The organism is Brevibacillus brevis, from assembly GCF_001039275.2.
GTDB lineage: Bacteria > Bacillota > Bacilli > Brevibacillales > Brevibacillaceae > Brevibacillus > Brevibacillus brevis_C.
In genome coordinates, this window is record NZ_CP030117.1 from 1711485 (window position 1) to 1942170 (window position 230686).

General features: G+C 47.9%; 213 protein-coding genes, 1 pseudogene, 1 riboswitch and 2 other annotated features (2 of these 217 only partly in view). Of the genes and pseudogenes, 165 read left to right on the plus strand and 49 right to left on the minus strand.

Annotated elements, in window-relative coordinates:
- The 3 genes from pheS to zapA all read left to right on the plus strand — a co-directional run.
- A protein-coding gene (gene pheS, locus AB432_RS08730; protein WP_007728518.1) for a phenylalanine--tRNA ligase subunit alpha crosses the window boundary here: on the plus strand, positions 1-288 show its 3' portion. It extends 747 nt beyond the left edge of the window; 288 of the gene's 1035 nt are visible here — the last part of the coding sequence; its start codon lies beyond the left edge, outside the window; it ends in the stop codon at positions 286-288.
- 15 nt (positions 289-303) lie between these two features.
- The gene (pheT, locus tag AB432_RS08735) at positions 304-2727 is read left to right on the plus strand and encodes a phenylalanine--tRNA ligase subunit beta (RefSeq protein WP_048031947.1); all 2424 of its coding nucleotides are present in this window, start codon (positions 304-306) and stop codon (positions 2725-2727) included.
- Between the two features lie 82 nt (positions 2728-2809).
- Positions 2810-3085: a cell division protein ZapA gene (zapA, locus tag AB432_RS08740; protein ID WP_007728510.1), complete on the plus strand. Its 276-nt coding sequence runs from the start codon at positions 2810-2812 to the stop codon at positions 3083-3085.
- A 99-nt stretch (positions 3086-3184) separates the two neighbouring features.
- On the opposite strand, the gene AB432_RS08745 is transcribed toward zapA, so the two are convergent.
- On the minus strand, positions 3185-3559 hold the full coding sequence (locus AB432_RS08745; RefSeq protein ID WP_048031948.1) for a phage holin family protein: 375 nt from the start codon (positions 3557-3559) through the stop codon (positions 3185-3187).
- Between the two features lie 245 nt (positions 3560-3804).
- Here AB432_RS08745 and AB432_RS08750 point away from each other — a divergent pair, with 245 nt between their 5' ends.
- The 6 genes from AB432_RS08750 (at position 3805) to AB432_RS08775 (ending at position 9948) form a co-directional block, all read left to right on the plus strand.
- A complete protein-coding gene (locus AB432_RS08750) occupies positions 3805-6162 on the plus strand; it encodes an endonuclease MutS2 (protein ID WP_048031949.1) in 2358 nt (785 codons plus the stop codon).
- Positions 6163-6179: 17 nt separating this feature from the next.
- Positions 6180-6590: a DUF350 domain-containing protein gene (locus tag AB432_RS08755; RefSeq protein ID WP_048031950.1), complete on the plus strand. Its 411-nt coding sequence runs from the start codon at positions 6180-6182 to the stop codon at positions 6588-6590.
- 279 nt (positions 6591-6869) lie between these two features.
- Complete coding sequence (locus AB432_RS08760) at positions 6870-8168, plus strand: nucleotide sugar dehydrogenase (RefSeq protein ID WP_048031951.1); 1299 nt, start codon at positions 6870-6872, stop codon at positions 8166-8168.
- A gap of 145 nt (positions 8169-8313) precedes the next feature.
- Entirely contained in the window at positions 8314-8901 is a 588-nt protein-coding gene (locus tag AB432_RS08765; RefSeq protein WP_048031952.1) for a sigma-70 family RNA polymerase sigma factor, read from the plus strand.
- On the plus strand, positions 8880-9641 hold the full coding sequence (locus AB432_RS08770) for a DUF4179 domain-containing protein (protein ID WP_048031953.1): 762 nt from the start codon (positions 8880-8882) through the stop codon (positions 9639-9641). The genes AB432_RS08765 and AB432_RS08770 overlap by 22 nt, the downstream gene beginning before the upstream one ends.
- A gap of 106 nt (positions 9642-9747) precedes the next feature.
- Positions 9748-9948, plus strand: coding sequence for a cold-shock protein (locus tag AB432_RS08775; protein ID WP_012685372.1), 201 nt, complete (start codon positions 9748-9750; stop codon positions 9946-9948).
- A 233-nt stretch (positions 9949-10181) separates the two neighbouring features.
- Here the strand turns inward: AB432_RS08775 and AB432_RS08780 are convergent, their stop codons facing one another.
- Together AB432_RS08780 and AB432_RS08785 are read right to left on the minus strand one after the other, a co-directional pair.
- A complete protein-coding gene (locus tag AB432_RS08780) occupies positions 10182-11009 on the minus strand; it encodes a M55 family metallopeptidase (RefSeq protein ID WP_048035739.1) in 828 nt (275 codons plus the stop codon).
- Positions 11010-11173: 164 nt separating this feature from the next.
- Positions 11174-12307 carry a glycosyltransferase gene (locus tag AB432_RS08785; RefSeq protein WP_048031954.1) on the minus strand — a complete coding sequence of 378 codons (1134 nt, stop codon included), beginning with the start codon at positions 12305-12307 and terminating at the stop codon, positions 11174-11176.
- Between the two features lie 210 nt (positions 12308-12517).
- Between AB432_RS08785 and AB432_RS08790 the strand changes: the two genes are divergently transcribed.
- Positions 12518-13867, plus strand: a complete 1350-nt coding sequence (locus AB432_RS08790) for a glycosyltransferase family 4 protein (protein WP_048031955.1) — start codon at positions 12518-12520, stop codon at positions 13865-13867.
- A gap of 151 nt (positions 13868-14018) precedes the next feature.
- Here AB432_RS08790 and AB432_RS08795 read toward each other — a convergent pair whose 3' ends face one another.
- The 3 genes from AB432_RS08795 to AB432_RS08805 are packed head-to-tail and all read right to left on the minus strand — an operon-like array spanning position 14019 to position 17725.
- Positions 14019-14837, minus strand: a complete 819-nt coding sequence (locus AB432_RS08795; RefSeq protein WP_048031956.1) for a hypothetical protein — start codon at positions 14835-14837, stop codon at positions 14019-14021.
- Entirely contained in the window at positions 14830-16458 is a 1629-nt protein-coding gene (locus tag AB432_RS08800) for a membrane protein (RefSeq protein WP_048031957.1), read from the minus strand. The genes AB432_RS08795 and AB432_RS08800 overlap by 8 nt, the downstream gene beginning before the upstream one ends.
- 4 nt (positions 16459-16462) lie before the next feature.
- Positions 16463-17725 (minus strand): O-antigen ligase family protein, encoded by a 1263-nt coding sequence (locus AB432_RS08805; protein ID WP_048031958.1) that lies wholly within the window; start codon positions 17723-17725, stop codon positions 16463-16465.
- 189 nt (positions 17726-17914) lie between these two features.
- Between AB432_RS08805 and murJ the strand changes: the two genes are divergently transcribed.
- Complete coding sequence (gene murJ, locus AB432_RS08810) at positions 17915-19441, plus strand: murein biosynthesis integral membrane protein MurJ (protein WP_048031959.1); 1527 nt, start codon at positions 17915-17917, stop codon at positions 19439-19441.
- Here the strand turns inward: murJ and AB432_RS08815 are convergent.
- On the minus strand, positions 19416-20792 hold the full coding sequence (locus tag AB432_RS08815) for a phenylacetate--CoA ligase family protein (protein ID WP_048031960.1): 1377 nt from the start codon (positions 20790-20792) through the stop codon (positions 19416-19418). The two genes, murJ and AB432_RS08815, sit on opposite strands and share 26 nt — an antisense overlap.
- A 204-nt stretch (positions 20793-20996) precedes the next feature.
- Between AB432_RS08815 and AB432_RS08820 the strand changes: the two genes are divergently transcribed.
- The gene (locus AB432_RS08820) at positions 20997-22649 is read left to right on the plus strand and encodes a putative polysaccharide biosynthesis protein (protein ID WP_048031961.1); all 1653 of its coding nucleotides are present in this window, start codon (positions 20997-20999) and stop codon (positions 22647-22649) included.
- 57 nt (positions 22650-22706) lie between these two features.
- On the opposite strand, the gene AB432_RS08825 is transcribed toward AB432_RS08820, so the two are convergent.
- On the minus strand, positions 22707-23558 hold the full coding sequence (locus AB432_RS08825) for a class I SAM-dependent methyltransferase (RefSeq protein WP_048031962.1): 852 nt from the start codon (positions 23556-23558) through the stop codon (positions 22707-22709).
- Positions 23559-23582: 24 nt separating this feature from the next.
- On the minus strand, positions 23583-24680 hold the full coding sequence (gene csaB / locus AB432_RS08830) for a polysaccharide pyruvyl transferase CsaB (RefSeq protein WP_048031963.1): 1098 nt from the start codon (positions 24678-24680) through the stop codon (positions 23583-23585).
- Between the two features lie 430 nt (positions 24681-25110).
- On the opposite strand from csaB, the gene AB432_RS08835 reads away from it, so the two are divergent.
- The 18 genes from AB432_RS08835 to AB432_RS08920 all read left to right on the plus strand — a co-directional run bounded on the left by AB432_RS08835 (position 25111) and on the right by AB432_RS08920 (position 43307).
- Positions 25111-26034: a 50S ribosomal protein L11 methyltransferase gene (locus AB432_RS08835; RefSeq protein WP_048031964.1), complete on the plus strand. Its 924-nt coding sequence runs from the start codon at positions 25111-25113 to the stop codon at positions 26032-26034.
- Between the two features lie 65 nt (positions 26035-26099).
- The gene (locus tag AB432_RS08840) at positions 26100-27275 is read left to right on the plus strand and encodes an acetyl-CoA C-acetyltransferase (protein ID WP_048031965.1); all 1176 of its coding nucleotides are present in this window, start codon (positions 26100-26102) and stop codon (positions 27273-27275) included.
- 53 nt (positions 27276-27328) lie between these two features.
- Positions 27329-28318, plus strand: a complete 990-nt coding sequence (locus AB432_RS08845; protein ID WP_048031966.1) for an LCP family protein — start codon at positions 27329-27331, stop codon at positions 28316-28318.
- A gap of 203 nt (positions 28319-28521) precedes the next feature.
- Positions 28522-30222: an AMP-binding protein gene (locus tag AB432_RS08850; protein ID WP_048031967.1), complete on the plus strand. Its 1701-nt coding sequence runs from the start codon at positions 28522-28524 to the stop codon at positions 30220-30222.
- 151 nt (positions 30223-30373) lie between these two features.
- Positions 30374-30964, plus strand: a complete 591-nt coding sequence (locus tag AB432_RS08855) for a fatty acid metabolism transcriptional regulator FadR (protein WP_048031968.1) — start codon at positions 30374-30376, stop codon at positions 30962-30964.
- Between the two features lie 117 nt (positions 30965-31081).
- Entirely contained in the window at positions 31082-31855 is a 774-nt protein-coding gene (locus tag AB432_RS08860) for an enoyl-CoA hydratase (protein ID WP_017251082.1), read from the plus strand.
- A 52-nt stretch (positions 31856-31907) separates the two neighbouring features.
- Entirely contained in the window at positions 31908-32675 is a 768-nt protein-coding gene (locus tag AB432_RS08865) for an electron transfer flavoprotein subunit beta/FixA family protein (RefSeq protein ID WP_048031969.1), read from the plus strand.
- 20 nt (positions 32676-32695) lie between these two features.
- Positions 32696-33655 carry an electron transfer flavoprotein subunit alpha/FixB family protein gene (locus AB432_RS08870; RefSeq protein ID WP_048031970.1) on the plus strand — a complete coding sequence of 320 codons (960 nt, stop codon included), beginning with the start codon at positions 32696-32698 and terminating at the stop codon, positions 33653-33655.
- A gap of 108 nt (positions 33656-33763) precedes the next feature.
- Complete coding sequence (locus tag AB432_RS08875; RefSeq protein ID WP_048031971.1) at positions 33764-34051, plus strand: hypothetical protein; 288 nt, start codon at positions 33764-33766, stop codon at positions 34049-34051.
- 140 nt (positions 34052-34191) lie between these two features.
- Positions 34192-34509: a thioredoxin gene (gene trxA / locus AB432_RS08880; RefSeq protein ID WP_007722428.1), complete on the plus strand. Its 318-nt coding sequence runs from the start codon at positions 34192-34194 to the stop codon at positions 34507-34509.
- Positions 34510-34692: 183 nt separating this feature from the next.
- Entirely contained in the window at positions 34693-35880 is a 1188-nt protein-coding gene (locus AB432_RS08885) for an ABC transporter substrate-binding protein (protein WP_048031972.1), read from the plus strand.
- A gap of 146 nt (positions 35881-36026) precedes the next feature.
- A complete protein-coding gene (locus AB432_RS08890) occupies positions 36027-36893 on the plus strand; it encodes a branched-chain amino acid ABC transporter permease (protein ID WP_048031973.1) in 867 nt (288 codons plus the stop codon).
- A 5-nt stretch (positions 36894-36898) separates the two neighbouring features.
- Complete coding sequence (locus AB432_RS08895) at positions 36899-37870, plus strand: branched-chain amino acid ABC transporter permease (RefSeq protein WP_048031974.1); 972 nt, start codon at positions 36899-36901, stop codon at positions 37868-37870.
- A gap of 1 nt (position 37871) precedes the next feature.
- A complete protein-coding gene (locus AB432_RS08900; RefSeq protein ID WP_048031975.1) occupies positions 37872-38633 on the plus strand; it encodes an ABC transporter ATP-binding protein in 762 nt (253 codons plus the stop codon).
- Between the two features lies 1 nt (position 38634).
- The gene (locus AB432_RS08905; protein ID WP_048031976.1) at positions 38635-39348 is read left to right on the plus strand and encodes an ABC transporter ATP-binding protein; all 714 of its coding nucleotides are present in this window, start codon (positions 38635-38637) and stop codon (positions 39346-39348) included.
- Between the two features lie 125 nt (positions 39349-39473).
- Positions 39474-39725, plus strand: a complete 252-nt coding sequence (locus tag AB432_RS08910) for a DUF2164 domain-containing protein (RefSeq protein ID WP_048031977.1) — start codon at positions 39474-39476, stop codon at positions 39723-39725.
- 38 nt (positions 39726-39763) lie between these two features.
- Entirely contained in the window at positions 39764-41545 is a 1782-nt protein-coding gene (gene uvrC / locus AB432_RS08915; protein ID WP_048031978.1) for an excinuclease ABC subunit UvrC, read from the plus strand.
- Between the two features lie 102 nt (positions 41546-41647).
- Positions 41648-41835: riboswitch (Lysine riboswitch) on the plus strand.
- A 230-nt stretch (positions 41836-42065) separates the two neighbouring features.
- The gene (locus AB432_RS08920) at positions 42066-43307 is read left to right on the plus strand and encodes an aspartate kinase (protein ID WP_048031979.1); all 1242 of its coding nucleotides are present in this window, start codon (positions 42066-42068) and stop codon (positions 43305-43307) included.
- Positions 43308-43356: 49 nt separating this feature from the next.
- On the opposite strand, the gene AB432_RS08925 is transcribed toward AB432_RS08920, so the two are convergent.
- Positions 43357-43809: a YslB family protein gene (locus tag AB432_RS08925; protein ID WP_048031980.1), complete on the minus strand. Its 453-nt coding sequence runs from the start codon at positions 43807-43809 to the stop codon at positions 43357-43359.
- Between the two features lie 429 nt (positions 43810-44238).
- Between AB432_RS08925 and AB432_RS08930 the strand changes: the two genes are divergently transcribed.
- The 3 genes from AB432_RS08930 to sdhB are packed head-to-tail and all read left to right on the plus strand — an operon-like array spanning position 44239 to position 47392.
- Complete coding sequence (locus AB432_RS08930) at positions 44239-44850, plus strand: succinate dehydrogenase cytochrome b558 subunit (RefSeq protein WP_048031981.1); 612 nt, start codon at positions 44239-44241, stop codon at positions 44848-44850.
- Positions 44851-44869: 19 nt separating this feature from the next.
- Positions 44870-46624, plus strand: a complete 1755-nt coding sequence (sdhA, locus tag AB432_RS08935; RefSeq protein ID WP_048031982.1) for a succinate dehydrogenase flavoprotein subunit — start codon at positions 44870-44872, stop codon at positions 46622-46624.
- A gap of 18 nt (positions 46625-46642) precedes the next feature.
- On the plus strand, positions 46643-47392 hold the full coding sequence (gene sdhB / locus AB432_RS08940; RefSeq protein WP_007722466.1) for a succinate dehydrogenase iron-sulfur subunit: 750 nt from the start codon (positions 46643-46645) through the stop codon (positions 47390-47392).
- 594 nt (positions 47393-47986) lie between these two features.
- Here the strand turns inward: sdhB and AB432_RS08950 are convergent.
- Positions 47987-48430, minus strand: coding sequence for a MarR family winged helix-turn-helix transcriptional regulator (locus AB432_RS08950; protein ID WP_048031983.1), 444 nt, complete (start codon positions 48428-48430; stop codon positions 47987-47989).
- Positions 48431-48619: 189 nt separating this feature from the next.
- Between AB432_RS08950 and AB432_RS31395 the strand changes: the two genes are divergently transcribed.
- The 14 genes from AB432_RS31395 (at position 48620) to AB432_RS09020 (ending at position 63815) form a co-directional block, all read left to right on the plus strand.
- Entirely contained in the window at positions 48620-52351 is a 3732-nt protein-coding gene (locus tag AB432_RS31395; protein ID WP_048031984.1) for a S8 family serine peptidase, read from the plus strand.
- Positions 52352-52421: 70 nt separating this feature from the next.
- Positions 52422-52820, plus strand: a complete 399-nt coding sequence (locus AB432_RS08960; RefSeq protein WP_048031985.1) for a hypothetical protein — start codon at positions 52422-52424, stop codon at positions 52818-52820.
- A gap of 92 nt (positions 52821-52912) precedes the next feature.
- Positions 52913-53371, plus strand: a complete 459-nt coding sequence (locus AB432_RS08965; protein ID WP_048031986.1) for a chemotaxis protein CheX — start codon at positions 52913-52915, stop codon at positions 53369-53371.
- Positions 53372-53445: 74 nt separating this feature from the next.
- Positions 53446-53970 (plus strand): hypothetical protein, encoded by a 525-nt coding sequence (locus AB432_RS08970; protein ID WP_048031987.1) that lies wholly within the window; start codon positions 53446-53448, stop codon positions 53968-53970.
- 20 nt (positions 53971-53990) lie between these two features.
- Positions 53991-56084, plus strand: a complete 2094-nt coding sequence (locus AB432_RS08975) for an ABC transporter transmembrane domain-containing protein (RefSeq protein ID WP_048031988.1) — start codon at positions 53991-53993, stop codon at positions 56082-56084.
- Positions 56085-56177: 93 nt separating this feature from the next.
- On the plus strand, positions 56178-56639 hold the full coding sequence (locus AB432_RS08980) for a GNAT family N-acetyltransferase (protein ID WP_235617645.1): 462 nt from the start codon (positions 56178-56180) through the stop codon (positions 56637-56639).
- A gap of 350 nt (positions 56640-56989) precedes the next feature.
- A complete protein-coding gene (locus AB432_RS08985; protein WP_048031990.1) occupies positions 56990-57853 on the plus strand; it encodes an ABC transporter permease subunit in 864 nt (287 codons plus the stop codon).
- A gap of 34 nt (positions 57854-57887) precedes the next feature.
- Positions 57888-58811 carry an ABC transporter permease gene (locus AB432_RS08990; protein ID WP_048031991.1) on the plus strand — a complete coding sequence of 308 codons (924 nt, stop codon included), beginning with the start codon at positions 57888-57890 and terminating at the stop codon, positions 58809-58811.
- Positions 58812-58855: 44 nt separating this feature from the next.
- The gene (locus AB432_RS08995; protein ID WP_048031992.1) at positions 58856-59779 is read left to right on the plus strand and encodes an ABC transporter permease; all 924 of its coding nucleotides are present in this window, start codon (positions 58856-58858) and stop codon (positions 59777-59779) included.
- Positions 59780-60199: 420 nt separating this feature from the next.
- Complete coding sequence (locus AB432_RS09000) at positions 60200-60421, plus strand: helix-turn-helix domain-containing protein (protein WP_003387736.1); 222 nt, start codon at positions 60200-60202, stop codon at positions 60419-60421.
- Between the two features lie 63 nt (positions 60422-60484).
- Positions 60485-60640 carry an Arm DNA-binding domain-containing protein gene (locus AB432_RS31465; protein WP_082195891.1) on the plus strand — a complete coding sequence of 52 codons (156 nt, stop codon included), beginning with the start codon at positions 60485-60487 and terminating at the stop codon, positions 60638-60640.
- Between the two features lie 691 nt (positions 60641-61331).
- Complete coding sequence (locus AB432_RS31470; RefSeq protein ID WP_419178479.1) at positions 61332-61409, plus strand: hypothetical protein; 78 nt, start codon at positions 61332-61334, stop codon at positions 61407-61409.
- Positions 61410-61664: 255 nt separating this feature from the next.
- Entirely contained in the window at positions 61665-62786 is a 1122-nt protein-coding gene (locus tag AB432_RS09015) for a hypothetical protein (protein WP_048031993.1), read from the plus strand.
- Positions 62787-63122: 336 nt separating this feature from the next.
- Entirely contained in the window at positions 63123-63815 is a 693-nt protein-coding gene (locus tag AB432_RS09020; RefSeq protein WP_048031994.1) for a BA5345 family protein, read from the plus strand.
- A gap of 208 nt (positions 63816-64023) precedes the next feature.
- Here AB432_RS09020 and AB432_RS09030 read toward each other — a convergent pair whose 3' ends face one another.
- On the minus strand, positions 64024-65655 hold the full coding sequence (locus tag AB432_RS09030) for a hypothetical protein (RefSeq protein WP_048031996.1): 1632 nt from the start codon (positions 65653-65655) through the stop codon (positions 64024-64026).
- Between the two features lie 226 nt (positions 65656-65881).
- Between AB432_RS09030 and AB432_RS09035 the strand changes: the two genes are divergently transcribed.
- On the plus strand, positions 65882-66118 hold the full coding sequence (locus AB432_RS09035; RefSeq protein ID WP_419178470.1) for a helix-turn-helix domain-containing protein: 237 nt from the start codon (positions 65882-65884) through the stop codon (positions 66116-66118).
- A 564-nt stretch (positions 66119-66682) separates the two neighbouring features.
- Here the strand turns inward: AB432_RS09035 and AB432_RS09045 are convergent.
- The gene (locus AB432_RS09045) at positions 66683-67069 is read right to left on the minus strand and encodes a hypothetical protein (RefSeq protein WP_053079560.1); all 387 of its coding nucleotides are present in this window, start codon (positions 67067-67069) and stop codon (positions 66683-66685) included.
- A 391-nt stretch (positions 67070-67460) separates the two neighbouring features.
- Positions 67461-68411: a hypothetical protein gene (locus AB432_RS09050; RefSeq protein ID WP_048031997.1), complete on the minus strand. Its 951-nt coding sequence runs from the start codon at positions 68409-68411 to the stop codon at positions 67461-67463.
- 281 nt (positions 68412-68692) lie between these two features.
- Here AB432_RS09050 and AB432_RS09055 point away from each other — a divergent pair, with 281 nt between their 5' ends.
- Positions 68693-70873 carry a glycosyl hydrolase family 18 protein gene (locus tag AB432_RS09055; protein WP_048031998.1) on the plus strand — a complete coding sequence of 727 codons (2181 nt, stop codon included), beginning with the start codon at positions 68693-68695 and terminating at the stop codon, positions 70871-70873.
- 251 nt (positions 70874-71124) lie between these two features.
- Here the strand turns inward: AB432_RS09055 and AB432_RS09060 are convergent, their stop codons facing one another.
- Positions 71125-71340 (minus strand): hypothetical protein, encoded by a 216-nt coding sequence (locus AB432_RS09060; protein WP_235617646.1) that lies wholly within the window; start codon positions 71338-71340, stop codon positions 71125-71127.
- Positions 71341-71567: 227 nt separating this feature from the next.
- Between AB432_RS09060 and AB432_RS09065 the strand changes: the two genes are divergently transcribed.
- The 14 genes from AB432_RS09065 to AB432_RS09130 all read left to right on the plus strand — a co-directional run bounded on the left by AB432_RS09065 (position 71568) and on the right by AB432_RS09130 (position 87029).
- Positions 71568-73106 carry a YcdB/YcdC domain-containing protein gene (locus AB432_RS09065; RefSeq protein ID WP_162630232.1) on the plus strand — a complete coding sequence of 513 codons (1539 nt, stop codon included), beginning with the start codon at positions 71568-71570 and terminating at the stop codon, positions 73104-73106.
- Between the two features lie 157 nt (positions 73107-73263).
- A complete protein-coding gene (locus AB432_RS09070; protein ID WP_048032001.1) occupies positions 73264-74469 on the plus strand; it encodes an ROK family transcriptional regulator in 1206 nt (401 codons plus the stop codon).
- Between the two features lie 150 nt (positions 74470-74619).
- Complete coding sequence (locus AB432_RS09075) at positions 74620-75900, plus strand: ABC transporter substrate-binding protein (RefSeq protein WP_048032002.1); 1281 nt, start codon at positions 74620-74622, stop codon at positions 75898-75900.
- A 71-nt stretch (positions 75901-75971) separates the two neighbouring features.
- Positions 75972-76931, plus strand: a complete 960-nt coding sequence (locus AB432_RS09080; RefSeq protein WP_082195893.1) for a carbohydrate ABC transporter permease — start codon at positions 75972-75974, stop codon at positions 76929-76931.
- Between the two features lie 30 nt (positions 76932-76961).
- Positions 76962-77804, plus strand: a complete 843-nt coding sequence (locus tag AB432_RS09085; protein ID WP_048032003.1) for a carbohydrate ABC transporter permease — start codon at positions 76962-76964, stop codon at positions 77802-77804.
- Between the two features lie 29 nt (positions 77805-77833).
- On the plus strand, positions 77834-78823 hold the full coding sequence (locus AB432_RS09090; protein ID WP_048032004.1) for a Gfo/Idh/MocA family protein: 990 nt from the start codon (positions 77834-77836) through the stop codon (positions 78821-78823).
- Positions 78824-78836: 13 nt separating this feature from the next.
- Positions 78837-79811, plus strand: a complete 975-nt coding sequence (locus AB432_RS09095) for a Gfo/Idh/MocA family protein (RefSeq protein WP_048032005.1) — start codon at positions 78837-78839, stop codon at positions 79809-79811.
- A gap of 15 nt (positions 79812-79826) precedes the next feature.
- Positions 79827-80801: a Gfo/Idh/MocA family protein gene (locus AB432_RS09100; RefSeq protein ID WP_048032006.1), complete on the plus strand. Its 975-nt coding sequence runs from the start codon at positions 79827-79829 to the stop codon at positions 80799-80801.
- 5 nt (positions 80802-80806) lie between these two features.
- Complete coding sequence (locus tag AB432_RS09105) at positions 80807-81631, plus strand: sugar phosphate isomerase/epimerase family protein (RefSeq protein WP_048032007.1); 825 nt, start codon at positions 80807-80809, stop codon at positions 81629-81631.
- 27 nt (positions 81632-81658) lie between these two features.
- Positions 81659-82645, plus strand: a complete 987-nt coding sequence (locus tag AB432_RS09110) for an ROK family protein (protein WP_048032008.1) — start codon at positions 81659-81661, stop codon at positions 82643-82645.
- A 163-nt stretch (positions 82646-82808) separates the two neighbouring features.
- Positions 82809-83624, plus strand: a complete 816-nt coding sequence (locus tag AB432_RS09115; RefSeq protein WP_048032009.1) for a hypothetical protein — start codon at positions 82809-82811, stop codon at positions 83622-83624.
- 125 nt (positions 83625-83749) lie between these two features.
- On the plus strand, positions 83750-84802 hold the full coding sequence (locus tag AB432_RS09120; protein WP_048032010.1) for a hypothetical protein: 1053 nt from the start codon (positions 83750-83752) through the stop codon (positions 84800-84802).
- Between the two features lie 133 nt (positions 84803-84935).
- Entirely contained in the window at positions 84936-85850 is a 915-nt protein-coding gene (cysK, locus tag AB432_RS09125) for a cysteine synthase A (RefSeq protein ID WP_048032011.1), read from the plus strand.
- Positions 85851-85865: 15 nt separating this feature from the next.
- A complete protein-coding gene (locus tag AB432_RS09130) occupies positions 85866-87029 on the plus strand; it encodes an FAD-dependent monooxygenase (RefSeq protein WP_048032012.1) in 1164 nt (387 codons plus the stop codon).
- Between the two features lie 57 nt (positions 87030-87086).
- On the opposite strand, the gene AB432_RS09135 is transcribed toward AB432_RS09130, so the two are convergent.
- Positions 87087-88271 carry an amidohydrolase gene (locus AB432_RS09135; RefSeq protein ID WP_048032013.1) on the minus strand — a complete coding sequence of 395 codons (1185 nt, stop codon included), beginning with the start codon at positions 88269-88271 and terminating at the stop codon, positions 87087-87089.
- A gap of 316 nt (positions 88272-88587) precedes the next feature.
- Here AB432_RS09135 and AB432_RS09140 point away from each other — a divergent pair, with 316 nt between their 5' ends.
- Complete coding sequence (locus AB432_RS09140) at positions 88588-89844, plus strand: ATP-binding protein (RefSeq protein ID WP_235617647.1); 1257 nt, start codon at positions 88588-88590, stop codon at positions 89842-89844.
- 76 nt (positions 89845-89920) lie between these two features.
- Here the strand turns inward: AB432_RS09140 and AB432_RS09145 are convergent, their stop codons facing one another.
- The gene (locus AB432_RS09145; RefSeq protein WP_048032014.1) at positions 89921-91108 is read right to left on the minus strand and encodes an MFS transporter; all 1188 of its coding nucleotides are present in this window, start codon (positions 91106-91108) and stop codon (positions 89921-89923) included.
- A 124-nt stretch (positions 91109-91232) separates the two neighbouring features.
- On the minus strand, positions 91233-91991 hold the full coding sequence (locus tag AB432_RS09150; protein WP_048032015.1) for a TrmB family transcriptional regulator: 759 nt from the start codon (positions 91989-91991) through the stop codon (positions 91233-91235).
- A gap of 397 nt (positions 91992-92388) precedes the next feature.
- On the opposite strand from AB432_RS09150, the gene AB432_RS09155 reads away from it, so the two are divergent.
- The 6 genes from AB432_RS09155 (at position 92389) to AB432_RS09180 (ending at position 98488) form a co-directional block, all read left to right on the plus strand.
- Entirely contained in the window at positions 92389-94650 is a 2262-nt protein-coding gene (locus AB432_RS09155; RefSeq protein WP_048032016.1) for an immune inhibitor A domain-containing protein, read from the plus strand.
- Between the two features lie 199 nt (positions 94651-94849).
- Positions 94850-95680, plus strand: a complete 831-nt coding sequence (locus AB432_RS09160) for an electron transfer flavoprotein subunit beta/FixA family protein (protein ID WP_048032017.1) — start codon at positions 94850-94852, stop codon at positions 95678-95680.
- Entirely contained in the window at positions 95677-96699 is a 1023-nt protein-coding gene (locus AB432_RS09165; RefSeq protein ID WP_048032018.1) for an electron transfer flavoprotein subunit alpha/FixB family protein, read from the plus strand. The genes AB432_RS09160 and AB432_RS09165 overlap by 4 nt, the downstream gene beginning before the upstream one ends.
- A complete protein-coding gene (locus tag AB432_RS09170; protein WP_048032019.1) occupies positions 96692-97987 on the plus strand; it encodes an FAD-dependent oxidoreductase in 1296 nt (431 codons plus the stop codon). The genes AB432_RS09165 and AB432_RS09170 overlap by 8 nt, the downstream gene beginning before the upstream one ends.
- Positions 97987-98283 carry a ferredoxin family protein gene (locus AB432_RS09175; RefSeq protein ID WP_007726971.1) on the plus strand — a complete coding sequence of 99 codons (297 nt, stop codon included), beginning with the start codon at positions 97987-97989 and terminating at the stop codon, positions 98281-98283. The genes AB432_RS09170 and AB432_RS09175 overlap by 1 nt, the downstream gene beginning before the upstream one ends.
- 13 nt (positions 98284-98296) lie before the next feature.
- Positions 98297-98488 carry a hypothetical protein gene (locus AB432_RS09180; protein ID WP_235617648.1) on the plus strand — a complete coding sequence of 64 codons (192 nt, stop codon included), beginning with the start codon at positions 98297-98299 and terminating at the stop codon, positions 98486-98488.
- Positions 98489-98525: 37 nt separating this feature from the next.
- Here AB432_RS09180 and AB432_RS09185 read toward each other — a convergent pair whose 3' ends face one another.
- The 5 genes from AB432_RS09185 to AB432_RS09200 form a co-directional block, all read right to left on the minus strand.
- Positions 98526-98915, minus strand: coding sequence for a M67 family metallopeptidase (locus AB432_RS09185; RefSeq protein WP_048032020.1), 390 nt, complete (start codon positions 98913-98915; stop codon positions 98526-98528).
- A 22-nt stretch (positions 98916-98937) separates the two neighbouring features.
- The gene (locus AB432_RS30995; RefSeq protein ID WP_217366592.1) at positions 98938-99120 is read right to left on the minus strand and encodes a hypothetical protein; all 183 of its coding nucleotides are present in this window, start codon (positions 99118-99120) and stop codon (positions 98938-98940) included.
- 83 nt (positions 99121-99203) lie between these two features.
- Positions 99204-103853: a hypothetical protein gene (locus tag AB432_RS09190; RefSeq protein ID WP_113732266.1), complete on the minus strand. Its 4650-nt coding sequence runs from the start codon at positions 103851-103853 to the stop codon at positions 99204-99206.
- Positions 103854-104004: 151 nt separating this feature from the next.
- Positions 104005-105207 (minus strand): BMQ_0737 family morphogenetic spore coat protein, encoded by a 1203-nt coding sequence (locus AB432_RS09195; protein WP_048032023.1) that lies wholly within the window; start codon positions 105205-105207, stop codon positions 104005-104007.
- A 108-nt stretch (positions 105208-105315) separates the two neighbouring features.
- Entirely contained in the window at positions 105316-106200 is an 885-nt protein-coding gene (locus AB432_RS09200) for a glycosyltransferase family 2 protein (RefSeq protein ID WP_048032024.1), read from the minus strand.
- A 136-nt stretch (positions 106201-106336) separates the two neighbouring features.
- Between AB432_RS09200 and AB432_RS09205 the strand changes: the two genes are divergently transcribed.
- A complete protein-coding gene (locus AB432_RS09205; protein WP_048032025.1) occupies positions 106337-107695 on the plus strand; it encodes a hypothetical protein in 1359 nt (452 codons plus the stop codon).
- Positions 107696-107755: 60 nt separating this feature from the next.
- Here the strand turns inward: AB432_RS09205 and AB432_RS09210 are convergent, their stop codons facing one another.
- Complete coding sequence (locus AB432_RS09210) at positions 107756-108874, minus strand: peptidoglycan-binding protein (RefSeq protein WP_235617649.1); 1119 nt, start codon at positions 108872-108874, stop codon at positions 107756-107758.
- A gap of 65 nt (positions 108875-108939) precedes the next feature.
- Here AB432_RS09210 and AB432_RS09215 point away from each other — a divergent pair, with 65 nt between their 5' ends.
- Positions 108940-109287: a DUF1360 domain-containing protein gene (locus AB432_RS09215; RefSeq protein ID WP_048032027.1), complete on the plus strand. Its 348-nt coding sequence runs from the start codon at positions 108940-108942 to the stop codon at positions 109285-109287.
- A gap of 4 nt (positions 109288-109291) precedes the next feature.
- On the opposite strand, the gene AB432_RS09220 is transcribed toward AB432_RS09215, so the two are convergent.
- Complete coding sequence (locus AB432_RS09220; RefSeq protein ID WP_235617650.1) at positions 109292-110515, minus strand: glycosyltransferase family 2 protein; 1224 nt, start codon at positions 110513-110515, stop codon at positions 109292-109294.
- Between the two features lie 73 nt (positions 110516-110588).
- Positions 110589-111437: a DUF1698 domain-containing protein gene (locus AB432_RS09225; RefSeq protein ID WP_048032028.1), complete on the minus strand. Its 849-nt coding sequence runs from the start codon at positions 111435-111437 to the stop codon at positions 110589-110591.
- Between the two features lie 207 nt (positions 111438-111644).
- Here AB432_RS09225 and AB432_RS09230 point away from each other — a divergent pair, with 207 nt between their 5' ends.
- The 6 genes from AB432_RS09230 (at position 111645) to AB432_RS09255 (ending at position 117428) form a co-directional block, all read left to right on the plus strand.
- A complete protein-coding gene (locus AB432_RS09230) occupies positions 111645-112490 on the plus strand; it encodes a hypothetical protein (protein WP_048032029.1) in 846 nt (281 codons plus the stop codon).
- 115 nt (positions 112491-112605) lie between these two features.
- Positions 112606-114009, plus strand: a complete 1404-nt coding sequence (locus tag AB432_RS09235) for a sugar phosphate nucleotidyltransferase (protein ID WP_048032030.1) — start codon at positions 112606-112608, stop codon at positions 114007-114009.
- Positions 114002-115120 (plus strand): CDP-glucose 4,6-dehydratase, encoded by a 1119-nt coding sequence (rfbG, locus tag AB432_RS09240; protein ID WP_048032031.1) that lies wholly within the window; start codon positions 114002-114004, stop codon positions 115118-115120. The genes AB432_RS09235 and rfbG overlap by 8 nt, the downstream gene beginning before the upstream one ends.
- Complete coding sequence (gene rfbF, locus AB432_RS09245) at positions 115117-115896, plus strand: glucose-1-phosphate cytidylyltransferase (RefSeq protein ID WP_048032032.1); 780 nt, start codon at positions 115117-115119, stop codon at positions 115894-115896. Before rfbG ends, rfbF begins: the two co-directional genes overlap by 4 nt.
- A gap of 14 nt (positions 115897-115910) precedes the next feature.
- Positions 115911-116504, plus strand: coding sequence for an FkbM family methyltransferase (locus AB432_RS09250; protein WP_048032033.1), 594 nt, complete (start codon positions 115911-115913; stop codon positions 116502-116504).
- Positions 116505-116540: 36 nt separating this feature from the next.
- Positions 116541-117428 carry an NAD-dependent epimerase/dehydratase family protein gene (locus AB432_RS09255; RefSeq protein ID WP_048032034.1) on the plus strand — a complete coding sequence of 296 codons (888 nt, stop codon included), beginning with the start codon at positions 116541-116543 and terminating at the stop codon, positions 117426-117428.
- Between the two features lie 52 nt (positions 117429-117480).
- Here the strand turns inward: AB432_RS09255 and AB432_RS09260 are convergent, their stop codons facing one another.
- The 6 genes from AB432_RS09260 to AB432_RS09285 all read right to left on the minus strand — a co-directional run bounded on the left by AB432_RS09260 (position 117481) and on the right by AB432_RS09285 (position 124272).
- On the minus strand, positions 117481-118920 hold the full coding sequence (locus AB432_RS09260) for an FkbM family methyltransferase (protein ID WP_048032035.1): 1440 nt from the start codon (positions 118918-118920) through the stop codon (positions 117481-117483).
- Between the two features lie 27 nt (positions 118921-118947).
- Positions 118948-120054, minus strand: coding sequence for a glycosyltransferase family 4 protein (locus AB432_RS09265; protein ID WP_048032036.1), 1107 nt, complete (start codon positions 120052-120054; stop codon positions 118948-118950).
- Complete coding sequence (locus AB432_RS09270; RefSeq protein ID WP_048032037.1) at positions 120051-121007, minus strand: GDP-L-fucose synthase family protein; 957 nt, start codon at positions 121005-121007, stop codon at positions 120051-120053. The genes AB432_RS09265 and AB432_RS09270 overlap by 4 nt, the downstream gene beginning before the upstream one ends.
- 30 nt (positions 121008-121037) lie before the next feature.
- A complete protein-coding gene (locus AB432_RS09275; protein WP_048032038.1) occupies positions 121038-122273 on the minus strand; it encodes a glycosyltransferase family 2 protein in 1236 nt (411 codons plus the stop codon).
- Between the two features lie 43 nt (positions 122274-122316).
- Positions 122317-123288 carry a GDP-mannose 4,6-dehydratase gene (locus tag AB432_RS09280; RefSeq protein ID WP_048032039.1) on the minus strand — a complete coding sequence of 324 codons (972 nt, stop codon included), beginning with the start codon at positions 123286-123288 and terminating at the stop codon, positions 122317-122319.
- 126 nt (positions 123289-123414) lie between these two features.
- Positions 123415-124272, minus strand: coding sequence for a hypothetical protein (locus AB432_RS09285; protein ID WP_048032040.1), 858 nt, complete (start codon positions 124270-124272; stop codon positions 123415-123417).
- 239 nt (positions 124273-124511) lie between these two features.
- Between AB432_RS09285 and AB432_RS09290 the strand changes: the two genes are divergently transcribed.
- Positions 124512-125219 (plus strand): hypothetical protein, encoded by a 708-nt coding sequence (locus AB432_RS09290; RefSeq protein ID WP_048032041.1) that lies wholly within the window; start codon positions 124512-124514, stop codon positions 125217-125219.
- A 6-nt stretch (positions 125220-125225) separates the two neighbouring features.
- Here AB432_RS09290 and AB432_RS09295 read toward each other — a convergent pair whose 3' ends face one another.
- Positions 125226-126962 carry a phospho-sugar mutase gene (locus tag AB432_RS09295; protein ID WP_048032042.1) on the minus strand — a complete coding sequence of 579 codons (1737 nt, stop codon included), beginning with the start codon at positions 126960-126962 and terminating at the stop codon, positions 125226-125228.
- Positions 126963-127068: 106 nt separating this feature from the next.
- Here AB432_RS09295 and glf point away from each other — a divergent pair, with 106 nt between their 5' ends.
- Complete coding sequence (glf, locus tag AB432_RS09300) at positions 127069-128190, plus strand: UDP-galactopyranose mutase (protein ID WP_048032043.1); 1122 nt, start codon at positions 127069-127071, stop codon at positions 128188-128190.
- Here the strand turns inward: glf and AB432_RS09305 are convergent, their stop codons facing one another.
- On the minus strand, positions 128191-128985 hold the full coding sequence (locus tag AB432_RS09305; protein WP_048032044.1) for a glycosyltransferase family 2 protein: 795 nt from the start codon (positions 128983-128985) through the stop codon (positions 128191-128193).
- Between the two features lie 228 nt (positions 128986-129213).
- Here AB432_RS09305 and gmd point away from each other — a divergent pair, with 228 nt between their 5' ends.
- The 9 genes from gmd (at position 129214) to AB432_RS09350 (ending at position 140703) form a co-directional block, all read left to right on the plus strand.
- Positions 129214-130182, plus strand: coding sequence for a GDP-mannose 4,6-dehydratase (gene gmd / locus AB432_RS09310; RefSeq protein ID WP_048035747.1), 969 nt, complete (start codon positions 129214-129216; stop codon positions 130180-130182).
- Between the two features lie 279 nt (positions 130183-130461).
- Positions 130462-131487, plus strand: a complete 1026-nt coding sequence (locus AB432_RS09315) for an asparaginase (RefSeq protein WP_048032045.1) — start codon at positions 130462-130464, stop codon at positions 131485-131487.
- An 81-nt stretch (positions 131488-131568) separates the two neighbouring features.
- Positions 131569-133239 carry a peptide ABC transporter substrate-binding protein gene (locus AB432_RS09320; RefSeq protein ID WP_048032046.1) on the plus strand — a complete coding sequence of 557 codons (1671 nt, stop codon included), beginning with the start codon at positions 131569-131571 and terminating at the stop codon, positions 133237-133239.
- Positions 133240-133314: 75 nt separating this feature from the next.
- On the plus strand, positions 133315-135390 hold the full coding sequence (locus AB432_RS09325) for a sigma-54 interaction domain-containing protein (protein WP_048032047.1): 2076 nt from the start codon (positions 133315-133317) through the stop codon (positions 135388-135390).
- The gene (gene pepV / locus AB432_RS09330) at positions 135387-136820 is read left to right on the plus strand and encodes a dipeptidase PepV (RefSeq protein WP_048032048.1); all 1434 of its coding nucleotides are present in this window, start codon (positions 135387-135389) and stop codon (positions 136818-136820) included. The genes AB432_RS09325 and pepV overlap by 4 nt, the downstream gene beginning before the upstream one ends.
- A 15-nt stretch (positions 136821-136835) precedes the next feature.
- Positions 136836-137768, plus strand: a complete 933-nt coding sequence (locus tag AB432_RS09335) for an ABC transporter permease (protein ID WP_048032049.1) — start codon at positions 136836-136838, stop codon at positions 137766-137768.
- Positions 137769-137777: 9 nt separating this feature from the next.
- Positions 137778-138713, plus strand: a complete 936-nt coding sequence (locus AB432_RS09340) for an ABC transporter permease (protein ID WP_419178480.1) — start codon at positions 137778-137780, stop codon at positions 138711-138713.
- Between the two features lie 20 nt (positions 138714-138733).
- Positions 138734-139756, plus strand: a complete 1023-nt coding sequence (locus tag AB432_RS09345; protein WP_048032051.1) for an ABC transporter ATP-binding protein — start codon at positions 138734-138736, stop codon at positions 139754-139756.
- Entirely contained in the window at positions 139753-140703 is a 951-nt protein-coding gene (locus tag AB432_RS09350; RefSeq protein WP_048032052.1) for an ABC transporter ATP-binding protein, read from the plus strand. Before AB432_RS09345 ends, AB432_RS09350 begins: the two co-directional genes overlap by 4 nt.
- A 51-nt stretch (positions 140704-140754) precedes the next feature.
- Here AB432_RS09350 and AB432_RS09355 read toward each other — a convergent pair whose 3' ends face one another.
- Both AB432_RS09355 and AB432_RS09360 read right to left on the minus strand, forming a co-directional pair.
- Entirely contained in the window at positions 140755-141132 is a 378-nt protein-coding gene (locus AB432_RS09355; RefSeq protein WP_048032053.1) for a DUF3899 domain-containing protein, read from the minus strand.
- Between the two features lie 18 nt (positions 141133-141150).
- Positions 141151-142020, minus strand: a complete 870-nt coding sequence (locus AB432_RS09360; RefSeq protein ID WP_048032054.1) for a LysR family transcriptional regulator — start codon at positions 142018-142020, stop codon at positions 141151-141153.
- A 126-nt stretch (positions 142021-142146) separates the two neighbouring features.
- Between AB432_RS09360 and AB432_RS09365 the strand changes: the two genes are divergently transcribed.
- The 5 genes from AB432_RS09365 (at position 142147) to AB432_RS30475 (ending at position 146488) form a co-directional block, all read left to right on the plus strand.
- Positions 142147-143043 carry a PhzF family phenazine biosynthesis protein gene (locus tag AB432_RS09365; RefSeq protein ID WP_048032055.1) on the plus strand — a complete coding sequence of 299 codons (897 nt, stop codon included), beginning with the start codon at positions 142147-142149 and terminating at the stop codon, positions 143041-143043.
- 438 nt (positions 143044-143481) lie between these two features.
- Complete coding sequence (locus tag AB432_RS09370) at positions 143482-143967, plus strand: TlpA family protein disulfide reductase (RefSeq protein WP_235617651.1); 486 nt, start codon at positions 143482-143484, stop codon at positions 143965-143967.
- The gene (locus AB432_RS09375; RefSeq protein WP_048032057.1) at positions 143964-145748 is read left to right on the plus strand and encodes an ABC transporter ATP-binding protein; all 1785 of its coding nucleotides are present in this window, start codon (positions 143964-143966) and stop codon (positions 145746-145748) included. The genes AB432_RS09370 and AB432_RS09375 overlap by 4 nt, the downstream gene beginning before the upstream one ends.
- Positions 145749-145763: 15 nt before the next feature.
- Positions 145764-146324 carry a MauE/DoxX family redox-associated membrane protein gene (locus AB432_RS09380; RefSeq protein ID WP_048032058.1) on the plus strand — a complete coding sequence of 187 codons (561 nt, stop codon included), beginning with the start codon at positions 145764-145766 and terminating at the stop codon, positions 146322-146324.
- A gap of 2 nt (positions 146325-146326) precedes the next feature.
- Entirely contained in the window at positions 146327-146488 is a 162-nt protein-coding gene (locus AB432_RS30475; protein WP_162630222.1) for a hypothetical protein, read from the plus strand.
- 273 nt (positions 146489-146761) lie between these two features.
- Here the strand turns inward: AB432_RS30475 and AB432_RS09385 are convergent, their stop codons facing one another.
- From AB432_RS09385 to AB432_RS09400, 4 genes are all read right to left on the minus strand, one after another.
- Positions 146762-147208, minus strand: a complete 447-nt coding sequence (locus AB432_RS09385; RefSeq protein WP_048032059.1) for an acetyltransferase — start codon at positions 147206-147208, stop codon at positions 146762-146764.
- A 151-nt stretch (positions 147209-147359) separates the two neighbouring features.
- The gene (locus AB432_RS09390; protein ID WP_048032060.1) at positions 147360-148292 is read right to left on the minus strand and encodes a DUF4179 domain-containing protein; all 933 of its coding nucleotides are present in this window, start codon (positions 148290-148292) and stop codon (positions 147360-147362) included.
- The gene (locus tag AB432_RS09395; protein WP_048032061.1) at positions 148285-148803 is read right to left on the minus strand and encodes a sigma-70 family RNA polymerase sigma factor; all 519 of its coding nucleotides are present in this window, start codon (positions 148801-148803) and stop codon (positions 148285-148287) included. The genes AB432_RS09390 and AB432_RS09395 overlap by 8 nt, the downstream gene beginning before the upstream one ends.
- A 103-nt stretch (positions 148804-148906) precedes the next feature.
- Positions 148907-149656, minus strand: coding sequence for a Gmad2 immunoglobulin-like domain-containing protein (locus tag AB432_RS09400; RefSeq protein ID WP_048032062.1), 750 nt, complete (start codon positions 149654-149656; stop codon positions 148907-148909).
- A 241-nt stretch (positions 149657-149897) separates the two neighbouring features.
- Between AB432_RS09400 and AB432_RS09405 the strand changes: the two genes are divergently transcribed.
- Positions 149898-151004 carry a peptidylprolyl isomerase gene (locus tag AB432_RS09405; protein ID WP_048032063.1) on the plus strand — a complete coding sequence of 369 codons (1107 nt, stop codon included), beginning with the start codon at positions 149898-149900 and terminating at the stop codon, positions 151002-151004.
- An 81-nt stretch (positions 151005-151085) separates the two neighbouring features.
- Here the strand turns inward: AB432_RS09405 and AB432_RS09410 are convergent, their stop codons facing one another.
- Positions 151086-152120 carry a superoxide dismutase gene (locus AB432_RS09410; RefSeq protein WP_048032064.1) on the minus strand — a complete coding sequence of 345 codons (1035 nt, stop codon included), beginning with the start codon at positions 152118-152120 and terminating at the stop codon, positions 151086-151088.
- Positions 152121-152290: 170 nt separating this feature from the next.
- On the opposite strand from AB432_RS09410, the gene racE reads away from it, so the two are divergent.
- Together racE and AB432_RS09420 are read left to right on the plus strand one after the other, a co-directional pair.
- Positions 152291-153103, plus strand: a complete 813-nt coding sequence (gene racE, locus AB432_RS09415) for a glutamate racemase (protein WP_048032065.1) — start codon at positions 152291-152293, stop codon at positions 153101-153103.
- A gap of 97 nt (positions 153104-153200) precedes the next feature.
- A complete protein-coding gene (locus AB432_RS09420; protein ID WP_048032066.1) occupies positions 153201-154253 on the plus strand; it encodes a GerMN domain-containing protein in 1053 nt (350 codons plus the stop codon).
- 19 nt (positions 154254-154272) lie between these two features.
- Here the strand turns inward: AB432_RS09420 and AB432_RS09425 are convergent, their stop codons facing one another.
- Positions 154273-155520, minus strand: a complete 1248-nt coding sequence (locus AB432_RS09425) for an MFS transporter (RefSeq protein ID WP_048032067.1) — start codon at positions 155518-155520, stop codon at positions 154273-154275.
- A gap of 214 nt (positions 155521-155734) precedes the next feature.
- Here AB432_RS09425 and rph point away from each other — a divergent pair, with 214 nt between their 5' ends.
- The 10 genes from rph to AB432_RS09475 all read left to right on the plus strand — a co-directional run bounded on the left by rph (position 155735) and on the right by AB432_RS09475 (position 167585).
- A complete protein-coding gene (gene rph / locus AB432_RS09430; RefSeq protein ID WP_048032068.1) occupies positions 155735-156496 on the plus strand; it encodes a ribonuclease PH in 762 nt (253 codons plus the stop codon).
- Complete coding sequence (locus AB432_RS09435) at positions 156489-157082, plus strand: XTP/dITP diphosphatase (RefSeq protein WP_048032069.1); 594 nt, start codon at positions 156489-156491, stop codon at positions 157080-157082. Before rph ends, AB432_RS09435 begins: the two co-directional genes overlap by 8 nt.
- A gap of 30 nt (positions 157083-157112) precedes the next feature.
- The gene (locus AB432_RS09440) at positions 157113-157652 is read left to right on the plus strand and encodes a metallophosphoesterase family protein (RefSeq protein WP_048032070.1); all 540 of its coding nucleotides are present in this window, start codon (positions 157113-157115) and stop codon (positions 157650-157652) included.
- A 125-nt stretch (positions 157653-157777) separates the two neighbouring features.
- On the plus strand, positions 157778-159070 hold the full coding sequence (tig, locus tag AB432_RS09445; protein ID WP_048032071.1) for a trigger factor: 1293 nt from the start codon (positions 157778-157780) through the stop codon (positions 159068-159070).
- Between the two features lie 131 nt (positions 159071-159201).
- Positions 159202-159783: an ATP-dependent Clp endopeptidase proteolytic subunit ClpP gene (gene clpP, locus AB432_RS09450; RefSeq protein WP_007722241.1), complete on the plus strand. Its 582-nt coding sequence runs from the start codon at positions 159202-159204 to the stop codon at positions 159781-159783.
- A 20-nt stretch (positions 159784-159803) separates the two neighbouring features.
- The gene (clpX, locus tag AB432_RS09455; protein WP_007722243.1) at positions 159804-161069 is read left to right on the plus strand and encodes an ATP-dependent protease ATP-binding subunit ClpX; all 1266 of its coding nucleotides are present in this window, start codon (positions 159804-159806) and stop codon (positions 161067-161069) included.
- A 196-nt stretch (positions 161070-161265) separates the two neighbouring features.
- On the plus strand, positions 161266-162963 hold the full coding sequence (lonB, locus tag AB432_RS09460; protein ID WP_048035748.1) for an ATP-dependent protease LonB: 1698 nt from the start codon (positions 161266-161268) through the stop codon (positions 162961-162963).
- 246 nt (positions 162964-163209) lie between these two features.
- Complete coding sequence (gene lon, locus AB432_RS09465; RefSeq protein ID WP_048032072.1) at positions 163210-165549, plus strand: endopeptidase La; 2340 nt, start codon at positions 163210-163212, stop codon at positions 165547-165549.
- On the plus strand, positions 165546-166193 hold the full coding sequence (gene yihA / locus AB432_RS09470) for a ribosome biogenesis GTP-binding protein YihA/YsxC (protein WP_048032073.1): 648 nt from the start codon (positions 165546-165548) through the stop codon (positions 166191-166193). Before lon ends, yihA begins: the two co-directional genes overlap by 4 nt.
- 39 nt (positions 166194-166232) lie before the next feature.
- Complete coding sequence (locus AB432_RS09475; RefSeq protein ID WP_048032074.1) at positions 166233-167585, plus strand: protein O-GlcNAcase; 1353 nt, start codon at positions 166233-166235, stop codon at positions 167583-167585.
- Between the two features lie 48 nt (positions 167586-167633).
- Here AB432_RS09475 and AB432_RS09480 read toward each other — a convergent pair whose 3' ends face one another.
- Positions 167634-168575 carry a DMT family transporter gene (locus tag AB432_RS09480; RefSeq protein ID WP_327377345.1) on the minus strand — a complete coding sequence of 314 codons (942 nt, stop codon included), beginning with the start codon at positions 168573-168575 and terminating at the stop codon, positions 167634-167636.
- Between the two features lie 233 nt (positions 168576-168808).
- On the opposite strand from AB432_RS09480, the gene hemA reads away from it, so the two are divergent.
- The 8 genes from hemA (at position 168809) to AB432_RS09520 (ending at position 176613) form a co-directional block, all read left to right on the plus strand.
- Positions 168809-170173: a glutamyl-tRNA reductase gene (hemA, locus tag AB432_RS09485; RefSeq protein WP_047072881.1), complete on the plus strand. Its 1365-nt coding sequence runs from the start codon at positions 168809-168811 to the stop codon at positions 170171-170173.
- 62 nt (positions 170174-170235) lie between these two features.
- Entirely contained in the window at positions 170236-171054 is an 819-nt protein-coding gene (locus tag AB432_RS09490; protein WP_048032076.1) for a cytochrome C assembly family protein, read from the plus strand.
- Between the two features lie 24 nt (positions 171055-171078).
- Positions 171079-172008, plus strand: coding sequence for a hydroxymethylbilane synthase (hemC, locus tag AB432_RS09495; RefSeq protein ID WP_048032077.1), 930 nt, complete (start codon positions 171079-171081; stop codon positions 172006-172008).
- Positions 172005-172817, plus strand: a complete 813-nt coding sequence (locus AB432_RS09500; RefSeq protein WP_048032078.1) for a uroporphyrinogen-III synthase — start codon at positions 172005-172007, stop codon at positions 172815-172817. Before hemC ends, AB432_RS09500 begins: the two co-directional genes overlap by 4 nt.
- Entirely contained in the window at positions 172801-173775 is a 975-nt protein-coding gene (gene hemB / locus AB432_RS09505; protein ID WP_048032079.1) for a porphobilinogen synthase, read from the plus strand. Before AB432_RS09500 ends, hemB begins: the two co-directional genes overlap by 17 nt.
- 7 nt (positions 173776-173782) lie before the next feature.
- The gene (gene hemL / locus AB432_RS09510) at positions 173783-175072 is read left to right on the plus strand and encodes a glutamate-1-semialdehyde 2,1-aminomutase (RefSeq protein ID WP_048032080.1); all 1290 of its coding nucleotides are present in this window, start codon (positions 173783-173785) and stop codon (positions 175070-175072) included.
- Between the two features lie 120 nt (positions 175073-175192).
- Entirely contained in the window at positions 175193-175669 is a 477-nt protein-coding gene (locus tag AB432_RS09515; protein ID WP_048032081.1) for a GyrI-like domain-containing protein, read from the plus strand.
- Between the two features lie 131 nt (positions 175670-175800).
- Positions 175801-176613: a hypothetical protein gene (locus AB432_RS09520; protein WP_048032082.1), complete on the plus strand. Its 813-nt coding sequence runs from the start codon at positions 175801-175803 to the stop codon at positions 176611-176613.
- A 21-nt stretch (positions 176614-176634) separates the two neighbouring features.
- On the opposite strand, the gene AB432_RS09525 is transcribed toward AB432_RS09520, so the two are convergent.
- Positions 176635-177327 (minus strand): alpha/beta hydrolase, encoded by a 693-nt coding sequence (locus AB432_RS09525; protein ID WP_048032083.1) that lies wholly within the window; start codon positions 177325-177327, stop codon positions 176635-176637.
- A gap of 111 nt (positions 177328-177438) precedes the next feature.
- On the opposite strand from AB432_RS09525, the gene AB432_RS09530 reads away from it, so the two are divergent.
- From AB432_RS09530 to AB432_RS09580, 11 genes are all read left to right on the plus strand, one after another.
- Positions 177439-178230 carry an alpha/beta fold hydrolase gene (locus AB432_RS09530; protein WP_048032084.1) on the plus strand — a complete coding sequence of 264 codons (792 nt, stop codon included), beginning with the start codon at positions 177439-177441 and terminating at the stop codon, positions 178228-178230.
- Between the two features lie 88 nt (positions 178231-178318).
- Positions 178319-180193, plus strand: coding sequence for a bifunctional metallophosphatase/5'-nucleotidase (locus AB432_RS09535; protein WP_048032085.1), 1875 nt, complete (start codon positions 178319-178321; stop codon positions 180191-180193).
- Positions 180194-180300: 107 nt separating this feature from the next.
- Positions 180301-180630 carry a PadR family transcriptional regulator gene (locus AB432_RS09540; protein ID WP_048032086.1) on the plus strand — a complete coding sequence of 110 codons (330 nt, stop codon included), beginning with the start codon at positions 180301-180303 and terminating at the stop codon, positions 180628-180630.
- A complete protein-coding gene (locus tag AB432_RS09545; RefSeq protein WP_048032087.1) occupies positions 180617-181168 on the plus strand; it encodes an HAAS signaling domain-containing protein in 552 nt (183 codons plus the stop codon). The genes AB432_RS09540 and AB432_RS09545 overlap by 14 nt, the downstream gene beginning before the upstream one ends.
- 1 nt (position 181169) lies before the next feature.
- Positions 181170-182018 carry a DUF4097 family beta strand repeat-containing protein gene (locus AB432_RS09550; protein ID WP_048032088.1) on the plus strand — a complete coding sequence of 283 codons (849 nt, stop codon included), beginning with the start codon at positions 181170-181172 and terminating at the stop codon, positions 182016-182018.
- A gap of 138 nt (positions 182019-182156) precedes the next feature.
- Positions 182157-183194: a uroporphyrinogen decarboxylase gene (gene hemE, locus AB432_RS09555; protein ID WP_048032089.1), complete on the plus strand. Its 1038-nt coding sequence runs from the start codon at positions 182157-182159 to the stop codon at positions 183192-183194.
- A gap of 17 nt (positions 183195-183211) precedes the next feature.
- Positions 183212-184144, plus strand: coding sequence for a ferrochelatase (gene hemH / locus AB432_RS09560; RefSeq protein ID WP_048032090.1), 933 nt, complete (start codon positions 183212-183214; stop codon positions 184142-184144).
- A 12-nt stretch (positions 184145-184156) separates the two neighbouring features.
- The gene (hemY, locus tag AB432_RS09565) at positions 184157-185566 is read left to right on the plus strand and encodes a protoporphyrinogen oxidase (protein WP_048032091.1); all 1410 of its coding nucleotides are present in this window, start codon (positions 184157-184159) and stop codon (positions 185564-185566) included.
- A 94-nt stretch (positions 185567-185660) separates the two neighbouring features.
- Positions 185661-187175: a LysM peptidoglycan-binding domain-containing protein gene (locus tag AB432_RS09570; protein WP_048032092.1), complete on the plus strand. Its 1515-nt coding sequence runs from the start codon at positions 185661-185663 to the stop codon at positions 187173-187175.
- 14 nt (positions 187176-187189) lie between these two features.
- Positions 187190-188188, plus strand: coding sequence for a phosphotransferase (locus AB432_RS09575; protein WP_048032093.1), 999 nt, complete (start codon positions 187190-187192; stop codon positions 188186-188188).
- A complete protein-coding gene (locus AB432_RS09580) occupies positions 188175-189170 on the plus strand; it encodes a protein kinase family protein (RefSeq protein WP_048032094.1) in 996 nt (331 codons plus the stop codon). Before AB432_RS09575 ends, AB432_RS09580 begins: the two co-directional genes overlap by 14 nt.
- Positions 189171-189209: 39 nt before the next feature.
- Here the strand turns inward: AB432_RS09580 and AB432_RS09585 are convergent, their stop codons facing one another.
- Entirely contained in the window at positions 189210-189392 is a 183-nt protein-coding gene (locus AB432_RS09585) for a hypothetical protein (protein WP_007726679.1), read from the minus strand.
- A gap of 250 nt (positions 189393-189642) precedes the next feature.
- On the opposite strand from AB432_RS09585, the gene AB432_RS09590 reads away from it, so the two are divergent.
- The 22 genes from AB432_RS09590 (at position 189643) to AB432_RS09700 (ending at position 213831) form a co-directional block, all read left to right on the plus strand.
- On the plus strand, positions 189643-190845 hold the full coding sequence (locus tag AB432_RS09590; RefSeq protein WP_048032095.1) for a PP2C family protein-serine/threonine phosphatase: 1203 nt from the start codon (positions 189643-189645) through the stop codon (positions 190843-190845).
- Positions 190846-190870: 25 nt separating this feature from the next.
- Complete coding sequence (locus AB432_RS09595; RefSeq protein WP_048032096.1) at positions 190871-192109, plus strand: ATP-binding protein; 1239 nt, start codon at positions 190871-190873, stop codon at positions 192107-192109.
- Between the two features lie 107 nt (positions 192110-192216).
- Positions 192217-192543 carry an STAS domain-containing protein gene (locus tag AB432_RS09600; protein WP_007726674.1) on the plus strand — a complete coding sequence of 109 codons (327 nt, stop codon included), beginning with the start codon at positions 192217-192219 and terminating at the stop codon, positions 192541-192543.
- A gap of 58 nt (positions 192544-192601) precedes the next feature.
- Positions 192602-192843: a binding site (T-box leader), on the plus strand.
- 57 nt (positions 192844-192900) lie between these two features.
- Positions 192901-195573 (plus strand): valine--tRNA ligase, encoded by a 2673-nt coding sequence (locus tag AB432_RS09605; RefSeq protein ID WP_048032097.1) that lies wholly within the window; start codon positions 192901-192903, stop codon positions 195571-195573.
- 43 nt (positions 195574-195616) lie between these two features.
- Positions 195617-196990, plus strand: coding sequence for a bifunctional folylpolyglutamate synthase/dihydrofolate synthase (locus AB432_RS09610; RefSeq protein ID WP_048032098.1), 1374 nt, complete (start codon positions 195617-195619; stop codon positions 196988-196990).
- Position 196991: 1 nt separating this feature from the next.
- Positions 196992-198374, plus strand: coding sequence for a UDP-N-acetylmuramate--L-alanine ligase (gene murC / locus AB432_RS09615; protein WP_048032099.1), 1383 nt, complete (start codon positions 196992-196994; stop codon positions 198372-198374).
- 451 nt (positions 198375-198825) lie between these two features.
- Positions 198826-199821, plus strand: coding sequence for a ketoacyl-ACP synthase III (locus tag AB432_RS09625; RefSeq protein ID WP_048032100.1), 996 nt, complete (start codon positions 198826-198828; stop codon positions 199819-199821).
- A gap of 104 nt (positions 199822-199925) precedes the next feature.
- Positions 199926-200360 carry a prepilin peptidase gene (locus AB432_RS09630; RefSeq protein ID WP_048032101.1) on the plus strand — a complete coding sequence of 145 codons (435 nt, stop codon included), beginning with the start codon at positions 199926-199928 and terminating at the stop codon, positions 200358-200360.
- Between the two features lie 118 nt (positions 200361-200478).
- The gene (locus AB432_RS09635; protein WP_048032102.1) at positions 200479-201771 is read left to right on the plus strand and encodes a hypothetical protein; all 1293 of its coding nucleotides are present in this window, start codon (positions 200479-200481) and stop codon (positions 201769-201771) included.
- A 159-nt stretch (positions 201772-201930) separates the two neighbouring features.
- The gene (locus AB432_RS09640; protein ID WP_007726664.1) at positions 201931-202170 is read left to right on the plus strand and encodes a DUF4321 domain-containing protein; all 240 of its coding nucleotides are present in this window, start codon (positions 201931-201933) and stop codon (positions 202168-202170) included.
- Positions 202171-202178: 8 nt separating this feature from the next.
- Positions 202179-202766: a Maf family protein gene (locus tag AB432_RS09645; RefSeq protein WP_048032103.1), complete on the plus strand. Its 588-nt coding sequence runs from the start codon at positions 202179-202181 to the stop codon at positions 202764-202766.
- Positions 202767-202867: 101 nt separating this feature from the next.
- On the plus strand, positions 202868-203566 hold the full coding sequence (gene radC, locus AB432_RS09650; RefSeq protein ID WP_012685551.1) for a RadC family protein: 699 nt from the start codon (positions 202868-202870) through the stop codon (positions 203564-203566).
- Between the two features lie 155 nt (positions 203567-203721).
- Positions 203722-204765, plus strand: coding sequence for a rod shape-determining protein (locus tag AB432_RS09655; RefSeq protein WP_016739188.1), 1044 nt, complete (start codon positions 203722-203724; stop codon positions 204763-204765).
- A 14-nt stretch (positions 204766-204779) separates the two neighbouring features.
- A complete protein-coding gene (gene mreC, locus AB432_RS09660) occupies positions 204780-205739 on the plus strand; it encodes a rod shape-determining protein MreC (RefSeq protein ID WP_048032104.1) in 960 nt (319 codons plus the stop codon).
- Positions 205739-206263 (plus strand): rod shape-determining protein MreD, encoded by a 525-nt coding sequence (gene mreD, locus AB432_RS09665; RefSeq protein WP_048032105.1) that lies wholly within the window; start codon positions 205739-205741, stop codon positions 206261-206263. Before mreC ends, mreD begins: the two co-directional genes overlap by 1 nt.
- A gap of 21 nt (positions 206264-206284) precedes the next feature.
- Positions 206285-208717, plus strand: coding sequence for a peptidoglycan D,D-transpeptidase FtsI family protein (locus AB432_RS09670; protein WP_048032106.1), 2433 nt, complete (start codon positions 206285-206287; stop codon positions 208715-208717).
- A gap of 151 nt (positions 208718-208868) precedes the next feature.
- Positions 208869-209546, plus strand: a complete 678-nt coding sequence (gene minC / locus AB432_RS09675; protein ID WP_026042972.1) for a septum site-determining protein MinC — start codon at positions 208869-208871, stop codon at positions 209544-209546.
- Between the two features lie 20 nt (positions 209547-209566).
- Entirely contained in the window at positions 209567-210361 is a 795-nt protein-coding gene (gene minD, locus AB432_RS09680) for a septum site-determining protein MinD (protein WP_048032107.1), read from the plus strand.
- Positions 210362-210418: 57 nt separating this feature from the next.
- On the plus strand, positions 210419-211549 hold the full coding sequence (rodA, locus tag AB432_RS09685) for a rod shape-determining protein RodA (RefSeq protein WP_048032108.1): 1131 nt from the start codon (positions 210419-210421) through the stop codon (positions 211547-211549).
- A gap of 310 nt (positions 211550-211859) precedes the next feature.
- Positions 211860-212060, plus strand: coding sequence for a cold-shock protein (locus tag AB432_RS09690; protein ID WP_005832370.1), 201 nt, complete (start codon positions 211860-211862; stop codon positions 212058-212060).
- A gap of 156 nt (positions 212061-212216) precedes the next feature.
- Positions 212217-213002 carry a M23 family metallopeptidase gene (locus AB432_RS09695; protein ID WP_048032109.1) on the plus strand — a complete coding sequence of 262 codons (786 nt, stop codon included), beginning with the start codon at positions 212217-212219 and terminating at the stop codon, positions 213000-213002.
- A complete protein-coding gene (locus AB432_RS09700) occupies positions 212995-213831 on the plus strand; it encodes a M50 family metallopeptidase (RefSeq protein WP_048032110.1) in 837 nt (278 codons plus the stop codon). The genes AB432_RS09695 and AB432_RS09700 overlap by 8 nt, the downstream gene beginning before the upstream one ends.
- Before the next feature lie 10 nt (positions 213832-213841).
- Here AB432_RS09700 and aac(6')-35 read toward each other — a convergent pair whose 3' ends face one another.
- On the minus strand, positions 213842-214381 hold the full coding sequence (aac(6')-35, locus tag AB432_RS09705; protein ID WP_048032111.1) for an aminoglycoside 6'-N-acetyltransferase AAC(6')-35: 540 nt from the start codon (positions 214379-214381) through the stop codon (positions 213842-213844).
- 107 nt (positions 214382-214488) lie between these two features.
- On the opposite strand from aac(6')-35, the gene AB432_RS09710 reads away from it, so the two are divergent.
- From AB432_RS09710 to AB432_RS09750, 9 genes are all read left to right on the plus strand, one after another.
- A complete protein-coding gene (locus AB432_RS09710) occupies positions 214489-215964 on the plus strand; it encodes an Rne/Rng family ribonuclease (RefSeq protein WP_048032112.1) in 1476 nt (491 codons plus the stop codon).
- A 57-nt stretch (positions 215965-216021) separates the two neighbouring features.
- Positions 216022-216100, plus strand: a sequence feature (ribosomal protein L21 leader region).
- 10 nt (positions 216101-216110) lie between these two features.
- The gene (gene rplU, locus AB432_RS09715; protein ID WP_016739197.1) at positions 216111-216422 is read left to right on the plus strand and encodes a 50S ribosomal protein L21; all 312 of its coding nucleotides are present in this window, start codon (positions 216111-216113) and stop codon (positions 216420-216422) included.
- Positions 216423-216435: 13 nt separating this feature from the next.
- Entirely contained in the window at positions 216436-216786 is a 351-nt protein-coding gene (locus tag AB432_RS09720; RefSeq protein WP_048032113.1) for a ribosomal-processing cysteine protease Prp, read from the plus strand.
- A 7-nt stretch (positions 216787-216793) separates the two neighbouring features.
- Complete coding sequence (rpmA, locus tag AB432_RS09725; RefSeq protein ID WP_005832382.1) at positions 216794-217087, plus strand: 50S ribosomal protein L27; 294 nt, start codon at positions 216794-216796, stop codon at positions 217085-217087.
- 72 nt (positions 217088-217159) lie between these two features.
- The gene (locus AB432_RS09730; protein WP_235617652.1) at positions 217160-217780 is read left to right on the plus strand and encodes a sporulation initiation phosphotransferase B; all 621 of its coding nucleotides are present in this window, start codon (positions 217160-217162) and stop codon (positions 217778-217780) included.
- 13 nt (positions 217781-217793) lie between these two features.
- Positions 217794-219071, plus strand: coding sequence for a GTPase ObgE (gene obgE, locus AB432_RS09735; RefSeq protein WP_048032115.1), 1278 nt, complete (start codon positions 217794-217796; stop codon positions 219069-219071).
- An 8-nt stretch (positions 219072-219079) separates the two neighbouring features.
- Positions 219080-219745 carry a PilZ domain-containing protein gene (locus AB432_RS09740; protein WP_048032116.1) on the plus strand — a complete coding sequence of 222 codons (666 nt, stop codon included), beginning with the start codon at positions 219080-219082 and terminating at the stop codon, positions 219743-219745.
- 290 nt (positions 219746-220035) lie between these two features.
- A complete protein-coding gene (locus AB432_RS09745) occupies positions 220036-220491 on the plus strand; it encodes a helical membrane plugin domain-containing protein (protein WP_007728644.1) in 456 nt (151 codons plus the stop codon).
- 42 nt (positions 220492-220533) lie between these two features.
- A complete protein-coding gene (locus AB432_RS09750) occupies positions 220534-221712 on the plus strand; it encodes an NAD(P)/FAD-dependent oxidoreductase (RefSeq protein ID WP_048032117.1) in 1179 nt (392 codons plus the stop codon).
- 51 nt (positions 221713-221763) lie between these two features.
- Here AB432_RS09750 and AB432_RS30685 read toward each other — a convergent pair whose 3' ends face one another.
- Positions 221764-221916 (minus strand): hypothetical protein, encoded by a 153-nt coding sequence (locus AB432_RS30685; protein ID WP_007728640.1) that lies wholly within the window; start codon positions 221914-221916, stop codon positions 221764-221766.
- Between the two features lie 185 nt (positions 221917-222101).
- Between AB432_RS30685 and AB432_RS09755 the strand changes: the two genes are divergently transcribed.
- The 6 genes and pseudogenes from AB432_RS09755 to AB432_RS31000 form a co-directional block, all read left to right on the plus strand.
- Positions 222102-222545 (plus strand): ACT domain-containing protein, encoded by a 444-nt coding sequence (locus AB432_RS09755; RefSeq protein WP_048032118.1) that lies wholly within the window; start codon positions 222102-222104, stop codon positions 222543-222545.
- A 35-nt stretch (positions 222546-222580) separates the two neighbouring features.
- Positions 222581-223879 (plus strand): homoserine dehydrogenase, encoded by a 1299-nt coding sequence (locus AB432_RS09760; protein WP_048032119.1) that lies wholly within the window; start codon positions 222581-222583, stop codon positions 223877-223879.
- Positions 223879-224961: a threonine synthase gene (thrC, locus tag AB432_RS09765; RefSeq protein ID WP_048032120.1), complete on the plus strand. Its 1083-nt coding sequence runs from the start codon at positions 223879-223881 to the stop codon at positions 224959-224961. Before AB432_RS09760 ends, thrC begins: the two co-directional genes overlap by 1 nt.
- Positions 224958-225887 carry a homoserine kinase gene (thrB, locus tag AB432_RS09770; RefSeq protein WP_048032121.1) on the plus strand — a complete coding sequence of 310 codons (930 nt, stop codon included), beginning with the start codon at positions 224958-224960 and terminating at the stop codon, positions 225885-225887. The genes thrC and thrB overlap by 4 nt, the downstream gene beginning before the upstream one ends.
- A gap of 22 nt (positions 225888-225909) precedes the next feature.
- Positions 225910-226773: a prephenate dehydratase gene (pheA, locus tag AB432_RS09775; RefSeq protein WP_048032122.1), complete on the plus strand. Its 864-nt coding sequence runs from the start codon at positions 225910-225912 to the stop codon at positions 226771-226773.
- Positions 226774-226921: 148 nt separating this feature from the next.
- A pseudogene (locus AB432_RS31000) lies at positions 226922-226975 on the plus strand (LysM peptidoglycan-binding domain-containing protein); the annotation flags it as partial.
- Between the two features lie 125 nt (positions 226976-227100).
- On the opposite strand, the gene AB432_RS31005 reads toward AB432_RS31000, so the two are convergent.
- Positions 227101-227544, minus strand: a complete 444-nt coding sequence (locus AB432_RS31005) for a hypothetical protein (protein ID WP_048032123.1) — start codon at positions 227542-227544, stop codon at positions 227101-227103.
- A gap of 147 nt (positions 227545-227691) precedes the next feature.
- Between AB432_RS31005 and AB432_RS31010 the strand changes: the two genes are divergently transcribed.
- Positions 227692-228204, plus strand: a complete 513-nt coding sequence (locus tag AB432_RS31010) for a hypothetical protein (protein ID WP_048032124.1) — start codon at positions 227692-227694, stop codon at positions 228202-228204.
- A 378-nt stretch (positions 228205-228582) separates the two neighbouring features.
- Positions 228583-229611 carry a phosphotransferase gene (locus AB432_RS09785; protein WP_048032126.1) on the plus strand — a complete coding sequence of 343 codons (1029 nt, stop codon included), beginning with the start codon at positions 228583-228585 and terminating at the stop codon, positions 229609-229611.
- A 54-nt stretch (positions 229612-229665) separates the two neighbouring features.
- On the opposite strand, the gene AB432_RS09790 is transcribed toward AB432_RS09785, so the two are convergent.
- On the minus strand, positions 229666-230686 hold the 3' portion of the coding sequence (locus AB432_RS09790) for a bifunctional 2',3'-cyclic-nucleotide 2'-phosphodiesterase/3'-nucleotidase (RefSeq protein WP_048032127.1). The gene runs 968 nt beyond the window's last position; the window shows 1021 of its 1989 coding nt (coding positions 969-1989); its start codon lies off the right edge, out of view; its stop codon occupies positions 229666-229668.

A 230686-nucleotide genomic window follows, 5' to 3' on the forward strand; every position in this document is an offset into this window, starting at 1 on the left:
AGCTTCTTCCCGTTCACGGAGCCTTCCGTAGAAGTAGACCTGCAATGCTTCAACTGCGGTGGTCACGGTTGCCGTGTATGTAAGCAAACAGGCTGGATCGAGATTTTGGGTGCTGGTATGGTTCACCCGCGCGTACTGGAAATGGCCGGCTACAACCCTGAGGAAGTCAGCGGCTTTGCATTCGGTATGGGTGTAGAACGAATTGCGATGCTCAAATACGCGGTGGAGGACATCCGCCATTTTTATACCAACGACGTTCGTTTTCTGCGTCAGTTCAATCGAGGCTAGAGAGGAGAGGCAAAGATGAAGGTATCGTACCAATGGTTATCGGAATACGTCGATCTGAGTGGAACGACGCCCCAGGAGCTGGCTGAAAAGCTGACTCGCAGCGGGATTGAAGTAGACGCAGTTGAATCACGCAACGCAGGAGTATCCGGTGTTGTGATCGGTTATGTAAAAGAACGTAGCAAGCACCCCGATGCAGACCGTCTCAACGTATGCGTCGTTGATGCAGGACAAGGAGAAGACCTGCAAATCGTTTGTGGGGCAGCGAACGTAGACAAGGGACAAAAAGTTCTCGTTGCCTTGATCGGTGCAAAGCTCCCGGGTGGTCTGAACATCAAACGCTCCAAGCTGCGCGGTGTAGAATCCCAAGGGATGATCTGCTCGGCAAAAGAACTGGGCTTAAACGACAAGCTTCTGGCAAAAGATCAGCAAGAAGGCATTATGGTCTTGCCAGCGGATGCGGAAATCGGAATGGATGCTGTTTCGTACCTCGGCCTGGATGACTATGTGCTGGAATTGGGACTGACACCGAACCGTTCGGATTGCTTGAGCATGCTGGGGGTTGCTTACGAGGTAGCCGCTATTTTGGGCAAAGAAGTGGTATTCCCGCAAATCGAGCTGACCGAAAATGGTGGCGACAACCCGATCCAAGTCAAGATCGAAGCGACGAATGAAAGCTATCAATACCATGGTCGTCACTTCACCAACGCCCAAATCGCGACATCTCCACAATGGATGAAAAATCGCTTGATGGCAGCGGGAATTCGTCTAATCAACAACGTAGTAGACGTAACGAACTACGTCCTGCTCGAATACGGTCAGCCGCTGCATGCTTTCGATGCGACACAGGTAGCTGATCGCTCTATTGTCGTTCGACTGGCAAACGAGGGCGAAAAGCTCGTGACATTGGACGATCAAGAGCGCACACTGGATGAGCAAACCTTGCTGATTGCCGACCAGACCAAAGGCTTGGCGATCGCAGGGGTAATGGGTGGAGCGAACTCCGAAATCACTGGCGAGACGAGCGAAATCATTCTCGAAGCAGCTTGGTTCACGCCAAAAACAGTACGCCGCACAGCTCGTATGCTCGGCATGCGTACAGAAGGCTGCGTACGTTGGGAAAAGGGCGTTGACCAAGCACGTGTGCAGGAAGCGGGAGAACGCGCTGCTGCTCTGATTCAGCAATTGTCTGGGGCAACGGTATCCAAAGGAATCAGCTCTGCTGTTGTAAGCGAAGCTGCGCCTGCTGTTGTTTCCGTTACGCTTGCAAAAATCAATCAGCATCTCGGAACCGACATGTCGGCTTCTGATGTATCGCCGATTTTCGAGCGTCTGCAATTCCCGTATGAAGTAGCGGGCGACAAATGGACGGTAACCGTTCCAACGAGACGTGGCGACATTACGCTGCCAGAGGATTTGGTGGAAGAGGTTGCACGTCTGTACGGCTACGACAACATTCCGACCAGCTTGCCTTCTGGTTCGACCACACAGGGACAGTTGACAAAAGAACAGCAATTGCGCCGCACGATCCGTCATCATTTGATCGGTACTGGCATGAATGAAGCGATTTCCTATGCACTGGTTCATCCAGATCGTGTTGAGGCAGTAGCAGGTCTGCATCAGGAGAGAGTAAACCCTGTTGCGCTCATGATGCCGATGAGTGAAGACCATAGCGTTTTGCGCACGAGCTTGATTCCTAGCCTCTTGGAAACAGTCGCTTACAATAAAAACCGCCAAAACCACGATGTTGCGATTTTCGAATTGGGCCGTGTGTTCTTGACGAAAGAAGAAACACTCACACAGCTTCCAGAAGAACGTCTGTATGTAGCGGGTGCATTGACTGGACAATTGCTCACACAAAACTGGATGGGCGCTAAGCAGCCTGTTGATTTCTTCCAAACCAAAGGGATTGTCGAATCACTCTTCGCTCGTTTGGGTATCCAAGGTGCCGAGTACAAAGCCGTCCAGGACATCGCAGGTATGCACCCGGGACGTACCGCGGAAGTATGGGTAGGTGAAAAGCGTCTAGGGTACCTGGGGCAAGTTCATCCGGGCACAGAAAAAGCGTATGATCTGTCCGAAACGTATGTATTCCAGTTTGATGTAGCTACTTTGATTGATGTAGCTGCTGAGGTAGGACATTACAATCAATTGCCGAAGTCCCCAGCGGTAACGCGTGACTTGGCTCTTGTTGTGGATCGCAGTGTAGCTGCTGGTGCATTGGAAGCAACGATTCGTGAAGCGGCAGGTGACTTGCTCGAGTCCGTAACCCTGTTCGATGTATACATGGGTGAGCGTATTGCCCAAGATAAGAAGAGCATGGCATTTGCCCTCGTATTCCGTCACGCAGAGCGTACTTTGCAGGACGAAGAGATTCAACAAGTGACCAGTGCTGTCATCGAAGCCCTGAAAAACAACACAGGCGCTGAACTGCGCATGTAAGATTGCTTGACGAAATCTGACATTTTCAGTAACCTAAAAAAGGATAAAGTAGAGCAAAGGTCGCAGTAGGGAGGTACCTCTCGTGCAAGGTGATGGGAAAAATCGTTTGACGGTGGACATCTTTGGCCAACAATACCGGCTCAGTGGAAAGGCAAGTGTCAATCACATACGTATGGTGGCCGGTTTCGTTGATGACAAGATGAACGAAATCGCAAACGGCAACCATCGACTGGATACTGCCAAAATTGCCGTACTTTCTGCGGTCAATATCGCGGATGAATACTTCCGCTTGCGTCAGGAGTACGAAGAACTGCTGAAAATCATTCAGGAAGAGGCAAAGGCTAAACCGATAGATTAAGGAAAAGAGGGGCTTGAATGCCTCTCTTTTTTTCACGTTGTGGGTAAAAGGAGAAGAGCCACCCCGTTTTTGATGGGATGGCTCTTTGTCGCATTTTGCCTATGTCTCCTGCTTGTTCCCGGCATCCCCATTGCGCACGTCCATATGGGTTTTGATCGGGATAAACAAGTCGATGATCCCGATCACCAAGGAAGCCAGAAGCGCTCCAAGAATCGTTACGCGGAAGCCAGAGACGATGAACTGAGTGAGATAAATCACGACGGCACTGACCAAGAAGCCGATAATACCACGATTGTACGGCGAAATTCGATCTCCGAAAATGGCTTCTACGGCCCAGCCAATCAGAGCGATGACAACGGCCGCGAGCAGAGCTGTCCAAAAACTGCTAACCGAAAAGCCGGGGACCAGAAAGCCGACAAACATCAGGACTACGGCAGCGACGATAAAGCGGACGATATGGCGCATGATCGTCAAGTGTACTCCTCCTTTAGAGTTGTTTCACCTTTCATTCTCTCACGCAAAGTGTAGATCTATGCCCAACGAAAACGTGTAAAATTATCCTTCGCCGATGATGCCTGTCTGATGCTATCCGTTGCCCAAGTTTTCTAAGCTCCGCTGCCATGCTATAATGGGGAGATATCGTAATGATTGCCGGTATAGACCGTCGCTCCCGCCCGCACGGTACAACGGTCGCCGCTGGATAAAGAAGGAGGAGCACAGTGGAACAACGGGTTTTAAAAACGTTAGAATACGATAAAATAGTCGCCCTGTTGATTGACAAGGCATCTTGCACATATGGTAAAGAAAAAGCAGCAGAGCTGATTCCATTTATACGCTTGGATGAAGTCATAACCGCTCAGCAAGGGACTGAACAAGCAGCGACCGTGTTACGCCTGAAAGGCAGCGTGCCTCTCGGTGGCATTCGCGATATTCGCGGTCCCGTACAGCGCGCCAGATTGAACGCCATGCTCGCCCCGATGGAATTGCTGGATATCGCCAGCACCGTAATGGCTGGACGCAGGCTCAAAACGTTTTTGCTCGATATGTGTGAGGATCACGAGCTGCCATTATTGCAACAGCAGGCAGAGCGTATTGAGGGCCTGCGCGAGTTGGAAACTGAAATTCGCCGCTGTGTTGATGAAAATGGCGATATTTTGGACAGCGCGAGCCTTGAATTGCGACAGGTACGTCAGGAGATTAGACAGGTCGAGTCGCGCATTCGTGAAAAGCTCGATCAAATGACACGCTCGTCTACTTACCAAAAAATGCTGATGGAAAACATCGTTACAATTCGTGGCGATCGTTTCGTCATTCCGGTGAAGCAGGAGTATCGTTCTGTATTTGGCGGAATTGTTCACGATCAGTCGGCATCTGGGGCGACGCTCTTTATCGAACCGGAAGTGATCGTCGAGATGAACAACAAGCTTCGCGAGCTTCGCTTGCGTGAGGAACGTGAAGTGGAGCGTATTCTGTATGTGTTGACGGAGCAGGTATCCTTTGCGGTAGAGGCTTTGATCGAGAATACAGAAGCGCTGACAGAGCTTGATTTTATGTTTGCCAAGGCTCAGCTTGCCTGGAGCATGAAGGCGATCTGTCCACGCATCAATGATCGCGGGTACGTTAACATGCGTAAAGCGCGTCATCCACTCATTCCACGAGAAGTTGTCGTTCCTGTAGATGTGGAGCTGGGTGGAGAGTATCAGGCGATTGTTGTGACAGGCCCGAATACAGGCGGAAAAACCGTTTCCCTCAAAACAATCGGACTGCTGTCCTTGATGACCATGGCAGGCTTGCATATTCCGGCAGAGGAAGAGAGCGAGATGACCGTATTCTCCTCCGTTTTTGCCGATATCGGGGATGAGCAATCCATCGAGCAGAGCCTGTCTACGTTCTCGAGCCATATGACCAATATTATTCAAATCTTGGCGAAAATGGACGACAAGAGCTTGGTTCTGTTTGACGAGCTAGGCGCAGGAACAGATCCGACAGAGGGTGCTGCTCTGGCCATGTCCATCATCGACCATGTGATTGATTCCGGCGCGAGATTGGTCGCAACGACTCACTACAGTGAATTGAAGGCGTATGCCTACGATAGACCCGAGGTCATCAATGCCAGCGTGGAATTTGATGTACAGACGCTGCGTCCTACTTATCGCTTGCTTATCGGGGTGCCAGGTAGGTCCAACGCATTTGCCATCGCAAGACGTCTGGGATTGCCGGAACACATCATTGATGTAGCACGTGGCTCGATCAGTGAGGAAGATAATCAGGTCGAGAGCATGATTGCTTCGTTGGAGCGCAATCGCAAGTCGGCGGAAGCGGACAGGTTGGCGGCAAAAGCGGCACGCGAGGAAGCGGAAGAGCTGCGTAGACGGCTGGAAGAAGAGCGCGCACAATTTGCCGAAGAGAAAAACAAGCGAATGGAGCGAGCAGAAGACGAAGCGCGAATTGCCGTCCAACTCGCAAAAGAAGAAGCGGAAACGATCATTCGCGAGCTGCGCGAAATGATGGCAGAAGGCATGGAAATCAAGGAGCATCGTCTCATCGATGCGAAGAAGCGCTTGGGCAATGCCGTTCTTGAGCTGGACAAGGAAAAGGTGAAGAAGCCGGCAAAAGCAGTTCGTGCCACACAAATTAAGGTGGGCGACGAGGTAATGGTGACGAGCTTCGGACAAAAAGGAACCGTGCTGGAAAAGGTAAACAATGAAGAATTCCTCGTGCAGATCGGGATTATGAAAATGAAAGTGAAGCGCGATGATATGCATGTACAAAACTCGATCCAGCAAAAACCGCAAGCGGCTCCGTACACTTCTGTGAAGCGACGCAGTGACAATATCAAGATGGATCTCGACTTGCGCGGCTACAACGTCGAGGACAGCATTCGGGAAATTGATCAGTTCTTAGATGACGCGCTGTTGGCAGGCTTGCACTCGGTTTCCATTATTCACGGACACGGGACAGGGGTACTGCGCAAAGGCGTGCATGAGTATTTGAGAAATCATCGTAATGTAAAATCCTTCCGCTTAGGTGGTCAAGGAGAAGGCGGCGTAGGTGCTACCATTGCCGAATTGAAATAAGAGGTCGGGAGGGACATATGGAAAACCTTCTACACAATCCATATTTTGCAACTGCAGCTTATTTTACAGTGTCTGGACTGGCGATGGTTTTATTCTTAGCCATTTTTGAACTAGTGACGCGTTATCGTGTTTGGGAAGAATTGAAGCGTGGGAACATGGCAGTAGCAATGGCAACAGGCGGGAAAATTTTTGGGATCGCGAACATTTTCCGTTATTCCATTCAGGCGCATTTGTCTTTGGGAGAAGCGTTAATTTGGGCGACATTCGGATTTTTCCTGTTGTTGTCTGCGTACTTCATTTTTGAATTCATGACCCCTACCTTTAATGTTGATCAGGAAATTGCCAAAGATAACAGGGCCATTGGCTTTATTGCGATGGTCCTGTCCATCGGTTTCTCGTATATCATAGGGGCATCCTTGCCTCGTTAGACGGGTTGAACGTTATTTCAAACGAGAGTATAATTTGATTTGGCGAAAGAGTACCAAACTATTCTGCCCAATCAAAGTCCTTTTTACGAAAAAGAGGACAGGCCAAGATTGTATGGGGGAGGAACAGCCTTGGAAACGTTGTACAAGGTCCTCATTGGATTGTGTGTGCTTTTTATCGCTGCAGGTGTTTACTACCTGTCCTAAAAATATGCGCAAGTTGGCCGCGTGACTTTTACAGTCATACGGACCTTACTTAGAGTGTGAAAGAGGAGATACGCAATGACTCAACCTGTACGCGTAGCTGTTGTGGGATTGGGGTTTGTAGGCTTGCCGTTGGCGCTTACCTATGCCATGAAAGGAGCAAACGTCATCGGTATTGACGTCGTACCGCATGTCGTCGATGAGATCAATGCGGCACATTCCCATCACCTGGAGTCCTATCAGGGAAAAACGTTGCCAGAGATCCTCAAAGAGCAGATTGAAGCAAAACGTTTCCGTGCAACGTCTTCCTATGAGGAAGCTGCTGCGGAAGTCCATAACTATATTGTAACAGTCGGATTGCCTGTTCATAACGGCGATCCTGATCTCGGACCGCTGAAAAGCTGTGCACAATCGCTCGGTCGCGTACTGAAAAAAGGCGATACCATCATGATCCGCAGCACCGTCGTACCAGGAACGACAGAAGATGTAATTCTGCCGATTTTGGAGGAAACAAGCGGTCTCGTTGCTGGTGTCGATTTCTACCTGACATACTGCTCGGAGCGAATTGCAGAGGGGCGTGCTTTTGAAGAGTTCATCCATATGCCGCTCGTTCTGGGTGGCATCAATGAACAAAGCGCTGAAAAAGGAAAAGAGTTGTTGTCCTTCATCAGCGAGACGGACATCACGATCACGGATATCCGCGTAGTTGAGACAGCAAAAGTCATCGAGAACATCCAGCGTGATGTGAACATTGCGATGGTACAGGAATTTGCTCGTTTCTCCGAGGCATTCGGCATCGATACGTTCGAGCTGATCAAGGTTGCCAATACGCACACGCGTGTAAACCTGTTATCGCCAGGACCGGGAGTAGGCGGCTTCTGCTTGCCGAATGCGTTGTACTACTTGCAGCCTAAGGCACGCGAATTGGAAGTAAACATGCCGATTCTGCAACTGGCTCGCAATACGAATGATGCAGTACCTGAAGTGTTGATCAGCATGCTCGAGCAAGCCTTGAAGAAAAATGGCAAGACATTGGCAGGAAGCCGCGTAGCTGTATTGGGGATGGCGATGAAAGACTTTTCCAATGACGACCGCGTAAGCCCTGTCCACGATCTGATCAAGCTGCTCATAACAAAAGGAGTAGACGTTCGCTCCTACGATCCGGCTGTTCCGACTGTGTATGATCATAAGGTTGACAGTCTGGACAAAGCATTGAATGGAGCAGATGCGTTGTTCCTGACGGCTGTGCAAAAGGAGTTTGCTGAGGCGGATTGGGCTGATGTCGCTGAAAAGATGGCTGACGCGCCGATCCTCTTCGATACGAAAAACCGCATCCCACGTGACCTTGTCAGCAAGGCGACTGTGGTGCGCATTTAATTCTTGAACAAGTTACACTGATTCATACGAGAAAACCTCTCTAAACGCACGTAGAAGCGTTTGGAGAGGTTTTTTTCATAAAGTAGTGAACCATATTGAACGAGAGAGCCAATACAAGGTGTATACAATTTCAGGGGGCCCTCCGATGAATGATCAAATGTTAGAACTGTGGCTGGACCGTTTGCTTGATGGAGACCAAGAAGCTTTTGAGGTGGTCTACAGCATGACACGGACAAAAATTTACGGTACCGTAGCAGCCATGGTTACGAATAAAGAAGATGTTCATGATATTGTAAGCGAAATCTACTATCAGTTATGGCGATCACTGCCTGCCTATGATCGCAAGCGTCCGTTTCTTTTCTGGGTGAATGGGATTGTCATTAGACAGGTGAAAAACTGGCGTAGACAGATTTGGAGAAGATTCCGTCTGTTAGAACGAAAACAGAGCTTGGAAGAAGAACAACATGCCGAAACGCCGGATGAGCCAATGCTTGCGATGGAGTCTGCCACAGAGATGCAGCAAGCAATTCAAAAGCTGCCGTTCAAGCTACGGAGCGTCGTCATTTATCGGTATTACTACGATTTTACGTACGATCAGATTGCCGAACTGCTGCAAATACCAGTGGGCACAGCAAAATCGAGAAATCATCTGGCATTAAAGCGAATCCGCGAGTGGATTGACGTCGAATGGAATGAGGAGGAACTCCAAACATGTCTATCGAAAAAATCATAAAACAGTCACTCACCCAGCAAATGGACGAAACCACGATCCCCGATGAACTCGACCAGCGCGTCAGGCAGTCCTTTCATCGCTATCACGAAAAAAAGGAGCCTGTAACGATGAGGAAAAAATTAGTTATGATGGGATTAGTTGCTGCTATTATACTGCCGACTGGAGTATATGCGGCTTTAAATGGAACCTCTTATTTTGCAGACAATCCAAAAGACTTGAACAGTTTGGTGGGTGAAGAGGTTAAGCGAGCAGCGGCAAAAGGGTTGTCCATTCCGATCGATCAAAAAATTACCGATCAGGGGATTACGATTCATTTTACGGAAGTGTATGCGGAAGATAGCAAAGTTCTGCTGCACTATCGCATTGAACAACAAAATGGAGAACTGGTGCCTTTCGAATTCGATACGACAGGTTTAGATGTGGTAGGCGAAGCAAACGGCAATCCCGTGTACCAGGAAAAAGGCTTGGAAGGTACAAGTGTCCTAAACTTTTTCGGGACCAAAGAGGATAATATGCCTTTCTACTTAACAGACGAGTCCGGTAAGGAAGTAGAGGTGGGAATAGCCGATCATAACAAGCCAGAGGGCGTACTTGCCTTCTCCACGCTTGAATCCAAGCTACCACAACCACTCACTTTAAATATCGATGTGAACCGGATCGGCAAAACAAAGGGCAACTGGAAGGGACAATTTATTGTGGACCAGAGCAAAGCCAAAGAAGCAACAGAGGCTGCGAAGTAGGAGAAAAAAATTCGGTCACGTATAATAAGCCTCGTAAATGGCAATAGTAACCGAGGTAAGACAATATTTCAAATGTCATGTAAGGGTTACATGCTAGGAGGCAAAAATGGAACGTGGAAGAGTAAAGTGGTTCAACAGTGAAAAAGGTTTCGGTTTTATCGAGCGTGATGGTGGAGATGACGTATTCGTTCACTTCTCCGCTATTCAGGGCGAAGGGTACAAATCCTTGGACGAAGGGCAAGAGGTTGAGTTTGACGTAGAAAACGGTCAACGCGGTCCTCAAGCGACGAACGTTCGGAAACTATAAAAGCTGAAACGACAAGCAGACTCAGATGATGGGTCTGCTTTTTTATTTGGTTAAGGGGAGTAGCGGCAGTGGGGGAAAGAAGTGAATTTCCAGTCTACGCTTCGGCCTACGCCCAGCCCAAAGGGGGATTGACTGTCCGCTTCGGAATGAATGACGGGAGCGCTTGAAAAATCTCCCGCCAAAATGGAGAACGGAAGAACTGATCTCAGCCCTTCCGTTCCTCCCTTTTCTTTTTAAAAAAATTCAGCACCCGACGCCAGGTTCAGCATGGCGCGCATCGTTTTGTACATATCTTGGGGGTTGGCTGCGTTGTAATAAACCATGTTTGTTGCTGGTTCATAGCGCGTTCCCGGGACAATTGCGGCCATCTCTGCTTGTCCTGCATGGGAGAATTCCATCGCCAGCTCTACAGGTACAGCTGTACGGAATGGCTGGATGTTGTTCCGGTTACGCAAGGCATTGGCCGTCTTGCGCTTCAGTTCAGCGGTCGCTTCTTCACGCGAGAGACAGATAGCAGCCGTGCGGGATACAGCTTCCTTCACGATCGCTGTTTGAATCCCTGGGATCAGTTCCTGTGCCTCGACGGCGATGAGATTATCACCAGACACCATGACAACAGGAACGTTGTGCATGCCCGCAATCGCTGCGTTAAAGCCGAACTCACCCACGACTTGTCCGTTAATATACATATTGTGAACCACACCGGACATCGTATGACTGAGCACGCCAGGAATCCCTTGACGGGTATGATAGCCGATAAACATCGCAGCATCAAAGCTCTCATCGAGTCCCTGCATCATGGATGAATCGCGTGGAGAACCTGCCAACAGTCTCGCTTTAGGATGGAGCTTTTCCCAGAGAATGTTGTTCATCGTGTTGTGACTGTCTGCTACAACAATCTCCGTTACGCCAGACTCAAGTGCAGCTTCAATAACTGCATTGGCATCGTCCGTCATAAACTGGCGACCACGCTGATAGTTAACCCCCGAATCCGGGTTAATATAGCTCGTATCTACAATGCCTGAAATACCTTCCATGTCTACCGAAAGAAATAGTTTCATCTTCATTTTCACCCTTTCTGTCTGGAGCAGCTTGCTATACAAAATAGTTCCAATTCATATGTAACCAGATTGATCATGAGTAGGCAACCATAAAAACAGATTCTTCAAACAAATCATATGAAAAAAGCACGATGCTCGCTGTTCGCGTTTCACCGTGCTTTTCGTCATTTCAGTAACGTACGATAAAGAGCAACAATTTGTTCGGTCATGAGTTGAATGGTAAAAGTGGACTCTACTTTTTTCAGCGCGTTTTGCACCATGGTCTCACGCAACTGTGGTGAAGTCCAAAGCTGTTCCATTGCTTGCGCTAACAAAGCCGGATTTCCCGGTTCGACGATCAGCCCCGTTTCGCTATCGAAAACAAACTCTTTCACACCGCCAACGTTGCTGGCTACGACAGGAACCTCCGAAGCCATTGCCTCGATAATCGTATAACCTAGCCCTTCGTACAAAGAAGAGTGGACAAAGCCATCTAACGCATGCAAGCACGCAGGAATATCTTGCCGAAATCCAGCAAAGCGCACACGCGATTCCAGCCCCAATTCTTTTACCTTGGCTTCGAGAGCAGCACGTTCAGAGCCGTCTCCGATCAACACGAGATAAGGGGTCTCTTTCTTGTCCGTCACAAGCGTATGAAAAGCATCGAGCAGAATCGGTAGGCCTTTCACGGGAACAAAGCGAGCTACTGTTCCGAACAAAAAGGCTTCCTCGGGTATGTTCCATTCCGCACGCAGTCGATTGCGGTCATTCTCCCGTAAATGGTTTTGCCGATAAGGCTTCATATCCATTCCGTTATAAATCACGCTAATGTCAGACGAGCGAATACCCTGCCCCCGCAAAATATCGGCAATCGCACCACTGATCGCGATATAATGACGGTTCCAATGTCTCGTGCTCATTTCCATTATGCTGACAATGGCATAGGCCAAGGAGCTTGTATAATCATAACGGAGTGAGCTGTGAACAGTGGTCAGTAAAGGCACCTTCATACCGAGAGCTGCCAATCGGGAAAAGAAATTGGCTTTAATCCCATGCGTATGGATAATCGCTGGCTGGAATGTAGAAAAGGCATTCCGCAGAGCCTGTAGCAATCGTAAGTCAAAACGTCCGAACTGATTCAGTGTAATGACTTGGACCCCTGCTTCCCGCAATTTACTCGCGAAAAGAGAATCATAGAAGCATACGACTGCGACATCTACTTCGTCGACTGGAAAAGTAGTGACCAAATTGAGAATATGTTGTTCAGCACCGCCAAATTCCCCCCCGCCAATCACGTGGAGGACTCGTAATTTGCTCATCTGAATTCACCCGAATCGTAATTAAAAAACCCCTACTGAGGTATGTACATGGAGGCACGACCGAATAGAGGCGGTGTACCGAAAAAATGAACGATCATTTATAAACAAAGCCATTTTCACTATAGCAGATGCCTGCTAGATTCGCAATAAGACAGCACTTATGGTATCGTTGATGATGGAAAATTGAAATGGAGAAGGACGGTTACGTAAATGAATACGCACAACGTATTGATCATATGCTACATATTTCCTCCTATTGGTGGAGGGGGCGTGCCTAGACCGTTGAAAATGGCCAAATATTTGGGGGAGTTTGGCTGGAATGTCCATGTGCTGACAGTAGATCCTGCTTATCATGCAACACTCGATCCATCCCTTTTGGCACAGTTGCCGAGTGATGTCGCCATTCACCGTGCAAAGGAGTGGCAGCTGCTGCCGAATCGAGGGGGACAAGCTGCATCAGCAAGTGCCAATACAACGTCCACACCATCACAACCGTCGTTTAAGGCGAAGGTAAAAAAACAGGTCGTCAATGTGCTGAAAAAAGTAAAGCCATACTTGTTGATTCCAGACGACCAAATCCTGTGGATGCCGAATGCGCTCAAGCTGGGACGGGAAATTATGCGCCGTGAAAAGATCGACGTGATTTTTTCTACATCGGGACCAGTAACGAACCATTTGATTGCGAAAAAGCTTTCCCATGAGTTTGGTTGCAAATGGGTAGCGGATTTCCGTGATCCATGGACGCAAAATATGCACACCTCTGGCATCGAATGGCGAGAGCGCATGGAAGAGCGAATGGAGGAGGCAGTGATGTCCCAAGCGGATGCGATCACGACCGTTACCGCAACCTTCGCCTATAATTTTCGCGAGAAGCACCAGGATCGCATCAAGCGGATGGAGCTGATCTACAATGGGTTTGATCAGGCAGATTTTCAAGGGTTGGCTCCCAGCCATGCTGCTTCGGACAAATTTCATGCGGTGTACGCAGGTATTTTGTATCAAAAGCGCAACCCGCGCTTACTCCTGCAAGCCATCCGGGAACTCATCGATGAAAAAGCGGTGGACCGAAATGATCTCTTGCTCAGCTTTGCCGGGGTGTTCGATTATCCGGGGTATTCCGAAAATCGCGACTGTGTAGAAGCATTGGGGCTGGGTGACATCGTTCGCGTGTTGGGGAACCTGCCGCATAAAGAAGCACTCGGATTGATGAAAGGTGCGAATGCCCTGTTGCTGATCGGGGATGTGTCCGCTGACGCCGGAGCGTATATTCCGGGCAAGCTCTACGAATACATGGGGATTGGCAACCCGATTCTTGCTCTGAACAAAAGAGGCGAAGCGACAGAGATTATTGAAGATTTCCGTCTCGGGCAAGTAGCCGATCCAGAGCAAAAAGACGAAATCAAGCAAGCGTACCTGAAGCTGTATCAGGAGTGGAAAGCCCAAGGACAAACGGGTAGCGAAGAACGCGGAGCGGATTTTGCAGAGCGTGTGAAACCGTACGAGCGCCGTGAACAGGCGAAGCAATTGGCGCAATTGATGGAGGAACTGGTAAAGAAATAAGACAGCATAGCCCCGGAGCCATTGTAGGCTGCGGGGTTTTCTTCGTGACAGACATACTTCTTCTGCTTCAAAACAAAAGGACCCGACGAGAATCGCCAGGTCCTGATTCGTACTCAATCAGTCTGCTGCCACGCAAAGGTAGCAGACTTTTTTAGTACAGCAAATATTTTTCTACTTCTTCCGGTTCTTTGATGTGAATGCCACCCGTATCGTTGTATTTAAACAGGTTGAACATCACTTGCTGGTCCATCGTTCCTGCTTCAGGCAGTGGGAGAATGATCCACGTCTCGTACTGGTGGATCAGACGGTCTTCCTTGCCGAACCAAAACGTTGTCTTGATCGTGGATTCCTTCAAGATGTAATCCAGATCAGGGCGTTCTCCCAATTGCTTTTTCAATGGTTCAAACAGTGGGCTTTGGCTATTTTTCAGCCATTCTGCTCCTGTCATTTTCAATTGGAACGGAACGCTAACGACGCCAATTACTTTTTCCTCAGGCAATTGGACGGCCTGGTCCATGAAAGGCAGCCAGTCCTCGAAGCCTTTCAATACGTCGAAAGCAAGCGGCTCATCCGGAGCGGTCACAAACTGCTCGTTAGCCTTGATGTAGCGCTTGTCATGAATCCGATAGTACGAATACGGCTGGGCAGCGATGCGGGCATCCACATTGTAGCCTTTCCCGTTGATGACAGCTCCATTGAACATACTCGTTGTGGAGCGCGAGAGGATCGTATTTTTTACATGGCCTTTGTACCAGTAGGTCTGTGCCTCTTTATCCGTCTTGCCTTTTTCCAGAGCCGTTTTCAGCCACTCCGCACCTGACTCGGTTTGGACGGTGGTCGTTTGATCCGGCTTCTGATCAAAATTGGTGGTGGCAAAAGCCTTCGTACCTGATTCATAGGTGCAGCCACCGAGCAGGGAGGCTGTGCAGATGGCAGCGAGCAGTGCCCATGCTTTCGTAGCTTTACGCATGGCGGAACCTCCTTACGACTCCGTATCCCAAGAGTCCCACAAAGAGTGCGATTGTGAGTCCGAATACCGGAATGTTGTGCTGCTTGAACACGAGAATGCGATGTGTATTGTACATGTTCGCAACGATTTCGTTTTTCTTGTCGCCGTCGATGTCGCCGATTTGGACATTGATCAACGGCAAGTAAATGCGCCAGTTTTGTTTCAGACCCTCTGGTGTGTAGTCATAGCCAGCCAAATAGCGAGTCTCTGTGGTGCTCACCCAGCTTTTCGCTTTGGCTATGATCTCAGGCTTTTCGTTGTTGCCGATGGTAGCGAAGTTAGAGAAGCGGAAGCTCTTGTCGCGATCTCCGCTTGCCCACAAAATCTCCCACGTGCCGTCTGGCTTCGGCTTCAAGATGTACGAAGGCTTTCCTGCAACGAGTAGTTCATCGACCTTGTCGTTGTCGATATCGGCAGGAATGAACTCGCCTGTGGCCAATTCAGCCTGTTTGCGTGTCAGTGTGTACGATTCTGTCAGTGTACCATCTGGCTCGACAGACAGAACACTCAGGTGCTCACCCATGACAACGAGTCCCTCGCGGCCATCTGGCAGCATCATGGTGGTCATCAGCTTGGTTGCTTTTGTCGTACCACCAAAAGGCTTGCCATCGTAGTTTCCTGTCAGCATACCATCCTTGATATGCAGATCCGTGTATTTCGAGCCGAGTGTTTGACGCAGGTCCATACTGCCTTCGTTTTCCGCCAGCAGGTTTGCGATGTTTTCCATATCAAGCATAAACGCACGATATGGTGCCGTTCCGATTTGCAGCATGCCTTCCGCATATGGTTGGCGTTGTACATTCGGTACCAATTGACCGTCTTTCATCGTGTAATACGGGAAGCCCGGGTAATCGGTCGGCAATTTTTCCTTGATGATCTCCATGGTATCAGCAGGAATCTGATCATTCGGCATCCGCACCATTTGGCCGTCTTTCCAGGTCAGGACGTAAACAGAAACAGGTTCCGCCTGCAAATGGCGCAGCTTCTCCGCCATTGCTTTTTTCTCTTCCTCCGTCTCAGGCTTTTCAATTTCTTCAGGCAGTGGGAGCTCCTCGGCATTGCCGTACGTGATAATCTCCATCTTGCCATCGCCATTGACGTCGTGCAGTGTGATCGGGAAGTAATCCACCCAATCACCGTTGTACAAACGGTCAGATTCGTATTTCACAGTAAAGTGACTGAGTGCAGTCAATGTATCCCGGTTGAACGTGACATTCGCCAAGAGAGCGATCAGAACCAACGAACCGACTGCACGCCAGTTGAGGCGCCCGTACCATTTCACGAGAAGGGCAATCACGATGACTGCGATTGCACCACCGATCAACAGAGCGGCGGTCGCTTTCACATCGACACGTGTCAGTGCGCGATCCAGGAGCAAGAAGCCGATGGAAAACACCAACACCTGACGACGTTCAGAAGGATGCACCACAAAGTAGCAAAACGCCAGCAGTGGTAAGAATATGAGCAAGGCGATCCAGGTTAAATCAAGGAACGCAGGCTTGACGAGCAAATGGTAAATGAGAAACAGGGCAATAGCGTACAGAGCCCAGCTTATCGTTTGGAGAATAGGATTGCGGCGCATGCGTTCACCACCTTTTATTTTGTGTCTGGTCGACGAATAATGCGCACAGGAAGCCGCCAAACAGCCAGAAATAGAGGGCCATGAACGGCACCTCGAAAATGTTTTCCACGAGGTTATGCGTTGCTACGGCGATTAATCCGCCCAGCAGTCCGAGAATCGCGAAAAAGTGCGGCGAGCCTTGGAGGTTGCGGATAAGTCCCGCGCCATACTTGAACATAGTGATCACAGTTCCGATTAACAGGATGATCCCGATCAGACCGTATTCCGCCAAACTTTTGAAGAAATAACTATCTGAATAAATGGTACCGAAATGGCGAGCGGCAACTGCTCCGCCGTGATGACCGAGACCGACGCCAAACAAAGGCTCGATGCGCATCTTGTCATAGGCTTCGCCCCAACGACCAATGCGTCCGCCTTGGCTGCTAGATTCGAAGTATTCAGGTGTAAAGAGTGTGAAAATGCGATCTTTAACTTTTCCGACAAGTGGAACAGAATCAGGAACGAAGAACAGGGCTACAACCCCGATAATCCCTGCGATCACCAAGTATCCTGCAACTCGTTTGTTCCATATGTAGAAGCAAACAAATGCAGCAAAGGCAAGGGCAAACCAAGAACCACGGGAACTTGTTAACAGCATGGCGAGCAAAGTCGTCAGCGCAACGATGGCCCAAATCCATTTTTGCTTGCGATCTTTCGCTGTCATGAATAGACCAGCGGCAATCGGAGTAACCAACGCCATATAGCTGCCCAATACGTTCGGGCTCGTTACGAAGGAGAATGCACGCGTTGTAACTGCTTCCCCTTCCTGTACCCATGATTCAGGTGTTTTGACGCCTACGATGACTTGCAAGACACCATACAGTGCCGCTATGAAACCAACCAGCACAAGTCCCTTCATGAACTTGTCCAGGTCTTCCATCGACTTCAATAAATAGAAGCCCATGAAAAAGGCGAGGATGTACTGGTAGACGGAACGGAATCCTTCTACGCTCGCTTCCCAGTTCGCCATGTCTGTCACCATGATGGCAACTCCGAGGATGAAAAAGGCTCCAAGCCAATGTTTGATTCCAGGCATCGTCCGATTTGACTGTAAAAACGCAACGAATGTAAACAGCATCAAGACGATGAGCAGTCCTTCATCCCATAAAGAAGATATGACTGGAATCGGTAGAATCTGTCGCAAGACGTAATCGATTACTGGATAGGCCAACAGCAAATACAACCAGGTAGTTGATTGGCTTCCCCACTTCAACACGGTTTCTCTCATTTTTATTGTAGTCCTCCTACAGGTAAGGATTAACCTACCTATTATAATGAATCTGACAACCAGGTAGCAAGCCGGGGGGAAAGAGGTTGGTAGGAACGGTAGAAATAAGATATGATAACTAGGTAGTTTGAGGGGTTAGAACCAAGCCTGGAACGTAGGGTTTCAAATAGGGATAGGAGAAAAGTGGACATGAGTTTGTTAAAAATTGCTTCCATGATTGTCGTGCTGACTCTCGTCGGAAGGCTTCTGGGCTTTTTTCGCAGTGTGTATGTATCCAGCTTGTACGGTACTGGGATGGAGGCAGATGCGTTTAATATCGCGGCGACGATCCCGCTGACGCTCTTCTTGGTCATACCGGGAGCGGTCAATGCTGTGCTGATTCCGACGATGCGCGGCATGATGGAAAAAGGAGAGAGGACGACTGACTTATATCAGAAGATGCTCACGATCATTTTGGGTATATTCGTTGCTCTGTCTGTCTTAGGAATTGTCTTTTCTTACCAGCTTGCTGCGATGTTTGGACTGACAGGTGAGAAGCTGGAACTCACGGCTAACATGCTGCAATGGATGTGGCCATCAGCTATTTTCATCGGGTTAACAGGGCTGTGGTCGAGTATCTGCAATGCTCACCAGCATTTCTTTACACCGACGCTTGGTACGGTAGTCAATGGAGCTTTGGTAATTGTCAGCATGTATGTGCTCGTGCCGATGTATGGTCCCATTGGACTGGCGATGGCTACGACAATCGGTTACTTGGGTGCACTGTTGCCGATTCTCCCGACTTTGCGCGGATTCGGCTATCAGCAACGCTTCTCTTTCGCTTGGCGAGAGGATGCTGCTCTAAAAGGGATGGGCGAGCGTGTCATTCCGATTTTGATTGGCGCGGTTGTAGCCCAGGCCACTACCTTTTTGGAGCGAGGCTTTGCAGAAGGACTCGGAACGGGTGTCGTTTCCGCTCTCGCCAATGCGAACCAGATCATGCAATTGCCTCTGGCGATCTTTGTTGGGGCGTTTACGTTGCCGTTGTTCCCACTGTTGGCTAGTCACGTCAAGCGGGGGGAAATGACGGAGATGAAGCAAATCCTGCAAAAGGGACTTGCCTATCTCCTCATTTTGCTGTTGCCCGTGACGGTTGGACTGGCCCTATACGCTGAGCCTATCATCCGACTAGCTTTTGAGCGCGGTGCGTTCGATGAGCGTTCTGTCGCTTTGACAGCGTGGGCACTGCCGTTTTACGGCGTGGGACTTTTCTTTTTAGCCTCGAGAGACTTGCTGACTCGCGCCTTTTATGCACTGGAAAACACGAAGACACCCGTTATTATCGGGGCGATCGGGATCGGTGTATATGCCCTTGCCAACTGGTTGCTTATTCCACTGCTTGGTCATGGCGGAATTGCCCTGGCTAATGCAGTTTCAGCTATCAGTCAAGCACTCCTGCTGTTTGTTTTGCTATGGAGGGCGGTAGGAAGCCCTGTACGAGCGAATTTCCTCATGACTGCCGGGAAAACCATTTTGGGCTGCGCAGTTATGACCGGTGCAATTTTACTCGTCGATCCATGGTTATCCACATGGCCTGTCTGGTTGTACTTGCCGCTAGGAATTATCGGTGCAGCTCTTTTGTATCTCGTGGTGCTCATTTTGGTTCGCGAGCCACTTGTATCAGAGCTGCTGCAAAAAGTACGCAAGCGGTCTACTCCGGCGGGAGGGCGCTCGTAAGTGGGAATTCCCGGATTGCATAACGAGTCTTTCCTGAGCTTGCGGGGGGAATGGTCTCCACGTAAGAAACCTGGATGCTCACTTGACCTAACGCCGAGCGAATGCCTGCTAAAAGCTTGGCTTCATCAGCAGGTAAAAAACGTTCGGGCTCCTTCACCAGTCGCAGGCTCAGTCGCTCCGGCTCATGCTGGACGATCTGGAAAGTGCGGAAGCTGTCCATATTGCGCACGATGTGATTAAAATAATGTCCGTGCACATACCGTCCGTTTAATGATAGGAACATGTCGTCTTCTCTGCCGTCGATCGAAGCAAGAAGTGGAAAAGGGAGATGGCATGGGCAAGCTGAATCAGAAAGCGCGACGACATCTCCTAATTGGTAGCGCAGGCGAGGCATGACGGTATTGTGCAGGTCTGTGACGAGCAGTGCTCCCGGGTGCCCTTTATGGATGGGAATATGTGTAATTGGATCGACTACCTCCAAATAACAGTTCCCGGAAAAGGCATGCATGCTCCCGGCCTTGCATTGATAGGCGATAATTCCACCGTCACGGGCGCCGTATTCATTCACAACAGGCGCATCAAAAGCTTGGGCAATCGTTTGCCGCTGGTGTTCGTGCAGGCTTTCTGCTGTAGAGACAACGGCTTTGAGCGGGATTCCAAGTGTCATGCCGCGTCGCAGCATCATCGTGGCGAGCGTATGAAGCGCAGAGGCGTACCCGTATAAATAAACTGGTTGGAAGTCCCGAATGAGGCGAAGGTTTGCTTCCAAATGTCTTTCGTCCAGTTCATAGGCAGAAATCATCAAACGGTTCTTCAACCAGCGCTCCTTCCAGCGGTAGCGGCGAGCTTGCTGGGCGTTTAATTCGAGTGGAGAACCCCAGATCATGACACATGGGTCACCTATGCGAATGCCGTACCAGGATAGCCCCAACCAGCGCGCAGCTTCATATCGCTCGACAGTTGGGCGATCGAGATAAAAATGGGTAGGTTCACCTGTGGAGCCTCCTGTACGATTTCCAATGAGCCCGCTTGTTTGTAGGCCTTGGCTCATATATTGATCAGCGTTTTGCCGAAAGTGTGCTTTGGTCAGAACAGGAATACGCTGCAAAAAACGTTCAGGCATCTCGCGCATTTTGCTCCAGTCTGGGGCGAAGGCAGTGTAGGCTGGTACGTTTTGAGTCGCATGATCGAGTAGCTTCACTAGCTTTTCTCGCTGCTGCACGTTAAGTGCTTCGGCAGATAGATGCTCGGCTGCTTGCAATTCTTTCATGTAAGGACGGATGCGATTTCCTTTCAAAGCCTCCATTAACGGCCACTGTACATGGCGGATCAAAAATCCGGTTGTGGGCATAATTTCCCCTCCTACTCACAGATCACACAGGCAGACGATTAAAAAAAATCAATGCAATCTGTTTTTCACCAGTATTCCTGCGAAATTCCATCGATATACCTGTTTGCTGGAAGAGGGAAATGATAGTAGGATAGAGAGTGGGTTCATGTCGATTGGTACTGCCCCACGGGTATCCAGTCAAAGAGACGAATAAAGGAGTTACCCATGTTGAAAAAAAGTCATTTTCTCGCGGGAGCATTGATCTTAGCCATAGCGGGGATTTTGTCAAAAGTTATCGGGATGTTTTATCGGATTCCGCTTCAGGAGATAGTGGGCGACAGAGGTCTCGGACTCTATCAGGAAGTATATCCTCTCTACCTGACCTTCCTCATATTGGCGACAGCAGGTGTGCCAGTAGCGTTGTCGAGGGTGATTGCAGAGGCATTGGCTGAAGGAAAACAAGGCTCTATTGGACAAATTTTGGCCCGAAGCATGGTCATGATGGGCGGGATAGGACTTGTCTTGTTTGCGCTCCTGTACGCCAGCTCTCCACTCATCGCAAAGCTCATGGGGAATCCGCATTTGATTGAACCGATTCGAGCGATTTCCATGTCGCTGCTGTTCGTTCCCTTGATTGCGGTTATTCGCGGCTTTTTCTACGGCCATCAAAAAATGTTGTTTGTCGGGCTCTCGCAAATCGTAGAGCAGACGTTGCGTGTCGTATTTATTTTAGTAGCCTCCCTGTATCTCGTGTCACTCGGTGAAGATACAGACACCGTGATTACCGGAGTCAACTTCGGTACGATGATCAGTACATTTTTAAGTCTCGGGTTTCTAGCATTGCTCATGTGGCTCCACAACCGGAAAAATTCCGTATTTAGCGGGGCTGAGTGGGGGCGCCTTACTTGGTGGTATGATCGTGCCTTTTTCGTCTCGATGTGGCGAATTGCCTGGCCGATTTGTATCAGCGCCTTAGTTATCCCGATTTTCAGTCTGACGGATTCCTTCCTGGCGATTAACATCTTCCGCTACATTTGGAATGTAGACGGTTTGACGGCGGATACCTGGTTTGGCATTTACAGCAGGGGAGGACCACTTCTGCAAATGGCGAGCTTGTTCGGATCGTCGATTGCCCTCTCGATCGTGCCTGCTATTGCCGAAGCGATCAGACAAAAGGATCAGGAACGGATTACGACCTTGACCAAGCTCTCGTTGCGATTTGCTTGGCTAATCGGTCTACCTGCCGGTCTTGGACTGACGGCTGTAGCTGAAGGGGCGAATCTGGCGTTGTATGGTGATATGGAAGGCACGCGCGCAATGGCGATTTTAGGCATCACAGCGATTCCGCTTTCCTTGTTGCTTGCTACAAACGGCATTTTGCAAGGGATCGGCAAAGAAAAAATCCCTGCGCGTCATCTGCTGTATGGTGTCATTGTAAAAGTACTGGCGACACTCGTGTTTACCTCCATGTTTGGTATGGATGGCTTGTCCCTGTCATGGCTGGTTGCAACTGCATTTGTCTGCGTCCTGAACATGCGCGTCATCAACCGTTACGTATCGATTCCGATAAACTGGCGCTTCGATACCATTTATCCGTTACTGGTAGCTAACCTTATGCTGATTCTGGCTTGGGGAGCGACAGAGGCAGTTGATTTCCTGTTCAGGGGAAGAGAACCCGTGCGCATTTTGGGCGCGATAGAAACCGTGGCTGGAGTCGGTGTAGGACTCGTTGTTTACTTGGGACTGATGATCCTCATTCCACTCATTGAGGATAAGGAGCTGGACTGGCTGCCAGGCGGAAACAAGCTGCGCGCCTTTATCCAACTCGTTCGGAAGAAGCAGGGTTCCTCGTTAAAGTCCAATACAAATAACGATTGATCGAGTCGAAAAACCCCTTTCTCCACAAACGGAGGAAGGGGTTTTATGTGATCTTGCTTATTTTGTTTTCTGATAAACACAGACGACCATCTTGACGAAAAATTCACGGGTAGCAGGTAATTTCGCCAAGGACTGCAACTGATTGCGCAACGGAATCTCTCGCTGGTAAACAGCAGGCTGTACCACGCCTTGTTGAATTTTTCGAAACCGTTTGATCGTCATGCGATTGATGTACGAGATCGTATCTCTGCCATCAGGAAGCTTGTCGAAGCGAAACGCAATCCGGTCAGAACCGTCTGGCAAGTCGCGGACTAGCTTTTTATAGGCGTCAATCAAGGCTTGCTCCGAGAAGAGAGCATGCACCCAAGGAATCCCGATTGCATCTGACAAATGGGCACCGTATGGATGATAATACGGCGGGAAATTGATGTAGAGATGTCCGCCAGGCTTCAAGACCCGAAAGCATTCCTCTAGCGTTTTTTCCGGTTCGCCTACATGCTCCATCGCGTCATTCATGATGATCGTATCGAATGTGTTGTCGGGGAAGTCCATTCTCGCGGCATCACCAGTCATGAAGGAGACAAGATGATCCAGTCCTTTTTTCTTCGCGAATTCATTTCCTTCCTCCGCGTAGTGGGGGACGATGTCGATGCCGATCATTTTTTTAGGGCCGTAGGTAGCGTAATAACAGGTTTTTCCTCCGCCGCCACAGCCGATGTCCAAAACCGTTTTGTCACGGAACATTTGCTCCTGTGAATGGAAGGGGAGGAAAAACTGAATGGTTTGATCCCCTTTTTGAAATTGCCATTCCGTATAGCTCATTTCCCCGTTGTTTGCCAGGTTGAAAGGGTGAACGGGGAGAGGAAATAATCGATTTAAACCAAGTAACACTTGTGAAGAAAAGGACATGATGTCCTCCTTTCCAGGTCAGCCTTATTTACGCAGCGCCTGCAGAACAAGTTCACTGCTTTTGGAAGCTTCGATCGCTAACAGATGGGAATGCTTCGTTACCACATCAATTTCGTGATCGAGGTTGTCCAGTTTTTCAGCGAGCAAGGTCAAAAGTGTAGTTTCATCGAGTTGAGTAATATGACCAGCATTGGGCATTCCAGCCCGTTCAACGAATCGATCGATTTTCGGATCGTAGGAGATGCCGATAAAAGGGATTCGCAGCATGCACGCAAGAATGAGCGAGTGAAGCCGCATACCGACGACGTAGTTACATTGTTTCAGTACCGACATAATGTCATGAAAAGTCACAGGTGCATCGAGAAGACGTGCTCCTGGTTGGCTCATCTGGTCCATGATTTCCTGAGACGGTGCCAAGTCACTAGGGACATGCATCGGCAGGAAGAGAACATTCCATCCACGCATGATAAACCAATCTGCTGCCCGGGCTATCTTCTGTTTGAATTGCTGTTCCTGTTTCCAGTCCCGGACAGAGATGGCGACCAAGGGCTTTGAAGGATCATCAAACATACCATGGAGCAGCTCTTTTCCCCGTTGATCTGCAATATCGTCTGGGGATATCGTCAGAGCAGGGTCAGCTGTTATATAGATAGGGGCTTTTTTTACGCCGCAGGCTTTGAAGTCCTCCCCTGATTCGTAGTCGCGAACGGTGATGATGTTGACGTGATTCACCACGCGTTTAATCATCGTGCGACTTAGCGATTTGAGGATAGGGCCAAAGCCTTGAGCGTAAAAGACCACGGGTTTACCTAAAAGCTTGGCAATGGTGACGATGCCCAAATAGTAGAGGACACTACGCGGACTGGTTACATCCTGCATCAGTGTACCGCCGCCCATCACCAGCATGTCACTTCGCGAAAGCTCGCGGACGATGGTTCCAAAGCTCCAGCGGTTATAGGCTTCAATCCCGAACAATTCCGCAGTCCGATCAGGCTGATTGGACAAGACGGCGAGAGAGATATTTGGTTGTTCCCGCTTAAGAGAGCTGATGATGCCGTACAGGACCACATCGTCTCCGGCATTATTAAAGCCGTAGTACCCGGAGATGAGAATTCGCGACATGGAGTGAACCTTCTTTCTATATCAAACGTACAGGAAAAATACATTCTCAAGTATAATCGAGTAAACAAGGGGAAGTAAAGCAACCACAGTAGAAAACTTCACGCCTTAATTGTTTGGACAGATACAGTGGGTGCAGCGCGGTTCGTAGGGTATAATGATGTTGTTCCGATTTACGAGAACATATAGAGGAAACCCATACCGAACATGCCGATGCCAAGAACGATGAGGGCAATCATGACGATGAAAAGCCCCTTATTTTTGCGGCGACGGTAAAAAAATTCGTCAAACATGGTAAGCCTCCCTGCGGTTATGTTAGTCCATTCTACTATCATACCATGTTCTCTATCATCCTTGCCATCCACATATGAGTGAATAGATGTCCGCAAGAATAGGGGCGAATGACAGCAAAAGGGAAGGAGCATTTTTCATCATGGAAAGCATGTGGCTCAAATACACATTACTAGTGGAACCTGAGATTGAGGATTTGTTTGTGGCAGAGGTTTTGACCAGCTCCTACACGCTTGGCTGGATCGAACCGCAAATCGAAGTACTGACAACGGAAAACGGATATGATTACGCAGAAAATACGGAAGGTCCACTTGTTGGGTATTTATTTGAACCCCAGCACGATCGTGAAGAGGAGCATGTAGCTCGCCTGAAGACCTACATTCAGCGCTGGAATGGACAAGTCACCATTAAAGAAGTAGAACTCGTAGCTGAAGAAAATGAATCGTGGAAAGAGGAGTTCCGGGAAGTCAAGATAGGCGACTGGTGGGTGGCACCAACATGGACGGACCCCGCAGCACTGGAGTCCGCACGGCATATCCTATGGATCGATCCAGGTGCAGCCTTCGGAACCGGCTATCATGGAACGACGCAGGACATTCTAATGTTTTTGCAAGACATGGAGCTGGAGGGTAAGCAAGTCATTGATGTAGGAGCTGGCTCAGGAATTCTCTCTTTGTACTGCGCTTTGAATGGAGCGAAGCATCCTGTATGGGCAGTTGATATTAATCCACAAAGCGAGTATCAGGTTCTCGTCAATGCGACCAATAACCACCTTCCAGACCACGCTGTACAAGTCGTGATTGGGGATGCGAGCGAGGACGCTGTGAAGTCTCAATTGCCTGACCAAGCTGATGTCATTCTGGTCAACATCGGAGGCGATGAAAATGTCGCGATGCTTCCGATGATTACAGAGCGAATGGCTCCTGAAGGAATTTTGATTCTCTCGGGAATTGTCGAATGGAATCGGGAAGCGGTCATCGCCACATTTGAACAAGCAGGCTTCCAAGTAGAGAAAGAAAGCCAAAAAGACGAATGGGTTACCGTTGTATTGAAAAACATCGCTTAGAACCGTCTTGTAACTTCCGTGTGAGACAATATAGAAAATAGGGTACTCAATGGAGGGGAAAACCAATGGAGCAGGTTGTCATTGCTGCTGCCGGACGTACGCCAATCGGTACGTTTGGTGGCGTCCTGAAAGATGTAAGCGCTCGCAAGCTGGCAGAAACCGTCATTTGTGGTGTCATGGCTCGATCTGGTCTGGAAGCTTCTCAGATCGATGAAGTCATTTTAGGGAATTGCATTCAACGGACAGACGAGCCAAACATAGCGCGAGTGGCAGCATTGGATGCAGGCTTGGGGAAAGAAGTGACAGGCTACACGATTCAACGTCAATGTGCATCCGGCATGCAAGCGATTGCGAGTGGCGCTTCCCAAATCCTTTTAGGCGACAGTGAAATCGTCCTGGCAGGCGGCGTAGAGAGCATGAGCAATGCCCCGTATGTCCTGAAAAATGCGCGCTGGGGCAAACGATTGACACATGGGGAAATGACTGATGCGATGTGGGAATTGTTAACAGACCCACACCATCAAATCCTAATGGGCGAGACGGCAGAACGTCTGGTCGATCGTTATGGGATCACGCGCGAGGAGTCGGATGAGATTGCCTTGCGCAGTCAGCAAAATGCGATCCGAGCCATAGACAGCGGTTTGTTTGCCGAAGAGATTATCGGGGTCCCAATTAAAAAGCGCACCGAAGAAATCATCGTAACGGAAGACGAATTCCCTCGCAGGGGAGTGACCTTGGACAGTCTAGCGAAGCTAAGACCCAGTTTCCGTGACAATGGTACAGTGACGCCAGGTAATGCCTCCGGGCTCAACGACGGAGCGTCCGCAGCCGTTTTGATGAAAGAAGGAAAAGCGAAAGAGCTCGGGATCGAACCACTCGGCAGAATTGTCTCATGGGCAGTAGCGGGAGTAGAACCCGATTTGATGGGATATGGACCCGTTCCAGCAGTGAAGCGCGCATTAGCAAAAGCCGGTTTGACGCTCGCGGACATCGAACTGATTGAAGTAAATGAAGCCTTTGCCGCGCAATACCTCGCCGTGGAAAAACTACTGGAGCTGCCGAGGGAAATAACGAATGTGAACGGAAGCGGCGTCGCACTGGGTCATCCTGTCGGTTCTACTGGCTGCCGAATTGTCGTAACCTTGCTGCACGAAATGAAGAGACGACAGTTGAAACGAGGCTTGGCTGCCCTGTGTGTTGGCGGCGGGATGGGTATGGCAATGGTTGTCGAACGCACATAGGTTTAAACGAAGTCTCCCCTGTTAAAAATGGAAGCAAAGGGGGAGGCTTTGTCATGTTTATATGGTCTTTTTTCAAGCGACATGGAAAACAGATTGCGTTTCATACCTTATCCTGCTTGGCGATCGGGGCGTTGCTGCTGGTTGCCTACAGTGCCTATCAATATAAGCAAATGACAAATCAGTGGTATGCTCCGATTGATGGAGCCAAAGGGAGTGCAAAACAGGCAACTGTTTCCCTTCCTCCACGTAATCTTTTGACAGGAACAGAGCCGTTGAAGCCTTTCGTCGCCCTGCTTCTTGGTGTAGACAGTCGAGACGGGGAAAGTGCACGTTCAGATACAATCATGCTTGCGGCGATTCATCCCGGGAAGCAATCCGTCTACCTTTTGGCGATTCCGCGTGACAGCTACATGGAGCTCCCGGGAAAAGGATACGACAAAGTGAACCATGCGATGGCTTTTGGTGGTCCAAAGATGGTGAAAGAGTCGCTGGAAAAATTTTTACAAATAAAAATTGATCGGTATATCTCCGTAGATTTCGATGGCTTCCGTCAAATTGTGGACGAGCTGGGTGGTGTCACTGTCGATGTGAAGAAACGTATGAAGTACAGCGATCCGAGCGACGACACGTACATCGACATTCAACCAGGGCTGCAGACTTTATCAGGTGAGCAGGCATTGGATTACGCTCGTTATCGCAAAAGTGATTTAGGCAAGGAAGACAGTGATTACATGCGGATTGACCGACAGCAGGAGATTCTCACAGCATTGGCTTCCAAAGGCACCTCGCTCCAATCGTATACCAAGGCATTTTCACTCATGGAAATACTGGGTCAGCATGTGAAAACGGACCTCACCGAGCAGGAAATCGCCTCTCTGTTATTGTCCTATGGCGATGGAACTCCGAACTCCATCCAAGCTGATACATTGGTCGGGCAGGATGAACGCATTTGGCATAAAGGTATTGTTGGCTGGTATCATCTCGTCCCAACAGATGAGCGGGAAAGAGCACGCCAGCAAATTATCAAGGAAGTAACACCGTAAGACATATCAAGCATAAGGGCAAAGGACACGGCTGTCATTAGGGGCTGTGTCCTTTTTTCGTCGAATGGTATTGCCCCAGATGGAAAGTACATGATTTTAGTTGGAAAATTGAATATGTTTCGAATACAATAGTCATTAGGAAGAGATTATGAATGTAGATCATAGGGAGAGGCAAGGCCATTTAAGGGATGGAGGGAATGACCATGTCAAATGCCAAGCCTTGGATTGCCAATTACCCGCCCGAAACTGCGCCGTCATTGGATTACCCCCGTGTTCCTTTGACGCATTTTCTGGAGCAGTCTGCAGCTATGTATCCAGACAGTAACGCGATCTATTTCATGGGAAAAAGCATTACGTATCGAGAGCTTTTGCAGTTGTCATACCAATTTGCCAATGCATTGATCAAGCGCGGTGTAAAGAAAGGCGACCGCGTGGCGATTATGCTGCCAAATACTCCTCAAGCCGTCATCAGCTACTACGGAGCGCTTTTTGCAGGCGCGATCGTGGTCATGACCAACCCGCTGTATACCGAGCGAGAATTGATTCACCAAATGAACGATTCAGGCGCCGAGACCATCATCACACTGGATTTGTTGTACAAACGTGTTACCCAAGTCCGTGCATCTACCTCACTTCAACGAATCATCATCACAAGCATTGGCGATTTCCTTCCCTTATTGAAAAAATGGCTATATCCGTTCGTGCAGAAGAAACAAGGACAAAATCCGCAGGTTACATACAGCGCAGATATTGAGCCTTTTCTTTCCGTCCTAAAAGAAAGCGCTACCAAGCCTGTTGAAGTACCAGTCGATCCGACCCAGGATATCGCGCTCCTCCAGTATACTGGGGGGACAACAGGTGTTGCCAAAGGCGTCATGCTGACGCACGCCAATCTCATTGCGAATGCAATCCAGTGCCAAGCGGTCCTTTACAAGCTGAAAAAGGGAAAGGAACGGATTTTGTGTGTGCTCCCACTGTTCCACGTGTATGGGATGACTACCGTGATGAACAAAGGCATTTGTATCGCAGCAGAAATTATTCTCGTCCCCAAATTCGACGTGAAACAAATATTTGAAATGATCGACAAGCGCAAGCCTACTCTTTTCCCAGGGGCACCAACCATGTATATCGGTCTCATCAACCACCCGGACTTGAAGAAGCATGATCTTTCTTCCATCGACGCATGTGTCAGTGGATCAGCTCCGTTGCCGATCGAAGTCAAGCTCAAATTTGAAGAGTTGACGGGCGGAAAACTGGTCGAGGGATATGGGATGACGGAGGCTTCTCCCGTAACACATTCCAATCCCATTTGGGAAAAAGGCATTACGGGAAGCATCGGAATGCCATGGCCAGATACGGATTGCCGAATTGTGGATACGGCAACAGGAGAAGAGATGCCCCAAGGCGAGGTCGGGGAGTTGGCCGTTAAAGGACCCCAAGTCATGCTCGGCTATTGGAATCGCCCAGAAGATACCGCTGCCGTATTAAAGGATGGTTGGTTTTTGACGGGAGATATGGGCTACATGGACGAAAACGGCTATTTTTATATCGTAGATCGCAAAAAAGACATGATAATAGCCGGTGGTTTCAATATTTATCCGCGCGAAGTAGAAGAAGTGCTGTTTGAGCATCCCGCCATCCAGGAGGCAGCAGTCATCGGTGTCCCAGATCCGTACCGGGGCGAAACAGTCAAAGCATACGTCGTATTCAAGGATGGACAGCTCGCGAGCGAAGAAGATCTGGAAGCGCATTGCAGACAGAGACTTGCCGCCTATAAGATTCCGAGACAATACGAGATTCGTACAGATTTGCCCAAAACCATGGTCGGAAAAGTATTGCGTCGTCAATTACAAGAAGAAGACAAGAAAAAAAGAGAAGCCCAGGAAGAAATCAAAACGAGCTAGTAGCGGATGTTTTGAGGCTTGCGATCCCAGGCGGAAAGCGGCCTTTTTTGCTGACCTCTTGCGATTGACAGAGGAGTGGCCCTGTATTACACTAATTATGAATGAGTGATCATTCATTTGGTCATCAATGTTAGTAAACATGGAGGTAGTTATGGCAAAGAAAACGGGGGAAAAGTATCAAGCCATTATTGATGCTGCTGTTCGAGTAATCGCCAGACAGGGCTATTACAGTGCCCAGGTATCGAAAATTGCGAAAGAGGCGAAGGTAGCAGATGGCACCATATACCTCTATTTTGAAAACAAGGATGATATTTTGATATCACTGTTTAACGAAAAGATGGGCCAGTTTGTGGAGACAAACCGCAAACACATTTCGGAAGCGACGACCATTGAGCAAAAGCTGTATGTACTCATTCATGCACACTTGAGCCAGCTATCCAAGGACCATGATCTGGCAAAAGTGACGCAAATCGAGCTACGCCAATCCAGTCCGATCATTAGTGAAGGAATCGGCAACGTGATGAAGCAGTATTTCAACCTCATTGACGAAGTGATCGTAGAGGGTATGGAACAGGGCGTATTCCGATCCGATCTCGAGGTGCGGATTACGCGCAAAATGATTTTTGGAACGCTGGACGAAGTGACGACATCTTGGGTGATGAAACAGTGCAAGTACGACCTTGTCTCTTATGTTGATTCCATTCATAACCTCTTCCTGCTTGGTATGAAGGGAAAAGAATGAAAAGAAAAGCTTTTTTTGCATGAAAACGTTTGTTACAATGGAAACAGCAAGACTGAGCGATCGCTCGGATTGAAAAAGTAGCTGTTTTATATATGGAGAGAGTTTGGGGGGAGAGGAATGGCGTCGCATTGGAATGTAGAAATCGTTGATCGCGTTGCTACGGTTACGATTAGCAACCCGCCTGCTAACGCACTCAGTCAAGCAGTGCTCGGTCAATTGAGTGAACTTTTGGACCAGTGGGAAAATAACGATGAGATCAAAGCGATCGTTTTGACTGGCGAAGGTCGGTTTTTCATTGCAGGAGCGGACATCAAAGAATTTACCCAACTGAATCGGGATAATGCGGAAGAACTGGCGAAGAAGGGTCAAGCATTGTTCAATCGCTTGGAAACGTTCCCGAAGCCAATCATTGCAGCAATTAACGGCGCTTGCCTTGGCGGAGGATTGGAGCTTGCGTTGGCATGCCATATCCGCTTTGCAGCACCTGAAGCCAAGCTCGGGCTGCCAGAGCTGAATCTCGGACTCATTCCTGGCTACGGTGGTACACAACGTCTACCACGTCTGGTTGGTCGTGGCAAAGCGACACAAATGATTCTCACATCTGAGATGATCGGTGGCGAGGAAGCTCTGCGTATCGGTCTTGTGGAAGCAGTTTATCCCGTAGAGCAGTTGCTTGCAGAAGCGCAAAAGCTGGCGGCTGTTTTCGCAAGTAAGAGCGCGATTACCCTGAAGTTTGCCCTAGCGTCCATCCATAACACAACGGAGCTGTCGTTGTCACAAGGCTTGGAGCAAGAAGCAAAGCTCTTTGGTGATGCTTTCGCGACGGAGGACGTAAAAGAAGGCGTGACTGCATTTCTCGAAAAGCGCAAGCCGCAATTTGCAGATCGGTAGTTAAGCATATAGCTTCACAAGTATGAGGTACCACTAAGGAGGAGGCATCCTGATGAATATCGTGGTTGTGTTGAAACAGACGTTTGACACAGAAGAAAAAATCGTCATCCAAAACGGACAAATTTCCGAAGATGGCGTTGAATTCATCATTAATCCCTACGATGAGTACGCTGTAGAAGAGGCAATCAAGCTCAAGGAAGATCATGGCGGCGAAGTAACCGTAATCAGCGTCGGCCCAGACCGTGCTGAAAGTGCACTGCGCACTGCTTTGGCAATGGGCGCAGACAAGGCTGTTCTGGTGGATGACGAGTCTCTGTTCGGAGATGAATTCACGACCGCCAAAGTATTGGCTGCCGTAGCGAAAAAGGTTGGCTTCGATATCATCATTGGTGGACAAATGGCTGTAGACTCCGGGGCTGGCCAAGGCGGTCCTCGTCTGGCAGAAGAACTGGGAATTAACCATGTATCGACTGCTGTGAAGCTAGAGGTGGACGGGACGAACGTACGAGTAGAGCGCGATGTAGAAGGGGACCTGGAAGTCGTGGAGACGAGCCTTCCTGTTTTGATTACGGCTCAGCAAGGACTCAACGAGCCGCGCTATCCTTCTCTCCCAGGTATCATGAAAGCGAAGAAAAAACCATTGGATAGACTCGGCGCAGACGATTTGGGAATTACTGCGGATGAGGTAAAAGCAAGGACAGAAATCGTCGATCAGACATTACCTCCGAAAAAGCAGGCGGGTCGCATTCTCTCTGGCGAATTAGCAGCTCAAACGTCGGAATTGGTGCAACTGTTGCGCAATGAAGCGAAAGTGATCTAAGCGAGAGGGAGAGGATATCCATGAAAAAAGTACTTGTATTGGCAGAAGTACGTGACGGACAACTTCGCAACGTGTCGCTGGAAGCATTGACTGCAGCACAAGCATTGGCTGAGGGCGGCGAAATTGTAGCAGGTGTATTCGGAGCAGATGCAGCAACGCATGCAGTGACATTGGGTCATCACGGTGCGAGCACGGTGTATACGGCTGATCATACAGCGTTGGCACAGTACACGCCAGATGCGTATGTACAGGCACTCACGCAGTTGATTGAGCTGGCTTCTCCAGATGCAGTAGTTTTGGGGCACACCGCGATCGGTCGTGATATCGCACCTCGCGTAGCAGCGAGACTTGGTTACGGTCTAGTTTCGGATGTAACAAGTGTAGAAGCTGGCCCAGTATTTGTTCGCCCGATCTATGCAGGAAAAGCAACGCAATCACGCAAATTCGTTGATGGAACAACATTTATTACGATTCGTCCAAACAACATTGCCATCGGCGCTGCTGACTCTTCGAAAACGGCAGTGGTGGTTCCAGTTGAATTGGAAATCAAGGATTTGCGCACGATCGTAAAAGATGTTGTAAGAAAAACAAGCGGCAAAGTAGACCTTTCCGAAGCAAAAGTCGTGATTTCCGGTGGACGTGGCGTGAAGAGTGCAGAAGGCTTCCAGCCGTTGTACGATCTGGCGGAAGTGCTCGGTGCGGCTGTTGGTGCATCTCGTGGCGCTTGCGACGCAGACTATTGCGACTACTCCATGCAGATCGGACAGACAGGTAAGGTTGTTACACCTGATCTTTATATCGCATGCGGGATTTCGGGAGCGATCCAGCACTTGGCTGGTATGTCCAGCTCGAAGGTCATTGTTGCCATTAACAAAGATCCGGAAGCGCCAATCTTCCAAGTGGCTGATTACGGTATCGTAGGCGACCTGTTCGAAGTACTGCCATTGCTGACGGCTGAGTTTAAAAAAGTGTTGGTATAACAGAAAGACGGTACAAGGCGCTCCTTTTGGGGGCGCTTTTTTTGTCCATAAGGCTTACTTTATGCTTTCCATGCTTGGTATAATAGGCAGTAAGGAGAGGTGATCGGGATGAGCGAACAGCTTTTGCAACAACTGATACACATGGTGGCAGAGAATAACCGATTGGTTAAAGAAACGCAGGAGGAGCTACGCGAGTTTAAGAAAGAAATGTATGATTTTCGAGATGAGATGTACGTGTTTCGGGATGAAATGTACGAATTCCGCGATGACGCTACGCGACGATTAGACAGGTTGGAACGCCAAAATAAACATATCGATGCAGACCTTGATCTGCTGCATCGGAAAGTAAGTGACCATGAACGGGAGATTAACCGGCTAAAGCAAGTCGGGCAATAAGGTGCGGCCAGACTGGACAGACTATAACGAGAAGTGCAGGGCAAAGTGTGGAGCGGCGTAGTCAATTTGGTGTTTGAATGATATACTGATAACCGTTAGGAACCTTTATTTAGTAATTGAAATTCAAGGAGGTAACTTCTATGGCAATTGTAAATGCTACCGACCAAAACTTTTCCCAGGAAGTAGAGCAAGGCGGTACAGTCCTGGTTGACTTCTGGGCTCCATGGTGCGGCCCTTGCAAAATGATCGCTCCTGTACTGGAGCAAATCGACGGTGAAGTGGGCTCCCAGCTCAAAATCGTCAAAGTAAACGTGGATGACAACCCAGATTCTGCTGGTCGTTTTGGTGTAATGTCCATCCCAACCCTGATCGTATTCAAAGACGGTCAACCAGTTGACAAAGTGATTGGCTTCCAACCAAAAGAAGCGCTTATGGCAACTGTAGGCAAACATCTGTAAGAGCAATGCAATGAGTAAAGCGGCATGTAATGTGCCGCTTTTTTTTATGAAGTGGAAATGGAATTCTGAGCGATCGTTTGTCAAAAAATTAAGTTTACTTGAACGAAAATAATTGCGTTTTTAGAATACTTTGATTAAACTTCATATATTCAATTTATTTCGAAAATAAAGGGGGCTTTTCTAATGAAGGGATTTCATTTGATGCGCTCGCTGGCGGCAATCTCGCTAGGGGCGGTATTGATGGTCGGATGTTCAAGCGGAGGAAACACAAGTGCTCCTGTAACAGGAGAAGGTGGCTCTGGACAAGCAACTAGCACCGAAGGCCAAGAGATTCAAGCAAAAATCGGTGTCGTTGGTTTCCTCTCTGGATCTGGCGCAGCCTATGGAGAAGCGCAAAAAGCAGGATTGGAGCTGGCGCTGGGCGAGTTGAATGAAGCGAACAAAGGGAAGCTCAAGATCGAGCTGAAGTTTGAAGACTCCGCCGGAGAAAAAGAAGGCGCGATTAATGCGGTAAATAAACTGATTAATCAGGATAATGTCGTGGCGATCATCGGACCGACACTTTCCGGTGAAATGTTTGCAGCAGGACCAGTGGCAAACGAGGCGGAAACCCCGATTTTTGGTATCTCCAACACATCAGAAGGAATCAATGATATCGGGGAGTACGTGTTCCGCAATTCTTTGCCTGAATCCATTGCGATCCCGACAGCGATGAAAGCAGCCGTGGAGAAAAATGGCTTGAAAAAAGTAGCACTCATCCATGCATCCAACGATGACTTCTCCGTGAATGGCTACAAGGTCATGAAAGCAACCGCTGAAAAGCTGGGCTTGGAGATTACCGGCGAAGCGACTTTCGCAAATGGCGATGTGGATTTCTCGGCACAATTGACAAAGTTGAAGCAAACAAACCCAGACGCTTTGCTTGTGTCCGCTTTGTACAAAGAAGGCTCCATGGTTGTGAAAAAAGCACGTGAGCTGGGCTTTACAGGGACCATTCTTGGTGGGAATGGCTTCAATAATCCGAAGGTTTTCGAAATTGCTGGTCCAGCTGCTGAGGGCTTGATCGTTGCGACTCCATTCAGCCCTGAAAAGAAAGATGATAAAGTACAAGCCTTCGTAAAAGCATTCGAAGCCAAATACAACAAAAAGCCTGACCAGTTCGCTGCCCAAGCATACGACTCGCTGTATATCATGTCGCAGTCACTGCTTGCCGCAGGAAAAGCAGATCGCGAAGAGTTGCGCGGACAATTGGCTCAGCTAAAAGACTTCACAGGTGTATCCGGCAAACTGTCTTTTGACGAGAAACGCAATCCGATTGGTGATGCGGTTGTCGTTGTCGCAAAAGAAGGCAAATTCGTCCCGTTTGAATAGCATCGTGCCCGGGGTCGCTCCGGGCTTCTTTTTCTATCCGTTATCTCGCTGGATCAGAAAGTACCAGAATGCTCTTCGCTTGCTGATCCAGCGAGAATAACGCAATCATCGGTGGCTATGAACCACTTAACAGTGAGGTGAGGCATTTGTTTTGGCAGCAATTAGTCAACGGTTTGACAGTTGGTAGCACTTATTCATTAATCGCATTGGGCTATACGCTCATTTTTGGTGTCCTGGGAATCATTAATATGGCACACGGCCAAATTTTTATTTTTGGATCACTGGTTGGCTTGGTATTGATGACCAGCCTGAATATGCCATTAGGGGTAGCGCTGATCGTGGCAGTCGTGATTTCGGCCATTTTGGGTCTTGTGCTGGAGTATACGGCGCTTCGCCCACTTCGTAAAAAAAATGTACCCCATCTGGCATCGCTGATCAGTACGATTGGATTTGCCATTTTGATGGAGGAAGCCATGCACAAGTTTTTCGGTGCTGACTCCCGTGCGTTCCCGCAATCTTTCGGGGATACCACTTTTGACTTGGGGCTCATTCAAATTCGCAGCGTCGATCTCGTTATTTTGGGGATTTCTGTGTTGCTAATGTTCGTCCTGCATTTCTGGATTCAAAAAACGAAAATGGGAAAAGCCATTCGCGCGACGGCTGAAAATACGGATACAGCAAATATTTTGGGGATTAACACGAATATGGTCATTGTCGTGACCGTCATGCTTGCTTCGGCACTGGGAGGTGTCGCAGGCATTTTGATCGGGATGGCGTACTCTGCTCTCATTCCAACGATGGGGATGACCCTTGGCTTCAAAGGTTTGGCCGTTTTGATTTTAGGCGGGGTAGGCAGCATTCCCGGGGCCATGGTGTGTGGCGTATTGCTTGGGATTATCGAGGTGTTTACCGTCGCGTACGGAGACTCGTCGTATCGGGATGCGGTTGCTTTTGGCTTGATCATTCTCATTTTACTCTTGAAGCCGGAAGGACTATTTGGACGCAAAGCGTAAGGGAGGTGCAGACATTGGACATTCTCAATCCATATAACTTACAGGTATTTACTTTTATCCTGTTAAACAGTATTTTGGCGATCAGTATTTACATTACGCTCTCGACGGGCCAGCTTTCCTTGGGGCATGCGGGCTTTATGAGCATTGGTGCTTTTACGGCGAGTATTTTGACGAAGCAAGCGGACATGCCGTTGTTTATCGCCATCATAATCGGAGGACTGGCGGCTGGGCTGATTGCCCTTTTGATCGGTGCTCCGACATTGAAGCTCCACGGCTTGTACCTGGCAATTGCTACGCTTGGCTTTGGTGAAGTGATCCGCGTTATTTTTCTCAATATGGAGATTACAAATGGCGCCCTCGGATTGACCGGACTTCAATCGATAGGCAATTACTTGTACGATTTTGAAAAAGCAATGGGGTTAAAAGCGCAAACCCTTGGCATTTCGGTTATGCAAATGAAGTCATTATCGACCTTTGTGTTTATGCTGCTCCTGTTTGCTTTCGTGCTTTTCCTGACGCTGCGTCTGAACCGTTCGCGTCTGGGGCGTGCTTTTGAAGCGATCAAAGCAGATGAAACGGCGGCACGAGCGATGGGATTGCAAGTCAACTATTACAAAATGCTTGCTTTTGTGATCGGTTCAATTTTGGCAGGGGTCTGTGGAGGATTGTTCGCTCACATTACGACGACCATTACGCCAGATGATTTTAACTATCATAAAGTCGTAGAGATACTGTCTTATGCCGTGATCGGCGGCAGCGAAGTCGTATGGGGGCCGCTGTTTGGTGCCTTGGTTCTTACGGCATTGCCGGAGGTGCTGCGTGGTTTGGCCGAGTACAAAATGCTCATGTACGGCTTGATCATGGTCGGAGTAATGGCGTTCCGTCCGCATGGCTTGATCGGTGCCGACACGTTCCAAAAGCTGTTCAAGCGTCGTCGGGGCAAGTCATCGGATAAGGAAGCGAAGGGGGGCGTATAGGATGTTGCTGGAACTTGCGAACGTAGGAAAAAGCTTTGGCGGCATCACCGCTCTTCGTGACGTTTCTTTTACTGTCGGAGAGGGAGAAATTGTCGGCTTGATTGGTCCGAATGGTGCGGGGAAAACGACGATTTTCAATATGGCAACGGGCATATTCGAACCAACGACGGGGACTTTTTCTTTTGCCGGACAAAAGTTAAATGGAATAGCACCGAACAAAATTACTGAAATGGGGATTGCGAGGACGTTCCAAAATATTCGCCTCTTCGGTCACATGAGTGCGTTGGACAATGTGAAGGTAGGATGTCATTCGCGCATGAAGGCAGGCTTCTGGGCTTCCCTTTTGAAAACACCGGGACAACGTGCGGAAGAAAAGGCGGTTACCAAAAAAGCAGAGGAGCTTCTCGAATTCGTAGGCTTGTCTGACATTGCTGATGTGCGCTCGGATACATTGGCTTACGGTCAACAACGGCGTCTGGAGATTGCACGGGCACTGGCTACTGAGCCAAAGCTCTTACTTTTGGATGAGCCTGCTGCCGGAATGATCGAGACTGAGACGAAAGCACTCATGGAGCTGGTCAAAAAAATTCGCGATGACGGGACGACTGTCCTATTGGTCGAACACGATATGGGATTGGTCATGAACCTGTGTGAAAAGGTCGTATGTATCAACTTTGGGGTCAAAATTGCCGACGGCACCCCGGCAGAGGTGCAAAACAATCCAGATGTGATTGAAGCCTACCTCGGCAAGGAGGACGAATAAGATGCTGAACATACAAAACTTGACGACCTCCTACGGTCAAATCAAAGCGATTCGCGGGATCACGCTGGAAGTCCCTGAGGGCAAAATCGTTTCGCTGATCGGGGCGAATGGAGCGGGCAAAACTACAACCATGCGTACGATCGCAGGTCAACTGAGGCCTGAAGCAGGGACGATTACGTTTTGCGGTAAACGTATAGAGGGTTCGAGACCACATCAGATCGTAAAAGCTGGACTGGCTTTGGTACCAGAAGGACGTGCGATCCTCGGGAAGATGACCGTGCTGGAAAACCTGGAGATGGGTGCATTCCAGCGCAACGATGCACAAGGCATCAAGGACGACATGGAAAAAATGATGGCCTGGTTCCCTATCCTCAAGGAACGGCTTTCTCAATTGGGGGGGACGATGTCTGGCGGTCAGCAGCAAATGCTAGCCATTGCCCGCGCTTTGATGTCTCGACCGAAGCTGTTGCTTTTGGACGAGCCGTCGATGGGGTTGGCTCCCATCGTGGTGGCGGACATTTTCAAGGTGATCAAAGAAATCAATGCGGAAGGTACAACCGTCCTCATCGTAGAGCAAAATGTCAAACAGGCCCTCAAAATTGCTGATTACGGGTATGTACTGGAGGCAGGGCAAATTGTATTGGATGGCACAGGAGTAGCGTTGTTAAACGACGAGCGTGTAAAAGAAGCATATTTGGGCGGTCGCAAGCACTAGTCTGCCTATAAAAAACTGTCGCCATGGAATGAGGCGGCAGTTTTTTTCGTATGGATTCCATGGTACTATGAAGGATAGAACGTATATTCTCTTATGATGCGAAAAAGGGAAGGAAGCCGGATACGATGCCAACCAAATTGACGAGAGAGCAAATGGAATATCTTGTTCATCAAGTACAGCGCTATTTTAAAGAAGAACGGTCGGAGACACTCGGCAATTTGGAGACGGAAGAGTTGATTGCCTTTTTTTCGAAAGAACTCGGCCCCTTCTATTACAATCAAGGGGTACAAGACAGCCGCAAGCTGCTGGTGGAACGGATGAGTTCTTTAGAAGATGAACTGTATGTATTGGAAAAGCCATTCCACAAGAACAAATAGATGCAAGGCAGATATAGAGCAAAGAGGAGGGGGCAGCCATGAACAGCTCCTTAAAAGATAAGCTGGCCGTCCTGCCAGATAAGCCAGGCTGCTACCTGATGAAAAATGCGAGCGGGGAAATCATTTACGTAGGAAAAGCCAAGGTGCTGAAAAACCGCGTCCGCTCTTATTTTACAGGCAGTCATAACGGAAAGACGCAGCTGTTGGTCAGTGAGATCGTGGACTTTGAGTACATTGTGGTATCCTCAGCAATTGAGGCGCTCATCCTCGAGTGCAACCTGATCAAGGAGCATGACCCTCGTTACAATGTCATGCTCCGCGACGACAAGACGTATCCGTACATCAAAATTACGAATGAGGCGCAGCCACGCCTGGAGATTACCCGTAAGGTACTAAAAGATAAAGCCAAGTATTTCGGTCCGTATCCGAATGCTGGAGATGCCTCCGAGGTGAAGAAGCTGCTTGATCGCCTCTATCCGTTGCGCAAATGCCGCAATATGCCCAAGCAGGTTTGTCTTTACTACCATTTGGGACAATGTCTAGCGCCCTGTGTGTACGAGGTATCGGCAGAGGAAAATCAGCGTTTGGTGGATGAAATCAGCCGATTCCTCGATGGTGGCCATGAGGAAATGAAGCAAACCCTCACGGAAAAAATGCTGCAAGCCGCAGAAAACATGGAGTTCGAACGCGCCAAGGAATATCGCGATCAGATCAAGAGCATCGAAGCGGTGATGGAGAAGCAGAAGATCACGTTCACCGATACGGTAGACCGCGACATTATCGGGTTTGCTGTGGAAAAAGGCTGGATGTGCATTCAGGTGTTCTATATGCGAAAAGGGAAGATGATCGAGCGTCAGACGACTTCCTTTCCATACTATGGAAGCGAAACCGAAGACTTCATGTCTTATGTGAGCCAGTTCTACTACGACAAGCAAAATGCACTGCCAAAAGAAATTTTGCTCCCGCAAGAGAGTGAACCGGAGCTTTTGAGTGAGTGGCTGGGCATCAAAGTCCATGCTCCGAAAAGAGGCAAGAAGCATGAGCTCGTGAAGATGGCTTCGGAGAACGCCCGTATTGCTTTGCAGGAGAAGTTCGCGCTGATGTCCAAGGACGATGCTCGTACGGTCCAAGCGGTACACAATCTCGGTCACATTTTAGGGATTCCGGTTCCTCATCGAATTGAAGCGTTTGACAACTCCAACATTCAGGGAACAGAGCCTGTGTCTGCGATGATTGTGTTTACAGACGGCCGCCCTGACAAAAAGGAATACCGCAAATTCAAGATCAAAACCGTCGAGGGACCAGATGATTACGGCTCCATGCGCGAAGTCGTTCGCCGTCGATACTCTCGCCTGTTGAAAGAAAACCAGCCTATGCCCGATCTGATTGTGATTGATGGTGGAAAAGGTCAAATCAGCGCGGCTATGGACGTGCTGGAAAACGAGCTGGGTCTCTATATTCCCGTCTGTGGACTCGCGAAGGATGAGAAGCACCGCACTGCTCAGCTCATGTACGGAGATCCGCCAGAGCCTGTGAATCTTAGACGTGATAGCTATGAGTTTTATTTGTTGCAGCGCATCCAAGATGAAGTCCACCGTTTTGTTATTACGTTCCACAGACAATCCCGGACGAAAACGATGCTTTCCTCACAGTTGGATGAAATTCCGGGTATCGGTGAGAAACGACGCAAGCTGTTGTTCTCTCATTTTGGCTCGTTGAAAAAAATGCGTGAGGCGACCGTTGAAGACTTCCGCCAACTAGGGATCGGCGACAAGCTGGCAAAAGAAATCATCGGGCATCTGCGTAAGCTGGACACATAGCAAATGTAACTTTTGGAATAACCTCTAAAAAGGAATTGATCCATTTTTAGACTCATGATATAATCCGATTCAAACAGAATAGTTAGCCTCACTTCCATTATGGAGTGAGGTAGAGGCGCGAAAACCAAGAGTACCACCCTGAGATCGGGTATCTGTGAAGGGGACGGGAAAGGGGAATTCGCCGAAGTGTGGAGGGAAACCCGCTTTTCTCCATGCTGGGTCTGCGTTGAACAAATGCAGGACTGTCATCTGCACAATGACCAATTGTCAGATGGAGAGCTATCTCACGGTGTGTCAATGTGAGTTTTGATGGTGTTTACTGTCAATCTTCGTTGTCCGCGTGTATTGGGAGGGAGGAACCGGTATGTCGAAACAATAGGCAGCGGCAGGTCTTATTCCTTGTCGGTGCCTTTTTTGTAAAATAAAAATGCAAGACTTTTCCTTATAGAGAGAATAGTGAAAAACCATACAATACGAGATAAATACCAAATTGGATATGAGAAAAAGGGAGAGAAGCCGCATGGGGTTGATCGTGCAGAAATACGGAGGCACCTCTGTAGGTACCATTGAGCGAATTTTACGAGTTGCGGATCGAATTATCAGCTACAAAGAGGAAGGACATGATGTGGTAGTCGTTGTTTCTGCAATGGGGAAATCTACTGATGTGTTGGTAGACATGGCCAAGCAGATTAGCGCATACCCATCCGAGCGTGAAATGGATATGCTGCTGACCACGGGGGAGCAGGTATCGATCGCGCTTTTGTCGATGGCTTTGCATACAAAAGGCTACGACGCCATTTCTCTTACGGGCTGGCAAGCTGGAATCACTACGGAGGCGATTCACGGAAGAGCACGGATCAAGCAGATTGATCCAGAGCGGATTCAATCCGAGCTCGGCCGTGGTCGTGTGGTGATCGTGGCAGGATTCCAAGGGATCAGTGACGAAGGTGAAATTACGACGCTCGGCCGCGGTGGATCGGATACATCTGCGGTTACACTCGCAGCGAGCTTGAACGCTGAGAAATGCGAAATCTTTACGGACGTGTCCGGGGTGTATACAGCTGATCCGCGAATGGTTCCAGCAGCGAGCAAGCTGGATACGATCTCGTATGATGAGATGCTGGAGCTGGCGAACCTCGGTGCAGGGGTTCTTCATCCAAGGTCAGTAGAGGCTGCGAAAAAATACAAGGTAAGGCTGGTCGTCCGCTCCAGCTTTACTGCCGAAGATGGTACGTACGTTGAGGAGGTTGCCAACATGGAAACAGGAAGAGTAGTAAGTGGAGTTGCACACGATGAAGATGTAGCCAAAATCACGGTTGTCGGCATGCCTGCCAAGGTCGGGACGCTTTCCCGTCTGTTCAATACGCTGGCGGACAATCAGGTGAACGTCGATATCATTATCCAAAGCTCCTATGATGCGTCTGTTACGAACATTTCTTTTACCGTTGCAGCGGATGACCTGAAAAAAGCACTGGATACGCTGGACAGAAACAAAAACGAGCTTGGCTTTGAAAAAGTCGATTTCGAGGAAGGTTTGACCAAGGTATCGATTGTTGGCTCGGGTATGATCAACAATCCAGGGGTAGCTGCTGAAATGTTCCGCGTCCTGGCAGAAAAAGAAATTTCTATTAAAATGGTATCTACGTCTGATATCAAGGTTTCTTGCGTCATTCCAGCAGCCTTGACGGAGCTGGCTGTTCGCAGTCTTCATTCGGCATATGGTCTGGATGTCGAGGAAACCGCGGTTGTGCACGGAGTATAAAATATGGATGCTCCCTCTCCCTTTGTTATAGGTAGAGGGGGCATTTTCTTCATGACGCCACTTGTACAGATATACGTATGTCTGAAGGGCTTTCCATCTCGATTTTGCTGAACGCTTCTCTTTCTTTCCACTGCTCAATCATACCAGCGATGATTCCAGCCTCAAAAGAAAGACTGCATGCCAGTCTCTCTATAGACTGGTAGCTAAAAATAGAATGAGTGAGCGAATAGACGATAGTTTGCCGGGTCTCCTCCACGACGTCTAGCTGGCCTAATCCGAGTCGAATAAAAGGCATAATCGGGCCAGTTGCAGATTGAATGGGGATTTGGCGGCCCATGTTTTTTCCAATCCAATAGAGGATATGGTTTTCACTATCACCTAGCAGGGTGCTGGTCAGCGTTTCACGTAGAAGATGATAGCCAAGATAGGGCATATTCATTCTTTCCGCATAGGGAATGGTCTCCGGTGGCAACAGTGCTGCTAGCTGATCCTTCTCTTTCATATGTGCTTCCCTCCTGTCTGTACTAGATTATGAGGATGGGCTCACATTCATGACATCGTAATAGAAAAAATAGCTGGACTAAACAAAGTTATTCTATCAATGTATTTAGTACATTGATTGTCTTGACGCTCTGTGTCGACAAGAGTACAATTGGATTTGGTCAAAGTTTTGCCCAACTTTTTCTCGAATTTTGACACATTCCGACAAATTCATATGATCTAGCGAACGCAGTCTTTTTGTGAACAGCGTCAAGATGCTCTTCATAAAATGATCGTGGAGGTTTTGCTATGTCTAATGGGTGAGGCAATGGGTTAGGATATTGGGGAAAGGTCTATCAAAACGGCCGAAAACCGTTTTGGACCGCTTGCGGTGATGCTTGACGTTTTTCACAGAATTGAGAGTTACATACATTGAAAGGGGGACCATTGTATGGCGAAAGGCCATAGCTTTCTCAGTCACAAGCTACACTCACTTCTTGGTTTGTTTCCGATCGGGCTCTTCCTCGTGTTCCACTTGACCGCCAACTATCAAGCGACTCGTGGGCCTGAAGCTTTCAACCAGGCAGTAGGCTTCATTGAAAGCCTTCCATTTCTGTTAGTACTTGAATTTGCCTTGATCTACCTCCCGATCCTGTTTCACGCAGTTTACGGTCTCTACATTGCGTTCCAAGCGAAGCATAACGTAGGGAACTTCGGTTACTTCCGAAACCAAATGTTCTTGTGGCAACGCGTTACAGGAGTCATTACCCTCATTTTTATTGTTTGGCATGTTTGGGAAACCCGTATCCAAAAAGCACTGGGTGCACACGTGGATTATGACATGATGGCAAACATTTTGAGCAGTCCTGCAATGATCGTATTCTACACAATCGGGATTATTAGCACGACTTTCCACTTCTCCAACGGACTGTGGTCGTTCCTGGTTCATTGGGGAATTACAGTTGGGCCGCGTTCCCAACGTATTGCAACATTCGTGACTTTGGGCGTATTCGTAGTTGTAACCTTCATCGGCTTGCGTGCGATGTCGGCTTTCATTTTGTAGGGATAGGGGGACAAAACTCATGGCAAAAGGTAAACTGATCATTGTCGGTGGGGGTTTGGCCGGCTTGATGGCTACCATCAAAGCAGCAGAAAAAGGCGTTCCTGTTCAGCTGTTCTCCCTGGTTCCGGTAAAACGTTCCCACTCTGTCTGTGCGCAGGGCGGTATTAACGGAGCGGTAAATACCAAAGGGGAAGGCGACTCCACATGGGAGCACTTCGACGATACAGTATATGGCGGAGACTTCTTGGCAAACCAACCGCCGGTTAAAGCAATGTGCGATGCAGCACCTGGCATCATCTATATGTTGGACCGTATGGGCGTTATGTTTAACCGTACGCCAGAAGGTTTGTTGGACTTCCGTCGTTTCGGGGGAACCAAACATCACCGTACCGCTTTTGCGGGTGCGACAACTGGACAACAGCTCTTGTACGCATTGGACGAACAAGTACGCCGTTATGAAGCTGAAGGTCTGGTAACCAAGTACGAATATTGGGATTTCCTCGGAGCCGTTTTGGACGATACAGGAACCTGTCGCGGGATTACTGCACAAAACATGCGTTCCGGTGAAATTCAATCCTTCCGTGCGGATGCCGTTATTTTGGCAACAGGCGGACCTGGTATCATCTTCGGTAAATCGACGAACTCGATTATCAATACAGGTACAGCAGCGTCTGCGGCGTATCAACAAGGGGTTATCTACTCCAATGGTGAGATGATCCAAATTCACCCAACTGCAATCCCTGGCGACGACAAGCTGCGTCTGATGTCCGAGTCTGCTCGCGGTGAGGGTGGCCGTGTATGGACGTACAGAGACGGTAAACCTTGGTACTTCCTGGAAGATAAATACCCTGCATACGGAAACCTGGTTCCGCGTGACATCGCGACTCGCGAAATCTTCTCCGTTTGCGTAGATATGAAGCTGGGTATCAACGGCGAAAACATGGTATACCTCGACCTGTCCCATAAAGATCCAAAAGAACTGGATGTAAAATTGGGCGGCATTATCGAGATTTACGAAAAATTCGTTGGGGATGACCCACGTAAAGTTCCAATGAAGATTTTCCCTGCGGTTCACTACTCTATGGGCGGTATGTGGGTAGACTACAACCAAATGACCAATATCCCTGGTCTGTTTGCAGCAGGTGAGTGCGATTACTCTCAGCACGGTGCTAACCGTTTGGGTGCGAACTCCCTCCTGTCCGCGATCTATGGCGGTATGGTTGCAGGTCCAAAAGCGATCGAGTACATCAAAGGCTTGAAAAATTCCTCTGATGATCTGTCTTCCACGCTCTTCGATGGCTTTACTAGCCAAGAGCAAGCGAAATACGACAGCATCCTGAAAATGGACGGAACAGAAAATGCTTACCTGATCCATAAGGAACTGGGTGAGTGGATGACTGACAACGTAACGGTAGTACGTTACAACGACCGTCTGCAAAAAACGGATGATAAGATCGTTGAACTGATGGAACGCTACAAGAAAATCAACATCAACGATACAAATAAATGGAGCAACTCTGGTGCGGCGTTTACCCGTCATCTCTGGAACATGCTCGTACTGTCCCGCGCGATCACAATCGGTGCGCTCAAGCGCGACGAGAGCCGCGGTGCTCACTACAAGCCTGACTTCCCTGAGCGTGATGACGAGAACTTCATGAAGACGACAATGGCGAAGTACAATGCTGAAACAACTGCGCCTGAAATCTACTATGAAGACATCGACGTATCCCTGATCGCACCACGTAAACGTGACTATACGTCTGACAAGAAATAAGAGAGGAGGAAACTGATCATGGCAGAAAAATTGATTCATTTGATTATCACTCGTCAAGATAGCCCTGACAGCACTCCGTACAAGGAAGAGTTCAAAATCCCTTACCGTCCTGGTATGAACGTGATCAGTGCTTTGATGGAGATTCAACGTAATCCACTCAACGCACAAGGTCAAAAAACGTCTCCAGTAAACTGGGAATCGAACTGCTTGGAAGAAGTATGCGGTGCGTGCTCGATGGTTATTAACGGAAGACCGCGCCAAGCTTGCTCGGCACTGGTTGATAAACTGGAACAGCCGATTCGTCTTGAGCCAATGAGCACCTTCCCTGTACAACGTGATTTGTCGATTGACCGCAGCCGCATGTTCGATGCGCTGAAACGCGTAAAAGCGTGGGTTCCAATCGATGGTACGCATGATTTGGGACCAGGTCCTCGCATGCCGGAAGTTGAACGTCAATGGGCGTACGAGCTTTCGAAGTGCATGACGTGCGGTGTTTGCTTGGAAGCTTGCCCGAACGTGAATGCGAAGGCTGAGTTCATCGGTCCGTTTGCGATTTCGCAGGTTCGTCTGTTCAACCAGCATCCAACGGGTATGATGAACAAGCATGAGCGTCTGGAAGCCCTGATGGAAGATGGCGGTATCGGTGATTGCGGTAACTCGCAAAACTGCGTACAAGCATGTCCAAAAGGCATTCCGCTGACAACGTCGATCGCTCACATGAACAAAGAAACAACCAAACATGCAGTGAAGAAGTTCTTCTTCTCCTAATAAACGAAGAAATGGCGTGCGCCGGTGATCCGGAAAGCACGCCTTTTTTCAGTTTAAGAAAGTTTGTTTAGGTGCTTACTGTATATGTGGCTGTAGTGGAGAGAAGAATATTTCCAGGCTAGGCTCCAGGCTCCGTCCCGCTGGGGGTTGAGACTGTCCGCTCCGAAGGGATTCGCGGGGAAACGCAAAAGTGGTAGCCGCTTCGTAGCACGGGCACGTTGCGTTTCTTTTGCCCGCAAATCCCTTCTCCGCTCGGTAGGACTCCACAAGTCGCTACGTCTGGAAATATTCTTCTCTGGCGTAACAGATGAGGTATTTCATTCTTTGAAGGATTTAAAAAATTGGATCACGTGGAAAGCTCGTAGAGGAAACAGGAGAAATAAGCGAAGATCTTAGGGACACCGACCGAGACGCAATGCAAAAAGCGAAACACGCTCTTAAGCGTCCACCTCTGAAACACATCCTGAGAGGACAACTTTGGACGCGGTTTCGCTTTTTGCATGGAGTCGTGCAGTCAATCCCCGAGGGGGTGGCCCTAGAAGCTGAGCGTTTTCTCCTGTTTTCTCCCCACCACAACAGCAACGTACAAGGAGTTTATTCACTCGCCTCGATGACGGCCGCCATCGCCAGCTTTTCAAAAATGAGGACAAAGTGCTGGAGTTCATCTTCGCTGAGGTGAGCAAACATTTTATTTAGCTTTTCTCTCCGATTGTGCTTGGCTACTTGCAGAATTTTTTTGCCAGAATCTCGCAAGCTGATGTAAACCACTCGGCGATCTTCCTCATCACGATCACGGGCGACGAAACCGTGTTTATCCAAACGGTCGACCATCGCTGTGATTGCGCTTGGTTTGACCCCCATTGATTCAGCCAATTCTCCAACGGTGCATTTTTCCTTCTGTTCCAACTGATGAAGGATGTAGAATTGCGGGCCAGTCAAACCAGAGACAGGTTCGGCTAATTGCGTTCCCATCGTGCGCATAATGGTACGAAACGCCTCCTGCAAGCGCTCAAGCGTATCTGTTAAGGGGGAGGGCATGCTCGTATCGTCTCCTTATTTGATCTGTTTCTTCGTTATCGGGAATATTTGATATGTAATATTTAATGCACTTAAATATAGGCTGAAAATACTTCGTTTGTCAACCTTCGCGAAAAGAAGGGAATACCCAAGCGATTCCTAGTGAAAACTGAAAACATAATGGAATGACTTCCAGCAAGGGGGCAAACGATGAAGAAAAAGGTATGCAGCATTGGATTGATATTGGCTTTGCTTCCCGCAACGACTGTCAGCACAACAGCGTTTGAAGGAACGGCGACCATTCGTACGCAGATTTTGCAGGATCTCGCGGAAATGCACGAGCCATTACATACAGGCAAGGCGGACAAGGAATATAAGACAAAGGCAGATGAATGGCAACGTCAAGAACTTCTACTGCGAGGAGAGCAATTAAAATCCGCACCTGTCGATTCGCTGGAAATGATTGAGGCGACTAAGGCTTGGGAGGAAGCAGGCGTAAAAGGAGAAGGTATGCTCGTTTCCGTGATCGATACGGGAGTCAATCCGCGCCACCCCGATTTGCCTGCCCCGCATGATAAGCGTTCAGCCATGCAAAAGTCAGGTTCTTCCCATAAGGTGATCCCTGGCTTTAACTGGGCTGACCGTACGCAAACAACAGAAGACGTATCGGAATCTCAGCATGGTATCCATGTGGCGGGAATTATTGGTGCGAACGGAAAAGTAAAAGGGGTTGCTCCTGAAGCCCAGCTCATCAGCCAAAAAGTATTTTCCAATTATCAAAGCGAGGTTCCTGGGCTAGGTGAATCGATTTTATTTGCGATCAATGATTCCATTACGAAAAAAGCAGATGTCATCAACTTGAGTCTAGGTTCCTCAGCAGGCTACGTGGATGAAACAAATGTAGAGCAAATGGCAGTAAAGCGAGCAGTCGATAATGGAATCGTAGTAGTGGCAGCAGCCGGCAATGATGCGTATTTCGGCAGTGATAAGGTACGAGCACAGAATCCGGATATCGCCATGATCGGTTCTCCAGGCTTGAGCCCTGATGCGTTTTCAGTTGCTTCGGTCAACGCTACAGCACTGGCTGGCTATAGCTTCACGGTGCAAGGGGTACCCGGAATGGAGAAAGTCGTGTATTTATCCGGCTATGTGGAAGGCGGGGGTGCAATAAACCCGGTCATGACGCTGATGAAGTCATATCCGCTTGTCTATATGGGGAAAGGGAAGAAGGAAGACTACAATGTTTCCGTAAAAGATAAAGTAGTATTGCTCGAGCGAGGCGACATTTCATTCGACGATAAGCTGCGCCTCGCCAAAGAAGCAGGAGCAGTGGGTGCTGTTATCTACAACAATGAAATGGGACCACTCATTATCAGTGCGGAGCATGCCAAACAAATCCCGGCTGTTTCTATCTTGAAGCACATGGGCGAGCAAATGGCACAAGCAATTAAAAAAGGCAAGAAAGTGACGGTCTCCTTTAACGGTGAATATGGACAAAATCCAATGCCTTATCCAGACGGTGGAACGATCTCGGCTTTTTCGTCATGGGGACCAACACCCGATTTGCAGTTCAAGCCAGAGATTGCAGCTCCAGGTGGGGGCATCTTGTCACTCACGCGAGAGTCTGAATATGCCGTGAAAAGTGGCACGTCAATGGCAACGCCACATGTGGCAGGCGGGATGGCTTTACTGAAGCAAGGCTATCTCAAGCAAGGGCGGAACCTGCAAGGAAGATCGCTCGTCGATACGTTAAAGGCTGCGGCGATGAATACAGCAGAACCGATTATCGATCCGCAAATCAGTGTTCCAGCAGCGGATAAGGAGAAAGCAAAAAAAGTACCTTACAGCCCACGGGTTCAAGGGGCAGGACTGATGCAAATCGCAAAAGCGATCAAGACGCCAGCTATTGTTGTGAATGCAAAAGGAAAAGCAGGTGTCTCGTTAGGAGAGATTGGGAATTCAACGACCTTTTCTCTGTTTATTAATAACAAGTTTGGCAAAAAGCCCATTACGTATCAGTTGCAAAATGAGTTTGGTGTCATGACTGACTTGCGTAAGAATGGGATCAACATGCTGACAGATACTCTTTTCGAAGGGGCAGAACTGCAATTTTCCGCTCCCAAGATTACCGTTGCGCCGGGGAAGCTAGAGGAAGTGAAGGTAACACTCACGATTCCGAAAGGCTCGGCACGCAATCAATTTGCAGAAGGATTTATTTCCTTTCAACCAGATGATAAGGAACTGCCTACGTTGCGCACGGCGTTTTATGGCTTCTACGGCGACTGGGATGAACCAAGGATTATGGATCAGCCGGTATGGGAGGCAGAAAGTCAGGAAAAACGAACAGGTGTCAAGACGAGCTGGTATCACGATAAACGCAATGACAAATGGCGCTATCGGGATTATCTAGGTGTGACAGGTGTCAAAGCCGATGGAGGTGCGAAAATCGACCCCAATCATATTGCCTTTTCGCCAAACGGGGATGGGCATTACGATGTCGCTGCTCCTTCGATTACATTTTTACGAAATGCCCGTCATATTATCGTCGAAGTAACAGACCAGTCAGGTAAGCCGATTCGCACTCTTGTGCGTGATGAAAAAGTGAGCAAGTACGACCAATCCAAGCTGGGGACGCCATACTATTACACGGAAAAGGAAGCGTGGAGCTGGGACGGAAAGATCTTTTCACCGCAAAAAGGCGCCTATATACAGGCACCTGATGGACAGTACCAATTCTCCATTAAAGCCAAAATAGACGACCGCAATGCGAATTGGCAAACGATGACACTCCCCATTCGCGTGGATACAAAAGCTCCTGTGATTACAGCTTCTGTGTCAGGAAACCGGGTTCAGTGGAGCAGCCGCGATAAAGATATCCAAGCCTATTTCCTTTATGTAAACGGCAAAAGGGTAGGAGGTCCGTATTCTCCAAAAGTGTCCAGCACACTCATTAATCAGCCGGATAAAAAAATGAGTGTTGTAGCGTATGATTATGCAGGGAATATCAGTGTGGCGCATATTAACGGGAAAAGTGACAGCACTCCGCCATTTGTGGAGTTCCCGGATGATTTGTTCCCATATCTGAAAATATCCAAGCAACCGGATGTAGCCTTCAGGGGCAAAGTAACAGGCGAGGATATGATGGACAGGGTGCGCTTGTCGATTAACAAAACACCAGTAAAGCTGGCGACGGATGGATCATTTGAAACCATCCTGCGATTAACAGAAGGTCTCAATTATGTGATGTACAGTGCAATGGATATGTATGGAAACAAGCGCCAATTCACGCAGCGGGTCATCGTCGATACAAGTCCTCCGACACTGCAATTGCTAAACGATGGCAGCGAAGACATACAGTTCGATCCAGCAACCAAGAACATGCTGGTTCCAGTGCGCTTTATGTACAGAGATCAAACATATAAAGGTCAGGTTAGTATCAATGGGCAAATCGTGTCCTATTTTGAAGAAGATCAACTGGAAATCCCTGCGCAAAAATACGTAACGCAAATTTTGAGTATGAAGCAGGGAGAAAATCGTATTTTGCTTGAAGGCAAAGACGGTGCAGGTAATCAAAGTATGCTGCTGGTGTATGCGTATGTCGATGCCAATTCAGGCTCGGTCGTCATAAGCAATGGGGAGCAGCGTATATCCTACAAAGCGCGAACAGTGCCAGCTCCGACGATCCAGCTGCCGAACAAACAGCTAGAAGGGCAGGAAGGTGAAGCGCTGCCCATCGAAGGGAGGGTGACAGGTGCTGGTGCTGTTAATCTCCAAATCAACTATGGATCAAAAAGCTTTCAGACCAACGCGAATGATCGTGGGCTATTTCGCTTGGTGCTTCATGAGGTAGAGGAAGGCAAGCAAAAACTGACGGTTGTTGCCACTGATGCGCTTGGTAGAGAAGCCCGAGCGGAGTTGAACGTCGTCGGTAAGAAAAAATAGAGTAGCGGGCCCGTCAGTAGCAGCGAAAAGGCTATTGCCGGGCTAAATTTTTGTAGGAGGAGTCTATTCGATGTTTTACCACGGGATCAAGTGGGAATATGTTACGAGAGAGTACCCTGTACTATCCCCGAGAAGGACAGCCAGAAGGAAGCGTGGGGCAGTGCAATTGCGGGATCGCCTTCATCTGATCGAACAATTCGGTTTGGAGCCCGTTCATTTGCTTGAGGCTGATGAACATTACGATGCTGTCCGCTGTATACAGGAGTGCTTGGCATTTGGAGATACTGTTTTTGCCTTTGATCGAGTCGAGCTTCCGATATGGCAATTGAGTAAGCATGAGATCGGTGTAGAAATATTAGACTTGCGAACGTGCACCGCCATCTATACCATTCGTCATGAGGCTAAAGTAGAGGATTATTTTCCCGGTACACCCTGTTTTCGTGACCTTATGCCTATGAAGTTTTCGTAATCCTATTGCATCTGCCAAATATCGACATTATGATAGTCCTATACGAGTACAACCTCTAAGAGTGAATTGCCCGGGAAAGGAAGAGAATGCAGATGATAGTCCAGTACCTTGATCCATTTCTTGAATCAGCTTCGTCCGTGATTCAACAAGTATGCAATGTCGACATTTCGCGTGGAGAGTTAGCTGAGAGAGAATGGAGCCATGTAGAAGGCCATACATGGATTCGAATCGGAATGACAGGTCAATTTCAAGGTGAGGTCTTTTTCGGTCTGCAAGAGGAATTGGCTTTGCGCATTGTCTCGGCCATGATGGGTGGCTATCCCGTGCAAGAGATGGATGAGCTCGGAAAAAGTGCAATTTCAGAGTTGGGGAACATGATTTCCGGGAATGCGAGTACGCTTTTGTCCAATCGAGGTGTTATTGTAGACATTACCCCACCCTTATTTTTACACCAGCATGACTTGAAAGACATGGCAGGGACAGCATTGACTGCACCGCTCGATCTTCATGACATGGGCAGACTGGATATTCAAATTATTGTGATAAGATAGAGGCGGCTAATGGCCGTCTTTTTTGTGAAGGATACGTAGCCACACATTATTATTCAAAGGAGGGATGGAAAGAGATGGATCATTACTTCTCGATCTGTTCAGCTGAGATGTATTATGAGAAATACATGGCTTTTTTACTGGAAAACTACGACCAGCTTCGCATGCCATATTCTTTTCCTGTGGCGCTCAGTTTTCTGGCGAGTCCCGTTTTAATGGAGGGGAAAGCATTTCTTTGCTTCAACGATGACGATGAAGTGATCGGTGCCTTTTCGTACATTTACGGGACAGGTGAAAATCAGTACGAAGACAAGCATATCGTTCAAATTCAGGTGATCTATTTTTTAGAACAGTATCGCAGCAGTCGCCTTTTTTTGCACGCCCTTCAGTATGTAACCGAATATATCGCCTATATGGAGGAAGACGTGAAGGAGTTTCGATTCTGGACTTCCTCGGACGACTCTTTACGCAAATTGTTTACCAAGATTGCAGAACGAGTAGCTTCTGTGGAAACGGCAAACGGTCCATTGGATGAATATCGCGCATCGTTTTTGGCTTGGCAATCCTATGCAGCTAGATTTCAACATGAACCATTTTTCTAATCCAAGAAGGAGACGTCACGATGCTGTTCGTCATCAAAAACCTGTTTGGCTACATACGCCCCTATAAGCTCCTGAGTTCCCTTTTTTTCCTCACGCTTGCACTCGATCTACTTTTTTTATCCTTGGCACCTCTCAGTTTCCAGATGATCATTGACAGAGCGATTGTTCCCAAAGATATGCACGTCTTCTCCGTTATCATGATCGTATTGGCGATTAGCGGGTTTATCTGTGTCAGTGCTGGAATGATCAGTGATTATGTGCTGGCAAAACTAAACGCACGTGTGCAAAATGATTTGCGGCAAAAATTGTTTGCGCATATGCAGTATTTGCCGGTCAGCTATTTCCACAAAACGCGTTCGGGTGAACTGGTCTCTTACTTTTCAGTGGATTTGCCTGTCATTGACAGATCGTTGGCTATTCTCTTCACGACGGGTATTCAGTCATTGGCGGTCGTGACGATTAGTACGATGGTGTTGTTTTATTTGGAATGGGTGATGGCGCTGTGTATCTTGGTGGGAGCAATCTTGATTTTTACAGGTCCTTATTTGCTTGGCCGACGTGCCCACGCAATCAATGCCGCATACAAAGAGCAGCTCGCTGCAATGACGAATGATGTCCAGGAAAATACGAAAGCGCAAATGGTCATCAAGGGCTTCAACCTGCAAGATGTCATGATCGATAAATTCAATGAAAGACTCAAATTGCTGTTGGTCAGCAACTTTCGCAAAAATTTGATGGCAGCGAAATTGGAACGAATTCCTGCGCTATGCTTACTACTCATCAACTTTACGATCATTGGCTTCGGTTCCTATCTGGCACTCACCGGGCGAATCTCTGTCGGTTCGCTTGTTGCCTTTTTCACCATGTATACGTCGATGGGGAATGCAGTGTTTAATCTGACCTTTACGCTACCGCTCATTACAGATGCACAAGTCAGTATGGAGCGAATCCAGAAGGTACTGAATGAACCGAGTGAAAAAGTCGACCATACTACAGCGGAACAGCCCGATTTGCGTTTGACTGAGGTGTCCATAAAAAATGTTGCGTTTGGTTATCAGGAAAATCAGTTGTCTATCAATCAGGTCAGCATGCAGATTCCGGCTCGGACAAAAGTTGCGATTGTTGGCTCCAGCGGTTCTGGAAAAAGCACGATCGTTCAGTTGTTATTAGGCTTTTATCAACCTAGTTCTGGTCAGATCGAGATAAACGGCACAAAACTCGATGAATGTAATCGGGGAGCCTTCCGCAACCACGTAGGGGTTGTCTTTCAGGATAACTTTCTTTTTCACGGAACAATAGCGGAAAACATCCGGCTCGGCAAACTCGATGCGACCTACGAGGAGCTGAGGATGGCTGCACAGCAAGCGGAGATCCATGACTTTATCATGAGTCTACCAGATAAATACGAAACACTTGTTTTGGATGGGGGAAGCAACCTCTCTGGGGGACAAAGGCAGCGCCTTGCCATTGCTCGAGCGATTCTACGCAATCCTTCATTACTCATTCTGGATGAAGCAACTTCTGCTCTCGATCCCATTTCAGAGGCTTCTATTAACAAGACTTTTGCAAAGCTTTCCAATGATCGGACTGTCATTACGGTGACACATCGCTTGTCGACCATAACGGACATGGATCAAATATTTGTGTTGGAGCAAGGGGAACTAGTGGAGCACGGAACCCATTTTCAACTGTTGCAAAAGCGGGGCTATTACAGAAGGTTATGGGACAAGCAAAGTGCTTTGAGTAGACCAGAGGGTGGTATGGATGTTCCAGGCGTCGACGTGCCTGATATGCTGCATCTCTTTCAATCCGAGACGTTTACTGCTGGACAAACGATCATTCGGGAAGGAGAAGCAGCAGAGAAGTTTCACCTCCTCGCACGCGGAAAGGTAGAAGTATCTCAAACATCTGCTGAATCTGACGAGCAGATTCGACTTGCGATCTTGGAGGACGGCGATCACTTTGGAGAAACAGACCAAACGGGTGCTTTACAGACGACAACCGTGACAGCTCTCACCTCTTGTGTTGTTTTGACCTTACCTTTGAAGGTATTCCAGTACATCAGGTCCCAACACTCGGCGATTGGCAAGAACGTCCAACAGCCAATACGTTAACGATAGAAAAAGAAAGGCAGTGTGCAAAGGATGCATGTCCATTTTAGAAAATGTACCAGTGACAATGATTTTGCCCAATTCACGCTATTCTTTATGCGCAATCGATTGGAATTTAGCCGTATGTTTTCCCTTAGTGACACGCTTGCTCATATTTTGACGTTTCTCCCGGATTCTCATTTGATCCTGATAGAAGGCGAGGGAGGTAAATTGGTCGGTTGGGGCCATTATCAATACGTGACAGCAGAAAGGCAACCAGACCCAGAGGGCGAATTTTGCTATATCCATTCAGTCATCGTTGAAGAAAAGTATCGAAGGAGCAGGGTATTTCTAAAAGGCTTTCGCCATCTTATCAGACAGGTCCAAGAAGAGAATGAACATGTGAAACAAGTAACCTTTCGTGCAGATGCTAATCATGTTTATCTGAACCGGCTCTATTCGAAATTTGCACAGGTTGCAGGGGAGCAGGAGGGCTATTACGGACAAGAAAACATCTACATGGCTGAAATCAATCAACTCGCTTCCTATCTGGGAATGGCCGGAATTGACGATAAATAAGAAAAAATGCTATTCTTAAGAAGATATTGCCAGAAAGGAGGTCTATCAGATGATTCCAATGGTTCCACGTTTGAAAGATGGAGTAAGAAAACCTTTTACTGCTTCGATTCAAAATCTTCTCATGAAAAATGAGCAGCTGCGTGTCGCTACTTCTTCTACGAAGTAATCGATTAGCTATCCTCTTTTTCGAATCAACTGTTCCCATGAATGGAGAAGTGGTTGACAGGCTATCCTGCTCAGCCACTTTTTTATTTCTGTTTGAATAGAATAAAAAAATAAAATATTTTCTATTGTCTGGATGATTTTTAATAGATAGTGTATTGTTGGAAATAGTAAGGGGGTATGAGAGTTTGACCTATGTAAAACAATTAATCGGGATGTTTTTCCTAGTTATCGTCGTTTGCGGTGGGCCGTTCATGCTATATACGCAAAAGGAAGAAATCGTGTTCGAGCCGGGAAATATCGTAGTCCATACGGTACATCTGATTCAGCAGATTGCAGAAGGCTCCCTCGGAACCTATTATTCGGGGCAAACGGAAAGAAGCATCGCAGAGGATATCCTTCCATTTGCAAGTAGCTCCTTTGAATTGCTGTTCGCAAGTGTTAGTGTCGCAGTCCTTGCTAGTATTATTTTTGGATTGCTATTGCAGCGCTTTCGGTTTGTGCGTCAATTTCAAAAGGTTTTGAATTTGCTTGCCACGATTCCTGATTTTATCCTGATTGTTGTGTCGATTGTGGGTGCGGTCGGATTTTACAAGATGACGAACATTCGTATTATCACCCTGTCACCTGTAAGTGACTCTGAGAGTACCTGGTTTCCGATCACGCTACTGTCAATTGGACCCACAATTTTTCTCATGAAGGTAGTCAGCCTGAAGTATGCACAAATCGGCGGCGAAGACTACATTAAAACAGCACTTGCCAAGGGGATGGGGATTTGGCATGTTCTCATCCACCACGTCTATAAAAACATCAAGCCGTTTCTTATTGCTGATTTAAAGAAGACGATTGCGATTTCGGTAGCTAACTTGTTTATTGTTGAGTACTTATTAAACGTCGTAGGATTGACCCGGTTTATTTTCAGCAAAGATGGCGGATACGAATTCAATGCTGCTGTCATGGGACTTTTAGGTATTATTTTGCTATCCATTTTGGTCTATGTATTGATTCGTCTCATTCTGTATGTGATTGAACGCGCGGTTGTGTATAAATAACCCAGACTTCTTTTGGAATGAGTGAGGGTATGGTATGAGGAAACGGTTCAATTGGGCTTTATGGCTAGGCAGTATCTTGGTAGTAATTCTAATGATTATCGGTGTAGCCGGACCTTATTTGGCCCCCTATGACATCGATTACCAGGTGAAAGTGCGCAGTGAGATGGTGAACGGGAAGCAAGTGATCATTTCCCCTCCTTTGGCACCTTCAAGCGAGCATCTGTTGGGTACGGATAAATGGGGCTATGATTTGCTTACAAAACTGCTCCATGGGGCACCGTACACCATTTTCATTACGATCCTGATTGCGTTATTGCGATTATTGATCGGAGCATGGATCGGTCTGTATATTGGAATATTGGACAAGCAGCAGCGCTGGTGGATCGCGATTGAGAATGCCTGGGGTTACATGCCGATTTTTATTCCTGTCTATTTTATTTTGCAAGGTATCAGTATCAATTCAGAATTGTCAACGTTTACGCTTGTCTTGTTTTTTATAGTGGTTGTGGCAGTGCTTGGGACGCCTTCAGTGGCTGCGTCCATCCGTCAAAAAACGGAGCAAATCAAGGAATCTCAGTACGTTTTAGCTGCGACTTCGCTGGGGGCTGGGCGGGATCAGATCGTCTTTCGTCACATTCTGCCGCATTTGAAGGAGCATATGGTCATTGTCCTGGTGACAGAGATGATTGCCACGATGACGTTGATGGGGCTTCTTGGGATGTTTGGTCTGTTTGTAGGCGGAACGACTATGTACTATGACCCTGTTGAGTTTCACTCGACCACACATGAATGGGCAGGACTGCTCGGGACTTACCGAAGCTTTGTCTACACGAATTACACGTGGATTTTCCTGATCCCACTTGCTGCTTATATGCTTGCAATCGGTTCCTTTAGTCTACTGGCCAAAGGATTGCGTGATAAATTCGAACAGACGTATAGTCGTACCCCATTTATTTAAGCAGCTGGTCACTTTTCAGCATGAGGGATAAGTGAGGTTTTTTGATGAAAAAGCGATTCCATTTTTCTTTATGGCTAGGCAGTATTTTCGTGTTCCTTCTGATCGTGATCGCTGTTGCGGGGCCTTACGTGGCTCCCTATGAGCTGGAATATCAAGCGAAGATGCGTCAAGAGGTTGTGAACGGTAAACAAGTCATGGTCGCTCCGCCCTTACCACCGTCAGCAGAACATTTACTCGGCACGGACAAATGGGGGTATGACTTACTGACCCTCTTGCTCCATGGAGCGCCATACACTGTTTTTATTACCCTTGCGATCGCATTTATTCGCGTGTTATTTGGTACATGGATTGGACTCTATATCGGTATTCAAGATAAAGAGCAGCGTTGGTGGATGGCGATCGAAAATGCATGGAGCTATATGCCTGTGTTTATCCCTGTGTATTTTCTTTTGCGAGGAATCAATGTGAATTCGGAGCTGCCAACATTCACGCTCGTACTCCTTTTCATTGGGCTTGTCTCTGTGCTTGGAACACCTTCTGTAGCCTCTTCTGTGCGTCAAAAGGCCGAGCAAATTAAGGAATCACAATATGTTTTGGCTGCCGTTGCACTAGGAGCTGGCCGGAATCAAATTGTCTTTCGCCACATCTTGCCGCATTTGAAGGAACAGCTTATTATCATCTTGGTGACAGAAATGATCGCTGTCATGACCTTGATGGGGCTTCTCGGTATATTTGACATGTTTGTAGGTGGTACGAACATGACCTTTGACCCGGTTTTGTATCATTCCGTTACACACGAATGGGCAGGGCTGCTCGGGTCTTATCGAGGCTTTATTTACAGTAACTATACGTGGATTTTCCTCGTTCCACTGGGGGCATTCATGATCGCCATTGGATCGTTTAGCTTGTTGGCCAAAGGATTGCGTGACAAGTTCGAGCAAACGTATAGTCGTACCCCGTTTATTTAAGTTGTGGTGCCCTTGATTTTTACGAATCAAGGGCATTTTTGGTTGATCCAGTTAAAAATAATGGAATGGAAGTCGAATTGTAGGGAGCAGTATATGTGTCGGGTGAATAGACTGGAGTGTCGGGGGCGGTGTTGGCCTTGGGTTCCGATGGCAATCTCATCAGGCGAGTCGACTCGTCGCGATCTGAACGGGGGACAACTGGAGGCCATCGTCGTCTCGAACGAAAAAATTCACGGCGGATGTCGAAGAGGTTTCTCAGCGGTGTTCGGAACCCATTGCCCATTTTCAGAATAGGATGTAAGGCAAAAGCCTAAAATCCTTGAAATTCCGGCACCATCACCCACCCCCCATCATAGGATAAGGTGACTCTGTAATCCCTCAACCTTGTTCCTGTAGAGCCCACAAGGAGGGGTGGCACGATTGAAGGGTAGCGACCAAACCAAGCCGTTGTTAACGAATCGCGAAAGAGAAGTGTTTGAACTCTTGGTCCAAGATAAGACAACCAAAGAGATTGCCGGACAACTCTTCATCAGCGAAAAGACTGTGCGCAATCACATTAGTAATGTCATGCAAAAATTAGGTGTCAAAGGTCGATCTCAGGCAGTAGTCGAACTCGTTCGACTTGGTGAACTAGAGATTTGAACCCAGTCCACCCAGCCTCCCTTTTCTTCCCTTGGTCGGAAGGGAGGGTTTTTTTATGTTTATTTGTGTCTAAATGCTCTTTTCTTATGTACACGTAAGCGGATAACCAAGCGAGGATTTCGGACAAAGAAAGAAGCAGAGAAGGCGATGGTCGAAGCCCAAGCAGCTTTGCAAAAAGTGAGTATGTCGAACGGAGTAATAAGCTGGTTCAGGATCTAAATGAATTAATTAAGACAACACGGAACCAGGGCGAGAGTAAGTGCGAACTATATGAAACATACTTACCCATTGCCCATAATATTGAAACTTTCCTTAGTGCCTTGCACGAAAAAGGTCTATCTGCCTCTTCAGTAAAGTGGATTTTCTCAGTTGTTTATGCATCGTTAACCTCGACTGTACTTAAGGGAATTGTTACTAAGAATGTGGCAAGTAGAGTGGGAAAGCCACAGGCTTCAAGCCGAAGGCAATTGGGTGTCTGGGAACCTGAATTTTTAAGTGAGTTCTTTGAAATGACGTGGCATGGAAGGTGGTATAGAGTGACTGGGATGAGACATGGCGAGATACTGGGCTTACGTTAGTCAGATATCGACTTTGAAAAGCGAAATCTTACTATTTTCAACAGACCGTGAAGAAACATAGGGAGATAAAAGATGGAGCTAAGACTTAAAAGAGCGTTAAGTCTGTTACGTTATCACTAGAAACAGTAGAAGTATTTAAGATGCATCGCAAACTAATTTTACAGGAGCGAGTAGAGCTTGGACCAGATTATCAGAATAATAATCTAGTTATCTGCACGCAATTCGGAGGCCCTAAAACACAAGGGGCACTTCAAAAGATGTAGCCAAACTTCTTGAAAAACAGGGCTCCTAAGATTACATTCCATGATCTACGTCACACTCCTACAAGTCTCTTGATCAGACAAGGAGTTCACATCATAGTACTTTCTGAACGGTTAGGGCATTCATCCATTACGATGGATAAATACTGACATCTGATGCCCGACATGCAAAAAGAAGTAGCCGCTGTGATTGATTTAGTTATCACAACGAAGACCCAATAGCGAGTTTCTAAAACAGACATAAAGAAAACCTGTAACTTGTGTGTTTTTAATACTAATGAGTTTAAACGTTACATGCCTTAAAAAATACTTTTCTAATAAAGGTAATGAATTGTTTTCTTACTTAGATTTGGTACTTGTGTTTGGTATAATATAGATTGTTTAATAATGAGATGGGGGAATCAAATGATTCATATTCAATGGGACGGTATAGATGTAGAAAAAACACCTAAGGTCTTCATTAACGGCATAGATGTTACAGAACATGAAGATATATCTTTTTTTGGGTCACGTTTCACAAAAAAGTATAGCCTAATTGTCTATGATTCTGAACTTAGTAAGACAGTATCTAACATTGAAATTAAAGATATACCAAAAGAATTGGAAACCATAACGATTTCTTTACTGCTGGATTTTTTAGATGACGTGGAAAAAATAGATATTTCCTATACTGAAGAGTTCGAAACTGCAATTCTAAATTTTCGCTATTTTTGGGATTGGGAACATTGGAAACAACCATACAGCATTCAAGAGTTTGCAGACACAATGGAAAAAATATTGTATGAGTATGAAGAACAAGGATTGAAATGGGTACAAGAGGATGAAATATTAACTAACGGTTGTCACATCAAATACATCTTTAACGGTAATACTCAATCGACCATTAAAGAAATTATAGCTGGGATTGAACCTGTACTGAAGGAAATTGTGGAAAGAGCTTATGCTGTTCTTTATTCAAATACATCTGATCATTCTCTAATAAGTTCTTTTAATTTTCCGCCAGAGGTTCGTACCGCCTGTGAGCAATACCTAGTGTATTTCGTACAATTTTTACAAGACATCGGGATAGAGGCTACTTCAAGTATAAAAAATGAAGCAGGAATAACACTTTTTTCAGTTACTCCTACCTCAAGTGAAGATGCTTTAGAACAGATTAAAGCGGCTTTAGAAATATATTTGGAATTACCAGTTAGCATGGAAAATTCTAGCTATGTTCAAGTAGATTTAGATCCTAAGGTGCACCAACTTATAGCTAACGTTCACCATCTTAGTAGCCAGCTTTCGTTAAGCCAGGCCTTAGTTCAGGCGCAAAAAGTTACAATACAAAATCAGCAAATAACAATTACACAACAGCAACAGTTTATTGACTCAACAATTCTGCAACAAGCACTTATTTCGAATCAAAATGAGGATAAGGAAGAAATATTAGGTGGGACTGTTTCAATTACAAAATACCAAGGAAATGGTTTTGAGGTGAATATTCCAAACATCTTTAGATGGACAAAGAAATTGATCGGGAAAGAATAGTGTTAATCATTGTTGTTAATAAGCTAAGAAATAAATTCGAATAAACATTGTGTCATCAAAGAGCTTATCGATTTTTATGGTGTATAGTGATGTTATTCACCCTCCGCCTACAGGCGGTTTTTTCGTTGGGGGTGAGTTGATTAAATGGCTTTAACAATTCAGTGAACTTCAACAGCGTACCATTAAAGAACGAACGGAGAATCTTGGGAGATAAAAACTTGCTGAACGATTTGTCAGAATTCCTATCAATAATAATGTCCTATAAATTAGTAAGGATAGGAAATAAATGGACAAAAGCTACCCCTTACATCAGAATAGTAAAAAAGGGGGAGCAGTATGAACACTGAGTTTCAAATACTAAGATGGGGAATTCCGGGTTGGGTATTTCTTGCAACTTTTCTGATGTTCAAATTAGCTGCGGTTAACTTCGAAATAGAAACTCTTACAAAACCGTTTGGAACCAATCTATCCGCTCTAGCTGGACTTGCAGCATTTTTTGCTGCACTGGGAGTGCCTATTGGATATGTTTTATATCAAATGTACTTTTGCTACAAATGGACGTTTGGAGGGAAGAGATCTTATCTAGCGGCAAAGGATGTTCCTGGCCTAGAAGGTATAGGCATAGGAAACACAAGGGAAGATTGGAGAACCATTGAAAGACACATGGACAAGATGATGACTCTAGAGGTTCCGAAAAAGAATATTAATTACAAAGACTTACAAAGAAGGTATGAGTGGTATTCTAATCGTACCTCCAGAACACATGGACTTGGGGCTTCAGTGGTTGCGATGATCTTCGGCTTGTTAACTTTCCTTGCGCTCAATCATTGGGCAAATGCCTCAATCTATTATTTAGGTCTCGTATTTGTTATGTATATGGTCGCACTCGTCTCAATTATTATCAACTATTCATCCATGGATGAGGGGACGTTTTTGCAACTGCGGTCTATGATGCTGGATATTCATGAAGCAGAGAAAGAACCTAAAAATAAGAAGAGTAAAGAATTAGATCATGAGGAGGAGAATTAAGCGCCAGATGGTGCTTTTTTCTTTTACGGAAAATAACCGCCCTCTGATTAGAGTACAGTCAGAGTCACAATTCCATATGTCTCAAGGCATTATTGCCCACGATACTCGAATCAGACGGCCAAACTTTTTCTACATTAGAGTACAAAGCCTTACGGGGAAACAAGGCAGGAATAAATACCTGCCTTGTTATTTTATTTACATTGAGAAGTTATCTTGAATGTTTGATAAGAATACCTACTGGAGACTTGGTTACCTCCTGACGAACCTTAGATAGCTCTGTTCCAGTTTTTAGAACTTCTTTGACACTAGGTGCCCCAAATACTGTAGTAGAGACTGCTGCAAGACTGGTTATCAATGGATTTCCCGTGCATGCAGCTGCAATTCCAAGACCGCCAGAAACCAGTAAGGGTAACAAATCTAAGCCATAAAATTTCTTCTGTCTAATATTAAGGTCGTTTATTGTTTTCTGATGTTCGTCAAAAACTTCTTTAAGATTCGAAATTACATGTTCGGTCACAATATTGAAACTGTCCTCAGTGGAATGAGATACGTCATCAATTCCTTTTGCAATAATATCTCGTAGTTCTTGTAAAGCTCCTTCTTTTCTTAATTGAATTATTGAAGTATCTGTTAAATTTCCGATGATAGGAAGATTGATGTTTGTTAAAGCGTTGCTCACTAATACATCTTTCGTAAGTAGTTCAGGTCGGGTGTTTTGTTGTGCATCGTATTCGTATTTCCAAAGAAGGTATTGCCATGACGTAGGAGCATCGATAATAGGAGTACCATCAAATTGTAACGAACGAGCAACAAGGTCATTTGCTTGCATCATTCTTCCTACTACCTGAAATCCCAACTGATTTCCTATCCCACTGTTCTGGACATGAACAGGATTGTTTTGCTGCCATCTTTGAATCTGTAATTCAAGGGGCTCATTAGTCCAAGCAGTGTCGAACAGTAGGCGATTAGTATCGTTAATGCTTTTTAATAGATCTTCTGTAGTATGAATTCCTTGTAGAAAATCTTCAATTTGTTCAGTAGTAGAGTATCTTTTGTTAAACATTTTGTTAATGTGAGAGGTTACATTTTGTTGAGAAACATTACTTAATATATCCCATCCATTTTCATCCAAATATGTACTGTCAGGGGCAATTATTACAATAGGGACATCTACATCTGCTAGAGCCAGGTCTTTATATTGCAATGCGTTCAAGGCATGTTTAGACAAGTAGTAAAATGCCCGGTCAGCAGGCATGGCTTTAAAAAATGTGCAAGACCTGAGTAAAGGATCAGGTAAAATAATCGTATCGATGTAAAGTCCAGAGCTATGTGCTATGTTATGAATATAAGATGGAAAGATGTCTCCTCCAAAAATTGAACGTATTCCTTTTAATTGTCTAACATGAGCTTGAATTATAGGAGCATAGTAACCCCATAATTCTCGAAGGCCACTTTCAAATGATTCTATATGATTTTGAAAAGACTTTACGATATCAGGCGTTTGAGACATTGAGACGGCAACTTCATGAGGAGTAACATTGTATCGTTTCATCTCTCGGTATGGGTTGCCAAAGAAGTGTTCAAGAATGTTGAAATACTGTTCTTGCGATTCTCTAAGAGGTACTTCAAGTAATTGCTGTTGGTATTTACCTATTTCAACTGTTAAAGCTAAAGCGCGGATTCGGCCATCAACTGTAGATGAATCAACGCTCTTTCCATCAGGTAAATAAGCGATCCTCATAAAAGCATCTATTGTTTCGCTGTCAGCAATTTGAATTCTACCATTTCGTACCTCTTCTTGAAGAATTCTTATCAAATAATCCAAGCGAACTTGATCCAAGTTCCCAGCCCCTCCTATTACTTTCAAACTTGCGATACAAGATGATTATACAACTAAATAACGCCCTTACCTGCATCAATTGTACATTGAATTGATGTTAAAAAAGTTATAAATAGGATGGAATATAAGAGAACGCCGAGGAAAGCAAATAAAGAATAAGTCTAGAAAACTCATAGTATCAGGTATTAAGAGCTACTTCTGACTATGAGAAGAAAAAAACGGGTAAATGCTTCATTCACGATTGAAGGGTAGCGACCAAACCAAGCCGTTGTTAACGAATCGCGAAAGAGAAGTGTTTGAACTCTTGGTCCAAGATAAGACAACCAAAGAGATTGCCGGACAACTCTTCATCAGCGAAAAGACTGTGCGCAATCACATTAGTAATGTCATACAAAAATTAGGTGTCAAAGGTCGATCTCAGGCAGTAGTCGAACTCGTTCGACTTGGTGAACTAGAGATTTGAACCCAGTCCACCCAGCCTCCCTTTTCTTCCCTTGGTCGGAAGGGAGGGTTTTTTTATGTTTATTTGTGTCTAAATGCTCTTTTCTTATGTACACGCAAGCGCCACGGAGTAGGGACTATTTACAGCCCAACTTTGACCAATCTCTCGTGATGCAAGCAATGTTTCTAGCACTGCTTGGGAGAGATCGCTCTGATCTAAAGGGGGTGTAAGACTGATTGAATAGTTATCATCGCCTTATGGGTCACAAGCAAGAGGATTTAGTATGTTCCCGAAAGCGATTTCAAAATGATAAATCGACAATAATAAAAACTCCCCCGAGCTTGGAGGAGCCTGTAACTAAGTAAATTGGCGCTACTCGAAACATTCCTGTTAAAGCAGGGTACTGCTTAAAATCGTATTTCTCATACAGATTCTTACCTTTGTAAGTAGAAAAGAGACCTATAAAAGCTTTATCAGGAGCATTCCGTTTTAGATAGGACATGAGATTGTGTAAAAGGAAAAACCCTGTAGCAGTTTCTCCACAGGGTTTCCATCGCTGTAGCTGAAAGAATCCAGCCGAGACATTTAAAAAGTTCTTCTAATCACTGGGATTCTCCGTGCTCCATTACGAATAAGCCTTTGCGCTCTTTCACGGCTGATTCTAACAAGTACTGAAGTATCGGTTGAGTTTTCAACGTCGAAAACTGAGAAAAATCGACCATTAGCGAACAGTACACCTTTAAACTCCACATCAAATCCAGGTCTAGGCCGCGGACGTGTATTCTGAATAACTGTTCTCATGACACCCGCATTTCGGAGCCTTCGTGCTTGTTCGCGGGTTATACGGACCGCAAAAACTGGGTCAATTTCGACACCAGGTACTTTTGCCTCAACCTCAACAATTAGGAAAAAACGGTTGCCGATAGTTGCAATACTATTTGCTCCAATAAAAATTGGAGGGTTCATTGCCATTTTCTTACCACCTCCTTGTACCAAACTATGCTGGAGGTACTGAAGTGGACAAGGGCATCACCACAATTTTCGATTTTTGGTATTTTGACTAGAAGTTTAGACAGTCCACAACTTACGGGGATGCGAAGTTTTTAACCAATCGAAATCAGCGTCCAGCTTGCATTTATTGTGTCTTCTGACACGCTGTGAGGGCCGTAGGAGCCCGAGAAATGTAAACAAAAATCCCCTATACCTCCCGTAGGTGGTTTAGGGAATTTGAGAAAATCACTATCAAATGGCACAGCCAATGTAAGCCGTAACGCAGATGAACTTCGATTTAAGCGCGCTCCCATCACCAATGCTCGCTTGGCGCCCCGTCCACCTCCATAGCGGTCCCCGTTGGCATTACGACCTACCTGCCCACAATGTGTGTCCAGTCTGTCGCGAATCCGGGAATGGTTTTGACGAACTGGTAGTTTCCGTTGGCGTCAAGCCGGCCAGTCGCACCAAGGCCGTTCACGTGGTTGTAGAAGAATACTCCACCGCTGGGGTTTCCGGCGATGCGGCTCCAGCCTGTTGCGAATCCTGGGATGGAACTGACGTACTGGTAGTTTCCGTTGGCGTCGAGCAGGCCCGTCGCGCCAGCGCCGGTGAGGCCGTTATAAAAGAGTAGGCTACCTCTATTGGCGGGTACGATATTGGTCCAGCCTGTTGCGAATCCAGGGATGGAACCGACGTACTGGTAGTTTCCGTTGGCGTCAAGTCGGCCGGTTGCAACTAAACCAGTAGCGTAGTCGTAGAAGAGTAGGCCACCGCTGGCGGTTCCTGTGACGAGGAACCAGTTTTTTGAGAAACCGGAGAGATCACTAACGATCCCATAGTTTCCAGCTGCGTCAATCCGTGCAGTTCTTCCAAGACCGGCCCCGGCGTTGTAAAAAAGAAGACTATCCTGGTTGGCAGACACAATGTGGGTCCAGCCTACTCCAACTTGGATATTCCACAAGTAATACTCAAATCTTCCGTTGGCGTCAAGTCGGCCCATTGCTCCAAGGCCAGTCGGGGCGTGGTAGAATAATACGCCACCGTTGGGGGTTACGACGACGCGGGTCCAACCCCTTGCTAATCCGGAGATGGAACCGACGAACTGATAGTTTCCGTCGGCGTCGAGTAGGCCGGTCGCACCAAGGCCGGTATAGCTGTTGTAAAAGAGGAGAGCACCAGACTGCATACTAACTTCACGTACAAGCAAAGTATCCAATGGGATAGGGGTAGATGCACACTCCTGTCCCAAAGGATTGGAATATAGCCAGGGATTATATGATAATTCAGATGGTGTTCCATATTGATTTAGTGTTTCTTTCAATAATTTCCCCTCCTGCAATCAATTGTTATCGATACCAATTTATGGGCAAATGTGTAATCGGCAACAATTTCAAAGAAAAATCCATGATTGCCTATGTACGGGGATCAACGTAAGGTCGAATCCCCCCATCCCGTCTACCCAGCCTCCCTTTTCTTCCCTTGGTCGGAAGGAAGGGATTTTTTATGTTCTTTCGCGTCGAATCACCCTTTTATTACCATTTATGTAAATGCATTAGCATATCGTGATATAAGTCGTAATAAGATGGATTTGTAACAAAATCCATGAAGATCGAGAGGGATACTATGAAATTCAAGAAATGTGTTAGGAATGTACTAATGGTAGGTGCTTTGCTTGTCACCTCCGTATTGCCCATGGCGGCACAGGCGGCGCAAGCAGAGGAAAATCAAGCGGAGGCTTCAGCGGTATCCAATTACAAAATTATTGGCTACTATCCCTCATGGGGAGCTTATGGACGAAACTACAATGTAACGGATATCGATCCCAATAAAGTAACACATATTAACTACGCATTTGCGGATATTTGCTGGAATGGCAGACACGGCAACCCAGATCCAACGGGACCCAATCCACAAACATGGGCTTGCCAGGATGAGGTAGGCAATATTAATGCCCCAAATGGTACGGTTGTTCTCGGCGATCCATGGATTGATGTGCAAAAATCTTTTCCAGGAGATACGTGGGATCAGCCGATCCGCGGAAATTTGAATCAATTAGCAAAATTAAAGCAAAAAAATCCTCAATTAAAGACTTTAATATCGATCGGGGGCTGGACATGGTCCAATCGCTTCTCTGATGTAGCGGCAGATCCGGCTGCACGGGAAGTATTTGCCCAGTCCTCGGTAGATTTTATTCGGAAATATCAGATGGATGGGGTCGATCTCGATTGGGAGTACCCAGTTGAAGGAGGCTTGCCTGGAAACAGCAAACGTCCAGCAGATAAGCAAAATTATACGTTGTTGCTACAGGCTGTCAGAGACAAACTCGATGCGGCTGAGGTAACGGATGGCAAACAGTACTATTTGACGATTGCCTCTGGTGCCAGCCCTGGTTATGCAGCCAATACAGAGCTTGGAAATATTGCCCGGGTTGTGGATTGGATCAATATTATGACCTACGACTTCTATGGAGCCTTCCAAAAGCAGACTGGACATAACGCGCCGTTGGCCTATGATCCGGCAGCAGGAGCAGCAGGTTTGCCAAATGCTCAAACCTATAATGTCCAAACAGCTGTAGAGGGTCATCTTCGTGACGGTGTTCCTGCCAGCAAGCTGGTTCTCGGACTTCCGTTTTACGGAAGGGGCTGGTCGGGTTGCGGAACGGCTAACAATGGAGAATATCAAAATTGCACAGGGCCTTCAACAGGAACGTGGGAACCTGGCATGCTTGACTTCACGGATATCCAAAATAATTATTTGAACAAAAATGGCTTTACACGCCACTGGAATGACGCGGCAAAAGTGCCTTACCTCTTCAACCCGGCTTCGAAAACATATATTAGCTATGACGATGTGACGTCGATCGGACACAAAACTTCTTATATTACATCCAAAGGATTGGCAGGCGCAATGTTCTGGGAATTTAGTGGAGACCGTAACAAGGTTCTGCTAGACAAAGTAAATGGAGATCTTCTGGGCGGGACAGCTCCCGTCGACAACGTACCGCCGACAGCACCAGCTAATCTCCAAGCGACTGCAAAAACAGCTACAAGTGTTAGTCTGAGCTGGGGAGCTGCAACCGACAATGTAGGGGTTACTGGCTATGAGGTATACAATGGCACTCAGCTTGCGAAAACGGTAACCGGTACCAATACGACGATTAGCGGGCTTACAGCAGGAACTGCGTACCAATTCACTGTGAAGGCGAAGGATGCAGCAGGTAATTCCTCAGTAGCAAGCAATGAAGTAACGGTTACGACGGATACGATTCAGCCAGACAATCAACCTCCAAGCACACCTACTAATCTAGTCGTAACAGGGAAAACAGGTACGAGTATCAGTCTGAGCTGGGCTGCTTCTACAGACAATATCGCGGTGACGAATTACGAGGTTTACAACGGGACAGCATTAGCAGCGGATGTAACGACTACGAATGCAACAGTTACAGGACTCACGCCTAACACGTCTTATACCTTCTCTGTGGTAGCGAAGGATGCAGCAGGTAATTCTTCACAGAAAAGCATCGAGGTCGTAGGCGTGACAGATGCTGCAAATCCGGGAGCTCCAGCATGGGCGCCAAATGTTAGCTACGTGCCTGGTGACCTGGTCAGCTATCAAGGCAAGGTATACAAATGTCTGCAACCACACACTTCCCTCGTAGGATGGGAGCCAACAAATGTAGCGGCTCTCTGGCAAGTTCAACAGCAAGCGGCAGTTGACGGAGTCGAGGGTTATGTAGATGAGCAGATTTCGGAAGAAACAGAAGGAAATGTAGATACTCAATAAGTAGAGAAGGGGCTGTCCCTCCAGTCATGAAAATGATCGGAGGAACAGCCCCTATTTGTTCGTTTGGAAATTAAGCAAAGGCTTTTAAAAGCTGGACGATTAATGGGATGAGATCTCCAATAAAAGTAAGGATCGCAATTGCGGTATTCATAGAAGCCCCTCCTTAAAATTCCAAATTCACTATTATTATATTAATGTTCATAATAGTAATCAAGAAATATTTCCCACTTTTGTCGAATGGACAAAGTGACTTATGTGAAAAAGTCGTACAATGCCTTGATCATAATAACGATTTGGAGTGCAACCAGTGCAAAAATAATAACAGCCCAGTCTCTGTTCTTTTTCCATTCTAATACCCCTTTTAAGGCACTGATCACGACTAAGCCTACTATTGTTAATAGTTGAAAGAAAGCGACACTTGTCAGTAGTGCTAGAATTCCAATGACAACAACAATAGTTGCTATCACTTTGAACCAAAAGGGCTGCTCGCTCATACTAACGCCCCATTCCCTTTTTTGTAAATTTTAACATACACAAGAAAAAAGCCAAGCCATAAGACTCAGCTAGGGATTTAAATGAAAAGCAAAGGGGAATGTTTTCTTATGTAAATTTTTCGGGAAAATTGAAACAAAACAGCTAGATGTTCGAATAATGATTGCGAGAAAGCAAATATGAACAGACGAGAGGAAGAGAAATGATGAAAAAAGTGACGCACGCTGTGTTCCTCCTGATGGCTGCAACTATTGCGATGTCATCTTCGAGTGGTGCACTGGCAAGCGAGAACACACTGGAAAAAATTAAAGTAGAGCAAATGACACCCGAAATAAACAAGCTGGTAGAGAAAGGGGTGAAGAAAGCAGCTAGTCTCATCCCTTATTTGAAAGATTACCCTGTTACGGAAGTGGTATTGAAAGACACTCCTTATCTGCTCGTGAACAACTATAAGTCTAGAGAAAACAATGCTGAATTCGTTGCCTTAGTGCTCGACAAAAATACGGGTGAACTACTTGAGTTTGGCAAATACGAACTGAATAACCAAACGAGCCAAACGCTTTACCCGATCGACAAATCGAAAGAAGTAGCCATTTCCTTTATGAAAAAGTGGTACGGAGAAGACATGGCAGGATACCAACTCGATGGGGACGGGGTTGCGAAGGTTTTCGATGGCCAGACAAATACAATTCAATTTGTACGTGTGATCAACGGAGTTCCTTTTCCAGACGACATGATTCAGGTACAAGTTGATCATGAAGGACAAATCACAGGAAAATCCCTCGGCATGAATAGTGAAAAAATCTCCTTCGCGAAATTGGATCAGATCTTATCCAAAGAAAAAGCCGTGAAACAGTTGGCCACCTATATGCAATTACGGTATTCCCTCGATCAAAACGGAAAAACATACAAGCTCCTCTACGTCCCAGCTTTTTCCGGTATGTTGGATGCCGTGTCCGGCAAAGACAGCGTGAATAAGCCATATCATAGCAAGGTGAATGTAATACCAAAGGGTACGAGCAAGCCCGTAGCAAAATCCCGTGAAGAAGCACAAGTGTATCTGACTCAGCGTACGGGTTATGATTTTGCAAAAGGGAATGTCTTTTTTGAAGATTTGACTGGTGAAAAACCCGTGATTATCAAATATTTCTGGAAAACAAACAAATGGGAGGGGCGTACTAATTATTCGTGGAGAACAGACGACGGATGGATTGGGAGCATGCTAATCGAACCGAAGACAGGTTCAATTGTGAACTATCATGTCATCGATACTAGTGTGTCAAAGACCGCTACTAAAAAATTGACACAAGAGCAGGCTTTGCAATTGGCCATAAATGAATTAGCAGAGATCGCTCCTGCTGGTACGGGCGAGCTGCTGCTACTTCAGCCCGGAGAATATGATGAAAGTACAGACCAATACGCCTTTTATTTTGTGAGGCAAGAACAAGGGATTCCTGTTGAGGATTGGCTGACGCATATCTCGATCAACGGCAGCAACGGGAAAGTCATGGGGATCGATCTCAATGAAAAAGTCGAAGGAGTAATGACTGATCCGAAGAAGGCAATCTCCCAAGAAGAAGCTGCAGCCGCTTTGCTCAAGAAATATCCATTGCAGTTACAGTATATCTTGCAAGAGGAAGGCAAAGCTTCTCTCGTTTATACCTTGCCTATGTTATTCGATGCAAAAATAGATGCGTTGACGGGTGAGTTTTATACCTACGGGTCCACAAAAAAAGAATAAAGCAAGAAGAACCTCCCTTTCCAACAGGTTAAGAGAGGTTCTTTTCAATCAGGAAAAATTGATTGAAATCTTTAAAAAAACAAAATTGACACAAAATACAAATTTCAGTATGATCGCTTTATAAAGTCATTGGAAAAATAAAGGATGAACGAATACGATGCGCAGAACTGGAGATCTAAAACTAATCCAAGAGCTCAATCGCTTTATTATACTCGACACTATTCGCCAGTTTGGGCCCATCTCGCGAAGTGATATCGCCAAAAAGCAGGGCATCAGTCCAACTACAGTCACCTCGGCAGTCAATGAGCTGATCCGTGACGGTATGGTTGCAGAAGATGGAACAGGTGAGTCAAAGGGTGGCCGTAAGCCGATTATGGTTCGCTTCTGTCCAGACGGGAAGTTTTTGATTGGCGTCTCTATTACGAATACAGCGATTACGATTGCCGAAATGAATTTGGAAGCGGCTACAAAGCAAAAGAAAATCTATCCGGTAAAAGCTGGTCTGGTGAGTGATCTGATCATCCAGTATGTGCTGGATTCGATTGAGGACTTTCTCCAGTCGATGGATGATGTCAGCCGTTGTCTGGGTATTTCCATCATCGCACCAGGGATTGTCGATGCAGCGAGTGGTGTCATTCGCTTCAACTCCAAGCTGCGCTTGCATGATGTTCCGTTAAAGGACATGGCAGAAGAGCGTTTTGGGTTAAAAACATGGCTCGACAATGATGCCAATGCAATCGCCCTGGCAGAAAAAAACTTCGGCGGTGGATTAAATGCTGACAATCTCCTGTTTGTCACTGTAGGAGAAGGGGTTGGTTCGGGCCTTGTTGTAAACGGTTCCATCTTCCGCGGAAGTCGTGGTGGAGCAGGTGAATTCGGGCATACGACAGTCGATCGAAGCGGGATGCGCTGTGACTGCGGCAACGTCGGCTGTTTAGAAAACTACGTGGCGTGGCCGGCCATTTACTCAGGCATACTGTCCGCTGTTACACGCGGAAAAGAGACGCTCGTCATGGATTTGGCTGGCGGAGATATGACAAGAATCACATTTGATGTCTTTCGCAAAGCACTGCATCAAGGGGATCAAGTATGCCAAGACATCGTCGACGAAATCGCTTCGTACATGTCGATTGGCATTGTGAATCTGGTGAATTTGTTCAACCCGAGCCTAATCATTCTGGGTGGAGAAATGATCCGGGACAACCAAGTGTTGTTTGAGCGCATCCAAAAACAAGTGATGGCGCAAGCGATGGGGACGATGGTAGAAGGGCTGGAATTCCGTCCAACTGTATTGGGGGCTGATTTCGAGGTCAAGGCTGCTGCTGCTGTTTTGTTACAAGAGGTTTTTCACTTCAGCTTGTAACATTCTTTTTGCATACTTTATTTCGTCATTGGAAAAAGAAAGTTGCCACCAAAAATCGTTGAAAGGGGGCGAGTCGAAAAGGGAAGCGTGTCGTGTCTGGCAATGTTTTGGGGGTAAAAGAGGAGAACGTAAATCGAGGAGGGATTTCTGATGAAGAAGTTGGTTTCGATTGCAATGGCTGCTCTCTTGGTAGCAGTGGCAGGATGTTCGGGCGGCGGGCAGAGCTCCGCACCAGCTGGAACGACTGACAGTGCTGCTTCAGGCGAAAAGGTAACGCTCACATATGCGTTGTGGGACAAAAACCAGATGCCTGCGATAGAGGAAATGGCGAAAAAGTTTAACGAAAAGAACCCGAACGTGGACATCAAGATCGAGCTAACGCCTAACAAGCAATACTGGACAAAGATGGAGGCAGCCGCCACGGGTGGCACCTTGCCGGACATTTTTTGGATTAATGGTCCACGTATCATTAAATACGCAGATAATGACATGCTCTTGCCGATTACTGATCAAATCAAGGCAGATGGCATCGATCTGAACAATTATCCGAAAGCTCTCGTTGATCTCTACACCTACGATGGACAAAACTACGCGCTACCGAAAGATTTCGACACCATTGGCCTTTGGTACAACAAGAAACTGTTTGACGACGCAAAAGTACCATATCCAGACGAAACCTGGGATTGGAACAAGCTAAAGGAAGTAGCAAAGCAACTGACTGATGAGAAAAAAGGCGTTTGGGGAATTGCAGCACCTCCTTATGGACAGGACGGCTTCTATAACACGATCTATCAAAACGGTGGCTATATCATTTCCGAAGACAAGAAAACGTCCGGCTATGACAAACCGGAAACGATCGAAGGCCTCAAGTTTTGGACAGACCTGATCAGCGAAAAAGCATCGCCAACAGCAGCGCAATTGTCCGAAACAGAGGCAACACAGCTATTTGAATCAGGCAAGATCGCGATGATGTACAACGGATCATGGATGGCATCCGCTTTTCATAAAAATGAGTATACAAAGGACAAAGTAGACGTGACGTATCTTCCAAAAGGGAAAGAGAACACGAGCGTCATCCACGGCTTGGGCAACGTGATTTCGGCTAATACCAAACATCCGAAGGAAGCATGGGAATTCGTGAAATTCTTGGGCTCGAAAGAAGGGGCAGAAATCCTGGCGAAATCGGGTGCTGCGATTCCGGCATTTAACGGAACACAGGATACTTGGGTACAATCCATGCCGAACTTTCAACTGAAAATTTTTATTGATCAGGCAGCTGCGGCAAAACCGTATCCGATCTCGAAGGACACGGCAAAATGGGCCAAGCTGGAAACAGAGCTCATGACCAAGGCTTGGGCTGGTCAAATGAGCGTAGAGGATGCTTCCAAAGAGCTCGCGCAAAAAATGAATGAAATGCTTAGCCAAGAATAAAAGGTCCATGATGGATGGCTTCGCATCACGGACGAGGCCATCCTTTTTTGAAAAGCTTATGTAAGGAGGGAATGAATGCGATGAGCAGCCAGTTGCAGCCTGAAATGCACGCCGCCGTCCAGCCAAAAACGAAGAAATCGTTGAATCGCATGAAGAGAAGTGATTGGTTCTGGGCGTATCTCATGATTGCTCCCACACTGATCGGGTTGGGTGTCTTCTACTTATGGCCGATCGTACAGACCATTTATTTGAGCTTTACCAAATGGGGAGGATTCGGCAAGTACAAGTGGGCTGGCTTACATAATTACGAATTGTTGTTCAAGGACCCTTACTTGTGGATTGCGCTGAAAAACACGTTGATTTATACAGTGATCGCAGTTCCTGTCGGTATCGCTATCTCCATTTTTATCGCTGTGCTGCTTAATCAGAAAATTAAGGGGATTACGATTTATCGCACCCTGTATTTCCTGCCCGTTGTGACGATGGCGGCAGCGGTGGCGATGGTGTGGAGATGGTTGTACAACGCTGATTACGGTCTGATCAATTATTTGTTGGGCTTGGTAGGCATTGAGGGCCCACGCTGGATATCTGATCCCGCCATTGCTTTGTATGCGGTGATTATCGTTGCCGTTTGGAGCTCCATCGGATACAACATGGTGATTTTTCTGGCTGGACTGCAAGGTATCCCGAGAAGCTATTACGAAGCGGCAGAAATTGACGGAGCGGGACCGGTTCGCATGTTTTTCAAGATTACGTTGCCGCTGTTGACTCCTTCGATCTTTTTCGTCAGTATCACTTCTTTGATTGGGGCCTTTCAAGTATTTGACCTGATTTATCTGATGCTCGGAAGCAAAATGGGCAATCCGGCAACAGAGCAAACCCAGACGATGGCGTACTTGTTCTTTACGAATGGATTTGAATCAGGGAACGGTGGCTATGCGGCCGCAGTTGCCGTCGTGCTTCTGGTGATGATCCTGATCGTCACCGCCATTCAAATGAAGTTGCAGAAAAAATGGGTTCACTATGATTAATCAAAGCTGAACAGACGGGAGGGGTATGGAATGAGTGTTTATACGAGTCGGAACAAAATGGGTAAGAAGCTGTTGATTCATCTGCTGCTAATTGCAGGTGCTCTCGTGATGGTTGCGCCATTCGTCTGGATGGTTCTCACTTCGCTCAAGTCATTAGGCGAATCGACACAGGTGCCTCCAGTCATTTTGCCGACCAAGTATCAATGGGAGAATTACACCCATATTTTTGAGATGCTGCCCTTCTTGGACTTTTATTGGAATACCGTGATCACAACAGTAGCCAAGGTAATTGGACAAGTATTCCTCTGCTCACTTGCGGCGTACGCATTCGCGCGAATTGAATTTCCAGGGCGAAACGCCTTGTTCATCCTGTTCTTGACCGTTTTGATGGTGCCAGGTCAGGTGTTTCTGCTCCCGCAATTTATGATCATGAAAGAGCTTGGCTGGCTGAATACGTTGACAGCGTTAATTGTGCCGGGATTGTTCAGTGCATTCGGTACGTTTCTTCTGCGCCAATTTTTCATGTCGCTGCCAAAAGAACTGGAAGAAGCGGCGAAGCTCGATGGCTGCAACCATTTTCAGATTTACTGGAGAATTATGCTGCCGCTGGCGAAGCCCGGCTTGATTGCACTCGCCATTTTCGTAGCGTTGTGGTCTTGGAACGACCTGATGTGGCCGTTGATCGTCAACAGCACGCCTGATAAAATGCCGCTCTCCGCTGGTTTGGCGTACTTGACGGGGGAGCATACCAATTTGACGAACTACCCGATTTTGATGGCGGGCTCCGTTCTTGCGATTTGGCCGATGATCATCGTCTTTATTTTCATGCAGAAGCATTTTGTCGAGGGAATTACCCTAACTGGGTCCAAATAGACATTTTCGAAAAAAGGAGTGAAACCATTATGAATCATGTTCTGGTAATCGGAGCAGGAACCATGGGGACTGTTCACGCGAAATCGTATGCTGCCATGGAAAACGTCAAGCTGGTCGGGATTGTCGATATCCGCAGCGAGAGAGGAAAAGAGCTGGCAGCCGAGACAAAAACAGAATGGTTTGAGAGCTATGAAGAGGCTTTGGAAAAATTGGCGCAGGTAGACATCGTAGACGTGTGTTTGCCTACGTACCTTCATAAAACCTATGTAAAGAAGGCTGCAGATGCAGGCAAGCATGTCATTTGTGAAAAGCCGTTGGCTCGTGATAAGGAAGAAGCTCGTTTTATCGTTGATTATTGCCGGGAGAAGAACGTCAAGCTGTTTGTCGGACACGTCCTACGCTTCTTCCCCGAATATGAAAAGTCCCGTCAGCTGGTGAATGATGGTGCGATTGGCAACGTTGGTGTGGCACGTACGTTCCGTGGTGGTATCTTCCCGACAGCGTGGAACGACTGGTACGCCGATTACAAAAACAGTGGCAGCCTTGTTTTAGATATGATCATTCACGATTTTGACTTTTTGCGTTGGTGCTTCGGGGATGTGGAGCGTGTGTACGCGAAAGGCTTGCTTGGTCGAGGTTTTGCCCGGATGGATTACGCACTGGTTACGCTTCGCTTCAAGAACGGCATGATTGCACATGTGGAAGGCTCATGGGCACATGAAGGTTTCGCGATGAAAATGGAGCTGGCAGGCAAGGAAGGCATTATTCAATACGACAGCTCGAAGGAAAAACCGCTAGTGGCGGTTAATCGCTCGAAACAAGCAGGCATGAGCGGAGTCGCAGTTCCGGAGAGTCCATTGCGTGAAAACCCGTATTTCAGAGAACTGAAGCATTTCATCGAGTGCATCGACCGTGATCTGGAACCACTCGTGACGGCAGAAGACGCCGTGAAAGCGGTAGAAATCGCTCGTGCTGCGCTTGTGTCAATCGAAACGGGCAAACCCGTAACTTTGGTGTAGGAGGGGACTGGACATGAAACTCGGAATCATCAGTGTTGCACATATGCATGCATACAGCTACGCAAATGCGATTGCGAAGTTGGATGGGGTTCAATTGGTCGGGGTAACAGATGAGGATGAAGTGCGCGGTAAGACGGCGGCTGAAAAGTTTGGCGTTCCGTTTTTCGCCGATTATCATGAGCTGCTCGCAACAGATATCGATGCGGTCATCGTCACCTCGGAAAACGTCAAGCACGAAGAGCATACGTTAGCGGCAGCGAAGGCTGGCAAGCACATATTGTGCGAAAAACCGCTGGCGACTACAGAAGAGGCTGCTCAAGAGATGATCAACTTTTGCCGCGAACAGGGCGTTATTTTGCAGACAGCATTCCCAGTGAGATTCCATCCGGCTGTTGTTCGAGCAAAGCAATTGGTGGAGCAAGGAAAGGTCGGACGTATCATGGCAATCCGGGGTACGAACCGTGGACAAAATCCTGGTGGTTGGTTCGTCGATCCGGCGAAATCCGGTGGAGGTGCAGTGATCGATCACACGGTTCACGTTGTTGATTTGATGCGCTGGTTCATGGACTCTGAAGTGCGTGAGGTTTACGCGGAGGTAGACAGCAAGTTTTCCGATACACCGATTGATGATTGCGGCATTTTGACCATGGAATTTGAGAATGGGGTATTTGCCACACTCGATTGCAGTTGGTCTCGCAACAAGGCCTTCCCGACATGGGGAGACGTGACGATGGAAATTATCGGGACAGAAGGCACGATCTCGCTTGACGCTTTTTCTCAAAAGCTGGATGTCTATTCCAATGAAAAAGGCTTAAAGTGGGTCAACTGGGGCGATGACATGGACAGTCAATTGGTCAAGGATTTCGTCACCAGCGTTCGTGAAAAGAAAGCGCCGTCGATTACGGGTGAAGACGGCTTGCGAGCTGTGGAAGTAGCACTCGCGGCTTATCAATCCGCTGAACAGAAGCAACCAGTCGTTTTACGCTAGGACGGTGAAGGACGTATGAGTGTACGTGTTGGCATGATCGGCGTAGGTGGAATCGGGCAGCATCATTTGAAAGGCTTGTTGACCGACGAAAGGGTAAAGGTCGTTGCAGTATGCGACGTGAACCAAGAGGCGGTTGCAGAGACTGCTGAGCGCATTGGTGCGCATGGCTACACCTCTTGGCGTGAGCTAGTAGAGGCAGAAGTGCTGGATGCTTTGTTTGTGTGCGTCCCCCCTTTTGCGCATGAAGAGATTGAGGAAACGGCATCGGCGAAAGGCATTCATCTGTTTGTGGAAAAGCCAATTGGGCTGGACATACAAAAAGTGAACGAAAAGCAAGCAGCGATTGAAAAAGCGGGGATTATTACCGCGACTGGCTATTGCCTGCGCTATCTCGATATCGTGCAGGAAGTGAAAGCGTACTTGGAGGGCAAGTCGATTGCACTCGTCCGCGGCCACTATTTGACCAAGTTCGTCACGACACCTTGGTGGAGGGAAATGGGCAAGTCAGGTGGACAGCTTGTCGAGCAGGCGACACATACACTGGACATGATGCGGTATTTGGCAGGAGATATCGAGAAGGTCTATGCGCAGATGGCCTTGCTCGTCTCGCGTGACATTCCAAACATCGATATTCCAGACGTGACTTCCATTAGTATGGTGTTTCAGTCAGGGGCACTAGGACATCTGGATACGTGCTTCATCCAGCCGGACCACCGTACGAATGTAGAAATCTTGGGCAAAGATTTCCGCGTCATGATTGACGGAAAGCAATTATCGATCATGGATGAGCAGGGAGAACGTACAAAAGCGAGCACGGTGGATATGTACGTGGAGCAAGATCGGGCGTTTATCACAGCGATTTTGTCAGGGGATCGCAGCTTGATTCTGTCGCCGTATGAATCAGCGAGAAAGACGCTAGAAGTAACGTTGGCAGCGAATCAATCGGCACAAGAAGGGAAGCCTGTCACTATTTTGAGAAAAGGGGAGTGAGCAACATGGCTTTTCAAAAGGGAATCAATGCGTGGTGCTTCCCAAAGGAAACGAGCGTGCAAGAAATGTTTCGTCAAGCGAAAGCGCATGGCTATCAAGGGGTAGAACTGAATTTGGACGAGGGAGATGCTCCTTTTCATCTAGAGATGACAGAGGGAGAATGGAAGGGCTTGGCGGACGAGGCTCGCGAGCTCGGTTTGGAGCTGCCAAGCGTCTCTACTGCCCTTTTATGGAAATATCCGTTGACACACCATGAGGAAAAGGTCCGCGAACAAGGCATCCGTGTTGTCGAGAAAATGATAGAGGCGGCAAGCATTTTTGGCTCACGGACCGTCCTCGTCGTCCCAGGTCTCGTAACAGCAGAGGTGTCGTATGATACGGCCTACGAGCGGGCGCGTGAAGCATTGCAGCGCTTGGCGAAAAAGGCCGAGCAGCATCAGGTATACATCGGGGTAGAAAACGTGTGGAACAAGTTTTTGCTCAGTCCGCTGGAGATGGCCCGCTTGATCGATGAAGTAGACAGTCCTTGGGTAGGCGCTTATTTTGATGTAGGCAACGTGCTGCAATTCGGTTTTCCTGAGCAATGGATTCGCATTTTGGGCAAGAGAATTCAAGCGATTCACGTCAAAGATTTCAAGACGACGACAGGCAACATCACAGGGTTCGTGCCGCTGCTCGCTGGCGATATTCCATGGAACCGCGTGGTGGAAGCGTTGCGTGAGATCGGGTATGACGGCTACATCATCCCGGAAATCTCGCCTTACAGCCAGTTGCCTGAGCAATTGATCGCGCATACGTCCCAGGCATTGGACGCCATTTTTCAATCGTGAATGGACAGCAAGGATGTGAAGCGGAAGATGAATCAAGACAAACCATATGCCATCGGGATTGATCTGGGCGGCACGAAGATCATGGCCGCGATCGTCGACCAGCATGGCAACATCCTCAGGCAGGTGAACGCAGCGACCCAAACAGAAGAGGCAGCTCAGGCAGTCATCGGTCGTATCGGTGATTTGGTGCAAACTGTCTTGGACGATAGCGGCATCAATCTCTCTCGCATTCGCGGGATCGGGATTGCAACTGCGGGAATAATTGATACGCAGCGCCAAATGGTCATTTTTGCGAGTAACTTAAACTGGAGCGATGTGCCGATCGGCGAAATGCTTCAGGAGCGGTTTGGCGTAGCCGTGCAATTGATCAATGATGCCAATGCAGCAGCGGTAGCAGAATGGGCGTTTGGAAGTGCACGAGGCACGAAAGACTTGATCTATGTAACAGTCAGTACGGGTGTTGGTGCTGGCATTATTAGTGGAGGACGGCTGATTACAGGTGTTGGCGATAGTGCTGGGGAGTTCGGACATATTTCGCTTGATCCCGAAGGACCGCTGTGCATGTGCGGGAATAGAGGATGCCTGGAAAATTACACGTCTGGGCTGGCTTTGGCAAGTAGAGCCAGGGAACAGCTTCTACAGGGTGCTACCAGCTCGTTGCTCGTTGAAAATGGGAATGACGTGAGCAGGATAACGGCTAGAGAGGTAGGCGAGGCAGCGGTTCGTGGAGATTTACTCAGCATGACTTTGATGAAGGAAGCAGGTTATTATCTCGGGGTCGGACTGACCAATCTGATTCATCTGTTCAATCCGCAGGTGATTGTCATTGGTGGCGGTGTGATGAAGAATGGACAACTGCTGCTTGCAGAAGCGAAGAACGTCATTCGCGAGCGCTCTATCTCCCGGATGGCAAACCAAGTGAGCCTCCAGTTGACGACAATCGGAGCGGAGGCAGGTGTGCTCGGTGCAGCAGGCATGTATTATCCGTCCGAGCGTGAAATGGTTGAGGTTTAACGGAATGAAAGTGCGAGAAGCCGATGTTTGGGAGACATCGGCTTTTTCCTGTTCCCTGTACAGTGCAAGTCATAGGAGCCTAGACCTAGATTCTATCTATTGGTAAAATATTGATTGGAAAAATCTTCACATAGCATGATAGAGAGACAGACGGAGGGGTACCATGGCAGAGGCCAAAACAGCAAAAGCAGCGAAGAAGCCCGGATTTTTCAAAGAACTCCTTACATTTTTATTGGTAATTGCCATCATCCTTGGAATTGCTAGCGGTGCTATTTTCTATTTATCTGGGAAAAACCTTGATGATCTGCTAGGATCGCGACCGGTAGCAAAAAAGGAAACGAATCAGCCTGCACCCGTTAGTCCGGTGTCTACAGGTCAGGAAGTGGGCACAAATCAGCAGTCAAATGCTGTACCTGTTTCCTCAGAGGGAAATGGTGCAACAGACGCAGCGATGCCAGCGGCTTATCCTGTAGAAACGCAAGGACAACAAAGTAATGCTGTAGGACAAGTGGAACAACCAGCACTTCCTACACCAAAGGGATCGCTTAAAGGTACGATTACGTGGCAGTATAACGATTTTGTTGGGACGAAACCGGACGTGAATGCAAAGATTCTGCTCATTCGTACAGATTTTGATAAAAATACGATTACCGATGTAGAAGAGGGAGTATTTGCAATAGGTTTGGCTCCAAAAAACTCGGGTTTATTCGCGGGAAAAGCAAATGGGTATGGAAACTACGAGATTGGTAACTTGCCGGTTGGAGAATACCATATCATGATCGTATCCGCACAAACTACTCGCGACATTATGCTGCCTGTGGATGAATATCCCATAACGAAATTGAAACCATACATACAAAAATGGGATGAATTTTTATCGTTGAGTCTAATGGATAAGAAATATCACGTCGCTACCATTACCATCGAAGAAGGTCAAACACTCGATTTTAGTCACGATTTTGGGAATACGTTTTTTTAATGAGTGTTTTGGCCTTTAGACTCATAGGGTTTTCCACTGCGATTCAGGTATCATAAAACTATGGCACGTTTTGGCAGGAAAAACAGGTCAAACGTAATAGAAATTGTGGGTAAAGGGGTCGCAGCATGAAGGGAAAAAACAAAAGCATCATGATCGTCTTGGCTCTAGTCATTGTCGCATTGCTGGGATACACAGGCTATCGTTTCTTTGGTCCTGTGACACTGGCGGAAGGGTATTTGTACGAAGATGATACACGCATGCTATACACGAGTGTCACGGTGAATAACGAGAAAGTTAACGTTGAAATGACGGATTCCATCGTCGAAACAGAAGATAGCATCCCTGTTCTGAAAACCGAGTCGATCTTGCTGGAGGGAACGCTGGATGGGGAGCAGCTAACCCTCAAAAATCCGGCAACTGGTCAGGATATCATCGGCACTGTGAACGGTGACGAGCTCCAATTTGACGGGCTGCTTATGGAAGAAAATAAGGGGCAGACGAGCCTTGTTGCCACAAACAAAAGCGTGTACGAGAGCAAGTTGGCGACACTAACCAAGCGGACCAGCGAGGAAGCAGAAGTAAAAAAGAAAGAAGTAGCAGAACAAAGAGCCAAAGATGCAGCGCGTGTTGACTTCGCCAAAAAAGTAGAAAAGACAGGGAAGCTAGAGGCTGATCTGATCGAAACGGCAAAGTATTTGGACGAGCTGCAATTTACGGATGAAGCGCAGTTTTCCAATGATCAAATAGCAGAGCTGCAAAGACTGTTGGAAGAGATTCGTACCTATTCGACGCAGCCAGGCTTGAGCAAGATGGAATTCGAGGTCATGCAAGGAACATTGGGCAGTATGAAGGTGTTGGTCGATGGGATGAACACGATGGATGGCTCGATTCAGGACAAAAACAAAAACATGCAGGAAATGATCGCCATCATGGAGACCGACATGAAGGATATCCAAACGATATGGGCGGAAATCAAAGCGAGCGTGCCGGATGCCGAGAAACGGGAAAAAGAAATCAATGCGGCCATCAAGACGGCGACTGATTCCATCGCGCAGGCGAAGCAGCGCCACGGCTCGGTAGACAAAAGCGGACAAGCAAAAGTGAAGGAAACCGCGAACAGTCTGTATCAACAAGCGGTGAATGTACTGAATCAGACAAAAGCAAAGTATGGTTTTTAGACAGGAACAAGGCTCTCATTCGGGAGCTTTTTCCCATTTCAGTACCCTTATCGTTTTCAGGTCGGAAAAATTGTATTATTCTTATAGTATTACTAAGAGATAATCATAAGGCAAATTTTCCAGGAGGAGTACGATGAGCGTCTACCAGAACATTACCGAATTGATTGGAAATACGCCGATTGTTCGACTGAGGCGCATGGTTCCTGAAGGAGCAGCAGAAGTTTTTGTGAAGCTGGAGAAATTCAATCCGTCCGGAAGTGTGAAGGACCGCGCTGCCTACAATCTGATTTTGACGGCTGAGCAAGCGGGACTAATCCAACCAGGGGATACGATCATAGAGCCGACGAGCGGCAATACGGGAATCGGCTTGGCGATGAATGCCGCCGCAAAAGGCTACCGCGCGATTTTGGTCATGCCTGACAATATGTCGAAGGAACGGATCAATATATTGAAAGCGTATGGGGCAGAGGTTGTATTGACCCCGAGCGAGCTGAGAATGCCAGGGGCGATTGCCAAAGCGCAGGAACTGCAAAAAGAGATTCCGCGCAGCTTTATTCCTCAGCAATTCGAGAATCAGGCGAACCCGGATATCCATCGAACGACGACAGCAAAGGAAATTTTTGCGCAAACGAATGGTCGACTGGATGCGTTTGTCGCCACAGCCGGAACGGGTGGAACGATTACAGGGACAGGCGAAGCATTGCGGGAAAAGCTCCCGGAGCTGTATATCGCTGTCGTCGAACCAAAAGGGTCCCCGGTATTGTCTGGTGGAAAGCCTGGACCACATAAACTGGTCGGCACGAGCCCTGGTTTTGTTCCACAAATCCTCAATACAAGCATTTATAATGAAATCATACAAATTGCAGACGAAGACGCCCTACAAAGCATGCGGCAGCTTGCTGCGTTGGAAGGGATTCTCGTCGGCCCTTCATCGGGTGCCTCGGTCTTTGCTGCCATTACGATTGCCAAAAGGCTGGGAGTGGGTAAGCGGGTCGTGTGCATTGCGCCTGACACGGGGGAGCGGTATTTGAGTATGAATCTTTTCTAATTAGGAGAAAAGGCGATGAGCAACGAAAAACATGCGCTGATTATCGGGGCAGGCTTGAGCGGGCTTGCATCAGCGCTTGCCTTGAAGCAAAAGGGTTGGCAAGTGACGCTTTACGAGCAGGCAAAGGAGCATAAAGGCATCGGTGCTGGAATCGTTTTGGCTGCTAATGCGATGAAGGCATTGGATAAGCTGGGAGTTGGACAGGAAGTACGCGAGCTTGGGGCAGCCGTCCGTTCAGCAAGGATTCTCGACTGGAAGGGAAATTTGTTAGTCGAGCTGCCTGTCGCGGAACAAGCAGAACGGTACGGGGCTGACAGCTACTTGATTCATCGGGCTGATCTACAGCAGGCTCTTTTAGCGAAAATCTCGACACATGAATTGGTTCCAGGCAAGCAGCTCATATCTTTTTCTCAAGAAGAGCAAAGGGTTCATGCCGCTTTTGCAGATGGTTCAAGTACTCGTGGGGCGATTCTGATCGGAGCGGACGGGATTCACTCTCGTGTACGGAAGAGCCTGTTCGGTGAAGAGGCAATGAGATACTCCGGGTACACGGCGATTCGCGGGATTGCTACCTACCAAGACCCTCGTTATCCACTGGAATCAGGAGGCGGCTTTGAAGCGTGGGGCAGGGGGATTCGGTTCGGGTTTTCTCATATCGGCAACAATCGAATTCATTGGTTTGCCGCCATTAATGCACCTGAGGGAGAAAAAGATGGGCCGATGGGGCGGAAGCAAGAGACGTTGCGTAGACTCGACGGCTGGTATGAACCAGTACGTGCAGTGATTGAGGCGACAGAGGATGCGGCTATCTTGCGGCATGATATTTATGACCGTGCACCACTCAGGAGATGGAGTGAGGGGCGGGTTACATTAGTAGGCGATGCGGCACATCCGATGCTGCCGAATCTGGGGCAAGGGTCGGGGCAGGGAATGGAAGACGCACTCGTTCTGGCGAGATGCTTGGCAGATGCCGATACGGACTCGGCCCACGCTTTGCGCATGTATGAAGAGCTACGGAAGAAGCGGGCGAATGCGATTATGAAAGGTTCCCGCCTGATGGGAGCAGTCACCCAATGGGAAAATCCGCTGGCGATCGCGGCTCGTCATTTTATGCTAAAAACGATCCCTGCCCGTATCCAGAGCAGAAGATTGGACTGGATTGTTGGACACGAGGTGTGAATATGGCGGTAGAAAAAGGCAAGGAGCATGAGGCCCTTGCCTTTCAACTTTGTTCGCTTATTGATGACGTGCCTGATAGGCAAGCAACGCTGCAATGAATAACTGACCGGTTTGAATCATGGAGCGCTCATCGACATCGAATTTGGGATGATGATGCGGATACGTCGCCTGAATCTCCGGGTTGCGTCCACCGACCATGAAGAAGGTAGCGGGGCGCTCTTGGGCAAAGTAAGCAAAATCCTCTCCGCCCATGCCAGGTGGGATTTTCAATACGCGCTCCTCACCAAAAATACGTTTGGCTTCTGCGACAAATAGCGGGGTCTCTGTCTCATCGTTCCAAGTAGCTGGGTAACCGCGTTGATACATGATTTCGCACGTAGCGCCGACTGCCTGGCAACTGGCTTCCACGATACGTTTCAGAGATTGCTCGACCGCGACTCTCACTTCCTCGTCATACGTGCGGACGGTTCCCTTGAGCCTCACTTGATCAGGAATGACGTTGAACGCTTCGCCCCCGCCAACGAAGGAGCAAACAGACAGAACGACTTGTTTCAGCGGATCTACCTGACGGCTGGCAATCTGCTGCAAATTCATGACAACCTGACTGCCCAAGACGATTGGATCAACGGAGGTATGCGGATAAGCCCCGTGCCCGCCTTTTCCGTACAAGACGATCTCGAAGCTATCTGCTGCTGCCGTAATGTAGCCTTGACCGATCCCGACAGTGCCTACGGGAAGCTCGGAGGCCACGTGCGCGCCATACACGACATCGACTCCTTCAAGGCAACCCGCCTCTACCATGGCTTTGGCGCCACCAGGTGGCAGCTCTTCCGCGAACTGATGCAGGAATACCACATTTCCTGGGAGCTCGTCACGGAACTCGCTCAACACTTGTGCGACTCCCAAAAGTCCGGAGGTATGTATGTCGTGACCGCAAGCGTGCATGACGCCCGGAATGCGGGACTTATAAGGTACTTCTTTTTCATCTTGGATGGGCAAGGCATCGAAGTCAGCGCGCAACGCAACTGTTTTTCCTGGCTTTCCACCCCTCAGGAGACCGACAACACCCATGCCGCCGACACCGGTTTGTACTTCTATACCAAAAGAAGCCAGCTTGTCCGCTACTTTCTTCGCTGTGTTTTCCTCCTGAAAGGAAAGCTCGGGATACATATGCAAATCACGTCTGAATGTAACAAGCTCTGGATAAATCTCTTGCAGTCGGGCAAACCATTTTTCTTCCATCGAACCCACTCCTTTTTCCTAGGGAAAGAGATTGGTATTTCGTATTCGCCTTATTATAAAAATATTCCGAATCATAATTCAATGTATGATTTCGAGAACTATAATGAAGCTACATTCATATTATGTAGACATTTCCAGTAGAAATCTCTAGAATATTAGAGAGACATGTTTAAAAGGTCGTGTTTTTAGTACAACTGCGTAATCAAAAGACGACTTTTTGAACAGATGGATTGAGGAGATTATGACGAGTCCAACACAACCAAAAAATCCTAGAGTACTAATCATTATGCTCGTTTCTGGTATCCTTGTTTTGATCTTGACTTGTGTAAGCATCGCGATTTCCTATTTCAATACGATTCAATCCGTCCGACTCTCTATTGCGAATCAAAGCATGAAAGCTGCTTCTACAGTAGCAGACAGTCTAGATGTTGACGCGTATCAGGAGTTTTTACGAAATCCGGTAAAAGAGACCCCCGCCTATGAACGAATCGAACAGCAATTGAATCAAGCGCGTGAGCAGTTCGGTCTGCTGTATTTATACACGATTCAAGTCAATGAAGACAGGCAGAGTGGTCGCGCGATGATCGTAGCAAGGCCTCCAAATGCGCAGCAAAATTTTGATATCGGTATGCCAATTGTTCTATCTCCTGAGCACATTCAAATGATTTACGGAGGATCATCAGCGTACTACTCAGATATTATCAGAGATCCAGATTACGGGGTCTACATGTCTGCGGGCGCGCCGCTTAGAGATAGAGAAGGAAGAATCATCGGAATCATCGGAGTAGATACGGACGTAGCCATCGTCGAGGATATTGGAAATGATGTCGTTCGTAGCAGCATTCCTGTTTTTGCGGTCCAAGGCTTGTTTGTCGTCGTACTGATTTTCCTGGTTCTGTGCATGGAACGCTGGTACCAACGCGCCATCAAGGCAGCAGTTGGCGAGACGGAAGAAACCTACCAGGATGAATTGCGCTCAGTCATTTGTTCGATGCGCTCCATCCGTCATGATTTCGTCAATCACATGCAGGTGCTCTACGGTTTGATCGAATGCGGATATTATCCAAAAGCACGAGATTACGTGCAGTCGTTGCTGAAAGAAACCAAGCTTTTGGACCTCACCGTGAGGTTTGCGAATCCTGCTTTAATGGTATTGCTTCACACCAAATGGGAGCAGGCTAAATCCAAACAAATCGTGATGCAATTTGAAGAATGTTCTGATCCAATCGATAACATTCCTTCCACTGATCTGATCAAAATTTTATCGAATCTTATTGATAATGCGATTGAAGCGGCGGAGTTAGCAGATGGGGAAAAACGAGTCAGCATTTATTTTTGCTGTGATGAAGAACACATTATTTTCCGAGTTGAAAATACAGGACCGGAAATATCAACAGAACAACGTACACGTATTTTTGAGAATGGCTATACAACGAAAACAGAGAAAAAATGTGGCTCGCGTGGAACGGGTCTGACGATTGTAGATTCAGTTGTGCACAAGTACAAGGGGAAAATTGAGGTTTGGTCCGAGCGGGGAATCACGAGATTTACCGTCCGGTTGCCAGTGAAATAGGCTCATAACGAAAACGATTCTAGGATGATAAGAAAAAGCCGTCAACGATTTGACGGCTTTTTGCTTTTGTGAGTCTCTATGCATGGTGTTCTGGCGCAGGTTGCACCACTTGGCTTTCCTGTGCTTGAAATGGACGTGAGATCGAGTAGAAGGCAAATCCGAATGAAAGCAGGACAAACACAGCTCCAACCCAAGGCGTGTAGATGACGGAAGACCGCTCGACGACGAGACCGCCAGCCAGAGAGCCAAGGGCGATACCTAAATGCTGGGCAGAAGTATTCAAGCTTAATTGAATGTCTGCGGTAGCAGGTGAGCAGGAGATCAAATAGTTTTGCTGTGCTGGCGAAATGGCCCAGCTAAGCGCACTCCAGATTACCATGATCGGCAAGAACAAATAAAGCGAGCCTGTAAAAAACGGCAAGACACACATGATCAAGCCAAACACGGGAATGATGAACAGAATGCTTTTGGTTGCTCCCCATTTGTCTGCGATCCAACCGCCAATACCGCCGCCTGCAACGGCAGCAATCCCGAACACGAGATAAATCCAGCTCAGTGTCATTGCGTCTACATTCATCGTCGTTTGCAGATAAGGGGTAAAGTATGCATACAGCGTCAAGTGACCTGTCAGCATTAACAAGACGATAAACAATGCGCTGAATAGCTTTCCGCTACGGAGGGTAGACATTTGATCACGTAACGGAATTGGCGGTGCAGTTTGAACTTTTGGCAAAAACAAGAGGATAAAAATCATCGCAACGATACTAAGAGCCGCAATTAACCAAAACGGGGCACGCCATCCGAAGGCATTCCCCAGCGCCAAGCCAACAGGGACGCCGAGTACGAGCGAACCGCTAATCCCCATGAAAATAACGCCAATGGCACGGCCGCGATATGCAGGTTCTACAAGACTCGTCGCAATGGTAATCGACAGCACAATCAGGATGGAACTACTTGCTGCGCTCAAGATGCGTGCTGTCATTAATACAGCGTAGCTCGGACTAAGTGCCGCGAGCACATTACTCAGGAAAAAGGCCGCTAATGCATACAAGTATAGCTTTTTGCGCTCGACACGCCTCGTAACATGCAGGAGCAGAGGAGCGGCAATGGCAAATGCAAGCGAGAATATGGTGATCAATTGTCCGGCGGCGCTAATCGATACCTGAAGATCACGAGCAATCAGATCAAGCGTACCACCGATAATCAATTCCACCGTACCTACAACAAAGGTAGCAATCGCTAAGATGAAGACACGTGGATTCAAAACAATAGCTCCTCTCAAGTGAAAAGGTTACTACCATAATAGTAACCTTTTTTATCGTGTGCAACTAGAAAATTCTCCATACAAATAAAAAAGACTCTGGCCAATAGCCAAAGTCCACGTATTGTCAGTATCGGAGGCGGATGATCATCTTGCGGATTTCTTCATCGTCAAACAGTTGATCCACATATTTTTGGGTGATTTTTGTCAGCGCGACATCATGGTAAAAAGAATCGGCAAAAAATTTGACGAACGGTTGACCACGTGTCTTGATCGCATGCCAGCCCGTGTCCTCCTCACCTGCAAAAATCATTTCATCCTGGTCCACTACGATTAGCTGATAGCGTTCCAAGCCTTGATGCTCTTGCACAGGGATAAAGGAATGAACACAGGAAAGCTTGGTGTTAATCTGCCCGATGACCAAGGCTTCGATCTCCACTCCTTCTTTTTCTTTCATCTCCAATAGGGGTACATACTCCAAAAAATCATCCGACCAAGCAGAGATGCGAATAGACCGTGTTGCTCGTTGGATCAATTGTTTGCATTCCGCGCGGATCGATTCGTCAACCTTCAGGCTCCAGACCCGGTCATCGCGTACGGTTTTATGAGAAAGGGAGCTGGTCAATTTTTTGACGTCCATTTGAAATTGGCTGGTCAGCTTTTCTACCAGGCTGTCCAAAGGAAGGGCTGTATATCGCTTTTTCTTTTCAGATATGGTGTCAAGAACCATCCCTTTTTCGACCAAACGATTCAACACTTCATAAATTTTTGCCTTTGGCACTCCCGAATGCTTCACGACCATTGCTGCATCGAGAGGCTCGCCGCTAGACGCCAACGCTTCATAAACTTTACTCTCATACAGAGAAAAACCAAATGTTTGCAGCATCAAAATCCTCCAAGGAAAACACGAGCATTTTTATTCGATCGTACCGATAATCGAGTTATTTTGCAAGAAAGAGAGGGGGGCGAAAGAAATATCTGATAGAAAAATATCGACTTTTATCGACAAAATTCAACAAATTTCTATAGGCCTTTAGGAGGTAGACGCGATGGTAATATATCGAACTGATACCCTGTGAATAAATGATTAGCCGAAATTTCGGCACTTGCTGTTACTAGTTCGATAGCCTTAGTGAGAAATTTCTTTTGAACGGGAAGTATTTTTTGTCGAAGGAAAGAATTTGGCAAAAATTACGTATCACGCAATAATTATGAATAGTCGGAATTGGGGGTTTAATTTTTCCGATGCATCACAAATAGATAGAAAAAGAGGGTGAACCGTAGTGAAGAAAGGCAAGAAGCTCTTATCCGTTTTATTTTCCTCCTCACTCGTGCTCAGTACTTTCGTGGCTGCACCTGCAACGGGTTTGGCCAAATCAAAAGAGGACAAGCATGATCTGCATGTAGACTTGTCCACTGTTAACCTGGAGCGACTGATTAAAGGGTTAATGGAGCAAGGAATCATTGATGAAGATGCCGATCAGGAAGAGATTGACGAGGCGTTGCTCGAGTACTTGGAAGACAAAAAAGTACCGCACGGCGTTGACGAATCGAGCTCTTATGGTAGGGAAGCGAGCAGAGGGCAGCAGGCAGCATTGGCGAAGGCAGCCCAGAAAGTGGCAGAGATGGAGGAAGGCGATGAATTGCGCTCTTCCAAACGACTACATACCGATAACATCGTTGTCGCTCTTGTCGAGTTCCCAGACCGGGAGCATAACGAGTTACCAAAAGTGAGTGACTCGCTTTGGACGAAAGACTTTAACGAAAAGCATTATAAAGAGATGCTGTTTGATCAGAAGGGGTACGAAACTCCTGAAGGAATCAGCATGACAACGATGGCGAAATACTTCTATCTGCAATCGGGAAAAACATGGACGGTTGATGGTGTGGTAACGCCATGGCAAATGGCAGAGAATAGCTACAAATATTATGGAGAAAACTCGAAAGCCGGTGACGATTCCAATCCGCGCGATTTGGTAATCGAGACGCTTGAGGCAGTTGGGGAATCCATTGCCGGGAAAGAGGAATTGTACGATCAGCGTGATCCGTATGATATCGATGGTGATGGAGACCTGATGGAGCCGGATGGCAATCTGGACAACCTCATGCTCGTTCATGCAGGGATTGGAGAAGAGACAGGGGAAGACCCAGATGCGATCTGGTCTCACCGTTGGACCTTGAAAAAACCAGTGGATATTCCAGGCACAAGCCTCAAAGCGTTTGATTACATGATCCAGCCTGAAGATGGCGCACCAGGTGTATTCACTCACGAATACGGACACAATCTCGGTTTGCCAGACTTGTATGACACGACAAGAGGCGGAAAAGATTCGCCAGTAGGTGCTTGGTCCCTCATGTCGTCTGGTAGCCACACAGGTAAGGTTTTCCAAACAGAACCTACTGGCCTTGATCCTTGGTCAAAAATGGTCCTGCAGCAAATGTTCGGCGGAAACTGGATTAAACCGTACGTGCTGGACTACAAGGATGTAGAGAAGCGCAAGAGAAGCCTTCGACTCATTGATGCGAGCAGCCTTGAGAAGGACGGCAAGGTCATCAAGCTGAACATGCCTAAGGTCGAAAAGAAACCTCCAGTTGAGCCAAAGGATGGCGGATACGCGTACTTCTCGGATGAAGGCAACAAGCTGAATACAAAAATGACGTCTGATGTGATCGACTTAACAGGGGCCAGCTCCGCAGCGATGAAATTCGATTCGTGGAGAAGCATTGAGGAAGGCTATGACTACGTGTACGTCAATGTAATCGATACGGATACAGGCGAGAAAAAAGAAGTTCAAAAATACGATGACGTAACCAAAGGCTGGGACAAAGAAGAAATCAGCCTGAACGAGTTCGTCGGTAAAAAGGTACAAGTTGAGTTTAACTATGTGACGGATGTCGCATTCGTGATGGATGGCTTCTATCTGGATAACTTCGAAGTAGAGGCAGATGGACAAGTCATTTTCGCAGATGATGCAGAGGGTGAGAAGAAGTTCAAATTGGATGGCTTCACTCACTTCGATGGAAAAGGAAAAATGTACGATGCGTACTACCTGGTTGAGCTGCGCTCTCACGAAGGAATTGACGCTGGATTGAAGCATTTCCGTCGCAACGACTCCTTCTTCACGTATGATCCAGGTATGGTCATCTGGTACTTTGATGGTCGTTACGAAAGATCCCGTGACAACAATACAAGCCTGCACCCAGGCTACGGCATGCTCGGTGTAGTAGATGCCCATCAGGAAGTACGTTACTGGAACAATGATGAAGGTAACAAAAAGGCAATCGCAGATTCCCGTTACCAAGTGAATGATGCTGCGTTTAGCCCGAACGATACATCTGGAATGGATCTGGATTACATTTTGGGAACGATGGAATACGAGCCGTTAGATGGTGTCACTGAGTTTAAAGACAGTGATGATTACTCGATGCCGGAAGTGCCGGAAGTCGGTAAAATCCTGCCGCAAATCGGTTTGGAAATCAAGCTGAAAAGAGTTTCCAAGAAGTTCACGGATGCTACGATTGAGTTCTCCATTGATAAAGATTAATGAATAAGCCAAAAGACGCCACACAGCGCGAAGCTGATGTTTGGCGTCTTTTTCGTTTCTATGATTACTGGTCTAAGCTCGGTTGCATCGAAATAGGCTATAACAATGAACGACAAGCTGCCTGATCTGATTGCGCGTAAGAAAGGCAACCTTTTGTACAGGCATAGGTATCGCGCCCGGCAGCAAGGGGGGATCAATCATGCTGCATATTGTTGCTTGCATTAAGCAGGTGCCGGACACCAAAATCATCAAGATGAATCCGAAGACGAATACGATGGATCGCGCCAGTGCGCCAGCCATTCTCAACCCGTATGATGCACATGCGGTGGAGGAAGCCGTTCGTTTGAAAAATCGATATGGGGGTGTGGTCTCCGTCGTTACCATGGGACCGCCGCCAGCGGTGAAGGCCATTCGGAAATGTATCGAGATCGGAGCAGACGCAGGCTATCTGGTAACGGATCGTGCATTTGCCGGAGCAGACACATTGGCAACCAGCTATGCCATTACCAAAGCCATTGAGAAGATTGCAGAAAGCCAGCCAGTCGACCTCGTCATTTGCGGGAAGATGACCATCGACGGTGATACGGGACAAGTCGGACCGGGTGTCGCCAGAAGGTTGGATATTCCACCGCTTACGTGTGTGAAAAAAGTAGTGGAGATAAACAAAGAACAAGGTTACGCCATCGTGCATCGAAAGCTGGAGGATGGGTATGAAGTCATTCAGTCGACCTTGCCTTGTTTGTTTTCCGTGGAGAAGGAGATTAACGAGGTACCTTATTCTCCGCTACCCAACATGCTTCGAGCTGCTAGATATCAGCCTGTTATCTGGTCCGTCGATGACTTGGGGGATATCGATCGGACGCAGTTAGGTCTGAAGGGCTCTCCTACCATTGTTGCAAAAGTTTGGCCCCCAGAGAAGCCAAAGGGTGGCGAAATGCTCGAAGGAAGCGCCAGCGAGCAAATCGCGCGCTTGATGGAAATTTTGCACGATAAACAGCGATTGTTTCGGGTGAAGGAGGAGCAGATATGAATCTGGATGATTTTCGTGGCATCTGGGTGTTTTTAGAGGTGAGTGACGGCCGTATCGCCCCTGTATCACTCGAGCTGCTGGGGGCGGGTAGGCAAATGGCTGACAAGCGAGACGTGCCGCTTGCTGGCTTGTTAATCGGAGATGGAATCAAGGAGTTGGCCCACACGGCGTTTCCATACGGAGCGGACCAAGTGTATGTCTACGATCACAAGATTTTTCATGATTACCGAACAGAGTCCTTCATGCGAGCAGTCATCGAATGTGTTCAAAAGCACAAGCCGGAAATCATCTTGTACGGGGCGACTTCAACTGGAAAAGATTTGGCGAGCGCTGTCGCGACGGACTTGGAGACAGGGCTGACCGCTGACACAACCATGCTCGATGTAAACGCGGAGACAGGCTTATTGGAGGCAAGCCGTCCAGCGTTTGGCGGTAACATCATGGCGACGATTTTGTGCAAAAAACATCGACCGCAAATGGCGACGGTTCGCCCGAAAGTCATGAAAGCGCTTGAGCCAGACGAGTCACGTACAGGAGAAATCATTGATGAAAGCATGGAGCTGCGTGAAGAAGATATTCGCACAAAAGTACTGAAAATCGTCCGGGAGACGAAGGAAAAGGTGCGGCTGGATGAGGCTGATGTGATCGTCGCTGGTGGCAAGGGACTCGGAAGCAAGGAAGGCTTCGCGCTTATTCATCGTTTCGCAGAACGAATCGGGGCAACCGTCGGGGCCAGCAGAGATGCGGTGGAAGCAGGCTGGATCGGTCATGATCATCAGGTCGGACAGACGGGAGTAACTGTCACGCCAAAAATTTACTTTGCCATCGGCATATCGGGAGCTATCCAGCATTTGGTCGGCATGCGCAACTCGGGAATGATCATTGCCATCAATAAAGATCCGAATGCCCTCATCTTCCAGTCTTGTCACTACGGTATTGTCGGTGATGCTTTTGAAATTGTGCCATTGCTCATTGAAGCATTCCAAAAGGAGCCGGACAAGGAGGTAACGTATGGCTGAGAAATTTGATGTAATCATTGTCGGAGCAGGGCCGGCCGGAACAGCTTGTGCTTATACGCTTGCCAAAGCGGGTGTAAATGTTCTGTTGATGGAGCGCGGGGAATATCCGGGTTCCAAAAACGTCATGGGAGGTGTTTTGTATCGCAAAACGATGGAAGACATCATTCCCGAATTTTACAAGGAGGCGCCTGTTGAACGGCCGATCGTCGAGCAGCGGTTCATGATGCTCGATAAGGAATCAGCCATCAATTTCAGTTATAAAGGCATGGAGTGGGCCCAGGAACCCTATAACAATTTCACGGTGCTGCGGGCGAAATTTGACCAATGGTTTGCAGATAAAGCCGTGCAGCAGGGGGCACTTTTACTCAATGAGACCGTCGCTTTGCAGTGCATCGTTGAAAATGGCAAGGTAGTCGGTGTCAAAACAGATCGACCGGATGGGGATCTATACGCAGATGTTGTCGTTCTGGCAGACGGCGTCAACTCCTTGCTGGCGAAATCGTTAGGTTTCCACAAAGAGTTTCGCCCAGATGAGGTAGCGCTCGCTGTCATGGAAGTACTGAAGCTGGATCGCAAAATAATCGAGGATCGCTTTAACTTAGAGGGCGATCACGGTTGTACGATTGAAATTTTCGGGGATTCGACCAAAGGGATTTTGGGGACGGCGTGGTTGTATACGAATAAGGACAGCTTGAACATTGGGGTAGGAACGATGCTATCGGGTCTGATAAAAAACAAGATCAAGCCTTATGAGTTGTTGGACTATGTAAAGAATCACCCGATGATTCGACCGTATATTCAAGGCTGTGAGCAGCAGGAGTACTTGGCGCACCTAATTCCCGAGGGCGGATATCGTTCCATTCCCAAAATTGTCGGCAATGGTGTTCTTGTCGTCGGAGATGCTGCCCAGCTCGTCAATGCGATCCATCGAGAGGGATCGAATATGGCAATGGCATCTGGTGTCATGGCAGCGGAAACGATTCTGGCGGCAAAAGAGGCAGGGGACTATTCCGAAAAAATGCTCGACGGATACCGAATCAATCTATTGAACAGCTTTGTCGGTCAAGATTTGAAAAAGTACAAGGACGCAACGCATCACTTTGAAAAATTCCCGCAGTATTTCGAACAGTATATTCCGATGATGAACAAAGCAGCGAGTCAAATGTTCACGGTTGATGGCAGCTCAAAATGGAGTAAGCAGAAGAAAATTTGGAGCGAGCTCGGCTCTGCGAAGGACAAATGGAAAATGGCGCGTGATTTGATGAATGCGTGGAGGGTGATGAAGTGATGCAGGATTTACCGAAGGGCCAGTCAATCGAGGAGAAACAGTACCTTGTGCGCTTCAAAGCGGATACGGAGTCACATCTGCATGTGCTCTCCGCAGATGTTTGTGCGACGCAATGCCCTGATAAGCTCTGTACCATCTTCTGTCCTGCGGAAGTATACAAATGGGAAGAAGTGCGGATGCACGTCGGTTACGAAGGATGTCACGAGTGTGGGAGCTGCCGCATTGGTTGCCCGTACGAAAATATCAAATGGGTGTATCCGAAGGGTGGACACGGAATCATCTTCAGACTCGGGTAATGGGCGGCGATGAGTGGTGATACAAATAGGCGATCTGGTCGTTTATGTAAAGGATGGCGCAAAGGGAGTGGTCATTCATATTGAGGAGGAGCGCTTCCAGGTAAAGTGGGAAGATGATTTTGTCAGTTGGGAGAAAAGGGAATGGTTGCTGCCCAGTTCAATGGAACATGGCGATCTTTTAAAACAGAAAGAACAGCGGGAGTAAATTCCCACTGTTCTTTTGTTTTGCGTGAATTTGACCACTAGTTACGGACTGTATAAGGATACACCCGAGCAAAAGACCCCTCAATTCGAAAACAGCCAAGAACTGGTTGTGGAGAAGCGAGCGAAACGATGAGATACGCGGCCTCCGGGTAATGACAGTAAGCAATATCTTCAGGTGACGGAATGGGAGGTGCAGTAGGGTGGGAGTGATAGATCCCGACCAAATGCTCCCCGCGCAACGCCATCTTATGGAAAACGTGTTGAATCTGCTTGGGGTCCATGGCGAAGGCGACCGGGCTTTTCAATGTATTTTCCATACGCCAAACCGTCTGTGCACTCCCATTTCTACCGGAAAGCAATCCGCACGTTTCATTTGGCTTCTTCTCAAGGGAATCTCGGATGATTTCATCCCAGACTGCACGGGTCATGGAAAAGGGGGCCTCTAAAAGATTAGCCTTGCCAACGCCTGCCGCAGCATCCTCCACTCGTTCTAGTCTGGACGGATGGTTGGACTTTATGAACCGGACCGGATTTTGGCAATGGCGATGGCGGCATTCTCGATGGGCGCTGGGCTGGATTGACTTGATGTTGTTGACGTTGGTGATACAGTGCACGCATTTGTTCAGGTGTCATGGTTTTTCCTCCCTTTCTGGACTGTATTATGTTGTATTCAGGATAGATTCACATGGTAACGGCGCTCGCACATTTTCACTTTTTCAACGAAACGGGTTGAATTCGTTGGCATTTTTGGGATAGGGCATCTGCATTTTTACTGGTGTGGAAGATAATTGTTGAGTGGAGGGATCGGAGCTTGGCATGAATTGCGTGCTTTGTTGGAATTGGGTGTTTGGCTGGAATTGAGTGTTTGGTTGGAATTGGACATTTTGCTGGAGTTGACTGAAGGCTTTATTGGATCGAGATTCCTTTTGCGTGAATTCTTTGATGATTTGCTTGTATTTTTCTTCGTTGTTCTGGAGTTCTTTCACCATGTTTTTGAGTCCGGTTATCGTCTTTTTCAACACTTGCTCCTGGGATGTAAACTGCTCAATGGCTTTTTCTTTTTCCGTTAACAGAGAGTCGTATTTTTGGGTTGTTTTCTCCAGCACTTCGTTCCATTTATTTTTTTGAAGAGAGACGTTCGCGAGCTTTTCGTCGGTTTCTTTGGCTTGTTGTTGAAAAGATTTGATACGATCCTGGGCTTCTGTTAATTGCTGTTGTGTTTCTTTTAATTCCGACTGGAGACTCCTTATGGTGTTTTGTGTTTGTTGGATTTCTTCATCGCGGTTTTGGATGCTTTGCTGCAATTCCTGCTCATGCAGGGAATGCGATTCGGCCAGCTTTTTATAGTCAGCGACGAGTTGATTTTTCGTTAACCGGGCTGCTTCCAGCTCAAGCAGAGCTTCCGTTAATTGTTGAGAAGTTTCTTCGTGTTTTGTTGTCCAACTTTGTTCAAGATCTATTGCTTTTTGCAGCATCTCGTGGCGGGTGGCTTCCAGCTCTTGCTCTTTCGTGCGTAAATCCTGTTTTTGCGCTTCGAGTTCTTGCTCTCGGGTGTATCTATCTTCATTCTGCACTTGTAGCTCCTGCTCCCGTGTTTGCAACTCTTGCCTTTGGACTTGGATTTCTTGTTCCTTAGAGAGGAGGGACTGTTCCAGTGTGTTTAGCTCTTGCTCCCGAGTGAACAACTCCTGTTCACGATTGTGTAGGGTATGTCCTTGAGCCTGTAGCTCCTGCTCTTGGTTCTGTAGCTCTTGATCTCGCGCGTTCAGCTCTTGCTTCAGCGTGAGTAACTCTTGCTCGTGGGAGTGGATCTCCTGCTCCTGAGAGAGAAGCTCCTGCCCGCGAAGCTGCAGCGCTTGCTCTCGGGATTGAAGTCCTTGTTCTTGGACCTGGAGTTCCTGGGTCTGAGCCAGAAGTGCTTGCTCCTGGGAGAGGTTGGCTTGCTCCCAATCGCGAAGCTCCTGTTCATGGGTCTTGAGCTCTTGTTCTTGAACCTGCAACGCCTGCGCATGAACTTGTAGCTCTTTTCTTTGCGCCTGCAAATCTTTTTCAAAACCATTTAGTTCTTCTTCCCGAGCTTGGAGGTCTCGCGAATGTGCGAGAAGTTCTTGATCTCGGGCCTGAAGCCCTTGTTCGAAAGTAAGCAGCTCTTGTTCTTTTGTCTGGAGGTTATGATTTTGAGTGTAAAGTTCTTGTCCGCGCGCTTGCAGCTCTTGCTCAAGGGTGAAAAGGTCCTGCTCTCGCGCTTGAAGGTATTGCGTCTGGGTGAGAAGGTCTTGCCCCCGGGATTTAAGCTCTTGTTCGAGGAGTGTTAGTTCTTGTTCTTTTGTTTGCTGGTTATCTGCTTGCGTTTGCAGTTCTTGCCCTTGTACTTGGAGCTCTTGCTCAAAATGGAGAAGTTCCTGCTCACGTGCGTTGAGATCTTGCGTCTGGGAATGCAGCTCTACCGCTTTGGACGTGAGTTGGTCTTCTTGCGTCTGGAGCTCTTGTTCGAGAGCGTGAAGGTCCTGTTCCCGTGCATGGAGGTCTTGCGCGAGAGAATGCAGCTCTAATCCCTTAGCCTCGAGTTTTTGCTCATGATCGAGAAGGTCCTGCTCCCGTGCTTGAAGGTTTTTCGTCTGGGAATGCAGCTCTAGCTCTTTGGACTGGAGCTGTTGTTCTTGCGTCTGGAGGTTTTGAGCAAGGGATTGTAGCTCTTGCCCTTGTGTTTGCAGCTCTTGTTCGAGACTGAGAAGTTCTTGTTCCCGTACGTTGAGGTCTTGCGTGAGAGAATGCAGCTCTAACCCCTTAGCCTCGAGTGTTTGCTCATGATCGAGAAGGTCCTGCTCCCGTGCTTGAAGGTTTTTCGCCTGGGAATGCAGATCTAGCTCTTTGGACTGGAGCTGTTGTTCTTGCGTCTGGAGGTTTTGAGCAAGGGATTGAAGCTCTTGCCCTTGTGTTTGCAGCTCTTGTTCGAGACTGAGAAGTTCTTGTTCCCGTGCGTTGAGGTTATGCGTGAGAGAATGCAGCTCTAACCCCTTAGCTTCGAGTTTTTGCTCATGATCGAGAAGGTCCTGCTCCCGTGCTTGAAGGTTTTTCGCCTGGGAATGCAGATCTAGCTCTTTGGACTGGAGCTGTTGTTCTTGCGTCTGGAGGTTTTGAGCAAGGGATTGAAGGTCTTGCTCTTGTGTCTTAAGCTTTTGCTCGAGACCGAGAAGTTCTTGTTCCCGTGCGTTGAGGTTTTGCGTTTGAGAATGCAGTTCAAGCTCTTGGGACTGGAGCTGTTGTTCTTTTGTTTCGAGGTTATGAGCAAGAGATTGAAGGTTTTGGCCTTGTGTCTGAAGCTCTTGTTCGAGAACGTGAAGATCCTGCTCCCGTGCATGGAGGTCTTGCGTCAGAGAATGCAGCTCTAGCTCTTTGGACTCGAGCTGTTGCTCTTTCGTTTGGAGGTTATTAGCAAGGGATTGCAGTTCTTGGCCTTGTGTTTGAAGCTCTTGCTCGAGATCGAGAAGTTCTTGTTCCCGTGCGTTGAGGTTTTGCGTTTGAGAATGCAGTTCAAGCTCTTGGGACTGGAGCTGTTGTTCTTTTGTTTCGAGGTTATGAGCAAGGGATTGAAGGTTTTGGCCTTGTGTCTGAAGCTCTTGTTCGAGAACGTGAAGATCCTGCTCCCGTGCATGGAGGTCTTGCGTCAGAGAATGCAGCTCTAGCCCCTTAGCCTCGAGTTTTTGCTCAAGAACGAGAAGATCCTGCTTCCGTGCAAGGAGTTCTTGTGCCTGAGAGTGCATCTCTAGTCCTTGTGCTTGTAACGCTTGTTCAAGATCGAGAAGTTCCTGCTGATGTGCTTGAAGTTCTTGTGTCTGAGAATGTAGCTCCAACTCCTTAGCGCCGAGCTTTTGCTCGGTAACAAGCAGCTCTTGTTCTTTGGTGTGGAGGTTATGCTTTAAGGATTGCAGTTCTTGGCTTTGCCCCTGTAACTCTTGCTCAAGACTGAGAAGTTCCTGCTGCTGTGCTTGAAGTTCTTGTGTTTGAGAATGCAGCTCCAGCTCCTTAGCCTCGAGCTTTTGCTCGGTAACAAGCAGCTCTTGTTCTTTGGTGTGGAGGTTATGCTTTAAGGATTGCAGTTCTTGGCTTTGCCCCTGTAACTCTTGCTCAAGACTGAGAAGTTCCTGCTGCTGTGCTTGAAGTTCTTGTGTTTGAGAATGCAGCTCCAGCTCCTTAGCCTCGAGCTTTTGCTCGGTAACAAGCAGCTCTTGTTCTTTGGTGTGGAGGTTATGCTTTAAGGATTGCAGTTCTTGGCTTTGCCCCTGTAACTCTTGCTCAAGACTGAGAAGCTCTTGCTCCCGTGCTTGAAGAGCTTGTGTCTGAGATTGCAGTTCTAGCCCCTTCGTCTGGAGCTCTTGATTGAGAGTGAGCTGCTCTTGTTCTTTCGTTTGCAGGTGATCCGCTTGAGAATGCAATTCTAACCACTGCGTCTGAAGCTCTTGTTCAAGATCGAGAAGCTTCTGTTCCCGTTTTTGTAGGTGTTGCGTCTGAGCATGCAACTCTTGCTCAAGATCGTGAAGTTCCTGCTCCCGCTGTTCCCAATTTGCGCTTGTTTCTGTATGCTGCTGTAGGTCAGAGAGTGCCTGCTCTTCCCGTGCTCGTGCGTCCTCCAACTGCTGATTCAATGATTCAATTTTGGATAGTTGTTCGTGCTGCCTCATCTGCGCACTCTCAAACTCTTCATTTACATGATCCAAAGCTTGTTTCCATGTAAGCTGTTGCTGCTCCAGATGTGCGATCATGTCTAAATGCTGCTGGCGTTCATGCAGGATCTCCTCGATTTGACTCAGCTGCTGCTGATTTTGCTCGTGTAACTCTTTTTGCCATTGTGCCTCTTTTTGTTCGTAGCTTTGTACACGCCGCTGGAGTAATTCAATATGCTCGCGCAAGTGTGCTTCCTGTGCTTGATGTTTGGACATGATTTCTTCAAGGCGTGGACCTTTTCGTTGCTCTCTGATCTCAGTTTGCAAGCTGTCGATCGAACTCTTTAGTTTTGCCTCTGTTTCCTGGTGGTCGGTTATGGTATTTTCCCGTTGTTTCAGGAGACGTTCGTAGTAGTCGAGCTTGCTCTTCATTTCTTGAAGCATGTCTTGTGAATCGTTTAAGCGCTGCTTCCATTCTGCCCCTTTGCTGTCCAAATCGTGGAGGGTTTGGTTCAATTGTTCAAGCTGCTCTCTATATGCTCCGTTTTTTTGGGACGTTTCCTCTATCTGCTTCTGTAGGTGCCACACTTCTTGCATGAGTTGGTTTGCTTTGTCCTCGTAGTAGTGTGCTTGTTTTTTTAGCAGGAGGAGCTTCTCATTTTCTTTCGGCTTATTCGCATTGGAGATTCTCCTTTTGTACACAGTGTTGTCCTCCTTTTTCCGTCTGGCGTTCCCATATAGACATATGTACGGGGGAAGAATTGGTGCCTGTATTGTAGTGAAGGTTCATCTATAGAAAAAACGGGAGAAGTGCTGGTCTTCTCCCGCCTGATTGGAAACAAATATTTTTTTCTTACGGAGTGGTAATGACAATATCTCCGAACGTGATGCAATCGGCAACCAGTAATTGTTCGTCTGGAACGACTGTAATAGTGCCGCTGAAGACGAGGACACCAGCAGAGTCTGTGAGTGTCAGAATGATCACGTCTGGCAGGCCGATTCCTGTTTCGGCGAGTGTCAGAGAGTAGGTCAGCGTTTCTTGAGCGCCTGTTGCTGTGAATGTCCGTACACCAGTACCTGTTACGACCAGACCTGTCACAATTGGCAGGATAGGTAGTACGGAAATGCATGTCGGAGAGCTGATAGTCGTTGGCGAGAAGCTGAAGCTTTGATCACCAAGGACATCAGGCAGGAGAGCATCAAAGAAGTTAAAGGTAAACGAGCTGCTGGATGGATCGCAGCTTGGGCAGATATCTGCGATGAGCTGAATCGTACCGACGGCAACGGCGAGTGGGATACCAATAGAAATGGAGACGTTTGGTACCAGCGCATTGACGGACGCCTGGCAATCGCAGTTGCGTACTGGGAAGATTGGTGGGCATTGTGGCGGGAATGTGATCGGCGGGCAACGGAAAGATGGCGTTGGCGATGGAATTGGAATGTTGTTTGGACGTGGAGCGCAGAATTTCGCCAATACTTCCAGTTTGACTTCTGCTTCTACCTGGATTTCTACGCAGACAATGACGTCGAGTTGAACCATGCCTCCGAGGAGAACAGTACCGGTCGGTGAGCACTCGAAAGCACTGATTCGGCACAAGATATTGTCCTCATCAAGCGGTTCAGGCAGGCAGAGAACGACTTCCTGATCGAATTGCACTGTCGTTGTGAATTCGCAGAGAGGTGTTCCGTCTGCGAAGACGCGAACGAGCACAGTGGCTCCGAACACAAAGCGAACGACTCCGACCCGAACAGTGGTCCCATTGACTGTAATGTTCTCGCGGCGAATACTGACGACTCTGCAAGTAGGACCAGGAGTAACTGGCTCAACGCAGGAGAGCGTGATATCTTGCCCTGCACGAATGGCAGCGTCTACCAGAGCTTGACAATCGTCGGGAAGGGCAATCTTGTTTCGGTAGCTGTTCGCTAATACTACCCAGTCATACACCTTATTGACGCGAATGCACTCTTCCTGCAGGTTGTTCGGTATAGGAGGAGTTGCTGTAGGCGTCGGTGTAGGGAGCTGGCGACCCATAATGGGCTTCACGTGATGTTTCACCGTAAGAATCCTTCCTTTCCTAGGGAGTTTGCTTTGCAGTTACATACTATGTGGGCAACGGGAGTTTGGCATGTTGAGCATGCGCCTATTTTTTAGGTCACTATCTTGTCAGAATGGAATATGAAATTTTTGAAAGAACCAATTGTCGTCGAATTTTCTTTGGGCAGAGTATCGAACACGCTGAGCGGCAGCCCCGCTAGTCAGCACATCATCCGCAATTTCACTGGCATTTGCGTAGAGCACAAGTTTTTTCGCAGCCTCAATCCGCTGCTCGCTAAAATGGCTGTACGCCATTCGAAGCATGTTGTAATAAATGTGCTCATGTGCAACTGTGTAAGGATGAACTTGCCTAAACAAATGCAAGATTTTTACGGATGGCTGGACCATACACGTATAACCGAATAGCCACATTTTGATGGAAAACTCGATATCTTCAAATCCCCATATGCGAAAACCACGGTCAAAACCCCCGACTTTCATAAAAGCTTCTCTAGTGACCAGGAAGCATCCCCCTGGCAATATCGCAACCTGTGCCGGGCCTGTTGGCTTTGGATACCAAGTGATCTCCAACTTCTGATTCAAATTTTGCCCATAACCAATTTTATGTGGCTCCGTCATGGAAGCGATTCCCGGAGCAACGCCATCTGCTTTTTTGGTAAGGATGAGCTCCATCATGCGATCGATCCAAAAGTTTTCAAAAGACAGATGGGCATCGCAAAAAATGAAGTAGTTGCCGCGGGCATGATTCACACCCAGGTTTCTTGCTGCTGCAGCACCAATGCCTTCTGTTGTGATTAATTTTATTTTTTCATTTTGCGCTTGGCCTTGTAAAAAGTGACAACCGTTATCTGTTGAGGCATCATCGACTACGATCACTTCATACGGATAGGTGGTTCTTGTATTTAAAAGGGAAGTGATGGTAGAACGCACATTGTCCCCCTCATTTTTTACAGGAATGATAATGGAGATTAGGGGCATTTGTGAGGTGGGCATATGACCACTCCTTTCTGTAGCATCGTATGCGCAAAGCGCTTCTTCGGAACAGTCATCGCCAAAAATGTTCACTTTGGACACTAGGCATTCATACAATATCGCGGACTGAAGGAAAGTGTCGTGAGGAGAGATGGAAATGGATGTTGAGGTATATTACAGTGGTCAACGTGGCGGGTCCATGCCGTATGCGGCTCTGCCAGCGTTTCGTTTATTTTGCAAGCAAAATGGCTTTCAATTGAAGTGGGATTCGACGAATAAAAGAGTGGACCTGGATTCGGGGTTGAAAGGTAAAGTTTGCGTCCTTTTTACAGGTATCTCTTCAGGAGGGACCGCCTACGAGTGGGAGGTATTGGGGAACGTTCAAAAATTTCTCTCTGATAGCGGGATGGAGGTCGTCTTAAGCCAAAACAATCCGTCTCTGGCGAAAAATACGGATGTCGCCATACGGTTTAGCTTGAAGGAAATGCGGGCCCTGGAAAAACCTAGACTGATTTTCTTTCAGTCGGAGGATGAAAAGCGGCAAGATTTGGTCAAGTGCTTGCGTTCAGAAATGCAGCAGTCAGGAATCCCGTGTCACTATAAAATAACCAAAAACCAAAAGCAACCAACGATCGTTCACATCCAGTTGCAGTTGCCGCTTTATACGGAAGTGAACAAGCGAAAAATTTATGCGGAAAAAATTGCGCTACATTTAGCGTCAGGGGTTTTGGAGTATTTCCAAAATGGATTGCACATTCAACCAATGGCGTTTTTACCACCCAACATTTTAAAGCTGTTTTATTCCACGATGCTCTTTACCTCTGATGAGGAAAGTCAGCAGGGGGCTAATGAAAAGGCATTAGCAGAGGAACAAATCATGATTCAGGAAAGTGACCAGCCGACTGCTGAGGCCAGTGACTCAAATAGAGAAGGAATCAGCGAATCAGACAGTGAACGGGAAGAGCTGTTGATCTTGGCAGAGGAAGAACTGCTCGAACAAGTAGTGACCATTCATCCGGTCGAAGAAGTGCCTGAACAGGTTGAAATTCGTACAGCGGCAGAAGTGTATTTTGATTACACATTGATTCACTCTGAATCAGTTGAGAAGCCGTACCTGTTGATTGGGACACTTCAGGTGAAGAATACGGGGAATGTAGAACTGAAAAATCCAATCGTTTGCCTGCGTGTCTCGCCTGTCGATTCAATTAAAATGGGAGGGCAGGTATTGCCACCGAAGCTCGTGGAGACGATGGCCGTGCAAGGTACATCGGGCTTAAAAGGATGGAGATACTTGGAAGACGATTGGTTTGCCCAAGCGATGGAGAGAGGGGAATACTGGATAGCGCCGATCCAACCCGTAACCATTACACCGGAATCGACGGAATCGTTCCAAAACTTCCAGATTTCTTTTATGAAACAAGAAACGGGGAAGGGAATCGTCGTCGAGGGTGTCGTGCTGTGCAACGATCAGACGGTACACTTTTCCGCCAATAACCGGATCGCCGTGTCTTTCTAATAGGGAAGAAAAGCCACCATTTCAGTAGAAATGATGGCTTTTCCGTTCCGCTCCGCGCCTCTATTTTTTCAAGAACATTTGCACGAACGTCTTCCCGTGCGGACCGCCATTCACAACAGCAATGGCTACGTAGTCGTATGTCGGACTCATGATATTGGTTTTGTGCCCGGAGGAATTCATGAACATTTGATGAGCGCTGCTTACAGAGTAGTTTTGAGCAATATTTTCAGCAGCAGCTAAATAGCGAATACCAAAAGTATCCATCATTTGAAACGGTGAGCCGTAAGTGGGAGAGGTGTGGCTAAAGTAACCTTTGCTTACCATCTCTTGGGCTTTCACACGTGCAACGTTCACCAACTGCATGTCCACTTGATAGGGTGCGAGGCCGCGGCTGGTGCGCTCTTGATTCACGAGCTGAACCATTTCTTTTTCCTCAGCCGTCAAACCAGCGGGAAGAGGAACTTGCGTGCCAGCACCAGGGTTTTGCGGTTGCTCAGGCTTGCTTGGTGTTACGGGAGTAGTTGGATTTGTTGGCTTCGTATCTGGCCCGGGCTGCACTGGGTTGTTCTTGTATTGCGTTTGAATGGCCGTATAGGTTTTGGCATCAGCTTCACCAGTCAACGGTTGTTTATTGCGCGACTGGAATAGCATGACGGCAAAGCGCGTAGATTCATCGTAATAACCCGAGGCAGTTACTTTGTATCCGAGGCCAGCGAGCATCTTTTGCAATTGCTTCACGTTCTCACCGCTAGCACCCAATTTCAGTGTAGCGTAATCATTGGACTCAGCAGGCTTGCTAGGCTTGGAAGGTGTGCTTGGCTGTGTCGGCTGCTCTTGCTTGCGAGCTTGGTACACGCTCTTCAGTTTATCGTAAGTGGTTTTGTTTACAATTCCGGTTTGCGGTAGCTTGTATTTTTTCTGAAAAGCTTTGACGTTATAAACTGTGTAGCTGTTGTATGTCTTGTCCACTACCAGCTTGTAGTCGTAATGGAGTGCATCGAGCATCTTTTCCACTTCAAGCACGCGCGAGCTCTTCATCCCTTTTTTCAAAGAGGTAAAACTTGTTTTCGCAAATGCAGGTTGTCCGATCATGGTTACGAGGACGGACAGGGAAAGGATGGTTGCCATTTTTTTCATGTTGCGATTCATCTCATCACGCCTTTCTCTGGTTTGTCGCATCACAATGGTACTAAATGTGGAACAAATGAGAAAAGCACAAAATATTGGAAAGAGGTGGAGGTGGAATGTTTGACCTCTCTTGGATCGACCTAATCATTCTCGTGCTGGCAAGCTTTCGTCTCACGCATTTGATTGTTTTTGATGAGATCACGTCTTTTCTGCGAAACCCATTTTACCAGGTGTTATATGTACCCGATGAGTCGGGGCAAATGGTCCGGGACTTTCAATTTAAAGGAGGGAGGTTGCGCCAATGGATAGGCAAATTGTTGAGCTGCCATTGGTGCGTGGGAATTTGGGTGGGAGCTTTGGTTGTTGGGTTGTATATGTATGTGCCAGCCGCCTATCCTTTGTTGCTCCTGCTTGCCATAGCCGGAGCGGCGGCTGTCATTGAAACGAAGCTATATACGAGTTGAATGGTTAACTCCTTGAAAAAGTTCTGTACACGATCACTTCGTCATACGAAAGTGGAATAATCTCTTCGGCCATGTATCCCCCCACGATTCTCTGCTGGACTTGAGGGGTGCTCGGTACACCGACACTGGAAGAAGCGATGTCCACACGAATCGTCGTGGCATTCGGATCGAGCGGAATTTCGAGGACAAAGGTGGGTTTATCAACGGTAAAACTTTTTACTTTTACGCCATTCACGAGCGCAGTCAAAACAATGGGCTTTGGCAATTTTACGGGGGAGCCAGGGATTTTGCCCTTCACTAACAACATTTGAGCTGGCGCAGACGGATCTGATTCCACAATTGCGCGCAGGACAGGAGGCGCCCACAAGTCCATTCCCCGATTCATGCTTGTGATTCTGGTTGTATTAGATGGAAAGGACTTATAGAGCCGCAACAGGTCGAGTACACCCATGCTTTTGTATTGTGGAACATACGATATCCAATGGCTGGGGATGGACGAATAATTTTTCGCAAGTGATCGCAATACTTCAGGTACTCCGACAGAATGCCATTGCGTAGCTGATTTGCAGGTCGTGTGGATTCGGGCGTTTCCTAAGTAGTGAGGCACATAACCGATGGGATAAAATTTGGCGATGCGCATCCACAGGTCGTAATCCATGCAAAATTGCAATTTTTCATCCACGCCCCCCATATGCCTGAAAACGTGGGTCCTGATGAAAGCGGATGGCTGGCAAATCACGCAGCTCTGATACAACTTCTTGGAATCAGCTTGTTCTGACGGGTAGGTGGTGGATACTTGACCGTACTCGTTCATCACCTGGCAATTGCCGTGAAGCATTCCCCAGCTCGGGTTACTCGCAAAAGCGTGAACAGCCATGTTGATGGCGCCGGGTACATAGGTGTCGTCTGAATTCAGCCAGCCAATGATTTCCCCTCTTGCCATTGCCAGACCTTTGTTCAGCGCATGAGACTGTCCGCGATCCGGTTCGGAAATATAACGGAAGCGCGGATCTTTTTGTGCATATTCTTGCAAGATGGAGAGCGTATCGTCAGTCGAGCCTCCATCTACCACGATATGCTCAAGGTTTGCATAGTCCTGGGTCAATATGCTATTTATCGTCTCACGAATAAACCGGCCTTGGTTGTAAGAGGGGGTAATGATACTCACTAATGGTTGCTGTGAGTGGGACACGAGATTCACTCCCATCTTTCCATCATAAAAATGCATGCACTACCTTCAGACTATGAAAGAATGGAAAAACGGGTACACAAGCATCGTTGATCTTGTGCACCCGATTTCATTACAAATAGTCTGGAATGATCCCTGGATTGCGGAAAATACGGAGCAATTCCGCGTGACAGTTCGGGTCGATCGAGCTGCCAGGAATGGCTCTTGCCACGAGGCTGATACGACCTGCATCGTAATTGTTTATTTTGCCAGAGGGGATGGTCCGAACCGATTCAGGAATAACTTCAAACAATGTGCCCTTCAGCATCTCCTCAATGCAGAGGACGGATGGCAACCACCAAGTCGTATCGTCCCTATAAATCCGGTTCATTTGTCCAGGAGCTCCGTTGTAGACCATGATCGATTGGTTTGTATCCAAAATACAGGCAGTTTCCAACAAGAGGTGCCCACCTGGTTTAATCACGCTTCGGCATTGCGACAATGTCCACATTGGATCACGCAGATGATAGAGCAGTCCAAGATGCTGGACGACATCAAATTGATTGTGCCGTATTTGTTGAGGAAATGGCAGTGGTTCTATAAAATCGTCCATCAGTAAAACTTGCAGCCCTTCCCATAGTTTATAAGGGCTGGTATTGTACAGCGGCAAAACTTTGCTTTGCAGGATGTTCTTGCAAAACTCGAAATTCAAATAGAGTGGCTGCATACAGTCCGTAGCTACGACAAGACTCGCCCCTCTTTGCTCCGCTTCAAACGCCCACATTCCGTCAAAGCTAGCGAGATCAAGGACGCGTTTCCCCGAATATTGGATGTATTCTCTGGATTGTCTCGTCATATTCCATATACCTTCCAGAAGCGTAATCCCGGGTGTGACAATACCGGGTCGCAGCGCGATCTTATGGTACCACCGCCGTTTGCTGATCTCATCGAGAATTTCCTGATCTGTCCAAAATCTTCCCATCGACATGTCCCCCTTCATTGCAGAGTGCTTGCCCTATACGATATGTTCGGACTTTGCTGGGGGAAATGATATAAATGCATTAATTTCGTCCCCATCAAGTGTAAAGTTGCTTGCCAGCATGCAGGTTTCCGGAAAAGAGGCATATGCCCGTTTCTCGTTGTCTTTCACTTACATAAAGTATGGGGAGAAAAAGGAGGCGGAAAGAGTATGCCCTTGCCTATCGTGATCATCCATCGAGGGGACGATGATTATCTCACATACAGCTTGCAGCAAGCGAAAATAAGTAATCCCCATTCGCCCGTCTATCTGATAGGGAATGGAGGAAACAGAAGGTATGCGATGAACGGCGTTATTCACGAAATGATAGACGATTACATGCATGGCGCTAGTGAAATGACGAGAGTCTATAAACATATTCATTTCATGCCCTATGAGTACAATCTGTTTTGTTTTCAACGATGGTTTATTTTGTTGACGTTTATGAAAAAGCATCAGATTTCGAAATGCTGTTATATCGATACGGATGTCATGCTGTTTACCGACGTGAACCATCCGCGTTTTAACAACTTTATGATGGAATTCGTATGGACCAATTTCTTAGATAGGCAGAAGCTAGAACAGTTTTGCGAATTTATGACGTCTCAGTTTGCCAATCCGATATCCTTTGCGAAAGTCGTCCATTTCACGATGCAGAGAAAGGAACATGTCCGATTCAATCAGCCTTTAATTACAGATATGGTGCTGGCCTTGCTGTTTCTTGGACAATTCAAGGGTTACCAAATGACGAACGGCTTGTTTCATGACGGCTTTATTGACGGCAATATTCAGCAGTCTGCTTCGGTGGAGAATTTGTATGGCTTTAAGAAAATTTACTCGATAAATGGAGTCCTGTGCTGCAAGGATAAGGCATCGAATCTATATCTGCCGTTGTTTTCTCTTCATTTTCAAGGATACACGAAGCACCATATGAAGTTTTTCACGGCTCCCTATCTCCCGCAAGCAGGTTCTTATATTTTCGATTATATTTCGAATCGTTGGATTCAGTTTCTATAGGCTTCTATCATTCCTCGTGTTATTTGACCATTTTCATTGGACGATAGAGCATCGACTGCGACAGACGCATAAGATGGTGCATACAACACGATATAAACGGATAGAGGTGGCCTGGGTGAAACTGATATTGCTATCGGGTGGTTCAGGGAAAAGGCTGTGGCCGCTCTCCAATGATGTCAGGTCCAAACAGTTCTTGAAGTTGGTAGGCAATGCACATTCCCAACCAGAGGCGATGGTTCAACGAGTGTGGAGGCAACTGGCCTCCCGCAATTGGTCGGAGCCTGTTTATATTTCAACAGGCGGCTCGCATGTTGACTTGCTTCAAAGCCAACTTGGAGAAGGCGTTCCTTTGATCGTGGAGCCGGAAAAAAGAGATACCTTCCCTGCCATTGCTTTAGCGGTGACCTATTTGTACTCTGCATTGACACTGGACCCGGATGAGGTCATAGCCGTCATGCCTGTTGATCCATTCGTTGAGGATCGCTTCATGGACAGGATCAAGGAGCTGGAGAACACCATACTCAAATCAGGCGCGAATCTCGCATTAATCGGAGTGAAGCCTACGTATCCATCTACGAAATACGGCTACATTGTTCCACAACTAGAATCAGAGTCGGATCAGGGTGAAAGGCCTCATGCCTATCAAAAAGTAAAAAGCTTCAAAGAAAAGCCGTCACTTGAGCAAGCGCAGGATTTAGTAGAAAAGAAGGCCCTATGGAATTGTGGAATTTTTGCTTTTCGATTGGGTTATCTCATTCGCGAATTAGAGCAAAAAGGATTGCCTACTGAATACAACCGCATGCTTGAGCAATATAGCCAAATGCCTGCCATCAGCTTTGACTATGAGATTGTAGAAAAGGCAGAGAGAGTAGTCGTTCTCCCGTATGACGGAGACTGGAAGGACTTAGGGACGTGGAATACGCTCACGGAAGAAATGAGCGAGAATGCAATCGGTAAGGTTTTGCTTGATGAGAGTTGCACGAATACGCACGTTATCAACGAATTGGACATACCTATCGTGTCCATCGGCTTATCGGATATGATCGTGGCGGCCAGTCCTGATGGCATCCTCGTTTCTTCCAAGGAACAAAGTCATATGGTCAAAAATTTGGCCTTGGATTGGACAAAGCGCCCAATGTATGAAGAGCGGCGCTGGGGATGGTATCAAGTTATGCATTTTCAGAAGAATGAAGACGATGTGGAAGTATTAACGAAAAGAATCCATGTATACGCCGGGAAAAATTTGAGCTATCAATTCCATCACCATCGTAGCGAAGTATGGATCATCGTAGAAGGCTGCGGCGAGTTCATCTTGGATGATCAGTTGAGCCAGGTTGAACCAGGTGACGTATTGCAAATCCCGGTAGGAGCCAAACATGCAATCAAAGCCACGACCGAGCTGGAATTCATCGAGGTACAGATGGGAAGTCAGCTAGTGGAAGAAGATATCGTTCGACTCGGAATGACGTGGTCAGCGATTCGGGAGCAGATTGGGAAGCACGGTGATCACGATGATTGATCCAGCGTTTTGGCAAAACAAAAAAGTGTTGATCACAGGTCATACGGGGTTCAAAGGGGCATGGCTATGCTTATGGCTGCATCATTTAGGGGCGAAGGTAACAGGGTATGCGCTGTCGCCGCCGACGAATCCGAGTATTTTTGAGTGTGCCCAAATCAGCTCATTGGTTGATTCAATCATTGATGATGTCAGATCGAAGGAAAGTGTTCAAAAAGCGATCAACCAAGCAAACCCGGATATCATCATTCACATGGCCGCCCAGCCGCTGGTGCGTTTGTCGTATCAATATCCGGCGGAAACCTACGAAATCAATGTCATGGGTACGGTGAATGTACTCGAAGCGGCGAGAGTCGCTGTTCAGGATGGAATGAAAATCAAAGCGATCATCAATGTTACGACGGATAAGGTTTACGAAAATCGGGAATGGGTGTGGGGATACCGTGAGCAGGATGTGTTGGGTGGCTATGACCCATATTCCAACAGCAAAGCATGCTCGGAGCAAGTGACTGCCTCCTATCGCAATGCTTTCTTTCACCCCGACCAGTATCACCAGCATGGCGTAGCCGTTTCTTCAGCGCGAGCAGGCAATGTAATCGGTGGCGGTGATTGGGCTCTTGATCGATTGATACCGGATTGCCTGAGTGCCTTGATAAAGGGAGAGACAATCACCATCCGTAATCCAAAAGCAATTCGGCCATGGCAGCACGTCCTGGAGCCCTTGAAAGGGTACATGATGCTCGCTGAAAAAATGTGGGCGAATGGCAAGGATTACGCTCAGAGCTGGAATTTTGGTCCGAATGAGGACGATGCCAGATCGGTAGAGTGGATCGCTCGGCAATTGTGTGAACGATGGGGAGCTGGTGCCCGCTTTGAAGCAGAGCGAACCGATCCACAATGGCACGAAGCCCAATATTTAAAGCTGGACTGTTCCAAAGCCAAAAGCGTACTAGGCTGGAAGCCCAAGTGGTCACTCGAACAGACCTTGGACAGTATCATTTCGTGGCATAAGGCTTATCAGCAAAAGCAATGCGTAAGGGAGATCTGTTTGGCCCAAATCGCAGCGTATACAGATAGGGCCAGTGAACACCAGAGGAAGGAGGGCAGCCAATGAAAGTCGTCATCCTAGCAGGAGGGTATGGCACACGCATTGGAGAAGAAACGCATCTTCGTCCGAAACCGCTCATTGAGATCGGTGAATGGCCCATCATTTGTCATATCATGTCCACTTATTCCAAGTATGGTTTTCATGATTTCATCATCTGTCTCGGGTACAAAGGCTATATGATCAAGGAGTACTTCGCGCACTACTTCCTTCACCATTCTGATGTGACCTTTGATTTTCGTAACGATAATCAGGTCACTTTTCACAATCATAATGCTGCTCCGTGGCGAGTCACATTGATTGATACAGGGAAAGACACAGGGACAGGTGGAAGGGTGAAGCGCATTCAGAAGTATGTGGGAGAAGAAACCTTCATGCTGACGTATGGAGATGGCTTATCCGACATTGATATTGAAAAGCTGGTAAAATTTCATCGCGCGCATAAAAAACTCGCAACGATCACCACGACTCAACCGCCAGGCAGATTCGGAGCATTGGATATTGCCGATGGGAGCACTGTAACAGGATTCCAGGAGAAGCCAAAGGGGGACGGCGGTTGGATCAATGCTGGTTTTTTTGTTATGGAACCGGGCGTATTCGATTATATTGCGGGTGATGAGACGGTATTGGAAAAAGAGCCGCTGGAGAGCTTGGCCAAGGCGAATCAACTGATGGCCTTCAAGCATACTGGTTTTTGGCATCCGATGGATACGCTGAGAGATAAAAACTACTTGGAAGAACTGTGGAAATCCGGAAAAGCAGCATGGGCAACCAGCCGAACATGAAGGAGGAAGCAGGAGTGGGTGGATTAAACGAGAACAGTGAAGAGGTTTTTTCTCCGATCGGATACGGGGACATTACTATCGATTGTGGGGCAAATTACGGGGTCATTTCTCAAAAAATGGCGGATAAAGGCGCCCTCGTCTTTGCGTTTGAACCGAATCCATACGTATTTGAGGAATTGAAAAAAAGGGTTGGTTCCTATCCCAATGTCGTATGTATAAACAAAGCGGTTTGGCATAAAAACGACAAGCTGCGCTTGCATTTGCATGAACATTACCATACGGATCCGGCAGGGTCTGCGTATGCCTCTTCTCTTTTGACCAATCATCCGGTTACGAATCCTGAAAAATATGTAGACGTAGAGGTAATCGATTTGTCACAGTTCATCCAAATGCTCAACCGCCCGATCAAATTGATCAAAATCGATATTGAGGGGGCAGAATTTGAACTGTTGGAAAAAATCGTGGAGCAAAATTTACACCTTCACATAGAAAAAATCGTCGTAGAAAATCATGAATGGCTGATTGAAGGCTTGAAAACGAAAGCCGATCACTTTCGGAGGGTCATGCAAGAAAAACAAATTCACAACATTGACTTGAACTGGATATAAGGAGAGTGCCAAGCAGGTGAAGGGGAGCGATCCCAAATGAAGATACTTGTGACCGGTGCGACAGGATTTCTCGGAAGCCAGCTCGTAAAAGCGCTGCGATTGGACGGACATACTGTCATCATTTTAAAAAGGAGCACTTCCGATTGCTCGCGTATCCAGGACATATTACCTGATTTGATTACCTATGATACGGATCGAGGTCAATGGGAAGCTCCTTTTTTCGAGCAGGGGAGAATCGATGCGATTATCCATACAGCAACCTGTTATGGACGCAACAACGAAAGCAATGCCACGATCGTAGATACCAATGTGACCTTTCCGCTGAAACTGCTGGATGTGGCCATACGCTCTGGAACCCCTGTTTTTCTGAATACAGATACGTTTTCCAGTGCGCCCGTCCGATTACCCAAACATCTACAACCATACAATTTGACGAAGCGTCAATTTCGAGAATGGGGAAAATGTCTAGCAGATATATCTTCCTTGCAATTCATCAACGTCAGGCTGGAGCATGTGTATGGTCCGTATGATAATCCGAATAAGTTTGTCACTTCTGTCATCAAAAGCTGTCTCGAAAATCAACCCGAACTAAGGCTAACAGAAGGAAAGCAAGCAAGGGACTTTATTTATGTGGACGATGTAGTCTCTGCCTTTCGTGTGTTGTTGGCGCATGCTGCTCGTCTACCCGCAGGATTTACGGAATTCCAGGTAGGGACAGGTACAGCAACCTCGATCCGAGAGTTTGTAGAACTGGTTCAGCATATAACCCAATCAAGTACGCTCCTGAAGTTCGGATCGATTGCGTATACCGACATGGAAATCATGCATTCACAAGCAGATATTCGACCGCTGCAAGCACTAGGGTGGAATCAGCGTGTAAAGCTGGAGGATGGATTGAGAAAGGTAGTGGCCACTTTCAAATAGCAACGAAACAAAAAACATGGCGAGCCTTCAGCCATGTTTTTATTATGTGTGCTTAATCGAGGAAAGTCTTGTTCGTACAGAACAGATCAGCGTGGAAAGGTTTCATTTCGTCTAGCAAGTGGTTGTAGTTCTTCACTTTTACCACCGTATTGTCCCGCTTAAACATATACAGATGGGTAAACAATTTCTCCAGCAGTGTGTATAGCACGAGTGGATGTCTGCCGAAGTTTTCCTTGATGCTATCTGGGTTGAATTCAATGATTACATCCGGGTCCCACTGCTTAAGCGTTCGCATGGCACTTTCCAAGACGATGACCTCTGAGCCTTCCACGTCAATTTTAATGAGGTCGATGCGCGAGATCATATTCTGCTCTACCCAGTCATCCAGCCTGACACATGATATGAATTGGGTGGATTTCTCCACGGCTTCTGGCTCATGCGGGATATAAGACCATCCGCCACCGCGCGGGTCGTCAGTAAAATGAATGTTCCCGTTCCGGTCCGCTATTCCGAGCTGGAGTGGCTCGACATTGGTGATGTGATTCTCGGCCAGGTTGCGCAGGAGATAAGGATAATTGACATCGGAGGGTTCGAATGCGTACACCTTGCCTTGAGGCGCGAGATAGCTCAGTGCGAGCGAGATCGGACCGATGTTCGCTCCGATGTCTAGGCAAACATGGTCAGGTTGTACGATTTTTTTCAGAGGAAGGATAACGTAGTCTTCATAGTATCCTTGGTAATACTCCATAAAGTACAGGACGCTTTGATCGGAGCCGTCCCCGTAGACGGTAAAGGTTTGATTGTCAAACGGCAGGTGAAAGTCAACTTTCTTCATCGAATTCGTTGCTCCTTCAAGTGGATTGTAGATCATGATGATGTCATTTCCTACGACGAATAAGAGGTCGGGACGAAGAGAATGAACGAATTCTCGTAGTTCCTGGATAGTGGGATAATCGTTCAACAATGGATTGGGACCAATAAAGCAACGAGCATCATCAATCAAAATGACGTGATTTTGGACAGAATGCTGCAAAATGGCAGTCAGCTCATGCAAGATAGGGGTGTCCAGGTCTCCTTTGGCTGCCTCAGATGAGCGGGGAATGTAATGGCCGTCCAGCCAAAACAGGCAAGGTGTTGTGACAGAGTACATCAGGTTGGTCAACACTTCTCCACTGTCACCGTGGAGGATATGGATGTGGCTGTCGCCTGAAAATCTCTCTTTTGCCGCGATAAACAAGGCTTCATCCAGCTCGATGGAAACGAGCAAGTCGAAATGGTTTTTCATCGCTTGCAGCATGTCTCCCTTAAACGTACCGGTCTCGATCAAGGTGCGGATGCCCATCGTTTTTGCAATATGCTTGATCTTCGACTTTTTCAAATCGTTTGTCGGTGCTTCCAACAGCCAAAAATCCCAAGTCTCTTGTTCAGTTAAGGGAAACGGGATTCGGCGCTCCTTCCTCCACGTCTCCCGAATTTGTTGCATGCGTGACATACGAAGAAGACCTCCTTTCAAAAGACATTAGCGTGCGACGGAAGTAAAGACAGCCAGTGTTTCGCGCGCACATTTCTCCCACGAAAAATGCTTGGCTTGTTGGATGCCTTTGGTAACCAGGTCTGCTCTTGCCTCAGGTTTCAAATAAAGATGGGCGAGCTTCACTGCGATATCATCTGAAATATTCGGGTCGAAGGTGAGAGCAGCGTCACCCACGACCTCAGGAATGCTCCCTGCATTGGAGCAAACGATTGGAATGTTGGACTTCATGGCTTCTACCAGCGGAATGCCAAAGCCTTCGAAGAGGGAAGGGAAGCAAAGGAACTGAGCATTCCGGTACAAATACGGCATCTCTTCCTGCGGTACGTAATGGAGCCATTTGACTTGGTCCCATAGCTGGTTATTTGTGATGTAATTCATGACGTTTTGATGAGCCTCTTGAGCAAAACCGGTGAAAACCATGGGAATTCGTATATGGTGTTTATCCCGCAAAGTGACAAGTGCTTTGAAGACATTCAGGTGATTTTTGTGATGCCATGTATTCGCGGGGAAAAAGCCATATTGGCTGGGCAGCTTATACTTTTGTATGACCTGTTGGTTGAGTGCCTCATTATGCGGCATGGAAAACTCCCGCGAGGCATCCAGGTGGATCGCATGTACTTTATGCGGAGGAAGCCCGAATTTTTGGAGGATCGTTTGCTTGGAAAACTCCGAGAGAGTCAGCACGGCACTGCAACGCTCTGCAGACGATTTGTAGTTGTCTAGTCGCCAGCGCAAGGAATGAGCATCGAAAAACTCCGGGTAATACTCGTGTTGGATATCTGGAATGTTGATAACAGAAGGAATTGTGACATCGGATGGATTCAATACAAGCAGCGGACAAAACCACAAATTCAACTTCAGGGAGTTGATCCAGAAATGAAGCATCGCGTGTGCATTACCGTGATCGGGGACCATGAATTTGCGCACATTTTTTTGCGCCTCAAAGGTATGGAAATTGTGTGAGGATAAAAAAAGAAACCACTGATGGCCGTCGCCAGCATTCATCGAGTAGGCCAGCAAGTTTCTGACATACTGTTCCATCCCGCCGATTTTGCCAGGAATCACTGACATCAGGTTTATTCCGACTCTCATGTAGGGAGCCTCCCTTGCACGTGAGGATGTGCCATGTACCAGGCAATCGTTTTCTCCAAACCAGCAAGTAAGGACGTTTGTGCCACGAAGCCGAACCGTTCTTTTGCTTTGGTCACATCCAAAAGGCGGCGCGGTTGTCCGTCTGGCTTGGTTTTATCCCATTCGATCTCTCCTTGGAAGCCACTTAGCTGCTTGATCGTTTCCGCTAAGCTTTTGATGGAGATTTCATGACCAGAACCGATATTGACCGGTTCAGATTGATCATAGCTCATAGTTGCAGCAATAATCGCCTGTGCGGCATCTTCTACATAAATAAACTCCCGTGTGACGCTGCCCGTTCCCCAGAGAACGATCTTCTTCTCGTCATTGCGAATTGCGTCCACACATTTTCGAATGATGGCAGGGATGACGTGTGAGGTTTCCAAATCGAAGTTATCGCCTGGACCGTACAAATTGACAGGAAGCAAATAAATGGAATTGAACCCGTATTGCTCGCGATAGGCTTGCGATTGCACCAGCATCATTTTCTTGGCTAAGCCATATGGAGCATTGGTTTCTTCAGGGTAACCATTCCATATATCTTCTTCCTGGAACGGTACAGACGCATGCTTCGGATAGGAGCAAATGGTTCCGATGGCTACGAATTTTTCGACACCGAATAAGCGGGATTGCTCCATGAGCTGAGTCCCCATGATCAAATTATCGTAAAAGTATTTTCCGGGGTTTTTTTGATTCGCGCCAATTCCGCCGACCACGGCAGCCAAGTGAAGAATGATATCGGGACGGAAATCTTGCAACATCTTGTTTACATCATGTTCTTTGCGAAGATCGTATTCATGGCTTCTAGGGATGAAGATGTCCGTACAGTCCAGCTTGCGCAATTGATGAACGACGTGGCTTCCTAGAAATCCTGATCCACCAGTAACCACAATCCGTTTTTTCGCCAGATTCAATTCGTGTCAACCTGCCTTTCTCGTCCGCATTCAAATTCGAGGCGAAGGGACTCTGCGATTTACCCAATTTTCGATGTTGGCCTTGCCTTTGGTAAATTCCTGATAAAATTGGTACTCCTCATAGGAAAGCGGGAGGATTTCTTCCAGGTGGTAGCTGACAGATCGTTTGACTTTAGGATTGTTGGGGTGGTTCTGAAGGATCTGCTGGCTGCAAAAAATACTCACTTCACATTGCTGTCCCTCTGAGGTAATGGGAATTACGACTTGAAAACGCGATTGGGTAACTTGGAAATTGTGTACGAGTTTCCCATTCCTGATGACATGGAAATGCAGAAGAGGGGCGATATTTTGGTTGCTTCCTTTTATAAGCAAGGCGTGCATCGGTCCATGACTGGCTTCGATAGTCATTCGCAGGTTTTGGGGAGCCCACGAGTCTGAGTAGCGGTTGGATGCAATGATTTGAGGAGAGGGTCCGAATGCATGATACGCTTTCAGCTTGTTGAGAAACCAAAAGGCTCCTTGCTTGTAATGCTTCTGCGTGTAGTGATAAAGCCATTCGTTCGAGATGGTCCCATGATGCTTCACGCTTGTTTTCAAGATTTCGGAAAACCCTGGCTCCAATTCATAGACAAACGTTTTGCACGCGTCATATAAGCGTGAGTTAGCCAAGAATTCCGGAATCGTTCCAATCGGATAATGCAAGGAAATCCGGTTCCACAAATCGTAATCCATGCACCAGTCGTGTTCTTCATTTACACCACCAACTGCTTCAAAAGCATGCTTTCGCAGGAAAGCAGCGGGTTGGCAGATGATGTTGAAATTAAACAATTTTTTTCTGTCAAACTCCACCCAAATGTACGGATATTTTACTTTGTCATCCTCATCAATGTGGAGCCCTTTTCCGTATACTACGCCCCAATCGGGATGCTGCTGCAAGGCTGCCACAGCCTTTCGAATGGCACCGGGAAAATACGTATCATCTGAATTGAGCCATCCGATAATCTCACCACGTGCCATTTGCAATCCTTTATTGATGGCATGGGATTGGCCGCGATCTGGTTCGGAAACGTAGCGGAAGCGGTCTGCTAGGTGGCTGTATTGCTGCAAAATATTCTGTGTACCGTCAGTTGAGGCGCCATCTACCACAATATGCTCAATATGGGGATAGTCCTGTGTCAATACACTCTCGATCGTTCGTTTGATAAAAGCTGCCTGATTGTACGAAGGGGTGATGACACTGACGAGAGGAAGGGATTGCATGGACATAAAAAGTTCCCTCCTGATTTTTTCTACTCATCCACTCGACGTTTTAAGAACTGTTCTGTTGGCGTAGTACAGAGCGCCAGTAATTCAATAAATCTTCCATCGTTTGCTGGAAAGAGACCTCGGGCTCCCATCCCGTCTTTTCTCGAAATAGAGAAGAGTCTCCCAATACGATGTCTACATCAGAGGGGCGCAACCGATTGGTGTCAACGTGTATTTGTACTTGCACATCAGTCAAGGCCAGTAGCGTCTTTAACATGTCTTCGATGGTATAACGAGTACCTGCGGATATATTGTATACATCACCCGGTTCGCCTCGGGTAATTGCCAACCAATACGCTTTGACAATATCTCGTACATCCGTGAAGTCTCGAATCGCCTCAAGATTGCCGACATGTACTTTTGGCTCTTGCAGACCAAGCTCAATCTGGGCAATTTGTTTGGCAAAATTAGAGGTCACATAGCTTTCGCCTCTTCTCGGACCTGTATGATGAAATGTGCGTGTACGGATGATCGCCAAACCGTAGCTGTGATGATATTGATACCCGAGATAATCCTGGGCAATTTTACTGACCGCGTATGGATTGAGAGGACGGAGGGGGTTGGTCTCCTTAATGGGGATTTCCTCCGGATAAACCAGACCGTATTCCTCACTGGAGCAAGCGATTTGAATTTTACACGGAACAGCATGGTTGCGTACCGCCTCGAATAAGTTTAACTGTGGAACAATATTGTTCACCATCGTATCTGCAGGAGACGACACCGAGGTGGGGACGAAGCTTTGAGCGGCCAGGTGAAAAATGAGATCGGGCTTTATTCTCTGGATGAGTTCATTTACAGATTGGGGATCTTTTAATTCACAGTTTTCCATTTGCACACGGTCCATCAGGTGCCCTAGCTGCTCTTTTTTGGTAAGGGACCGGAATGTGCCGTAAACATCTACATCTCCCCGCGACAGTAGATACTCAGCCAAGTGACTGCCGGCAAATCCCGTTACTCCGGTAATCAATGCCTTCATGAGTCGAATCCCCCCTGTCCATGATGCTCATAGCGAAGGATGAACAGCTTAACATATTATGAATATGGAAAAACGTGAAAAAAGGGAACGGCGCACAGCTCGTTTCCAATGGGAATTTTATGGGGATCAGGGTTGGGCCGGCACCCATTTGCAGGTCGGATAATCGAAATACATGAAATCATCTGTGTTCGGGATGTCCTGTGAGCGAAAGTAGGGGATATATGCTTTTGCATGTCCTTGAAAATGCAAGGAATGAGCGCTAAGGTAGTCAGGCGTCCCGGTTATTTTGCAATAGAGTGCGCCATTCTTTTGATAAATCTGCTTCTTCCCATCTAGGTTGTCAGCCTGCGGGCAGGCTGGAGCAAAAGGACAGTTGAGATTATGATCGAAAAAGCCGTTGGCAACGATACCATACGTAGCTTTGCGGCGAAGCGCGTAATTGTGAAACAGGATAAACAACACCATGTCAGAAACGGGGGCATCTCCGATTTCTTTTGCGAATTGAAGCAGAGTCTGGTAGTGAAGAGGGTCGCGAAAAAATTTGGTCGCGTAATCGCAAAATTGATTGAGTATTTCCAGGTCGCATACGGTCGTCCAGGTATACTCAAATGTAAAGTCATCGAACTCCTCGTTGTCTCGCTTACTGATATCGGTGTATAGCATTACGTCCGAGTCTAGGTAACAGCAACGTTCTATCCCTTGACTCCTCATAAAATCGCGCAAAATAAACCAGCGCTGGAAGCAAAACAGATTGTATTCGTAGGTGTTGGAAGTGGAGTGCTTGTAAACATAAGAAAAAGCTTGGGCGCTTTGGTAGAAATGGCTCAACAGGAAGTGCTCTGTATTTTCCGCAGAAAGATACTTGTTTTCTGGGCTTCCGATGAGAATGACACGAGAAGAAGGGTTGCTGTATTTCGCCTGTTGCATGCATAATCCTACATGCGCTTCAGCCGTTCTGTGAATAAACACGATGGGCAAACTCACAATTATACATCTCCTCTGTCTTACAAAATGCCTACTAGGCTCCTATTGATAAACTTTATCCTTACTATATTGTCCCGAGGAGGGCCTTGAAACGGCTGGCGCCTCTTATTTGGAACATTTTGTATGAGATGCATGCAAATAGCCTGTTTTGCAGCCTGTTCATTAAATGACCAATCGTATCCGCCAAAAGAAAAATAAGATACGTAAAGACGGATGTTGTAAATGGAGGTATGGGGAGAATGGATGTGTTAAACCGATATGAAAAACGAGTGTATTCCCAAAATGGAGAAGACGGCATCATTGAAGAAATATTTTCGCGAATCGGAACTACGAATCGCTATTGTGTAGAATTCGGAGTTGGGGATGGCTCGGAATGTATGCTCAAAAATCTCGTCACGCAGCACGGATGGAGTGGATTGGCGATGGAAGGCGACCTGAACAGTTGCAATAAAATGTCTGCGGATTATGCTTCCTATCCCCAGGTCATCATCAAGAATGAGTTGATCACAAGAGAAAATATTGCTGGTTTATTCGAAAAAAATGGTGTCCAAAAAGAATTTGATCTGCTTTCTATCGACATTGACGGCAATGACTACTGGGTATGGCAAGCTCTTTCTGCTTACACCCCGCGACTTGTCGTGATTGAGTACAATGCGGCTTTTCCGCCTCCACAAAAAATGGTGATCGTGTATCAGCCGGATTTTAAATGGGGTGGCAATACCTACTATGGTGCCAGCCTGAGTTCCTTGGTGATTTTGGGAACCAGCTTGGGATATGCCTTGGTGGGAACAGATTCAAAGGGCGTCAACGCTTTTTTTGTAAGACGCGACTTGCTTCTTCAATCGGGCTTTCCTGAACGAACACCAGAACAAGCTTATCATCCTCCTCGTTACGGAACAGTCGCGGGCGGACATCCTCCTCAATCCGGTCCGTACTTGGAGATCTAGTCCATACTAGAATCCGATCAACTGCAAGACAGCGTGTTTCAAGGTGAAAAGCTTTTCTTGGCTTTCCTGCTCACTCGTTCCTTTTACGCCTAAATAGATTTTGATTTTTGGCTCCGTGCCTGAGGGTCTGACACAAAACCACGAATGATCGTGGAAAAAGTATTTGATGGTATCTGATGCAGGCAAGGTGAGTGGCGTGGTTGTACCCGTTTGACAATCTGTGCGGATTCCACTGGCATAATCTTCGATGGCTATGATGGGGTGAGCGGCGAGTTGGGAAGGCGGCTGATTGCGCAGGGAAGACATCGTTGCCGATATTTTTTGCATGCCTTCCCCTCCTTTGCACGTGAAAGAAATCAGCTCCTCCGCATAGTGACCGTAACGGTTGAATAAGTCTTTCAATGTGTCATCGAGGCTTTTGTGCTGTGATTTGTAATACGCGCACATGTCAGCAAGCAGCAAAGCAGTTTGAACGGCATCCTTATCCCGGACAAAATCGCCGATCAAGTATCCGTAGCTTTCTTCGTAACCAAATTGGAAGACGTAGGCTCCACTCTTCTCGTAGGCTTCGATTTTTTCACCAATATATTTGAAGCCTGTCAAAGTGTCTTCTGTCGATACACCGAAGCCTGTCGCGATGGCTCTGCCCATTTCGGACGTGACGATTGTTTTCAATACAATGCCGTTAGAGGGGAGCTCCCCCTTTTTTTGTTTGGTTTCCAGCAGGTAATGAAGAAGCAAGGCTCCCAATTGATTCCCTGACAGGACGCTGTAGTCTCCTGCCTGATTTTTGACGAGCACACCGAGGCGATCTCCATCAGGGTCCGTCCCCATGATTACGTCGGCATCCACCTGCTTGGCGTATGAAATCGCTATTCGAAAGGCCTCAGGCTCTTCGGGATTAGGCGAGGATACGGTCGAAAAGTTAGGATCGGGGACAGCCTGCTCTTCCACGACACTCACTTGTGTATACCCGAACAATGCCAATCCGCGTGTGATCGAGTCATGCGTTGTACCGTGCAGGGGAGTAAAGACGATCTTCACTTGCTCTCGGATGGCAGGTGATAAGTCTGGATGGACGCGCAACTGTTTTACTTTTTCCAAATACGCATGCAAGAGAGAATCGTCAATGTAGTGGAGAAGTCCGTTTTTGTACAGCTCTTGCTCATCGGCTGGGGTAATTTCGAGTTCATTTCCGGCTGCAACGATCTGTTCCATCAGTCGTTCGGCTGTCGCGAGCGTAATTTGCCCCCCGTCTGCGCCATAAATTTTGTAGCCGTTATATTCGGGAGGATTGTGGCTTGCTGTAATGACAATGCCCGCACACGCGCAAAAGTGGCGCACGGCAAAGGAAAGCAGAGGGGTAGGAGTCAGTTGTTTGAATATACATGTAGTAATCCCGTACTGACCGAGAACTTTGGCGGTTTCTTTGGCAAACAACTGTGAGTGTTTCCGTGAATCATAGGCAATGACGACTTTTTTGACCGCCTGATCCGGGTATGTTTCGAGCAAATAAAGAGCCAGCCCTGCGCTTGCTTTGCGAATCGTGTATAAATTGATGCGGTTTATTCCCGGCTCCATGATCCCTCTCATGCCTCCGGTTCCAAATACAATCGGGGCAGAGAAGCAATCCGCAAGCTGCTTTTCATCAGCCTGCATGGTGGTTAACTGCTGACGAAGCTCTGGATCGAGGGATTCACACTCGTTCCAGCGTGTGTAGTGTGCGTGCCAGTTTGCATTCATGTAGAGTTCACTCCCGCGTGTAGAGTACGACATCATTTACTAGGGTATTAACGAAATGGTAAGTGAGTGAGTGGATGTGATTAAGACGGGAGGGTGTGAGTCTAACATGAAGGTGGATTGGCTGATTGTCGGAGCTGGATTCACGGGTGCTACACTCGCAGAGCGGATTGCCAATGAGCTTGATCAGAAAGTATTGGTGGTAGAGAGGCGTAATCATATCGGAGGAAATGCCTATGATTGCTATGACGAGCAGGGGGTACTGATTCACAAATACGGTTCGCACACCTTTCATACGAATTCCAAGCTGGTCTGGGACTACTTGTCGCGTTTTACCCAGTGGCGGCCGTACTTTCATGAGGTGCGTGCCTATGTCGATGGCATAAAAATACCGTTGCCTTTCAATCTAAATGCATTGTCCGCTTTGTTTTCCCCGCAATATGCGCAGAAACTGGAGAGCTTACTGATCCGTCACTATGGATTCGGGGCGAAGATTCCGATTCTGAAGCTTCGGGATAGTGCACATGAAGAGCTTAGTTTTTTAGCTGAATTCATTTATCAAAAAGTCTTTTATTGGTATACGATCAAACAATGGGATTTGAAGCCGGAGGAGCTGGATCAGTCTGTTTCCGCAAGGGTTCCTGTGTATGTCAGCAGGGACAATCGGTATTTTCAGGACACGTATCAAGGAATTCCGCTGCATGGCTTTACGGCAATGTTCCATCGCATGCTCCACCATCCGAATATAAAGGTGCTCCTCAATACGGACTATCAAGAAATCGCGGATGAAATCGGGTATAAACGAATGATCTACACAGGCCCGATCGATACCTTCTTTGGCTATAAGCATGGACGGTTGCCTTATCGAAGCCTGCGCTTTCATTTTGAAACGCATCAAAAGGCATGGTACCAAGAAGTGGGGACTGTCAATTATCCCAATGAGTATGATTTCACCAGAATCCTCGAACAAAAGCACCTCACAGGTCAAGTCGTTTCTCATACAACCATATCCTTCGTATATCCACAGCCGTATTCACCTGGCGAAAACGAGCCTTATTACCCCATTCCGCGCAAGGAAAATAGCCAACAATACAGCCTCTATAAACGAGAAGCGGAGCAAATACGCGATCAAGTACTTTTTGCGGGCAGGCTCGCGGATTATCAATACTACAACATGGATCAAGCTGTAGCGCGGGCATTGACCTTGTTTAAACAGATTGTCGCAGAATAGTTAGGAAGGCTTTTTTTTCGGAATGAGCTCGTTTACATAAATCCATCCCTCGGGTGTGTACACAAAAACAGGCTCGTACTCGTCGCCCCACAGTTTCAAGATTTTCGTAAGGATGTACTTTCTTGCTTTTGTCCATTGCGGCCAGTTTTTTGTGTGGGAATTGTTGCTCTCGTGAATCAAATAATGATAGAGGTTCGCATCGACCCAGTGAATATCACCTGTTCCGATCAATTTTAATAACATGTACTTGTCATGAGAAAACCTTCCCTGCATAGGATCATCACATTCAAATCCGCCGACATCACGAACCGCTTGTGTCCGATAAAAACGAGGCCAAACCATCGGAGCTTCCAGGTAATCATACTTATCTTTATAGATCGGAGGCCGCATGATTTCGGACAGTTCTCGCGTGTCACCCACTTCCTTCCAAAAAACAGTGTTGGAGAACACAACGTTCGTGGTTTCGGGCTGGCGTTCCATTTCATCCAACAAAATTTCTAAGGTCTTTTCGTCGAACCAGTCATCCGAATCAAGTGAGACAAAGTAGGGCGTGTCAATTCGTTCCAGAGCAGCAGCCATTGTTTTGCCGATCCCTGAATTTTCAGGGAGTAGCACGTAGTAAATGCGGGGATCATCGAGGTACTTTTCTACGATGGCATGCGTGTGGTCAGTAGAGGCGTCATCTACAATGAGGAGCTTCCATTCCTTGTGCGTCTGGTTCAACACACTTTCGATGGCTGTGGAAAGATACTTTTCCCGATTATAGGTTGGAATCACGACAGTAATGCGCGACATGGCAGTCGAAACACCTCTTTTGGTTATTTTAAAATATCTATCACTTGCTTATCTCCTCCTTGATCAATGACAATGGTTTGCCTTCATTAGTTTATTTCGGACTTCTATTCTTGACCCTATCCTGACAACTGAACGTATGAACATGGTCCGGCATAAGCTTAAGAGATGCTCAGGGAACTTACCGGAATGAACATTACGGCACAGCCTGAAGAAGGGGAGTGGAAGCGGATGAAAACAGCTTTCCTTACAGGAATCACAGGTCAGGACGGCGCTTATCTGGCAAAATTTTTGCTTGAAAAGGGGTACCATGTGGTAGGACTGGTACCACGCCGGAGCACGGTGGACAGGTGGCGGCTGGAGTATTTGAACATCGCAGATCACGTCGAGTACAAGGAAGGTGATCTATTGGATGTGTCGTCGCTGACGCGTGCACTGAAGGCATGTAAACCAGAGGAAGTGTATCATTTAGGTGCGCAGAGTTTTGTCGGTTCGTCGTGGGAGCAGCCTATTTTGACCGCGCAAGTAACAGGAATGGGTGTCCTGCATGTTCTGGAGGCGATTCGGGAAACGGACCCTGCCATCAAAATGTATCAGGCTTCATCAAGTGAGCTGTACGGATTAATCCAGGAGCCAGAGCAATCGGAGCAAACGCCTTTTTACCCAAGAAGCCCATATGCAGTCTCCAAGCTGTTCGGCTACTGGATGACCAAAAACTATCGGGAAAGCTTTCAGATGTTTAGCACCAACGGCATTTTATTCAATCATGAATCACCTTTGCGTGGGCTGGAATTCGTTACGAGGAAAGTGACACATGCTGTCGCAAGAATTGCCTCGAACAAGCAAAAGGAGCTGCGGCTGGGGAATATCCAGGCGAAGCGGGATTGGGGCTTTGCTGGTGATTTCGTGGAAGCGATGTGGCTGATGCTCCAGCAGGATAAGCCGGATGACTATGTCATTGCGACAGGAAAAACTTCGACAGTGGAAGAGATGTGCAAAATCGCCTTCGACTATGTTGGGTTGAACTACCTGGATTACGTCGTGATCGACCCGGAATTGTACCGGCCAGCAGAAGTGGACATTTTGTTGGGCAATCCGGAAAAAGCGAAAAGAGAGCTAGGCTGGACACCGAAAACGAGGCTGGAAGAGCTCATTCACATGATGGTTGAAGCGGATTTGCAGCGGGTTGCCAAACAATAAGAGAAAGGCTATTCAGGACACCCTATTTCCGATTGCGGGATGAAAAGGGGTGTTTTTCTTTTGGTTGATGATAGAGGTAGCCTAATCATTTAAAAGGACAACTCATTAATATATATAGGGTGGCTTGTTTATCGTGCGGTCTGTTATTTTTGTCCCGTTACTCATAGATAAAATAGCAGAAAATTCATTATTAACTGTCATATCCTTGCGTTGGCACGTTAATTGCTTACTGTAGAAAAGTGCAAACATTCTACTATTCGCACTCAAAGGAGACTTGCTATGAACGTCGTTGCCAACGTATACCGGGGAGAACAGGTAGAGAGCTCACATCTCGGACATATCGCAGTCGTTGATTCGCAGGGGACATTGCTCTATTCGTATGGTGATCCCCATCGCCTTACATATGCACGCTCCAGTATGAAGCCGTTGCAGACGATTCCGGTAATCGAGACGGGTGCGGCAGATCGGTATGGTTTTGAGCCGGCTGATCTTTCGCTCTGTTGCGCTTCTCATAGTGGAGAGCCGCGCCATCGCACGCGGGCGCTCTCAATGCTTGCGCGAGCAGGTCAGCCAGAAGCGGCATTGCAATGCGGGACACATGTGCCACGTCATGAGGAGAGCTACAAACAACTGATTCGGGAAGACAAGCCACTTACACCCATCTTCTCGAATTGCTCCGGCAAGCACTCCGGCATGGTTGCCACTGCAACACATATGGGGGAGGACGTGACTACCTATCATTTGCCTACGCATCCAGTGCAGCAGCGGATTCTCGAAGTCGTCGAGGACATAACAGGCTACCCCAAAGACAAAATCAACCTCGGGACAGATGGATGTGGGGTTCCTGTCCATCAATTGCCGCTCGCCCATTACGCGTGGGCATTCGCCAAGCTGGCGAGACCAGAGGTGATCGAGAATCCAGAGCGACGAAAAGCGGTTCAGCGAATTACGGATGCCATGACCGCTCATCCCGAAATGGTCGGAGGCGAGAATCGATATTGCACAGACCTCATGTCAGCCTTTGCCGGTCGTATCGTAGGGAAGGCAGGCGCAGAGTCCGTGTATTGCCTGGGCGATAGAGAAACAGGATTGGGCATTGCCATCAAAATCGAGGATGGAGGACCACGGGCGATCAATCCGGTCGTCAATGAAGTGCTTCGTCAACTGGGAATCGGCATGGACGGTCCTTTGGACAAACTCGCGGAATACACCAACCCGCCCATTACAAACATGAGTGGTAACGTTGTTGGACGGATTGAGACGTCCTTCCGCCTCGTCAAGACAGATTTTTCTTTACGTGTATAAATGGCATTCCCAGCGGTGCCGTTTATCCATAAAGCAACAAAGTCTAATTGTTGTTTAAAAAAGAAAAGGGGGTCACATGCAATGAACATGCGAAAAGGATGGAAGCTTCTTAGTACCGCTGCACTTGTCACTGTCCTTGCCATTACCGGTTGTAGTCAGTCGGCAACGCCGACACAGCCAGCAGGGGGAGGGACAGCAGGTCAAGCGTCCACAGATACAGGTGGACAAGCCAACGCCGCTGCAAAACTCAAGCTCAACCTGAAGACCGAACCACCTTCGCTCGATCCGCCAAAAGGCTTTGACAGTACTTCCAATGAAGTGTTGAATGCCACAATGGAAGGCTTGGTTCGACTGGACAAGGATCACAAGCCGCAAGCAGCCATGGCCGAGAAATGGGCAGTGAGTGAGGATGGAAAAACGTATACCTTTACATTGCGCGATAGCAAATGGTCGAATGGTGAACCCGTGACAGCGCAGGATTTCGAGTTTGCGTTTAAGCGCATTGTCGATCCGAACAATGCATTCCCGTCTGCTTTCCTCGCCTATTACATCGATGGAGCAGAAGCGTTCAACAAAGGAACAGGAAATGCAGACGGCGTACAGGTAAAAGCCGTAGACGAGAAGACGTTTGAGGTAAAGCTGAAGGCGCCAACAGGTTACTTCCTCCACATCCTGACGCAGCCGACCTTCTTCCCGGTGAATAAAAAAGTCGTAGAGAGCAATCCGAAATGGGCGGAAGGCGCTGCAAGTATCGTAACGAATGGACCGTTCAAAATGGAAGATTGGGTACATGACCAATCAGTAAAGCTGGTGAAAAACGACGGCTACTGGGACCGTGATTCGATCAAATATGCGGGGATCGAGTTTGTCATGGTCAACGATGAAAATACGCAATTCCAAATGTACAAAACGGGTCAGCTCGACATGATCCAGACTGTCCCTAATGATATGAAGAAACAGTTGATCGATTCTGGAGAAGCAAAGGTAGAGACGGAAGCGTCCATCTACTACTACCGGATGAACACCACAATGCCTCCATTCACGAACGCCAACATTCGGAAAGCATTTGCGCTGGCCATCGATCGTAAGACACTGATTGACAATGTCGTGCAAGGGAAACAAACACCTGCCATGGCTCACGTGCCATTGGGCTTCCCGGAGCCAGACGGAACGGATTTCCGCACAAAGGGTGGGGATTTCTTCCAGGATAACGATGTAGAGCAAGCAAAAGCACTGCTGAAAAAAGGGATGGAAGAAGAAGGCTGGACAACCCTCCCACCTGTCACCATGACGTATAACACCAGTGATGCGCACAAGGCCATCGCGCAAGTTTTGCAGGAAATGTACAAGAAAAATCTCGGGGTAGATGTGAAGCTGGAAAACAAAGAATGGAAAGTATTCCTGGCAGAACAGCGTGCTCGTACTCTCCAATTCTCCCGCTCGACGATCCCTGCCGACTATGGAGACCCGGTCAACTACCTTGAGCTGTTCGTGACTGACCATCCTGGAAACCGTATCAATTACAGCAACAAAGAGTATGACGCACTGGTCGAGAAGATTCGCAACACTGCCGACGAACCCGAGCGCTTCAAGCTCATGCATGACGCGGAGAAAATTTTCATGGATGATATGCCACTCGTACCTATCTATTTCGGCACAAAAGTATTTATGGAGCAACCAAACATTAAAGGCATCATTCGCCATCCAGTCGGCACGATTGACTACAAATGGGTAGAAATCGGCAATAAGTAATAAGTAAAATAAGCGAAGACAAGAACGAATATTTGAAACGTTCTTGTCTTCACTTTACATCTTGGAGCGGCTGATATGGACAAAAAATCGATCATATTTATTGCAAGAATGGATGAGTTTCTACAGTCCGTCGTTAGTCAATATCATGAATTGGGAATCGGCGATGATATCCATGTCGAGGCGATGCGAGTCGACCAGCTTCCGTTGCGCCCGATCACGCCTGGTGCCCTCGTTATTGTATCCACCAAAAGCATAGTCCCACTTGTACAACCGTATGTGCCGAAAGAATCCAGCATCATCGTAGCCAAGCGAATGCTGCCGTATCATAATTTGCGCGGCATGCTGGAGATTCCGAAAGGCGTGAAAGTGCTTCTCGTCAGTGACACCAAGGAGACTGCTGAAGAAAATGTGGAATTGCTACGTGCCTCTGGGATGGATTTTGAACTGTATCCTTATTATCCAGGTGCTGACTATCCATCAGACATCGAGATTGCGGTAACGCCAGGAGAGGCAGAGCATGTCCCCCCGCATATTCGCAAAGTTGTCGATATCGGGTATCGGATCATCGATTTATCTACGTGGCTTGCCATCTACTCTCATTTTAAATACGGCAATTTTCAAAAGGTGACCGCACGCGCCATGCAATCGTTGGTCGATATCACCAAAGAGCTGAACAACGAGATTCAGCATGCGCATCTGTTGAGCAAATATTTGGAGGCCATCGTCAATCGGATCGAGGACGCAGTGATTGCCATGGATGAAAAAGAAAACATCCGTTTTGTCAATCAGAAAGCAATCGATACGTTGCAGATGGAAGGGAATGAAGTCGTAGGTGAACGGGCTTCCAATTGCTTGCCTGCGAATTTTTATCAGTTGATCCGGCAGTGTGAAGAGAATAAGGATGTTTTGGTAGATTGGGCGAACAAAACCTACTTTTTCCGCAAAATGCACATCGTCATGGAAGGCAGCTTTCTCGGGAGTCTGCTCTTGTTTCGCCAGGCCGCAGAAATTGAAAAGCTGGAGCATGATTATCGCATGCGCCTTTACAGCAAAGGATTGGTAGCCAAATACCAATTTGATGATTTTTATGGGGAGAGCGCGCCTGTACAAAAAGTCATTCAGATTGCCCGCAAAATCGCAAGAAGCAACTCCACTGTGCTGTTGTTGGGAGAAACAGGGACAGGGAAGGAATTGCTCGCCCAGGCTATCCACAATGCTTCGCCACGTCGAAGAGAGCCGTTTGTTGGGGTCAACTTCGCTGCCATATCGGAATCTCTTTTGGAAAGCGAGCTGTTCGGCTATGAAGAAGGAGCTTTTACCGGAGCGCGTAAAGGTGGACATATCGGCTGGTTTGAATTAGCCCACAAAGGAACCATTTTTCTTGATGAGATCGGAGATGCCAGCGCGGCTATTCAAAACCGACTGTTGCGTGTATTGCAAGAACGCCAGATTATGCGCGTAGGCGGCAGTAAGATCATCCCGACAGATATTCGTGTCATCGCAGCAACGAATCAAGATTTGCAACGGATGATTACGGAAGGAGCCTTCCGAGCTGATTTGTATTATCGCCTGAATATCTTGCCGATTCATTTGCCGCCTCTGCGGAACAGACGGGAGGATATTCCGTGGTTGGCTCATCAATTTATAAAGAAATACTCCTATGATTTGCGCCGCCCGCCGTTTACGTTGACCAATGAAGCGATGCGGGCACTCCATGAGTATGATTGGCCTGGAAATATTCGCGAGCTCGAAAATGTGATCGAGTATTTAGCACACGTCGTGGAGGATGAAGCGTATCCGTATCATTTGCCGTTTCTGCGGGAAATACCGGAAGCGCCGTTGCCTGTAGATGGTCTATACAATGAATGTGAAAGTATCGTCACTGCATATACAAAACGAGGATTTCTGGATGAAATCACGGCTATTTTGAAGGAGCTGGGACAAGGGAGCGGTGGACGCTATACGCTACTTGCGCAGTTGCAAGAAAGAGGCCACTCAGTTACCTTGCAACAGCTACGCTATCGCTTGAAGCTTTTGCAGCAGGATGAGCTGATTCAAGTGGGAAAAGGAAGACAAGGGAGTCAAATTTCCTCGAAAGGTGAATCGTTTCTTGCCTATCTAGATCGGATGAAAGCAGGGGAACGCATATGAGTGATTACTGGAAGCAGCAAGCGCTTCTGCAAAGAGAGCAGTACCTGGATGATTTGAAATCCTTTCTTTCCATAAACAGCATCGAAGATATGACGACGGCAAAAGAAGGAAAGCCATTTGGCGAAGGTGTTGCCGCGGCGCTTGAAACAATGCTCGCACGCGGTGAGCTGGATGGCTTCCAGACCAAAAACCTGGATGGTTACGCAGGGACAATCGAGTTCGGCGACGGGGAAGAAGAGATCGGCGTGCTCGTTCATATCGATGTCGTCACTGTGGGCGAAGGTTGGACGACCCCGCCTTTTGAACCGAACATTCGCGACGGTCGTATCTATGCGCGTGGAGCGATTGACGACAAAGGCCCAGCGATGGCAGCGTACTATGCGTTGAAGCTGGTTAAGGATTCAGGCTTGCCACTGACAAAACGCGTGCGAATGATCATCGGAACAGATGAAGAGAGCGGTTGGCTGTGCATGAAGCATTTTGCCCAGCATGATCGCATTCCGCCGATTGGCTTTTCACCTGATTCCTCCTTTCCGATGACACATGCAGAGAAGGGACAGATCAACCCGACATTGACCATTCCAGCGATGGAACCAATCGAACGAAATGGAGCCTGGCAGTTAGCGTCATTTGTCTCCGGTGATCAAGGAAACAGTGTTCCCGAAAAAGCAGTCGCACTTGTACGACTGGACTTTCAGGCGCGACAGGAGATCGTCCTTTCCCAATTGGCGGAAGAGTGGGAAATGTTTCTGAATGAAAACCACACAACAGGTCGTATGGAACTGATAGGGCTGGGACAGTTGCAGTTCACGCTGGCAGGAAAGCCGGCTCATGGGATGGCACCATTCCAAGGCGTGAATGCGGGAACCTTGTTGGCGACTTTTTTGCGCTTGTATCCGTTTGGTGGCTCCTGTTCGTCCTTTCTTACGATGTTGGCTGATGTCCTGCATGAAGATTATTTTGCTCACCATCTACATATGGCTTGCGAGGATGAAGTGTCAGGCAAGCTGACGGTCAACGCGGGGATTTTGCGATATGATTCCTGCGAAGGGGGGACAGTTCGGCTCAATATACGCTATCCGGCGACAGTTTCCTGTGAGGAGTACGTTGAGAAGCTGAAGCAAAGGACAGCAGAGCTGGGCTGGACGATTTCCGCTTTACGGACATCCAAGTCGCATTATGTACCTAAAGATCATCCTGTGATCCAAACCTTGTCGCAGGTGTACGAGGAGCACACGGGAGAACCAGCAACCCTCCTTTCCTCAGGAGGAGCTACCTACGCCAAAATCATGCCGTATGGTGTTGCTTTCGGCCCGCTCTTTCCGGGCAAGGAATCCATGGCTCATTTGACTGATGAATATGCCGAGATTGACGACCTGCTGCGTGCTATGACCATTTACGCGCATGCCATTTACGAGCTGGCTAAGTAAACGAGGAGGACTTCCATGTCAAACTATCTGGTAAAACGTATTTTGATGATGTTCGTCACCCTGTGGATTATCGTGACGCTGACGTTTGCCTTGATGCATGCCATTCCGGGGAACCCGTTTGCCTCCGAGTCGGATCAGCTACCAGAGCAAATTCTCAATAATTTACGTGCCAAATACAATCTGGACGAGCCGTTACCTGTTCAATACGTTTTGTATCTGAAAAATCTGTTAATGCTCGACTTGGGCCCATCCATCAAATCAGACTCTCGTGGAGTCAATGACATGATTTCCGATGGCTTTGCTGCATCTGCGTGGTTGGGTGCGCAAGCGATCGGGATCGCACTCCTTTTCGGGATTTCGTTGGGTATTATCGCAGCGCTCAATCGAAATAAATGGCTGGACTACGTGGCTATGGCGCTTGCTGTATTGGGGGTAGCGATTCCGAGCTTCATTATGGCACCGCTTTTGATCAATTTTTTCGCGATCAAGCTGCCGCTCTTTCCCGTTGCGACATGGGGTACCTGGATGCATACGATACTGCCGTCACTGGCGCTTGCCTTTGGTCCAGTTGCGGTCATTACCCGCTATATGCGTGCCAGCATGATTGAAGTTATGAACCAGAACTACATTCGAACAGCAGAGGCAAAGGGGATTCCCATGTTTATCATCGTCGTCAGACATGGAATTCGCAATGCGATTCTGCCTGTTGTCACCTTTCTCGGACCTTTGATTGCCAGTTTGATAACGGGAACCTTTGTCGTGGAGAAAATCTTTGCGATTCCCGGCATTGGCAAGTATTTCGTAGACGGCATTTTCAACCGTGATTATCCGGTCATTTTGGGTACGACGATTTTTTACAGTGCGATTCTGATTTTTACCATTTTCCTGATTGATATCGCATACACCCTGATTGACCCGCGAATCAAGCTGACCAACAAGGAGAGATAAACTGTGGCGATGGAGCACAAAGTGGACCCGTTATTTCGCCCGTTGATGAAAAATACGCAGGCGAATGTCATTGCACGACCGAGTCTCAGCAATGGGCAGCAGGTCGTTCGGAAGCTGCTAAAAAACAAGCTGGCTATGCTCGGGCTGTTCATTATTCTCGCTTTGGTTGGCATGGCGATCATTGGACCGAATCTCGTGCCGTATAGTTATTCCGACCAGAGCTTGCTGACCAAAAATCAGGAAATCTCCGCGGAGCATTGGTTCGGTACGGATGAGCTGGGACGTGACATGTTTGCCCGTACGTGGTATGGGGCGAGGATTTCTTTGACGATTGGCATTGTCGCGGCGTTAATTGACCTGGTCATTGGAGTGACTGTCGGGGGAATTGCAGGCTATATGGCAGGACGAGGCAAACGAGGGGATCGCATCGATACGATTATCATGCGTATTATCGAGATTTTGTATGGGCTGCCGTATTTGCTGGTCGTCATTTTGCTCATGGTTGTGATGGAGCCGGGTATGCTGACGATTATTATTGCCCTATCTGCTACTGGGTGGGTCGGCATGGCGCGGTTAGTGCGCGGGCAAATCCTGCAATTGAAAAACCAAGAGTTCATTTTGGCTGCCCAAGTACTGGGAGCGAAGTTTTCACGAATTTTGCTGAAGCATCTGATTCCCAACACATTTGGCGTCATTATCGTCAATTTGACCTTTACGATTCCATCGGCGATTTTTGCGGAATCTTTTCTCAGCTTTCTAGGACTCGGTGTACAAGCTCCTGTCGCCAGTTGGGGTACGATGACAAACGATGGCTTGGGCGTTATTTTGACGGGTGATTGGTGGCGACTGTTTTTTCCGGCATTGATGATCTCGTTGACGATGTTCGCCTTCAACGTATTCGGCGACGGCTTGCAGGATGCACTTGATCCGCGTCTACGCGATTAGAGACGACAGGAGGAATGAGGATGAATCAGCATTTGCTGACAATCGATAACTTGCGGGTGAATTTCAAGACGTATGGCGGCGAGGTTCAAGCCGTGCGGGGCGTGTCCTTTTACGTGGATAAAGGGGAGACAGTTGCCATCGTGGGGGAGAGTGGGTGTGGCAAGAGCGTTACGGCTCAAGCGATTATGGGCTTAATCCCTAATCCACCCGGAAAAATCGTCGGGGGAAAGGTTGTATTTGAAGGAGCTCAAATCAGTCATCTGCCCAAAAAAGAGCTGCTGGGTATTCGCGGAAGGCAGATCGGCATGGTGTTTCAAGACCCGATGACAGCACTCAATCCCACGATGAAGGTAGGGACACAAATCGTAGAGGGATTCGTTCGCAGTCACCAGGTATCAAAAGAGGAAGCGCGAAAGCGAGCGATCGAGATGCTCTCGCTCGTAGGAATTCCCGATCCGGAAAAGCGAATCGATCAGTACCCGCACCAATTCAGCGGAGGTATGCGTCAGCGTGTGGTCATTGCGATTGCTCTTGCTTGCCAACCCAAGCTGGTGATTGCTGATGAGCCGACGACAGCACTGGATGTGACGATTCAGGCGCAGATTTTGGATTTGCTTAAGCGACTGCAAGAGGAACAGGAGTTATCCGTTGTGATTATTACGCATGATTTGGGAGTCGTAGCCGAGATCGCTCATCGCATGGTTGTCATGTATGCGGGGATGGTTGTCGAGACTGGGACGGTTGAGGACGTTTTTGCGAATCCTCGTCACCCGTATACATGGGGACTGATGCGCTCCCTCCCTCGTCTGGATGAGGGCGAAAAGCAACGGCTGATTCCCATCGAAGGCAGCCCTCCAGATTTGTTCCATCCGCCAGTCGGCTGTCCGTTTGCTGCCCGCTGTGATTTTGCGATGGAGATATGCGAACAGCAGATGCCCGTGACGGGGGAATTCGGGCGTGGACATCAGGCAGCTTGCTGGCTCCACGATCCACGAGCACCGCGAATAGAGGAGCTAGTGGCAGCAGGGAGGCAGGGCGTATGACAGAGGCTTTGCTTGATGTTCGCGATTTGAAGAAGTATTTTTCGCTTGGAACGGGATTTGATTTGAAAGCAGTCGATGGTGTTTCGTTTACGATTAACAAAGGAGAGACGTTCGGTCTGGTCGGCGAAAGTGGCTGCGGGAAGTCTACGCTAGGCAGGACGATTATTCGCCTGTATGACCATACAGATGGCGAAGTGCTGTTCAAAGGGAAGAATGTTCATCAGCTTCGGGGAAAAGAAGCGGGGCAGTTCAATCGGGATGCCCAGATGATTTTCCAGGACCCGCAAGCAAGTCTGAACCCGCGTATGACCGTGGAGGACATCATTGCAGAGGGCTTGGACATCCATCATTTGAATCGCGGGATGAGACGAGAGCGTGTGGCGGAACTGCTCCAGCTAGTGGGCTTGCATAAGGATCATGCGCAGCGTTTTCCGCATGAATTCAGTGGGGGACAGCGTCAACGGATCGGAATCGCGCGGGCTTTGGCAGTAGAGCCGGAATTTATCATTGCCGATGAGCCGATCTCCGCACTCGACGTCTCGATTCAAGCGCAAGTCGTCAATTTATTGGAGGATTTGCAGCATGATCGCGGATTGACCTATTTGTTCATCGCGCATGATCTGTCCATGGTCAAACATATTTCCAACCGGATTGGCGTCATGTATTTGGGGAAAATGGTTGAGCTGGCATCGAGCTATGAGCTGTACGCTCGTCCGTTGCATCCCTATACGCAGGCTTTGCTCTCTTCTGTGCCGGTGCCTGACCCGACGGTGAAACGAGAGCGTATCGTTTTGCAAGGAGATTTGCCCAGTCCAGCCAACAAGCCGAGTGGCTGCGGTTTTCGTACACGCTGCCCACTCGTACAACCTCGTTGTGCGGAAGAAGTGCCGAAGTGGCAGGAGGCGCAACCCGGGCATTGGGTGGCTTGTCATTTGATAGAGTCGTAAGAGAGAAAGAAGGGCTGTTCCCGATCGATGGGACAGCCCTTTCTAGTGAGATTATAAATAGTAGAAACAGGTCAGAACAATTGAGAAGACAATCAGTCCAGTACCTGATGTGAGAAAAAGCGAGGTTCCGATTCGTACGAATGACTCTTTCTTTTCCTCGAAAGCAGGGTCGATAGCTTGAACGATGTCACTGTCCATCATGCGCGGTTTGCGGAAAAACATCCCTTTCAGTTGCTTGAATCCACGCAGGAAAATAGTGAAAAATCCAGAGCGTGTAACGACGGCAATACTCCCAACGATTAACAGGAAAAGACCGATTAAAAAGCTCTGATTAATCAACGGCACCAACGTACCGGCTTGAATGGTAATTCCTAAAATCACACTGCTGATCACGGAGAGAGCAAGTAGGAGAATGAGCCATTTTTTCAACGAAGAAGCACGTCCTTTTTATAGTGTGGGTGCAATGCGCTCTGCTTCCCGCAAAAAAGCTTGAACGGCAGGTGGGGCTTCACGAAGCGAACGTACAGCCAAGCCGATTTGCCGGGAGAGAGGCGGCGTGATTTGTATGACAGCGACATCGGGTAGTTGCGTGGGTAGAGTCAGTGACGGCACGACTGTCACCCCGACACCGCTTTCTACCATGGCCAGTATCGTTGTATTGTCGGCGATTTCATAGGAAACATTCGGCGTAAGCCCAGCCTTGGCAAACTCCGCGCCAATCAACAAGTGACAGCCCGCCATGGGCATGAGAAACGATTCACAGGCTAATTGCTCCAAGGTAAGCGAGCGCTCCGTTGCCAGAGGATGATTGGCTGGCACGACAGCATGCAGGGCGTCTGTCGTCAGCAGGATTCCCTCCAGCTCGTCATCGGGCCACACATGAAAACCGACATCGACAACCCCTGAGCGAACCCATTCGTTGATTTCTTGATAGCTTCCTTCATATAGCTTTGTTTGGATATGCGGATAGCGACTCTGCATCGCCTTTAGCAATTTAGGCAGGAGTTGAGCGGTTACGCTGGGAAAAGAAGCAATCCGGAGCATTGCCTCCAAATGCTCGCTTGATTCGGCAGCCACCTGTTTTATCAGCGAGACGTTTTCCAATATGGTCCGGGCAGCGGCGACAATTTTTTCACCGGCTGTGGTCAGCTTAACACCGCTGCGATTGCGGGTGAACAAGGAAATGCCAAGCTCCTTCTCCAGTGCGCCGATGGTATGACTCACTCCCGACTGGCTCAATCCGATTTGTTCTCCTGCTCGCGTGAAGTTACCAGCGTTCGTGACCGCCACAAGGACTTCCATCTGAAACAAAGTCATGGAGCTTCTCCTTTCATGAAGTTTTTATCATGGTTCGTATGCGAAAGCTTCATTTTACAGCGCGGTTGCATCCCTTTAAGATGAAAAGCAAGAGAAGCATTCGTTTAAAAAAGGAGAGAGACAACCATGAATCATGTGAGTGTATACCATGTGGACGCCTTTACGAGAGAGCCGTTTGCAGGCAATCCAGCAGGTGTCATCCCGGAAGCAGGTACTTTGACTTTACAACAAATGCAGAAAATTGCCAATGAGTTGAATCTTCCTGAGTCTGCCTTTTTGATGCCGTCCGACCATCCGGAAGCAGATTTTCGTATTCGTTACTTTTCTCCTTCCGTTGAGATCGATTTCTGCGGCCATGCGACAGTGGGTTCTGCTTGGCTATTGGCGACAGAACGCGGATGGTTGGAAAAGGGAAGCCGTATCGTGTTTGAGACAAACGTTGGGTTGATTCCTGTTCAATTGGTGAGGGAGGATGGTCAGTTACAGCGAGTGGAAATGACTCAAATCAAGCCTTCTGTGAAGGAAATTGATTTAGACAGAGAAGAGGTAGCGAGGCTGGTTGGTATTACACTGGCTGATCTGGACGATCGCTATCCGATGAAGCTCGCTTCCACAGGTAATAGGCATCTACTCGTTCCAGTCCGCACTCGTCAGGCAATCGATGCAGCGCAGCCATTGTTCTCTTCACTAGCAGAAATGAACAGGGAACACAGTATCACAACCACCCATTTGTTTACGTGTGATGCTCCTGAAGGCTATGACTTGTATACAAGGGATTTTGCGCCTGCAATCGGGATTGCGGAGGACCCTGTAACAGGTGCTGCAAACGGGGCACTGGCTGGCTATTTGGCATTGGAAGAAAGGCTACCTGCTGGAAAAGTGACACAGCTCGTTGTAGGGCAAGGACATGCGATTGGTCGGCCAGGAAAGCTGTATGTAACGGTTGATCGATCTGGAGAGGAGCCGGTTATTCGGGTAGCAGGTGAGGCGCATTTGACGATCGCGGGGCAGATGAGGGTTTAAATGACAATAGATAGAAGGAAGACGTTCTTTACTAATGAAGAAATGGGTGAATAAAATCAGAAAGGAACTTGATGTTACAGGGTTGATTGTGTTTTATCTAGCGAGTATGCAAAGAACCTAGAAAAATATTCGTATAAAGAGAAATAGATAGAAGTACGTCATGAATAAAAAGTTGAACTCCAAACGAGTAATTAACTACTGGTTTGGAGTTTTCTTATGTGTTTTGGCAAGTCCTCTGTCTGAGGGGGCTTAGGCGTAAAATCTTTTCTACCAACAAACATATTTGAACCATAAAACAATGACAAAACTAGAATAATATGGTATTTTCTCTGTAAAAATATGTTACGTCTCGCGTATAATCTCGAGTCGCATGGAAGGGGATCGATAGATTTGCTCATAGCCGTAAACATGATCTTTCTACTTATCTTTGCCTTTATATTGGCAAAAGTTCTCACCCTATTAAAACAAACACGAGATCAGGTCCATCACTTCCACCCTTTCATCCCGGAAACAGGACCTGCAATCGGCACCAAATTGCAATCGCTACCTTTCCTCACGCTAAACGGTCAAGAACAACAACTAAATCATCTGCCTCGTCCACTCATCGTGAACTTCACCCATACAGGCTGCGGGCACTGTGCCAATCACGTACACGAACTATTGTCCGAGGGAAGGATACTCACAGATGCATCCGTGATCATCTCGACAGAATCCGAACAACTATCCACTTCCCAATGGCTGCAAGAAAACAACATATCCGGCATCCCTGTCTTAATTGGCAACGAACCTATGCTGGAGGCATACAAGATCAATCATTTCCCCAGCGTTTTGGTAATCGATGAGCAGGACGTCATTCGTGCCAAGCCGATAACCGCCGTGGAAACCAAAAAGAAGCTCCTGGCGCTAGCAGGTGAACCAGCATGAAACGTTCTTATTTTGCAAAAACCGTTCGCTTGATTTGGGCACATGGCAAGCTGTGGCTCATTTGTTCTATCGCTCTCAGAATCATCCTGGCATTTTCCCCGTTGGCTACGATCTGGATCATGAAAGAAATGGTGAATGAGGTTACTGCCATTGCGCTGGATCAGACGGATGATTACCAGCCATTGCTATGGCTGCTTGCGGGATTGTTTTCCGTGACGCTGGTGACGAATGCGTTGGAAACGGTCTTACGTGTTCTCGATGCCCATACAGAGCAACGATTGGAATATCATTTGGAGCATTTGGTAGCAAAGAAAGCAGCATCTGTTCCGCTCTCTTATTTCGATGATCCGGAATTTTACAACCATCACCACCGCATCCGGGCAGAGGCAATGGGGGAACGCTTTCTGGACCCTGTGGAAAGGGTATTAGATCTCGGGAAAAATCTGATTACTCTGATTTCCTATGCGGTGTTTTTGCTTAGCATTCACTGGGGATTAGCTGTGATGAGCTTGTTAGCCGTGATCCCACTCTTAATCGTCCAAATCAAATTTGGTATGTCGGAATACTTTCTCGCAAGGCTACAGACGCCAGAGATTCGCGAAGCCTCTTACATCAGCTCAATCCTGAATGAGCGCGACAGCTCCAAAGAGGTCCGACTGTTTCAGCTAAAGGACTTTTTGCTAGGTAGATGGTCTCGCCTGTATTTGAAAAATATGAAAGAGGTACTTCGTCTCCTCCATCGCAGGGAAAAAGCGCTGATTCTCTCAGGGATATTTACCTCCTCGATGTATATTGGCTGCTTGGGATTGGTCGTATCGCTGCTTCGTGCGAGCGCCCTGAAGGTTGGGGATTTTGTAGCGATTGCACAAGCGGTACAGAATACGCAGCAGTTGCTTTCGTTAATGACCTTTAACCTCGCACATATTGTCAACAGATGCCTGTACATCGCTGATCTGTTTGACTTTCTGGAATATGAGGATAAAACGATTCCGCGGCTCACTGGCAAAGCGGAGTTTCCCAGCAAGCTGCAATCTGGTATTACGTTTGATCGGGTTTCGTTTTGCTATCCCAAAATGGAACGCAATGTGATCAATGAAGTTTCCTTTACGATTAATCCAGGGGAGCGTATTGCGATTGTTGGCGATAATGGCTCTGGAAAAACGACGCTAGTCAAATGCTTGATGGGACTTTATCCGATCCATTCGGGAGATATTCTGTTCGACAATCAGTCGATTCGTGAGCTCGATATTTCCGACCTGCAACGAAATATCACGGTCATTTTCCAAGACTTTATTCGGTACAATTTCACGGCTGGAGAGAACATTACCATTGGGAGAGTGACGCAGGAGATTAATCCCGCGCAGATGAGGCAAGTAGCGGTTGAGACCGGTGCAGATACCTTTATTCGCAAGCTCCCCAGTGGATACGATACGATTTTGGGTCGGACGCTACAGGATGGCGAAGACCTGTCAGGCGGACAGTGGCAGAAGATCGCGTTGGCTCGGGCTTTGTACAGAAGAGGAGAGATTTTTATTCTGGATGAGCCTACGGCGGCACTTGATCCGCAGGCAGAGCTGGAGGTATTTCAACAATTTGATGCTCTCACACAGAACAAGACGGCGATTTTTATTTCCCATCGGATGGCTGCGGCACGAATGGCGGATCGGATTTTTGTCATGAAGCAAGGTCAACTGATCGAAGTAGGGCATCATGATGAGCTAATGGATGCAAACGGAGAATATTCGCGCATGTACCGGATGCAGGCGAAATGGTTTGCGTAATGGAGGAGGGGTGTTATGGAAGAGCTTGGTTTGCTGTTTCGGCTGATTCTCGCATTTTTATTTCTCAGCACGGTTGTCTCAAAAATAAGCGATATGGGCACGCATTTGTCCATTGTGCGAGCCTATCAGATCATACCCTACTCGTGGTCCAAACTCTTTACGTATCTTGATCTGGTGTTGCAAGCCACCGTAGCGATTTCCTTGCTGCTTGGTCTTTTTACAACCCTGGGACTGTCCCTGGCGATTTTGTTACTGGGGGCGTACACACTTGCGATCAGTATCAATCTAGCAAGAGGCAGAAAGAAGATTTCTTGCGGATGCGGCGGAATGGCGGGAAACCATTTTTTATCGTGGAAGCTTGTTTTGCGTAACCTTTTATTCATCGGTCTGGCCGTTTATGTGGGGCAATGGGGCGGGGGCTGGGCGAGTGTTGACCAGTATTTCATGTCCGGCAGTTTCGAAATCACCAACGGGGTAATCGCTATCTTCTTTTCGAGTGTGTGCATCTCACTGCTCATGGCTATTAGCGGAGAAATCAGTACGTTCAAACATATTTTGCGAAAAAGGCAGGGATGAGCATGTCTACAGGCTGGATGATTGGGTTCGGGGTATTATGGGTGACGGTCATTGCGATTTTGGTCGTCTTGTTTCAAGTATTAAAGGTACTCGGGACGTTCATTAACAAAATGGAAGCAGCAGAAGAGAATAATAGAAGAAGCGACAAAAATATTACTTCTTGAAATTTCAGAAAACGCTTTCAATTTCCGTATAAGTATTGTATTATATTCCTGTAAATACATTTTATGTAAAATGAGAGGTGATAAGCGTGTTCAAAAAATTACTCCAAAAGCTAGGAGCAAGCGCATTTGCAGGATGCCAAAAAGGATGCGTAAGAAATGGCCCTTTGTGTGAATGCCCTTGGTAGTTTTCCAGGCAAATAAGTAGAACAAGACTGTCTCGCAAGTGGAGAATTCTACTACAGGAGACAGTCTTGTTTTTTGAACAAATGAAAATTAACGTTGCAAATCTAAATGAAGCAAAGGAAACGGCCTTCCCGAACCATCCAGTTCAGATCGTCCTGTTTGCACAAACCCATACCGTTTGTAGAAAGCGTGAGCTCCTTCGTTTTGTTCGTTGACATCTACTTTCAGATTAGGGCCATACTTGCGTTCCGCATGTTCGAGTAATCTGCTGCCAATCCCTTTCCCGTGGTATTCTGGATCAACGAACAGCATTTCGATTTTCGGTCCATCAAGGCCAATAAAGCCTACAGGCTCTTTCTTTTCGTTTAGTTCCATCCATACTTCAACGGCAGATAGTGCTTCATTTTTTACCATGTTTTTATAAAACGCAATATCTTCTTTCGTCAAAAAATGGTGAGTACGGCAAACAGCACGATACCAAATCTCTACCAATTGATCACGATAGCTGGCTTCATAAACAACAGTTTTGGTATTCATCATGAAACCTCCCGATTCAAATTAAAAACAGAAAAGAGCGCTCTTGAGAGCTTATTATATAGAGTCACTAGGAACTTTCCTATCATGTTCACAGCTTTTCTATCCTCCCAGAATAATCTGACGATTGATAGGGGGGAAGGGAAGGGGAAGCTTACCTCGCCACAATCCCTCCAGGCACCTCCAAATACTCCCTCTTCTCCACGAACAACGGCTCTACAATCCCAAACTCATCCTTCAACTGCTTCATTTTCTCCCGAGCCTCAGATTCCGTACGATAATACCCTGCCTCAACAAAGTATCCACCTTGGTTGTCCTTCAAAACTCGCATATTGTCCGCGACCAACAGAGATTCCTCCATAGCCCCGAGCGTCTCTCCATACGGCACGGAAGCGGTCCGCACCGAGTACACAGGCTGCTGCTTTTCTGGCGTCACTTCTTTTGGCGAAATCGTAATCACAATCTGTGCCGGTTCCTTATACTCTTTCACCTCATAAGCAATCGCTTCCTTAAAGGTCACATTAAACCGCACGAGAGAATCGTCCAATGAAATAATCTCGTAGGCATCTTCGATATACGGACTTTGCTTCAATGTCTCGAAATCTTTGACAGCCGAAAATCTTCTCGCACCACCAACAGCAAACGTCATCGTATTCGGGTATTCAGTAAAACTCACGTGGAAGGAGCTGGCGTTCTGCTGTACCTCATTATCCTGGGTAAAGTTCAAGATGATGTTTTCCTGGTCTCCTTGCTTCTGGACTGTAATGAAGCTAACATCTACGGCATCCTGAGGAGTACCGCCGCCTGCATTGCCTTTATTGAATTGCAATATTTTCACCAGCTTGCCGAGACCAGGAACGTTTTCCAAAGCACTTGCAAAAGCGGGCATCGTGTTCACGCTGACCGTGAAAAGAACAAAGACAGTAGCTGCGCTTACGCCAGCGTGCTTCAACCAACGGGTTCTTGCTTTCGCGCGTTTTCGATGAAGCTTCCCGCGATCGATGGCTTGCTGGGTGACTGCCGCCAACTCTTCGGGAATTTCAATATCGTGATAGGCTTGTTTGTAATCGTCCAACTTTTTATCCAAGAGATTCACGCTCCCCAATGTTCACTTTCAATTTCTCCAGCCCGCGGTAAATGATCGACTTTACGGAACTGAGGGGTATGTCTAGCACATCGGCAATGTCCTTGATGGGCATGTCTTCGAAATATCTCAGCATAATGACCGTTCGGGATTTTTCATCGAGTTGGCCCAAGGCATCATGCAAGTCGATGACATCTTCCCGCGGTTTCTGCTCGTAGCTTCCTTCATGCTCTTTATCCATATAAACGACTTTTTTTGCTTTGCGAATGTGATCCAATGCGCAGTTGACGGCGATTTTGGTCAGCCACGTTTGAAAATATTGCGGCTGCTTTAATTTGTGTACAGAGATGAAGGCGCGGTAGACAGTTTCCTGTACGATTTCCAGTGCGTCTTCCTTGTTTCGTACATAAGTAAAAGCCATGCGATATATTTTTTCTCTATTCTCTTGGATCAGAAGCGTAAAGCTGTCTTCATCACCGGAAATGGCTCTCTGTGCCAGTTCAGTTTGATTCACGATACTGCACACCCTCCTTACTGAATACGTTAGGTTCTTCCTTCTACCCGAAAATAATCCCGCAGTGATAGACACACTGCGGGAGCGTAGTTCCTTTTTCTCCTTACTTCAATGGAAGCACCATTTTATTTTTCATTGCGCCGCTTTCTTGATCGATTTCAAACAGTTCGAGGGTGCTTGGCTTATTTTTGGACAGATTGCTCAGCGGAATGACAATCTCCTTGGAGAATTCACCCCATTCCGGGCCGCCTTTCGATGCTGTTCCAAAGCCTTTGGCAACGACCTGTTCGCCTTGCTTCACGGCATACTGATAGGTGCCTTCGAAAACGCTAGCTTCGCCAGATACGGTATACACGACAGACGGTGCCGCAAGCTTCAGGTTACGAAAAACTTTGGTGTTTTTTACTGTATCGGAGCTATCTAATGGAATCGAAAGCTTGTTGATGATCGCGCCGTTCTCTTGATTGATTTCAAACATCTCGAGCATCAAGGGCTCGTTTCCGATCAGCTCACTTCTTGCAATCTTAATCGTTTGCGCAAAAGTTCCCCATTCCGGGCCACCTTTTGAAGCAGTGCCGTACCCTTTTGCCAAGACGTGCTTCCCTTGCTTGACTGCGTATTGGTACGTTCCTTCAAAAACACTTGCTTCCCCTTTTACGGTGTACAAGAGAGCAGGCTCCGCTAGTTTGATATTCCGGAACATATTCTGCTTGGCTGCTTCGTTTGCTTTTGTTTCTTGCTGCGTGGTTGCTGGGGGAGTAGCCTGGTTAGCCCAAGTCGTGCCGAGAACTCCAGCAAAAACAGAGCAAGTCAAAATAGAAGCCGCAAATACAGTGATCGTTTTTTTATTCATGGTGAGTCTCTCCCTTATATGGCATATGGCCGTTATGATTAATTGTTTTTTTGTTGTAGCTTCATGAAGTTTACATGGGTTAGACGGGGGAGGGAAGCAAAAAGACGCAAGAGATTTTATGGGAAAAAACGGGATCTTCTTGCTCTATTTAGCAGAATTTTTAAAATATTTCAGACATCGATTCGCAGATTGAGCTATACTGTTTTTATGGAACAATCTTCTATTAGTGGGGGCGGAAAGAATGAAGAAACTCGTTTCTCTAGCGGTCGTTGCAAGTATTGCAATTCCGTTACTGAGTCCGACTTTTGTCCAACAAGCTGCTGCAAACGCTATTCATGATTATCGTAACGAAGTCCAGGTCAACCAGTTCCGTCCACATGGGGGAGATAAGCAGGAAGTGGGTGATTTCATAGCGTCCTTGGTAAAGCAACGATCCAATCCTGCTGAGATAGCAAAGCTGGTGGCAGATGACTCCTTGACGAATTTTGCGATGAAAACCTATGTAGAAGGATTGGCGCAATACAAAAACATTCAGGTGATCGAAGCAAAAGTAGACAAGCTGTACACCGTCACGAAGGAGGACGCTTACAATAACTACCGCGCGATTGTGAAATTCAAATACGTCGGGTATACCGCAGATAACAAGGCCATTGAAAAAACGGATTATCTCGGCTTGGCCAGACTCGGGACAGACCCGGTGAACTGGAAGGCGTGGGGCGTCATTTGGCAGGACTCTGGCATCGATGTGTCAGATGTGAAGCTGTTTCAGTTGGAGAAGCCACGCAAAGGTGAAGAAATATGCGTGATCACGACTGATGCCGGTGTGATCAAGCTGAGACTGTTCCCGAACAAAGCTCCAAAAGCAGTGGAAAACTTTAAGACTCTCTCGAAAAAAGGGCAATACAACAATATGATTTTTCACCGTGTGATCAACGATTTCATGATTCAGGCGGGAGATTTGAAAGGGCCGGACGGCAAGGAGCTGCCGAGTATTTACGGCGATTCGTTTGAAGACGAGTTTAGCCGGGATCTGTTCAACTTCAGGGGAGCGCTCAGTATGGGGAACGCTGGACCGAATACGAACAGCACGCATTTCTACATTGTACAAAGCCCGAAGGTAGATCAGGAGTACCTCGATTTGTCGGCGCTACCACTGAACGCAGAAGCGAAGTATAAAGAAATTGGCGGACGAGCTTACCTCGACAATCGCCACACTGTTTTTGGTCATGTATTTGCAGGGATGGAAGTGGTAGACAAGATCGCTGCCCAGAAAACAGATGAGAATGCCAAACCCCTCCAAAATCCGATAAAGGTACAAAAGATCGAATTCGTCCCCTATAACGAATAAGTTCCGCCAGCAAAGCAAAAACCCCCTCTCATTCCTGTCATTTGGGATGACGGGGGTTTGTCAATGAAGGGGAGATACAAGTCAATAAGGCTCCCAGCGCAGTTTTCGTGCTTTCTCGAATCGCTCTTCCACATATGGCCAATTGACGATATTCCACCAGTTTTCTACATACTTGTCTCGCTGGTTTTGATACGCCAGGAAATAGGCATGCTCCCATACGTCCAGCGCCAGTAGCGGAATCACATCCCATTGTGACAGGTTCTGGTGCTTTTCGGCTGTAAGAATCTCCAGATGATGTGTTCGAGGGGACCAAACGAGGATCGCCCACCCAGGACCTTCTACCTTTTCTGCCGCCTGACTAAATTGTCTCTTAAAGGCGTCATACGATCCGAAATACCGATTGATTGCCGCTGCAAGATCACCAGAAGGTGTGCCACCGCCATTTGGACTCATGGATGGCCAAAAGATCGTATGCAAGTAATGACCGGCCCCATTAAAGGCTAGCTCGCGTTCCCAATGGCGTATGAGATCAAAGTTGCCACTTTCTCGAGCCTCTGCCAGCTTCCGTTCTGCTGTATTGAGATCGTCCACATACTTCTGGTGCAGTTTGGTGTGATGGATTTGCATGGTAGCTTCATCGATGTACGGCTCCAATGCGTTGTAGGCATAAGGAAGCGGAGGGAGGGTATGTCGGCCGACAGCTACGGGGCGTGCTGCACGGACTGGCTCGCGTGCACCGGGATAGGAAACGGGTTCTGGCACTACAGGCACTTGTACTTCTTCCACCACTGCTGGCTGTGCATTCATTGATTCCTGAACAGGTTCCTTCCCTTCTCCTGCCAAATTTTCCTCATCTTCACTCAACTGAGCCAGTCGTAAAAAGTGATGGAATTGCTCCTGCACTTGTTCTGCGCGAGTGATGAGAGCAGGTAGCTCGTCGCTTTCTAGTGTTGAACCCAGCTTGGATGCTTCCCTTCCGATCCGTGTAAATGTTTCTTCGAATTTGTGCAGATGCCGTTCGAGTTCTCGGTTGAGGGGCTTGTGTCTTCGCAAATGCTCGATCCATTGTCGGCCCCATTGGCTCCAGTCCAGCAAATTCTTGGCTTCTTCTACCAAAAGATTCTCCTCCTCGTGGGCACATCATCTCTCCCCACATTATGAAAGGCGCCTAGAGAAGGTGCGACATTTGCGGAGTACAAGAAATTTCATCTCCGCATATGGTAGTAGCACAAATGTTTGAGTGGTATGCTGTACTATATTCATTTCAACAGGGGAGACACATTAGCATGAGTAGAGAACGAGCGATTGCCGTTATTGATTCAGGAGTGGGAGGATTAACTGTTGCGAAGGAAGTCATGCGTCAGCTACCCGAAGAACGGATTGTTTATGTAGGCGATAATGCCCGTTGTCCGTATGGCTCCAAATCGCCGGAAGAGATTCGTGCCTACAGCTTTCAAATGATCGATTATGTGATGCGTACACCGTTAAAAGCATTGGTGATCGCCTGTAATACTGCGACTGCTGTCGTGCTGGAGGAAGCGATGGAGGATTTGCCGCTGCCCGTCATTGGGGTGATTGAGCCAGGCGCACGTGCGGCTGTTCAAGTCACGAAAAATGGAAGGGTTGGTGTCATCGGGACGGAAACGACCATTCGTACCAAAGCGTATGAGCGTGCGCTTTTACGGATTCAACCGGATTTATACGTCGCTGGCATGGCTTGCCCCGCATTTGTGCCACTGGTGGAGAGCCACATGGCGAACTCGGAGGAAGCAAGAAGAGTTGTAAAAGAAACGCTTGCCCCGTTCTTGCACGAAGATTTGGACACGTTAATTTTGGGCTGTACACACTATCCGTTGTTAGCACCAGTCATTTCGGAAGTGATGGGAGATCGAGTGCGCTTGATTAACTCCGCTGAAGAGACAGCGCGAGAATTGTCCCTGCAAATTGCGACGGACGCCGAAAGCAAGCAAATAGAACGCCCGGAACATCTGTTTGTGACGAGTGGGGACGCCCACACATTCCGGACCATTGCAGAAGAATGGCTGGATTGCAAAGTGAACGTCCAGCACAACTCATTGGAAAAATCCGTCCATCCCTGATGGAAGATCCTTGTCTGGCGAGACAAACTTTCAACGCATAAACCCAAGCCTAGCTCGTATACATGGTAGTACAAAGTGTCTGGAGGAGGCTGGGGAAATGAAGATAAAGCACATCGGGAAAATGACGGCCGTGCTGGGGGTTAGCGCAGTGCTTTTGTCGGGCTGCGGTCTCTTTGGCCCGGAAAAGGAAACGATTAGTATTGATGCACCGCCACAGTCAGAGGTATCAGTTGATTTGCCAAACGGCACGCCGTCCCCGGATGCTGCAAAAGAAGGCGCACAACCGGTCGTTCAGGAGACTGGAGAGAGAATGGTATATTTGCAGGATGCTAACGGATATATCGTTCCTGTCTCGATGACTCTTCCGAAATCAGAAGGTCCTGCCAAACAAGTATTGAGCTACATGGTAAAAGGTGGTCCGGTAGAGAGCATGCTCCAGGGTGGCTTCTCCGCTGTATTGCCGAAAGGGACAGAAGTAAAAGGACTTGTCATCAAAAACGGCGTAGCCACTGTCGATTTTTCCAAAGACTTCAAAACGTACGAGGAGAAGGACGAGAAGAAAATTGTCGATGCAGTCACCAGGGCGTTGACGGAATTTAGCAACGTCAAAACTGTGCAAATTTGGGTGAACGGAACGCCGTTGACAGAAATGCCAGCAGCCAAAACACCCATAACGCTATTAGACCGGAATCAAGGAGTCAATCTCGAACTGGGCGATGGGGCGGTACCAGGAGATACCTCCAGCGTAACGGTTTATTTCCAAGGACAGTTGGATGATACACGTACGTATTATGTCCCAGTCACTCGCCTGGTTCCTGAAACGGCTGATATCGCCAAAGCAACCGTAGAAGAGTTGATCAAAGGACCGAAACAAGGATCTCAGCTCTTTAGTTCCTTGCTCCGTACGACACGTGTTCTGGATGTGAAGCAGGAAAAAGATTTGGTGACGGTCAATTTGAGCAGTGACATCCTCAAGTATGACGATGGCAAGGAAGCGAGCCCAGAAGCCCTGCAATCGCTTGTCTTGTCATTGACAGAAACGACAGGAGCCAAGCAAGTGCAGCTGCTGGTGGAAGGGAAACCGCTAGCCAGTGGCGAGTTCACCAAGCCAGTGAGCCGCCCGATTCAACTCAATCCCATACAGATGTAAGAAACGAGCCACGCCCGTATTAACGAGCGTGGCTTTTGTTCGCCAATTGTACGTCGTCACTAGCGCGTACGGCCCTCCGAATAACAAGTCCAAGCACAAGCGATGGGATCGTGACAAAAAGACCTGCCACAAAGCCGACTATGCGTGGGTCTGCCATCGTCAGAATCCAACCGCCAAGGAGCATGGACAGACCGATCAGGATGTTTGAGATCGTCGCATCCAAGGCAAATACTCTGCCATGGTAGCTGGGGGTGACATGGCGCATGATCAATGTATTCAGGCTGGCGTTCCCCATTCCTCCCGCGACGGTGGAGAGCGCAAAGAACAGTGCCGTTACATAAATCGTGGGTGAAAAGCTGGTCAATAGCAGTGCAAATCCTTCCAAAGCGAAGCTGCTCGCAGCCACTTCGTTAAAGTATCGTTGAAAGCGCTGAGCGAGCATCCCCCCGATGATGAAGCCAAGTCCGATTGCACCATACAACAGACCAATTCCCCATTCACCGGCAGTAAACACTTGATAGGCATAGACACTGATCAGGACATTGATAATCCCCCCGCCGATTGGCCATACGGCTTTTAGCAACAAGATGGCGTACACAATCGGTGTGGATGTGATGGCGCGGATCACCTCTCCGTAGGTAGAGACTTTAGCAGCCTGACGCAGTTGCACGTTATGAACGGAATCGCCTGGGAAGGAGTGTACCTTCAGTCTAGCCAGAAACAGAGCCGATGCGAAAAAGGAGAGGGCATTGAAAAGAAAAGCGAGATCACTTCCCCAGAGTGCAACAAAAATACCGCCGATCAACGAACCGATGGCCATGACAATTCCAAAGATACTTTGATCAAGTGCGTTCGCCGTCGCCAATTCCTCAGGGTCAACGATTTTGGGGAGCAGGGACATTCGAGCCGGATTGTAGAGCGACGAAAAGGCAACCAACAAGAACGTCCCCGCATAGACGATCCACAAATCTGACTTTTCTGACACGAACAGAAATGAAAGAGCAATGAATCCGCGAACGAGATCACAGGCGACCATCACTTTTTTTCGATCAAAACGGTCTGCCATTAGACCACCAAGCGGACCAAAAATCAAGTGAGGCAGCGTACGTAGTGCGAGGGTAATGCCCACAGCGATAGCTGTTCCCGTTATTTCGAGCAGCAAGGCGAGCACAGCAACGCTGTTAAACCAATCTCCGATTCCGCTTAAGAAATTGGCCGTTAAAAGACACCGTAAATTCGGCTTTTTCAAGAGAAACAGGAAGCTCATAAGAAGATTCACCTACCATCAAATTAATCAAATATCTAATTAGATGATATTTAAATTTATTGATGGACGCAAGTAATTTTTGTATGAGGGAGGAAGTGACAAGAATATTTGCAATTGACGTAAATAAGGAAGAGGCGTTTGTGCAGTGGCAGATCGTTTCCTGCCTCTGGTATAATGAGCGGAGTGTAACAAAGCGATTTAGGAGGAACTTGGAATGAGAGTGGATGGCCGTGCCCATGATCAATTGCGCCCTGTAACGATTACGCGCAATTACATTAAACACGCAGAAGGATCGTGCCTGATTGAAGTCGGAGACACAAAGGTGATTTGTACGGCGACTTTGGAGGACCGGGTACCGCCTTTTATGCGTGGTGGCGGGAAGGGCTGGATCACAGCCGAGTATTCCATGCTTCCCCGAGCAACAGCGACCCGCAACGCGCGTGAGTCGTCCAAAGGAAAAGTCGGCGGACGAACAATGGAAATTCAGCGTCTGATCGGACGTGCTCTGCGCTCCGTTGTGAACCTGGAAGCAATGGGTGAACGCACCATTTGGTTGGATTGCGATGTCATTCAGGCAGACGGAGGTACACGGACAGCTTCGATTACTGGAGCCTTCGTAGCAATGGTAGACGCGATGCAAAAGCTGGTGGATAGTGGCACCTGGAAACAGTTGCCGCTCAACGACTTCCTGGCAGCCACCTCCGTAGGAGTAGTCGGCGAGGAAGCAGTGCTCGATCTCAACTACAAAGAAGATTCTACAGCGATTGTCGACATGAATGTCGTTATGACGGGAAAAGGAAAGTTCGTCGAGCTGCAAGGAACAGGGGAGGATGCTCCGTTTTCACCTGAACAGCTACAAGAAATGATTGCCCTTGCAAAAGTCGGCATTGACAACTTGATTAACAGTCAAAAAGAGGCGCTCGCAGATGTTACGCTCTCTTTTGCACAATCAGTAGCGGAGGAAAGTCATGCCTAATCGAAAAAAAGTCGTTCTCGCAACACGTAACCAGGGAAAAGTGAAAGAATTCAACAGGCTGTTTGCAGATGCAGGCTGGGAAGGAATTAGCCTCGCTGAATTTGACGGTGTGCCAGAGGTAGTAGAAGACAAGGACACCTTCGAAGGAAATGCCCTGAAAAAAGCAATCGAAATCTCTACATACTTGAATATGCCCGCCCTCGGTGACGATTCTGGTCTGGAAGTAGATGCGCTGGAAGGACGCCCTGGCGTTTACTCCGCGCGCTTTGCCGGGGAAGATGCAACAGACGAGCAGAATTGGCGTAAATTGTTGAAAGAGCTGGAAGAGGTGTCGACGCAGGAACGCACAGCTCGCTTCCGTTGTACGTTGGCGTTGGTGATTCCGGGCGAAGAGCCAATCATTGCCACTGGCGCTTGTGAGGGCGTGATCGCGCGTGAGCCAAAAGGTACAAACGGCTTCGGATATGATCCGGTATTCTACATCCCATCGATGGACAAAATGATGGCCGAACTCATGCCAGAAGAAAAGAACCAGATCAGCCACCGCGCTCGTGCCATGCAACAACTGCTTGAAATTATCAAGTAGACAAGAGAGAAAACAGGAGAGTGAGGCGTGATGGGAATTCTCATCATGAGCGATAGCCACGGCTTGGTTCGGGAAGTAAGCCAGGTCGTCAACCGACATCATGTCGAAAAAATTTTGCATTGTGGCGATTTTTGTGTCGACCATCAGCGCGAGCCGTTTTCCAACATGACGCTTGTCCGAGGCAATTGCGATTCGACAGAAGAGGTGCCGACTGAGCAAGAGACCGAATGGCGAGACCTTCACATCCTGCAAACGCACGGACATCTTTTCGGAGTAAAAGGCTCTCTTCTGCGCCTTCATTACCGTGCAGAAGAGGTCGGAGCAAATGTAGTCGTATTCGGTCACTCTCATGTACCTGTCTGTGGCGTAGAGAGAGACATCTTGTTTCTGAATCCGGGCAGCCTGCAAATGCCGCGCGGTTTCCACGTACCGACATATGCTCATTTAGAAGAGACAGGAACGAGTCCGACAGAAGTTTACATATCCGTGGCGTTTTATGATCATGTAGGCAACCTGGTTTCACAATTGGGAGGGAACTATTCTGTTCGTCGACCAATCAGGTCTTCTTGAAAACTAAAAGATTTGTGCTATACTAGAATGGTTATAATGGCTAGAATATTATCATCCGAGCCTGCGAAGATACCATGGCGCGGCTGGCGATGTTCTGTTGATTCGATTTAGGAGGGGAAGTTTACGTGGCAGCAAATTGGGAAAAGGTAGAGAATAACCAGGGAGTCCTGACGGTTGAAGTAGATGCTACGCAAGTAGACGCAGCATTAGATCAAGCGTTTAAAAAAGTGGTTCAAAAAGTTCAAGTTCCAGGATTCCGTAAAGGAAAAGTACCACGCAAAATGTTCGAATCCCGTTTTGGTGTAGAATCTCTGTACCAAGACGCTCTTGACATTCTGCTTCCAACTGCATACGGACAAGCTGTTCGTGAAGCTGGTATCGAGCCAGTAGATCGTCCAGAAGTAGACGTAACGCAAATGGAACAAGGGAAAAACCTGATCTTCAAAGCGACTGTAACTGTGAAGCCTGAAGTAAAGCTGGGCGACTACAAAGGTCTGTCCATCGAAGAAAAAGACTTCTCTGTAACAGAAGAGAGCGTTGACGCTGAACTGAAGCGTATGCAAGAGCGTCATGCTGAGCTCGTTGCAGTAGAAGAGGGTGCCGCACAAACAGGCGATATCGCTGTAATCGATTTCGAAGGCTTCCAAGACGGAGTAGCTTTTGAAGGCGGTAAAGCGGAAGATTACTCTCTGGAACTGGGTTCCGGTACTTTCATCGCAGGGTTCGAAGAGCAACTGGCTGGCTTGAACATCGGCGAAGAAAAAGAAATTACCGTAACTTTCCCTGAAGAGTACCACTCTCCTAACCTCGCTGGTAAAGAAGCGGTATTCAAAGTGAAGCTGAACAGCCTGAAGCGCAAAAACCTGCCTGCTTTGGATGATGAGTTTGCCAAAGATGTGAGCGAGTTCGACACGCTGGAAGAGCTGAAAGCAGACACCAAGAAAAAACTCGAAGAAAAAACAGCGCAAGAAAAAGATCAATATGTTCGTGAGCAGCTCGTTCTGAAAGCAGCTGAAAACGCTGAGATCGATTTGCCAGCAGTAATGGTTGAGCATGAATTGGATCAAATGGTAAATGAATTTGGTCAACGTCTGCAATACCAAGGCATGACGCTGGAACTGTACTACCAGTTCTCCGGCATGGATGAGAGCCAACTGCGTGATCAATTGCGTGCAGACGCAACATCCCGCGTTCGCACTTCCTTGACTTTGGAAGCAATCGGCAAAGCAGAAAACATCGAAGCAACAGAAGAAGACGTAAACGCAGAACTGGATAAACTGGCTGGCGTATACGGCCGCCCAGCTGATGAGCTGCGCAAAATCTTCTCTGCACAAGATGGCATGGCTGCTCTGTACCGCGATGTGCAAACTCGCAAAACAGTAGATTTGCTGGTTGCAGAAAGCAAAGTAACAGCATAAGCTTAGAAGAACGCATGATTGGTCAGTGGGCAGGCTAACCCTGACGCTGGCTGTCAAGACCACAAGGCACGAGTGTATCGTGCCTTGTTTTTCCACCATTGACTTTTTTCGGCAAAGGAGGAAAATACATAATGCTAATCCCTATGGTCATCGAGCAAACAAGCAGGGGAGAGCGCTCCTACGATATTTACTCGCGCCTCCTGAAAGACCGGATTATTCTGTTGGGCACCGAGATTGATGATGAAATCGCCAATCTGGTCGTCGCTCAACTGCTTTTCTTGCAGGCGGAAGATCCGGACAAAGACATATCGCTATACATAAACTCTCCAGGTGGTTCTGTTACAGCAGGAATGGCCATCTATGACACCATGCAGTACATCAAACCGGATGTGTCCACGATTTGTGTGGGCATGGCTGCCAGCATGGGTGCGTTCCTGTTGGCTGCGGGTGCAAAAGGCAAGCGTTTCGCTCTGCCAAATGCCGAAGTGATGATTCACCAACCGCTCGGTGGTGTGCGTGGGCAAGCAGAAGACATTCGCATTCATGCGGAGTGGATTATGAAAACGAAGCGCCAGCTAAATGAGATTTTGTCTGAGCGGACAGGTCAGCCTTATGAACGCGTAGAGCAAGATACAGACCGCGACAATTTCATGAGTGCAGAAGAAGCAAAGGCCTACGGATTGATTGACTCTATTATTGAACGCAAAAACTGACCCGTTGTGAGGTGAAGCGCATGTTTAAGTTTAACGACGACAAAGGCCAACTGAAGTGTTCCTTCTGCGGCAAGTCCCAGGAACAGGTGCGCAAGCTGGTAGCTGGTCCTGGTGTTTACATTTGTGACGAATGTATCGAACTGTGCAATGAAATTGTACAGGAAGAACTGGGCACTGAAGAAGAAATCGATATGAAAGAAATTCCAAAGCCAGTGGAAATTCGCAAAATCTTGGATGACTATGTCATTGGTCAGGATATGGCGAAGAAGTCCTTGTCTGTAGCGGTGTACAACCACTACAAACGGATTAATTCCGGGGCGAAGATCGAGGATGTGGAGCTGCAAAAATCCAACATCATGTTGATCGGTCCGACTGGTAGCGGAAAAACATTGCTCGCGCAAACATTGGCGCGCATTCTGAATGTACCTTTCGCGATTGCGGACGCAACTTCTCTGACAGAGGCAGGCTATGTGGGTGAAGACGTTGAAAACATCTTGCTCAAGCTCATCCAGGCTGCTGATTATGATGTTGAGAAGGCTGAAAAAGGAATCATTTACATCGACGAGATTGATAAGGTAGCCCGCAAATCGGAAAACCCATCTATCACGCGTGATGTATCTGGTGAAGGCGTTCAGCAAGCGCTTTTGAAAATTTTGGAGGGTACGGTTGCAAGTGTTCCACCACAAGGCGGACGCAAGCATCCTCATCAAGAGTTCATCCAAATCGACACGTCGAACATTTTGTTCATCTGCGGTGGTGCATTTGATGGCGTCGAGCAGATTATCAAGCGTCGTTTGGGTAAAAAAGTCATCGGTTTTGGTGCAGACTTCGGCGATGGCGTAAAAGGCGATCTGAAAGCAGGAGAATACCTGAAATACATTTTGCCGGAAGACCTGCTGAAATTTGGTCTGATTCCGGAGTTTGTCGGTCGTTTGCCAGTACTTGCTACTCTGGAGCCGCTGGATGAGGAGACGCTTGTGCGTATCCTGACAGAGCCGAAAAACTCTTTGGTGAAACAGTACCAAAAACTGCTGAGTCTCGACGGTGTTGAGCTGGAGTTCGATAACGGTGCGCTCATGCAAATCGCCAAAGAAGCGATTAAGCGCAATACTGGTGCGCGCGGACTGCGTGCGATTATCGAACAAATCATGCTCGACATGATGTATGAACTGCCTTCCAGAGAAGACGTCAACAAGTGCGTCATTACTGAAGAAACGGTTCGCGACAAAGTGAAGCCGCAACTGTTGACCAAAGAAGGCCAGGAATTGCACGAAGAAACAGCATAAGTATTGTCTACACAGACCATCTCGTGATAAGCGAGGTGGTTTTTTTGTTGTTGGTTTACGTCTACGCTTGCGGGGCAATACTACTTGATATCGTTCAAGAGAAGCTTTACATATGCACAAAACGGTCATGAACGTGTTCCCTCACTTCGGGGGACAAAAGCTGACCGCAAGCGAAGACGCATGGGAGGGACTGCATATGGACTATACGACATTGGTCATTGCTGTCATTGAAGTGGTTGTTGGTATCGTGATCGGCACCTACTTTTGGAACTTGCTGCGAGCGCAGAGAAACACGAAAACCTCAACCGAAAAGGAATCGCGCAAGGATCTTGATTCCATTCGTAAAATGAGAATGGTTGCGTTGACAGAGCCTCTGTCAGAGAGAACAAGACCAGCGACTTTGGAAGAAATTGTCGGACAGGAAGATGGGCTTCGTGCGTTGCGTGCCGCTTTGTGTGGTCCCAACCCACAGCATGTCATTATTTATGGGCCACCTGGTGTAGGCAAGACCGCAGCGGCTAGGGTCGTGTTGGAAGAAGCGAAGAAAAATCAGCTATCGCCGTTTTCTTCTGATGCCAAGTTTATTGAAATCGATGCGACGATTGCTCGTTTTGATGAGCGCGGGATTGCTGACCCGTTAATCGGTTCTGTACATGATCCGATTTATCAAGGGGCAGGCTCGCTTGGGCAGGCGGGTATCCCGCAACCAAAGCCAGGCGCTGTGACGAAAGCGCACGGTGGCATGCTTTTTCTTGATGAAATAGGGGAACTTCATCCTGTGCAGATGAATAAGTTACTGAAGGTTCTCGAAGACCGCAAAGTCATGCTAGAGAGTGCTTACTACAGCGAGGAAAATAACCAAATTCCTTCGCATATTCATGACGTTTTCAAATACGGTTTGCCCGCTGATTTCCGTCTGGTGGGAGCGACGACGAGGCTTCCAGAAGAACTGCCTGCTGCGCTTCGTTCCCGTTGCCTGGAAATCTTTTTCCGCCCATTAAAGGCTGGAGAAATCGGGAGTATCGTGCGTACGGCCGTGCCTAAAATGAATATGACTATAGAAGACGGCGCAGTTTCCGTGATCGAGCGCTATGCGACCAATGGACGTGAAGCGATCAATACACTGCAAATCGCTGCGGGAATTGCCTTGACGGAAGATCGCCAAGACATCCATGCTGCCGATGTGGAATGGGTGATGCACAGCAGTCAAAAATCGCCTCGCCCCGAAAAACAGGTGCATGATACGCCGCAGGTCGGATTGGTTAATGGTCTTGCTGTCTACGGTCCGAACATGGGGAGTGTGATGGAGCTGGAAGTGACTGCTTCCCCCGCAGTTATTCTTGGTCAAGGTCGAATGGCGATGACAGGAATGGCTGAGGAAGAGGAGATGGGCACCCGCAGCCGGACGATCCGCCGGAAGTCGATGGCAAAAGGATCGATCGAAAACGTTTTGACTGTCCTGAACAGAATGGGCGTCCGCCCGTATGATTATGATCTGCATATCAATTTTCCGGGAGGTATCCCTGTCGATGGGCCTTCTGCGGGCATTACCATTGCTACAGCAATCTACTCGGCGATTTTGAATTTGCCTGTCGATAATTTACTGGCTATGACCGGCGAAGTGAGTATTCATGGGAAGGTAAAGCCGGTTGGGGGTGTAGTCGCGAAGGTAGAGGCCGCCAAACAAGCGGGGGCGACCAGAGTTCTCATTCCACAGGAAAACTGGCAAAGCATTTTTGCTGATATGAAAGGGATCGAAATCATACCGGTGTCAACTGTCTCGGAGGTAATCGAGCTAGCCGTACCGCAAGCTGCCATGCAAGAAGAAGAGGCGACGGGATTTACTTTGCAAATCCCAGCAGAGGATCTCGCTTCCTCTCCGCTATCCCTGTAACAGTCGGGTATGCTCGCGGATTAGACATCGGATTGTGTTTGCGCTACAATGGAAAAAAGCTTCTGCTTGCAAAGAGCCTGAGGCCTTGCCCGGCCTGAAACGAGCTCCACAAAAAATGATTGCGAGATCTTTTTTGTCTCGTTTTTTGGGGCCGGGCGGGCGTTTAAAAAACGGCTTTGAGGGCCGTTTTTGTCTGTTATAAGGCTCTTTGTAAGAGGGTAGATCAACAAGGAGAGGTGCATCCGCTTGGGCGAACGTTCCGGTAAACGAGAATTACCGCTTCTCCCGTTGCGAGGATTGCTTGTTTATCCGACAATGGTACTCCATTTGGACGTTGGACGGGAAAAGTCCATCCGCGCATTGGAGCAAGCCATGGTAGACGATAACAAGATTTTGCTTGCGACACAGGAAGAGGTCCATATAGAAGAGCCAGATGCTGAGCAAATCTACAGTATTGGTACTGTTGCGCGTGTGAAACAAATGCTAAAGCTGCCGAATGGGACAATCCGTGTATTGGTAGAAGGCTTGCAGCGCGCGAAGATCGAGGAGTATCTTCAACAGGAAGATTATTTCGTCGTGTCGATTACATATTTGCAAGATGAAAAAACAGAGCAAAATGAAGTGGAAGCTTTAATGCGTTCCTTGCTGGGCCACTTTGAGCAGTACATCAAGCTGTCCAAAAAGGTTTCTCCGGAGACATTAACCTCTGTGCAGGACATTGAGGAACCGGGACGTTTGGCAGATGTGATTGCTTCGCATTTGCCGCTCAAGATGAAGGACAAACAAGAAATTTTGGAGACGACCAACATCAAGGAACGTCTCGAAATTCTTTTGACCATTTTGAACAACGAGCGCGAGGTACTTGAGCTGGAGCGCAAGATCGGCAACCGCGTGAAGAAACAGATGGAGCGCACGCAAAAGGAATACTACCTGCGTGAGCAAATGAAAGCTATCCAAAAAGAGCTGGGCGATAAGGACGGACGCCAAGGCGAAGTAGATGAGCTGCGTGCTCAGCTTGAAAAATCGGACGCTCCTGAGCGGATCAAAGCGAAGATCGAGAAGGAGCTCGAGCGTCTGGAAAAGATGCCGGCGACTTCTGCGGAAGGCTCGGTCATCCGTACGTATATCGATACCTTGTTTGCACTGCCTTGGACGAAGACGACAGAAGACAATCTGGATATTCTTCATGCACAGCAAGTTCTCGATGAAGATCATTACGGCTTGGATAAACCGAAGGAACGTGTCTTGGAGTATTTGGCCGTACAAAAGCTGGTAAACTCCATGCGTGGACCGATCCTTTGTCTGGTAGGCCCTCCGGGTGTCGGGAAAACATCTCTGGCTCGTTCCGTAGCGCGTGCAATCGGGCGTAATTTCGTTCGCATCTCCTTGGGGGGAGTACGCGACGAAGCAGAGATTCGCGGACATCGCCGCACGTATGTAGGTGCTCTCCCGGGTCGAATTATCCAAGGTATGAAGCAAGCTGGCACGATTAACCCTGTCTTTTTGCTGGATGAGATCGACAAGCTCGCGTCTGATTTCCGTGGAGACCCTGCGTCTGCCCTGCTCGAAGTACTCGATCCAAACCAAAATGATAAATTCAGTGATCACTATATCGAAGAGACCTATGATTTGACGAACGTCATGTTTATTACGACCGCAAACAGTCTCGATACGATTCCGCGTCCGCTTTTGGACCGGATGGAGGTCATCTCGATTTCCAGCTATACCGAACTGGAAAAGCTGAACATTTTGCGTGATTACCTCTTGCCGAAGCAAATGCAGGATCACGGTCTGGGCAAAGATAAGCTGAAAATGAACGACGACGCGATGCTGAAGCTCGTTCGTCTGTATACGCGAGAAGCGGGTGTTCGCAACCTCAATCGCGAAGCAGCTAACGTTTGCCGCAAAGCTGCCAAGCTGATCGTGAGCGGTGAGAAGAAGCGAGTCGTGGTTACGGTCAAGACGTTGGAGGCACTGCTCGGCAAACCGCGCTACCGCTATGGACTGGCGGAGAAAAAAGATCAAGTCGGCTCTGTTACGGGTCTGGCTTGGACACAAGCAGGCGGAGATACGCTGAATGTAGAAGTCAGCATTTTGCCTGGAAAAGGAAAGCTCACCCTGACAGGGAAACTGGGTGACGTCATGAAGGAATCTGCGCAGGCAGCATTCAGCTATATTCGCTCCCGTGCAGAGCAGTGGGGAATTGATCCGTCCTTCCACGAGAAGAACGATATCCACATCCACTTTCCAGAAGGGGCGATTCCAAAAGACGGTCCTTCTGCTGGGATTACAATGGCAACCGCGCTCGTATCCGCCCTCACGAAAATCCCTGTGAAAAAAGAAGTGGGGATGACCGGGGAGATTACGTTGCGAGGTCGGGTTCTACCCATTGGCGGGCTGAAAGAAAAATGCATGTCTGCTCACCGTGCAGGTTTAACCACGATCATTTTGCCAAAAGACAACGAGAAGGATATCGAGGATATCCCGGAGAGCGTACGCGGTGAACTGACATTCTATCCAGTTGATCATTTAGATGAAGTGCTGCGTCACGCGCTAACTAAACAGCCAGTAGGTGACAAAGCATGAAGGTAACATCATCAGAGTTTATTATCAGTGCGGTTGGACCAAAGCAGTATCCGACTGATGGTCTCCATGAGATCGCGCTGGTAGGACGCTCTAACGTAGGAAAATCATCCTTGCTCAATAAAATGATGAACCGCAAAGGTCTTGCCCGGATTAGTTCTCGTCCGGGTAAAACCCAGACATTGAACTATTTCCGTGTCAATCAAATGCTCTACTTCGTTGACTTCCCGGGTTATGGGTATGCAAAGGTAGCGAAGACAATCAAGGAACAATGGGGAAAAATGATCGAGGGCTATTTGAAAAACCGGAAAGAGCTTCGATTCATTATTCAACTGGTCGATATTCGCCATGCTCCGAGCAAAGACGATATTGCAATGTACGATTGGTGTAAGCAAATCGGGATTCCTACCGTAGTTGTAGCGACGAAAGGTGATAAAATCGCTCGTGGGCGTTGGCTGCAGCATACGAAGATCATCCGTCAAAGCCTGAATTTGCGCGGGGATGATACGATTATTGTATTTTCCTCAGAGACAGGTCAAGGCAAGGATGAACTGTGGGCAGAAATCATGCGTCGTATCCGTGCTGGCGAGGAAATAGCCAAGGAGACGGCTAGCAAGGCTGAGGAGACTGCTCCAGCCAATGAGTAATTCTTAGACCCAATTCGTCGTGGGGAAGGGAGCATCTGAGTGAGCGGGAGTGCTTGCTTTGCTGTACGTGGTGTGATCGAAGGCTTTTATGGAACACCTTGGACACATGAAGAGCGGCTGGATATGATCGACTTTTTGCACCGACATGATTACAATGCGTATTTCTATGCCCCAAAAGATGACGAGTATCTGCGGGAACGCTGGATGGAGCCGCTTCCTGCGAAAGCCAATCAACAGTTAGACGAGCTGATCCAGCGGGCACAGACTTGCAACATGCAGTTTATTTATTGCTTGGGTCCTGGACTCAGCATGGAATATACGAATCGTCAGCATTTGGAGCTGTTGGGCAGGAAGTATCGGGATTTGTACGATCGTGGTGTGCGTTACTTTGCACTATTGTTCGATGATATTCCCATGCACCTGTTACATGAGAAGGATCTAGCCGAGTTTTCCCATTTGGCGGAAGCGCATGCCCATACGACGCTTTATGTGTGGGATTTGATAAGTAGCTGGGGCGATCCAGTCAAGCTGGTGGTCTGTCCTACACAATACAACGGGATTGGAAAAGAAGCGTACATCATGTACCTCGGCCAGCATTTGCCGATAGAAATCGATTTGTTTTGGACGGGACGATTCGTCTGCTCGCCCTATCTGACAGACGGCGATGCGATTCGTTTTCAAGAGTACTCGGGTCATCAGCCATTTTATTGGGACAACTACCCGGTGAATGATTTGGCGATGGCGAACGAACTACATATCGGTCCATTGCGTCATCGTGACCCTGACTTATGGCAATATGCAGCAGGCTATGTGGCGAATGCGATGTCTAGACCAGAATGCTCGAAGATTCCTTTGATTACGACGGCAGCTTATTTACGAGATCCGATCGGCTACGATCCTGAAACGGTATGGAAACAAGCCGTAGAGGAAGTAGCGGGACAAAAGGATGCGGATGCTTTCTTCACCTTTGCGAATAACGTGCAAAGCTCGTTTTTATGCGAGGTGGAATCGCCACGATTGCTAGAAGCGATCCTGACCTTCCGCTTTCATTTTTTGCAGGGAGATCGGCAAAAAGCCATTGCGGACTTGACGGCTCTTTTCCAAAAGATGGAAGCGGCGGCTGACAAGCTGTTGGCAGGGATGACGAATCAGAAGCTTGCAGAAGAAACGAGGCCGTGGGTGGAGAAGTTCCATCTATGGACCAAGGTCGGTCTGTCGGCAGTCGCTCTCATTGATCATGGGACAAGAGGGCGACTGCCACAAGCGGCGTATCATCTGCTCCGGCTCAAGCGGTGGCTCAAACGAACGGAGCGTTACCCGCAAGAAGTGTGCGGACCAGTCATGCAGCTTTTTGTGGATGCCGTAATGCTAGAGGTCAAGAAGAGCTCATAAAAAAAGTTCCTTTCCCGCAGGGGAGAAGGAACTTTTTTGCTTTTCGCATCAGGCAGATTCACGACCGTCATTTGGTTTTCTCTGACGGAAATTCCGCAACCATTCTTGAATCGGCAGCTCAGCCAGAATCATGCCGGCAAAAATCAGGAGACATCCGGTCAACTGTCTTCCACTCAGGACTTCATGAATAAAGACGTATGAGGTGAGTGCGGCAAATACGGGTTCCAAAGCAAAAATGAGAGCGACCCTCGTCGAGCTGGTTTGTTTTTGCAAGGCCGTCTGCGCGAGAAAGGCCAGTGCCGTGGCGAAAATAGAAGTGATGATCAAACCAAAGGCCACCTCGGGTATGAACAAGATCGCCGGATCAAAAGCACGACTCCAATCCTCGAAGAAAAAGGCGTACAGCCAGCTCATTACACCTACCGTACCTAATTGCGTAATAGCAAGGGGCAATGCTGCAAAATGAGGTGCGAATTTGCCGGTAGAGACGATTTGCATGGCGAAGCAGATGGCACCGACGAATACCAGGGCATCACCGAGATTAAAGGCAAACGACTGATTCTGCGTCAGCAAATACAAGCCGAACGCTGCTAGAATCACACCGACGATAGCGAAAGGTTTGACGCGCTCACGCAAAAGCAAAAACGAGAAGAGCGGCACTAATACGACGGATAAACCAGTGATAAAGCCAGCTTTGGAAGGTGTTGTATACAAAAGTCCTACGGTCTGCAAGGCGTATCCCAGACAGAGCCAAAAGCCGAGGATGACGCCGGCACGAAGCAGTGGCCCTTTCCATTCAGAGGTCTGCCTACGATGACGATTGCGGATGAAATAGATGATCAATAAAAATAACGCAGCAATGGTAAAGCGTACGGCGTTAAACGTATTGGGAGGCAGCGATGCGATTGCCTGCTGTACGATCAAAAACGTGGTTCCCCAGATAAAAGCGACGAGGAGCAGCGTTATGTCTGCCATCCATGGTTTTCTCAAAGCTTCTTTCCTCTCCTTTCTGGCATTTTCACAATTTTTCTTCTGCTTTCATGTATAGCCGACATCATAAGGTATTCCTAGAAGGAACGCAAGCGGATTATCTGGGATATACCCAAAGTACACTCCGTTAATAAATTTTTCACAATTACTCCTATCCGATTCGGGACATAATGATATAATAATAGTGCATTTTACATATGCCGCTAACAGGTTTGTTATTCTGGGAGGACATTATGGATATTCTTTTGCTGGGTTTAAACTACAAAACAGCCCCTGTCGAAATTCGCGAAAAGTTTACATTCAGCGACGATGGGACAGCACGCGCTCTTCATCTTCTCTCCCAGACGAAGAGTATCGCAGAATGTATCATCCTGGGAACGTGCAATCGGACAGAAATTTACGTCGTTTGTGACCAGGCGAATATTGGCCGAGACTATACTCGCCGCTTTTTGGCAGAATGGTTCGGCGTGGAGAAAGAACAATTTAAGGATCATCTCTATATAAAAGAGAACGAACAGGCAATCGAGCACTTGTTCCGAGTCTCTTCCGGTCTTGATTCGATGGTAATGGGAGAAACACAAATCCTCGGACAAGTCCGGGATGCGTTCCTGTTGGCGCAGGAGCGTCAAACGACAGGGACTGTCTTTAATACCTTGTTCAAGCAAGCGATTACGTTCGCCAAGCGTGCCCACACAGAGACAGCGATTGGACAAAACGCGGTTTCTGTCAGTTACGCTGCTGTCGAACTGGGGAAAAAGATATTCGGTTCCTTCGCAGGGAAGTCTGTCCTGATCGTCGGAGCGGGCAAAATGAGCGAGCTGACAGCCAAGCACCTGCACGCAAATGGTTCGGAACGCGTCATGGTAGCGAATCGTACATTGGAGCGAGCACAGCTTTTGGCAGAAAAGTTCAAGGGTGACTCCTGTACGATGGAGCAGTTGCCAGAGGCACTGCTCACAGCAGACATCGTCATCAGTTCGACCGGAGCGACAGGTTATGTCCTCGGCAAAAAAGAACTGGCCCCAATCATGAAACAAAGGAAGCATCGTCCGTTGTTCATGGTGGATATCGCAGTTCCTCGCGACCTGAATCCTGACTTGCATGATCTTGATAACGTCTTTTTATATGATATTGACGATCTCGAGGGCATCGTTGCGAGTAACGTTGCGGAACGTTCTCGTGAAGCGGAACGTCTGGATGTCATGATTCAAGAAGAGATCGTGGCATTCACGACCTGGTATCAGACGCTTGGCGTGGCGCCACTCATCGCTGCACTGCGTGACAAGGCAAATACGATCCAAAGCGAAGCGATGCGAAAAATCGAAAACAAGCTGCCGAATCTGTCTGAGCGGGAGATGCACATCATCCGCAAGACAACCAAGGGTATTGTCAATCAACTGTTGCACGATCCGGTCGTGCGTTTAAAAGAAATGGCAGCTACCAAAGATGGGGAAGAAGTACTGGATATTTTCGAGAAAATGTTTGCGTTGGAGGAGATCCTGGAGCGAAAAGAACAGGAAGCAATCTGGGCTAACGATAAAAATAAACAGACATCTTCTTCTCGGGAGCAGGTATTGGCCTCCCGGTTCCCTGACTAAGCTGACCTGACAATCTATCTGCTACTGTTAGAAACCGATTGGGAAAGTGGGGGAGAGAGTGCATGGCCGAGGTGAGATGGATCTACGACTTGACGATCTTTCTCTACGCTGCAAGTGTTCTCTTCTATTTTAACGACTTCTTGCAAAGCAACCGGAAAGTCAATCGTCTGGCTTTCGGGTTGCTTGTTGTCGTTTGGGCCTTGCAAACCGCATTTTTTGTCTCGCAAGCAGTCATGAAGGGGTATTTTCCAGTCATTACGCTGTTTGAGACGCTCTTTTTTTATTCATGGGTGCTGGTAGGCTTGTCGCTTATCATTCACTATTTTTTTCGGATTGATTTGCTGGTTTTTTTTACTAATATTATCGGATTCGTCGTGCTCGTCATGTCGATGTTTTTGCCGGAAACGCCGATTGAGGCTGTATCGAGTATCTTGACCTCTGAGCTATTGTTGACACATGTGACACTGGCCATGTTCAGCTACGGGGCGTTCTCGCTCTCCATGATCTTCTCGGCCATGTACCTGCTTCAGCACAAAATGCTCAAGGAAAGACGCTGGTCGCCGTTGCTCAGGCGTTTGCCCAGCCTTGATCAACTGGAAGGCTACGCGTACCGAATGAACATGCTGGGTGTACCGATGCTCTTGCTCTCGATTGTATTAGGGATCATATGGGGTAAAATGGTTTTGCCGGAGAAATTTCTGCTAGATTCAAAAGTAGTGCTCTCCATGTTGGTTCTTGCGATTTATTCGCTATGGCTGTACCAACGCTATCGGGATACGGTGCAGATGCGCAGACTCGCGCAGTGGAACGTTCTGGCGTTTTTGTTACTACTTATCAATTTTTTAGGCTTCACTACTTCTACATTTCACGACTGGTGGTAGGGGCTGCTCATCAAGGAGGCTGTCATGGGAAAATGGAAAGTGGGAACGCGTCGCAGCAAATTGGCGCTCACTCAAACGAATTGGGTCGTAGATCAACTGAAGGGGTTCGCACCTGAAGCTGATTTTGAATTGCATGAAATCGTGACAAAAGGCGATCGAATCCTCGATGTGACCTTGTCCAAAGTAGGCGGAAAAGGGCTGTTTGTCAAAGAAATCGAGCAATCCTTGTTCGATAAGGAAACCGATTTTGCGGTACACAGCTTGAAGGATATGCCGGCTGAATTGCCAGAGGGCTTGGTAATCGGCGCGATCCCGAAGCGTGTTGATCCTCGGGATGTTCTGCTTTCCAAGGATGGCAAGACGTTGGATGAACTGCCACAAGGAGCTTTGGTAGGGACTAGTAGCTTGCGCCGTTCTGCACAAATTCTCGCACATCGCCCTGACATTCAGATTGAATCTCTGCGTGGAAATATTGATACGCGCATGCGCAAGCTTGCGGAAGGTAATTTTGATGCGATCATCCTCGCTGCGGCTGGACTTGAGCGCGTGAATTTTGAAGGGGAAATCTCGCAGTTCCTGCCTGTTGAAATCAGCTTGCCAGCAGTCGGTCAAGGTGCGCTTGCCATCGAATGCCGTGCAGACGATGAGGAGACACTCGCTCTCTTGAAGCAGTTTGATGACGCACCGACGCGTTTGGCGGTAACAGCAGAGCGCAGCTTCCTGCACAAACTCCAAGGCGGCTGTCAGGTGCCGATTGGCGCATATGCGACAGTTGGTGAGAACAATGAAATTACTTTGACAGGAATGGTTGGCTCCCCAGATGGGAAGCAAATATTCAAAAACACGGCGACTGGCCAAGATCCGTTAGCGCTGGGCATTCAAGTGGCAGAAGCCCTCTTGGCACAGGGAGCAGGAGAGGTACTTGCGCAAGTCTTGCGGGAGAATGAGCAATGATTGTCCACGGATCGCACAAGCCGCTGACTGGCAAGTGCATCATGGTCACGCGGGCGAGAAGTCAAGTTCGCGAGCTCGTTGAACAGATCGAGCGGTTAGGTGGAGAAGCATACGCATTTCCTCTGTTAAAAATGATGCCGCCGACGGACACTGCCAAGCTCGACGAAGCCATCACCCAGTTGCCAACATACGACTGGGTAGTCTTCACGAGTGTGAATGGCGTGCGCTTCTTCTTGGAGCGCATGCGCGAGGTCGGGGTAGGACTCGATGCGTTCACTGGCAAAATTGCTGCGGTCGGCCCGAAGACGGCTCAGGTGCTTGAGCATCACGGGCTCGAGGTAGCTGTCATCCCGTCTGATTACGTGGCGGAAGGCTTGCTGTCGAGCTTGTATGATCAACTGCTTCCTGGTCAGCGCGTTCTGCTGCCTCGTGCAGATATTGCCCGCAAGGCACTGCCAAAGGAGTTGGCTCGCTTGGGACTTGCTGTGACTGAAGTAGACGTGTATCACACTGTCATTGATGCAGAGCAGGCCCCAGACGCAGCGGAAAAGCTCCAGCAAGGTCTCATCGATATCATCTTGTTTACCAGCTCTTCAACGGTGACGCATTTTATGGCAGCGATGGAGCCCTATACATCGCTTGACTGGCTCAAGCATGTTCAGATAGCCTGTATCGGACCAATAACGGCAGATACAGCAAAACAAAACGGGCTTTCTGTTCATGTGGTAGCGAGTGAGTACACCGTGGAAGGTTTACTAGCAGCTATCATAGAGAATCTGGGAGGGAATCGACATGGCACAAACATTTGACCGTCATCGCCGTCTTCGCAAAAGCGCGGCAATGCGCAATCTGGTGCGGGAGAACCACGTACGGGTGGAAGACTTGATTTATCCGTTGTTCGTAGTGGAAGGAACTGGTATTAAGAATGAGATTCCGTCCATGCCAGGTGTGTATCAGCTCTCCTTGGACACACTAGCCGAAGAGATGAAGGAAATCGTAGCTCTGGGAATTCAAGCTGTTTTGATGTTTGGGGTACCAACACATAAAGACGCATGTGGAACAGAGGCGTACAATGATGATGCGATTACCCAACAGGCAATGCGTCTGATCAAGGAAGCCCATCCAGAAATGATCGTGATTGCAGATACGTGCCTGTGTGAATACACCGATCATGGTCACTGTGGTGTGATTCACGAAGGCGAAGTCGTGAATGACGAAACATTGAAGCTTTTGGGTCAGACCGCGGTTTCTCAAGCAAAAGCTGGAGCTGATATTATTGCACCTTCCAACATGATGGATGGTTTCGTGATTGCAATCCGTGAAGCTTTGGACGAGGCTGGCTTTGAGCACATTCCGATCATGTCCTATGCGGTGAAATACGCTTCTGCCTTCTACGGACCGTTCCGCGATGCGGCAGGCTCGACTCCACAATTCGGCGATCGCAAAAGCTATCAAATGGACGCGGCCAATGCACGTGAAGGTCTTCGCGAGGCAGCTTCCGATGTAAAAGAAGGCGCGGACTTCTTGATTGTGAAGCCAGGTCTTGCTTTCATGGACATGGTTTTTCGTCTGCGTGAGAACTTCAACCTGCCGATCGTGGCTTACAATGTGAGTGCAGAGTATTCTATGGTAAAAGCGGCGGCTCTGAATGGCTGGATCGATGAAGAGCGTATCGTTATGGAAACGTTGGTTGGTTTCAAGCGCGCAGGTGCAGATTTGATCATTACGTACCATGCAAAAGATGTTGCAAAATGGCTGGCGAGGTGAGCACGAGATGAATAGAGAAAAATCTACTCAGTTATTTGCAGAAGCACAGCATTACATACCAGGCGGAGTAAACAGTCCGGTTCGTGCTTTTAAGAGCGTAGGAGGCAATCCTGTTTACATCGCAAAAGGAGAAGGCTCCCGTATTTTTGATGTGGATGGTAACAGCTATATTGACTACATCGGCTCGTGGGGTCCATTGATCTTGGGACATGCGCATCCGCGTGTCCTTGCAGCGATTACGGAAGTAGCTGCGCTTGGAACCAGCTTTGGCGCACCGACTGAGCGGGAAACGGAAATGGCAAAGCTCGTTTGTGAGATCGTGCCATCTGTAGAAGTCGTGCGTATGGTGAACTCCGGTACAGAGGCGACGATGAGCGCTCTGCGCCTCGCGCGTGGCTATACCAAACGCAACAAAATCATGAAGTTCGAAGGCTGCTACCATGGTCATGCCGACAGCTTGTTGATCAAGGCTGGTTCCGGTGTGGCTACACTAGGACTTCCAGACAGCCCAGGCGTACCAGAAGGAACAGCACACAACACGATTACGGTTCCTTACAATGATCTGGAAAGCGTCAAACTGGCATTTGAAACGTTTGGCGATGATCTGGCAGCAGTTATTGTGGAGCCAATCGGCGGCAACATGGGGGTTGTTCCTCCACAGCCTGGCTTCCTTGAAGGACTGCGTGATATTACGGAGAAACATGGGACACTGCTCATTTTCGATGAAGTCATGACTGGCTTCCGTGTAGCATTGGGTGGTGCACAAGAGCTGTACGGCATTACCCCTGATTTGACAACGATGGGGAAAGTCATCGGCGGTGGCTTGCCAGTAGGTGCATACGGCGGCAAACGGGAGATCATGCAGCAAGTGGCTCCAGCAGGACCAATCTATCAGGCAGGGACGCTGTCGGGTAATCCTTTGGCGATGGCAGCAGGCTTGACTACTTTGCAGGAGCTCAGCAAACCAGGCGCTTACGAGCGCTTGGAGAAGATGTCCGCTCGTTTGGCTGAAGGCTTGGCTGACAATGCCAAGAAGCTGGGCATTCCGCACACGCTCAATCGCGTAGGCTCCATGGTTTGCCTGTTCTTCACAGAGACGCCAGTTATCAACTACGAAACAGCGAAAACATCCGATCTGGAGCGTTTCTCGGCATACTTTAGCTATCTGCTGGAGGAAGGCATCATGATCCCGCCGTCCCAGTTTGAGGGTATGTTCGTTTCCTTGGCACATACTGATGAAGATATCGAACGGACGATAGAAGCAAGCTACCAAGCGATGAAAAAAGCGTTTGAATAAAGAAGGAAAAGAAGGGAGCACTTCCTAGCTGATGCAGGAGGTGCTTTTTTTGATTTTTTTGCAGGATTTTTCCACCTCCTGTCAAAATACGAAGGAAAATGCAGCTGATGAGGTGGAGACATGGAAGGGACGATTATTCACGTACCGCAAAAGCATCTGGTTGGACTTAGCTTCTCTGGTTCGTTTCCGATGCTTGTGGAATACATGCCAAAGCTGTGGGAGACTTTTTTGAAGCGCCAGGATGAGATTCCTCTCGTGATTTCTCCAGATGTTCGTTACGACATCAGCGACGAGAATCGAACGTACCAAATGTATACTGAGTACATTGTAGTGGAAGTTGAGCGTTTCGAGTATATCCCTGAGGGCATGATCGGGTTTACGATTCCAGCGAAGACATACGCCCGCTTTACCCACACAGGACCGATGGAACAGGTCCAAAACACGTACCACAGTTTGTTTGGTTGGCTCAAAGCAAGTGACCATCAGGTAGATGAGTATGCTCTTCGTATGGAGCGCTACGATCAACGGTACGTTCCTTCTGTGCATGAGTCTGCTCGGGTCGAGAACACGTACGAAATTTTTATCCCGCTTCGGTAAAAGAACAGCGAAGCAGCACCTCTAAACGGCCAACACCTCTTATACCCAAAAACGGGAGGTGTTGGCTGTTTGGTTTCACCAATTGGAATCCAGACTCGTATACTGTAAGAAACAGGACAGGGGTGACAAGTGTGGTGAAATTAAAATGGCATTATCGAAAGCACTTGCGCAAGCGTTACGGTCGGTTGATTTGGAGGGTTCGCAAACGGAAAAATCGGAAAGGATACTTTAAATCAAATGTTTGGACACATCATCGTAAGAGTTATCGTATTCTTGTCGCAAACGAATACATTGCTGCATACTTGGCCAAAAAACTCGGGTTACCCGTTGCAAAAGTTTTACAGGCTCGTGTAAGAGGACCACGAGGGTATGTGAGACGCGGGCTTGTCTCTATCGAAGCCAATGCCAGGAAGGTTATTCCTTGGAAAAAGGCGAAGTCTTACGTAAAGAAAAAACCGCACAAGTATATCAAAAATGCCAAAAAATTAGCGCGTTTGGTGGCTTTCGATACATGGATTCTTAACCCGGACCGTTCGAATCGCAACTTGATTCTCTACCGAAGAAAATCATGGAAGAAATACAAATGGTATGGCATCGATCATGGCATGTCATTGTTTGGCAATCCTGATAAATGGAATTTTCGCAGAGCAAAGAATAAGTTCTCCTGTAAAAAAGCATACAAATTCTGCTTGCATACCGGAGACAAAAAGAAGCAACGAATTCCCTACGGATTGAAACGTTTCACACAGGAAAATCGAAAGCAGCTTGCCAAGATGGTGAAAAAAATCCAATCTTTGCCTACCTCAGAAATCAAAAAAGCGATCAAAAGGGTACCGAAAGGATTTTTGAAAAAGTCCGAAAAAAAATTCATCCAAAAAGTGTTGCAATGCAGACGCAAGCAAATGAAAAAAGCACTGAAGCGGGTATCGAAGCGTTTTGCTTAAACATTTTCCCGTTTGTTCATGTCAATTAGTAGAGCAAATGTCCAGCGACTTGTCCAAAAAACAGCCAAGTTCCTCCATAATAGACTGCAAGACTTGTAGGGAAAGATCAACCTGCAGACCGATGTCTAGGGAGTGCTTTGCGTTTTGTGGCAGATACCGATGGATATTTGGCTTGGAAGTCATGATTCTTTCGATTGCAGGCTGATGGTAATGGGGATCGGCAGTACCTGAGACGAGAAAGACATTTTGCTCCAGCGCAAGCAAGTCTGCCACGACCAAATCCTCCCTCAGCAACGGAGTCAACAGGATCGCTGACGAACGGCAAAAACGAGGTTCCTTGAGCAAAGAACATGCAATCGGAACTGTTCCGAGTGATTTCCCGAGAAAGAAAACACGTTCATACACCTGCTGATCTAGTACCTGGGAGACAACCGTTTGCATATCCTCGCTGATCCAAGCGCTTCGTTTTGCGAATGAGCTGGTTTCGAAATCTGGGATGCCTTTTCCATATTCTGCGTGTACATGGATGAGATCGACCTGTTTGCTCAAAAAAAGCATGGTAGAATAATACAGATAAGGCCTGTCGAACGAGTAACTGGCTCCGGGAAAGAAAAAACAGACGGAGCGAGATGGCGTCTGATTTGCCTGAATGTGCGTGTACGTCATTTCTCTCCCATGCCTGACGATCACAGAACCTGTTTTTGGGTATACCATCTACTAGCTGCACCTCTTTCATGTTCTTCGGAACAGGGGTTATTTTTCAATCGTAAGGGTCAGTAGCACTTTTTGACAAGAAGTAAACAAACAGTAAAGGAGTAGGATTCGATGAAAAAGGAAGTCCAACTGAGTAACGGCATCAAAATAGCCTATGTAGAAGAAGGAACGGGGGAATCGCTTGTTTTGATCCACGGTTTTTGCGGGAGCGCATCTTACTGGCATAAGCTAGTTCCGCTCTTGTCTAAAACGCATCGTGTCATTGCGATCGATTTGCGTGGTCATGGAAACAGCTCGGCCCCTGATGAACCGTATTCGATAGAGCGCTTTGCAGACGATCTGGCTTTGTTTGTAGATGAGCTGGGTTTAGCGAAGATTCATCTGTTTGGACATTCGCTCGGTGGCTATGTGACCTTGGCATTTGCAAATCAATACGCGGACAAGCTGGCGAGCTTTGGCTTGATCCATTCGACGCCATATCCGGATGACGATGCTGCCAAAGCCAATCGGGATAAAGGAGCAGACAACATCCGGGAAAATGGAATGGAGCCGTTTATCAAAGCCCTTGTACCGAAGCTGTTCGCCCCTTCCCATATCGACACGATGAGAGAAGAAGTCCAGCTAGCAAAAGAAATTGGCTTTGCGACGAGCCCGGTTGGAGCCATCCAAACCTTAATCGCCATGCGTGATCGAGTGGATCGCAATCATGTGCTGCAAGAAACGACTCTACCTGTGCTATTAGTCGCAGGATCAGAGGATCAGATCATTCCTGCTGAAAAAACTTTTACAGTTGATAAAACTAACGTCGAGCAAGTGTTGCTGCCTGATGCAGGGCATATGGGTATGGTAGAGGCACCAGAGAAAATGGCAGAAGCCTTCAAGAGCTTTCTAAACAGAAAGTAAACAAATATCACACCATAGTCCTAGCAAATTTTGCTATAATGAAAACGTTATCCTATTTATTTATACATAGACGAGAGGGGAAATTATCATGAAAAAGGCACGTCGGATTACGATGACGGCGTTTGCATCAATCGTATTTGCATCGCTGATGTCTTCCTCAGCATTTGCAGCACCATTGCATCCCGTACAGCACACTGACTGGATGGTGAAAAAGGCAATTGTATCAGCGGGTCAAAATGGCGATCTTGCTTTGGATCGTGCCGTGACTCTCGCAGAAGCTACTGTTGTTTTCTCCAAATTGAAAGAGGCAAAAGTGGGAGCTGCGGCTAAAGGTGCTCATTGGTCAACTCCTTATTTCGACTGGGCAAAGAGCCAAGGTGCTCTCACACAAGACGACTATAAAAACCCTGCGCAAACCGTAACGTCTGCCAAGCTGACACAAATGGCTGACAAACTGGGCTATAAAATGAAGCTCGACAACAAAGCGACTGTAACGCGCGGTGAATTTTTCCAAGCATTGGGTGATGCGGCTACCACGCATGTAACGATTGCCCACACCAACGATACACATGGTCATATTCAAGAAGACAAGAACCAAAAAGAATTCGGCTTTGCCAAAATCGCAACCTTGCTCAAGGAATGGCGTGCAGAGAACGAAAACTTCTTGCTCTTGGACGCTGGTGATACCTTCCAAGGTACCGTTTTCGTGAACCAATTCAAAGGCGAATCTGTTGTTCCCATCCTCAACAGCCTCGACTACAACGTAATGGCTGCGGGTAACCACGAGTTTGACTTCGGTTATGAGCAACTGCTCAAGCTTCGTGACATGCTCGAGCATCCAGTCATCTCTGCTAACGTGTTCAAGGCAGATGGAAAAGAATTGCTGCCACCTGTTTTCAAAGCGGAGATTGGCGGGAAAAAATTCGCCTTTGTTGGTTTCGTAGCGGAAGACACACCTGTATTGACTCACCCTGACAACGTAAAAGGGCTGACATTCAAAAACCCGGTAGAAGTGGCGAAAGTACTTGTACCTGAGCTGAAAAAAGAAGTAGATCACGTGATTGTTGTTTCTCACATCGGAGTGAACGTAGACCGTGAAATCGCGAAAAACGTTCCTGGCGTTGACCTGATTGTTGGTGGTCACTCCCATACTCCACTGAAAGCACCTGAACTCGTAAATGGCACGTACATCGTACAAGACTGGGAGTACGGCAAGTCTCTCGGACGCGCTGACCTCTACTACCTCGGCAAAGAACTGGTAGCATTCAGCGGCGGTTTGAAAGAGTACGATGAAGCAGTTGTAGCTGATCCAGACGTAGATAAGATGGTAAAAGAAATCGTGGGCAAGATCGATACTGTCATGAATGTTGTCATTGCGAAATCCGAAGTGCCACTCGATGGTGATCGTGCACTGGTTCGTACGAAAGAAACAAACGTAGGTAACCTGATCACGGATATCATGCTGGAGCGCACGCAGTCCATCAAAGGCTATGAGGCAGATGTAGCACTTGCTAACGGTGGTGGAATCCGTACACAGCTACCAGCAGGCGATATTACGAAAAAAGGTTTGTACACGCTCCTGCCATTCGAGAACAATACACTGGCAGTCGTAGAAGTAACAGGTGAAGAGCTGAAGAAAGCCCTCGAAAACGGCGTGAGCAAGGTAGAAGAGGGAGCAGGACGCTTCCCGCAAGTGAGCGGCATGAGCTTCACGTACAACCCAGCCAAGCCAGCTGGCGAGCGCGTAGTAGAAGTAAAAGTTGGCGACAAGCCGCTTGACCTGACCAAAACGTATAAAGTGGCAACGATCGACTTCCTGGCAGCAGGTGGAGATGGTTACGAATCGTTGAAAAAGCCATTCTTTAACACAGGCTTGTCCATGTACAGCATTGTGGAGGAAGGCTTGATCAAGCGTAAAACTGTCAATCCAAAAGTAGAAGGCCGCATTGTTGAAGTAAAATAAGGTTTGACCGGACAGGGATGGAGATAAACCTCCCTGTCCGTCTTTTATTATGAAGTACCTTGCAATATATAGTAGCCATTTGGTAAGCTCTTACATGGGTGATGTTGATGAACGTACAGTTTAAAAAAGGGGTTCTGGAGCTGTGTGTTCTCGTCTTGACAGCTAAGCAGGACAGATACGGCTACGAACTAGTTGCGAGCATCTCAGAAAAATTCCATATCTCTGAAGGAACGGTTTACCCCTTGCTTCGCCGTTTGACCCAGGAAGGATTTTTTACGACCTATTTGGCGGAATCACAAGAGGGACCCCCACGGAAATATTACCAGCTGACAAGTCGCGGTCGTCTTTATATGAATGACCTCGTCTTGGAGTGGCGAATATTTAACCGCGGGGTAAACGAGATCATAGAGGAGGGACTCGGATATGACAAGGCGTGAGTTTATGGATGAGTTAAATGCTTTGCTAAGCGCTTTGCCTGATAAAGAGCGCTTAGACATCCTTGCCGATTATACAGAGCATTTTCTCTTGGGAATGAAACAAGGGAAGACCGAGTTTGAAATTGCGGAAGGCTTGGGAAGTCCGAAGCTAGTGGCACGAGAGCTTTTGGCTGGCTACCGAATTGATCAAGCACATTCCAACGCATCGGTAGGGAATATGACGAGAGCGATTGTCGCGACGATCAGCTTGGGATTTTTCAATCTCGTCTTTGTTTTGGGACCTTTTTTAGGCTTGATCGGTATACTGATGGGGTTGTATGCGATGACTGCGGTGCTTTTGGTCGCGCCAGTCGGAATATTCTTGGATTACGGGATTCCTGCCCCTTCCCAGGAGAGACTTTTCTTGTTGTTCTCCAGCATGGTTTCCGTAGGATTGGGTGGAATGTTTGCCATCGGCTTGCTGCGATTGACGAAATGGCTGTATCGGCAGTTCTTGCGTTATCTCCAGTTCAACGTGAAGATGATCAGGGGGAAATGAGATGCGAAATTTGATGAAAAGACTCTTTGGACTCAGTCTTCTTTTGTTCATCATCGGTGTATGTGGAATCATCTGGCTCTTTACGAAGCAAGAAAATTTCTCGTTTTCGTTAAAACAAGTCAATGAAGAGCGCATAATCGAACAAGAAGTAAAAGCGATTGAGTTGCTGACGGAAGCGGCTGATGTGGAAATCATGGCAAGCAAGCAACCAAAAGCGAGCGTACGGATGGTCGGGGAAGTATCCGAACAACAGCAGGAGCGACTGGAATTTCAGAGTGTAGTCTCACCAGATGGTACGCTGCTCGTAGAACTGCGTGAACGCCCTCATGTCAATATGTTTTATCCTCGCAACGGGAAGGTAAAGCTGGAGCTCTTCCTGCCAGAAAAAGTGTATGAGAACGTCCAGCTTGAAACGATGACAGGGGATATCAAGAGCGGAATGCTGCGTGCAAAGAACACGAAAATATCCACCAGCAATGGAGATGTGGACGTGTCGGGCTATGAAGGAGAAGCACTTGACGTCCAGACAGCCACAGGTGATATCAATCTGGCGAATGTTCGCTCTGCCGTTGTAATCGAAAGCTCCACAGGAGAGATTGATAAACTGACAATGCCAGAGCTGACCCATGACGTTTCCATTCGAACGGACACGGGGGATATTCGAGTGACGGTAGCCAAGGAGCCTGCTGCAGCACAGTTGGAAGTTACGACAGATACAGGTAGCATTGAAACCTCCTGGTCTAACCTTACCTATGAAAAGAACGAGGAATACAAAGTGAAGGCATCGATTGGATCAGGTGGACCCAAAATGACTGTGCGAAGTTCTACCGGGGACGTTCGCATTCAATAGGAGAAGTTTGGAAACACTGATGGATAGGATTGGAAACGGAAGAAACGAAAAGATTTTGACACAAAAGAGACATTACTTGTCGAATGACGAATGGTATCATATTGAAGGAAACATAATTGTGCAAAGCGAGGTTTATTCATGACCGCAAAAACTTTTAACGATACGTTTTTGAAAGCATGTCGCGGTGAAGCGACAGAGCATGTTCCGGTTTGGTACATGCGTCAGGCAGGGCGTTATCAGCCAGAATACCGCGCCATCCGCGCGAAGCATAGCTTTTTTGAAATGAACTACATACCGGAAGTTTGCGCGGAAGTGACACGTCTGCCAGTTGAGCAACTGGGCGTCGACGCTGCAATCTTGTTTGCAGACATTATGACGCCACTCAAACCGATTGGCGTGGATGTGAATATCGAATCTGGCATTGGTCCTGTGATCGCGAACCCAATCGAATCCTTGAAGGATGTTGAGCGTCTGCTTGAGCTCGATCCGGAAACGCATGTGCCGTACATTCTTGAATCCATTAAGATTTTACGTCAGCAATTATCTGTTCCATTAATCGGTTTCGCGGGTGCACCATTTACACTAGCTAGCTATATGATCGAAGGCGGCCCTTCCAAGCACTATCATAAGACAAAAGCATTCATGTATACCGAGCCGGTTGCTTGGCAGGCGCTGATGGAAAAACTGGGCGATATGACCATCACCTACCTCAAAGCGCAAATTAAAGCAGGTGCACAAGCTGTACAAGTATTTGATTCGTGGGTTGGTGCATTGAATGACGAAGATTACCGCGAGTACATTACACCAGTCATGACTCGTATCTTCAACGCACTAAAAGATACTGGCGTGCCAACGATCTATTTTGGTATCGGCGCTGGTCATCTTTTGATGGATTGGAACCGCTTGCCTGTTGATGTGGTTGGTCTGGACTGGCGTACTTCGATTACGACTGCTCGTGAGATGGGTGTGACGAAGACGCTGCAAGGCAATTTGGACCCAACGCTGCTATTGGCTCCCTGGGAGAAGCTCGAAGCGAAGGCGAAGGAAATTTTGGATGAAGGCTCAAAACAGCCAGGCTTCATTTTCAATCTGGGACACGGCGTATTCCCTGACGCTAAAGTAGAAACACTGCAACAACTGACGAAGTTCATCCATAGTTACAAAAGGGACGTCTAATCAGGAGGGGCGCTTACATGTCAAAGCAGAAGATCGGACTCTTGTTAATGGCGTATGGAACGCCACGCAGTCCTGAACAGATTGAACCATATTATACGCACATTCGCCGTGGGCGTAAGCCACCACAAGAACTGCTCGATGATTTGATGGCGCGTTATGAGGCTGTAGATGGATTGAATCGATTTGCAGACATTACGGATGAGCAGGTGCGGGCTCTCGAGCAGGAAATGAACAAACGCTACCCAGATCGGGAATTTGTAGGGTACCTTGGTTTGAAGCATATCGCTCCGTTTGTGGAAGACGCAGTAGAGCAAATGAAGCAGGATGGGATTACAGAAGCGGTCAGTCTTGTTCTGGCGCCTCATTATTCCAGCTACAGCGTCAAAGAATACAATGGACGAGCACAGGAGCATTCCGCGGCAATTGGCGGACCTGTCATCCAGAGCATTGAGAGCTGGTATCTGGAGCCAGGCTTCATCGGATATTGGGCAGATGCTATTCAAGCGACGTTTGCTGCGATGACGGATGAAGAGCGTGGACAAGCAGTCGTGATCTTCTCCGCGCACAGCCTGCCGGAAAAAATCTTGAAGTCAGGTGATCCGTACCCCATGCAACTGGAGGAGACAGCAAAGCTCATTGCGGAGCAAGCAGGGATCACTTCCTATGCAATCGGATGGCAAAGCGCCGGAAATACACCTGATCCGTGGTTGGGACCAGATGTACAGGATTTGACTAGAGAGCTGTACGAAGCAAAGGGCTACCAAGCATTTGTTTACTGTCCTGTCGGATTTATTGCGGAGCATTTGGAAGTTCTGTTTGATAATGATGTGGAATGCAAAGCGGTTACAGATGAGCTAGGGGTACATTACTATCGTCCACCGATGCCTAATGCCAGACCTGCGTTCATTTCCTGTCTGGCTGATGCTGTCGGAAAGAAGCTGGCGAATTAGGGGATCGATCATATGAGCGATAATACCTATCATATTACGATTATAGGCGGCGGCATCACTGGGTTGACCGCTGCTTATTACTTACAAAAGGAAATCGAAGCAAAAGGCTTGCCCATCCGTTTTCAACTGCTTGAAGAACAGGGACGACTTGGTGGAAAAATCAAGACATGGCGTCACGAAGGGTTTGTGATTGAGCAAGGTCCCGATTCGTTTCTCGAGCGGAAAACGAGTGCGGCTGAGCTGGCAGTGGACTTGGGGCTTGCGGATGATCTCGTTCGCAACAGTACAGGACAAGCTTATATTTGGCATCAGGATCGCCTGAAGGCTATACCAGAAGGAGCGGTCATGGGTGTACCGACGAAGCTCATGCCTTTTGTCACGACCGATCTCATTTCTTGGCCAGGCAAGCTTCGGGCAGCTTTGGATCTCGTTCTTCCTGCATCAAAAGGAGACGGCGATATCTCCGTGGGTGACTTTTTTCGGCGTAGGCTAGGTAATGAAGTTATTGATAATCTTATAGCGCCTTTATTGTCCGGTGTCTACTCCGGGGATCTCGACAAGCTCAGCTTGCTTGCGAGTTTTCCTCAATTCGCAAAAATGGAGGAGCAGCATCGCAGCTTGATCGTAGCGATGAAGCATTCTCGCCCGCAAGTTAAAACGCAAGAAAAGCCAAAAGGCATCTTTCTGACGTTGAAGAACGGCTTGCAGTCCTTAGTAGAGGCAATCGAGAAGAGCCTGCCAGAAGAAGTCATCTCGAAGAATACCGGTGTCAAAGAACTGGTGAAACGGCCAGACGGGAAGTACACCTTGGTAATGAAAAATGGGGAAACGATCGAGACAGATACGGTGCTGTTTACCGTACCACATGCTATCGCAGAGCCGTTGTTCCGTCCTTATGTACAAGTTCCTACCCTGCCCCAAGCGAAGCCGCATATGGTTGCAACCATCGCGATGGCATTTCCAGAGTCAGCCATTGATTTAGGGATGGAAGGGACAGGATTTATTGTACCGCGGCATTCTAGAGCCAAAATTACCGCATGTACGTGGGCGCATCGCAAATGGCCGCATACGACGCCGAAAAACAAAGCCTTGCTGCGTAGCTTCATAGGGAGAGCAGGAGAGCAATCCTTCATGGAGCAGACGGATGAGGAAATTTTGGAGGTCGTCCTCCGCGATCTGCGCAAGATCATGACGATTCGAGCAGAGCCGGATTTTTATAACGTATCACGCCTGCAAAATGCCATTCCATATGTTGTCGGACACCAGGCTTGGGTGCAGGATGTGAACAATCAATTAAAAGAAAAACTCCCTGGTGTTATCGTGGCAGGTGCGTCGTACAGCGGCGTAGGTGTACCCGATTGTATTGATCAGGGGAAAAAAGCAATAGCAGAATGGATCGCGTCTGTAAAACCGGGGAGATAGATAACCCCGGTTTTTCCTTTTTTTTCGGTGCTAAACGGCTCGTCCTGTCCATATAGTATAGGGAAATGTCCTGCACTTGAAAGGAGGAGCACGAATGGCATTACAGGATGGGCAACTCTCTTTTGCCATCAAGGAGACCATTTTCCTCTCATCCGATAGAGCTGGAATAGGTGAATTGCAAGAGCTGGAATTGGTTCCAGATGTGGAAGTGTTAGAAAATGATTCCTACATCTCGATCACGGGTTGCTTGCAATTAGTAGGGAAGTACGAGCCAATCAGGGAAGCCGCAGAAGCGACAGGCGGCGAAGGAGAATCGCTGGTTGAGGCCATGACTTTTACTCCCTTTCGCCAGGAAGCATCGGATCAAGCCTTTTATGGCTGGGAGGAACAGATCGGTCATCGCATTCCGTTGAACATCACCATTCCATTGGATCGGATTACCGAGATCGGAGACATCTACGCAATTGTGGACAGCTTTGACTACAAACTGGAATCACCACATCAAATGCTGATCGATGCCGATCTGAAGATTTTGGGGATAGTCCTCGGGGATAGAACTGAACAAGCAGAGCAGATCGAAACGCAGGCTGCTGGTCCAGGCGAAGGAGCGTGGGAATACAGCTTTGCTACTGGGGATGATGGGGATGGGCAAGAATATACGGAACAGACGTCCCTCGATGACATTGATCAAAAGCTGAGTGCGTTGGAGGAGGAATTGGAGCGGCAGGCATTGCCAGCATCCTATGAATCAACCGAATCTCCTTCCATGTTCGATACTCCGGCTATTGCTCAATCCGATGAGGATGAATACTACGAGCAATACGGTGATGTGCTGGAAGTGGCACAGCCCAATCCTTCGGAGTCCTGGGAGACTGCTCCTATTTCGTATGATTTCGATTCCCAACAATCTGCTTCGTATGATTCTTCTGTCGCCTATCCCGAGCAGTCCGTATTGGCAGATGAGCAAGAGCAGATGAGAGAAATAGCCGAAAAAGAACAAGGACATGAGGAGCCTATACTGGCTTTACACGATCAACAGGCAATCGCATACCAGCAAGTTTCCAACGAATCTACTGGGTCATCGGTCCAAGCAGAGTCGCAAGAAGCAGTGCAAGAAGCAGTACAAGAAGCAGTACAAGAAGCGGTGGAAGCCAGTGTTGTGTCCGAGCCAGAGCCTGAGCAAGAAGTAGAACCAGTCGTTGCACAACCAGAGGCTGCCGCGGAAGATGTAGAAGTGCGAGTGGCGATTTCCGGGAAACCCTCCCAAGAAGAAAGAAGTAACGTGAACATTACTTCCATCTTCTCACAAGCGAGTCGTGCCAAACAGGAAGCGATGGCGTTGGAGGCGGAATCTTCATCTAGCTCTTCGCGACATGGGTCTGCGGCGAATGCCAACCCTTCTACGATGGAGGCCATGCAAAATCTTACATCGTTTGTCCGGAGAAAAGAAGAGCGTTCCAGTCAGTTGAAAATGTGCATTATTCAGCGAGATGAGACGTTAGAGCATATTTCACAACGTTACTCCTTGCCTGTTTCCAAAATCATGGAAGTAAACCGATTAGCTTCCGAGCAGCTTGTAGCAGGGCAGATTCTGTACATCCCACAATAGAGGAGTGGGGGACCGTGGATAAAATTGATCTCTCCGAGGTTTGCCAGCAATATCGGGCGCGCGTAATCCGAATTACGCCCCTTGATGATTGCTATTTACTGGAGACAAACCGGGGCCCCAAAGAACTCCACGTTTGGCCGCGTGTAGATGTGATGCGCTGGTCGTTTGCTTGGCGCGAACGACTGGCTCGTCAGGGGTTTCGAGAAGTGGAGCGGTTTATTCGTACGAGAGACACCAAGCCATTTTTGATTTTGGGTAAACGCGGTGTTACCATGACCGACCATCACAGACAATTCGAAGACTATCAGCCCGGCCAGGACATTGCGAGGGAATGTGGACGCGTGATCGCGATGATGCATCAGTCTCAGCAGGAAAGTCCTTTACTGTCCGGAAGTGATTTGCTCAAGCAGGAAAAGAAGCAAGTAGAAGAAAAAGGAAGGCGTGCCAAAGAGTTGGTCGAATCATTTCGAGCCAAATCTGGGCGGAATTCTAAGGAAAATCGTTGGGTATCGGAACTCATGACCCCTATGCTGCAAAGAATGGACCGTTCCGCTGCGATGCTGGCCCACGAGCGAATTACTCCGGAGGCGGTTGCTGTATCCCATCGGGACCTTTTGCGTGACAACTGGGGAATGATAAACGGGAAGCTGTACTTGAGAGGTTTTTTCAGGCCGGTGATTTCAGTCCAGCAACGCGATGTTGCCACTTTTTTGCGCGATCACTTTTTAACCCATAAGGATCTGAAGCAGATTGACGCTTTTTTTGACGGCTATGAAGAAATCAAGCCACTCACCTATGGAAACTATTCGTTGATACTCGCCTTTATGGCTCGTCCTCGTGAAGTGTACAAGAGTATCGAATCGTACGTAAAGCGCGTATCGCTGGATCGAGAAGCGTCGATCGCTGGTATTGAGCAGGCCTTGCAGAGCCAACAATCTGTTGACTTGCTGCTTCGGCATATTGCAGAGCGGGCCGAGCGTTCGAGGAGGGAGGGAGTCTATGAGTCGGTATGATGACATTGCTCCTTTGTTCAAAGAGTATGACATGTATGCCCAGAGCATTGACGTTTTAAAGGAGCCAAATGTATTTAAGGCGACGACTCCCTACGGCTCCTTCGTATGCAAACGAGCCCAAGTACCCGTTCAACGTCTTGTTTTCGTCAGCGATATGCTGCGTCAATTGCAGCACCGCGGATGGGATGGAGCCGTTCCTTTTACGTACACGAAATACGATGATCCTTTTGTTCAACAGGGTAACACTGCCTTTTACGTAACCCCTTGGCAGCCAGGAAGTGAGGAATGGGCCGAGCAACCCTTGTCTTGGGCGACTCCTGCCTTGGAGCGTTTGGCGGAGCTTCATCATTTGACACAAAACTATCGCTACGATGATCCGAGACAGGTGGAGCCACTTGTCGACTCCTTGTTGAACCGTTGGCAATATTGGCAAGACCAAATGAATAAGGCGGAAACCCTTGCGCAGGAACGCAAATATCCTTCCCCTTTTGATCTGGTGTTTTTGGCTAACAAGGAGTTTCTTGAGGAAATGGCACAAACAGCCACAGACTTATTGACCGATTGGCGAGAGCGTCATGAGACGCACGCGCATTTTCGCTTATCGTTGATCCATGGTAACCCGAATCCCGAGCATGTTGTGCCAGATCGATCGGGGAAAGGACGGCTGCTTAATTTTGATCGTGCCAGCTTTGATACACCAGTGCGCGATTTGACGCTATTTTATCGTACTTATTTTCAAATGGCGGGGGATGAGGTTGGGGCTTCTCAGCTATTCCATCGCTACGCCGAGATATTTCCGCTGCGACCAGAAGAAATTGAGCTGATGGCCTCGTTTCTGTCCTATCCGGAGAGGATCATGAGAGACTTGGATATTTATTATCATCATCCCCGCGAGTGGACCGAGTTTTACGCTGTCCAACGTTTTGAAAAAGATATGGACCGCCTGATGCGCCTGCATCGTTGGGTCCAGCAAGCCTTTTAATAAGCAACGTCTCACCGCGTGGGGCGTTGTTTTTCTTTTTTATAACCATTCAAGGGAGATGGCAACATAGAGCATGGCTAGCAAACCGAGAAGGACGACATCAAAAGAGGTAGGAAACACTACTGTTCGGATAAACTGAAAAACCAACAGCGGAAAGAGCACTTGCTTGCACCCGTATTTGATCCGTAAATACGTGGGGTTATACTTCCAACGAAAATTCATCACAATCACCTCATTCCAGCATATGCGCGGCAACTTTGGACAGTGTCTACAACCTTGAGCAAATGCCTAAAACATTTTGATTGAAAGTAGATAGTGGTTTGAATGGTGCTTGAAAAGGGAAGGTGTAGGGCAGGAAGGCTAGGACGAAACGAATAAAGGTGATCACAATGTTTTTGAAAATTGCCATAACCCTTTTCGCAATTCCCGAAAGAAAGAATTATGCTAAAGTGTGTATGGGAGTGGCTCGGGGATGAATCATCAATTGGTCAAACTAATGGAATTGAAACAGAATTACGAGTATCTGGTGATAACCAGCAATGAGCAAAGCAAGCGCCAAGTCAATTACGAGAGTCTCATGCCATTTATAGAAGAGTTGGTCGATACGTGGTTCGTGAAAATGGACAAGCCTTGCTTCTTGTCGATCACGTTTGAATCGGCTTTAGGTGCTGTTTATTTTCGAATCGAGCGTGGAAATAAAGAGAACGCAAAAGTACAGCGCGAAGTAGAAGAGCGCATTGTTGTCTCGGAACAGTGTGACACTGCTCAAACACCGCGCTATGTTCGCTTGTTCGCCCAGAGTAACGTCAATGACCGTGAGCTAAAGGAACTGGAAAAAGCTTTTTATGGGCTGCTCCTTGTGAATATTCGGGCGTTGATCCTCAGATGTCAACAGGACCAGTCAACAGGGCAGCGAGAAATCGAGATGGAGATGAAGCTGGCTAGACGCATGCAGTCGATGCTCATTCCCACAGAAGAATTGCAGTTAACCAGTTTGCGAACAAGAACGGTATACGTGCCAGTCGATTATGTAGGCGGAGATTACATTGACTATAGACAAATCAATGATCGCTACACCTGTTTTATCATTGCGGATGTGTCCGGGCACGGTTTTTTGGCCAGTATTTGGGCAACGGGGATTAGGATTGCTGTACGCCAGGTTTTGCAGTCCAGTTACTCGCCGGATGAGATTTTGGAACGACTCAATCAGTTGCTTTATGCAGATTTAGTGAAGACCCGTTCTTACATTACGATGCTGGTTGCTGTCTATGATGAGAGGGAACACAAAATTCGATTTGGCAGGGCAGGACATCCGCAGCCTTTTTATTTGTCCAAGTCGAATCAAGCCATTTTAGCTAGCAAGGGTGGGGTTGGCCTAGGGCTTTTGCCCGATAGCACGTATCAAATGGAGGAGGTACCCTTAGAAGAAGAGGGCATGCTGTTGCTCTACACAGATGGTTTGCTGGATACAGGGAGAAAAGAAGTGTTTCGAGGTAGCAGACAATGGCTTGAAGAACTATCCTCCTTATTAAATTTGCTTGGTGATAGTAAGCAGGAATCGATGAATCGAGTTGAGGCCTACTTATTGGAGATCACACAGCAGCGAAACCAAACGGATGATATTTCTGTGTTGATTCTTCAATTTGAGCCTGAAGAGAGTATAGCCCTCGTGTAGTTGCGCGTGAATAGGAGGATGAACTGTGATTTTGTGTGAGCGTTGTCCGGACAATCCCACTTGTGATAATTGCCTTGTCGCGCTACGTTCTGGCGGTGCAGCGAACAAAGTAGTTCCGCCCCGCACTGTAAAGGTGACGAACCTAGCAACGAAGGAATCGTTCGAGGCGAAGCTGGTAGCAGTGAGTCGGACGACCATTGGGTTAAGCAGTTCTGATCATGTTTTGCACGGACGCATAGAAATAGAGCTCGCCTATGATTTCCGAATTATTGGTACCGGATTGCGCGGTATAGCAGGTGATCCGTACTACATTATCGATATCGAAAAAGTTTTGCGACGGGAAGATGTTCTGGAGCGGTTGCTTCTGGAAGAATTTCATACATGGCACATGAGTGGCGAATTGGACCCGGCAGACGTCTTGTTACATTGGAAGGATCGAGACGACGAGCGGGGGCGATTAATAAAACAAGAGATTCAGAAGTTATCCATACTGCGTCAGATCGAGACCGTTTTCCTCTATCTTTACGATGAAGGGAAAGTGCGTCCGCTGGGTGACGTTCGTGCGAGTTTGGAAGTAGAGCGAGAAATGCAACGACTGGTCGAAGATGCGGCTGGATCGGGTGGTTCTGTAAGGGAGCAAATTGTTACCACTGATGGCACAAAGGTGTTTGAATTATACACATCTGTATTGCCAGATCGGACCTGTGGGATCGCCTTGATTGATGTCACCGCCGTCATTGCAGAAGAACGAAAACGCAAAAGACGGGAATGGGAGATCTACAGAGATATTCTGGGTGTGGTCACAGAAGGTAAGCTATTGTTGCTTAGTGATGAAGAATTATTTTTCTTGCTTCGGGAAGGTCATAAGCTCTTGGCAATCGACATCCGTTTACCGGAGCAGCTTGCAGAACTGCGTAAATTGTTCAAGCAAGCTTTGGAACCACATGGCATTTCTGATAAGCGCTTGCTGCAGTTTCTCGTTGCGGTCAACGAAGCTGCTTCCAATACGTTGAAGCACGGAAATGGCGGTGTGGTTACGTTATACCTAACAAATGACAGAAAGATGTGCCGCGCTGTGATCCATGATGAAGGACAAGGCATTTTACTCGAGGATATTCCGCGAGCTACCCTACAACAAGGATTTTCTACGCGCCACTCGCTTGGGGCCGGTTTTCACGTGATCCTGCAATACTGTGATCGTGTTTATTTGAGCAGCTCGCTGGCAGGCACCAAGCTTATTTTAGAATGTATCCTTTCACGTTAAGCAACCATTTCCAAAAAGCCAAATGTTTGCAAGTGAATGAAAATGGGTAATATAGTAAAAGGACGAGCAGATTGGGTGTACCGATACCTATTGAGAGGAGTTTGAGCATGGACTACCGCGCAACAGAGGCGAACGGACAGGCTACATTGTTTTTCGTCGGAGAGTTGGACATGGCTGTAGGAGATCGAGTAGGTGAATTGCTCCAGCAGTATGGAGGGCGAAATCAATCCGTTACCGTCGATTTTCAAGGTGTCTCCTTTGTAGATTCTTCCGGTATTGGAAGCCTGTTTTTTACCACGAAAGAACTGTTGGCCATGGGCAAACAGGTAGAAATCGTTAATGTCCGAGAAGAAATTCTCGATATTTTGGGCGTGCTCGGTTTTACCGAAGCACTAGGCATTGCAGTTGGAAAAGTGGGCGAAACACGGGTTTGACGCCAAACAGCGTGATTGTATATAATAGTGAAAGCTAATCATACGACAACTACATACGATAGGAACAATGAGTGGGAAGAGTAAGTCAGAACGCCTTAGCAGAGAGGAGAATCAGTTGCTGCGAGATTCTCTAAGGATTTGAATGGCTGAAGGTCGCCCAGGAGTTTTTTCGGTGAAAGCATGTGCCTAGCCGAGACCGGTTCGCAACCGTTATCTTGTCAGAGTGAACACACCATAAGCTTGACGTTTATCGTGTGTTAACAAAGGTGGTACCGCGAAAATAATCCTTTCGTCCTTTGCGATGAAGGGTTTTTTTATTTTTTGCAAAGCAAGTCATGCTAATAGGAGGAGTCGTACATGTCTACACAGCCAACAACCGACATCGACCAATTGCTGCCGAAAAACTATGATCCAAAAGCAGCAGAGAACAAATGGTATCCGTATTGGATCGAGAAACAATTTTTCAAGGCAGAACGTGACCCGAATAAACGTCCGTTTACGATTGTCATTCCACCGCCAAACGTAACTGGTAAATTGCACTTGGGCCATGCGCTCGATACGACTTTGCAAGATATCATTACGCGTACCAAGCGTATGCAAGGCTACAGCACCTTGTTCTTGCCAGGTATGGACCACGCTGGTATTGCAACTCAAGCGCGCGTAGAAGCTACCTTGCGTGAGGAAGGCGTCTCTCGCCATGATCTGGGCCGCGAAAAATTCGTGGAAAAGGTATGGGAGTGGAAGCACATCTACGCTTCGCATATTCGTGAGCAGTGGGAAAAGCTCGGTCTTGCTCTGGATTACTCCCGCGAGCGTTTTACGATGGATGAAGGCTTGTCCCAAGCTGTACGCGAAGTATTTGTTCGTCTGTACGAAAAAGGCTTGATCTATCGTGGCAACCGCATTATTAACTGGGACCCTGCTGCCCGCACAGCTCTGTCCGATATTGAAGTGATCTACAAGGAAGTAAAAGGTGCGCTGCATCACATGCGTTACCCATTGGCAGATGGCACTGGTTATATCGAAGTAGCTACAACCCGTCCTGAAACAATGCTCGGTGATACGGCTGTAGCGGTACATCCGGAAGATGAACGTTACAAGGACATGATCGGCAAAACCGTTATTTTGCCAATCGTAGGACGCGAAATTCCAATCGTCGCAGATGACTACGTTGATCCTGAGTTTGGCTCTGGCGCTGTGAAAATTACGCCAGCACACGATCCGAATGACTTTGAATTGGGTCTTCGTCATCAGTTGCCACAAATCGTTGTCATGGATGAGACGGGTACGATGAACGAGCTGGCTGGTATCTATAAAGGCTTGGATCGCTTTGCATGCCGCAAGCAAATCATCAAAGATTTAACCGAGCAAGGTGTTATGTTCAAGGTTGAGGAGCATATTCATCAGGTTGGACATAGTGAGCGTAGCGATGCAGTTGTAGAACCATACCTTTCTACCCAATGGTTCGTAAAAATGCAGCCTTTGGCTGACGAAGCACTGGCTAATGCAAACAGCCCTGAGAGCGTGAAATTCGTCCCAGAGCGCTTCAAGACGAATTACCTGCGTTGGATTGAAAACATCCGCGACTGGTGCATCTCCCGTCAGCTTTGGTGGGGTCACCGAATTCCTGCATGGTATTGCGGAGATTGTAACGAAACGATTGTATCTCGCACAGATGTGACTGAGTGCCCAAGCTGCCATAGCCACAAGCTGGAGCAGGACAACGACGTTCTCGATACATGGTTCTCCTCTGGTCTATGGCCGTTCTCCACACTAGGCTGGCCGGAAGAATCTGAGGACATGAAGTACTTCTATCCAACGAACGTCCTGGTAACAGGTTACGATATCATCTTCTTCTGGGTTGCTCGCATGATGTTCTCAGGTCTTGAATTTACCGGAAAAAGTCCGTTTGAATCCGTCTTGATCCACGGCATTATTCGCGACTCCGAGGGCCGCAAAATGTCCAAATCACTCGGAAACGGCGTCGATCCGATGGAAGTGATTGAGAAGTACGGAGCGGATGCACTGCGATACACACTGGCGACAGGGAACTCACCAGGGAATGACCAACGATTCTATTGGGAAAAGGTGGAGGCAAACCGCAACTTCGCGAACAAGATTTGGAATGCGTCCCGTTTTGCCTTGATGAACCTGGCTGACTTCAAATACGAGGAAATCGATTTGAGCGGTGAGCTGTCTACACCAGACAAATGGATTCTCTCCCGCCTGCAAGCGACAATCGCAGATGTAACCCGTCTGTCTGACGCATTTGAATTTGGGGAAACAGGCCGTGTGCTGTACAACTTCATTTGGGATGACCTGTGTGACTGGTATATCGAGATGGCGAAGCTGCCGCTGTATGGTACCGATGAAGCCGCGAAGAAAACAACCCAATCCGTTCTGGTAACGGTTCTGGATCAAACGCTCAAGCTGTTGCATCCGTTCATGCCGTTCATGACGGAGGAAATTTGGCAGGCATTGCCTCACCAAGGCGAGAGCATTACAGTAGCACCTTGGCCAACCGTTAACGAGCAATGGATTTTTGCTGAAGCAGAAAGCGAAATGAACCAGTTGATGGATATCATCCGCAGCGTACGCAACATCCGTGCAGAAGTAAACGTACCGATGTCCAAGAAAATTGAGCTCTTGATCAAGCCAAGCGATGCATTGTCCGCTGAGCGTCTGACACGCGGTGAGCACTACCTCACTCGTTTCTGCAACCCTGAGCGTCTGGAAATCAGCCTAGATCTGGCTACGCCTGATAAAGCGATGTCTGCTGTGATCACGGGAGCTGAATTGTTCCTTCCACTGGCAGGCTTGATCGATATCGAGCAAGAGCTAAAGCGTCTGGAAAAAGAAGTGGCGACACTCAACGGCGAAGTGGAGCGCATTGAGAAAAAGCTCAACAATGCTGGATTTATGGCCAAGGCACCTGAAAAAGTAGTCGCAGAGGAAAAAGCGAAAATGGCAGACTACATGGATAAGCGGGATAAAGTGATTGCACGACTTGCCGAATTGAAGGGCGAATGATCCGCCATACCATCGCATATTTTTGAGAATGGAGCATTGTGGTATGCATGCAGAAGAAGGGTTTGTAGAATATACGCAAGCGCTCGACTGGCTGCATGGATTGCTCAGGTTCGGTCAACGGCCGGGGCTTGAGAGGATGCAGTGGGTTTTGGAGCAAGTAGGACATCCTGAGCGGAGAATCCCATTCATTCATGTAGCTGGTACCAATGGAAAAGGTTCAACCTGCGCATTCCTGACGCAAATGCTGATGGAAGCTGGATATAGTGTGGGTACATTTACCTCCCCTTATTTGGTTGATTTCCGTGAGCGCATCCGTTACAACGGCAGCATGATCGCGGAAGAAGATCTATTGCAGTTGGTGAATGAAGTCAAGGTATGGGTGCAACGCTGCGAACAAGAAACAGAGTTCGGTTCCCCTACCGAATTTGAAGTGATTACGCTGATCGCCATTCTTTATTTTTCAAGAGTGGCGAGACCAGCGGTAGTCGTATGGGAAACAGGACTAGGCGGGCGATTGGATTCGACGAACGTCGTCCTTCCGCTTGTTTCGGTCATCACGAATATCGGCATGGATCATACACAAGTGTTGGGAGAAAGCTTGGAAGAGATTGCCCGGGAAAAAGCGGGGATTATCAAATCGGGTGTTCCAGTAGTCACAGGTGAGGTTAGGCCGGAACTTCTTGCGATTTTTGAGGAGCGCACAAGACAAACGAAGAGTACGCTATATCATATTGGTGAACATTTCCAGGCGGAGCAGGTAGAGGAGCAACTGGGTGAACAGCAGTTTCGTTACAAAAGCATTCACCGTCGTACGGAAGCATCCTACCGTCTTACCATGAATGGCATTCACCAAACAACCAATGCAGCCGTTGCTTTAATGACCATCGATATCCTGCGAAATTACTTCTCTTTCTTGCTGGAGGAAGAAGAAATATCTCGCGGTTTGCAACAAACGCGTTGGCCTGGTCGTCTAGAAGTCATCTCTCCAAGACCAATGGTTATCTTGGATGGGGCACACAATCAGGAAGGAATGGAGGCGCTTGTAAGCAGTCTGGATCGGTTGTTGCCGGACGGAGTACAGTTGCATTTGCTCTTTTCTGGATTGGCAGATAAGCCGCTTGCCAAAATGGCAGAGTCGCTCGCACCAGTAAAGTCAAAAATCAGAAAGCTGCATGTGACAACCTTTGACTTCCCGCGTGCAGCCGAAGCCAATAGCTTACAAGAGTCGTTTTTAGCCGGTGGCTGGGAGCAAGAGTTTCTCGATCCAGTCCCAGACTGGCGGGCGTTTCTCCTTTCTTGGATGCGGGAGAAGCAATCGGCGAAGGCGGATGACTGGTTGGTCGTCTGCGGTTCGCTCTACTTCATCGCCCAAGTACGCGCATTCTTTCCCACTATAGTAGAAGAGGCAGGTGAATAGGGTGGATCAGGCCCAACACGTCCACTTTGTGGGCATCGGCGGTTATGGCATGAGTGCCATTGCCCGCGTCTTGATTGACCTTGGATACAAGGTAACCGGCTCCGATGTCGCCATGAATGATTTGGCGAAAAAGCTGGAAGCAAGAGGGGCGGTCATTCATATTGGCCATAATGCTGCCCACGTGGAGGGAGCAGACAGCATCGTATACTCCACCAGTATTTCCAAAGACAATCCTGAGGTGATCGCAGGTCAAGCATTAGGAATTCCGGTCATGCACCGTTCCCAAATGCTTGCTCGCATATTGAATGAGCGCACAGGAGTAGCAGTTGCCGGAGCACACGGCAAGACGACCACGACATCGATGATCTCTCACGTGCTGGAAGAGTGCGGTGTAGACCCGACTTTTATCATCGGTGGTGAATTGATGAGTGCTGGTACCAACGCAAAGGCAGGTACCAGTGATTATGTCATTGCCGAGGCAGACGAGAGCGACGGTTCCTTTTTGGAATACAGACCGATGTATGAAATTGTGACGAGCATCGAAGCAGATCATCTGGAGCATTTCGATGGCGACTTCAACAATTTGAAACAGGCGTATGTCCAGTTCTTAAGCCATCTCAAACCGAATGGAAAAGCGATCCTGTGTATCGATGATCCACATGTACGTGAAGTCATGCCGTCCGTCGAAAAAACGGTCGTGACGTATGCAGTCGATCCGAATTTTGTGGCGCAAGCACAGTTTTCTGCCACTTCGATTGAATGTGGAGATCGTTGCAGCACGTGCCAGATTTATCACAAGGATGAACGATTGGGTGAATTGTGTCTCGTAGTCCCAGGCAAGCATAATATTGCAAATGCGCTGGCTGCGATCATTGTTTGCCTGGATATTGGCCTTTCCTTTGAAAAAATTGCACAGGCACTGTCTACTTTTAGCGGTGCCAAGCGCAGATTCCAAATTATCGGAGATGTACGAGGCGTCCTGGTCGTAGACGACTACGCGCATCATCCAACGGAAATTATCGCCACACTAAGCGGGGCAAGGGCGTCGGGTAGACGTGTAATCGCTGTGTTTCAGCCACAACGATACACACGCACGTATTTCCTCATGGATGAATTCAGCCGTGCCTTTGCAGAAGCAGACGAAGTGATCATCACGGATATCTACTCCCCAGCGGGAGAAGAAAAGATTGAAGGAGTTACCTCCGAGGTGCTGGTGCAAAAAATCCGCACCAACAGCCACCCGCGTGCGCAATACATTCCGACGAAGGAACAAATGCAGGAGCATGTCTTCAAAGGATTGCAAGAGGGAGACCTCGTGTTGACAATGGGTGCAGGAGACATTTGGAAATCCGCTTACTGGCTGGCTGAAAAGCTAGAGAAGTAACGAATAGAGACGTATGAAGACTTGGAACCTACGGGTTTCAAGTCTTTTTATTTACGATCGGATAGTTTTAGCGTAATACTGCAAAGAATAATCTACCTAAGTTTTGTAAGGTATCGATAAACCAACAAAGCTGGCGAGAAGAAAAAGCACAGGGCTCGTAGACCTTGACAATGCCTACCCAGTCGGAACTTAAAAAAGGAGACCACGCTTGTCGAACACTTCTTCCTTGAGAAACTTCCGCCCGTAGGGTGGCTTTGGCTCGACGGTCCCCTTTTTTAAGTGGAGACGTCCAGTGAATCCCCTTTGCTGGCGTGTCAGAGTCGAAGAGACCTGTGCTTTTTCTTCTCCTCCACTATGACGACTCAACATAGACTTTTATTTTTAAATATTAGTACCAGATACTAACATCAAGTGTTATAATCAGATCATAAAAACGAAAGGTGATGATCGGATGATGACAAATACAAGCCCCTTCAAGTCGCGAATTACCGCCATCGGTACGTATGTGCCGAGTCGCGTTCTTACCAATACAGATATGGAAAAGCTAGTGGATACATCGAATGAGTGGATTTTACAACGAACAGGTATTCACGAGCGCCGTATGGCAAGGGAAGATGAATTTACCAGTGATCTGGCCATCGCTGCAATCCACGATATGATTGCAAATTATGGGAAGGATGTCCGCGATGTCGATATGATTTTGGTCGCAACCAGTACGCCAGACTATCCATTTCCAAGCGTCGCGAGTCAAATCCAAGCGCATTTTCAAGTCGAGCAGGCGGGAGCCATGGACCTCTCCGCTACCTGTGCAGGATTTACGTATGCGCTCCATACGGCAAATGCGCTCATCAGCTCTGGCTTGCATCGCAAAGTGTTGGTGGTAGGCGCAGAAACGTTAACAAAAGTAACCGACTATACAGATCGTACGACGTGCATCCTGTTCGGGGACGGAGCGGGTGCAGTGTTGGTTGAACAAGACTCTACAGCTCCTGGTTTTTTGTCCGCCTATTTAGGCTCAAAGGGGGACGGCGGGATTCATGTGTACCGATCAGGCTTGTCAGCGCATATGGACGGACGAGAATTGAGCGGGAATGGATGCATGGTCCAAAACGGGAGAGAAGTGTACAAGTGGGCAGTAACAACTGTTCCAAAAGGGATGCAGGAGGTTGTGAGCCGGGCAGGCAAAACGCTCGAAGATGTCGACTGGTTCATCCCGCACAGTGCCAATTTGCGTATGATCGAATCCATTTGCGAGAAGAGCCAGTTCCCTCTCGAAAAGACATTATACAGTCTGACACACTACGGCAACACATCAGCAGCTACCATTCCATTGTCGCTCGCCTTGGGGATCAAGGAAGGCAGAGTAAAGGCAGGGGATACGATTCTGTTGTATGGGTTTGGCGGTGGTCTCGTCCACGCTGGCCTTTTGTTCACTTGGAATCCGTAAAACAAGTTCATTAATCGAGAGGCTGTCCAGGACATTCTGGGCAGTTTTTTTATCCCAGGAATGAAAGGTATTCTTAAGAACAGTTTTCGACTGGGGGAAGAAGAATGGCAAACGCAGTGATATTATTCGGGCTCTGCCTTTACCTCTCGTGGGTAGATTTTCGTCATAGACGAATACCTAATCTTGCATTAGGTGCAGGGTTTGTACTGATTTCTTTTATGGAGTATGTTCTCTCTTCGCCGATGGAATGGCTGATGGCGGGACTCTTTGCGATTCTTAGTTTACTGGTTTTTGGGTGGATCAGCTGGCACAGGCCGCTTACGCTTGGGATGGGGGATGTGAAGCTGTTCGCTCTTGTCTGCTATGGACTTGGGGTCCGCGATTTCGTAGTTGTTTTGACAATTGCGAGTATGGCAGCCTTGCTGGTCTCTCTCATCTTGTTACTGATACGAAAAGTGAGTATAAAATGCGAAGTACCGTTTGCGCCTTTTGTGACGATTGGCATAGCAGTCGTTTTGTATATGAACGAAACCTACTGATATTGCATGTGGAATAAGTAGTAGAAACAAATTTAATAGAATCACTAGATAGAAGTCATAACCCGTCCGAGTAAAACGTATGCTAGTACAAAGAGCCTGTGACTAGGAGGGCAAGCGTATGAGCGGACAAAATAAAAATCGTGTGACGGTTAAAATGAATGGAAGGTTCTGGGATGAAAAGCGGGACGATATCCCAAAGGAAGCAAGTAGAAAGCGCACCCCAAAGGATGACACGCCTCGAGTTCGTATTCAAGCGCCTCCCTTGCCGTTTACTGACCCGTTTAAAGAGAAGGGTAACGAAGCATGGGAACGCATGATGCAACTGCGTGGAGCTGCCGCGAAAGAAACGAAGCCGAACATTGATTTCGATCAGGAGCCAAACGATACCTATGAATCCGATTATTCCTTCGACGATACCGAAGAGAAGGCGTACAGGAGTAGTGCGGGGAGTCGGCTCGCAGCGTTATGGCCAAAGGGGCCCTTTTGGCGTACGACTTTAACAACTGGTGGGGCTATAGCAATTGGACTCTTGTTCGGATTTCTTGTTTTGACGGTCTTTTCCCAAAAAGAATTTTCCGAGTCGTACGGCAATGTTCTGAGTGATACGGTCCAGACACTTACCGCGCCAGGTGCAGGAACTGAACAAACGGCTGGGAAAAATGGCGTGGAAGGTCCTGTTTTGCCTAATGAAAGCCAGCCAACGCAAGAGACGCCGACGAATGGTAACGCAGTGGGTCAAAAAGCGATAGCTCTACAACTGCCAGCCGTAAACATGTACGTTGCACAGGCAGGAGTATTCCAGCCGGATGCATCGCCGCAAACAGCTGTAGAACCACTGGAGAAAGCGGGGATTCCTCATTTGCTTTATAAGGACGCAAGCAAGCAGTACATGTTCGCAGCCGCGGCACCCACAAGGGATGCTGTGCTAGGCTTTGCCACCAGCTTGAAAAACAAAGGGATGGATATATACGTCAAAGAATTTTCCTTTCCCGCTTTTGAAGGGACTGTCCCTGTCGGAAAAGCCGCTAACGCATCCGGTGACCCTAACGTGAATGCCTTTTTCACCCATGGAGTCAAACTCGTCCAAAAACTTTCAGCACAATCTGGGCTGATTATTACGACAGGCCAACTATCGCCAACGGCAAAAGAAACAGCAGAATTAAAAGAAATTCACCGCCAATTTCTGGAGGAAAGCCGGAAAATGGAAGCCAAAGAAGCCTGGAAGCCATTGCTAGATGGGATGGTAAATGGGGTAAATCAAGCGCTTGCAGCCAGAGACAAAATGGCAGAAGCAAGCGCTGGCAAAAAGGTGGAGAGCGCCGAATCCTATGCGTGGCAAGTACAGGCGGGTGTCCTTGCCTTTTTCGAGAGCTACGCGAGCTGGATTCAAAATGCGCGTTCCTCCATATAAATGCATGTTTATATGGTCTTCCGCAAGGTTTTCTTGCAGGAGGCCTTTTCTTTCTATACAGTAACTACCAAGAGCAATCAGGGATTGTTTCGCTTCTCCCCATTTGCTAAACTTATGTTTGGCAAAAAGAGAATCCCTTATAAAAAGGGAGTTGGGAAAATGGGGAAAGAAACGCTTACTCTCGTGTTTCTGTTGGTGAGTGGACTTTTGTTTGGCAGCATTATCGGGGAGATTTTAAGTCCCTGGCTACCTTTTTTGACCAAGAGCAAAGAGATTACTTGGTCACCTGCGGCAGATTTAGAAATTTTGAAGTACGAACTGAACTTTCAGGTAAAACTAAATCTAGCCAGTATCGGAGGCTTAGCCCTCGCATTTTGGATACATCGACGAATAAAGTAGGTTGAAAAATGACGAAAAAAAATGTTCCTCTCATTCTGGCTTCATCTTCGCCGCGTCGAAGGGAGCTTCTGCAAACTTTAGGCTTATCATTTACCGTCATCACCAGTGATGTAGATGAGACGACAGCAGAGCATTTATCTGCGAGCGAAGTAGTAGAAGAATTGTCTTTGCGCAAGGCCAAGGAAGTGGCTTCTCGCTTGACGGAAGGCGTCGTTTTAGGATCTGATACGGTAGTCGTTCTTGATGGCCAAATTCTGGGCAAGCCTGTTGATGAAATGGACGCATTTCGTATGTTGTCCATGCTTCAGGGGCAAGAGCACACCGTTTATAGTGGAGTCGCCTTGATAGATGTGGAGACGGGCCGTGCGGAAGTCTCACATAGTCTAACACACGTAAGAATTCGAGCTTTAACAGAGCAAGAAATCAAGTCGTACATTGCGACAGGTGAGCCGATGGATAAAGCGGGCTCATACGCCATTCAGGGTATTGGAGCCACGCTCGTGGAAGGAATAACCGGAGACTATTTCACTGTTGTAGGTCTTCCGTTAGGCCTGACGTCTACTCTTTTGACACGTTTTGGGATGCCGATATTGTAAAGTTGTCATGCTTGAAGCAAGCGGCGACGGCCATAAGCCTCATGAACCTCTCCATGTCAGCCGTTTTCGATAATGTGAATATGGCTGGAGGCGGATATAAAATGGCAACAAATACCTGTAACAAAATGCTGTTGAAAAACGTCCCTTACTATGACCGTCCACGTGAACGACTGCTTCGCGAAGGAGCGGTCCATCTGTCTGATACTGAACTTCTTGCCATTTTACTGCGGACAGGCAGGGAACAAGAGACGGCTCATCAGCTGGCTCAGCGCTTGTTAGCCAGGTTTGGAGACCTGCGTGGTTTAGCCCAAGCCTCTCATGCTGAGTTAACAGAGCTAAAAGGAATTGGTCCAGTCAAAGCGATTGAATTACATGCTGCGTTTGAGCTTGGGCGTAGATTGATGGGAGTGCCTCGAGAGTATAGGGCTTCTATCCGTTTACCACGGGACGTAGCTGATTTGATGTCGCCAGAGCTTGCTCATTTGACACAGGAACATTTTGTCTGTCTCTTTCTGAATACCAAGAACCATGTGATTGGCAAGCAGACGATTTTTGTAGGCAGTCTGGACGCTTCCATCGTACACCCGAGAGAAGTCTTTAAAGAAGCGATCCGTCGTAGCAGCGCATCGGTGATATGCCTACATAACCATCCGAGCGGTGATCCGACACCTAGCAGGGAAGACATCGCGATTACGCATACATTGCGTGACGCTGGTGAACTGGTGGGGATTTCATTGTTGGATCATGTTATTATCGGGGAAGGCAAGTACGTTAGTCTCAAAGAGCAAGGGTACTTGTAACATGTTTTTACGTGCAAGATTTATCATCGATACGTTTAGGAATTCTTGTGCGCATGAAACCTTCCACAAAAACGCGGTCGCTCTATCTTGGAGAGGCCTCGATAGAGGTTCTCTTATGCTTGTCATTTGGATAAATATTTGGAAGGAGTTTTTTTATGTTTGGTGGATTTACACGTGACTTGGGGATTGACCTCGGCACTGCCAATACACTTGTTTTTGTGAAGGGTAAAGGAATTGTGGTGCGTGAACCTTCTGTTGTAGCGATTCGTACTAATAACAATTCCATTGAAGCAGTAGGGAATGCTGCGAAAAGTATGATCGGTCGTACGCCGGGTAATATCGTAGCGGTTCGCCCTATGAAAGACGGGGTTATCGCTGACTTTGATACAACTGCGACAATGATGCGCTATTTCATCAATCAAGCTCAAAAAAATCAAGGGCTGTTTACGCGTCGTCCAAACGTAATGGTCTGTGTACCTTCGGGAATTACTGCGGTGGAAAAGCGTGCAGTCGAAGACGCTACAAAGCAGGCTGGGGCGAAGGAAGCCTATACGATTGAGGAGCCGTTTGCAGCAGCGATCGGTGCAGACCTGCCAGTGTGGGAACCGACTGGAAGTATGGTCGTAGATATTGGTGGTGGTACGACAGAAGTCGCTATCATTTCTCTCGGGGGGATTGTTACATCCCGCTCCATTCGTGTGGCCGGGGATGAGATGGACGAGGCGATTATTCAGTACATCAAGCGCCGTTACAACTTGATGATCGGGGAACGGACAGCAGAAACATTGAAGCTGGAGATCGGCTCTGCGATTGCTCCTGATGAGGTCGAAAACGTTGACATTCGCGGTCGTGACCTTGTAACCGGATTGCCAAAAACGCTCTCGGTAAGCAGCACAGAGATTGCCGAAGCATTGGCGGAAACCATTTCTGCTATAGTGGAATCGGTTAAGGTAACACTCGAAAAAAGCCCGCCTGAGCTTGCGGCGGACATCATGGATCGTGGAATTGTACTCACAGGCGGCGGTGCGCTCTTGCGTAACATGGATCGCCTGTTAAGTAAGGAAACGGGTATGCCCGTGCATGTCGCAGAAAACGCACTGGATTGCGTAGCGATTGGAACAGGTCGTGCATTGGAGAACATTCACCTGTTCAAATCCAAGCAAGGCATCACCTCTTCCCGACTAAAACGGGGTAAATAAACGGAGGGTAGGGCATGTCGTTTTTCGGGAATAAGCGGCTTATCATTGTACTTGTAGGCTTGGTCCTGCTTATCTCCGTCGTGGGCTTCACTTCTCGTGAACGGGTTAGCCTGACCTGGCCAGAAATGTTCTTCAAAGATACCTTCAGCGTGGTGCAGGGCTTTTTCTATCGCCCTGCCCAGGCTGTTTCTGGCTTTTTTCAGGAAATTGAAGACGCCTACGGCGTATATGAAGAAAACAAGGCACTCAAGGCTAGTTTGGATCAATATGCCCGTCTAAGTGCCGAATTGCACACACTCAAGGCAGATAATGAGCGCCTTCGAGAAATGGTGGGGGCAAAAGATTCACTCAAATCTTACAGGCTTCATTTTGCAGAAGTCGTAGCAAGAAACCCTGATACCTGGAACAACGTTGTTACCATCGACCAAGGTTTGAAAAGTGGCATCAAAAAGGATATGGCGGTCATCACTGCCAAAGGAATGATTGGGCGCGTACAGAGTGTTGCTAACTTTTCATCTACAGTTGAATTGTTGACGAGCTATGAACGGCGGGACCATATTTCTGCGGGGATTTTGACGCAGGAACTGGTCGGAGGCAAGCCAGTATACCGTCAGATTAGTGGTGTCATCGAGGAATACGATCCGCAAAAGAGATTACTCGTCATGCGTAAAATCCCTTGGGGACAGGCCATTAAAAAAGATCAGCAAGTTATTTCGTCAGGTTTGGGAGGCGTCGTACCTCCTAATTTGCCGATCGGCTATATTGTTCGCGTAGAGCCAGATGATTACGGCTTGACTCAAACCGCCTACATCCAGCCAAGCGCTGATTTTTCACAATTGAATGAAGTCATGGTTGTGGAACGAGATTTTACAATCGCTCCCAATGGCGAATTGATCCCGCAACAGCCAGCCGGCCAGACACAAACGCAGACAACTGTGCCTCCGGCTCCACCTGCTAGCGGGGGTGGTCAGTAATGGCGCGATTTTTATTGACGCTGGGCGTCGTGGTCATGTTTGTACTGGAAGGAACTGTGATGCAAGTATTTTCACCTGGTACTGGGGGTCTGTCTTGGATGATAGTCCCCCGGTTTGCGCTTGTCTGCTGTATCTTTATTTCGATGTATCTCGGCAGGCGCGAGGGATTGTATTACGGGATCGCCTTCGGATTTTTACAAGATGTCTTGTTTGGGCAACTAATTGGAATCTATACCATGTCCATGATGGTGGCCAGCTACTTTGCAGGGATGATCGTTCTTTTGTTCCAGAGAGGATTCGGGATGGTTTTCATTACCAGCTTCCTGATTTTGTTCGGACATGAGTGGCTTTTGTATTCCTTGTTCCGCTTGTTTTCCGCTGCCCCCTTCGATGTTCAATGGATTTTGACACATCAAATTTTGCCTAGTGTGCTGTTTAATCTCGCTTTTGGCTTACTGGTATACTTTCCGATCAAGAATGTATGCAACAAGATTCTGGCGAAAAAGGAAATGCACATGCAGTAAGGGCAAAGGAGAGGAGAGTTCGTGGAAGAAGTCAAAGAACCGAAATCAGACATACCTATTCGGCTCAATATATTGTTTGTGATTGTATTTTTGTTCTTCGCTGCCATTATTTTACGGCTAGCCTTTGTGCAGTTGGTGGAAGGCGAACAGTACAAGCATGAATTGGAAAAGTTTAGTATTCGTGAACTGCCGATTTCTGCTCCTCGAGGCCGTATCTTGGATAAAAATGGCGAAGTACTCGTTTCGAATAAGCCAGTGTATACCGTTCAATACGTTGAAGAACAAGGGCAGGACATTGATGAAGAGAAAGTCGCGGATCGTCTGGCAAAAATCCTCATTCCCGATGGCGGCAAAATTGGTACGGATAAGGAACTGTTAAAGAAGACGATTGAACTGAGATCAACTTTGCCTGTTGCTTTCAATGCGCAAGAAACAAACGATCTCAAGGCAAAGGTTTCGGCGAAGTTAAAAGCCGTTCCGAAAGTAGAGACCGTCGATCAGATGTCGGACTTTGAGCTGGTAAAAACTGCGGTGTATCTCGGGATGCGCGTTCGTTCTCCTTTTGATGACAAGGATCGAGCAGACCTTATTAAGAAACTGAATGCTGCCAAACCGGCTACACCCGCTATTACGGAAGCGAACACTACGGACTTCGAGCTGTTAAAAATGGCGATAAACGCCAATATGACCCTCACTCTCAAATTGGACAAGGAAGATCGCAATGACCTCGCCAAAAAAGTGAAGGATCAGATCGGAGTTTTGCCAACCCCTGACGGCTTAGCAGAAAAGTCCGACATGGATTTGCTGCGCTATGCCTCGCTGTTCGACATGGATATCAAACTGCCGTTGACAGAGCAGCAACGCCAATTTCAATGGCACAAGCTCTCTTTGTTGCAGGAGATGCGTTCACCGCAGATGGCTAGCTACATTCCGAGACGTGTCAAGGTCAACATCACGGAGCAGGAAATGTTCCAAATCGAGGAACGACGTACCGAACTGCCGGGAATAAGTGTGGAGCTGGAGCCTGTTCGCCAAATTTTCGAAGATCCGGATGGTTCGGCATTTGGTACTCACTTTCTCGGGTACATCAATGCCATTCGTCCTGAGAGCTTGAAAGAATATCAGGCACAAGGCTACAACGCTATCGACCGTGTCGGTGTTACCGGTCTGGAGAGCTCCTATGAACGTTATTTGCGCGGCAAAAACGGGATTATGGAAGTACACGTGAACAAAAATTCAGAGACGGTAGAGAAGCAGATGCGTCAAGCCCCCGAGCCAGGAAACGATCTCGTTTTGGCTATGGACTGGCGTTATCAAAGTAAGGTAGAGGCCATCTTGAAAGAAGAGGTTGAAGCATTCAAGAAGCGCCCTTCTACGCCAAAAGAATTTAAAGACGCGCACGTATTGGTGATGAATCCAAATACGGGAGAAATATTGGCGATGGCGAGTTATCCAGATTACGATTTGAATCTGTATTACGACCGTAAGAAATTCAACGAGAATTACGCCTCGCTTATTTTACCGAATGAATCAAACCGATTCATTTATACGCCGTATCCACCTGCTTCTACCTACAAGCCACTGTCTGTCATGATTGCGCTTCAGGAGGGGCTGACTACACCGAACGAAGTCATCTATGACCGAGGCGGCTTGAAAGTCGGTAACACGTATAAACGCAACTGGAAGGCAAGTGGTCATGGCCCTGTTAACGCTCGTCGTGCCTTGCAGGTGTCGAACAATACGTATATGTACGAAATGGCGATTCGCTTAGCAAGAAAAGGGAAAGATGGCTGGGAGAAGCAGTTCTCTGTCTATGATTACTACAATGCCCAGTTTGGTCTTGGTGTGAAAACAGGTGTGGATCTACCGAATGAACATACCGGTTGGGAAAACCAGAACCTTTACTACGGAAACTTGGCGGACGTGATGATTGGTCAATACGATCTGTTCACGCCGATGCAGCTGGGGCAATACGTATCGACCATTGCGAATGGAGGATATCGGGTACGCCCACATCTTGTAAAAGAAATTCGTAAAGGAACTACCGACCCGAAGAAACCAGGACAAACGCTCTCAGTTATTGAACCACAAGTGCTCAACCGGGTTGATATCGATCCGAAGTATATCCAGGTGGTAAGAGAAGGGATGCGGATGGTTACTCAGCCAGGTGGTACCGTTCAACGTTTCAATGGGTTACCTTTCACAGTGGCAGCCAAGTCTGGTACGGCACAAACGTCGCAGCCAGCGGAAAATGCACTGGTTGTCGGCTTTGCGCCTTATGAAAATCCCCAACTGGTCTTCGTCGTTATTGCGCCGAACAGTTTGAGAGACGGTACATCCAGTTCTGATGCGACTGGTCCGATCTCGCGTCGATTGCTCGAAGCCTACAATGAACTGAATCCTGGTGTCCTTACTGGTGGGGTTCCGAAGCCAAATCCACCGTCCGCGAAGTAACCGCAATGGTTGTCCAGGGCAATCAAGCCCAAGAGAATAATGGAGTCAAGCCCTTGCAAACTGCCACCATCTGACCCGATTCGGCAATTTTTTCATACAGAGCAGGAAAAATCTTTCTGCATGGCGAATGGTATCGGTCGAGGTGAAACCGGTGACGACTGTGAAAAGCAAGGTCACGATCAAAGGGACTAAAGAGGGGCTCGTCTTCTTTATGGATGATACCTGTTCCTTCGACGAACTGCTGGCCGATATGCGTGAAAAAATAGAGCATAGCCACCAACAGATTTTGTCGGGGCCACTCATTCGGGTATCTATAAAATTGGGGAAACGATACTGCTCACCCGAGCAACAAGAGCAGTTGACTCAAATTATTCGAACGAAGGGCAACCTGGTGATCCATACAATCGAATCTGATTTGATCACGCGGGAAGAAGCTATGGCTGAACGCCTGAAAACCCATTTTTCCATACAGGTAAATACGGTACGCTCTGGGCAAGTACTGGAGTTTGACGGTGATTTGCTCTTATTGGGAGATGTCAATCCCGGGGGGACGGTTCGCAGTACAGGAAGCATCTACGTGCTGGGTCATCTCAGAGGGTACGCGCACGCAGGTATTTCCGGTGACTCACAGGTAATTATTGCGGCTGCAGTCATGAGTCCTACCCAGTTGCGGATTGCAGATGTGATCAGCAAACCGGGTGAGGAATGGACGAATAATTCCGGAGGCACAGAATTTGCCTATCTGGAAAATGAGATCATGCTGGTAGCGAAAATGAACTACTTGTCGCGAATCCGCCCTGATTTGGGTGAGAAAAAGCGTGAGGGTTGAGGGGAAGAGGAGGAACGGACGTGGGGATTGGAATTGTCGTAACTTCCGGTAAAGGCGGCGTGGGTAAGACGACCACTTCCGCCAATTTGGGAACGGCGCTCGCATTGTTGGGACAAAAAGTTTGCATGGTAGATACCGATATTGGCCTGCGCAATCTGGATGTAGTCATGGGACTTGAGAACCGAATTATTTATGATCTGGTAGATGTTGCAGAAGGCGCATGCCGACTGCCGCAAGCTCTGATCAAAGACAAGCGGTTTGACAATCTGGCATTACTCCCGGCTGCTCAGACCAAGGACAAATCAGCAGTAACTCCTGAGCAGATGGAGGAAATCATTACGCAGTTGAAGCGGGAATATGATTATGTCATCATCGATTGCCCTGCGGGTATTGAGCAAGGCTTCCGCAATGCAGTGGCAGGGGCTGATCAAGCAATCGTCGTGACTACACCTGAAAAAGCCGCTGTGCGTGATGCTGATAGGATTATTGGCCTATTAGAGCGAGAAAAAATCGGAATGCCGAAGCTGGTTATTAATCGCGTTCGCTCCCATATGGTGAAAAATGGCGACATGCTGGATGTAGAAGACATTTTGGATTTGTTAGCCATTGACTTAATTGGTGTAGTGCCGGATGATGATCATATCATTAAATCCGCGAACCAAGGTGAGCCGGCTGTAATGAATCACGAATCGCGTGCTTCCATCGCGTATCGGAATGTTGCTCGTCGCCTTTTGGGTGAAGCTGTTCCATTACAACCATTGGAAGAAAAAGCGGGCGTGTTCCACAAAATGCGTAAATTCTTTGGATTAAAATAGGTAATACTTGGCTCCCTTCTTTTATAGAGGGGAGTCACGTTTTCTAGGAGGAAACGGATGGACCTGGAAAAACGTCATTTAAAAACAATTGACTGGACCATCATTTTGATTTTGGCAGGGCTGGGTGTCTTCAGCTATTTGGGGATTTCCGGTTCTGCGGCAGGTGTAGATAAGGCGCATCAGCAGGTCCTTTGGTATGTCATCGGATTTATTGTACTAGGTGTGACATTGCTATTTGACTATCGTCTATTCCACAACATGGCTTATGTCTTATATGCACTCGGTCTGATTCTTTTGATCGGGGTATTTCAAACGAAGCCCATTAACAATACGACGAGCTGGTATGACCTTGGTCCTGTTTTGTTTCAGCCTTCTGAACCGATGAAGCTGTTCACGATCATAACGGTGGCCCGCTTCTTGTCCAAGAGGGCAACGGATCCGGATCGGTTTTACTATTTTTATAAGCTGATTCCGGTAATGGCTCTGGTAGGTGTACCATTGCTTTTAATTTTGATTCAGCCCGATTTGGGTACGGCCATGGTTTATACGGGTATGCTTGCCACTATGCTCATCGTTGGTGGTATACGGATGAAACATGTATTGTATGTGGGCGGGCTGGCTGGCAGTTTTTTTGCCGCCATGACGCTGTTGTATCAATACAAGCAGGATATCTTTTTCAAGATTATCAAGCCGTATCAATGGGATCGGATCGTCTTTTGGATGAACCCGGATCTTGAACCAATGGGACGAGGGTTCCAGCTTAAGCAAGCATTGATTGCCATCGGTTCAGGGCAATTGTTCGGAAAAGGGATTGATACGCCGACGCAAGCGAGCTTTGGATGGGTGCCGGTAGGAGAAAGTGATTTTATCTTTACCGTCATTGCAGAGAAGCTGGGCTTTGTCGGAGCGGGCTTGCTGATGATTCTGTTTTTCGTCTTGATTTACCGAATGATCCGCATCGCGATGGAGGCAAAAGATCCGTTCGGCTCTTACGTTGTCGCGGGTGTCGTAGGGATGCTTACCTTCCAGATCTTCGAGAACATCGGGATGACGATTCAATTGATGCCGATTACGGGTATTCCGCTCCCATTTATTAGCTACGGAGGGAGCTCACTCGTAACCAACTTCCTGATCATCGGTGTGGTTCTCAATATTGGGATGCGTAAGGATAAGTTGCGTTTTGATTAAAGGAGTTTGTTCAAAAGTCTTCAGGTTCTCGCCACTTTCTCGGTGCTGAATAGAAGACTTTTTGAGCACTCATGAAATGCGTGACAAATGCAAATACTTATGCTAAAATCATCCTAAGTTAACCATTTTTACAAGTTATAGTGTTTGATTGATTGGTATGGAGTCGTACGTATTGTGAGTGACGTCACCAATTGTCAATCGCAATTCGTATGACTTTTTTTCCTTGACGCAAAAGGCTTATCTGTAAAAAAGAGGTTAACGCTACACTCTTTCGCCTCGTGGGGCGTAATGTTCAGGGAGGTTTTGTTTCATGCAACAAGGTATCGTAAAATGGTTTAACGCAGAAAAAGGATACGGCTTCATCCAAGTTGAGGGTGGCGACGACGTATTCGTACACTACAGCGCAATCCAGTCAGAAGGTTTCAAATCTCTTGACGAAGGTCAAAAGGTTGAGTTCGAAATCGTTCAAGGTAGCCGTGGACCACAAGCTGCTAGCGTAACTAAACTGTAAAATTGACAGATTCAAAGGCAGTCTCTCAATGGGGAGACTGTCTTTTTTGCGTGTTTTCAACCGATAAGCTGGGGCGTTGGAGAGGGCCAGGTCGTCATAAAGCAGGTAGACAAGTCATAGGATGATACTAAAGGCTTGGCCTGCGGAGGGATGGACATGTTTGAAAGAGTAGATCGTGTAAAAGAAAGACGGAGGGAGCGTTTGGAAAGAATCCGAACACAGTCACGAGACAGCTATACTCCCTACGTCGATGATTGGAAAGATCCCATCGAAGAAACGCCAAACCCATTCAGTTACTCGCCGCGCGAGAATGATATCATGGACCAGCCACCGTCCCATGAAAAGTGGGGCGTGCAAATTTTAGCATCTGTCTTATTGATTGGTACTGCTTATGTTTTGTTTCAAACTACGCTGATCCCTGCCTCTTGGAAAAGCTCAGCGAGGGAAGTCATGACACGGGACTTTAATTTTTCAGGAGTAGCGGACTGGTATGAAGCGAGATTTGGTCCGATTCCAACGATGCTTCCATCGATACCTACCAATCCCCCTGCCGTGCCAGCCACGAGCACAACAAAGGACACAAATGCTGTGTGGAAGCTCCCCAGTAGCTGGAAAGTCGTAAAATCCTATGATCCAGAGAGTGCAAATGTGATCCTGCATACGGGAATGAACGATCAAATCACAATCGGAGAAGCTGGCTGGGTCGCGTTTGTCGGTGAAAAGCCTGATTATGGGACGACAGTGATTGTTCGTCTGACCCAAGGACGGGAAATATGGTTGGGAAATCTCGATAGCATAGGGGTGACGAAGGACGAGGTCCTTACACCTGGTCAAGTCATTGGAACCGCACGAGTAATGGACCAGACATCCCGTCATCTGTATCTAGGAGCGAAAGTGAATGAGCAATTTGTCAATCCCCTGGAAGTGATACCGTTTGAATAGGGGAGGCTGGCTTGACATTAGGTTTCGCATTCACCTGCTATTTTGGGCGGTGATTGGCTTGTCCGTGGTGACAGGCCATTTTTTGGAGGTCATTACCTTGTTTGTCATCGTGCTGATCCATGAATTGGGGCATGTAGCGATGGCGCGTGAGCTCGGATGGACCGTAAAGGAAGTACAGCTTCTGCCTTTTGGTGGAGTAGCGACGATGGAAGACTCGTACGCCACGGACCCTATGGATGAGATTGTCGTGGCACTTGCTGGGCCCTTCTTGAATATGGTGATGATGGCTGCTTCGTACTTATTTTGGTTTATGGGGATATGGACGGAAGAGTGGGCCCGCTTTTTCTTGGTTAGTAATTTGACGATTGCGCTGTTTAACTTGTTGCCAATCTGGCCGTTGGATGGCGGGAGAATCTTGTTGGCTGTTCTATGCTGGTTTATGTCGTATAGGCAGGCGACGATGATATCAATGACGGGGAGTACGCTGTTTGCGGGCATCATGGTGGGGATGTCCAGCTTGGAGTTGAAGTACAACTTAGCAGTGATCGGGATTTATTTATTGACGTTGAACATTCAGGCATTTATGCGATTTCCTTATCAATTTTTTCGTTTTCTTGTGGAAAAATACGACCGGCAGCAAGAGGAAGCTGCCGTTCAAGCGATACGCGTGCATCCTGAGGAGACGGTACTGGCTGTCTCACACAAGCTGCGGCGGGGATGCTCCCATCTTTTCTACGTGCAAGGGGCGGGTCTTTTGGCAGAAGAACAGCTATTGCATGCCCTTCTGTTTGAGCAAAAGCACGACGCCGCAGTGGGCAAGCTCCTATAGCTTTTAGTCCTTAGTCAGCAGGAGCGACCCATTCCATCAGCCAGCAATCACGCATGCTTCCTTCGTGCCATTCGTGCAGAGGAAGCTCTTTTACTTTTCGAAAGCCACATTTTTCGTAGCAACGCAAAGCTCGTTCATTCCAGGCTTGCGGGTCAATCGCTACTTTTTGTGCTCGTTTTTCCGTGTGGAGATAGTGGAGGATGGCTGTAACGAGCTGAGTGCCGATACCGCGATTCCAGTAAGCAGGCTCTCCGATGAACTGGTCCATGCCGTAAACGATATCGTCTTTTGCATACCCATTCAGTTGTTTTTCCGGGGGATCGAGCGGATAAAATTGCGCATAACCAATCGGTTTGTCCGCGTACAAGATCAGGCATCGAGTTTCACCGTCTTCTTCCGGAAAAAAGCTTTGCTGTACGAGCTTCTCGTCATGTGGCCGATCACGACCTTCATAATAGGCCAAAACGCGCTCGTCAGAAAGCCATTTGACTAAGTGAGTAGAATCATTGGGGGATAAGGCTCTTATTTTTAAATCACCCGTATGAATCATGGATTATCTCCTTTACCTTGACTTGGCAGCTATGTTAGATTACTTCCTATGAGCCCAGTTATCCTTCTTTTGGGCAATGTTTGCACGGGGAATAAGGAGTGAAGGCAGTGAAGCAAGTAGCGATCAGTGCACAAGGTGGCAGCATCCACATCGCATTTATGGAAGACGGGAAATTGCAGGAATGGCGTACACAGGATGTGGGAGCACACGCAGGCGTTGGTGACATTTATCAAGGACGGGTCGCGGATGTAAAGCCAGGTATCCAATCCGCCTTTGTTGATATTGGTACAGGTCAGAATGCTTATTTGTATGTAGATGACACGGTCGGTGTGGAATCGGGTGGAGCAGCGAAACCAAGTATTGCGGAACGTGTTCACGTAGGGCAAAAGGTATTGGTTCAAGTGAGTAAAGAAGCGATGGAAATGAAGGCGCCAAAAATCACGATGCGGATCAGCTTGCAGGGGCGTTATCTGGTATACCTTCCGACTGAAGATAGCATATCGCTTTCGCGTAAAATAACTGATGATACCAAACGAAAACGACTGCATCAGGTGATCTCTTCGACAGTAGCGCAAGGAGAAGGCTGTATTCTGCGCACGGAAGCAGCGGAAGCAGAAGAACAGACACTCATTAGCGAACTGGTCTATTTGCGTAATCGCTGGCAGGACATGCTGCGAGCAGCGGAGGGACTGCGCTCGAGCGGGCGGATTTTTCAGGATGCAGAGTTGATCGAGGCGGCGCTCCGAGATGGCTTGGCAAATGGAATGGATGAGGTGTTGGTAGAAGGTGCGGCGACTCATCAGCAGGTAAAAGCGGCGTTGGCAGCTTTTGCTCCGGAAGTACAAGAGAAGCTTCGCTGGTATCAGGGCAAACAGCCGCTCTTTGATTTCCTGGGTGTCGAGACGGAGCTGATTCGTGCTCGTGATCGACATGTGCCGCTCAAGAGTGGAGGGTTTTTGGTCATCGACAGGACTGAAGCGATGACGGTCATCGATGTCAATACCGGTTCATTCACAGGTGGGGGAGGGCAACAGCGGGAGCAGGCAGTGACGGCGACCAATCTGGAGGCGGTAACTGAAGTTGCCCGACAGCTGCGGTTGAGAGATATCGGTGGAATTGTGATCATTGATTTCATCGACATGAAAGAGCAGAGCAATAAGGAGCGCGTGATCTCGCGTTTGAAACAAGAGCTGACGAAGGACCCTGTGCCTTCTACTGTTCTCGGGATGACGTCGCTTGGATTAGTCGAGATGACACGAAAAAGAGTGCGTGCGAGCCTGACGGAGCGGCTGACGGAGCCATGTGAGGCTTGCAAGGGCCGAGGGAGAGTTTGGCGAGTAGACGAGCTGTTCCGGCGCTTGTACGCCGAAGTCACCGCATTGGCAAAGAGCCAAGATGCGGAGGCAGTTCTCGTGGATCTGCCGCCAAGATTGTTGGACATGATAGAGGAGTGGGAAAAAGCAGAAGCAGTTGCATGGCCTGTACATGTCTATAAGCGGCTTATCCCTTCTATGAACCCGGACGAGTTTCGCATTGGATACGTCGGAAATCGGGAAGAGGCGGAACGGTTACAATCGAAATAACTTGACTGGGCTATTATAGCTATGATAACCTAATGGTTGTCATGCAGATATGCCTCGTGCATACTGTAACCGCACGAATCAGGTACATAAGCCGTCGCTCGTCGACGCACCTGTAAAGGCGAGTCTGAGTATAGGAGGTGCACACAGTGTACGCAATTATCGAAACCGGTGGAAAGCAATACAAAGTTGAAGAGGGAGCAGTTCTCTTCATCGAGAAATTGGCTGGCAACGAAGGAGACGTTGTTACTTTTGACAAAGTTCTCTTCGTAAGCAAAGACGGCAAAGTTACTGCAGGAGCTCCTACAGTAGCTGGTGCAACGGTAACTGGTAAAGTAGAAAAACACGGTAAATCTGCAAAGATTATCGTGTACAAATACAAAGCCAAGAAAAACTACCGTCGCAAGCAAGGTCACCGTCAACCATTCACCAAAGTTGTGATCGAGAAGATCAACGCTTAATTGGTGACTTGTTATGATTGAAGTGATCGTGAGCCGTGCGCAGCACGGTATCCATGAAATTAGTATTTCCGGACATGCCAATGCGGGTGCCTATGGGGCAGACATCGTTTGTTCTGCTGTATCAGGCATCAGCTTTGGTATATTAAACGCCATCCAACCTTTGACCGGCATCACTCCTGATGTCGCTGTCGCACAAGAAGGCGGTGGGTTCTTGAAGTGGAGTCTGTCTTCTTCGGATGATGAGGCTACACGCGAGAAACAACAGCTTTTGGCAGAGAGCATGGTTATTGCTCTTTTGTCAGTTGAGGCGAATTACGGTAAATACGTAAAAGTAAATGATCGTAAATGGCAGGGAGGTGTCTGATATGAACATGCTGTTTAACTTGGACCTTCAGTTTTTCGCATCGAAAAAAGGGGTAGGTTCCACAAAGAACGGTCGCGATTCCATTTCCAAACGTCTGGGCGTGAAACGTGGCGACGGGCAATTCGTTACTGCTGGTAACATTCTCGTTCGTCAACGCGGAACAAAGATTTACCCAGGTGCGAACGTAATGAAAGGCGGAGACGACACTCTGTTTGCAACTGCAGATGGTGTTGTTCGTTTCAAGCGTCTGGGCCGTGATCGCAAACAAGTTGTGATCGAGCCAGTTGCTTCCGAAGCGTAAATATTTGTTAAGAAAAACCCAGCGATATAGCTGGGTTTTCTTTTTGTCCGGCTCTTTTTTATGGTACAATAGATGGGAAAGATATTCTTATCGACTTGGGTGAATGTGATGGGGGACGAGCGGAGGCTGTTTACGCATCAGACAGACCAACTGCTGACCGTTCTGAACAGGCAGCGGCATGACTGGTTGAACCACGTTCAGGTTCTGCTCGGCTATTTGCATTTGAACCGTACTGAACAAGGAGAGGCCCATTTGAAGCGCATCGCACAGATGGCGATGCAGGAATCGATGGTTGCCCGATTGAATAGCTCCTTGTTGTCCGTCTTCTTCTTGACATTTAACGCACTGAACAATGAATTGCTTTTAGAAGTAGACGTGTGCAATCATGTGGATCTCACGCGAGTAGTTTTGGACGAGCAAGACTTGTTTCAGTTGGTGTCAGAGATATTATGCACAGTGAACGATCATGTAGACCAGAGCGGGTACGAAGCAGCCAGCATGCAGGTAAGCTTGCAGATGGATGAGCGTGGCGTTCATTTTCGTTTTGACCTGGCCGGTGTACTTCGTGCATCCGGAATGGAAGAATTGGAAAAGCTGATACGTAAAAGCGAACAGAGTACGGTGGAGGTCACCGAGTGGATACATACGGAAGAAGAATGGGTCCTGAATTTGGTGGTTCCATTCGCGGAATGAAAGAGGTGACACCATGTTTGTCGATCAGGTAAAAGTATATGTAAAAGGCGGGGACGGTGGTAATGGAGCCGTCTCCTTTCGCCGGGAGAAGTACGTACCGCTGGGTGGTCCAGCGGGTGGAGATGGCGGTCAAGGGGGAGATGTCGTATTTGTCGTGGATGAAGGTCTGCGTACACTGGTAGATTTTCGCTATCAACGACATTTCAAAGCCCCTCGCGGAGAGCATGGCCGCAACAAATCTCAGCACGGAGCAGGCGCGGAAGATATGGTCGTGCGCGTTCCACCGGGAACAACTGTCATTGATGATGATACCAAAGAAGTGATTGCCGATCTGGTGGAGCAGGGTCAACGTGCTGTGATCGCAAAAGGCGGACGCGGAGGACGAGGCAATATTCGTTTTGCCAACTCTTCGAATCCAGCCCCACACATCTCGGAGAACGGAGAGCCAGGTCAAGAGCGTTACATTGTCATGGAGCTCAAGCTGATTGCAGATGTGGGCTTGGTTGGTTATCCGAGTGTAGGAAAATCCACGTTGCTGTCCAGTGTGACAGCGGCGAAGCCAAAAATTGCGGCGTACCACTTTACGACGCTGACACCGAATCTGGGTGTTGTGGACTTGGGCGAGCAGAGCTTCGTTATGGCTGACTTGCCAGGATTGATTGAAGGTGCGCATGAAGGTGTGGGTCTTGGTCACCAATTCCTGCGTCACGTAGAGCGGACACGCTTGATCGTCCATGTGATTGACATGGCAGCGGTAGATGGACGCGATCCATACGAGGATTATTTGCAGATCAACCGAGAGCTGACGATGTATAACCTGAAGCTCGAAGATCGTCCACAAATTGTAGTCGCAAACAAAATGGAACTGCCAGAAGCAGAGGAAAACCTGCGTATTTTCAAGGAAAAGGCTCCAGATGTGAAGGTGTACGAGATTTCTGCTGCAACCCGTCAAGGCGTACAAGAATTGATGTATGCGATCGGGGATACCTTGGCGACGATTCCGGACAAGCCTGCTGTCGAGGAAGTTGCGGAAGTGGAAGAGCGCGTAGTGTTCCGAGCAGAAAAAGAACCAGAGGCATTCGAGATTACGCGTGATAACGAAGTATTCGTCGTCAGCGGTGAAAAGATCGAGAAGCTCGTACGCATGACCAATCTGAACAGCTATGATGCAGCCCAGCGTTTTGCAAGACAAATGCGCAGCATGGGTGTAGATGATGCTCTGCGTAAGCTGGGAGCAAAAGACGGGGATACCGTTCGGATCGGCAAATTAGAGTTTGACTTTGTGGAGTGACAAAAACCATGATTGATATCCCATCACTGAACCCATTTTTGGGGGATAAACGACTCCAACGCGGTGCGTCGCTACCGCTAATCATCTCCAAGCAGGTGAAGACACCTGTCCAAGTTTTGGTTGAACATGCAAAGGGCAGTTATCTCGTAGTTTCCTACGAGATGAAGCCTGAAACAAAAGCAGAGCTTCTCGGATCAACTGTACGCATTCGTTGGGAGACGGATGCGGCAGTGAATACCATTGATTTGGAAGTAGTTTCGGAGCAAACGCTTTGGCCGATCAAGCTTTTAGGGATGATTCCGATTAGTGTAGGGGTAGAAATTACACAAAAGCGCAAGCAGGATCCCATCTCCCCAGATCTCGGTATTTCTGTCCCTTACAAGGTGATGGGAGCCAGACCGATCGAAGAAAAAGGCGAGGCAGTGTTGCTAAAATTCTCTCCTACCCGTCTTGTTTTGGGAACGGACGGTTATGTGTCGAAGGGCGATTTTCTCCACTTGTCTTTCAAGATACCGAAGCAAGCGCAGGAGATCGTCATGATGGCGAAAATCGTGGAAAAAACGTTCCAAGACAAGGAATCAATCATTGAATTAATCTTTACGGATATCAATGAAAAGCACCATGAACTCATCAAAGAATACTATAAAAAGCTCTCAACTGCCGCTTCTTCCTAAGGAAGCGGTTTTTTTCCTTTGATGTTCCTGCGAAGAAGGTATATAGTAGAGTACATAGAGTTCTAAATCGAGCCTGTTCACTTCATGATTTGTTGTGTACGCTTTCCTGAATAAATACATGTGAAATCATTCACTTTTGATTATTCGAATCCGTTGTCTGCTTTACTTTGTGAAAAATGTTACAAACAATTTTTTACCGGATTTTCAGGGAGAATAGCGGCCGTTACTCGTATGAACAGGCATCGAGAATGAAAGGCCTCTATTCCAAAGCAAAGGAGGACGTTTTTTTTATGTCTCAAACAACTACGCAACAAGCTCAAGCTGCTGCTGAAGTAGCAAGCACTGCAACTCTGGCACCAGCGCAACAACAAGATGTACTTGATCAGTTGATGAAACCAGAAATTCAAGAGTCACTGAACGTATTGGTGGCGAACCTGCCTAAATTGGCAGAACTGACTACTCTTTTGACCAAAACATATGATTTGGTACAAACAGTAGCCAATGATCATGTGTTGATCGACGACATCAAAGGCGGAATGGAAGAGTTCGTAAAACCGATCTCTGATAAAGCGAAAGGTATTGCGCAAGCAGCCATTGAAGCCAATGACCGTGTTCATGTAGAAGAGTCTACTATCGGTTTGTTCGGTATTCTCAAAATGCTCAAGGATCCGCAAGTACAAAAAACATTGCGTTTCGCACAAGCATTCCTGGAAGTATCAGCAGAACGTCAACAACAAAAACGCTAGTTTTTTTATTATGGAATGTAAGACAAGGACGGAGGATTGGGCATGGCGAAGCATATTCTGATTCTAGGCGGCGGTTATGGCGGTTTGCTCAGCGCATTGACCGCACGTAAATACATGACGGCTGAAGAAGCGTCGATCACGGTGGTAAATCGTTTTCCTACTCACCAAATCATTACGGAACTGCACCGCTTGGCAGTAGGAAACCTGTCTGAACAAAACGTGGCGCTCCCTCTGGAAAGATTGCTGCGTGGCAAAGAGATTAACCTCGTAGTAGATTCGGTAGAAAATATTGGCCTCGATTCCCAACGCGTAACATTGGCGAGCGGCGAGTCCATCAAATACGATGCTTTGGTAATTGCGCTGGGTAGTGAAACCGCATTCTTCGGAATCCCGGGTCTGCAAGAGTACAGCTTTACACTGAAGTCTGTAGAAGAAGCAAATCGTCTGCGTGCACACCTCGAAGAGCGCGTGATTGAATACAAGACGAGCAAAAATAAAGCAGATGCTACCTTCGTAGTAGGTGGTGGCGGTCTGACAGGTATCGAGCTGGTTGGGGAATTCGCTGATATGTTGCCAAATCTGTGCCACAAACACGGCGTAGACTTTGCAGACGTATCCATCTACTGCGTAGAAGCAGGTCCATCCATTTTGGCTGGTTTTGCTCCTGACCTGGTTGAGCGTGCGAAAACGAGCTTGGAAAAACGCGGCGTTCAGTTCCTGACAGGCGTACCTGTAACGGAAATGAAAGAAACCACGGTTTGCCTGAAAGATGGCGGTACCATTGAAACCAAAACAATGGTATGGACAGGTGGGGTACAAGGAAATCGCGTAGTAGCGGAGTGCGGCGTGGAAGTAAACCGCGGACGTGCAACTGTTACCGAATTCCTGCAATCCACTTCTCACCCTGATGTATTCCTCGCAGGTGACAGTGCGGTCGTAATGGGGCCAGAGGGCCGTCCATTCCCTCCAACTGCGCAACTGGCATGGCAAATGGGCGAAGTAGTGGGACACAATCTCTTCGCGCACTTCAACGGCACCAAAATGGATACCTTCAAACCGGTATTCTCCGGTACATTGGGTAGCCTGGGCCGCAAAGACGCGATCGGAACAATTGGTGCAAGCCAACTGAAGCTGAAAGGCCTGCCAGCAACCTTGATGAAAGAAGCGAGTAACGTTCGCTACTTGACTCATATCAACGGTCTGTCCTCTTTGGCATACTAATCGAATCAGGAAAACCCGGGATGATGGTGTCCCGGGTTTTTTTGTGCTTGTTTATCCGTTTCCGCTTGGATCTTCAATCACGTTGGGGGATTGTGCCATCTTTTTGCCCCGCATGTCATTGCCAAACTGTTCGAGACTGCTTGGCTTACCCGCTGGGTGATTGTTACGGCGCTCCGATTTATCTGACTTTCCACGTCCGGCCATTTGCCTTTCACCTCCTCCATACGATACGCATTATTGTGCGCGAAGAAGCTCCCCCTCATGTAATCAAAGTAAACCAAATATGATCCGATGAAAAAAAGTGACGGATAAGGATTGTCACATTACATGCTATCCGTTATAATGTCCTCTATGAAGAAACAACTGTTTTTCTCAGGAGGACACAACGCATGAAAAAGGAAGAAAAATTCTACTTGATTCGATCTGACATCCTGCCAGAATCGATTGCCAAAACGATTGAAGCCAAGAAGATGCTGGAATCCGGCGAAGTGGATACCGTGAATGAAGCGGTTGAACGCGTGGGATTGAGCCGCAGTGCTTTTTATAAGTACAAAGATGGCGTTTTTCCGTTCAATGCGATGATGAGCGAAAAAATTATGACGTTTACGTTCTCTTTGGATCACATGTCAGGTTACTTGTCCAAAGTACTCACATATGTAGCCGATCAAGGTGGAAACGTGTTGACCATCAATCAGACGATTCCACTTCAAGGGATTGCTACCATATCCATGTCAGTCGATATGGCTAATCTTCGCGTATCTAGCACGGAGTTTTTGGATAACTTGCAGCTGATCCCGGGCGTTCGCAAAGCGATGATCGTCGGTAGAGGCTAAGCAAAAAACAATCAAAGAAAAGGCAGGGGAGAGACATGGAGAAGCAGAGCATAAAATTGGGATTAATGGGATTTGGGACAGTCGGGACTGGTGTCGTACGCATTATTCAAGCACATCAAGAGGATTTGCAAAAGCAAACCGGCCTCAGTATTGAGATTTCTCGTATTCTTGTTCAGGATGCGGAAAAATCTCGGAATATTTCATCCATGGTGGGTGCGCTGACCACTGACCCTGCTAGTCTTTTGGATGATCCGGAAATTGAAGTCATCGTAGAAGTAATTGGTGGAATTCACCCTGCAAAGGAATACATTTTGGGTGCACTCGAACGAGGCAAGCACGTAGTAACTGCCAACAAGGATCTGATGGCGTTGCACGGGGCCGAAATTTTAGAGAAGGCGCAAGAAAAGGGCTGTGACGTCTTCTACGAGGCAAGCGTGGCAGGTGGCATACCGATCTTGCGCGCGTTAGTAGAAGGGTTCTCCTCAGACCGTATCGCGAAAATGATGGGGATCGTCAACGGGACGACCAATTACATCATGACCAAAATGAGTCAAGAGGGCGCAGAATATAGCGAGGTATTGAAAGAAGCGCAAGCACTGGGCTATGCGGAGCAGGACCCTACCTCCGATGTAGAAGGCTTTGATGCCGCCCGCAAAATGGCAATTCTGGCAACACTGGGCTTCCGTGTACCGATGAAGCTCGAAGATGTGGACGTAAAAGGAATCAGTTCCGTGAGCAAGGAAGATATCGCCTATGGCAAACAACTGGGCTATGAAATCAAGCTGCTCGGACTGGCTCGCCGTGACGAAGAGGCGATTGAGGTAAGTGTGCAGCCGACTCTGGTTCCAAAATCTCATCCACTCGCTTCCGTAAATGGCGTCTTTAATGCCGTGTACGTACATGGGGAAGCGGTAGGGGAGACCATGTTTTACGGGCCGGGCGCAGGTGAATTGCCGACTGCTACCGCCGTTGTGTCAGACCTGGTCACTGTCGTCAAAAACAGAAAGCTAGGAGTGAATGGACGCGGAATGGTTGCTCCATACAAAGAAAAAGTATTGAAAGAAGACAGCGAAAAATTCTCGAAATACTTCCTGCGCATCGTCGTTGCAGATAAACGCGGTGTTCTTGCTCAAATTACACAGCTGTTGGCAGACAAAAATATTTCTCTTGAGCAGGTCATCCAGCAACCGTTTAACAACGGTGAAGCGGAGATTATCATGATTACACACCTGTCCTCAAAAAGTGATATGGATGCGGTACTGGCTTACATGGAGCAGATGGATATCGTATCAACTGTGCAGAGCTGCTACCGTGTAGAAGGGGGAGACAAATAATGGCATCTGATCGACAGTCTGGAATCCTTGCACGCTACCGGGAATTTCTCCCGATCACAGAAAAAACTCCGCTGGTCAGCTTGCATGAAGGAAACACGCCCCTGATCCATGCCCCGAACCTATCCAAACAATTGGGGGTGGAGCTGTACGTCAAGTACGAGGGGCTCAATCCGACCGGCTCTTTCAAAGATAGAGGCATGGTCATGGCTGTAGCCAAAGCGGTAGAAGAGGGAAGCAGCACGATCATGTGCGCTTCGACGGGGAATACATCAGCAGCAGCTGCGGCTTATGCGGCACGCTCAGGATTACGTTGCATCGTCCTGATCCCAAACGGCAATATCGCACTGGGTAAGCTGGCGCAGGCTATCGCCTATGGTGCAGAAGTCATCGCGATTGACGGTAATTTTGATGAAGCGCTGGATATCGTTCGCGAAATCACGGCGAAAGAGCCAATTACACTGGTGAATTCCGTGAACCCTTACCGAATTGAGGGACAAAAGACCGCGGCATTTGAAGTGTGCGATGCGCTGACGGACGCACCTGACATTTTGGCCATTCCAGTTGGCAATGCAGGTAACATTACAGCATATTGGAAGGGCTTCGAGGAATATTTTGCAGCCAAAAAATCGAGTCGCTTGCCTAAGATGTACGGATTCCAGGCAGCGGGAGCAGCTCCGTTAGTTCATGGCGAACCAGTAGCCAACCCTGAAACGATTGCGACAGCAATTCGCATTGGCAACCCGGCGAGCAAGGATGGCGCTTTGAATGCTATTTCGAAATCAAGCGGTCTCGTCGATAGCGTAACGGACGAAGAAATTTTGCATGCCTATCATTTGCTTGCGAAGAGTGAAGGTGTGTTTTGTGAGCCTGCTTCGGCAGCGTCGCTGGCTGGCATTATCAAGCTGCATAAGGCTGGAAAGCTTCAACCCGGCAGCCAGATCGTATGCGTGCTGACTGGAAACGGACTAAAAGATCCAAATATCGCTTTGAAGCTGGTAGGGGAAGAGCCACGCTCTGTTCCAGCGACACATGAAGCTGTTATGGAGCTGGTTCGTCAAAGTGGGAGAGAATTTGTATCATGAATGGGCAACGTGTAAAAGTAACCATACCGGCAACGACAGCGAATCTGGGACCGGGATTCGATGCGCTGGGAATGGCTTTCCAACTGTATTCTGTCGTAGAAATGGAAATCAGTGATCGTACGACAGTAGAGATGATGGGCAAGGAGCTACAAGGAACACCGACGGACAAAAACAATCTTCTGTACAAGGTTGCGGCAAGAGTGTTTCAGGAAGCAGGTCTCGCCATTCCTGAGCTCTCGATCCGTGCTTCCAGTGACGCTCCTCTGACGAGGGGCTTGGGGAGTAGTGCTGCTGCGATTGTAGGTGCACTCGTAGCAGCGAATCATCTCGCTGGCGAACCATTTACTCGTGAGCAACTGTTTGAAAAGGCAACGCGTCTGGAAGGGCATCCAGATAATGCGGGTGCTTCGATGTTTGGCGGTATCATTGTTGCGACGATGCCTGAAGTACAAGGAGACCCCATTCCTTATGTGCGGTTTTCCGCTCCGGCGGGATTGCAAACACTCGTCGTGATCCCAGAATTCATGCTCGCGACAGAAAAAGCGCGGAACGTCTTGCCACAGGTGTACAGCAGAGAGGATGTTGTATATAATGTGGGTCATAGTAGTTTGCTAGTTGCTGCACTGGCACAAGGCAGACTAGACCTGATGGGACGGGCAATGTCGGATCGGTTGCATCAGCCGTATCGAGCAAAGCTTGTGCCTGGCTTGAACGAAATCCTGGACAAAGCGACTGAACACGGAGCACTGGGAGCTGCTTTAAGCGGCGCTGGACCTACGATCCTCTGCTTTTTCTCTTCGGATGAAGAATTAGAGAAGCTGCGTGCATTTGTGGACAGAGTGATGAAAGGGCACGACATCTCGTACCGCGTGATGATCTTGCAACCGGACGAAAATGGCGTACAGGTAGAAATCCATCAGAGATAGACCATAGTGGATAGGAGTAGCCATGGAGAAGAAACTTGCTTTTCTAGGACCGCGTGGAACGTTTACCGAAGAAGCAGGGCGGATATTGTCGCTCGGGCAAAAGCTGTCTTTCGTTCCGTACCCAAGTATTATTGAAGTACTAAACGCTGTTTCCAAAAAGGAAGTGGCATACGGTGTCGTACCGATGGAAAACTCCATTGAAGGCACAGTCAATTCTACACTGGATTGGCTCATTCACGAAGTAGATTTGCCTATTTTGGCGGAACTCGCACTGCCCATTACGCAAAACCTGTTGGTGGCAAAAAGAGAGCAACCATTGCCATTGTCAGCGATTACGAGAGTGCTGTCACATCCTCAAGCGATTGCACAAAGTCATAACTTTTTGCGTGAGAATTTGCCAGAAGCAGCGATCGAAACGGTAAACAGTACGGCATTGGCTGCAAAAATGGTGAGTGAGCATCCAGAAGAGCCGTGGGCTGCTGTTGGTACTCGATTGAATGTAGAGATTTATCCATTGGAGTTTGCGCGTGAACAAATTCAAGATTATTCGAATAACTACACGCGCTTTGTTCTCGTCGGTCAGGAAAGTCTGGATCTACCGGTTTCCCGCAAGGAAAAGACCACGATACTAGTCACGCTGCCAGAAGATTTTCCGGGAGCATTGTATCAAGTACTGGCTGCTTTTGCTTGGAGAAAGGTCAACTTGTCTCGCATCGAATCACGTCCGACGAAGAAAGCACTCGGAAGCTATTATTTTGTCATCGACATTGAACAGAAGATGGACGACGTCTTGTTGCCAGGAGCGTTTGCGGAGATTGAAGCCATTGGTTGTCAAGTTCGTCAGCTCGGGACGTATCCATTTTATATGCATCAGACCAATTCCTAGAGGGATTGGTTTTTTCTTTTTCTGCTCCCTTCCAACAAAGGAGTGGCGTCAAGGAGCAAAACGCCCATGACTGCATACGATGTTAGGGAGTTTGGTGCAAGGGAGGAGAAAAACATTGAGAATACACATCGTCCAAAAAGGCGATACGATGTGGAAGATCGCCAAAAAATATGGCGTCGATTACAAAGAACTGTTACGCCTTAATAGTCAATTAAAAACTCCCGATACAATTTATCCTGGAGCGAGAATCAAGATTCCGGCGAAACAAGTTCCTGTCCGACCACCGCAAAGAACGACGTCCCCCCATCCAATGAGTGAGGCGGCCCCTTATGTGAAAGAAAGACCGATTACGGAAGAGGAAGAGATGGAGGTACCGCAACAAATCGAAAGGCGGCCAATTGAGCCGGAAGAATCAGGAGAGGTACAAAAAATTGAGTCCACGGAGGAGACCAGACCTACTCTACCGCCGTCTCCCATTCCTACGAGGCCACCCAAGGAGATGCCCAGACCTCCCAAAGAAATGCCAAGACCACCAGTCCCTTCTGTTTCACCAGAGGTAGTCAGGCCAACGGCACCACCAACATTACCACCTCCACCACCAACACAGCCTATTCCAAAACCAACGGAGCCGATCGAAAAACCAATCGAGAAGCCGATTGAAAAACCAATCGAAAAACCGATTGAGAAGCCAACACCGTATAAACCACCGAACATTTCAGGGAAGCCAAATGTGCTGCCTCCGGTTCCGCCTGTTCCTATACGTCCACTCATGCCGACTCCACCTCCAACCAGAGTGAGTCCGTATATTTATCCACCAGCAATTCCGCCGAATCCAAATGTGCCCAGCATTCCATATAGACCACCGACTCAGGTCTTGCCATTACAGCCTACACGACCGCCAGCATATGGATGCCCTCCTTGCCCACAGCCGAATTATCCGCCGCCACGGGTAAGTCCATTGCAACCGATGCAACCAAACTATCCACCGCCGCGGGTAAGTCCATTGCAACCGATGCAACCAAACTATCCACCGCCACGGGTAAGTCCGTTGCAACCGATGCAGCCGAACTATCCACCGCCACGGGTAAGTCCGTTGCAACCGATGCAGCCGAACTATCCACCGCCACGGGTAAGTCCGTTGCAACCGATGCAACCAAACTATCCACCGCCAAGGGTGAGTCCATTGCGGCCGCAGAAGCCGCCTTCAAAGGTGAGCCCACAACAGCAGCTCAAGCCACCTTCAAAGGTGAGCCCACAACAGCAGCTCAAGCCGCCATCAAAAGTGAGCCCGCAACAGAAGCTAAAGCCATCGACGAGGGTAAGTCCAGAGCAACAGCGCAGGCCAATGCCACAGGTGCGTCCATTCCCGCCATTCCCACCGACGTTCATGCCACCATTCCCGCCATTTCCGCCTTGCCCACCGTGGTTTAGCCCGTTTGTACCAAATCGACCGATTGTGAGTCCAGAACAATTTCGACCAATCAATCCATTTCCGCCTTGCCCACCACCGATTAGACCGATGCCGTTTCCTTATCCATGCCCACCACCATTTCCGCCCATGCCATTAAAGCGGCCACGAGCGAAGAAGCCTGTGTGCCCGGAACCAGTGGAGTCATCATCATGTGAGTGTTCTTCTGAAGTCCCGGAGTACAGAGGACGAAAAGGCAAGTACAATCGTTCTCCACAGGGGATTCACAATAACATGATGTTCCCGCCTTCCCCGTGTATGGCTTCCATGCCTGAACAAGGGGTTTGGCCGAACTGGGGAGATGGGCATGAAGAATCCTCTTCTTACTGAGAGGGTATGGGATGAACAAGGGAATCTTATCCACCATTGAAAAGGCTTTTCGCTGTCAAATTTACGGGGCGAAGCCGAAGCGAAATGTCAACCTGTTAAAAACAGACCGGGGCCACTGGATACTCAAAGGATATAAGCAGGTCGAAAAAGCTGTGTGGGTGACAGAGTTAGCGGATGCACTGCATGAGAAGGGCTTTCATCATACCGTGCAGTATGTGGCGAGTCAGGAAGGGTCCAAAATTTTTACATTTGAAGATCGTTATTACACCATCATGAAAATGATTGATGGGCATGAAGCAGATAACGCTTCTCTTTTCGATGTCAAAAAAACAGCGGAAACATTAGCGCGTTTTCATGTTGCAGCTCAAGGTTTTCCTATTGCGCATACGTATGCGTATGAAGGAAAACCGGCTCTTTTAGATAAATGGGAGAGCCGCTTGGAATACTTTGAGCGGTTGATGTGGTCAGTTGAACAAAAAGGACCCCAGACAAAACTGGAGCAACTCATTTCGCACCAGGCAGATCACGTTCTTCGAGATGGCAAGGAGCTGCTGCAATCTGCCTACAAGCTGCCTTTGACGCCAGAAATGTTTTTAGCCATGGAGAAGGGGACACTCGCGCATAGAGACGTGGCGAGTCATAACTTTTTGCTTACGGAGCGAGGCAATTGCTATTTGATTGACCTTGACACAGTAGGTCATGATCTTCAGCTTGTTGACCTGGTGCAATTGATGTCGCGGATGCTATTGATGCAAGAGTACCGCATGGATTCCTTTGTGGAAGCGATGGAAGCCTATAGTAACGTCAACTATTTATCTGATACCCAGATTTGGGCTGTTCATCAATTGCTTCGCTATCCGGATAATTTCTTGCGGGAGGTAACGGGCTTGTATAGTCAGCGTCCAGGCTACCACATGAAGGGCGTCATGCAGCTGATCCAAATGGAAGGCAAATTGATGGCGAATCGCCAACGCTTTTTAAACGATGGAGAACGAATTTTCCAGCGCTCTCCGTGGGGTCAATACCATTTTGTCGGATAGTTGGATAAAACAAAACATCCCTCTCGAAAGAGGGATGTTTGTGTTGTGACAAGCTTACTTGGAAGCAGGCTTGGACAGATCAATAGAGAATTTCGCAAACCCAGATTCCAATACGTTGATGAACTTGATATTGGACAATTTTTCAGCAAATGGTTTCGCGTCAGGAGAAGAAGTGAATGTAACATTCAGCTTCGCATCTACTGGAGCAAAAGACCAATTGTTGTCTGCTGCTGGGTCGATATTCTTTTGGTTCAGGATGTAGTCGATTACGATTTGACGGTTTTCATCTGGAGAATCGATTATGATGTTTTTGCCATCCAGACCTGGGAACGCACCGCCGCCGCTTGCACGGTAGTTGTTGGTTACAACGATGAATTTGTCTTCAGGTTTTACTGGTTTGCCGTTATAAGACAGGTTTTTCACGCGGTTTGCATCTTTGTTTGCTACTTTTCCATCTACAGCGTATTTGGATGGCTGTGTAACATCGATTTGATAAGTAACGCCATCGATTACATCAAAGTTGTACGTTGGGAAAGACTCGTTGATGAGTGGTTGCTCATCGGTTTTCTTCGCATCGATTTGGTTGAACTGTCCAGCAGAGCGTTCCAACCATTCTTTCACCGTAGCTCCATCGACTAAAACTGCTTTCAATGTGTTCGGGTAGATGTACAGGTCAGATACGTTTTTGATGGCGATTGTACCAGCTGGGATATTGGAGTAGTAGCTTACTCCGTTACGGCCGCCTGCTTTAAATGGTGCACCAGCAGACAGAACTGGAATGCCTTCGTATTCTGTACCCTTCACGTTTTTCTCTACGAACCATTTTTGTGCATTGGTTACGATTTGGATAGATGGGTCATCTTGTACAAGTGCAAAGTAGCTGAAGATCGGGGAAGATGTTTTCCCTACAGCAGAACGAACCCATTCAACTGTTTTATCGTGATCTTCTTTTACTGCATCTACGATAGCTTTGTCTGCATCAGCCAAGGATGCTTTGTTCGCTTTGTCATAGATCGGAACTACTTTTGTAGCGGACTCAGCCACTGTCCATTTGCCTTTTTCTTGTTTCAGCGTC

What these genes read in the sequence shown, in the direction of transcription:
- pheT (WP_048031947.1), top strand. Translation starts at nt 304, where the DNA reads ATGAAGGTATCGTACCAATGGTTATCGGAATACGTCGATCTGAGTGGA.
- AB432_RS08755 (WP_048031950.1), top strand. Translation starts at nt 6,180, where the DNA reads ATGGAAAACCTTCTACACAATCCATATTTTGCAACTGCAGCTTATTTT.
- AB432_RS08760 (WP_048031951.1), top strand. Translation starts at nt 6,870, where the DNA reads ATGACTCAACCTGTACGCGTAGCTGTTGTGGGATTGGGGTTTGTAGGC.
- AB432_RS08765 (WP_048031952.1), top strand. Translation starts at nt 8,314, where the DNA reads ATGAATGATCAAATGTTAGAACTGTGGCTGGACCGTTTGCTTGATGGA.
- AB432_RS08770 (WP_048031953.1), top strand. Translation starts at nt 8,880, where the DNA reads ATGTCTATCGAAAAAATCATAAAACAGTCACTCACCCAGCAAATGGAC.
- AB432_RS08775 (WP_012685372.1), top strand. Translation starts at nt 9,748, where the DNA reads ATGGAACGTGGAAGAGTAAAGTGGTTCAACAGTGAAAAAGGTTTCGGT.
- AB432_RS08780 (WP_048035739.1), bottom strand. Translation starts at nt 11,009, where the DNA reads ATGAAACTATTTCTTTCGGTAGACATGGAAGGTATTTCAGGCATTGTA.
- AB432_RS08785 (WP_048031954.1), bottom strand. Translation starts at nt 12,307, where the DNA reads ATGAGCAAATTACGAGTCCTCCACGTGATTGGCGGGGGGGAATTTGGC.
- AB432_RS08790 (WP_048031955.1), top strand. Translation starts at nt 12,518, where the DNA reads ATGAATACGCACAACGTATTGATCATATGCTACATATTTCCTCCTATT.
- AB432_RS08795 (WP_048031956.1), bottom strand. Translation starts at nt 14,837, where the DNA reads ATGCGTAAAGCTACGAAAGCATGGGCACTGCTCGCTGCCATCTGCACA.
- AB432_RS08800 (WP_048031957.1), bottom strand. Translation starts at nt 16,458, where the DNA reads ATGCGCCGCAATCCTATTCTCCAAACGATAAGCTGGGCTCTGTACGCT.
- AB432_RS08805 (WP_048031958.1), bottom strand. Translation starts at nt 17,725, where the DNA reads ATGAGAGAAACCGTGTTGAAGTGGGGAAGCCAATCAACTACCTGGTTG.
- murJ (WP_048031959.1), top strand. Translation starts at nt 17,915, where the DNA reads ATGAGTTTGTTAAAAATTGCTTCCATGATTGTCGTGCTGACTCTCGTC.
- AB432_RS08815 (WP_048031960.1), bottom strand. Translation starts at nt 20,792, where the DNA reads ATGCCCACAACCGGATTTTTGATCCGCCATGTACAGTGGCCGTTAATG.
- AB432_RS08820 (WP_048031961.1), top strand. Translation starts at nt 20,997, where the DNA reads ATGTTGAAAAAAAGTCATTTTCTCGCGGGAGCATTGATCTTAGCCATA.
- AB432_RS08825 (WP_048031962.1), bottom strand. Translation starts at nt 23,558, where the DNA reads ATGTCCTTTTCTTCACAAGTGTTACTTGGTTTAAATCGATTATTTCCT.
- csaB (WP_048031963.1), bottom strand. Translation starts at nt 24,680, where the DNA reads ATGTCGCGAATTCTCATCTCCGGGTACTACGGCTTTAATAATGCCGGA.
- AB432_RS08835 (WP_048031964.1), top strand. Translation starts at nt 25,111, where the DNA reads ATGGAAAGCATGTGGCTCAAATACACATTACTAGTGGAACCTGAGATT.
- AB432_RS08840 (WP_048031965.1), top strand. Translation starts at nt 26,100, where the DNA reads ATGGAGCAGGTTGTCATTGCTGCTGCCGGACGTACGCCAATCGGTACG.
- AB432_RS08845 (WP_048031966.1), top strand. Translation starts at nt 27,329, where the DNA reads ATGTTTATATGGTCTTTTTTCAAGCGACATGGAAAACAGATTGCGTTT.
- AB432_RS08850 (WP_048031967.1), top strand. Translation starts at nt 28,522, where the DNA reads ATGTCAAATGCCAAGCCTTGGATTGCCAATTACCCGCCCGAAACTGCG.
- AB432_RS08855 (WP_048031968.1), top strand. Translation starts at nt 30,374, where the DNA reads ATGGCAAAGAAAACGGGGGAAAAGTATCAAGCCATTATTGATGCTGCT.
- AB432_RS08860 (WP_017251082.1), top strand. Translation starts at nt 31,082, where the DNA reads ATGGCGTCGCATTGGAATGTAGAAATCGTTGATCGCGTTGCTACGGTT.
- AB432_RS08865 (WP_048031969.1), top strand. Translation starts at nt 31,908, where the DNA reads ATGAATATCGTGGTTGTGTTGAAACAGACGTTTGACACAGAAGAAAAA.
- AB432_RS08870 (WP_048031970.1), top strand. Translation starts at nt 32,696, where the DNA reads ATGAAAAAAGTACTTGTATTGGCAGAAGTACGTGACGGACAACTTCGC.
- AB432_RS08875 (WP_048031971.1), top strand. Translation starts at nt 33,764, where the DNA reads ATGAGCGAACAGCTTTTGCAACAACTGATACACATGGTGGCAGAGAAT.
- trxA (WP_007722428.1), top strand. Translation starts at nt 34,192, where the DNA reads ATGGCAATTGTAAATGCTACCGACCAAAACTTTTCCCAGGAAGTAGAG.
- AB432_RS08885 (WP_048031972.1), top strand. Translation starts at nt 34,693, where the DNA reads ATGAAGGGATTTCATTTGATGCGCTCGCTGGCGGCAATCTCGCTAGGG.
- AB432_RS08900 (WP_048031975.1), top strand. Translation starts at nt 37,872, where the DNA reads ATGTTGCTGGAACTTGCGAACGTAGGAAAAAGCTTTGGCGGCATCACC.
- AB432_RS08905 (WP_048031976.1), top strand. Translation starts at nt 38,635, where the DNA reads ATGCTGAACATACAAAACTTGACGACCTCCTACGGTCAAATCAAAGCG.
- AB432_RS08910 (WP_048031977.1), top strand. Translation starts at nt 39,474, where the DNA reads ATGCCAACCAAATTGACGAGAGAGCAAATGGAATATCTTGTTCATCAA.
- uvrC (WP_048031978.1), top strand. Translation starts at nt 39,764, where the DNA reads ATGAACAGCTCCTTAAAAGATAAGCTGGCCGTCCTGCCAGATAAGCCA.
- AB432_RS08920 (WP_048031979.1), top strand. Translation starts at nt 42,066, where the DNA reads ATGGGGTTGATCGTGCAGAAATACGGAGGCACCTCTGTAGGTACCATT.
- AB432_RS08925 (WP_048031980.1), bottom strand. Translation starts at nt 43,809, where the DNA reads ATGAAAGAGAAGGATCAGCTAGCAGCACTGTTGCCACCGGAGACCATT.
- AB432_RS08930 (WP_048031981.1), top strand. Translation starts at nt 44,239, where the DNA reads ATGGCGAAAGGCCATAGCTTTCTCAGTCACAAGCTACACTCACTTCTT.
- sdhA (WP_048031982.1), top strand. Translation starts at nt 44,870, where the DNA reads ATGGCAAAAGGTAAACTGATCATTGTCGGTGGGGGTTTGGCCGGCTTG.
- sdhB (WP_007722466.1), top strand. Translation starts at nt 46,643, where the DNA reads ATGGCAGAAAAATTGATTCATTTGATTATCACTCGTCAAGATAGCCCT.
- AB432_RS08950 (WP_048031983.1), bottom strand. Translation starts at nt 48,430, where the DNA reads ATGCCCTCCCCCTTAACAGATACGCTTGAGCGCTTGCAGGAGGCGTTT.
- AB432_RS31395 (WP_048031984.1), top strand. Translation starts at nt 48,620, where the DNA reads ATGAAGAAAAAGGTATGCAGCATTGGATTGATATTGGCTTTGCTTCCC.
- AB432_RS08960 (WP_048031985.1), top strand. Translation starts at nt 52,422, where the DNA reads ATGTTTTACCACGGGATCAAGTGGGAATATGTTACGAGAGAGTACCCT.
- AB432_RS08965 (WP_048031986.1), top strand. Translation starts at nt 52,913, where the DNA reads ATGATAGTCCAGTACCTTGATCCATTTCTTGAATCAGCTTCGTCCGTG.
- AB432_RS08970 (WP_048031987.1), top strand. Translation starts at nt 53,446, where the DNA reads ATGGATCATTACTTCTCGATCTGTTCAGCTGAGATGTATTATGAGAAA.
- AB432_RS08975 (WP_048031988.1), top strand. Translation starts at nt 53,991, where the DNA reads ATGCTGTTCGTCATCAAAAACCTGTTTGGCTACATACGCCCCTATAAG.
- AB432_RS08980 (WP_235617645.1), top strand. Translation starts at nt 56,178, where the DNA reads ATGCGCAATCGATTGGAATTTAGCCGTATGTTTTCCCTTAGTGACACG.
- AB432_RS08990 (WP_048031991.1), top strand. Translation starts at nt 57,888, where the DNA reads ATGAGGAAACGGTTCAATTGGGCTTTATGGCTAGGCAGTATCTTGGTA.
- AB432_RS08995 (WP_048031992.1), top strand. Translation starts at nt 58,856, where the DNA reads ATGAAAAAGCGATTCCATTTTTCTTTATGGCTAGGCAGTATTTTCGTG.
- AB432_RS09015 (WP_048031993.1), top strand. Translation starts at nt 61,665, where the DNA reads ATGATTCATATTCAATGGGACGGTATAGATGTAGAAAAAACACCTAAG.
- AB432_RS09020 (WP_048031994.1), top strand. Translation starts at nt 63,123, where the DNA reads ATGAACACTGAGTTTCAAATACTAAGATGGGGAATTCCGGGTTGGGTA.
- AB432_RS09035 (WP_419178470.1), top strand. Translation starts at nt 65,882, where the DNA reads ATGCTTCATTCACGATTGAAGGGTAGCGACCAAACCAAGCCGTTGTTA.
- AB432_RS09045 (WP_053079560.1), bottom strand. Translation starts at nt 67,069, where the DNA reads ATGGCAATGAACCCTCCAATTTTTATTGGAGCAAATAGTATTGCAACT.
- AB432_RS09055 (WP_048031998.1), top strand. Translation starts at nt 68,693, where the DNA reads ATGAAGATCGAGAGGGATACTATGAAATTCAAGAAATGTGTTAGGAAT.
- AB432_RS09065 (WP_162630232.1), top strand. Translation starts at nt 71,568, where the DNA reads ATGATGAAAAAAGTGACGCACGCTGTGTTCCTCCTGATGGCTGCAACT.
- AB432_RS09070 (WP_048032001.1), top strand. Translation starts at nt 73,264, where the DNA reads ATGCGCAGAACTGGAGATCTAAAACTAATCCAAGAGCTCAATCGCTTT.
- AB432_RS09075 (WP_048032002.1), top strand. Translation starts at nt 74,620, where the DNA reads ATGAAGAAGTTGGTTTCGATTGCAATGGCTGCTCTCTTGGTAGCAGTG.
- AB432_RS09080 (WP_082195893.1), top strand. Translation starts at nt 75,972, where the DNA reads ATGAATGCGATGAGCAGCCAGTTGCAGCCTGAAATGCACGCCGCCGTC.
- AB432_RS09085 (WP_048032003.1), top strand. Translation starts at nt 76,962, where the DNA reads ATGAGTGTTTATACGAGTCGGAACAAAATGGGTAAGAAGCTGTTGATT.
- AB432_RS09090 (WP_048032004.1), top strand. Translation starts at nt 77,834, where the DNA reads ATGAATCATGTTCTGGTAATCGGAGCAGGAACCATGGGGACTGTTCAC.
- AB432_RS09095 (WP_048032005.1), top strand. Translation starts at nt 78,837, where the DNA reads ATGAAACTCGGAATCATCAGTGTTGCACATATGCATGCATACAGCTAC.
- AB432_RS09100 (WP_048032006.1), top strand. Translation starts at nt 79,827, where the DNA reads ATGAGTGTACGTGTTGGCATGATCGGCGTAGGTGGAATCGGGCAGCAT.
- AB432_RS09105 (WP_048032007.1), top strand. Translation starts at nt 80,807, where the DNA reads ATGGCTTTTCAAAAGGGAATCAATGCGTGGTGCTTCCCAAAGGAAACG.
- AB432_RS09110 (WP_048032008.1), top strand. Translation starts at nt 81,659, where the DNA reads ATGAATCAAGACAAACCATATGCCATCGGGATTGATCTGGGCGGCACG.
- AB432_RS09115 (WP_048032009.1), top strand. Translation starts at nt 82,809, where the DNA reads ATGGCAGAGGCCAAAACAGCAAAAGCAGCGAAGAAGCCCGGATTTTTC.
- AB432_RS09120 (WP_048032010.1), top strand. Translation starts at nt 83,750, where the DNA reads ATGAAGGGAAAAAACAAAAGCATCATGATCGTCTTGGCTCTAGTCATT.
- cysK (WP_048032011.1), top strand. Translation starts at nt 84,936, where the DNA reads ATGAGCGTCTACCAGAACATTACCGAATTGATTGGAAATACGCCGATT.
- AB432_RS09130 (WP_048032012.1), top strand. Translation starts at nt 85,866, where the DNA reads ATGAGCAACGAAAAACATGCGCTGATTATCGGGGCAGGCTTGAGCGGG.
- AB432_RS09135 (WP_048032013.1), bottom strand. Translation starts at nt 88,271, where the DNA reads ATGGAAGAAAAATGGTTTGCCCGACTGCAAGAGATTTATCCAGAGCTT.
- AB432_RS09150 (WP_048032015.1), bottom strand. Translation starts at nt 91,991, where the DNA reads ATGCTGCAAACATTTGGTTTTTCTCTGTATGAGAGTAAAGTTTATGAA.
- AB432_RS09160 (WP_048032017.1), top strand. Translation starts at nt 94,850, where the DNA reads ATGCTGCATATTGTTGCTTGCATTAAGCAGGTGCCGGACACCAAAATC.
- AB432_RS09165 (WP_048032018.1), top strand. Translation starts at nt 95,677, where the DNA reads ATGAATCTGGATGATTTTCGTGGCATCTGGGTGTTTTTAGAGGTGAGT.
- AB432_RS09170 (WP_048032019.1), top strand. Translation starts at nt 96,692, where the DNA reads ATGGCTGAGAAATTTGATGTAATCATTGTCGGAGCAGGGCCGGCCGGA.
- AB432_RS09175 (WP_007726971.1), top strand. Translation starts at nt 97,987, where the DNA reads ATGCAGGATTTACCGAAGGGCCAGTCAATCGAGGAGAAACAGTACCTT.
- AB432_RS09185 (WP_048032020.1), bottom strand. Translation starts at nt 98,915, where the DNA reads ATGACCCGTGCAGTCTGGGATGAAATCATCCGAGATTCCCTTGAGAAG.
- AB432_RS30995 (WP_217366592.1), bottom strand. Translation starts at nt 99,120, where the DNA reads ATGACACCTGAACAAATGCGTGCACTGTATCACCAACGTCAACAACAT.
- AB432_RS09200 (WP_048032024.1), bottom strand. Translation starts at nt 106,200, where the DNA reads ATGCCCACCTCACAAATGCCCCTAATCTCCATTATCATTCCTGTAAAA.
- AB432_RS09205 (WP_048032025.1), top strand. Translation starts at nt 106,337, where the DNA reads ATGGATGTTGAGGTATATTACAGTGGTCAACGTGGCGGGTCCATGCCG.
- AB432_RS09210 (WP_235617649.1), bottom strand. Translation starts at nt 108,874, where the DNA reads ATGCGACAAACCAGAGAAAGGCGTGATGAGATGAATCGCAACATGAAA.
- AB432_RS09215 (WP_048032027.1), top strand. Translation starts at nt 108,940, where the DNA reads ATGTTTGACCTCTCTTGGATCGACCTAATCATTCTCGTGCTGGCAAGC.
- AB432_RS09220 (WP_235617650.1), bottom strand. Translation starts at nt 110,515, where the DNA reads ATGCATTTTTATGATGGAAAGATGGGAGTGAATCTCGTGTCCCACTCA.
- AB432_RS09225 (WP_048032028.1), bottom strand. Translation starts at nt 111,437, where the DNA reads ATGGGAAGATTTTGGACAGATCAGGAAATTCTCGATGAGATCAGCAAA.
- AB432_RS09230 (WP_048032029.1), top strand. Translation starts at nt 111,645, where the DNA reads ATGCCCTTGCCTATCGTGATCATCCATCGAGGGGACGATGATTATCTC.
- rfbG (WP_048032031.1), top strand. Translation starts at nt 114,002, where the DNA reads ATGATTGATCCAGCGTTTTGGCAAAACAAAAAAGTGTTGATCACAGGT.
- rfbF (WP_048032032.1), top strand. Translation starts at nt 115,117, where the DNA reads ATGAAAGTCGTCATCCTAGCAGGAGGGTATGGCACACGCATTGGAGAA.
- AB432_RS09255 (WP_048032034.1), top strand. Translation starts at nt 116,541, where the DNA reads ATGAAGATACTTGTGACCGGTGCGACAGGATTTCTCGGAAGCCAGCTC.
- AB432_RS09260 (WP_048032035.1), bottom strand. Translation starts at nt 118,920, where the DNA reads ATGTCACGCATGCAACAAATTCGGGAGACGTGGAGGAAGGAGCGCCGA.
- AB432_RS09265 (WP_048032036.1), bottom strand. Translation starts at nt 120,054, where the DNA reads ATGAGAGTCGGAATAAACCTGATGTCAGTGATTCCTGGCAAAATCGGC.
- AB432_RS09275 (WP_048032038.1), bottom strand. Translation starts at nt 122,273, where the DNA reads ATGTCCATGCAATCCCTTCCTCTCGTCAGTGTCATCACCCCTTCGTAC.
- AB432_RS09280 (WP_048032039.1), bottom strand. Translation starts at nt 123,288, where the DNA reads ATGAAGGCATTGATTACCGGAGTAACGGGATTTGCCGGCAGTCACTTG.
- AB432_RS09290 (WP_048032041.1), top strand. Translation starts at nt 124,512, where the DNA reads ATGGATGTGTTAAACCGATATGAAAAACGAGTGTATTCCCAAAATGGA.
- AB432_RS09295 (WP_048032042.1), bottom strand. Translation starts at nt 126,962, where the DNA reads ATGAATGCAAACTGGCACGCACACTACACACGCTGGAACGAGTGTGAA.
- glf (WP_048032043.1), top strand. Translation starts at nt 127,069, where the DNA reads ATGAAGGTGGATTGGCTGATTGTCGGAGCTGGATTCACGGGTGCTACA.
- AB432_RS09305 (WP_048032044.1), bottom strand. Translation starts at nt 128,985, where the DNA reads ATGTCGCGCATTACTGTCGTGATTCCAACCTATAATCGGGAAAAGTAT.
- gmd (WP_048035747.1), top strand. Translation starts at nt 129,214, where the DNA reads ATGAAAACAGCTTTCCTTACAGGAATCACAGGTCAGGACGGCGCTTAT.
- AB432_RS09315 (WP_048032045.1), top strand. Translation starts at nt 130,462, where the DNA reads ATGAACGTCGTTGCCAACGTATACCGGGGAGAACAGGTAGAGAGCTCA.
- AB432_RS09320 (WP_048032046.1), top strand. Translation starts at nt 131,569, where the DNA reads ATGAACATGCGAAAAGGATGGAAGCTTCTTAGTACCGCTGCACTTGTC.
- AB432_RS09325 (WP_048032047.1), top strand. Translation starts at nt 133,315, where the DNA reads ATGGACAAAAAATCGATCATATTTATTGCAAGAATGGATGAGTTTCTA.
- pepV (WP_048032048.1), top strand. Translation starts at nt 135,387, where the DNA reads ATGAGTGATTACTGGAAGCAGCAAGCGCTTCTGCAAAGAGAGCAGTAC.
- AB432_RS09335 (WP_048032049.1), top strand. Translation starts at nt 136,836, where the DNA reads ATGTCAAACTATCTGGTAAAACGTATTTTGATGATGTTCGTCACCCTG.
- AB432_RS09340 (WP_419178480.1), top strand. Translation starts at nt 137,778, where the DNA reads ATGGAGCACAAAGTGGACCCGTTATTTCGCCCGTTGATGAAAAATACG.
- AB432_RS09345 (WP_048032051.1), top strand. Translation starts at nt 138,734, where the DNA reads ATGAATCAGCATTTGCTGACAATCGATAACTTGCGGGTGAATTTCAAG.
- AB432_RS09350 (WP_048032052.1), top strand. Translation starts at nt 139,753, where the DNA reads ATGACAGAGGCTTTGCTTGATGTTCGCGATTTGAAGAAGTATTTTTCG.
- AB432_RS09360 (WP_048032054.1), bottom strand. Translation starts at nt 142,020, where the DNA reads ATGACTTTGTTTCAGATGGAAGTCCTTGTGGCGGTCACGAACGCTGGT.
- AB432_RS09365 (WP_048032055.1), top strand. Translation starts at nt 142,147, where the DNA reads ATGAATCATGTGAGTGTATACCATGTGGACGCCTTTACGAGAGAGCCG.
- AB432_RS09375 (WP_048032057.1), top strand. Translation starts at nt 143,964, where the DNA reads ATGAAACGTTCTTATTTTGCAAAAACCGTTCGCTTGATTTGGGCACAT.
- AB432_RS09380 (WP_048032058.1), top strand. Translation starts at nt 145,764, where the DNA reads ATGGAAGAGCTTGGTTTGCTGTTTCGGCTGATTCTCGCATTTTTATTT.
- AB432_RS30475 (WP_162630222.1), top strand. Translation starts at nt 146,327, where the DNA reads ATGTCTACAGGCTGGATGATTGGGTTCGGGGTATTATGGGTGACGGTC.
- AB432_RS09385 (WP_048032059.1), bottom strand. Translation starts at nt 147,208, where the DNA reads ATGAATACCAAAACTGTTGTTTATGAAGCCAGCTATCGTGATCAATTG.
- AB432_RS09400 (WP_048032062.1), bottom strand. Translation starts at nt 149,656, where the DNA reads ATGAATAAAAAAACGATCACTGTATTTGCGGCTTCTATTTTGACTTGC.
- AB432_RS09405 (WP_048032063.1), top strand. Translation starts at nt 149,898, where the DNA reads ATGAAGAAACTCGTTTCTCTAGCGGTCGTTGCAAGTATTGCAATTCCG.
- racE (WP_048032065.1), top strand. Translation starts at nt 152,291, where the DNA reads ATGAGTAGAGAACGAGCGATTGCCGTTATTGATTCAGGAGTGGGAGGA.
- AB432_RS09420 (WP_048032066.1), top strand. Translation starts at nt 153,201, where the DNA reads ATGAAGATAAAGCACATCGGGAAAATGACGGCCGTGCTGGGGGTTAGC.
- AB432_RS09425 (WP_048032067.1), bottom strand. Translation starts at nt 155,520, where the DNA reads ATGAGCTTCCTGTTTCTCTTGAAAAAGCCGAATTTACGGTGTCTTTTA.
- rph (WP_048032068.1), top strand. Translation starts at nt 155,735, where the DNA reads ATGAGAGTGGATGGCCGTGCCCATGATCAATTGCGCCCTGTAACGATT.
- AB432_RS09435 (WP_048032069.1), top strand. Translation starts at nt 156,489, where the DNA reads ATGCCTAATCGAAAAAAAGTCGTTCTCGCAACACGTAACCAGGGAAAA.
- AB432_RS09440 (WP_048032070.1), top strand. Translation starts at nt 157,113, where the DNA reads ATGGGAATTCTCATCATGAGCGATAGCCACGGCTTGGTTCGGGAAGTA.
- clpP (WP_007722241.1), top strand. Translation starts at nt 159,202, where the DNA reads ATGCTAATCCCTATGGTCATCGAGCAAACAAGCAGGGGAGAGCGCTCC.
- clpX (WP_007722243.1), top strand. Translation starts at nt 159,804, where the DNA reads ATGTTTAAGTTTAACGACGACAAAGGCCAACTGAAGTGTTCCTTCTGC.
- lonB (WP_048035748.1), top strand. Translation starts at nt 161,266, where the DNA reads ATGGACTATACGACATTGGTCATTGCTGTCATTGAAGTGGTTGTTGGT.
- yihA (WP_048032073.1), top strand. Translation starts at nt 165,546, where the DNA reads ATGAAGGTAACATCATCAGAGTTTATTATCAGTGCGGTTGGACCAAAG.
- hemA (WP_047072881.1), top strand. Translation starts at nt 168,809, where the DNA reads ATGGATATTCTTTTGCTGGGTTTAAACTACAAAACAGCCCCTGTCGAA.
- AB432_RS09490 (WP_048032076.1), top strand. Translation starts at nt 170,236, where the DNA reads ATGGCCGAGGTGAGATGGATCTACGACTTGACGATCTTTCTCTACGCT.
- hemC (WP_048032077.1), top strand. Translation starts at nt 171,079, where the DNA reads ATGGGAAAATGGAAAGTGGGAACGCGTCGCAGCAAATTGGCGCTCACT.
- AB432_RS09500 (WP_048032078.1), top strand. Translation starts at nt 172,005, where the DNA reads ATGATTGTCCACGGATCGCACAAGCCGCTGACTGGCAAGTGCATCATG.
- hemB (WP_048032079.1), top strand. Translation starts at nt 172,801, where the DNA reads ATGGCACAAACATTTGACCGTCATCGCCGTCTTCGCAAAAGCGCGGCA.
- hemL (WP_048032080.1), top strand. Translation starts at nt 173,783, where the DNA reads ATGAATAGAGAAAAATCTACTCAGTTATTTGCAGAAGCACAGCATTAC.
- AB432_RS09515 (WP_048032081.1), top strand. Translation starts at nt 175,193, where the DNA reads ATGGAAGGGACGATTATTCACGTACCGCAAAAGCATCTGGTTGGACTT.
- AB432_RS09525 (WP_048032083.1), bottom strand. Translation starts at nt 177,327, where the DNA reads ATGGTATACCCAAAAACAGGTTCTGTGATCGTCAGGCATGGGAGAGAA.
- AB432_RS09530 (WP_048032084.1), top strand. Translation starts at nt 177,439, where the DNA reads ATGAAAAAGGAAGTCCAACTGAGTAACGGCATCAAAATAGCCTATGTA.
- AB432_RS09535 (WP_048032085.1), top strand. Translation starts at nt 178,319, where the DNA reads ATGAAAAAGGCACGTCGGATTACGATGACGGCGTTTGCATCAATCGTA.
- AB432_RS09540 (WP_048032086.1), top strand. Translation starts at nt 180,301, where the DNA reads ATGAACGTACAGTTTAAAAAAGGGGTTCTGGAGCTGTGTGTTCTCGTC.
- AB432_RS09545 (WP_048032087.1), top strand. Translation starts at nt 180,617, where the DNA reads ATGACAAGGCGTGAGTTTATGGATGAGTTAAATGCTTTGCTAAGCGCT.
- AB432_RS09550 (WP_048032088.1), top strand. Translation starts at nt 181,170, where the DNA reads ATGCGAAATTTGATGAAAAGACTCTTTGGACTCAGTCTTCTTTTGTTC.
- hemE (WP_048032089.1), top strand. Translation starts at nt 182,157, where the DNA reads ATGACCGCAAAAACTTTTAACGATACGTTTTTGAAAGCATGTCGCGGT.
- hemH (WP_048032090.1), top strand. Translation starts at nt 183,212, where the DNA reads ATGTCAAAGCAGAAGATCGGACTCTTGTTAATGGCGTATGGAACGCCA.
- hemY (WP_048032091.1), top strand. Translation starts at nt 184,157, where the DNA reads ATGAGCGATAATACCTATCATATTACGATTATAGGCGGCGGCATCACT.
- AB432_RS09570 (WP_048032092.1), top strand. Translation starts at nt 185,661, where the DNA reads ATGGCATTACAGGATGGGCAACTCTCTTTTGCCATCAAGGAGACCATT.
- AB432_RS09580 (WP_048032094.1), top strand. Translation starts at nt 188,175, where the DNA reads ATGAGTCGGTATGATGACATTGCTCCTTTGTTCAAAGAGTATGACATG.
- AB432_RS09585 (WP_007726679.1), bottom strand. Translation starts at nt 189,392, where the DNA reads ATGAATTTTCGTTGGAAGTATAACCCCACGTATTTACGGATCAAATAC.
- AB432_RS09590 (WP_048032095.1), top strand. Translation starts at nt 189,643, where the DNA reads ATGAATCATCAATTGGTCAAACTAATGGAATTGAAACAGAATTACGAG.
- AB432_RS09600 (WP_007726674.1), top strand. Translation starts at nt 192,217, where the DNA reads ATGGACTACCGCGCAACAGAGGCGAACGGACAGGCTACATTGTTTTTC.
- AB432_RS09605 (WP_048032097.1), top strand. Translation starts at nt 192,901, where the DNA reads ATGTCTACACAGCCAACAACCGACATCGACCAATTGCTGCCGAAAAAC.
- AB432_RS09610 (WP_048032098.1), top strand. Translation starts at nt 195,617, where the DNA reads ATGCATGCAGAAGAAGGGTTTGTAGAATATACGCAAGCGCTCGACTGG.
- AB432_RS09625 (WP_048032100.1), top strand. Translation starts at nt 198,826, where the DNA reads ATGATGACAAATACAAGCCCCTTCAAGTCGCGAATTACCGCCATCGGT.
- AB432_RS09630 (WP_048032101.1), top strand. Translation starts at nt 199,926, where the DNA reads ATGGCAAACGCAGTGATATTATTCGGGCTCTGCCTTTACCTCTCGTGG.
- AB432_RS09635 (WP_048032102.1), top strand. Translation starts at nt 200,479, where the DNA reads ATGAGCGGACAAAATAAAAATCGTGTGACGGTTAAAATGAATGGAAGG.
- AB432_RS09640 (WP_007726664.1), top strand. Translation starts at nt 201,931, where the DNA reads ATGGGGAAAGAAACGCTTACTCTCGTGTTTCTGTTGGTGAGTGGACTT.
- AB432_RS09645 (WP_048032103.1), top strand. Translation starts at nt 202,179, where the DNA reads ATGACGAAAAAAAATGTTCCTCTCATTCTGGCTTCATCTTCGCCGCGT.
- radC (WP_012685551.1), top strand. Translation starts at nt 202,868, where the DNA reads ATGGCAACAAATACCTGTAACAAAATGCTGTTGAAAAACGTCCCTTAC.
- AB432_RS09655 (WP_016739188.1), top strand. Translation starts at nt 203,722, where the DNA reads ATGTTTGGTGGATTTACACGTGACTTGGGGATTGACCTCGGCACTGCC.
- mreC (WP_048032104.1), top strand. Translation starts at nt 204,780, where the DNA reads ATGTCGTTTTTCGGGAATAAGCGGCTTATCATTGTACTTGTAGGCTTG.
- mreD (WP_048032105.1), top strand. Translation starts at nt 205,739, where the DNA reads ATGGCGCGATTTTTATTGACGCTGGGCGTCGTGGTCATGTTTGTACTG.
- rodA (WP_048032108.1), top strand. Translation starts at nt 210,419, where the DNA reads ATGGACCTGGAAAAACGTCATTTAAAAACAATTGACTGGACCATCATT.
- AB432_RS09690 (WP_005832370.1), top strand. Translation starts at nt 211,860, where the DNA reads ATGCAACAAGGTATCGTAAAATGGTTTAACGCAGAAAAAGGATACGGC.
- AB432_RS09695 (WP_048032109.1), top strand. Translation starts at nt 212,217, where the DNA reads ATGTTTGAAAGAGTAGATCGTGTAAAAGAAAGACGGAGGGAGCGTTTG.
- AB432_RS09720 (WP_048032113.1), top strand. Translation starts at nt 216,436, where the DNA reads ATGATTGAAGTGATCGTGAGCCGTGCGCAGCACGGTATCCATGAAATT.
- rpmA (WP_005832382.1), top strand. Translation starts at nt 216,794, where the DNA reads ATGCTGTTTAACTTGGACCTTCAGTTTTTCGCATCGAAAAAAGGGGTA.
- AB432_RS09730 (WP_235617652.1), top strand. Translation starts at nt 217,160, where the DNA reads ATGGGAAAGATATTCTTATCGACTTGGGTGAATGTGATGGGGGACGAG.
- obgE (WP_048032115.1), top strand. Translation starts at nt 217,794, where the DNA reads ATGTTTGTCGATCAGGTAAAAGTATATGTAAAAGGCGGGGACGGTGGT.
- AB432_RS09740 (WP_048032116.1), top strand. Translation starts at nt 219,080, where the DNA reads ATGATTGATATCCCATCACTGAACCCATTTTTGGGGGATAAACGACTC.
- AB432_RS09745 (WP_007728644.1), top strand. Translation starts at nt 220,036, where the DNA reads ATGTCTCAAACAACTACGCAACAAGCTCAAGCTGCTGCTGAAGTAGCA.
- AB432_RS09750 (WP_048032117.1), top strand. Translation starts at nt 220,534, where the DNA reads ATGGCGAAGCATATTCTGATTCTAGGCGGCGGTTATGGCGGTTTGCTC.
- AB432_RS30685 (WP_007728640.1), bottom strand. Translation starts at nt 221,916, where the DNA reads ATGGCCGGACGTGGAAAGTCAGATAAATCGGAGCGCCGTAACAATCAC.
- AB432_RS09755 (WP_048032118.1), top strand. Translation starts at nt 222,102, where the DNA reads ATGAAAAAGGAAGAAAAATTCTACTTGATTCGATCTGACATCCTGCCA.
- AB432_RS09760 (WP_048032119.1), top strand. Translation starts at nt 222,581, where the DNA reads ATGGAGAAGCAGAGCATAAAATTGGGATTAATGGGATTTGGGACAGTC.
- thrC (WP_048032120.1), top strand. Translation starts at nt 223,879, where the DNA reads ATGGCATCTGATCGACAGTCTGGAATCCTTGCACGCTACCGGGAATTT.
- thrB (WP_048032121.1), top strand. Translation starts at nt 224,958, where the DNA reads ATGAATGGGCAACGTGTAAAAGTAACCATACCGGCAACGACAGCGAAT.
- pheA (WP_048032122.1), top strand. Translation starts at nt 225,910, where the DNA reads ATGGAGAAGAAACTTGCTTTTCTAGGACCGCGTGGAACGTTTACCGAA.
- AB432_RS31005 (WP_048032123.1), bottom strand. Translation starts at nt 227,544, where the DNA reads ATGAGTGGACGTATAGGAACAGGCGGAACCGGAGGCAGCACATTTGGC.
- AB432_RS09785 (WP_048032126.1), top strand. Translation starts at nt 228,583, where the DNA reads ATGAACAAGGGAATCTTATCCACCATTGAAAAGGCTTTTCGCTGTCAA.